Here is a 228,065-nt window from a genome sequence, read left to right on the forward strand (position 1 = left end):
TGGCAGCGCAGATATGCGAGACGCCTGCGACGGTGACGATTCCTGCGGGGCAAAGCTATGCGTACATCAGCGTGAGCGGCTTGGATGCTGGCTCAACCCAGATCGAAGCTTCTGCTGCAGGCATGGATCCCGTCTATCTCAACGCGGAAACCGTGGCGCCGACGCTGCGCCTTCAGTCCGCTCCTGCCTCTTTGGCAGAGGGGCAGAGGGCGGCCTATATCTCTGTCTCTGCTGAAGTCCCCGGGGCCTACTGGTCAACGAACCAATACCCGTCAGCTCCCCTGACCATCACCTTCACCAGCTCCGTCCCCTCCGTAGGCACGATCACCGACAGCGTCACCTGGAATGCCAACTCGGGCAACTCGGGCTACGCCACCTTCACTGCGGTCGCTCCCGGAACCACCCAGATCACGGCCAGCTCCCCCGGCTTCACGCCGGCGACCAGCGGCCCGATCACGGTGAACCCATAAGAAAGAGATGAGCATGCAACGCTCCCCATTTTTCCAGTGCGCACGCTTTACGCTTTCCGTGGCCGCATGGCACAAACCGCTGTCGGCGCTTCGGCGTCGTTCCGTTGCGGCCCTGGCCATCGCATTGGGCATGAGCACGGCCATTGCCGCCGACACGGCGCAACTGACCATTGCCGATGGCGTGATCGTCAAGTTCGGCCAGGGCGCAGGCATCAGCGTGCGCAGCGGCCTGCATACGGGATCTTCCGTGGTGCTGACCAGCAGCCACGATGACTCGCAGCTGGGTCCGGTGCAGGCGCAGGGGCCACAGTCCCGGGCGCCGCAGGCCGGCGACTGGCTGGGTGTGCTGGTGGCGCCTGAAGCCGCTCCCGCCAGCCTGAAGCTGGACGGCCTGGCCGTTCGCTATGCCGGAGGCACGGACGGCTTGTCCGGCCACATGGCAGGTGGTGCCGCTCTGGTACTGGCGGGTGCAGGCTACGGCTTCGAACGGCTGCAGTTCACGGACAACGCCGTGGGAATCCGGGTGGTCGGCAGCGGCAGTCCCCGCATCATGCGTTCGCGCATCGCTGGCAACGGCGTGGGATTGCTGGCAGAGCAGGGCGCCACGCCGGCCGTTGGTGAATCAGATATCTCGGGCAACAGCCAGTTCGGCATACGCAACACCAGCCCGGCCAGCATCGTCCAGGCCCAGGGCAACTGGTGGGGCCACGCCAGTGGTCCGCGAGATGCCGTGGGCAATCCGGCAGGGCAGGGCAATGCGGTCAGCACGGGCGTGGACTATGGCTCCTACCTGACGGCCGAGCCCGTACTGGCCTGCACCATCGTTCCCACGCAAGGCTATGCCACGCGCGTGCGTGCCGTGGAGCTGCGCCTTGACTGCCCGCAGGCCGCGCAGTTCCGCCTGCAGGAAAGCGATCAGTTCGACAGTGCTGCATGGCAGAGCATGACGGGCCACCCCATGCTGGCAAGCTACACGCTATCCCTGGGGGCGGGGGACAAGATGATCCATGTGCAGTTCCGCACGGCACAGGGTGGCATCAACCAGTTCTCGCTGCCACAACCCATTGCCTACGCACCTGAAGGTCCTTTGGTGCAGTTCGCCCAGCCAGCCGCTGGTGCCGTGCTGGAGCAGGACACGACCATCGCCATCAACGTGACCGACCCTGAAGGCGTGCAGCAGGTGGAGATCCTGGTGGATGGTCAGCGCCTGGCCCTGCTGACCGAAGCACCTTTCCAGACCACCTGGGCGCTGGCTGCCGTGCGCAACGGCAACTACACCCTGCAGGCCAGGGCCACCAATGGCATAGGCCTGAGCAACACGGCAACGCGCCCCGTGCAGGTGCAGAAAAAGGGTGGTCAAGGTCCGGTCATCACCGCCACTTTGGCAGGCGCGGCGCTTGTGCCCGATGCGACCATTTCCGCCGCAGGCGAATTGGCCGTGTCCGCGCAAAGCCCCATCGGCATTGCCAACGTCAAGGCCACCATCAACGGCCTGCAGATCTTCGAGCGCAGCGGTGGCAACACCAGCCCTTTCAACCACAGCCAGTTCATCGACTTTGCACAACTACCCAATGGCGCGCATCGGTTCAGCATCACCGCCACCGACTCGGACGGCATTGCGGCCGTGCTGGACATACCGTTCACGCTCAGTCTCAGCGCACCACCTGCCCCGGTCATTGCGCAGCCCGTCAACAACGCACAGGTGTCCACGCCGCAACTGGCCGTCTCCGGCACGGCCATGGCGGGCTCGCAGGTGCAGCTGTATCTGGGCGGCCAGGCCGTGGGCAGCCCGATGGCCGTGCCAGCCAATGGCAGCTTCTCCGGCAGCCTGACCCTGCCAGCCGAAGGCGCGCACCGCATCGAAGCGACGGCCAGCAATGCGCGCGGCACCAGCCCCAGGAGCGCGGCGGTTGCCGTGACCTATGCCATCGCGGCTCCGACGGTGAACTTCACCATGCCGGGCCAGGATGCCACCGTGGTCGGCAGCACGGCCGTAGGTGTCGCCGCCTCGGCACCGGACGGTATTGCCAAGGTCGATTTCTTCGCCAATGGCAGCCTGATCGGCTCAGCCACGCAGGCTCCGTTCAGCTTGCAATGGGACACGTCGGGCGTGGCCAACGGTGCCCTCACGCTCAGGGCCGTGGCCACCAGCAAGGCAGGCAAGACTGGTGAAGCCACGCGCGCCGTCACCGTCAACAACAAGCCGCCCGAGCCTGAGCAGCCCAAGACGCCCTACACGGGCACGGTCAGCTCCGTCAGCCCGGCGGTCTCGTACGGCGCGCAACGCGTCGTCATAGCCGGTGCCGCCGTGTCACGCGCCAGCGGGCAGCCCATGCCCAACGCAGCATTGCGCATGGTGCTGGACATCTCGGGCTTCAAGCGGCGCATAGGCATCGCCACCGACGACAGCGGCCAGTACCGCTACGAATTCGTGCCCACGGCCAATGACAACGGCACCTACATCGTCTCCGTCATCCACCCGGAAGAAACCCTCACCACAGAGCAGGGGCGCTTCACCATCAACCGGCTGAGCTTCGACCTGGCCAGCTACCAGCTCACCGCGCCGCGCGGCTTTGCCGCCAGCATCACGGTCAACGCGCGTGCCAGCGCGGGCACGGGCGCCACCGGCGTGCGCTGGGCCGTGGTTCCGGCACAGCAACCCAGCGGCAGCCTGCCGCCGGGCATCAGCGTGGAGCCGGGGGCGCCGGTCAATGTGGCCGCAGGCGCCTCGGTGCCCATGGTCATCCGCTTCACGGGCAGTGCATCGGCCGGGGAGACGGGCACCGTCGTGCTCACGGCCTACGCCAGCGAGACAGGGGACACGCCCCGGGGCAGCTTCACCATCCACTACCGGCTGGTGCAGGCCTTGCCCGAGCTGTTTGCCAACCCCACCTACATAGAAACCGGGGTACAGCAGGAAAAGACGGTCACCGAGAGCATCACCATCGGCAACCGTGGCCTGGTGGCCGCCCAGGACGTGAAGGTCCAACTGGTGGACAAGGATGGCAAGGCCGCGCCTTCCTGGATCTTCCTGTCCAGCGCCAGCCACATCGGCGCCGTGGACGTGGGCGCCCAGGTGCCCATCCAGGTCACGGCCAGCCCGGGCAAGGACGTGGCCGACGGCATCTACAACTACCGACTGCAGATCACGGCCAGCAACCAGGGCACGGGCACCATACCCGTCTCGGTGGCCGTCACGCAAAGCGGGCAGGGCGGGCTGAGCTTCCATGCCACCGACCTGTTCACGGAAACGCTGGACGCGGGCGGCAAGCCCATACCGGGCGTGGCCAACGTGCGCATACGCCTGCAAAACGATGCCGTGCTCACCTATATGCGTACCCTCACCACGGACGCGCAGGGCAAGGCCGTGCTCACCGACCTGCCGCCCGGCACCTACACCTACCGCGCCAGCGGCCCGCGCCATGCCGACAGGTCGGGCCGCATCTTCGTGCGCCCGGGCGTCACCACCTCGGAGCGCGTGCACCTGCAGTACCAGACCATCAGCATCGACTTCAGCGTGACGGAAACCACCATCAAGGACGAGTACCAGATCACCCTGGAAGCCACCTTCCAGACCCAGGTACCGGCCCCCGTGGTGCTGCTGGAGCCCCTGTCCATCAGCCTGCCCGAGCTGCAGGTGGGCGAGGAATTCACGGGCGAGCTGACGCTGACCAACTACGGCCTGATCCAGGCCGACAAGGTCGTCTTCACGCCGCCGCAGTCCGACGAGTACTACCGCTACGAATTCCTGGCGGACATCCCCAAGACCCTGGCCGCCAAGCAGCGCGTGGTCATTCCCTACCGCATCACGGCCGTCAAGCTGCACCCGCGCAGCATGGGCTTCAGGCAGGCACGTTCGGCGGAGATGGGTGCCGTGCAGAGCATCGTGGTGAATGCGCGCAATGCGGGCAGCTGCGCTGCCTATGCCATGTGGGCCATGGTGGAGTTGGCGTGGATCTGTGCGAATGGAGAAGAGGAATCGCGCTCGCTCTCGGCCACGTTCAACCGGCTCGTTGGTGGCGCGTGCGGGAACACCGGCATCGGAGGGATTGGCGGGACCGGAGGCCACGGCGTGGGCGGTGGCATTGGTGGCTGGGGCAGTGGCGGTACTGGTGGTGGCGGAACACCCATCGGCTTGACGCAGGGCTGCACGCCCTGGTGCCTTGGGGGTGGCTGTAGCTCTGAAGGCGGTGGCCCTGGAGGAGGGCGGGGTGGCAGTGGAGGCAGTTCAGGTGCTGGCGGCCAAGGCGGTGGGATGGGCGGCGGCCCCTTGCTGGGTGGCCATGGCGGCGGATTCGGCGGTGGCAGTGGCTCGGGCGGCAGTGGATCGAGTGGCAGCGGTGGCGGCGCGGGGGGCGGTGGGGCCGGTGGTAACGGGCCTGGTGGCGAAGGTCCTGGCGGCGCCGGGCCAGGAGGAGACGGGCCAGGAGGAGACGGGCCAGGAGGAGATGGACCCAATGCGCCGGGAGACGACGGACCCGGGGCGGACGGCCCTCCCTCGTGTGGGAGTTGAGATAGGCCGGCCTGTCATCCGGCAGGCCGGTCCAAGGGCGCAGCCATCAAGACGCTGCGCAGGGGATTGGAGAGGGGACCCATCAGCGGTCCAAAGGGAAGCGCAAAAAATGACTAAGGCACTGAAACATTTGATTGATCTGGCCCAATATCCAGACAAGCGCGCCGCAGCGCGGCGGGCCTTGTCCTGGACTTTCGGGCGAATCTTTGCCTGGGCGTTGGCCCTGCTGAGCCTGGCAGTCCTGCAGGCACAGGCAAGCGAGTATCCGTACATCAAGTGGCCCAACGGTGAATACCGGGAGGTCAACACCGATCTGCAGGTCAAGGTACTGGGCGGAAGCATCGACATTGCCCGCACCTGGACGCTCGGGCGCTGGTGGCTCAACCCCGCATGGGCGCCGCTGGACTTCGAGCTGGATCCCCTGGGCAGGGAGGCCAAGACCATCCAGCGCGCAGGCACGCTGTATGAAAGAAGCGGCCAGTCGGGCCTGTTCATCGCCAAGGACCGAGTGGATGCGCCCACCTTCATCCGGCAGGTCAGCCGCAATGGCCAGGATGGCTGGCAGTGGTATGACCGCCGTGGCAACACCATCGACTATGACGCGCAGGGGCGCATTCAGGGCTATGCGGATTTCAACGGCATCCAGGTCCGGTTCAGCTACGACAGCACGTCCAGCATCCGCATCCTTGACCACCATGGGCAGGTCGCTTTCAAGCTCACCTTGGCCGATGGCCTTGTCACCAGCATCGAAGACCGTGCAGGCAGTACCGTTCGCTATACCTGGGCGGGATCGGGGAGCGCCAGGCGCCTGACCGAAGTCCTGGATGCGAGGGGCAACCGCTGGACATACACCTATGACGGCAACGGCCAACTCACCAGCCGCACGGACCCGCTGGGGGGCAAGGTCACGGCCCAGTACAGCGCCAGTGCGCCAGCACCCGCTGCCCAGTTCACGCTGGGCAACCTGGGCATCACCCTGGATCCCACGGGAACCAGTGGCACCACGCAGAAACTGCAGACCAACTGGGGAGGCGGGCGTGTCGGCAGTTTCAGTGACCGCCGGGGCACCACAACGGGTTCGGTGCAGTACCTCAGGGAATCACGAAAATTCATTGCCACGCTGACGGATCCACGCGGCAATCGTCTGGTTGTTCACTATGACAAGGACGGCCTGGAGTCGAGCCGCAGCCTCAACGACAAACCCATTCGGCAAAGAAGCTGGGATGGCAACTACACGGACAGGCTGGTGGACGAGCGCGGCAACACCCGCACCACCTATTGGGACTACAACCGGCGCCCGCTGAGGATTCGCCACCCTGATGGCAGCGAGGAAAGCTACACCTACGATCCCGTGCATGGCGAAACCACCAGCCATACCAATGAACTGGGTACCGTCACCGCCTGGCGGCATGACAGCAAGGGGCGGGCGGTACAGCGTATCGAAGCCCAGGGTACTCCGCTGGAGCGCATCACGGCATGGGAGTACGACGAGCTGGGGCAAATCGTCCGGCAAACCCTGGGCACAGGCGCCCAGGCCAGCGTCACCACTTATGCCTATGACGGCAACGGCAATCGCAAAACGGCCACGGATGCCGAAGGTGGCGTGTGGAGTTACACGCATACCGTCACCGGGCAAATGGCCAGCATCACCAACCCGCTGGGCCACACCACACGCCATGAATACGACAGCCACGGCAACCGCATCAAGACCATCTATCCCTCGGGCCTGACATCCTCGGCGCGCTTCGATGCGCTTGGCAACGAAACCCAGAGCATGGATGGCGAGGGCCATGCCACCGTCGCTACCTATGACAGCCAAAGCCGCCTGGTCACGGCCACCAACGCGCTGGGCTACATCTACCGCTATGAGTACAACGCCTATGGCGACATCGTTTCGCAGAACACGCCCACCGGCAACCGCCATGAACTGGGCTATGACAGCCTGGGCCGCGTCGCCAGCTACAAGAACCCGGCAGGCGACAACTCCCAATATGAATACGGAGCGCTGGGCACCCCCCAGGCCAACCTGCTGCAAGCCATCAATTACCCAGGCGGCCTTGCCGAGCTGGGCCAGTATGACCAGCGGGGGCGTCGCACCTCCATCATCCGCAAGGCACGTAATGGCGAAAGCCTGACCCTGCACTACAGCCTTGACAGTGCAGGACAGACCGCCGCCATCACCAGCCCGGGCGGCAAGACCACCATCTACGAATACGACGCACTGGGCCGCGTCTCCAAGTCCATCGACGCGAACGGCCAGGCCACCCAGATGGCCTACAACCTGTTGCACCAGATCACCCGCGTCACCGATGCCAACGGCAACGTGCACACCAGGCAATACGACCGGCTGGGCCGACTGACCGAGGAAACGCGCCCGGAAGGTGGCAAAACCACCTATGCATACGATGCCGCAGGTTTTCTGATCAAGAAAACCAACGCGGCAGGAGATGTCAGCAGCTACACCTACAACAGCGATGGCCTGTTGACTCTGCTCACCCGCACCAGCGCGCAGGCCGGGCAACCGGGCTTGAGCAGCAGCATCACCTACCGTTATGACAAGGCTGGCCGCCTTGCCGGCTACGAACAAAAGGATGGCAGCGGCCAACTCATCAGCCAGGCCGACTACAGTCGTGACGCCCTGGGGCGCATCAGCCAGGAGCAACTGATCTACGGTGACGGCGCCAACCGCGTCATCGCCACTCTGGCCCAGGGCTGGGATGCCGATGGCCGCAAAACCAGCCAGGGCTACCCTGACAGCAGTGCCGCCGTCTTCAGCTACGACAAGGGCTATCTCAAGGAGGCCGCCCAACCCGGCAGCACCGACAAGATCACATGGACCGACTACCAGTGGGTGCTGCCCACCAAGGTCCAGTACCCGGGCGCCAGCAGGAGCATTGCCTACGACGGTTTCTACAGAATCCAGGGCATCCAAGTCCAGGGAGCCTCCAACGCCAACCTCCTGACGCTGGGCTACCAATACGACGCTGACAGCAGCGTCACACGCAAGACGCTGCAACTGGGCAGCGATGTCAACGGCAGTGTGGATTACGCTTACGACGCGCTGGACCGCCTGACGCAGGTGCGCCCCAGCGCCGGTCTGGCTGACCTGGGCCTGCCTCAGGAGCAATACGGCTACGACGCCGTTCACAATCGCATCAGCAGCCTGCACCAACCCGGCGAATGGCAATACGGCAGCGGCAATCGGCTGGTGCAGCGAGGCCTGGGCAAGGATCTGGAGCGCTATGACTACACCGCCACAGGTCATATCCAGAGCGCCACGCGCAATGGCAGCGTCACCACCAATATCTATGACGCCACCGATCGCAGGGTCGCCGTGGAGCAGGACGGGCAGCTCATCGCGCGCTATCAGTACGACCCGTTCGGGCGGCGTATAAGCAAGACGGTGGGAGCGCGTACGACGTGGCTTATGTACAGCAAAGAAGGACTGTTGGCAGAGGTAGATGCCCAGGGAAAGACTGTGAAAGCTTATGGTTGGCAGCCTGATACGGACTGGGGTGCGGAGCCCCTGTGGCAAGCGGATCACGTCAACGATCAGACGGGAACTAGCAAGATTTACCACTATCTGCACAGTGACCATTTGAGCACTCCGCAGGTCGCCAGCGACGTGACAGGGCGCTCAACGTGGCAGGCCTTGAGCGAGAGCTTTGGTCAAACCCTTGAGCGCAACGGAAACCGAACGCGGATGAATCTGCGGTTTGCTGGACAGTATTTTGATGAAGAGGTGGGGACGCATTACAACTACTACCGTGACTATCAGCCAAAGTTGGGGAGGTATATAGAAAGTGATCCATTTGGATTGAGTGGTGGCTTGAATTTGTTCGTATATGCGGAGCAAAGTCCGCTAGATGTTTATGACAATAATGGATTGGCTCCTAAATATGTAAAGCCTGATAATCCAAACAAGAGAAAACCGCCTGATCATAGAATTCCAAGTGGGGAAAGAGAGCGTAATGTTGGACATGAAAATGCAGAAGAGCATTCTAGACAATCAAAAAAACAGCGAGGCTCTGGTGTGAAGGGGTCGCGCGGAGCGAGAGGCGTCGGAGGGTTACTTATTTGGGATATTGTTAATGACATATGTAATGAAAATCCAAGTGTTGGTGGTTGTGGTGTTATAAAGCCGCCGCCTCCCATAGATCCTTGTTAAGTAGGGGTTAAATTTGAAAGAAAAATCTTTTGACGAAGTGAATTCCATGCTTCTGAATGGGGAGGAGCGCAAGGTAAGGGGAATGTTGGTTGACCCTGATACTGGAAGAATCAAACGGGAGTATGCCTGGGATAGGAATCATGCTTGGTATTGTGTTGGTGATGCAGATTTTAAAATGGGAAAATACAAAGATGCTATAAAATCTTTTAGAAAAGCATATGGTTATGATTCTGACGATGTTCAATGCTTGCTGGCAATTGGAAACTGCTTTGATGCAATTAAGGAGCCAAAGAAGGCTGAAAATATTTTAAAAAAAGCTCTTGATATTGGTTTGAAGGGAAAAGTCAGGTCCGCCGTTATTTTTAATTTGGGAAATGCGTTGTTTGATCAAGAGAGGTTTGATGAGGCTATTGCTTATTATTTGGATGTAAAAAATAGGCGCGACGAAATTGGAAAAAAAGCTCGTAAAAATATCAAACTTATTCTTGATGGCAGGAATAATTGAGTATTTCATATATAGATAGAAAATCTACCATCAAAACTAGGCTGCATCGCGCAGGATGGCCATAATGCAAGATAGTTAGATAATAATTTAGGCTACGCCGCAGGTGTCCAGCGCCGCAGCAGGTCGTTCATCCATGCAGGCATTGAGCGAGAGCTTTGGGCACACGCTGGAGCGCAGCGGCAACCGTACGCGGATGAACCTGCGGTTCGCGGGGCAGTATTTTGATGAGGAGGCCGGGACTCATTACAACCAGCAGCGGTACTATGTCTCAAATGTTGGTAATTTCATTTATCAACTAGAAAATAAAAGAGGAAGATTGGATTGTGTGATCTGGACTGTTGTGACTACGTGGTCTATATCATGTGCATTGACAAGCGCTTTGATTTCTGAGGGAGTGGTTGCTCAAAAGGGTATTCGTACGGTTACACGTTGGGGCCAATAGTCCTTATCGAGGAACTTCTTGGGGAACTGGATCAGGGTAGGTGGACCTGGACTTGGCTATCCTATGATGCAAGAAGAGCACCAGCTCAAAGGCACGGAAATCGACCAACAGATCAGCTACCAATACGACGCTGATAGCCTGCTCTCGGGCTATGAACAAAAGGACGGCCAGCAAAACCTGATCAGCAGCGCCACCTACGACAAGGACGCGCAAGGCCGAACCACCCAGAACAAGGTCACCTACGGCAAGGTCGATAACACGGGCAGCTTCAGCTTCACGGTAGGCCAAAGCTACAACGCGGACGGCCAGTTGGCCAGCCACAGCTACCCAGATGGCAGCGCAGGCCAATACAGCTACGCCAAGGGCCGCCTGAGCCTGGTGACCCTGCCGGACCAGAGCCAGATCCGCTACGGAAACTACCAATGGCTCACGGCCACGCGCATCGAAACTCCGGGTGCGACCAAGACCATCAGCCTCGATGCGCTGCAAAGGCCCCTATCCATCGAAGTGAAGAACGCCGCCTCCGAACTGCTGGTCAGCCGCCACTACCAATATGACAAGGCTGGCAACATCACCCAAATCGAAAGTGACCTGGGGAAAACCGAGTATGGCTACGACAACCTGGACCGGCTGACCAAGGCCGCCCCAGACCAGCCGCTCAAGGACCTGGGCCTGCCCACGGAGCAATACCAGTACGACGCCGTGCACAACCGAGTGTTCAGTGGCCACCAGGTGGGGCAGTGGAGCTACAACGCGGACAACCAGCTCACCAGCTATCCCCGGCTCAGACCCTTCGACAAAGCAGCACAGCCCATACAAACCCAGGTGGAGTACACGCCGCAGGGGCACACGGCCAGGGAAAGCAGTGACAAAGGCGAACGAACCTACAACTACAACGCCGCCGAGCGCTTGATCCGCTACTCCAGCGCGGAGGCAAGCCAAAGCACCCCCGGCATTGATGCCCAATATCGCTATGACCCGTTAGGACGACGCATCTTCAAAGAGGTGAGGGAGGGCCAAAACTACAAAATAACCTACTTTTTCTACAGCGACTCGGGACTGCTGGGCGAGGCCAACGAGCAAGGGCTGATGACAAGGGCGTATGCCTTCGATCCTAAAAAAAGCGAACAAGGGCTATGGAATACAGACCCCATCTGGCAGGCGGACGTCAGTGAAGCGCAGTTGACGAGCCAGAACACCAGCGTTCACTATCTGCACACGGATCATCTGGGAACGCCGGTGCTGGGGACCAGCAAAAAGGGAGCGGTCATTTGGAATGGTGTTGCGGATGCGTTTGGAACCACAGGGGCATTGCCGCAAAGTCAGGTGGAGATGAATTTGAGGTTTCCGGGGCAGTATTTTGATATGGAATCTGGATTAGTTAATAATCTCAATAGAGATTATTCAAATTTTATTGCCAGATATATGCAATCAGACACAATTAAACTGATTGGCGGTATTAATTTTTATATTTATTCAGAAAATAATCCTATCATTTTCTTTGATGACCGTGGATTGAAGAGTAAGTCATGCCCTCTTATACTTAGATTACTTGGGAAATGTGATGGTGCTGATGGATATGATAGTTGCGCTAATGATGCAGTTGATGAAGGTGGGAATTGCACAACATGCTACGCCTGTTGCGCTTTGAATGAGAAAACTTTAATTGGACTGTCGGAGTGTAAGTTGCATTGTATGAGAATAGTTAATCCTGGCGGAGGAACTTGCCCAGAAGATAAGGTCTCTTGTGGGAATAGGCATGAAAAGAATACTTAGTTTTTTTACAGTTGGGATTGTTTTTGCTTTGGGGTGCGGGGTAGGGTATCGCGTCCATAAAATAGAAAGCGAAAACATAGAGAAATTTTCTGCGATAAAAGAAATGAATTTCTCGCTGAAAAATGCGCGTACTCCGGATTGCTTGGGAGAAATAAGGGCTACAGAATATCTATTTAAGTTTTGCAGAGCGAATTTTTCTCACGAATTTATGATGGATAAAGATTATTTAAATTACAAGGATGGTATATACAGAAACGATTTGCGTTTTGCGGCTAAATACAGGATGGAAAATCCAATAGACGAAAGTTACTTCAAGAGCTGCAAAGGAGTTAGCCTAGAATACCGTGAGCTTATAATGAAATGTTGGGAAAGTATAAGTCACGAGTTAAATTGATTTAATTAAATATTTCAACACAAATGGATTTTCGTCATTTTTCAAGAAATTAAGAGAAATAAATAAAGCAAGAGTTCTTTTGTATTGATATTGCGAAAAATAATTGCATATTGCAAAAAGGATTGGATAGTCAGATTCAATAGTGAGGAAGACATCTTTAACAGTAAGAACCACTATGGAAGGTCTGCATAAATCACCTCATTACCTGATTGGCATCGACGTGAAGCACTGAGACGATACGCAGCATGAAGCAGCACGGCCTGGGCTTGGGACAAACAGTCAAGCGAATGTGGTGCCGGGAGTTCCTGGACTAGATGGACCGACCTTGTGAGCTACCAAGGTACTGGCAAACGGCTTAATGCCAAGCGAGACGTGACATGGCACATCGCCATGCGACCCGATAAACGCCGCCTGCTGGAGCCGGCCAAACCTCGAACAGATGAAAAAGGTGGCAGAGTGCCAGGCTGAATATGCTTCATGCATGGCAAGTTTCGGGGGAAATAAATGAAAAAATTATTAGTCGGCTCCGTTTTTATAATTGTCTTTTTGAGTGGGTTTGTATTTTGCTTATTTTTTTCAATCAAAGCTAGTAAATTATGGGTTGCTGAAGAGGATATCAGAAGAGCGTTTTATTACGAATCGAAAGCTGTGGAAATGTATAATTCTGGGAATATTTCTGCTGCACGAGATAATATTGTGGCAGCCAGTGCTCTGGTTGATAATATTGTTAAACGGAATGAATGGGACTTGTTTGCGCCACTATTTATTATTGTTCTTCAGGAACCTGAGTCGAGAGAAGATTACAACAAATGTTTATTGAGCTATCTTGATAAGGTGAAGGAATATGGTAGAGAGAAATATGATTCGAAAGACTATTGTAGCGTTTTAGGGGAGGCGCTATTCGAGCACAGAAGTGGAGGGGAAAATTAGGACTTACGCAAAATCCGTATCAACGTGACCTGCCGATTTCTTCGGGCCAGTGATTTATGGGAGGAGAGCGTGCTTAGATGTACGGTCCCAGGAACATTCTTCAGCTGGAAGAGGAGAAAGCACTATGGCAATCCGCCTGCATGGCAGTGCCCGCACAACGCCGCGTATCCGTGCAGAACTCCAGCTAGCGACCGGCTCGCATCGGTCCTTGGCCAAGCTCTACGGCATTAAGAGTGGCTAACACCACTCCGTCACAGGCCCCCGCAGAGCAGTTATGTTCGCTGCCCTCATGGCACGACGACGCGTGAGCAAAGAACTGTGGCGACAGCTACAGCCCCTGATCCCAGCCTTCGTGCCTTCGTGCCTTCGTGCCTTCGTGCCTTCGTGCCTTCGGCCAAAGGCGGTGCGCGCAAACTCGCAGTCAGCGATGAGGCCGCCCTCAACGGCATCTTGTTCGTGTTGCAAACAGGCATTCCGTGGGAAGAGCTTCCCCAATCCCTTGGGTACGGCAGCGGCATGACTTGCTGGCGGCGCCTGCGCGACTGGAACGCCGCTGGTGTCTGGGAGCAGTTGCACCATGACTTCCTGGGACCGTACATCTAAGAGACGGGGACTCATTACCATGCAGGATGCGCGGGAGAAATTGAAGGCTTACAGCATGACTATAACCATCATCGCCCGCGCGGTTTGCTTGGCCACCTGACCCTAAGCGAATTCGTCAAAGAGAGATTAGATCAACAGCTGGAAAGTCGCTCAACTCCAGTTTTGAAGCGACCGGGTATGTGGAAAATGCCAGCGATAAATCTCATCGCGGAAAATCCGACGCCCGAGTGGGAGGGGTGAAGCCGCCGATGTAGCGAGCCACTCCCTTCGTGATGCGCAATTCATCCACATTGGCGTTGAGGTACGAATCGCCATACCCAAGACTTTGGCCAAACTGCGTAATGAGGGCTGAGTTGTTTAAATCACGTGAAAGTGTCAATCGATTCATCTCTACTCCATTACGGTAGCTGTAGAGCTGATTGCCTAGGCGTGAAACGGCAAAGTGAGCCCATTGATTCTGTGCCACATCATGCAGCCCCATGCTAAACCATGCGTTGCCCGCTGTTGGACTGGCATATTGAAAACCAATTTCTGCATCGTTGTTGATGATGCTGTAGTCATGATCGGCTCCGCTGGTTCTTTTGGAAAGCACCGTCCCGTACAGTGACGTTCCGCTCCAAGCTCGCAAATACAGCCAAAACTCAATGGTGAAGTCCGAGCTGGAGAGATTCATGTCTTCCGAATATGGAACATGCAACATCGATCCGCTGCCATTAAAGCGCACGCTCGCAGTGCCTAATTTTTTAACATCCCCCATCGTGAGCACCGTACCGCTTCTGGATACATTTTTCCCCGTCTCTTCGAAAAAGGTGGTTCCAAAATTCTCGCCGTCAAAATGCATCAGCAGTACGACTGCACCAACCCCCATTTCGACGTCAAATGACTCCAATACATTGCTGTCGGGATCAAAAGCCTGAACCGCGAACTTGTAGTACCCATTGGCAGCGGTACTCACGCCGCTGATGAGGCCTTGCCCATTCAGCGTCAGCCCTTCCGGCAGTGTTCCTGCAGCAAGCATCCAGACAACAGATGAGGATGAAGACGAAACGACTTGGCCGGAAAGCTGGCTGAAATAGCTCTCTCCCCGTGCCGCAGAAACCAGAAGGCGCTTGTCCGTCGGCACCGACACTGTCGTCTCGCCACGCACGACGAGGGTTGCGAGTACAGAGGAGAAGTTCTCGGCGTGAGCGGTCAAACGGGTCGCACCGGCAGCCAGACCAGTCACATCAAAACCGGCACATTGCTGCCCAGCCTGCAAGACAACCGATGCAGAGATATTCAGTACCGAAGGATTTGCCACTGTCAGCTGAACGGGGACGTCGCGAGCTTCGGGATTCGGCAGACACACAGTCATGGCAGTGCGAACGCCTTGATTAAGCACGGCACTCGAAGGCGCCAGACTTAGCAAAGGCATATCTCGCACTTCAACCTGAGCCTCCGCAATGCCCAGACTGACATGACTGACGGTGATCTTTGCGATGCCAAGATTGTTGGCTTGAACTTTGAAATCAGCGCTACGTTGCCCCTCTGGAATGAAGATGCTGGTGCTTGTTGAGGCAACTGAAGGATTGCTGCTACCTGCGTCCAGAGTCATGCCGCCAGAAGGCGCCGCTGTATCGATTGATATCTGAAGAGAGCTTTCAGTACCAGGATTGAGTTTGAGACTGGTGGGCTTAATGGTAAGAGCCTCTTGACCAACATGAATAAAGCCCTGTTGTACGAGGTAGGGAATACCCAGCAAACCCCAAGTTATTGAATTTCGGATATGGCCATTTGGCACAACGATCGCATTCAGAAGATTTCCGTAAGCCGAGTTGCCGTTTCCCACGGGAGAAGACTCCAGATCCATTATCACTGCAGGCGCGTTGTGATGATGAATGATCGTATTGGATATTTGTGGAGACGAAGCCTCGATGGCGATACCCCCACCATATTCAAAATGTACATAGACCAACCGTGTCAGCGAATTGTTGGTGCCAGCCGTAAAACGCCATGTCCCCCAATCCCCTGCAGCGGGAGTGCTTTCGGCGGAGGTAATCACGATCGGTTTGGTTGAGGTGCCAATAGCGTTGAAAGCACCTTTTTGAAGAGTGAAGCTGGCATCCTGTGCCATGCGAATCGTCACGCCGGGCTCGACGCTCATGGTTGCGTCATTGCCCAGCACGACGGCGCCTTGGAATGTATAAGGCGACTGTGCGGCGCGCAGTGTGATATTGCTTTCAATGCGGCCAGTGATTTCTGTGAGGCTTTGGGCTATAGATTGACTGCTGCTCGCCAGCATTGCGAGCAGCAAAAGAAATTTAGCGCCAGCTTGACGGGCTATGCGCTTCACTTTGAACAATTCACTCACCGCACGACCTCTGTGTGTTGAACCAACCGGAACGCGAGTATGGATGAAGTACAGTCCGCATACCCATTCTTGGTATTTGTTGGTTGTCGTTTTTTTGCAATATGCGGGCCATGGCTTTTGCGTTCCGCCGGAATCGGCTGGGCTGGACTTCTTGAAGAGTGAAATTGACAGCCGTGACCCTTCATCGGGAATACCTGCGTCGGCGAGCGGCGGTGATCAGCGAACCAGATGCTCACGCAGCAGCCTGTTCATGTCCGCAAAAATAGGATTGGTCTGACCGTCATGCCTTTTCACGGGCAGAGTCTGGAGGGCTTGTGAAGGAAGCCGATCCAGGGCCGATTCAAAGGCTCCTTGCCTGCGACCCGCAACAGACGCCGCAAGGGTTATGAACGATCAATTCCATCTGGCTGGCGCGATGCAAGCGCTGCACCGTTGAAGAGCGTTTGCGCGCCTGCCGGCAAGCCCGCCCTCCCATGACCCATACGCCAGAGCGGGTAGACGGTCCGCCGTGATGCTGCGCCCAACGGCGCCAAAGCCGCGCTCCCCACACAGCTACAGTACAAACCCTAGAATCCCCGGACGACTGCGCCACGCCGCGTTCGCTGTTGCGCCGGCCCACAAGCCGGCCCCAAGAGAGAGCCAAGTCCTCCGATCCCGAAGTCTTGCAGAACGATCTGCCGCTGCACGCTCATCCGTTGCCGTGGCATCCACCGCGCCGTCCTGCTGTTCGATCCCTGGAAAAAAACCATGACTACGCTTGACCAAGCGCAGCCGGGCATGGCCCCCGCTGTTGCGACCGCACGTCCTCTCAACCGACAGGACTACAAGACCCTGGGCCTGTCGGCCCTGGGCGGCACCCTGGAGTTCTACGACTTCGTCGTTTTCGTTTTCTTCGCCAATGTCATCGGCAAGCTGTTCTTCCCGGCCGAGATGCCGGACTGGCTGCGCCAGTTGCAGACGCTGGGCATTTTTGCGGCGGGCTACCTGGCCCGGCCCATCGGCGGCATTCTGATTGCGCACTTTGGCGACATCCTGGGCCGCAAGAAGATGTTCACGCTGTCCATCTTCCTGATGGCCGTGCCCACGCTGGTGATCGGTCTGCTGCCCACCTATGCCTCCATCGGCATTGCCGCGCCGATTTTGCTGCTGGCCATGCGCGTGCTGCAGGGCGCGGCCATTGGTGGCGAGATGCCGGGCGCCTGGGTCTTCGTGGCCGAGCATGCGCCGGCGCGCCACTATGGCTTTGCCATCGGCTCGCTGACTTCGGGCATCACGGGCGGCATTTTCCTGGGCTCCATCATCGGTGTCTGGCTCAACAGCACCTACAGCGCCGAGGAGATCCACGACTGGGCCTGGCGCATGCCCTTCATCCTGGGCGGCGTGTTCGGCCTGGTATCGGTCTACCTGCGCAAGTTCCTGCACGAGACACCCATCTTCCAGGAGCTGATGGCTCGCAAGCAGGCCGACCGCGAACTGCCGCTCAAGACCATCGTGCGCGACCACCGCCAGGCCTGCGTGCTGGTGGCGCTGATGACCTGGGTGCTGTCCACGGCCATCGTGGTGGTGGTGCTGTTCACGCCGGCCTATCTGCAGAAGGTCTTCCACATCGACGCGGCCCTGGCCATGAAGGCCAACGCCGTGGCCACGGTGACGCTGACGCTGGGCTGTGTGTTCTGGGGCTGGCTGTCCGACAAGATGGGCACGCGTGTGGCCATGGTCACGGGCTGGCTGGGCATGACGGTGACGGCCTATGCGTTCTATCTGAACCTGCCGGGCACGGCGTCCTCGCTGGTGTGGAGCTACGCGCTGGTGGGCTTTTTCGTGGGCAGCATTGCGCTGCTGCCGGTGGTGGGCGTGCGCGCCTTCCCGGCCGAGGTGCGTTTCACGGGCCTGTCCTTTGCCTACAACATGGCCTATGCGGTGTTCGGCGGCATGACGCCCATGCTGGTGTCCGTTTGGCAGCAGGTGGATGTGATGGCGCCTGCGCACTATGTGGCGGCCATGGGCATCCTGGGCGCGGCCATCGGCTTCTGGCCCCTGGCCTGCCATGGTTGGCAACCCAGGCGCGGCTGAGCTGGGCAGTGGAATGAAGGGCAGCATGGCTGCCCTTTTTCTTGGGCGCCGCATGGATCGCTGACAATCCTTTCATGAGCACCACGCGACAAGAACTCCTGGCCCACTTCGACGGTTTGCTGCAGCCCGAGCGCTTCAAGGACTATGGTCCCAACGGCCTGCAGGTGGAGGGGCGCGGCGAGATCCGCCGCATCGTCAGCGGGGTGACGGCCAGCCGCGCGCTGATCGAGGCGGCCATCGAGGCGCAGGCCGATGCCATCTTCGTGCACCACGGCTTGTTCTGGCGCGGCATGGATGGCCGCATCACGGGCTGGCTCAAGGAGCGCATCCGCCTGCTGCTGGCCCACGACATCAATCTCTTTGCCTACCACCTGCCGCTGGATGCCCATCCGCAATGGGGCAACAACGCGCAGTTGGGCGTGCAACTGGGGCTTGAGGGCCAGGCAACGTTTGGCGAGCAGAACCTGGGCTGGATGGCCGCGGCGGAGTTTGCCGACGCGGCGGCGCTGGGCAGGCATGTGGAGCAGGCGCTGGGGCGCACTCCTGTCTGCGTGGGGGGAGAGCGCCCCATGCGCCGCATTGCATGGTGCACGGGTGGCGCGCAAGGTTTCTTCGAGGCCGCGATTGCCGCTGGGGCCGATGCCTTCATCACGGGCGAGATTTCCGAGCCGCAGGCGCACCTGGCCCGGGAAACGGGCGTGGCCTTTCTGGCGGCAGGCCACCATGCCACGGAGCGCTACGGCGCGCCGGCCCTGGCGGGGCAGGTGGCATTGGAGCTGGGGCTGGAGCACCGTTTCATCGAGATCGACAATCCGGCCTGATGCTGGCCTGTTATTGGCCCGTTGTTCGCCTACTATCGGCCCGCCCAAGGGGCGAGGCCTTTTGCTGCAAGCGCGGTGCGAATGACCGGCTTGCCTGATCCGGATACCGAAAATGCCTGATTTCACACACCCCCAAGCCGCGATTGCCATCACCCAGGGCGACTCTGCAGGCGTAGGGCCCGAGACCATCGCCAAGGCATTCATGGAAGTGCCCGAGGTCATGCGCGGCTGCTTCGTCGTCGGCGAGTTGCAGACGCTGCGCCGGGCAGCCGCCGTGGCGGCGCGTGCGCGCGATGGCGACAACGCCATTCCCCTGCCCGTGGCCGTCATCGAGTCGGCTGAGCAACTGTGGCAGGTGCCGCGCCACTGCATCCCTTTGCTGGAGCTGCCCGGGCTGCCCGGTCCTGCGTCCTGGGGCCAGGTGAGTGCCAGCGCCGGTGACGCGGCTGCGCGCTGCGTGGTCTGGGCCGCGCGGGCTGCCTTGCGCGGCGAGATCGCGGCTCTTGTGACGGCGCCTCTGCACAAGGAGGCGCTGCATGCTGCGGGCGTGGACTTTCCTGGTCATACCGAGCTGCTGCAGTTCGAGGCTGCGCAGCATGCGGGTGTGGGCCTGGACCGCATGCCGGTGCGCATGATGCTGGCCAACGATGAGCTGCGCACGGTGCTGGTCAGCATCCATACCTCGCTGCGCAAGGCGATCGATGCGGTAACGAAGGACAACCTGCTGCAGACCTTGCGCATCACGCATGAGGCCCTGTCTCGCAGCCTGGGTCGCCCGCCGCGGATCGGTGTGGCAGGGCTGAACCCGCATGCGGGCGAGGGCGGCCTGTTCGGCAGCGAGGAGGTCGAGATCATTGCCCCGGCCATCGCCCAGGCGCGCGCCGAGGGCCTGGACGCCCATGGACCTTTTGCGCCCGATACGGTGTTCATGCGCGCCCGCAATGCTACCGGCCACCCCGGTGAGTTCGACGTGGTGCTGGCCATGTACCACGACCAGGGACTGATTCCCGTGAAGTATCTGGGCGTGGAAAAGGGCGTGAATGTCACATTGGGGCTGCCGCTGGTGCGCACCAGTCCGGACCACGGCACGGCTTTCGATATTGCAGGGCAGGGCCTTGCAGAGGCGAGCAGCCTGATTGAGTCCGTGCGAATGGCGCGCAAATTGGCGGCTTGAATGGCTAGCCCAAGCAACGGGAATCTGCAGTAATGGAAAACGCCCGTGGCAACCATGCCACGGGCGTTTTGATTTGCATCAAAACACGGATTTCAACGCTTGAGGCTGTCGCGAATCTCGCGCAGCAGCACGATGTCTTCAGGGGTGACGGGGGCCGGTGCAGGGGCTGCCGGGGCCTCGCGGCGCAGGCGGTTGATCTGCTTGACCATCATGAAAATGATGAAGGCCAGGATGATGAAATTCACCGCCACCGTGATGAAGTTCCCATAGGCAAATACGGGGACGCCGGCCTTCTTGAGGGCATCGAGCGTCATCGCTGTTCCGGGGGGCACGCTGCCCAGCACGACGAACAGATTGGAGAAGTCCAGCTTGCCGAAAACCAGGCCAACGACCGGCATGATCAGGTCGTTTACCACGGAATCAACGATTTTGCCAAACGCTCCGCCGATGATGACGCCCACGGCGAGATCTACCACGTTTCCCTTAACTGCGAACTCACGAAATTCCTGCATCATGCCCATGGCTGGCTCCATCTGGAAAGAGTTTGAGATAGCGCAGTATTGCGCGGCTTTGGAGCCTGTCAATGTCGGAGTCGGTATGGAATAACCATACTCGCCCCGCTACAATTTATTGTTGACCCCAACTCAAGCGACGTAGTTCGAGGAACCCCATGAGTGACACTCCAATCGACTCCAGCAAGCGGACGTGGATCATCACGTCGGCGTGTGCTGGCGCGGTGGGCGGCGTGGCGACAGCCGTCCCGTTCGTGAGCACCTTCCAGCCATCCGAGAAGGCCAAGGCCGCCGGGGCTGCAGTGGAGGTCGATATCTCCGCACTCAAGGACGGCGAGAAGCTCACGGTCGAGTGGCGCGGCAAGCCAGTCTGGATCATCAAGCGCACGCCGGAACAGATCAAGGAACTGCCCGAGCTGGACAGCCAGCTGGCCGATCCCCAGTCCAAGCGCCACCCTGAAGAGTTCACGCCGCCCTACGCGATGAATGAAGCCCGCTCGATCAAGCCCGAAGTGCTGGTCGTCGTCGGCATCTGCACGCACCTGGGCTGCTCGCCTTCCGACAAGTTCCAGCCCGGCGCGCAGCCTTCGCTGCCCAATGACTGGAAGGGCGGCTTCCTGTGCCCCTGCCATGGCTCGACCTTTGACATGGCTGGCCGTGTCTTCAAGAACAAGCCGGCCCCCGACAACCTGCAGGTGCCACCGCACATGTACCTGTCGGAGACCAAGCTCCTCATCGGTGAAGACAAGGCTTGAGGGAGACAAGAACAATGGCCCACGAATTCAAGGACATCGATCCGAACGCGCCCGCAGGCGCCAAGCTCACGAACTGGTTCGAGAACCGTTTTCCAACGGCTTTCGACGCCTACCGTGTGCACATGTCGGAGTACTACGCTCCGAAGAACTTCAACTTCTGGTACATCTTCGGCTCGCTGGCGCTGCTGGTGCTGGTGATCCAGATCGTCACCGGCATCTTCCTGGTGATGCACTACAAGCCGGACGCCGAGAAGGCGTTCGCCTCGGTCGAGTACATCATGCGCGATGTGCCCTGGGGCTGGCTGATCCGCTACATGCACTCCACGGGCGCGTCGGCCTTCTTCGTTGTCGTCTATCTGCACATGTTCCGTGGCCTTCTGTACGGTTCGTACCGCAAGCCGCGTGAACTGGTCTGGATCTTCGGCTGCGCCATCTTCCTGGTGCTGATGGCCGAGGCCTTCATGGGCTACCTGCTGCCCTGGGGCCAGATGTCGTACTGGGGCGCCCAGGTGATTGTGAACCTGTTCTCGGCGATCCCCTTCATCGGCCCGGACCTGGCGCTGCTGATCCGTGGCGACTACGTGGTGGGCGATGCCACGCTCAACCGCTTCTTCAGCTTCCACGTGATCGCCGTGCCCCTGGTGCTGCTGGGCTTGGTCGTGGCCCACTTGCTGGCGCTGCACGACGTGGGCTCCAACAATCCGGACGGCATCGAGATCAAGGGCCCCAACGCGCCCAAGGACGCCAAGGGCCATCCGCTGGACGGCATCCCCTTCCATCCCTACTACACGGTGCACGACATCTTCGGCGTGACGGTGTTCCTGTTCCTGTTCTCGGCCGTGGTGTTCTTCGCGCCCGAGTTCGGCGGCTACTTCCTGGAGTACAACAACTTCATTCCGGCCGATCCGCTGAAGACGCCTTCGCACATTGCGCCGGTCTGGTACTTCACGCCGTTCTACTCGATGCTGCGTGCCATCACCAGCGAGATGATGTATGTGCTGATCGCCTGCGTGTTGCTGGGTGCGGGCTTTGGCGTGCTCAAGTCGCGCCTGCCGGCAGCCGTCAAGGGCGTGGTCGCCATCGTGGCCCTGGGCGTCATCGCCATGATGCTGTCCATCGACGCCAAGTTCTGGGGCGTGCTGGTGATGGGTGGCGCCGTGATCATCCTGTTCGCGCTGCCCTGGCTTGATTGCAGCCCGGTCAAGTCCATCCGCTATCGTCCGAGCTGGCACAAGTACCTCTACGGCATCTTCGTGATCAACTTCGTGATCCTGGCCTATCTCGGTGTGCAGCCGCCTTCGCCCATCGGCGAGCGCGTGTCCCAGGTCGGAACGCTGTTCTACTTCGGCTTCTTCCTGCTGATGCCCTGGTGGAGCCGCCTGGGCAAGACCAAACCCGTTCCCGATCGTGTGACGTTCAAGCCGCACTGAAGCTGGAGAGAACAACAATGAAGAAACTGATTCTCACGTTGATCGCGGCCCTGGGCATCATGACCGGTGCACAGGCTTCCGAAGGCGGCATCGCCTGGGACAAGGCCCCGGGCAAGACCAATGACACGGCATCGCTGCAAAACGGCGCCAAGCTGTTCGTCAACTACTGCCTGAGCTGCCACTCGGCCGCATTCATGCGCTTCAACCGGCTGCAGGACATCGGGCTGACCGAGCAGGAAATCAAGGACAACCTGCTGTTCACCACCGACAAGGTGGGCGAGACCATGAAGGCGGCCATCAACCCGAAGGAAGCCAAGGAGTGGTTCGGAGCCAATCCGCCGGATCTGACAGTGATCGCGCGCTCGCGCGCAGGCCACAACGGCACGGGCGCCGACTATCTCTACACCTTCCTGCGCACCTTCTACCGCGATGACACCAAGGCCACGGGCTGGAACAACCTGGCCTTCCCCAGCGTGGGCATGCCCCATGCACTGTGGCAACTGCAGGGCGAGCGCCGTGCCATCTTCGAAGAAGCCGAAGAGCACGGCGTGAAGACCCAGGTTTTCAAGGGGTGGGAGCAGGTCTCTCCCGGCTCCATGAGCCCAGTGCAGTACGATCAGGCAGTTGGCGATCTGGTGAACTACCTGCAATGGATGGGTGAGCCGGCACAGAACAGCCGCATCCGCATTGGCGTGGGCGTGCTGCTTTTCCTGGCGGTCTTCATCTTCATTGCATGGCGCCTCAACGCCGCGTTCTGGAAAGACGTCAAATAAAACCGTGACTGCAGAAGGTCGTGCAAGCGATTGCGCGGCTGAACTGTGTGCAGAGTGGGCGCCGCGAGCGACCCACTCTTTTTGATTTTTAGGAGCCTCCACCATGATGGTGCTTTATTCGGGAACGACCTGCCCCTTTTCACACCGTTGCCGTTTCGTCCTGTTCGAAAAAGGCATGGACTTCGAGATCCGCGATGTGGACCTGTTCAGCAAGCCTGAAGACATCAGCGTGATGAACCCGTACGGCCAGGTGCCCATCCTGGTCGAGCGCGACCTGATCCTGTACGAATCGAACATCATCAACGAGTACATCGACGAGCGCTTCCCGCATCCCCAACTGATGCCCGGCGACCCGGTGGACCGCGCCCGCGTGCGCCTGTTCCTGCTGAACTTCGAGAAGGAACTGTTCGTGCACGTGAGCACGCTCGAGGAGCGCAACGTCAAGGGCAACGAAAAGGCCATCGAAAAGGCGCGCGCTCACATCCGCGACCGCCTGACGCAACTGGCTCCCGTGTTCCTCAAGAACAAGTACATGCTGGGCGAGAACTTCTCCATGCTGGACGTGGCCATTGCCCCGCTGCTGTGGCGCCTGGACTACTACGGCATCGAGGTGTCCAAGAACGCCGCCCCGCTGCTCAAGTACGCCGAGCGCATCTTCTCGCGCCCTGCCTACATCGAAGCGCTGACGCCTTCCGAGAAGGTGATGCGCAAGTAATTCGCATCGGTTGACGACTGATTGCGCGGGCAGGGAAGGCGGTCAACCGATCGCCATATCCTGCCCGTTTTCGTATTACGACCACTCTTTTCCTGGGATCGTCATGACTGCCCCCGAAGCAACTTCCACCCGCCCCTACCTGATCCGGGCCCTGTACGAGTGGTGCACCGACAACGGCTTCACACCCCACATCGCAGTGCGCGTGGACCGCAACGTGCAGGTGCCGCGCGAGTTCGTGCGCGACGGCGAGATCGTGCTCAACGTCAGCTACGACGCCACCAGCGGCCTGCAGATGGGCAATGACTTCATCAGCTTCACGGCCCGCTTTGGCGGCAAGCCACGCGAAATCATGGTGCCTGTCGAGCAGGTGATGGCCATCTACGCACGGGAGACCGGCCAAGGCATGGCTTTCCCGGCGCCGGAGTCGGATGCCGACAACGACAACGACAACGAAGTTTCGGTCGAGCAGGAATCCGATGAGCCTGTGTCGCAGGACGCAGTTGCTGAAGTGCCGGCCGAGCCAGCTGCCGACGAACGCGTGGTGCAGCTGGTGAGTATCCAGAGCGAGGGTGATGATGAAGAGCCCCCGCGCACGCCGCCGCCCTCGGGCACGCGGCCCTCGCTGAAGCTGGTGAAGTAGGTTTTTCGTACCCTGGGCCTGTGATCACGCGTGCAAGCGGGCTCGCAAGCGCCAGGAACGGCTGAAGCAGTCTTTTTCTGCGCTAGAATTCGTGCTTCGCCGGTTTAGCTCAGTTGGTAGAGCACCCGCCTTGTAAGCGGTAGGTCGTCAGTTCGAATCCGACAACCGGCACCAAAAGGTCTCCTTCGGAGGCCTTTTTTCATTGCTTTCTTCATTTCCGGCCGCGTTTGTTTCAGCGGCCGATCAGGCCTGCACTTTGAGCCGGATCTCGGTCACATCCCACCCCTTGGTGCGCAGGTGGGCGGCCATGGCGGGAAGCAACTGGCGGATCTTGGCGGCTGCCGCATTGTTTCGCACCAGCAGGCACCAGGTGCTGCCCTCGATGGGGCCCGCCTGCAGGCTGGCGCGCAGCAGCGGCGGCACCAGGGGCAGGATGGCCGTCAGGCGATTGCTGGAGTCCCGGGTGAGCTGTGCGAGCCGCGCCAGCGTGGGCGAGTTCTCGACGGCGTGCAGGGCGGTGACGGCGTGGTGGCGGCGTGTGAAGGTCATGGGCTTGAAGGGCTGGACTGGCAGCGTTGGCATGCGCCGGCCCGGAGGGTCGTTATAGCAGCATCTGCGGGGTGGCGCGGGTCCGGGGATTCGGGTTCGGGGCTGTGCGGCTGCATGCGTCGGCCTGCCTGAAAGAGGGTTGGACAGAGGCAGTTAGAATCAATTGTTCGGTTCTCGCTTCGGCCCGGTCGCATGTGTTCTTCAGAAGAGCACTTGCAGGCAGGTGGAGCGGCCCCATCTGAAATCCAACAATCTAGGGATTCCAGGCACACCGCAGTCCGCTTCAGCGGGCGGCGGTGTGTCTTTTTCGCATGGCCACCAACTTCCTCACCAAACTATTCGGCAGCCGAAACGATCGGCTTCTCAAGCAATACCGCAAGACGGTTGTTCGCATCAATGCGATGGAGCCCGACTACGAGAAGCTCAGCGACGAGGCTCTGCGTGCAAAGACGCAGGAGTTCAAGGAACGTGTGGCCAAGGGCGAGTCGCTGGACGACCTGCTGCCCGAAGCCTTCGCCGTGGTGCGCGAGGGCTCCAAGCGCGTCATGAAGATGCGCCACTTCGACGTTCAGCTGCTGGGCGGCATGGCGCTGCACTACGGCAAGATCGCAGAAATGCGCACCGGCGAAGGCAAGACGCTGACCGCCACGCTGCCGGTCTACCTGAACGCACTGTCGGGCAATGGCGTGCACGTGGTGACCGTGAACGACTATCTGGCCAATCGCGATGCGACCTGGATGGCCAAGCTGTACAACTTCCTCGGACTGTCGGTGGGCATCAACCTGCCCAACATGCCGCGCGAGGAAAAGCAGGCTGCCTACAACAGCGACATCACCTACGGCACGAACAACGAATACGGCTTCGACTACCTGCGCGACAACATGGTCTACGAGTCGGGCGACCGCGTTCAGCGCGTGCTCAACTACGCCATCGTCGACGAGGTGGACTCCATCCTGATCGATGAGGCCCGCACGCCGCTGATCATCAGCGGCCAGGCCGAAGACCACACGGCCATGTACGTGGCCATGAACAAGATCGTCCCCAACCTGGTGCGCCAGGAAGGCGAGGCCGACCCGCGCACCGGCGAAGGCGTGACCAAGCCCGGCGACTTCACCGTGGACGAGAAGAGCCACCAGGTGTTCCTGACTGACCAGGGCTACGAGGCCGCAGAGCGCCTGCTGGGCCACGCCGGCATGATTGCCGAGGGTGCCTCGCTGTACGACCCGGCCAACATCACCCTGGTCCACCATCTCTACGCGGCGCTGCGTGCCAACAACCTCTACCACCGTGACCAGCACTATGTGGTGCAGAACGGCGAGATCGTCATCGTTGACGAGTTCACGGGCCGCCTGATGGCTGGCCGGCGCTGGAGCGACGGCCTGCACCAGGCGGTCGAGGCCAAGGAAGGCGTGACCATCCAGGCCGAGAACCAGACCATGGCCTCGATCACCTTCCAGAACTACTTCCGTCTCTACGGCAAGCTGGCTGGCATGACGGGCACGGCCGATACCGAGGCCTACGAATTCCAGGAAATCTATGGTCTCGAGACCATGGTGATTCCGCCCAACCGTCCCAGCAAGCGCGACGACCAGCTCGACCGTGTCTACAAGACCACGCGCGAGAAGTACGAGGCGGCGATCCGCGATATCCGTGAATGCCATGAGCGCGGCCAGCCCGTGCTGGTGGGCACGACTTCGATTGAGAACTCCGAAATCATCGACGAGCTGCTCAACAAGGAAAACCTGCCCCATCAGGTGCTCAACGCCAAGCAGCACGAGCGCGAGGCCGATATCGTGGCCCAGGCCGGCCGTCCCGGCATGATCACCATCGCCACCAACATGGCCGGCCGTGGCACCGACATCGTGCTGGGCGGCAACATCGAAAAGCAGGTGGCTGCTGTCGAGGCCGATGAATCCCTGTCCGAAGCCGAACGCCAGCAGCGCATCGAACAAATGCGCGCCGACTGGAAAATCGAGCACGACAAGGTCTCGGCCCTGGGTGGCCTGCGCATCATCGCCACCGAGCGCCATGAATCGCGCCGTATCGACAACCAGCTGCGTGGCCGTTCGGGCCGCCAGGGCGATCCCGGCTCCTCGCGCTTTTACCTGAGCCTGGACGATGCGCTGATGCGCATCTTCGCGGGCGACCGTGTGCGCGCCATCATGGACCGCCTGAAGATGCCCGATGGCGAAGCCATCGAAGCCGGCATCGTGACCCGCTCCATCGAAGGTGCGCAGCGCAAGGTCGAGGCCCGCAACTTCGACATCCGCAAGCAGCTGCTCGAATACGACGACGTGTCCAACGACCAGCGCAAGGTGATCTACCAGCAGCGCAACGAGATCCTCGACGCCTCGGACCTGTACGAGATGATCACGGTGATGCGCGACGACGTGGTGTCCGATCTGGTGCGCCAGTACGTTCCTGCCGAGTCCATGGAAGAGCAGTGGGACCTGGCCGGTCTGGAAAAGGCGCTGGAAAGCGAATGGCGCATCCAGCTGCCGCTGCAGTCGCAGGTGCAGTCCGCGCACGCCATCACCGACGAGGAAATCCTCGAAAAGGTGCTGCAGGCCGCCCGTGAAGTGTTCGATGCCAAGGTCGAGCTGATCGGCCGCGAGAACTTCACGCAATTCCAGCGCGCCGTCTTGCTGCAAAGCTTCGACACCAACTGGCGTGACCACCTGTCTGCACTCGACTATCTGCGCCAGGGCATTCACCTGCGCGGCTATGCGCAAAAGCAGCCCAAGCAGGAATACAAGCGCGAGGCCTTCGAGCTGTTCCGCCAGCTCATCGACCAGGTCAAGACCGAAGTCACGCGCGTGTTGATGACCGTGCAGGTGCAGTCGCGCGAACAGGTGGAGCAGGCCACCGAGGCCCTGGAGCAGCGCAGCGCCCACAGCCTGGAGCACATGACCTATGGCGCTCCGTCGGATGGCGACATCGGCGGCTCCGTCGAAGACGAGCCGCTGGAGCTGCCCGAAGGCGCTCGCGTGGGCCGCAATGATCCCTGCCCCTGCGGCAGCGGCAAGAAGTACAAGCAGTGCCACGGCAAGCTGTCGTGATGCGGCGGGCGTCGTAAGACACCGCAAGACACGGAAAACGGCACGGATGCACTCCGTGCCGTTTTCTTTTTTAAGGTCGATGAAATACGTGCCGCTCCGGTTTGTTCCGATAATGGAGCGCGTTTTTCTTTCACTGTAGGAAGCCCCTCAATGCCTGTGAATCTCTCCGCTCCCGTGCACGCCGACCTGTTGGCGATCGACGGCGTTCGCATCGGCGTCACCGAAGCCGGTGTGCGCAAGGCCAACCGCAAGGACCTGTCCGTGTTCCTGCTCGACGAGGGCGCTTCGGTGGCTGGCGTGTTCACACAGAACCGTTTCTGCGCAGCGCCTGTGCAGGTCAGCCGCGAGCATCTGGTTCAGACAGCGGGCGCCATCCGTGCCATGGTCATCAACACAGGCAATGCCAATGCGGGCACCGGCGCCGACGGCCTGGCACGTGCGCGCCGTACCTGCGCAGATCTGGCAGCGCTGCTGCAGCTCAAGCCCGAGCAGATCCTGCCGTTCTCCACTGGCGTGATCATGGAAGAGCTGCCTGTGGACCGCATTGCAGCCGGCCTGCCGGCCGCCATTGCTGCAGCCAAGGCCGACAACTGGGGCACGGCTGCCGAGGGCATCATGACCACCGACACCCTGCCCAAGGCCTTCAGCCGGGCCGTGGACATTGGCGGCAAGCGTGTGAGCATCACCGGCATCAGCAAGGGCGCGGGCATGATCCGCCCCAACATGGCGACCATGCTGGGCTTTCTGGCCACCGATGCGGCCATCGCTCCCGAGCTGCTGCAGCCCCTGGTCAAGGAACTGGCCGACGGCTCGTTCAACCGCGTGACCATCGACGGCGACACATCGACCAACGATTCCTTTGTGCTGGTGGCCACGCACAAGGCCGGCAATGCGCAGATCACTTCGCTGACCAGCGCCGAAGGCCAGGCCCTGAAGGCTGCATTGCTGGATGTGTCGCGTTTGCTGGCCCAGGCCATCGTGCGCGACGGCGAAGGTGCCACCAAGTTCATCACCATCAAGGTGGAGGGTGGCAAGACCGAGGCCGAGTGCCGCCTGGTGGCCTACTCCATCGCGCATTCGCCCCTGGTCAAGACGGCGTTCTTTGCCAGCGACCCGAACCTGGGCCGCATCCTCGCGGCGGTTGGCTATGCTAGCATCGACGATCTGGACCAGACCAAGATCGACCTGTACCTGAACGATGTGCATGTCGCAGTCAATGGCGGCCGCAACCCTGCCTATCAGGAGGAAGACGGCCAGCGCGTGATGAAGCAGCAGGAGATCATCGTGCGCGTGCTACTGGGCCGAGGGGAGGCCGAGCAGACCGTGTGGACCTGCGATCTGAGCCACGACTACGTGAGCATCAACGCCGACTACCGCTCCTGACTCTCCACCCACCGTGCCGCCGGCAGCCGCAGGCCTTGTGCCTGGCTGCTGCCAGCTTTCAATGGCGGCCGGCGCGCAAAAGCTCTGGCGTTGGCATGAGATCCATCTCGATTCCCGGGCATATCCAGCGTCGGTGGCCGTGAGATCCGTATTCGAGAGACATCCATGACATTGCCCACAGAAGCCGTCGCCGCCCCCTTGCTGCAACTCGTGCAGCGCGCCGAGCAGCTGATGCAGCGCATCGAGGCCATCCTGCCCCAGCCGCTGCAATCCCCCGCAGACTGGAATACCGCGATCGCCTGGCGCTATCGCAAGCGCGCCAACGGCTGCGGTTTGCTGGAGCCCGTGCGCCACGTCGGCGCCATGCAACTGTCCGACCTGCAGAACATCGATGTGCAAAAGGACAAGATCGCGCGCAATACCGAGCAGTTCGTGACCGGCCGCACGGCCAACAACGTGCTGCTCACCGGCGCGCGCGGCACGGGCAAATCCTCGCTGATCCGTGCCTGCCTGCATGCCTTTGCGTCGCAGGGCCTGCGCCTGATCGAGGTGGACAAGGCCGATCTGACGGACCTGCCCGACATCGTCGATGTGGTGGCCGGCCGGCCCGAGAAGTTCATCATCTATTGCGACGATCTGAGCTTTGAGGAAGGCGAGCCTGGCTACAAGGCCCTGAAGTCCATTCTGGATGGATCAGTCAGCGCCGCCAGCCCGAACGTGCTGGTCTATGCGACCAGCAATCGCCGCCATCTGCTGCCGGAGTACCAGTCCGAGAATCTGACCTACCAGCGCGGCGAGGATGGGGAGCTGCATCCCGGCGAGGTGATTGAGGAAAAGATCTCCTTGTCCGAGCGCTTCGGCCTGTGGGTGAGCTTCTATCCCTTCAGCCAGGACGAGTACCTGCGCGTGGTGGCGCAATGGCTGGAAGCCCTGGGACTGGACCAGGCCACGATCGAGGCCGCGCGTCCTGAGGCCCTGGTCTGGGCGCTGGAGCGTGGCTCGCGCAGCGGCCGTGTGGCCCATCAGTTCGCCCGTGACTATGCGGGCCGCGCCGAGCGCCCGAACCAGCGCCAGACTGGCATCGCCGATGTCCAAGGGCTGGCCGAAGAGGCCGAACTCTGACAAGCCTGCTGCCCGGCCTTGGGGCCGGGCGGTTTTTTGCGAAAGATCAAGTGACTGAAAAAGAAATCTCCCTGAACACCGGCGCCGATGCTGCCCAGTCTCAAACGCCGTCTCAAGCGCCGGCCCAGCGCAAACACACCGAAGTCGCCGTTGGCGTGCTCCTGCGCGAGTCCGATGGCGCGCTGCTGATCACCAGCCGGCCGCCTGGCAAGCCCTATGCCGGCTATTGGGAGTTCCCGGGTGGGAAGATCGAATCCGGCGAAACCGTGGAGCAGGCATTGCGTCGCGAGCTTCAGGAAGAGCTGGGCGTCGAGATCGCAGCAGCCCCCGTCTGGAAGGTCACCGAGCATGACTATCCGCATGCCCTGGTGCGCCTACACTGGTGCAAGATCACGCGTTGGAGCGGGGAGTTCGAGATGCGAGAAGGCCAGCAGATGGCCTGGCAGCAACTTCCGCTGCAGGTGCAGCCGGTGCTGCCTGGCGCCTATCCGGTGCTGCAATGGCTCAGCGAGGAACGTGGGCTGCCTTTTGATGTCGGCTTCTACGAGGCAGGCCAACCGAAAGTCTGAACAGGCCTGATCAGGGTTCAGTGCGAGGATCGCCGAAGGGCGAGTCCTCGGGAGGCATGGGCGCAGGCACGCGGAATTCCTCGTTGGCCCAGGCGCCCAGGTCGATCTGGTAGCAGCGCTCGCTGCAAAAGGGCCGAAAGCGGTTGGCCGGCGCGAACAGGCTGGGGCCGCTGCAGGTCGGGCAGCGCACCGTGGGCCCTGCGGATGCGGATGCGGATGCGGATGATGCATCGACAGAGGGCGTGGCTTTCGTGGACATGCCGGCAGTCTTTTTCATCAGCTGCAAAGCGTGACCTCGAACGAGGCATCTTCGCTGCAAGGCTGGGGTTTGGCGCCGCTCTCGGGGCGAAGCAGGCGCACCGAAACCAGCAGGCGGTTGCCGCTGATTTCCGGAACAAGATTCAATGCCGGGTCTATGCGAAGGCGCAGCAGCTGAAAGCTGCGACCGGGCGGCATGGCCTGCTGGAACACGCCCTTTTCTGCGGCCACCCATTGCGGCACGCCGGTTTCGCGCAGCATCTTGAGCAGCAGCTGCAGCGACTGACCCAGCGGGGTCAGTGTGCTGGCCCAGTCCTCAAGATCACGCAGGCGCACCTGGGGGTCATGGAACTGCCAGGCGTGATAGGCCGGCAAATCGAAACCGCAGGTGCCGCCAGGGATGCCGATGCGGCTGCGCACGGCCATCAGCCATTCGTTGTCGGTCAGGGACTGGCCGGCCTTTCCGTTCTGGGCATTGAGCTGGGCAAAGCACTGCTCCACATGGCGGGACACCTGGTCGAGCATGTGCTGGGCGATATCGGGGTTGCCGCGCAGGCTGTCGAGCAGGCTCTTGTGGCGTTCGAGGTCTTTGAGCACGTCCGTCTTCAGGTCGGTGCGTGCTGCCACGTCCATGATCTCGAAGATGGTGACCAGCGCGAAATGGTGATCGATGGAATGAGCGCGCGACAGCAACTCGCCCAGGCGGCGATACAGCTGCTCCAGCCTGAGGTAGGTCCTCAGGCGCTCATTGAAAGGATATTCGTACAGGATCACGCTTGCTGGGCTCCTCGGGGTGCTCAGGAATCAGCTGTCTACGTCGTGCACATGCTGAATTACACGCACAGGCCAAGCCATGGCGTGCATCATAGCCCGAACCATGCCGAGATTCGATCGCTGCATGCGTGCAAAGCCTCTATCGTCATGGCTTCGTCGTTGTAGATCACCCAGTCGGCTGCCGCCAGCCGTGCCGCGCGGGTGGCCTGGGCGGTGATGATGGCTTGCACGGCATCGCGGGGCAATCCGTTGCGGGCCATGACGCGTGCGATCTGCGTTTCCGTCCGGCAGTCCACGACCAGCACGGCATCGAGCAGGGCAGGCCAGCGGCCGGACTCCACAAGCAGCGGGATGTCATGCACGATGAGCGCGCATCCGGCATCGGTGGCCTGCTGGACTTCAAGGGCCGTTTGCCGAGCCACCAGAGGGTGGATGATGGCTTCCAGCTGCTGGCGTGCGGCAGGCTGCTGGAAGACCAGTTCTCGCATTCGCGCACGGTCCAGAGCACCGTTCGCATCGATCAGTTCAGGCCCGAAACGGCGCGCAATCTCGGGCAATGCGGCGCCTGCCGGGGCGGTGAGGCTGCGCGAGATCTGGTCGGCATCGATGATGCTTGCTCCGCGCAAGGCAAGCTGTGCGGCCACGGTGCTCTTGCCGCTGCCGATGCCGCCGGTCAGGCCCAGCCGGAAAGGGCGCGGGTGTGGACGTGGTGGCGGGGCGTTGCTGGATTCCATGCCGCAGTGTCGGATCAAAGACCGATGGCCGCCAACAGGGATTGCAGCATCTGCTGGGGTCCGAACACCATGGCGGCAAAGCCGGCGCCCGCAAGAAAGGGGCCGAAGGGAACATAGCCACCTTCGCGCAGTCGGCTGTTGATCTTCAGCGCAATGCCCACGATGGCGCCAATCACGGACGAGATCAGGATGATGGGCACAAGAGCCTGCCAGCCGAACCAGGCCCCCAGCGCGGCAAACAGCTTGAAGTCGCCGTAGCCCATACCTTCCTTGCCGGTGGCGAGCTTGAAGGCCCAGTAGACCAGCCACAGCGAAAGATAGCCCGCTGCGGCACCCCAGACCGCGTCGGCCAGAGGCACGGCGGTCCAGTGCAGTGCCGATGAAAGCAGCCCGGCCCACAGCAAGGGCAGGGTGATGTCGTCGGGGAGCAGTGTGGTATCCCAGTCGATCAATGCCAGGCTCAGCAAGGCGGCGCTGAACAGGCACCAGATGGCGCCCGTGGGCGTGATGCCCCATTGCATCGTGCAGTAGGCGAATAGCGCAGCGCAGGCCAGTTCCACCAGCGGATAGCGGATGCTGATCGATGCCTTGCATTCGGAGCACCGGCCCCGCAGCGCCAGATAGCTGAGCACGGGAATGTTCTCGTACCAGTGGATGGCATGGCCGCAATGCGGGCAGCGCGAGCGGGGGCGGCTCAGGCTCAGGGGAGCCTCGGCAGGGTCAGTCGCGGCAGCAGATGGAGGTGCGGCGCCGGATTGCTCCTGCGCCCATTGGGCGCATTCCGCATTCCATTGCTGCTCCATCATGCGGGGCAGCCTATGCACCACCACGTTGAGAAAGCTGCCAACCAACAGGCCCAGCAGGCCGCCCAATGCAGCCTGCATCCAGAGTTCCAAAACCATCAGACCACCTGACCCAGCTTGAAGATGGGCAGATACATCGAAACCACGATGCCGCCGATGAGGGTGCCCAGGAAAACAATGATGATGGGCTCCATCAGGCTGGACAGGCCAGCCACCATGTCATCGACCTCTTCCTCGTAGAAATCGGCCGCCTTGCCAAGCATGTGGTCGATGGAGCCGGATTCCTCGCCGATGGCGCACATCTGCAGCACCATGGAGGGAAAGACGTTGGCATTGGTCATGGCTACCGTGAGGCTGGTGCCGGTGGAGACTTCCTGCTGGATCTTCTCGGTGGCATTGGCGTAGACGGCATTCCCGGAGGCGCCGCCGACGGAATCCAGTGCCTCGACCAGCGGAACGCCTGCAGCAAACATGGTCGACAGCGTGCGCGTCCAGCGTGCAACGCAGGACTTTTCGATCAATGCGCCAAAGACCGGTATCTTCAGCATTGCACGATCCATGAACTGCTGCATGCGCTCGTTGCGCTTCCAAGCCTGCATGAAGAAGTAGAAGCCGCCTCCGATCACGCCGAAGATCACCCACCACCATTGGACAAAGATGTCGCTGATGCCCATGACGAACAGCGTCGGTGCCGGCAGATCCGCGCCGAAGGAGCTGAACACTTCCTTGAAGGCGGGAATCACGAAGATCATGATGATGGTCACGACGATGAAGGCCACGACGATCACCGAGATCGGATACATCAAGGCGGACTTGATCTTGGACTTGATGGCCTCGGTTTTTTCCATATAGGTGGCCAGCCGATCGAGCAGGGCCTCCAGGATACCGGCCGCTTCCCCGGCCTCCACCAGATTGCAGTAGAGGCTATCGAAGTACATGGGGTGCTTGCGATAGGCCGCATTCAGCGAGGTGCCCGTCTCCACGTCGGAGCGGATATCGGCCAGCAGGCGCGTGACACTGGGGTTGGTGTTGCCGCGCCCGACGATGTCGAAGGCCTGCAGCAGCGGGACACCAGCCTTCATCATCGTGGCCATCTGGCGCGTGAACAGCGCGATGTCCTTGGGTTTGATCCTCTTGCCGCCGCGCGTACGGCGCTTCTTGATCTTGCTGGGAAGCACGCCCTGGCGGCGCAGCATGGCCTGGACCTGGTTGATGCCTCCGGCCCGGGTTTCGCCTCGAATGATCTTGCCGTTGCGATCCTTGCCTTCCCACTCGAAGACAAATTCCTTGATTCCCTTGGACGCGGCTGTGGCCATCGTGCTCCCTCTTTTGTTGTCTGCGCTGTCCGCGCTATTTACTCATTGGTAACTGCCAGCACTTCTTCGAGCGAGGTCAGTCCTAGTCTGGCCTTGTGCAGTCCGGATCCGCGCAGAGACCGAACGCCTTCCCGCTTGGCCTGTGCCGCGATCTCCAGCGCGCTGCCGTCCTGCAGGATGATGCGCTGGATTTCTTCGCTGATCGGCATCACCTGGTAGATGCCGACACGTCCCTTGTAGCCGTTGTTGCATGCCTGGCAGCCCACGGGCTTGTAGGTGACCCAGCTGCCATCGATGTCCGCCTCGTCATAGCCCGCCTCCAGCAGCGCCTCCCGCGGGATATCCGCAGGCTCCTTGCACTGGGGGCACAGGCGCCTGGCCAGCCGCTGGGCGGTGATCAGGATCACGCTCGATGCGATGTTGAAGGGGGCAATGCCCATGTTGCGCATGCGCGTCAACGTGGTCGGTGCGTCGTTGGTGTGCAGCGTGGACAGCACCAAGTGACCGGTCTGCGCGGCCTTGATCGAGATGTCGGCGGTTTCCAGGTCACGGATTTCACCGACCATGATGATGTCGGGATCCTGGCGCAGAAAGGCCTTGAGCGCCGTCGCAAAGGTAAGGCCCGCCTTTTCGTTCACATTGACCTGGTTGACACCGGGCAGGTTGATTTCCGAGGGGTCTTCTGCCGTCGCGATGTTCACCCCGGCCTTGTTCAGCATGTTCAGGCAGGTGTACAGCGACACCGTCTTGCCCGAGCCCGTGGGGCCTGTCACCAGAATCATTCCGTAGGGGCGCCCGATTGCTTCGATCAGACGTGCCTTTTCCTCGGGTTCGTAGCCCAGGGCATCAATGCCCATCTTGGCCGAGCTCGGGTCAAGGATACGGATCACGATCTTCTCGCCGAAGAGCGTGGGCAGGGTGCTCACGCGAAAATCGATGACGCGGTCCGGACCCACCTTGAGCTTCATGCGCCCGTCTTGCGGAACCCGCTTTTCCGAGATGTCCATGCGCGAGATCACCTTGATGCGCGAGGCCAGCTTCTCCTTGATCGCAATGGGGGGCGATGCAATCTCGCGCAACTCGCCGTCAATCCGGAAGCGCACGCGGTACTGATGTTCGTAGGGCTCGAAATGCAGGTCCGACGCGCGCATGTTGAAGGCGTCGAGCAGCATTTTGTGCAGGAACTTGACGATGGGCGCGTCCTCGACGTCCGTTGCCGCCGTGTTGTCCTTCTCCTCGGCAACCTCGTCGGGCTTGAGGTCGCCGAACTCGAAATCGCCGCCCCCGCTGTAGCTCTCCATGGTTTCGCTGGCGCTTTTGCTCTGCTGAGCTATCAGGCGTTCCAGCTTGTCGGCCTCGACGATGATCCAATCCACGCCTAGCTGGGTGGTGAACTTGATCTGCTCTGCAGCTTCCTGCTGTGTCGGGTCGGCCGTGGCCACCGTGATGCGGTTGCCTCGCTTGCTCAAGGGGAGGACGCGATAGGAGCTGATGATCTTGGCGTCCAGCAACTCATGCGGCAGGCGCGCGGCGTTGATGGCATCAAGATCGAGCAGCGGCGCGCTGAACATGGTGGAGACCGTCTCGGCCACTTCCAGGGCTGAGAGGATGCCCGCGTTGCTCAACTCGGCAATGAACGAGGTGCGGTTGGCGCCGGCCTTGCTGGCGGCGGCTTCCGCTGCCTGCTGCGATACCTTGCCTGCTGATATCAGGGCTCGCCCGATGCCGGGAAGCGATGCAACAGCGGAAGCATTCTTGAGCGAGGAGTCAGCAACAGCCATGTAGCAAGACGTTTGAGAGGAAAGGACATTTATCCTATCATCCCTGAGGGCTTGAAAGGCCAGACGCACTGTTGCGCACCCAGGTCTTGAACCTGGCTCAATGGTGGCGTGGTGATGAAGTGACCAGAAATGGTCGGGGTGAGAGGATTCGAACCTCCGGCCTCTACGTCCCGAACGTAGCGCTCTACCAGGCTAAGCTACACCCCGTTGCTTTTTTAGACAAAGCAATGCAGCCTGAAATCAGGTGCGTCGCTCCAAAAGCTGAGAGGCTAATTGTAGCAAACTTGCCGTATGCAAATTGCTCGGGAGCACATTTATTGCGTCAATGGCGCGGCGTGCCTCGGCATGGGCGGCTTCGCGTGCCACATCCAGCGCGCCTGTGCTGCGCACGATATCCACAACGGCAGACAACTGCTCGGTTGAGCCCTGCTCGATGGCGTTGCGCACGATGGCAGCCTGCTCCGGAGTGCCGCGCTGCATGGCGGCAATCAGCGGCAGGGTGCACTTGCCTTCGCGCAGGTCGTCGCCCAGGTTCTTGCCCATTTCCTGGGTGTCGCCTGTGTAGTCGAGCACGTCGTCAATGATCTGGAAGGCGGTGCCCAGGGCCTGGCCATAGATGGCGCAGGCCTGTTCGATCTCGCGGGGTGCGTCGGCCAGCACGGCGCCCAGCTGGGCGCTGGCCTCGAACAACTGGGCGGTCTTGGAGCGGATGACGTGCAGGTAGCCGGCTTCATCCAGCGAGGCATCGTGCGTGTTGATTAACTGCTGCACCTCGCCCTCGGCGATCACGTTGGTGGCGTCCGAGAGGATCTTGAGCACACGCATGCTGCCCACTTCCACCATCATCTGGAAGGAGCGCGAGTGCAGGAAGTCCCCGACCAGCACGCTGGCCGGATTGCCGAAGGTCTCGTTGGCCGTCGGGCGGCCACGGCGCAGGGTGGACTCGTCCACCACGTCGTCGTGCAGCAGAGTGGCGGTATGAATCAGCTCGACCACGGCCGCCAGGACATGCCTGTCCCTGCCTTCGTAGCCCAGCGCATTGCAGACCATGAGCAGCAGGGCCGGGCGAAGGCGCTTGCCGCCTGCAGCAATGATGTACTGGGAGATCTGGGCAATCAGCGGGACGGTGGTCGTCAGGCGCTGGGCGATCACATGATCCACCTCGCGCATGTCGTCAGTGATCAGGGCAAGCGGATTGGGGGTGGAGAGAGCTGTGGTCAAGGTACTGTGGCCGCCAAGTGGATCGGCAATTATAGGAAGAGCGATCCCGCCTGCGGCCCGCTCTGGCGGTTGTTTGGGCGCGGGGTGGGAGCGCTTCATGCAAAGAATGTGAGCGCGTGCTAGAATCCTCGGCTTCCGTGGAAATTCGTTCGCGGAACTCTCAAATTCAAGAGGTTTAAATGTACGCAGTCATAAAAACCGGCGGCAAGCAGTATCGCGTTGCAGCCGGCGAAAAGATCAAGGTAGAACAGATTGCTGCGGACGTAGGCCAAGAAGTTGTGATCGATCAGGTTCTGGCAGTCGGCAACGGCGCTGAAATCAAGGTCGGCACACCTCTGGTGTCCGGTGCGTCTGTCAAGGCAACCGTGGTTGCTCACGGCAAGCACGACAAAGTGCACATCTTCAAGATGCGCCGTCGTAAGCATTATCAGAAGCGCCAAGGCCATCGCCAGCAGTTCACAGAGCTGCAGATCGTGGCGATCGCTGCTTAATTCAGGAGCTGAGTCATGGCACAGAAAAAAGGCGGCGGCTCTACGCGAAACGGGCGCGATTCCAAGCCCAAAATGCTCGGCGTGAAGGCTTTCGGTGGTGAACTGATCACGGCCGGCTCGATCATCGTGCGCCAACGTGGCACCAAGTTCCATCCCGGCGACAACGTCGGCGTGGGCAAGGACCACACCCTGTACGCTCTGGTGGACGGCCACGTGTCGTTTGCTGTCAAGGGTGCACTGTCCAAGCACACGGTCAATGTGACGGCTGCCTAAGCCCTGTCACTTCGACGCTCGAAGCCCCGACCTGTCGGGGCTTTGTCGTTTCAGGAGGGTTGTGCATCGTGCCTTCGCCCTCTTTTCCGTCTCTGAGGTGTGGCCTGGGGCTGTCTGGTGCACACTGCTTTTTGTAAACTGGATGCCTCATGAAGTTCGTCGACGAAGCTTATATCGACATTTCCGCCGGTGACGGCGGCAATGGCTGCGTGTCATTCCGGCACGAAAAATACAAGGAATTTGGCGGTCCCGATGGTGGAGACGGTGGCCGTGGCGGCCATGTCTACGCGGTGGCCGATGTCAACCTCAACACTCTGGTGGACTACCGCTTCTCGCGCCGGCACGATGCCACGCGCGGTGAGCACGGCAAGGGCTCGGACATGTTTGGTGCGGCGGGCAACGACATCACGCTGCGCATGCCGGTTGGCACCATCATCAGTGATGCCGAAACCGGCGAGGTGCTCTACGAGCTGCTGACGGCCGGTGAGGTGGTCACCATTGCCAAGGGTGGCGACGGCGGCTACGGCAACCTGCGCTTCAAGAGCGCCATCAACCGCGCGCCTCGGCAAAAGACACCGGGCTGGCCTGGCGAGCGCAAGAATCTCAAGCTGGAGCTCAAGGTACTGGCCGACGTGGGTCTGCTGGGCATGCCCAATGCGGGCAAGTCCACCTTCATTGCCGCGGTCTCCAATGCGCGTCCCAAGATTGCCGACTACCCATTCACCACGCTGCATCCCAATTTGGGCGTGGTGCGCGTCGCTGCCGAGCAGAGCTTTGTGGTGGCCGACATCCCAGGCCTGATCGAAGGCGCCTCGGAAGGTGCGGGCCTGGGTCACCAGTTCCTGCGCCATCTGCAGCGCACCCGATTGCTGCTGCATGTGGTGGACCTGGCGCCGTTCGATGACAGCGTGGATCCTGTGGCCCAGGCCAAGGCCATCGTGAGCGAGCTGCAGAAGTACGATGCCGAGCTGTACAACAAGCCCCGCTGGCTGGTGCTCAACAAGCTGGACATGGTGCCGGCCGAGGAGCGCGCCGCACGCGTCAAGGACTTCGTCAAGCGCTTCAAGTGGAAGGGGCCGGTCTTCGAGATTTCCGCCCTGACGCGCGAAGGCTGTGAAGTGCTGATCCGCACCATCTACAAACATGTGCATGAGCAGCAGCAGATCGAGGCCGGTCCCAAGGAAATCGATCCGCGCTTCGTCGAAGTCGAGGGTGATGGCGTGGATCTCACCGATCCGCGTTTTGCCCCCCGCGATTCCGAGTAAGAGCCGCCTGCCGCTCCCATCGCCTTGAACACAACAGCGGCGCGGCCTGCCTGGGCCTGCGCTGCAAGAATCACTATCCATCCATGTCTTCCAACTTGTTGCGTGATGCCCATCGCATCGTGGTCAAGGTCGGCTCCAGCCTGGTGACCAATGAAGGTCGCGGTCTTGATGAAGCCGCCATCCAGGAGTGGAGCCGCCAGTTGGCGGCCCTGGTGCGCGGGGATGAGAGCCATGGCGGTCAGCGGCGCGAGGTGATCATGGTCTCCAGCGGCGCGGTGGCTGAAGGCATGAAGCGCCTTGGCTGGGCCGCGCGACCCAAGGAGATCCATGAGCTGCAGGCCGCTGCAGCCGTGGGCCAGATGGGGCTGATACAGATGTACGAGTCCAAGCTGCGCGAGCAGGGCATGGGCAGTGCCCAGGTGCTGCTCACGCATGCCGACCTGGCGGACCGCGAGCGCTATCTGAATGCGCGCAACACCTTGCTGACGCTGCTGGAGCTGGGCATCGTGCCGGTGATCAACGAGAACGACACCGTGGTCAACGATGAGATCAAGTTCGGCGACAACGACACCCTGGGCGCTCTGGTTGCCAATCTGATCGAAGCCGATGCCCTGGTCATCCTGACCGATCAGCGAGGCCTTTACAGCGCCGATCCGCGCAGCAATCCCGATGCACGTTTCATCGACGTGGCAAATGCCGGCGATCCTGCACTGGAGGAGATGGCGGGCGGCGCGGGCTCGTCCATCGGCAAGGGTGGGATGATCACCAAGATCCTCGCGGCCAAGCGTGCGGCGGGGTCGGGTGCTTCAACCGTCATCGCCTGGGGCCGTGAACAGGACGTGCTGGTGCGTCTGGCTGCGGGCGAGTCCATTGGCACGCTGCTCGTGGCGCAGACCCACAAGAACCAGGCGCGCAAGCAGTGGATTGCCGACCATCTGCAGCTGCGCGGCTCCGTGTCCGTGGATGCCGGCGCCGTGGCCAAGCTGCGCGACGAAGGCAAGAGCCTGCTGCCCATCGGCATGGTGAATGTGGATGGCGAATTCGCCCGCGGCGATGTGATTGCCGTGCGCGATGCGCTGGGCATCGAGGTGGCGCGTGGTCTGGCCAACTATGCCAGTGCCGAGGCGCGCCTGCTTTGTCGTAAGAGCTCGGTGGAGATCGAGCGCCTGCTGGGCTACTCCGCAGGCCCGGAGATGGTGCACCGCGACAACATGGTGATTGCCGGGCACTGATGCCTGCGCAATCGGGGCAAAGAAAAAGCGCACCCTCGGGTGCGCTTTTGCATGGAGCCTTTGGCTCAGGCCTTGCCTGGATCGGGGTGCAAGACCTGCTGCTGCCCTGACTGTGGATCAGGGTCGAAGCAGGCACCAGGCGGCAACTCCATGCCGGGATTGACGCGAAAGCTGCCTGAGCGTGCCGGATGCAAGCCTGGGGCGCCATAGTTTTCGGGGCCTGTTTCATGGGCTTCCCTGGGGCGCATGCCGCTGCGAAGATAGCGGTTGCGCTGTTGCTCGCCCCGTGGCAGAAAGCGTGCCAGCTCGGTCAGGGCCATCTCGTAGACGCCGCGTTTGAACTCCACCACCACATCCAGTGGCACCCAGTAGTCATTCCAGCGCCAGGCGTCGAATTCGGGGTGGTCGGTGGCACGCAGGTTCAAATCCCAGTCGTGACCCATGAGCTGCAGCAAATACCAGATCTGCTTCTGGCCTTTGTAGTGTCCGCGCGCATCGCGGCGGATGTACCGGTCTGGCACCTCGTAGCGCAACCAGTCCCGGGTGCGGGCGACCACGCGAACGTGGTTGGGCATCAACCCCACTTCCTCATGCAGTTCCCGGAACATGGCCTGTTCGGGTGTCTCCCCCCGGTCAATGCCGCCCTGTGGAAACTGCCAGCTGTGGGTGCGGATGCGCTTGCCCCAGAACACCTGGTTCTTTTGGTTGAGCAGGATGATGCCGACGTTCGGGCGAAATCCGTCCCGGTCAAGCATAATCGAACCCCAATTTTCTGAATTGTGTCCATTATGCACGGTGCCTTGCCAGCGGCAAGCACGCTGCCCCGATTCCCGCGAAGCCCCTGATCCATGAAAGCCTCCCAATTTTTCATCTCCACCCTCAAGGAAGCTCCGGCCGATGCCGAAGTGGTCAGCCACAAGCTCATGACGCGGGCCGGCCTGATCAAGAAGCTGGGCGCAGGCATCTATAACTACATGCCCATGGGGCTGCGCGTGATCCGCAAGGTCGAGGCCATCGTGCGCGAGGAAATGAACCGTGCCGGTGCCGTGGAAGTGACCATGCCCGTGGTCCAGCCTGCCGAGATGTGGGAGGAGACCGGCCGCTTCGAGAAGATGGGCCCCGAGCTGCTGCGCATCAAGGACCGCCATGGCCGTGACTTCGTGATCCAGCCCACCAGCGAAGAGGTGGTGACGGACATTGCGCGCCAGGAGCTCAAGAGCTACAAGCAGCTGCCCAAGAATTTCTACCAGATCCAGACCAAGTTCCGCGATGAGCGCCGCCCGCGCTTTGGCCTGATGCGCGGCCGCGAGTTCATCATGAAGGACGCCTATTCCTTCGACAAGGACCGCGACACCGCCCAGATCAGCTACCAGACCATGCGCGCGGCCTACAAGCGCATCTTCGACCGCTTCGGCCTGCAGTACCGTGCCGTGCGTGCCGACAGCGGTGCCATCGGCGGTGATCTGAGCGAGGAATTCCAGGTGATCGCCTCCACGGGCGAAGACGCCATCGTCTACTGCCCCAGCAGCGACTACGCCGCCAATATCGAGAAGGCCGAGGCCCTGGCGCCTGCAGGCCCCCGTCCCGCTGCAGCCCAGGCCATGGCCCGTGTGGCAACGCCGGGCAACAGCACCTGCGAATCCGTGGCCGCCCAGCTGGGCCTGCCGCTGTCGCAGACGGTGAAGTCCCTGGTGCTGGCCACCGACAAGCTCGACGACAAGGGCGATGTGGCGGGAAGCCAGGTCTGGTTGCTGCTGCTGCGTGGCGACCATGAGATGAACGAGATCAAGGTGGCCAAGGTGCCTGGCCTGGACGTGGGCTTCCGCTTTGCCACGGTGGCCGAGATCGAGGAGCACTTCGGTTGCCAGCCCGGGTACCTGGGCCCCATCGGCCTGAAGCAGCCCGTGAAGCTGGTCGTGGACCGCGAGGTCGCCGTGATGGCCGACTGGGTCTGCGGCGCGAACGAGGCCGACTTCCACATCACCGGCGTGAACTTCGGCCGTGACCTGCCTGAGCCTGATGTCGTGGCCGACCTGCGCAATGTGGTGGCCGGCGACAAGTCCCCCGATGGCGCGGGCGAGCTGGCCATCGAGCGCGGCATTGAAGTGGGCCATGTGTTCTACCTGGGCACCAAGTACTCCCAGGCCATGAACGCCACCTTCCTGGCGGAGAACGGCAAGCCCTCGCTGTTTGAAATGGGTTGCTACGGCATTGGCGTGACGCGCCTGCCCGCTGCCGCCATTGAGCAGAACCATGATGAGCGCGGCATTATCTGGCCCGACGCGATTGCGCCCTTCACCGTGGTGGTCTGCCCCATCGGCATGGACCGCAGCGAGCCCGTGAAGGAAGCCGCCGAGAAGCTGCATGCCGAGCTGCTGGCACTGGGCGTGGACGTGATTCTGGATGACCGCGGCGAACGCCCGGGCGCCATGTTTGCCGACTGGGAACTGATTGGCGTGCCGCACCGCGTGGTGCTGTCCGACCGCGGCCTCAAGGAAGGCCAGGTCGAGTACCAGCATCGCCGCGACACGGAAGCGACCAAGCTGGCCGCTGCCGATGTGCTGGGCCATCTCAAGCAGAGGCTGGGTCTGTGAGCCAGGCCCCCGTGATAGCGCGCCGCGATTGCCTGCGCCTGGCGGCTTCGCTAGGTGCTGCGCCGTTGCTGGGCGCGGTGGCCGCGCCCGCCTGGGCTGGCGGGCAGCTGGAAGAGCCGCTGGCCGATTCGGTGCGCACCGCGCTGAGTTCGGCCGTCACGGGATCGGCGCCGCCCGAGCTGCGCTTTGCCTCCACCGAGGCCCGCATGGACTACCTGCGCTGGCTCACGGCCAGCAGCGAGCGCCTGCGCTCGCGCAAGCCCGAACTTGCAACACGGCTGGAGTTCCTGCAGACCGTTTGGTACGAGGCCAAGCGCGCCGGCCTGGAAGTCTCGCTGGTGATGGGACTGGTGCAGGTGGAGAGCGCGTTCCGCAAGTTCGCCATATCCAGCGTGGGCGCGCGCGGCTATATGCAGATCATGCCGTTCTGGATGCGGCTGATCGGCGATGGCGACATCGGCAAGCTGTTCCATATGCAGACCAATCTGCGCTTTGGCTGCGTCATCCTGCGCCACTATCTGGACCGTGAAAACGGCGATGCCTACATGGCGCTGGGCCGCTACAACGGCAGCCGCGGCCAGCCCCAGTATCCGAATGCGGTGTTTGCTGCGCAGCGCCGCTGGGAGATCGAGCCCTCGCGCTCGGCATGAGGGGGCGCAGACTGGCGCCTGGCGGCAGTCCTGCAGGCCTGCCTTGCTGCGTTTTCAGGACGACGTGTCCGGCGACATGCTGGACACCTTGGCCACGGCGGCGGCCGTGTCGCCTGCGTTGGGCGGGGCGGCCGGGCTGCTGCCGGACATGCGTGTGACCAGCACCTGGTCGATACGGTAGCTGTCCACGTCCATGACCTCGAAGCGGTAGCCGCCCCATTGCACGGTGTCCGTGCGCCTGGGAATGCGCCTAAGCATGACCATGAGGAAGCCCCCCAGGGTTTCGTAGTCCTCGGAATGCGGCAACTCGTCGAGCTCCAGGGCCTGCATCACATCCTCGACCGGCGTGACGCCATCGATCAGCCAGGAGTTCTCGTCGCGGCGCAGGATCTGTTCCTCGTCGCCGGGGCTGACGAGGCCGCCCATCACCGTGCTCATCACGTCATTGAGCGTGACCACGCCGACCACCAGGCTGTATTCGTTGACGATGACGGCAAAGTCCTCATGCACCTGGCGGAACTGCTCCAGCACCTCGGCCAGCGTCAGGCGGTCCGGCACGACCAGCACCTTGTGGACCAGCGAATCGTCCATGAGCGACAGGGACTGGTTGTTCAGCGCGCGCTGGAACAGGTCCTTGGCATCGACATAGCCGACGATGTGGTCGATGTCGCCGTCGCAGACGGGGTAGGTGGAAAAAGGCTCCTCGGCAATGCGGACCCGGATCAGTTCATCGGGGTCGTCGCGGTGGAAGTAGGCGATGCGGTCGCGCTGCGTCATGGCCGAGCCGATGGTGCGCGAGTCCAGTTCGAACAGGTTGGCGATCACCTGCTGCTCCTTCGCGGCCAGCACGCCTGCGCGTGCGCCGGCTTCGGTCATGGCCAGGATGTCTTCGTGCGTGATGCGGTCATCGCGCACCGTGGGCAGGCCGAACAGCTTGGCAACGGCGTCGGCCAGGTGGTTGAAGCACCAGACCAGGGGCTTGAGCACGGCCATGCACCAGAGCATGGGGCGCAGCACGCGGATGGCCAGGGCCTCGGGCTCGGCCATGCTCAGGCGCTTGGGCAGCAGGTCGGCGAACAGAATGAACAGGGAGGTGACGCTGGCGAACGAGAGCAGGAAGCCCACGGTCTGCGCACGGCTGTCAGGCAGCCAGAGCATCAGCAGCTCGGCCAGATAGGGGGTCAATGCCCCTTCGCCCACCACGCCGCCCAGGATGGCGACGGCATTGAGCCCAATCTGCGTGACCGTGAAATATTCGCCCGGCTGGGCCTGCATCTTCATGACCAGTTCGGCGCGGGGTTCGCCGTCCTCCATCATCTGCCGCAGTCGCAGGCGCCGCGAGGCGGCCAGCGAGATCTCGGCCACGGAGAAGAAGGCACTGGTCAATATCAGCGCGACGATCAACAGCAGACTTTGGGACAGACTCATAGGCAGGGCGGAGAAGCGGGCGCAGGCGCGCTTTTCCGGATGTGAAAGATGTGACCATTCGACCACACATCGCATGCCCCTGGCCCTGAGGCATGCCCGGGGAGTCCGCCGGCAGCGCGGCACAGGCGAAAAAAAGCCACCCGAAGGTGGCTCGATGCTGCGCCGAAGGCGCGTGGTGCGATAAGGCTCAGGCCTTGGGTGCCAGCAGCTGCTGCAGCTCGCCCGACTCGTACATCTCCATCATGATGTCCGAGCCGCCGATGAACTCGCCCTGCACGTAGAGCTGGGGGATCGTGGGCCAGTTGCTGTAGTCCTTGATGCCCTGGCGGATTTCCTGGTCTTCCAGCACGTTGACGGTGGAGATGTCCTTGGTTTCCACGCCGCAGGCCTTGAGGATCTGGATGGCGCGGCCAGAGAAACCGCACATGGGAAAGCTGGCGCTGCCCTTCATGAACAGCAGGATGTTGTTGCTCTTGACCAGTTGGTCGATGCGTTGCTGGGTGTCGCTCATCTTTGTGGTGCTCCGGGGTCGTGGTGGGCGCCGCAGGCGCGGCGGCATGGATGGGATTATTTCACTCTCGGCGCGGACTTTGAAAGCATGCGGGATTGCTGCGCTCAGGTCAGAGCTCAGGCCTGCCCTTGCCATTGCCCGCCCGTGCAGCGGGCAATGCCGCCCAGGTCGTGGCGATGCTGCACGTCGCCAAAGCCAGCATGGCACAGCAGGGCGGCCACGGCATCGGCCTGGTCCCAGCCATGCTCCATCAGCAGCCAGCCGCCGCTGGCCAGCAGCGCGGGCGCCTGGGCGATGATGGCGCGGATATCGGCCAGGCCATCGGCACCGCTGGCCAGCGCCGACAGCGGCTCATGCGCCAAGGCCAACAGGTGCGGATCGTCATCACGGATGTAGGGCGGGTTGCTGACGATGAGGTCGAACGGTGCCTGCCCTGCCAGCGGCTGGAGCCAGCTGCCATGCGCGAACTGCACGCCCAGTTGCAGGCGCGTGGCATTGGCGCTGGCCACGGCCAGTGCGTCGGCGCTGGCATCCACGGCCCAGACCGTGGCGCCGGGGCGCTGGCTTTGCAGGGCCAGGGCTATGGCGCCGCTGCCGGTGCCCAGGTCCACCACGCGGCAAGCGGGGCCTGCCTGGGTCTGGATGGGCATGAGCTCCAGCGCCCAGTCCACCAGGGTCTCGGTATCGGGGCGTGGGTCGAGCACACGCGCGTCCACGGCCAGATCGAGCCCGTAGAACTCCTTGTGGCCGAGCAGGTAGGCAACGGGTTCCGCGCCAAGGCGGCGTGCGCACAGCGCGGCATAGGCCTCGGCCTGGGGGGCGGTCAGCATGTCCTCGTCATGGGTCAGCAGCCAGGCGCGGCCGCCAGACTGGCGCCTGAGCACGTGCAGCAGCAGCATTTGCGCATCGATGCGCGCAAGCCCCAGGGCCTGGGCCTGCTGCAGCGCTTCTTTGACGATGGGTGGATTGGCCATGGCCCGGGCCTCAGTTGTTGACCTGCAGCTCGGCCAGCAGTTCGGCCTCGCGTGCGGCCTGCAACGCGTCGAGCACATCGCCCAGGTCGCCTTCCATCACGGCCAGCAGTTTGTAGATGGTGAGGTTGATGCGGTGGTCCGTGAGCCGGCCCTGCGGGAAGTTGTAGGTGCGGATGCGGTCGCTGCGGTCGCCGCTGCCGATCAGGCCCTTGCGCAGTGCGGCCTCCTTGGCTTCGCGCTCGCTGCGTTCCTTCTCCTGCAGGCGCGCCTGCAGCACCTGCAGGGCCTTGGCCTTGTTGCTGTGCTGGCTGCGGCCGTCCTGGCACTCGGCGACGATGCCCGTGGGCAGGTGGACCACACGCACGGCCGAGTCGGTCTTGTTGATGTGCTGGCCGCCGGCGCCGCTGGCGCGGAAGGTGTCGATGCGCAGGTCGGCCGGGTTGAGCGTGATGGCCTGGGTTTCGTCCGGCTCGGGCATGACGGCCACGGTGCAGGCGCTGGTGTGGATGCGGCCCTGGGTCTCGGTGGCCGGCACGCGCTGCACGCGGTGGCCGCCGGATTCGAAGCGCAGGCGACCGTAGACATCCGTGCCTTCCACGCGCAGCACCACTTCCTTGTAGCCGCCCAGCTCGCTCTCGTTGGCGCTCATGATCTCGACCTTCCAGCCCACCGCGTCGCAGTGGCGCGTGTACATGCGGGCCAGGTCGCCTGCGAACAGGGCCGATTCGTCGCCGCCCGTGCCTGCGCGGATTTCGAGGTAGGCGTTGCGCGCGTCATCGGGGTCCTTGGGCAGCAGCAGGCGCTGCAGCTCGTCCTCAAGCTGGACCAGCTCGGCCTCGGCGCTGGCGATTTCCTCCTGCGCCATGTCGGCCATGTCGGGGTCGGAGAGCATGTCCTGCGCGGCGGCCAGATCGGCCTCGCGCTGGCGGTGGCGCGCATAGCGGCCTGCAATGGCGGTGACGTCCGCGTGCTCGCGCGAGATGGCGCGGTACTGCTTCATGTCGCCCATGATGTCTTCGCGCGAAAGCAGGAAGTTGAGTTCTTCAAGGCGCTGGGCGTAGCGCTCCAGTTGTTGGCGCAGAAAGTCTTGCATGGTGTGGGGCGGTGGTGCGAAGGGCTGCTCGGGGCAGCACTGCGGCGGGAAACGTGGGGGCCTGGAAGGGCAGATGGGCCGTAAAAACCGGGAGGGGCGGGGAGGGGCCGCAAGTGCGGCCGGGGCGCCACAGGCCCGCTGGCGCGCGGCCCTGCGCAGGGGCGGCGAGCGCCGCTAGAGCGCCTTGTCGGGGGCCGTGCCGCGCGGGCCACTTTGGGCCGAGCGCAGGAACAGGCGCGAGACCGTGTCCATGGTCTGGCTGCGCTGGTCGGCATCGCCCTTGTGCAGTTCGGCCAGGGTGCCGTGCAGCATTTTCTGCGTGAGGCCGCGCGACAGGGCCTCCAGCACGGTGTCGATGTCTTCGCCCTTGGCCAGCAGCTTCTTGGCGCGCGCAATCTCCAGCGCACGCCATTCATCGGTCTGGGTGTTGAGCTGGCGGATCAGCGGCACAACGCCGGCCTGCGGGCGGCGCTGGTCCAGCCAGTGCATGAAGCTTTGCACGCCGTGGTCGATGATGACTTCGGCCTGCTCGACCGCTGCCTGGCGCTGGGCCTGGCCCGTGCGCACCACGGTGGCCAGGTCGTCCACGGTGTAGAGGTAGACGTCGCGCAGGTCCTTGACCTCGGATTCGATATCGCGCGGCACGGCCAGATCGACCATGAACATGGGGCGGTGCTTGCGCTTCTTGAGCGCGCTTTCCACGGCGCCCAGGCCGATGATGGGCAGGCTGGACGCCGTGCAGCTGATCACGGCATCGTATTCATGCAGATGGTCGGGCAGGTCGGCCAGCCGCATGGTGCCGGCGCCGAACTGGGCAGCCAGCTTCTCGCCGCGCTCCAGCGTGCGGTTGGCGATCATGATCTGCTTGGGGTGGCGGGCCGCGAAATGGGTGGAGACCAGCTCGATCATCTCGCCCGCGCCCACGAACAGCACGCGGATCTGGGACAGGTCTTCGAACAGCTGGCCGGCCAGCCGCACGGCGGCAGCGGCCATGCTGATGCTGTGGGCGCCGATCTCGGTGGAGCTGCGCACTTCCTTGGCCACCGCGAAGCTGCGCTGGAACAGCTGGTTCAGCGTGCTGCCCAGGGCGCCTGCGTTCTCTGCGGCGCGCACGGCATTCTTCATCTGGCCCAGGATCTGGGCCTCGCCCAGCACCATGGAATCGAGTCCGCTGGCCACGCGGAAGGCATGACGCGCCACATGGCCGTCTTCCAGCAGATAGGAGTGCGAGCGCAGCAATTCGGACGAAATACCGCCGCTGTTGGCCAGCCAGTGCAGGGTATGGTCCATGGCCGGCATTTCGGCCGCGCAGTAGATCTCGGTACGGTTGCAGGTGGAGAGAATGGCGGTCTCGACGGCGCTGTGCTGGCGGCCGGGGCCGGTCAGCGATTCGCGCAGACCCTGCAGCGTGGGCACGATCTGGTCAAGCGCGAACGCGAAACGTCCCCGCATATCAAGCGGAGCCGTGTGGTGGTTGATGCCGAGTGCCCAGACTGCCATAACCCGGGATTATAAAATTTCGCGCAGTTTCAGGCATCCCTGATCACAACACCCTGGAATCGGAGCCCGCACATGGGATGGATTGCGAGTACGAATCATTGGCTGAACTTCCTGGCGCCTGCACTTTTCCTGTCGCCGGCCCTGATGTTGTGCGCGCTTTTGATCTATGGGAAATCGCAGCAATCCCTGGCCTGGTGGTTGCAGGTTGCTATCAATTTCATTGTTGGCGCGCTGGTGCTGCTGGCGGGCCTGTGGTGGTTCGGGCGCGATGCAAAGATGGCCACCTACGCCGCGCTGGTCGTGGTGATGGCGCTTTGCCAGTGGGTGTTTTCACGAGGCTGGCGCTGATCAGCGAGACCAAACCCCGACACAGAAGATTGATCCAGATCAACGGATCCGTGGGGCGGCCGGCCATGCGCCCGCAGCCACTTTGCCGGGTCCATGGCGCAGCACTGCAGGCCCGGAGCATTCCTAGAGTTATTTTCAGAGCAGTCTGATAGATTTTCTTGCGCCGCTCATTGATTATCGAAAGCCTTTTTCTATCGATGAGTGGCGCTAGGCGCACAGTAGCGCACGCTTGCTGCACATCAGCAGCTCTTCTATCTGCCATCCCCGCATCGTCTCTCCCGAATTCGGTAGTGCCAGGCTGTACTGGGTGGATGGGCAAATGCCGCACTGCGGGGCGCAGCCTCTCATCGATGGATTCCTTTTGGATCTGAATCGACTCATGGGAGGGTCAATGCCTCAACGGTATTTTTGTGGGAATGCGGCTTCGCGCCGCTGTGTGCTATCGCTCGCAATGGTCTTGTCCGGCGTGGCGTCACCGGGCTGGGCGCAAGTGCAGCGCAGCTTCATCAATGAAGGCTTTGAATTGCCGGTACTGAGTTCGGCCACGGACGGAGCCGAGTGCTTCGTGGAAACCTCCAGCGACGAGGTGCCGGGCTGGGAGACGACGCATCCTGATATGAATGGCCGCGGAAACTGCGCCAGCCCCAGTCACAAGAGCGGCCGCTTGATCGAACTGCGCAAGGGCGCCAGCTCGGGCGGGGGCGTCGTAGCGCGCGAAGGGATTGGGTTTGCCGAGCTGAATGCGAGCTTGCCATCACGGATCTATCAGAACATCTGCCTGCAAAAAGGTGAAACCATCCGCTGGCAATTCAGCCACCGCGGTCGCTTGGGCACCGATGTGGCACAACTCAACATTACCAGTGGCAATTCGTCGACAGAGCCGGTGGTAGATATCACTTCCGGAACGGACGGCACGTTTGAGGTACCCACCCAGCACCAGAACAACCTGGTGCTTTTCCATCATGATGTGTCTGCGCAGCCCCACATGGCAGGCGCCAACCCCACTGGCTGGGTGGACTACGCCGGCAGTTTCGCCTATGGAGGGGAGACGGGCGCGGCAAGCCTGGGATTTGAATCCATCAGCGCTGCCGGTGGAGACAAGGCCTACGGCAACTTCCTCGACGGTGTGCAGATTGGCATCACGCCCTTCGTCGACTTCGTCAGCGCCGCCACGGCGGCACGCGAATCGGAGGGCAACAACCTGCCCCGGCTGCGCATCAACGGCAACGTGACCACGGCCTTCGACGTCGTCGTGCGCATTGTGGGCGGAACGGCCATCGGCCCCGGTGGCGCCACCGGAGCGGCGGTGGACTATTCCACGCCGAGTGGAACGGATACGCTGACCATCCGCATACCGGCGGGCCTGTACGACGGCGCCGGCGCCGGATCGCTGATCGCGCTGCCGGTGAGCATCATCAAGGATTCGGTCGCGGAGCCCGGCAAGACCATCCGCTTCGCGATCCAGGAAGCTCCCGGCCCGCTTCCCAGCTACCTGCGTGCGTCGAATGCGGCCTGCGGCGATGCACCGGTGGTGGAGTCCGAGTACACCATCATTGACGGGGGGCTGGATCTTGCCAGAGCCGTTGGCGAGCCTGTGCCGGTTGCCGGATCGCTGTCCCAGTACGACGTTGCCTACACGGTCAGGGCCAGCAATGCAACGGGTGCCGAACTGGCCTATGACCTGAGCGATGCCCTGGCCACGGATCCCGGCATCGGCTCCGTCAGCGTGCAGTCCTTGTCCTGTTCCAGCTCGGGTTCGGTTTCCAGTTGTGGCGACAATCTGCCTGGCAAGCTGCCGGCAGGCGCGGGCCCATGGAAGCTGAACCAGACGCGGCGCTCACTGGAGAGCGGGGCTGTGGATACCTACACCCTGGTCGTGCGCTTCAGCGTCCTGCCGGCCGCCGGCGTGCGGGCCTGCGCGGGTGCGGGAACCGGCTTGTTCGGGCTGGCAACGGCCACCGTTCTCAATGGCACGCCAGCCAGCGTGCAGTCCGAGGCCTGCGTCGATACGCCGCCAACTGCGCGCGTCATGCTGACGCAGCAGGTGGCAAGCCGGGTCGCATCCACGGACCAGTTCCAGGTGAAGATAACCTCGGGCGGCGCCACAGCCGGCATGGCTACCACGGCGGGTGCTGCTACCAGCGCATCCACCGCGCAAATCGTGGTGCCTGCGGGCGCGGCGCTGCAGTTCACCGAGGTGCTCAAGGCCAATGGCTCCGGGCCTGATCTGGTGCCAGATGGCTACGTAGCTGAGTTGAGCTGCACCAACGGCTCGGCAGGCTCCACCACGGCGCTGCCGAGCGGGGCCGGCACGGCGACGGCCTCCGCGCTGCAATGGCCCGCCATCACGCCTGCCGCAGGCGATTTGCTGGACTGCACCGTGGTGAGCACGGCCAGGCCGCCCAAGCTGGTGGTGGGGCTGGAGGCCAGCGCCAAGCACTCCGAACCCGGCAAGACGGTCAACTACGTCATCACCGTGGGCAATGCCGGGCCGGTGGCGACAACGGCTCCCATCCAGGTGAGGGATGTGGTCTCTGCAGGGCTGACTCTCGGCAGCTTGCCTGCCGGTTGCACGGCGAGCGGGCAGACGGTGAGCTGCGAGATCGCTGCGGGCCTGCCTGGGCGGGCGCCAGGTGCAGTCACTGCGGTTGGCCGGGCGGCAGAGATCAGGTTCACCATTCCCGTGACCGTGACACCTGGCGCGACTTCGGGCGGCAATACGGTTCAGGTGTGGGGCGGCGGAGATCCCGCGTGTACCGAGGCATCGCCTTGCTCAGCGAGCGCGAGCTTCTCGCTGCCCGCGCCCGGCGCGAGGCCGGTGCCGGTGGACTCGCGCAGCATGCTGGGTCTGCTGGGCATGGCGCTGGCAGCCTTTGCCGCGCTGCAACTGCGCGGCAGGTCTGCCCGACGGCCTGGGTAAGCCAGCTCTCTGGACTGAGCCTGCCAGCCCCGGGGCCCGCCGAATGTGTGGCGGGCCCCGGGGCCTTTTTCATGGCGAGGGGGTCACCGTTTGCGCAGGCACGGCACCCGGTGCGGCCTGCTCCAGCAGCCATGCGCGGAACTGCACAAACGCTTCGGAAGGCATCCGCGCAGCCGGCCGGCACAGAAAGTAGCCGCGTTCGATGTGGACGGGTGCAGGCAAGGCAAGGGCCACGCGGCCGGCGGCCAGGTCTTCCTCCACCAGGCAGCGCTGCACCAGGGCCACGCCCATGCCGGCGGCCACGGCCTGGACCAGCAGGGCCACCAGTTCGAAGTCCGCCGCTGGTGCGGGGCACGGCCCGGGCAGGCCGAGGTGGCTCATCCAGCGCGCCCAGTTGCCCGGATAGTTGGTGTGAAACAGCAAGGGGCGCGCGAGCACATCTGCTGCGCTGCGAATGGCTTGCGGGCCCTGCAATTCCCGCGGATGGCAGATGGGCACCAGATCGCGGCCCACCACATAGTCGGCCACCACATGGGCGGGCCAGGGCTCGCTGCCCACGCGCAGCCAGCCGTCGATCTCGGCGGCGGACAGCGGGTCATCGCGCCGGTAGGGGGCGAACGAAAGGACGATGCCCGGATGCAGGGCATTGAATCGCGGCAGGCGTGGAATCAGCCAGTGGCTGAACAGCGTGGGAACGACCGACAACCGCAGTTGCGGGCCGAAGTGGCGCCTGCGTGCGGCGGCCGAGGCCGATTCGATGGCGTGTACGGAGGGCTCCACGGCTTGCAGGTATTCACGGCCAGCCTCGGTCAGCACGCTGCGCCGGCCCTGGCGCTCGAAGAGGGCAAAGCCCAGGTGCTCTTCCAGCCGGGCGATGGCGCGGCTAATGCCGCCCTGGGTGACATACAGCTCCTGGGCTGCCAGCGAGTAGCTGCCCAGGCGCGCCGCCGCCGCAAAGGCGTGCAGCTCGGAAAGCGAGGGAGAGTGCATGCGCATGACGGACGCAATTATGACGGTTTGTCATAGTTGCTTGCCGTCTTGTCTCTTTTCGCGCGTGCGGCGGCTGTCCAGAATCGGCGCCTGTTCCGCGAAGCCCTGCCCTGCAGCAGGCCGCTCTTTCATCCATCACGAGAGGAAACACACCATGGCAATGCGCCGCACCCTGTTGTCCAGCCTGGCCGCCTGCGCCGCCACTGCTCTTTTGGCTCCCGTCGCCTGGGCCCAGGGCCCGGCTGCCGACTATCCCAGCCGGCCGATCCGCCTGGTCGTGCCGTTTGGCGCGGGCGGCTCCACCGATATGGTGGCGCGTCTGCTGGCCGAGAAGATGAGCGTGATCCTGGGCAAGTCCGTGGTGGTGGACAACCGGGGCGGGGCGGGCGGCTCCATTGGCGCCTCCGAAATTGCGCGTGCTGCGGCCGATGGCTACACCATCGGCATGGCTACGGTGAGCACGCATGGCTCCAACCCGGCCATCTTCCGCAAGCTGCCCTACGACCCGATCAAGGACTTCGCGCCCATCACCAATGTGATGTCCGTGCCCAGCGTGTTCGTGATCAACGCCAGCGTGCCCGCCAAGACCATGAAGGAGTTCATCGCCCTGGCCAAGGCCAACCCGGGCAAGTACAGCTTTGCCTCGCCGGGCACAGGTTCCCTGGGCCACGCCAACATCGAGAATTTCATGAACCTGGCCGGTATCGACCTGCTGCACATCCCCTACAAGGGTGCGGGCCAGGCCATCACCGACGCGCTGGGCGGCCAGGTCAATGCCATGACGGACAACCTGCCCTCCACGCTGCCCCACATCAAGGACGGCAAGCTGCGCCCGCTGGCCGTGCTGGCCTTCAAGCGCGCCGACGTGCTGCCCGACGTGCCCACCTACACCGAGCTGGGCTTCCCGCAGATGGGCGACGGCGGCTGGTTCGGCTTGGTCGCACCTGCCGGCACGCCGCGCCCCATCATCGACAAGCTCAATGCGGCTGCGCACAAGGCCATGGCCATGCCTGACTACCTGGAAAAGCAAAAATCCATCTCGGGCGAGTCCATGGGCAACACGCCCGAGGAATTTGCCAAGCAGATCAAGGCCGCCATCGAGCGCTACACGGCCGTGGCCAAGCGCGCCAACATCAAGCTCGACTGATGGACCGCATGGCACAGACCGATTTTCTGCGCCCCCGGCCGGACACCCCGGTCGTGGTGCATCCCGCCACCGGCGAAGTGCTGCCCATCGTCTGCGACTCGCCGCACAGCGGCACGTCCTATCCCGAGGATTTCGGCCATGCCGTGCCCATGTCCCTGCTGCGCCGTGGCGAGGACACGCATGTGGCCGCGCTCTGGGACCAGTGGCCCGCGCATGGCGCAACGCTGATCGAGGCCACCTTTCCGCGCACCTACATCGACCCCAACCGCAGCGAGGCCGACCTGGACCCCGCCCAGATCGATGGCCAGTGGCCCGTGCCCCTGGCGCCCAGCGTCAAGACCCGCCAGGGCCTGGGCCTGATCTGGCAGCGCATCAGCCGCGACGGCGTGGCCACGCCGCTGTATGAACGCCCGCGCACGGTGGCCGAGGTGGAGCACCGCATCGCGCGCTACTGGCGTCCCTACCATGCGGCGCTGGCGCAGGCCATCGATGACAGCGTGCAGCGCTTTGGCGGCGTCTGGCACCTGAACCTGCACTCCATGCCCAACGATGTCTACAAGCGCCTGGGCCGTACCGACGCGCCGCCGCTGGCCGACTTCGTGCTGGGCGACCGCGACGGCACGACCTGCGCGCCCGAGTTCATCCAGCTGGTGGGCGAGACGCTGGCGGGCTTTGGCTACAGCGTGGCCTACAACGAGCCCTACAAGGGCGTGGAGCTGATCGGCCGTATAGGCCAGCCCCACCTGGGCCGGCACAGCCTGCAGATCGAGATCCGCCGGCCGGTCTATATGGACGAGGACACGCGCGAGCCCAACGCGGGCTTCGAGCCGCTGCGCGGCCATCTGCGTGAGCTGATGGCCGTGGTCGCGGCGCATGTGCGCGCTGAAATGGCCGGGCGAGGCTAGGCCGGGCTGGCGGGGTCGCCGGGCATGGGCGGCGTGCCTGGCGAGCCCGGCATGCCTGCCACCACCGGCGCCGCCACCGAGGTGGTGGCCGGTGGCGACAGGTACAGGCCCGCGCCCTTGAGCGAGGCCAGGATGCTGAACAGCACATCGCTGCGCACCCCGCCCGCATTGCGCGGGTTGCCCACGTAGCCGATGGCCAGGAAGGTCAGCGTGCCGTTGGCAATGCCTTCGAGCTGCACCAGAGGTTCGGGCGTGTCCAGGATGCCTTCATGCGTGCGAAAGGCTTCCAATATCAGGGTGCGCATGCGTTCGGCATCGGTGTCCAGCGGTGCGGGCAGGCGCAGCAGCACGCGCCCGGGCGCGCCAGCCAGCGTCATGTTGCGCACGGTCTTGGTGATGAATTCCGAGTTGGGCACTATGACGGTGGAGCGGTCGCCCAGCTGGATCTCAGTGGCGCGCACGTTGACGCGGCGCACATCGCCCTCGGTATCGCCCAGCACCACCCAGTCGCCCACTTTCACGGGCCGCTCGGCCAGCAGGATCAGGCCCGAGATGAAGTTCTGCACGATGGCCTGCAGGCCAAAGCCAATGCCCACCGACAGCGCGCTGGCCACCCAGGCAATGCGCTCCACGCTGATGCCCAGCCCCGCCAGCGCCACGGCCACCACGAAGATGCCGCCCACATAGCCCAGCAGCGTGGTGATGGAGCTGCGCATGCCCGGCTCCAGCGAGGTGTTGGGGAAGTAGCGGTCCGTCAGCCAGCGCTTGATCACGCGGATCACGATCAGGCCCGTGACAATCACGGCGAATGCGGTGAACAGGGCCTGCGGCGCCATGGTGAAGTCGCCCACCTTGAGGCTGTGGTTCACCGTGCTGCCGCGGCGAAACACCTCGTCCGGCCCCGTGCCCAGCGGGGCCAGCAGGGCGATCACCATGTAGAACAACAGGGCCACGCGCAGCAGGCCCGAGACCAGGACCGAGGCCTGGTCCAGCAGCCGGCCCTCGATGCCCAGGCTCTGGTTCAGCCGGGTGCCGAAGCTGCCCTTGGACGACAGCAGGGCCTCGCACAGATCGTCGCCCAGCTGGAACAGCAGGTAGGTGGTGGCAAAGACCACGCCGGTCCACACCATCTGGCGCGCCAGCGTTCCGGCCAGCGCCACGTAGCCGGTCACGGCCAGCGCAATGGTGGCAATGCTGGCCACCGCCGCACAGGCCACGAGCAGGCCCACCCACAAGGGCCGGGGCGGCACGGGCTCTGCCTGGGCGCCGTCTTCCTGCGTGACCGGCGCCGGCGCGCGCAGATGCCGCAGGGCCAGCATGACCACGGCCGAAATCAGCAGGGCCGACAGGGCGTGCACCGTGACCTCGGCGGCCAGGCTGGCGCCGATGATGGCGTTGACCTCGGTCACCAGGCCGTTGAGCGCGGCTCCGGCGGCAATCCACCAGGGATAGGGGCTGAGCCGCTCGGCCAGCTCGTCCGACACGCCGGGCAGGCGCCAGGAACTGCGCCTGCGCGACAGCAGGGTCTGGCCCAGCGACACCACGAATGCACCGAACAGCGTGACCTGCACACTGGCCTTGGCCAGCGCGTCCAGCGATTCGCTGAAGCCATCGCCGGCCTTGAGCACGCTCCAGGCCAGTTGCGCTGCCAGGCCGATCAGCAGCGTGTTGATCAGCACGGTGGCCGCCGCGCGCAACGAGCGGCGCAGGCGGCCGCTGGGCAGGCGCGCGGGCGCGGCGCGCACCAGCAGACGCTCGGCCAGCCAGGGGCCGAGCAGGGCGATCAGCAAGGCGGCGGCCAGGCTGGCGATGAAGCCGCCCCGGCGATCGGACGCCATGGTGGAGGCGACGGCCTGGCGCAGCTCGCGCCCCAGGCCCTGCAGGCGCGCCGCGTCCAAAGGCGCGGCAGCGCGCAGGTTGCGCCAGAAGGGCCGGCCCAGCGGCGAGTCGGTGCGGGCCGTCAGCGCGGCCTGGAATTGTTCGCGGCGCTGGCGTATCAGCTCGTTGCCGCGCTGGTCGGCATCGACCGACACCAGCCGCGCGAGTTTGAGTTCGGAATCCACGGCGCTGCGCTGCCTGGCCAGGCTGGCGCGCTGCTCGGCCACATCGGGCGCATCGGCAGGGGCGCCTTTTTCGGGCGCGGGGCCCAGGCCGGCCAGGCGCGAATCGATGTCGGCCAGTTCCTCGGTGCGGCGGGCCGCCACCTGGTCGGCCGCAGTGCCTATGGCCGCAGCCTCGTCCAGCAGCTTGCGGCCGTCATCGTCCTCGGCCAGCTTGCGGGGAATGGCGTCCAGCTGCTTGCGCAGATCGTCCACGCTGGGCAGGGCGGGCCGGCCGTCGGGCGCCGCCGTGGCCTCCGCTGCCGTGCGGTCCTGCGCATGGGCCGGAGCGGGCGCAGTGAGGACCAGCATGGCCAGGACCATCAGGCCGGTGGCCAGGCATTGGCGCAAGGCCTGCGCCCACGTAGGGCGCAGCGGGAGAGGGCACGGGCGGGGCGGTGTCATGGACGCACATTGTGCGGCGGGCCGCCGCGACGGTTGTTTCCAAAGGTCCGGCCCCGCCAGCCGGCAGCCGTCTCAGCGCGATGCGGGACTGAACATATCGACACGGTCGGTGATGACGCCGTCCGTGCCCAGGTCGATCAGGCGCTGCGCGGCCCATTCATCGTTGACCGTATAGCTGCTGCAGCGCAGGCCCGCGCCATGCACCTTGGCCACCAGAGCGGCATCCCACAGCGCATGGTTGAGCACCATGGCCGCGCAGCCCAGGTCCAGCGCGGTGCGCAGGTCGGCATCGCCCGTGGCATCGGCCAGCTTGTCCACCAGCAGGCCCCGCGGAATGTGCGGTGCCGTATCGCGTGCGCCCTTGAGCGCATCGGTCTTGAACGAGGTGAACAGCGGCTGGATGCGGTCCCTGGGCCAGATGCGGTTCATCAGCTCGCCCGTGGCGCGGCCCGTGGCCTCTTCCTGGCCCGGCGTGGGCTTGATCTCCGCGTTCAGGAAGAAGTGGTTGGCCAGGCACCAGCGCGCCAGGGCTTCCAGCGTGGGCAGGGCCTCGCCCGCAAAGGCGCGCGAGTGCCAGCTGCCGGCGTCCAGCTGGGCGATCTCGCCCATGGACAGGTCGCCACCCGTGCCGTGGCCGTTGGTGGTGCGCTCCAGCGTGGCGTCGTGCATCAGGAACAGCACGCCGTCGGCAGACAGCTTGGCATCGCACTCGAACATGCGATAGCCGTGCGCGGCGCCCAGGCGGAAGGCGGCCATGGTGTTCTCGGGCGCCAGCTTGCCGGCGCCACGGTGGGCCACCCATAGGGGGTAGGGCCAGGATTTCAGGTTCGCGGTCATGGCGAGTCCGTCAAAAGAAGGGAGTTTGGATGGAAAAAGAGAGCCTCTGGGGCTCTCTTGGAAAAGGTCGGAGAGCCGGCCTTCAGGGGATCAGATCCGCTTTCCGGATTCTGCGTCGAACCAGTGCAGGCGACGCTCTTCGGAAGGACGCACGCGCATGGTCTCGCCGGACTTGGGGAAGGGCGCGCCTTCGTCGATGCGCACCGTCATCGTCTCGCCATTGAGCGAACCATAGACCAGGCGCTCGGCACCCAGCATTTCAACGGTGTCCACCTTGATTTCCCAGCCGCCTTCGCTGACGACGACCAAGTGCTCGGGGCGGATGCCCAGGATGCGGCCGGCCGTGCCGCCGGGCGCGTTCTTGAGCAGGTTCATCGGGGGCGAGCCGATGAAGCTGGCCACGAAGGTGGAGGCGGGCGTGTGGTAGACCTCTTCGGGCGTGCCGAACTGCTCCATCACGCCGCCGTTCATGACGATCATGCGCTGGGCCAGGGTCATGGCTTCGACCTGGTCGTGGGTCACGAACAGGCTGGTGATGCCCAGCTCGGCGTGCAGCTTCTGGATCTCGATGCGGGTCTGGCCGCGCAGCTTGGCGTCCAGGTTGGACAGCGGCTCGTCGAACAGGAAGACCTTGGGCTGGCGCACGATGGCGCGGCCCATGGCCACGCGCTGGCGCTGGCCGCCCGACAGCTGGCGCGGCTTGCGGTCCAGCAGGTGCGACAGCTCCAGGATCTTGGCGGCCTTGTCCACGCGGCGCTTGATCTCCTCGGGCGGCACCTTGGCGATCTTCAGGCCGTAGGCCATGTTCTCGTAGTTCGACATATGCGGGTACAGCGCATAGTTCTGGAACACCATGGCGATGTCGCGCTTGGCCGGTTCCACGTCGTTGACCACCTTGTCGCCGATCAGCAGCTGGCCGTCGGAGATCTCCTCCAGGCCCGCCACCATGCGCAGCAGGGTGGACTTGCCGCAGCCCGAAGGGCCGACGATGACGACGAACTCGCCGTCCTTGATTTCGGCGTTGACGCCGTGCAGTACCTGGTTGGCCGACGGGCCCTGGCCGTAGCGCTTGATCAGGTTGCGAAAGGAAATGGATGCCATACGAAGATTCTGGTTGAGTCGCAGAGCGAAGGGCGCTGGCGCTTGCTCTGCGGGGTTCTATACGGTGGGTTGGGGCGGCGGCGGGCGGTTTACTTTTCGGTGTCCACCAGGCCCTTGACGAACCAGCGCTGCATCAGGATCACCACGGCAGCGGGCGGCAGCATGGCCAGCAGGGCCGTCGCCATCACCACGTTCCAGTCGTTGCCGGTATCGCCGCTGGCCACCATGCGCTTGATGCCGATGACCACGGGGTACATGTCTTCCGAGGTGGTCACGAGCAGCGGCCACAGGTACTGGTTCCAGCCGTAGATGAACTGGATCACGAACAGCGCCGCGATCGAGGTCTTGGACAGCGGCACCAGCACATCCTTGAAGAAGCGCATGGGGCCTGCGCCGTCGATGCGGGCGGCCTCCACCAGCTCGTCCGGCACCGTCAGGAAGAACTGGCGGAACAGGAAGGTGGCCGTGGCCGAGGCGATCAGCGGAATCGTCAGGCCGGCGTAGCTGTTGAGCATGCCCAGCGTGGAGACGACTTCGTAGGTGGGGCCGATGCGCACTTCCACGGGCAGCATCAGGGTCACGAAGATCAGCCAGAAGCAGATCTTCTTGAACGGGAAGCGGAAGTACACCAGCGCGAAGGCCGACAGCAGCGAGATCGCGATCTTGCCCACGGTGATCACCATGGCCGAGACGAAGCTGATCCACATCATGCGTGCCACGGGCGCGCTGGAGCCGGGGCCCGAGCCACCGAACAGCGCGGCCTTGTAGGTTTCCCAGAAGTTGCTGCCGGGCACCAGGGGCATGGGCACCTGGATGATGTCCTGCGGCGTGTGCGTGGAGGCCACGAAGGCCAGGTACAGCGGAAAGCCGACGATGATCACGCCCAGCACCATGATCAGGTGCGAGAAAAAGGAGAGAAGGGGACTGCGTTCAACCATGATCAGTACTGCACTTTCTTCTCAACATAGCGGAACTGGATCACGGTCAGTGCAACCACGATCACCATCAGAACGACCGACTGCGCGGCCGAGCCGCTCATGTCCATGGCCTTGAAGCCGTCGTGATAGACCTTGTAGACCAGGATGGAGGTGTCCTGTCCCGGACCGCCCTGGGTCGTGGCGTCCACGATGCCGAAGGTGTCGAAGAATGCGTAGACCACGTTCATCACCAGCAGGAAGAAGGTGGTGGGCGACAGCAGCGGGAACTGGATGTCCCAGAAGCGGCGCATGGGGCCCGCGCCGTCGATGGCGGCGGCCTCGATCAGCGACTTGGGGATGGACTGCAGGCCCGCAAGGAAGAACAGGAAGTTGTAGGAAATCTGCTTCCAGATCGCGGCGATGACGATCAGCGTCATGGCATTGCCGGAGTTCAGCAGGTGGTTCCAGTCATAGCCGATCATGCGCAGCGCATAGGCCACGACGCCGATGGACGGCGAGAACATGAACACCCACAGCACACCCGCCACGGCGGGCGCAACGGCATAGGGCAGCAGCAAGGCGGTCTTGTAGGCAAGCGCGCCCTTGATCACGCGGTCCGCAAAAATGGCCAGCATCAGCGACAGCGCAATGCCGAACACCGCCACCAGCACGGAAAAGATGGCCGTGGTCTTGAACGAGGCCAGGTAGGCAGGGTCATCCAGCAGGTGCTGGAAGTTGGCAAACCCCACCCATTCGGTGGAGAAGCCAAACGTATCCTGCGCCTGGAACGACTGCACGATGGCCTGGCCTGCAGGCCAGAAAAAGAAGACCAGCACGATGACCATCTGTGGTGCTATCAGCAACCACGGCAGCCAGGCGGATCGAAAAAGAACGCGTTTTTCCATGACGGAACTCGGTAGAACAAAACAGCCCGCAAACCGGATGGCCGTGGGGCCGCCGGTTGCGGGCCTGTGATGCACGGTGCGGGCTGCCTGCGCAGCGGCCACACCGCAGATCACATGGGAGGATTACTTGTTGGCCCGGGCGAAGCGGCCCAGTTGCTCGTTGCCACGGGTGACAGCGGTGTCCAGGGCTTGCTGGGGAGTCTTCTTGCCAGTCCAGATCTGTTCGGTTTCCTCATCGATGATGGTGCGGATCTGAACGAAGTTGCCCAGACGGATGCCGCGCGACTTGTCGGTGGTCTTGCGGATCATCTGCGTCACAGCGGTGTCGGTGCCGGGATGCTTTTCGTAGAAGCCCGAAGCCTCGGTCAGCTTGTACGCAGCGGTGGTCACGGGCAGGTAGCCGGTGCGCTGGTGGCTGGCGGACTGGATCTTGGTGTTGTTCAGGAAGTTGAAGAAGTCAGCCACGCCCTTGTAGCGTTCGGCGCTCTTGCCGGCCATCACCCACAGGGAGGCACCGCCGATGGCCGTGTTCTGGGGCGCGCCCTTCACATCGGCGTAGTAGGGCAGTTGCGACTGGCCGAAGGCGAACTTGCCTTCCTTGACCACGCGGGCATACAGGCCGGAGGAGCCCGTGATCATCGCGCACTCGCCGGAAGCGAAGGCGGCGTCAGGCACGTTGCCGCGGCCCTTGTAGACGAAGCTGCCATCCTTGGCGGCCTTGGCCAGGTTCTCGAAGTGCTTGACGTGCAGCGGCGAGTTGAACACCAGCTTGGCATCGGTGCCGTCAAAGCCGTTGTTCTTGGTCGCGTACAGGGTGTTGTGCCACAGCGAGAAGCTCTCCAGCTGGGTCCAGCTCATCCAGCTCGTGGTCAGTGCGCAGCGGTGGCCCGAGGCCTTGAGCTTTTCGGCGGCGGCGAACACTTCGGGCCAGGTCTTGGGCGGCTTGTTCTCGTCCAGGCCTGCCTTCTTGAAGGCGTCCTTGTTGTAGTAGAAGATGGTGGTCGAGCTGTTGAGCGGGTAGCTCATCATCTGGCCGTTGGGGGCGGTGTAGTAGCCGGCCACGGCGGAGATGTACTCGCCCTGGTCGAACTTGAAGCCGCCGTCGTTCATGATCTTGGTGACGGGCACCACGGCGCCCTTGGAGGCCATCATGGTGGCCGTGCCCACTTCGAAGACCTGCAGGATGTCAGGCGCGTTGCCGGCGCGGAACGCGGCGATGGCGGCCGTCATCGACTCGTCATACTGGCCCTTGTACGTCGGCACGATCTTGTACTGGGTCTGGCTGGCGTTGTACTCCTTGGCCAGGTCGTTCACCCAGTCGCCCAGGGCTGCGCTCATCGAGTGCCACCACTGGATTTCGGTTTGGGCTTGTGCCGAGATGGTGGTGGCCGCGATCGCGGCTGCCATGGCCAGTTGCTTCAGTTGCATGAGGACTCCTCTAGTTCGGTGACGGTTTCAGACCGCTGCCACGGTAAGGCAGGGGCATGACATGTCTGTGTCATTGTTTTCGGATGCTTCGTACCGCACTACAGGCCAAACCCGGTGAGCCGCTGGTCCCGTATGTCAGTCGTGTGACAAAAAATGACACGCGAAGCGGCGCTATTTTAGGTCAATACCATTTCGTTTCAAAAGCCGGGTTGTTCGTATTGGCTCGTTTGTGCTCTTTCTGTATAAGACACCTTCACCGGGCTCCGCAAGATCCCGCCACGTTGGCGAGGGCTGGCTTCGCGGGCCAAGACGGCGCGCCGTCCAGAGCCCCGTGGGAAGCGCATCCTCGGGGCGCTCGCTTAAAATTGCGCTCCCACTTGGCTTAGCGGCGCCCCGAGAGCGCCAGACACGGTCTACCCCATGAATGTACCGATTGCGTTGGCAGCCCTGCAGGCACAGGCTGCCGAACCTGCACGTCTGCGAGAGATTCCCTACAACTACACCTCGTTTTCCGATCGCGAGATCGTGATCCGCCTGCTGGGCACGTCCATGTGGGATGTGCTCAACCAGCTGCGCCAGGAGCGGCGCACGGGCCGCTCCGCCCGCATGCTCTATGAGGTGCTGGGGGACATCTGGGTCGTTCAGCGCAATCCCTACCTGCAGGATGACCTGCTGCACAGTCCCGACCGCCGCAAGTCGCTGGTGGAGGCCCTGGAGCACCGCCTGGGCGAGATCGACAAGCGCCGTGCTCCGCAGCAGGACCCCGTGCGCGATGCGCTGGTGGGCCAGCTGGTGGATGCGGCGCGCCGCGCCGTGCATGAGTTCAACGCCACCTTCGTCGAGGCCGAGCAACTGCGCCGCCGGGTGCAAAAGAGCCTGGGCCGCCACACGGCCAAGGACAACATCAAGTTCGACGGCCTGTCGCGCGTGGCCCATGTGACGGATGCCACCGACTGGCGCGTCGAATACCCCTTCGTCGTGCTCACACCCGATACCGAAGCCGAGATGGCTGCCCTGGTGCGTGCCTGTATCGAGCTGCGCCTGACCATCATTCCGCGCGGCGGCGGCACGGGCTACACGGGCGGTGCGATCCCGCTGACCTGGCGCAGCGTGGTGATCAACACCGAAAAGCTCGAAGCCATGACCGAGGTGGAGATGCGCCGCATTCCCGGCGTGGACCATGAGGTGCCCACCATCTTCACCGAAGCCGGCGTGGTCACGCAGCGCGTGGCCGATGCGGCCGAGCGCGCGGGCTTCGTCTTCGCCGTGGACCCCACATCGGCCGAGGCCTCATGCATCGGCGGCAACGTCGCCATGAATGCGGGCGGCAAGAAGGCCGTGCTCTGGGGCACGGCGCTGGACAACCTGGTGTCCTGGCGCATGGTGACGCCCGATGCGCAGTGGCTGGAAGTCACGCGCGTGGGCCACAACCTTGGCAAGATCCATGACGCCGAGATGGCCAGCTTCGAACTGCAGTACTTCGAGGCAGACGGCAAGACCCCCATCCGCAGCGAGCGCCTGGACATTCCCGGCCAGAAATTCCGCAAGGAAGGCCTGGGCAAGGACGTGACCGACAAGTTTCTGTCGGGCCTGCCCGGCATCCAGAAGGAAGGCTGCGACGGCCTGATCACCAGCGCGCGCTGGGTGGTGCACCGCATGCCCGAGCACACGCGCACGGTCTGCATGGAGTTCTTCGGCAACGCCAAGGACGCCGTGCCCAGCATCGTCGAGATCAAGGACTTCATGTTCGCCGAGCAAAAGCGCTCGGGCGTGCTGCTGGCCGGCCTGGAACACCTGGACGACCGCTACCTGAAGGCCGTGGGCTACGCCACCAAGAGCAAGAAGGGCAATGGCCATCTGCCCAAGATGGTGCTGCTGGGCGACATTGCCGGCGACAACGCCGACGATGTGGCCCGCGTGGCCGCCGAGGTGGTGCGCATTGCCAACTCGCGCAACGGCGAAGGCTTCACGGCCGTCAGCGCCGAGGCGCGCAAGAAATTCTGGCTGGACCGCAAGCGCACGGCCGCCATCTCGCGCCACACCAACGCCTTCAAGATCAACGAAGACGTGGTGATCCCGCTGCCCCGCATGTGGGAGTACACGGATGGCATCGAGCGCATCAACATCGAACTGTCGCTGCGCAACAAGCTCAAGCTGTGCGACGCGTTGTCGGACTTCTTCCAGCACGGCGACCTGCCGCTGGGCAAGCAGGACGATGCGGGCGACATCCCCTCGGCCGAGCTGCTGGAGGACCGCGTGCAGCAGGCCCTGGCCCTGGTGGCCGACGTGCGCACGCTGTGGCAGGGCTGGCTGGACGATGTCGAGAACCTCTTCCCGCAGCTGCAGGACCACACGCTGCGCGCCAGCTGGAAGACCCAGCTGAAGGCGCCCATGGCCCAGATCTTCGCGGGCGCGGCCTTCCAGCCGCTGCTGGCCGAAGTCAACGCCATCCACCAGCGCGTGCTCAAGGGCCGTGTCTGGGTGGCGCTGCACATGCACGCCGGCGACGGCAACGTGCACACCAACATTCCGGTCAACAGCGACGACTACGAGATGCTGCAGACCGCCCATGAGGCCGTGGCGCGCATCATGGTGCTGGCGCGCCATCTGGACGGCGTGATCTCGGGCGAGCACGGCATCGGCATCACCAAGCTGGAATTCCTCAGCGACGACGAGCTGGCGCCCTTTGCCGCCTACAAGCAGCGCGTGGACCCCGAAGGCCGCTTCAACAAGGGCAAGCTGATCCGCAACGAGAAGCTGCAGGCCGTGGTGGGCCAGAGCCATGACGGCCGCTCGCCGCGCGAATCGCTGATGTTCGCCGACCTGACCAACGCCTACACGCCCAGCTTCGGCCTGATGGGGCACGAGTCGCTGATCATGCAGCAGAGCGACATCGGCGCCATCGCCGACTCGGTCAAGGACTGCCTGCGCTGCGGCAAGTGCAAGCCCGTGTGCGCCACCCACGTGCCGCGCGCCAACCTGCTGTACAGCCCGCGCAACAAGATCCTGGCGACCTCGCTGCTGGTCGAGGCCTTCCTCTACGAGGAGCAGACGCGCCGCGGCGTGTCGCTGCGCCACTGGCAGGAGTTCGAGGACGTGTCGGACCACTGCACGGTCTGCCACAAGTGCTTCAACCCCTGCCCGGTGAAGATCGACTTCGGCGACGTGACCATGAACATGCGCAACCTGCTGCGCAAGATGGACAAGAAGAGCTTCAGGCCTGGCAACAAGCTGGCCATGGCCATGCTCAACGCCACCAATCCGGACACCATCAAGTTCATGCGCTCGGCCATGGTCGGCGTGGGCTTCAAGGCCCAGCGCCTGGCCTCCGACGTGCTGCACAGCCTGGCCAAGAAGCAGACCCAGCGTCCGCCCGCCTCGGTGGGGCGCGCTCCCCTCAAGGAACAGGTGATCCACTTCGTCAACAAGAAGCTGCCCGGCGGCCTGCCCAACAAGACGGCGCGCGCCCTGCTGGACATCGAGGACAAGGACTACGTGCCCATCATCCGCAGCCCGCAGACCACGAGCGCGGACACCGAGGCGGTGTTCTACTTCCCCGGCTGCGGCTCCGAGCGCCTGTTCAGCCAGGTGGGCCTGGCCACGCAGGCCATGCTGTGGCATGCCGGCGTGCAGACCGTGCTGCCACCCGGCTACCTGTGCTGCGGCTATCCCCAGCGCGGCAGCGGCCAGTTCGACAAGGCCGAGAAGATGATCACGGACAACCGTGTGCTCTTCCACCGCGTCGCCACCACGCTCAACTACCTGGACATCAAGACCGTGGTGGTCAGCTGCGGCACCTGCTACGACCAGTTGCAGGGCTACGAGTTCGGCAAGATCTTCCCGGGCAGCCGCATCATCGACATCCACGAATACCTGCTGGAAAAGGGCGTGACGCTGCAGGGCAAGGAGGGCTACCTCTACCACGACCCCTGCCACTCGCCCATGAAGCTGCAGGACCCGATGAAGACCGTCAAGGCGCTGGTGGGTGAGGGCGTGGTCAAGAGCGAGCGCTGCTGCGGCGAATCGGGCACGCTGGGCGTCACGCGCCCCGACATCTCCACGCAGATCCGCTTCCGCAAGGAAGAGGAACTCAAGAAGGGCGAGGCCGCGCTGCGCGCTAGCGGCGCCCTGGCCGAGAAGGACAACGTGAAGATCCTCACCAGCTGCCCCAGCTGCCTGCAGGGCCTGTCGCGCTACGGTGGCGATATGAACAACGGCCTGCTGGAAGCCGACTACATCGTGGTCGAGATGGCGCGCCAGATCCTGGGCGAGAACTGGATGGCCGAGTACGTGCAGCGCGCCAACGCCGGCGGCATCGAACGGGTTCTGGTCTGATGGCTGTTCCCGCTTCCTGCACCCTGTGCGCCACAGAAGGCGGCGTGCCCGTCTGGCGCGGCCGGCGCCTGCGTGTGATTCGCGCGCAGGAAGAGGGCTTCCCGGCCTTCTACCGCGTGGTCTGGAATGCGCATGCGGCCGAGTTCTCCGACCTGGACGCCGCCGACCGCCAGCACTGCATGGATGCCGTGGTCGTGGTCGAGCGCATCTTGCGTGAGCGCCTTGCGCCGGCCAAGATCAACCTGGCGGCACTGGGCAATATGGTGCCGCACCTGCACTGGCATGTGATTGCGCGCTTTGACTGGGACAGCCATTTCCCGGGCGCGGTCTGGGCCCCGGCCCAGCGCCCGCGCAATGGCGAGCGCGAGGCCGAGGTGGCAGCGCGCTTGCCAGCCATAGACACGGCGCTGGTCCAGGCACTCGATGCCTGGCAGCAGCACCCCGCCACTGAATGAGGAGCACCGCATGGCCGGCCTGACCCCTGACACCCCAACCCCCGAAGCCCTGACCGTGCACGGCGCATCGCGCGTGCTGGAAGTCGCCTACTCCGACGGCGCAAGCTTTCGCATCCCCTTCGAGCTGCTGCGCGTGTACTCGCCCTCGGCCGAAGTCCAGGGCCACGGCCCGGGCCAGGAAGTGCTGCAGACGGGCAAGCGCGAGGTGTCCATCACGGCCATCGAGCCCGTGGGCAACTACGCCATCAAGCCCTTCTTCAGCGACGGGCATGAAAGCGGCCTGTACACCTGGGAATACCTCTACGAACTGGGCCGCCGCCAGGACGAGTTCTGGGTGCAGTACCTGGACCGGCTGCAGGAGTCCGGCATGGATCGCGACACGCCCATGCCCGGCAAGGCCAGCGGCGGCGGACACGGCTGCGGCAGCCACTGACGCCGCGCACGGGTGCGCGCTGTATGGCGCCGTTCCCCTCGCACCACATTCCGGACCTCTGTACGGCACAGGGTTATTGGGGGTGGTGCTATATTTAAAATAGCTTGAAAGTCTTTGTTTGAAGGCGTTTCAAGCTGTTTGTTCTTGATAACCCTTGCCCGGCAAAGCCCGTGGCCACACGGGGTTGTCGCTGTACGCATTACTACTGCTTGCTTAGCATCGTTGTTATGAGCACCACACATTTCGGATTCCAGTCGGTGGACGAGCGCGAGAAGGCCAGCCGCGTGCGCGGCGTGTTCGACTCGGTCGCTTCGCGCTACGACGTCATGAACGACCTGATGTCGGGTGGTCTGCACCGTGCCTGGAAGGCCTATACGGTGATGGTGGCCAACCTCAAGGAAGGCGACAAGGCGCTGGACATCGCGGGTGGCACGGGCGATCTGGCCCTGGCCTTCGCCAAGAAGGTCGGCTCCACCGGCCAGGTGGTGCACACCGACATCAACGAAGCCATGCTGCGCGTGGGCCGGGACCGGCTGATCAACAAGGGCGTGATCCTGCCCACCATGGTCTGCGATGCAGAAGCCCTGCCGTTTCCCGACAACCATTTCGATCTGGTCAGCGTGGCCTTCGGCCTTCGCAACATGACCCACAAGGATGCGGCGCTCAAGGAAATGAACCGTGTCCTGCGCCCCGGCGGCAAGCTGCTGGTGCTGGAGTTCTCCAAGGTGGCCAAGCCCCTGGAGAAAGCCTACGACTGGTACTCCTTCAAGATTCTTCCGGCCATGGGCAAGCTTGTGGCGGGTGATGACGCCAGCTACCGCTATCTGGCCGAGTCCATCCGCATGCACCCCGGCCAGGAAGATCTCAAGCGCCTGATGCAGGAATGCGGCTTCGGCCATGTGGACTATCACAACATGACGGGCGGCATTGCGGCCCTGCATGTGGGAATCAAGTGCTGAGCGCGTGAGGCGTTCGGTGAGGTGACGGCAACACGATTATTCGAGGAGATGACATGAAAAAGCTATGGTCTATGGTCTTGGTCGCGATGCTGGTGGTGGTCCACGGCACGGCCGACGCCAAGCGCATGGGCGGTGGCGGATCGGTGGGCAAGCAGTCGAGCAATGTGACGCAGCGTGAAGCTACGCGCGCGCCGGCGCAGAACACGCCGCCGCAGAACGCCGCCACACAGAACGCTGCGGGCAAGCCTGCCACGCCGCCTGCGGCCGCTCCGGCCAAGAAGCCCTGGGGCGCCATGCTCGGCGGCCTGGCCGCCGGCCTGGGTCTGGCATGGCTGGCCCACTCGCTGGGTCTGGGCGCCGCCTTCGGCCAGTTCCTGCTGATCGCCCTGCTGGCTCTGGTCATCATGGTCGTGGTGGGCATGGTCATGCGCTCGCGCCGTGCAGCGGCCGGCGCGCAGCAGGCATCGTCCAGCCCCTTCGCCTTCCAGAGCGCGGCCCCTGCGGGCGCGGGCAACATGGGTGGCAACGTGGACAGCGCACCGCTGGCACGCCAGTACAACCCCGAGAAGGTTGGCAACGACGCCTCGGCCCGTCCCTGGGAGCAGAACCACCAGCCGGCCGCCCTGGCCTCGGGTTCCGGCGTGCAGATCGGCTCTGCCCTGGCAGGTTCGCAGAACTGGGGTGTGCCTGAAGGCTTCGATACCGAAGGCTTCCTGACGGCTGCCAAGCGCAACTTCGTCACCCTGCAATCGGCATGGGACCGCTCGGACATCGCTTCGCTGCGCGCCATGATGACCGACGAGATGCTGACCGAGATCCGTGGCCAGCTCAGCGAGCGCGAGGTGCAGCGCCCTGGCCAGCCCAACCAGACCGACGTGGTCATGATCGATGCCCAACTGCTGGGCATCGAGGATCTGGGCAATGACTACATGGCCAGCGTGGAATTCTCGGGAATGATCCGCGAGGACGCCTCGGCAGGCCCCACGCCCTTCCGCGAGGTCTGGAACATGACCAAGCCCAAGAGCGGCAGCAGCGGCTGGCTGGTCGCCGGCGTCCAGGCACTGCAGTAAGTAATTTGCAGAGGACCGGCGCAAGCCAGGGATGCGACAGGGGGTCACGCCATGGGCTGGCCACTTGTCTCGACCGGATTTGCGTCGGCCGCATCCTCTCACTTCGGGAATAATCGGGGACTATGGCAACACAGTCCCCTTTTTCTTTTCTGAACGGTCTCATGGAACGCGTGATGGCCGGTCCGCAACCGCCGCAATGGCTGGTCAGCGAGGTGCATCAGCGCCTCGTGCTGTTCCTCAACCATGTGCTGATGCAGGAGAAAGAGGCGATGGAGCGCCTCGTGCGGCAAAAGGGCCGCGTGGCGCGCGTGCAGTGGCGCGGCTACTCCATGGCCTTGCAGATCACGCCCGCCGGCCTGTTCAACGTGGCGCCCGAAGGCGCGCAGCCCGACCTGCTGCTTGAAGTCACCGAGACCTCCCCGCTGGCCCTGGCCCAGGTGGCCCTGCGCGGCGACAAGCCCTCCATCCGCATCGAGGGCGACGTGCAACTGGCCGCCGACATCAACTGGCTGGTGGACCACGTCGAATGGGACGTGGAGGAAGACTTGGCCCGCATCATCGGCGATGCGCCCGCGCACACCGTGGCCAAGCTCGCGCGCAGCGCCGCCCAGGCGCTGCGCCAGTTCGTGGGCGCCCGCATGGCCGGCAAGCCCGATGCCGATGCCCCCGCCCCCGAGGCCGCACGTGCGGCAGCGCCCGCCAGCGCGCCCGTTGGTTCCCCCGTGGTATCCCTGCCCGGTTTCGAGAACGACAAGCCATGAGCCGGTTTCTTCGCGGGCTGACCATCCTCTGGGTGGTGTTCCGCTACGGACTCGACGAACTGGTGCTGTCGAGCTTCGAGCATCCCTGGATGCGCCGCGCACGCGCGGTGCTCACGCTGGGCCGGCGGCTGGACAAGCCGCGCGGCCAGCGCCTGCGCGAGGCCCTGGAGGAGCTGGGGCCCATCTTCGTGAAGTTCGGCCAGGTGCTGTCCACGCGCAGCGACCTGATGCCGCCCGACGTGGCCGAGGAGCTGGCCCGGTTGCAGGACCGCGTGCCGCCCTTCGATTCGCAGATTGCGGTGGACACCATCGAGCGCGCCTTCCGCAAGAAGCTGGACCAGATCTTCGTGAGCTTCGAGCGCGAGCCGGTGGCCAGCGCCTCCATCGCCCAGGTGCACTTTGCCGTGATCAGCGACCGCAACGGCGTGCAGCGCGACGTGGCCGTCAAGGTGCTGCGTCCGGGCATGAAGACCGTGATCGACAAGGACCTGGCGCTGATGCACATGATGGCGCGCTGGGTCGAGCGCCTGTCGGCCGACGGCAAGCGCCTCAAGCCCCGCCAGGTCGTGGCCGAGTTCGACAACTACCTGCACGATGAGCTGGACCTGATCCGCGAAGCCTCCAACGCCGCGCAACTGCGCCGCAACATGGAAGGGCTGGACCTGGTACTGATCCCCGAGGTGTACTGGGATTTCTGCCGCAACGACGTGATGGTCATGCAGCGCATGACCGGCGTGCCCATCAGCCAGGTCGAGCGTCTGCGCGAAGCCGGCGTGGACATCCCCAAGCTGGCACGCGACGGCGTGACCATCTTCTTCACCCAGGTCTTTCGCGATGGCTTCTTTCACGCCGACATGCACCCGGGCAACATCATGGTCAGCCTGGAGCCCGAGACCTTCGGGCGCTATATCTCGCTGGACTTCGGCATCGTCGGCACGCTGACCGAGTACGACAAGGAATACCTGGCGCAGAACTTCACGGCCTTCTTCCGCCGTGACTACAAGCGCGTGGCCGAGCTGCACATCGAAAGCGGCTGGGTGCCGCCGAGCACGCGCGTGGACGAGCTGGAGGCCGCCATCCGCGCCGTCTGCGAGCCGTACTTCGACCGTCCGCTGGCCGAGATTTCGCTGGGCATGGTGCTGATGCGCCTGTTCCAGACCTCTCGCCGCTTTCAAGTCGAGATCCAGCCGCAACTGGTGCTGCTGCAAAAGACACTGCTCAACATCGAAGGCCTGGGGCGCCAGCTGGACCCCAACCTGGACCTGTGGAGCACGGCCAAGCCCTTCCTCGAAAAATGGATGCTGGATCAGATGGGCCCGCAACGGCTGTGGCGCGAGCTGCTGGCCGAGGCGCCGCGCTATGCCAAGCTCATTCCCGAGTTGCCGCGCCTGATCCATCGCCGGCTCACGCGCAACTCCGGCGAGCACGACGAACTGCTCAAGGAGCTGCTGCAGCAGCAAAAGCTCACCAACCGCCTGTTGCAGGCCATCGTCAGCGCCGGCATCGGCTTTGTCATAGCGCTGATCCTGCTGCAACTGGTGGTGCGGCTGCGCTGGTACTGAGAACACTGACGGGTTTCCGGACCTCTCCCTTTTCCCACTTTGAAACAGGAGTGCCAGCGTGCTGCTCTCTATGGTGATCGCCTACCTGTTCGTGACCATCGCCATCGGCCTGTGGGCGGCCAGGCGGGTCAAGAACACGGCCGACTTCGCAATTGCCGGGCGCCATCTGCCCATGTACATGATCATCACCACCACGTTTGCCACGTGGTTCGGCTCGGAGATCGTGCTCGGCGTGCCCGCCAAGTTCATCGAGGGCGGCCTGCGCGGCGTGGTCGAAGACCCGTTCGGCGCGGGCATGTGCCTGATCCTGGTGGGCCTGTTCTTCGCGGGCAAGCTCTACCGCATGACGCTGCTGACCATCAGCGACTACTACCGCCACCGCTATGGCCGGTCCATCGAGATCGTCTGCTCGCTGATCATCATGCTCAGCTACCTGGGCTGGGTCTCGGCCCAGGTCACGGCCCTGGGCCTGGTGTTCAACCTGCTGTCGGGCGGCACGGTCAGCATTTCCATGGGCATGGCCATCGGCGTGGTGTCCATCCTGGCCTATACGCTGTTCGGCGGCATGTGGTCGGTGGCGGTGACGGACTTCCTGCAGATGATCATCCTGGTCGTCGGCCTGGTGGTGCTGGCCTGGTTTGCCAGCGACATGGCTGGCGGTGCCGGCAAGGTCATCGACCTGGCCGTGAGCCGCGATCTGTTCCAGTTCTGGCCCGAGCCCAGCTGGCATGAGATCCTCTTCTTCTTTGGCGCCGCCATCACCATGATGCTGGGCTCCATTCCCCAGTAGGACGTGTTCCAGCGCGTGATGTCGGCCCACAGCGAGAAGGCCGCCACGCGCGGCACCGTCATCGGTGGCTCGGCCTATATCTGCTTCGCCTTCGTACCCATGTTCCTCGTGGCCAGCGCGCTGATCATCATGCCGCAGGAGGCAGCGGAACTGCTCAAGCAGGACCCGCAGAAGGTGCTGCCCACCCTGGTCATGGACAAGATGCCCTTTGTCATGCAGGTGCTGTTCTTCGGCGCGCTGCTGTCGGCCATCAAGTCCTGTGCCTCGGCCACGCTGCTGGCGCCCAGCGTGACCTTTACCGAGAACATCTGGCGCCAGTTCCGCACCCAGGCCAGCGACCGGGAAATGCTGCTGGCCATGCGCATCAGCGTGCTCGTCTTCAGCATCTGCGTGCTGGCCTACTCGATCAAGATGGAAGGAACGCCCATCTATGAGCTGGTCTCCAGCGCCTACCAGGTGCCGTTGGTTGGTGCCTTCGTGCCGCTGGTCTTCGGGCTGTACTGGAAGCGCGCCACCACGCAGGGCGCCATTTGCGCCGTGGCACTGGGCATTGGCGTGTGGGTGGTCTTCATGGCCACGCCGGCTTTGCACGAGGCATTTCCGCAGCAATTGGCGGGCCTGCTGGCTGCAGTGACGGGGATGGTGGCCGGCTCACTGGCACCGCAGTGGCTGGCCAATCGCAGCGCAGACATTCTTGAATTCAGGCCCGAAAGGTAAGCGCCGCTCCTTATCATTTGCAAAAACAATTGATGACAATCATCAATAGTTATTAACTATATAGTCAGCGACTGGGATTGTGGAGGTCCCGGAATGCTGACTTGGGTGGTCTGAAGCACAGGGCCTGACAGTACGGCGGACCTCCGAATAGCAAACGCTTGGGAGGAAGCACCGTCATGAAAACACTCAAACTGATTGCGAGGGCTCGCCGGCTGAAGCTGCGGCCTGTTGCTGGCGTCCGGTTCCGATGGAGGTGGCTTGGAGGCGCCTTGCTTGTGCCAGCCCTGTGCGGCCAGGTGGCAATGGCTGCGCCGAGGATCCCGGTCGCGCCGGTCATTGTCTGGAGCGAGGATTTCGAAAACCCGCAGACACCTCCCATCACCACGGAGGGGCGGGATCTGCTGGCCTACCAGGGCGCGGCCCCTGCGGGGCAGATGTATACCGCCGACCCGCTGTACCGGATGAGCGCCAACCAGTGCAATGGCATAGTCACCTCATTCAGCCAGAATCCGAATTCGGCGGCGATGATTGCGGCGTGCGCTGTCCAAGGCAACTGGAACAGCCTGCAGCAGATGGCCGAGGTCGCCGGGCGCTATCAGGGCCAGAGTGCGGCGGCTGCACGCAACAATCACGTCATGGCAATGCTTACAGCGAATGGGACCTTTCCTACTGGCGCAATTGCCTTTCGCACCGCCACCAATATTGCACAAAGTGCCAGCAGCAGATTCCTCACGGCCCGTACCGATGTGGTGGCGACCTTCTGCTCGTCGGGATTTGCAGCCCCGCTGCTGCGTTTTTCCCTGATCAATGACGCTGGTACGGAACTGCCCATCTCCACGACCGCGATCAATCCATGCGTGGGTGGACAGTCATTCAATACAACACCTATCGGTATTTCCGGCTCCCAGACCGCTGTGGCCCAGACGGTGACTTCTCCGGGAGCACTGCTCTTCAGCGGGGCCTCTGTCGGGTTTGTTCTGCACAACGACCAGACCAGCTCCATGGGCAACGATTCGTCGATCGACAACGCGCAGATCATCGACGTGACGCCGCAGCTGGACAAGGCCTTCTCGCCTGCCAGCATCCAACTCGGGCAGGTCTCCCGGCTGACCATGACCATCACCAATACGACCGATCTGCTGCGCAAGCAAGGCTGGTCGTTTACCGACAACCTGCCTGCAGGACTGGTCGTCGAGGGCAATGCCAGCACCACCTGCCCCGGCACGACCGTGCAGGCTGCAGCAGGCGGCAGCACCGTGACCGTGTCCAACGGAGACCTGGCCCAGGGCGCCGCCTTCTGCGAGGTGAGCCTCGACGTGCGCCCGACCGCGGCAGGCAGCTTCACCAACGGTCCTTCCAACCTCTCCCTGATCGGCCTGAACCAACCGGCCACACTGGCTGTGCTGGCGGTTGCGCCAGCGGCCGACATGCAGGCCGCCAGCGTTGATCTTCCGCCGTCCATGACGGTGGGAGCACCGGTATCCGGCAGCTTCAGCTGCACCAACGCGGGACCCAGCCCTGCGGCGGCAGCCTCGTGCGCCATTTCAGGTCTGCCGGCAGGCGCTTCCGTGTCCTGCACTCCCGCTGTACCTACAGGATCGCCGCTGGCCGCAGGCGACAGCATCGCCTGCACGGTAGGCTTCACGCCTGCTGTCACGGGCGCCATCACGGCACTGGTGACGGCCGGCAGTGCAACGACAGATCTGGTGCCAAGCAACAATACGATGTCCTTCCCCTACAACCCAGGGGAGTCGGCGGACATGAGGGCCACGGAGCTGACCCTGCCGGCCTCCATGGCGGTGGGCACGCCAGCATCCGGCAGCTTCAGCTGCACCAACGCGGGACCCAGCCCTGCGGCGGCAGCCTCGTGCGCCATTTCAGGTCTGCCCGCAGGCGCTTCCGTGTCCTGCACTCCCGCTGTACCTACAGGATCGCCGCTGGCCTCGGGCGCCCGCATTGACTGCACGGTGGGCTTCACGCCCACAGCGGGCGGGGCATTCACGGCCCTGGTCTCCGCCAGCAGTGGCACGCAGGACCCGGTGCCTGCCAACAACACGATCTTGCGCCCCTACAGCCCCGGGGAGCGTGCCGACATGCAGGCCAGCGCCATCACGCTTCCCCTGACCATGACGGTGAGCGTGCCGGTGTCCGGCAGTTTCAGCTGCACCAATGCCGGCCCCAGTGCGGCCACGGCGGCCTCGTGCGTGATCTCCGGCCTGCCAGCCGGGGCGACCACGTCCTGCACACCCAGCGTGCCCACGGCCTCGCCATTGGCATCGGGCGGCAGCATCGCCTGCACAGTGCAGTTCACGCCCACCACAACGGGCACCATCGCGGCCTTGGTGACGGCGAGCAGCAGCACGGTGGATCCGGTGCCGGCCAACAACACCAAGGCCCACCCCTTCAACCCCGTGGAGCGGGCCGATATGCAGGCCACCAGCGTCACGCTGCCGGCCACCGCCAACGTGGGTGTTCCCGTGAAGGGATCGTTCATCTGCACGAATGCCGGCCCCAATGCGGCGGCCTTTGCCAATTGCTCCATCGCAGGGTTGCCGGCAGGTGCCAGCACCTCATGCACGCCTGCTGTGCCGACAGGCGCGCCGCTGGCCTCGGGTGCCAGCATTTCCTGCACGGTGAGCTTCACGCCCACCACGCAGGGCAGCCTGACAGCCACCGTGACGGCGGTCAGTGGAACCACGGACCCGGAGCCGGCCAACAATTCGCGGGATCAGGAATTGGTGGTTGCTGCCGCATTGACGCCGGAGCCGGTCCCCGCCACCGGGGTGCCCGCACTGGTGCTGATGGGCCTTGCCGTCATGCTGGCCGGTATGGGGATGCAGCGGCGCCGGGCACGGCGCTGAACATGGACGCGGCAGGCGCCCCGGCAGCGGGGCTTGCCGGCACCGCCCTGATGGAATGCCAGTCCGCGCGACTGGCATTTTGCATTTCGGGCCATCAGGTACAGACTGATGCATGCGGCTTGCGGCTCTCTGGCCTGGGCCTTTGGGGGGCAAGGCAGCCGCAGTATCGGGCGGATGCCTATAATCGAAAGTTTTGCATCTTCTCTCGTATAAGCATTAGCGCCATGCCTATTTATGCATACAAGTGTGGCTCCTGCGGTCATGCCAAGGACGTGCTGCGGAAAATCTCGGATGCTCCGCTGACGACCTGCCCGGCCTGTGGTGCCGAGGCCTTTTCCAAGCAGCTGACGGCTGCCGGCTTTCAGCTCAAGGGCTCGGGCTGGTACGCGACCGACTTCAAGAACAGCGGCAGCAAGAGCGCCGCCACGCCGGCTCCAGCGGCAGACACCCAGGCCTCGGATACATCTGCCGCACCTGCGGCAACTGCGCCTGCTGCGGCCCCCGCATCTGCTCCCGCACCCTCCACGGGCCATTAATCAAGGCTTGCATTTCTCATGTCCGCTCTGCGCAAATGGCTGTTCGCCGGCCTGCTGGTGATTGTTCCTCTGGTGATCACGCTGGGCGTGCTCAACTGGATCATCGGCACGCTGGACCAGACGCTGGCCATCCTGCCCGAGGCCTGGCATCCGGACCGGCTGCTGGGTTTCCACATTCCCGGCTTCGGCGTGGTGCTCACGCTGCTGATCCTGCTGGTGGTTGGCGCTGCGGCCAGCAACTTCATCGGCCGCAAGCTTGTCTCCTGGGGCGATGCGGTGGTCAGCCGCATTCCCGTGGTGCGCTCCATCTATTCCAGCGTCAAGCAGGTGTCCGACACCGTGTTCTCGGACAGTGGCAATGCGTTTCGCACCGCCGTGCTGGTGCAGTGGCCGCGCGAAGGCGTCTGGACCGTGGCCTTCGTCACCGGCTCGCCCAGTGGAGAGGTCGCCGCCTATCTGCGTGACGAATACCTGAGCGTCTTCGTGCCGACAACGCCGAACCCGACGGGCGGCTATTTCGTCATCGTTCGCAAGAGCGATTGCATCGAGCTGGAAATGAGCGTGGATGCCGCGCTCAAGTACATTGTTTCGATGGGCGTGGTGACTCCTCCGGATCTCACACTGCCCGCGGAATCCAAATAACAAACTGTCGCGCCCATCCCGGGCGCAGGAAGCTTTTCATCATGGCCATGCGCTCCCATTACTGCGGTCTAGTGACCGAAGCCCTGATGGGCGAAACCGTTACCCTGTGCGGCTGGGTGAACCGTCGCCGCGACCATGGCGGCGTGATCTTCATCGACCTGCGCGACCGCGAAGGCTATGTGCAGGTGGTCTGCGACCCCGACCGTGCCGAGATGTTCAAGACTGCCGAAGGCCTGCGCAACGAGTTCTGCGTGCAGGTCAAGGGCCTGGTGCGCGCACGTCCCGAAGGCACGACCAACGACAAGCTCAAGAGCGGCCAGATCGAAGTGCTGTGCCACGAGCTGAACGTGCTCAACGCCTCGGTCACGCCCCCGTTCCAGCTGGACGACGAGAACCTGTCCGAGACCGTGCGCCTGACCAACCGCGTGCTGGACCTGCGCCGCCCCTACATGCAGCGCAACATGATGCTGCGCTACCGCACGGCTATCCAGGTGCGCAACTTCCTGGACAAGGAAGGCTTCATCGACATCGAAACGCCCATGTTGGGCAAGAGCACGCCCGAAGGCGCGCGCGACTACTTGGTGCCCAGCCGTGTGCACGATGGCGAGTTCTTCGCCCTGCCGCAGTCGCCCCAGCTGTACAAGCAGATGCTGATGGTGGCCGGCTACGACCGCTACTACCAGATCACCAAGTGCTTCCGCGACGAAGACCTGCGCGCCGACCGCCAGCCCGAGTTCACGCAGATCGACTGCGAGACCTCGTTCCTGGACGAAGAGGAAATCCGCGCCATCTTCCAGCGCATGATCACCGAGGTCTTCAAGACCCAGCTGGACGTGGATCTGGGCGAGTTCCCGATGATGACGTACCAGGATGCGGCCTTCCGCTTCGGCTCGGACAAGCCTGACCTGCGCGTCAAGCTCGAGTTCACCGAACTGACCGAAGTCATGAAGGACGTGGACTTCAAGGTGTTCTCCACCCCCGCCACGACCAAGGGCGGCCGCGTGGTCGCGCTGCGCGTGCCCGGCGGCTCGCAGATCTCGCGCGGCGAGATCGACCAGTACACCGAATTCGTCAAGATCTACGGCGCCAAGGGCCTGGCCTGGATCAAGGTCAACGAAGTGGTCAAGGGCCGCGATGGCCTGCAGTCTCCCATCGTCAAGAACCTGCATGACGCGGCCATTGCCGAGATCCTCAAGCGCACGGGCGCACAGGACGGCGACCTCATCTTCTTTGGCGCAGACAAGGAAAAGATCGTCAACGACTCCATCGGCGCGCTGCGCCTGAAGGTGGGTCACAGCGAATTCGGCAAGGCCAACGGCCTGTTCGAGAACCGCTGGGCGCCGCTGTGGGTGGTGGACTTCCCCATGTTCGAGCACGACGAGGAAAACGACCGCTGGGCGGCCGTGCACCATCCCTTCACCTCGCCCAAGGACGGCCACGAGGAACTCATGGTCACCGACCCGGCCAACTGCCTGGCCAAGGCCTACGACATGGTCCTGAACGGCTGGGAGCTGGGCGGCGGCTCGGTGCGTATCCACCGCGCCGACGTGCAGAGCAAGGTGTTTGACGCGCTCAAGATCTCGCCCGAAGACGCTCGCGCCAAGTTCGGCTACCTGCTGGACGCGCTGCAGTACGGCGCGCCCCCGCACGGTGGCCTGGCCTTCGGCCTGGACCGCCTGATCACGCTGATGACGGGTGCCGACTCCATCCGTGACGTGATCGCCTTCCCCAAGACCCAGCGTGCCCAGGACCTGCTGACCCAGGCGCCTTCGCCCGTGGACGAAAAGCAGCTGCGCGAGCTGCACATCCGCCTGCGCAATCCGCTGGCGGCCACCCAGGGCTGAGGACCGCGCCTGGCGGCTTGATACGGACGGCAGAAGCTGGCACAGCTTCTGCCGTTTTTCTTTTTGCGGAGAGCTTTCATGCGTTTTCAAGTCATTGCATCGGTGGCGCTGGCTGTGCTGGCAGGACTGGGTCTGTCCGGTTGCGGGGAAAAGAAGACCGAGCTGGGGCAGGGCGGCTCGGAGATCACCGGCTCCGCCGGGCCGCTGGGCGCGAACAATGGCTCGCGCGAACTCGTGCGCTGCGACGCGCCCGTGGCCACGCTGGCCCTGGCCGAGAATCCCAACGGCTACGTCATGGGGTCGGGCTACCAGTTGCCCGCCTCGCCCGTGCCGCTGATCAAGCTGCTGGCCCAGCAAAGCGGGTGCTTTCGTGTGGTGGATCGGGGAGCGGGCCTGCGCGGCACGGTGCAGGAGCAGGACCTGAAGAACGCCGGCGTACTGCGCGAGAACTCCACGGTGCGCAAGGGCCGTGGCTATGAGGCGCAATACACGCTGACGCCCAGCCTGACCTTCAGCGAGCAGGACGCGGGCCGGGGTCTGGCCGGCGTGGTTGCCATGATTCCGGTGCTGCGGGACATTGCGGGGCTGGTCGGCATGGTCGAGCAGGTCAAGTTCAAGGAGGCGCAGACCGCGCTGCTGCTGTCGGACAACGAAACCACCGAGCAGGTGGCCGCTGCCACGGGCGCCGCCCGCACCACCGATCTGGGCGTGGGCGGCATGGTGCTGGGCCGCCTGGGCGCGGCGGGCGCGGGCTGGAGCAATACCAACGAGGGCAAGGTCATCGCCGCCGCCTTTCTGGATGCGCACAACCAGCTCGTGCATCAGGTACGCGCGCTGCAGGCCAAGGATCTGCCACCGCCTGTGGCGACCAAAGCGGTCCAGGGCAAGGGCTGATGCCTGCCATGCCAGGCTACAAGATCCCTGAATCGGTGCTGGTCGTCATCTACCGCGATGACGGGCAGGTGCTGCTGATGCGCCGCACGGCACCGGCGCCTGAGGGCGGGGAGTTCTGGCAGTCGGTGACGGGCAGCAAGGACCATGAAGGCGAGTCCTGGCGCGAGACCGCAGTGCGCGAGGTGCGGGAAGAAACCGGCATCGACCCCGAGGCGCCCGGCTGCCTGCTGCAGGACTGGGCGCTGGAGAACATCTACACCATCTACCCGGCCTGGCAGCACCGCTATGCACCCGGTGTATGGCACAACCGCGAGAGGGTTTTCGGCCTGCGGATTCCGTCCTACACCCCTGTGTTCTTGAATCCGAGGGAACATACCGCATCTGCTTGGCATCATTGGCATGACGCTGCCGAGCGCTGCTACTCCCCGTCCAATGCGGAAGCCATCCTGATGCTGCCGCGATTCGCTTCACTGGAGCTGGACTGATCCCGATCCCTGTGTTCCTGACCGCCTATGACTGACAACGTGAAATCCTCCCACGAGGTGGACCCCGGCCCGTCCATACTGCGCGTCGCGACCTACAACATCCACAAGGGCGTGCAAGGCATGGGTCCCGTGCGCCGCCTGGAGATCCACAACCTGGGCCATGCCGTCGAGCAGCTCGATGCCGACATCGTCTGCCTGCAGGAAGTGCGCAAGATGAACCACAAGGAGGCCGCCTACTTCGAGCGCTGGCCCCAGGTCTCGCAGGCGGAGTACCTGGCCCCCCTGGGCTACGAGGCCGTCTACCGCACCAATGCCTACACGCGCCACGGCGAGCATGGCAACGCGCTGCTCACCCGCTGGCCCGTGGTGGGCCACCAGCACGAGGACATCTCCGACCACCGCTTCGAGCAGCGGGGCCTGCTGCATGTGGAGGTGGAAGTGCAGAACCGGCGTGTGCACACCATCGTGGTGCACCTGGGGCTGATCCCCGGCAGCCGCGTGCGCCAGGTCTCCCAGCTCAAGCGCTTCATCGAGCGCGAGGTGCCGCCCGGCGCGCCCGTGGTGGTGGCTGGCGACTTCAACGACTGGGGTGGCCAGATCAAGCGCATGCTTGGCGGTTTCGGCCTGTACGAATACGACGAATTGCCCAGCGTGCCCACCTATCCCTCGCGCCTGCCGCTGGCCCAGCTGGACCACGTCTACGTGCGCGGCCTCACCCCGCTGGGCCTGCATGTGCCCAAGGGACGCATCTGGTGGCGCATGTCCGACCATCTGCCGCTGATTGCCGAATTCCGCCTCTAGCCCCGGGTTCTGTCACACAAGCCATTCTTTTGCTATTGAAATGATAGCTTTCAGCGCGGGCAGAACCTGCGTTTGGGTGGAAAATCCCTTGCGTGCCATGCCGCGGGTTTCGCTGTTACCATGCCAGCCATGTTCAGAGAACTCGTCGACATGAAACAAGACAGCCAGGCCGAGGGCACCCCCGTCTCGGTCAAGATCCGCGAACGGTTGAAGCAGGCGCAAAAGCGCTTTCATGCGAACGACAACATCTCCGAATTCATCGAGCCCGGTGAACTCGAGCTGCTGCTCGACGAAGTCCAGGACAAGATGCAGGGCGTGCTCGACAGCATGGTCATCGACACCACGCACGACCACAACACGCGCGCCACGGCGCGCCGCGTGGCCAAGATGTATGTCAACGAAGTGTTCCGCGGCCGCTATGTGGCGCAGCCCGCCATCACCGAGTTCCCCAACGCCGAGCACCTCAACGAGCTGATGATCGTCGGCCCGATCACGGTGCGCAGCGCCTGCAGCCACCATCTGTGCCCGGTGATCGGCAAGATCTGGATCGGCGTGCTGCCCAACAAGAACACCAATGTCATCGGCCTGTCCAAGTACGCGCGGCTGGTGGACTGGATCATGGGCCGCCCCCAGATCCAGGAAGAGGCCATCATCCAGCTGGCCGACCTGATCCTCGACAAGACCCGCCCCGACGGCCTGGCCGTGGTCATGGAGGCTTCGCACTTTTGCATGTCCTGGCGCGGCGTGCGCGAGATGGACAGCAAGATGCTGAACTCCGTCATGCGCGGCGCCTTCCTCACCAATCCTGAACTGCGCCGCGAGTTCCTCTCGCTGGTGTCCAGCCGCAGGTAAACCCCCGGGGTGGCGTCCTCGGACGCCTCACACAACACCCCAGGCTGCGCAGTGCGCGGCCTTTTTTCTTTCCCGCGCCAAGCCCGAGCCCCGCTTTCCCCGGACCTGCCCATGTCGCTGCAAGCCTTTGCCCTGATCATCGTCGCCGGCCTCATCCATGCCGGCTGGAACATCGTGGCCAAGAAGGCGGGCGGCGACTCGCGCTTCGCCTTCTTCACCTCGATCATCATGATGGTGATCTGGGCACCGCTGGGCTGGTGGGTGGGGCGCGATGTGGTGCCCACATGGGGGCGCAACGAATGGCTGGTGGTGCTGGCCAGCGGCCTGCTGCACGTGGCCTACTACGTGACCTTGCTGCGTGGCTACCGCAGCGCGGACCTCACCGTGGTCTATCCGCTGGCGCGCGGCTCGGGGCCGCTGCTGTCGTCCATGGTGGCGGTGGTGTTCCTGGGGGAGCAGATTTCCTCGCTGGGCGTGCTGGGCATTGCCGGCGTGGTGGTTGGCGTGTTCCTGATCGCGGGCGGCCCCGGCCTGCTGCGCGCACGCCATGACCCCGAAGCGCGCGAGCGGCTGCGGCTGGGCCTTTGGTACGGCCTGCTGACGGGTGCCTTCATCGCCAGCTACACCGTGGTGGACGGCTACGGCGTGAAGATGCTGCTGATGTCGCCCATCCTCATCGACTACATGGGCAACTTCGTGCGCGTATTCCTGCTCGCTCCCGTGGTGCTGCGCGACCTGCCCACTGCGCGCAGTCTGTGGCGCACGCAGTGGCGCTTCGCGGCCCTGGTGGCGTTGATCAGCCCCATCGCCTATGTGCTGGTGCTCTACGCCATGCAGGATGCGCCCATGTCGCACGTGGCGCCTGCGCGCGAAGTCTCCATGCTGTTCGCGGCGCTGATCGGCGGCCACATGCTGCGCGAAGGCGACCGCCTGGCGCGCATTACAGGCGCGGTGTGCATTGCCGTCGGCGTGACGGCGCTGGGCCTGGGCTGAGCGCCATGGCTGCAATGCGGGTGCTGGGCTGCGATTTCAGCAGCCGGCCTACGGCGCGCAAGCCCATCACCATGGCCCTGGGCCGTCTGCTGGCTGGCGACACGGTGGTCCTGCAGGAGCTGCTGGAGTTTGCCTCGCTGGACGCATGGGCTGCCTGGCTGGCCCGGCCCGCCGATTCGGCGCAGTCGGCGCAGTCGGCCTGGGTGGGCGGATTCGACCTGCCTTTCGGCCTGCCGCGCGAACTGGTGGAGCAACTGGGCTGGCCCACGGACTGGGCGGCCTGCATGGATCACTACGCCGGCCTCACGCGCCAGGCCATACGCGAGCAGTTCAGGGCCTTTTGCGCGGCGCGGCCCGCAGGCGGCAAGTTCGCGCACCGCGCCACGGACGGGCCTGCGGGGGCCAGCCCTTCCATGAAATGGGTGAACCCGCCCGTGGCCTACATGCTGCATGCCGGGCTGCCCTTGCTGCGCGCGGCCGGCGTGCATCTGCCGGGCCTGCAACGGCCAGGCGAAGGCGATGCGCGCCGCGTGGCGCTGGAAGCCTACCCGGGCATGCTGGCGCGCGCCGTGATCGGGCGCCGCAGCTACAAAAGCGACGAGCCCGCACGGCAAACGCCCGAACGCCATCAGGCGCGTGTGCAATTGCTGGCGGCGCTGGAGAGCGGCGACAACCCGCTGGCGCTGCGCCTGCGTATCGACGCCGAAGAAGCCCGCAACCAGTTGCTGGCGGACGGCAGCGGAGACCGGCTGGACGCCGTGATCTGCATGCTGCAGGCCGCCTGGGCCGCGGCCCGCCATGCGCAGGGCGATGCGCTCTACGGATTGCCGCACGACCTGGACCCGCTGGAAGGCTGGATCGTCACGGCGCAAGCCTGACCCAAGCCGCGCTGGAACATGCGATGAATCGAAAAGAGAGAAGTGATGCCGACCTTTGAAACCCTGCTGGCCTTTTTCGGCGTGGCCGTGCTGCTGGGCCTGAGCCCGGGGCCTGACAACCTGTTCGTGCTCATGCAATCGGCCCAGCGCGGCTGGCGCGTGGGACTGTGCGTGGTGATGGGCCTGTGCCTGGGGCTGGTGGTGCATACGGCGGCGGTTGCGTTGGGCCTGGCGGCGCTGGTGGCTGCATCGCCCCTGCTGTTCACCGCCATCAAGCTGTGCGGCGCGGCCTATCTGGCCTGGCTGGCCTGGGGCGCGCTGCGCGCCGTGGCCCGGCCGGGCGAGATGCCGCAGGCCGGCGCAGCCGACCCGCTGACCCCCGCACGGGCACTGCGCTGGGTGGGGCGTGGCGTGGTGATGAACCTCACCAATCCCAAGGTGCTGATCTTCTTCCTGGCCTTTCTGCCGCAGTTCGCGGACCCCGCACGCGGCAGCGTGGCCACCCAGGTAATGGTGCTGGGCTGCGTGTTCATGCTGGCGGCGCTGCTGGTGTTCGGCGCCATCGCCTGCTGTTCGGGCTGGTTCGGCGTGTTGCTTCAGCGCTCCGTGCGCGCCCAGAACTGGCTCAACCGCGTGGCCGGGCTGGTCTTTCTGGGCATGGCTGTGCGGCTGGCCCTGGTGCAGCGTTAGGAATACTCTGCTTTTCGCTGCGGGCCACGGCGCAAGGGCCGGGCCGTGGCACAGTCCACGCCATGCTTTCCCGATTGCGCAATCTTTCATGGCCTGCCGCCTTGCTGATGGCCGGATTGTCCGGACTGGCCCTGCTGATGGTGGCGGCCTGGCTGGTGGGCAGCCTGTTGAGCCAGCCGGACCACCAGCCTGTCGGCGCGCCGCCCGCGGACTGGCCGGTCCAGACGCTGCAGTTGCCCACCGACGAGGGCGGGCAGGTCCGGGGCTGGTTCGCCAAGGGGCAGCCGGGCCATGGGGCCGTGCTGCTGCTGCACGGCGTGTACGCAGACCGGCTGGCCATGCTGGCGCGTGCGCGCATGCTCCATCGGCAGGGGTACTCCGTCTGCCTGATCGACCTGCCCGCGCACGGCGAAAGCAGTGGCGAGCGCATCAGCTTCGGCATGGTCGAAGGCGCAGGCGTGCGTGCCGCCATGGCCTATGTGCGGCAGCAACTGCCGGGCGAGAAGGTGGCGGTGATCGGCACATCGCTGGGCGGCGCGGCCCTGCTTTTGTCCCATGTGGCGCCGGGGCCGGATGCGGTGGTGCTGGAGTCCGTGTTCCCCGACATCCGGCAGGCCATAGACAACCGCGTGCGTGCGCACATCGGCTGGCTGGCGGACGTGGTCACGCCCTTGCTGGCGTGGCAGCTGCCGCTGCGCCTGCATCTGGAGCTGGCGCAACTGCGTCCCATCGACCATGTGAAGGCGCTGGGCGCTCCCGTGCTGATCGCGGCCGGCCTGCAGGACCGGCACACCACGCCCGCAGAAACCCGCGAACTGTTCGATGCGGCGCGTGAGCCCAAGGCGCTGTGGATGGTGGAAGGCGCCGCGCATGTGGACCTGTACGACTACGCGCCCAAGCCCTACGAGCAGCGGGTGCTGGGATTCCTGGATCGATATCTGGGCCATTGATGGAGACAATGGCGGGCAGGCCTTGACCTGCCCATCTGACGCCGTCTCCACCAAGCCCATGCCACAGACCACGGCCCACACCATTGCCATTGCCCAGGTCCTGCAGATCGTGCAGGGCGTGCAGCGCAATGGCATGGATGTGCCAGCCATCCTGCGCCGCGCCGGCATTGCGCCGGCCCTGCTGGATGCGCCGCTGTCGCGCGTGACCCAGGCGCAGTACGCGGCGCTGATCCGCGTGCTGCGCCGCGTTTGCCGCGACGAGCTGTGGGGCCTGTGCCGCCATCCGCTGCCCGTGGGCAGTTTTGCCCAGGCCTGCCGCACCATGCTGCCCTGCCGCACGCTGGGCGAGGCATTGCAGGCCGGGCTGCGTTTCTACCGCCTGGTGCTGCGCGACTTCGCTCCCCGGCTGCAGGTGGTGGACGGCGTGGCCCGCATCGCCATGGTGTCGCTGCGCGAGCGTGATGCGCCGCTGGCCTATGCCGAGCGTTCCTTTTGCTTTCTGGGCTATGGCGTCATGTCCTGGCTGGTGTCGCGCAGGATTGAGCTGACGGGCGTGTGTGCACCGGCCGGAGCCAGCATGCCGTATGGCACGGAGGCGCAGCGCCTGTTCCTGGCGCCGCTGCAGCGGGACCGCGACTTCACGGGGCTGGAGTTCGAGGCGCGCTGGCTGGAGCTGCCCGTGGTGCAGACCCCGGAGAGCCTGGCCGAATTCCTGGACCAGGCGGCCATGGGTCTGGTGATCCGCTACCGCGACCGCACGCGCCTGGGCGAGCGCATCCGCCGCCTGCTGCGCCGCGATCTGGCGGGGGAGCTGCCTTCGCTGGAGCAGGTGGGCGCCGCGCTGTCCATGACACCGCAGACGCTGCGCCGCCGCCTGCGCGACGAAGGCCTGGGCTTCCAATCCCTCAAGGACGACCTGCGCCGCGACGCCGCCATCGAATTGCTGAACCGCCCGGATCTGACCCTGGCCGACATTGCGGCCCGCGTGGGGTTTGCGGAGGCCAGCACCTTTCACCGCGCCTTCAAGGGCTGGACCGGCCTGCCGCCGGGCGCCTACCGGCAGGCCCAGCATCGCGGCCGTTGATCTTTTTTGCCAATCATTTTGAGACGATCGGCGATTGGTGGCTGAAGGCCCGGTGGCCACACTGTCCATGGACCCTGCCACTGCGGCAGGGCACACCGCCCCGCCAACGAGGGCGGAGCACCGAAGGACAAGGAGACAAGCCATGGAATCGAGCCGACGCGGCTGCCTGCGGGCGGCGCTGGCATGCGCCGCCAGCGCCTCACTGGGTGCCGCCCTGGGAACGGCATCGCCGATCGCCTTTGCACAGCCGGCAGGCGGTGCCTATCCGTCCAAGCCGCTGCGCATGGTGATTCCCTATCCGGCGGGTGGCGGCACGGACATCATCGGCCGCATCATTGCCCAGCAACTGAGCCAGGCCTGGGGCCAGCCCGTGGTGGTGGAGAACCGGCCGGGCTCCAGCGGCATCATCGGCGGTGACGTGGTGGCCAAGTCGGCGCCCGATGGCTATACGCTGCTGCTGGGGATCACGGCCATGATCCAGTCGCCGGCGCTGTACGCAAAGATGCCCTATGACGTGCTCAGGGACTTTGCCCCCGTATCGCAGGTGGCCCTGTCCTCGGACCTGTTCGTGGTGCCGCGCGACGTGCCGGCCACGACGCTGCAGGAGTTCATCGCCCTGGTCAAGGCCCATCCGGGCAAGTACAGCAACGGCAACTACGGCAACGGCACCTCCTCGCACATGCATGGCGAGCTGCTGCGTGCCAGGGCCGGGCTGGATCTGGCGCTGATTCCCTACAAGGGCGCGGCGCCGCTGGTCAACGATGTGCTGGGCGGGCAGCTGTCGTCGGGCTTCATCGACGTGTCCTCGGCCAATGCGCACCTGAAGTCCGAAAAGATCCGCATCCTGGCCATCACCGGCATGCAGCGCCATCCGGCGCTGCCCGATGTGCCCACCTTTGCCGAGTTGGGGCTGGCGGGCTTCGAGGCCAATGGCTGGTTCGCCACCTTCGTGGCGGCGGGAACGCCCCGGCCCATCGTGGACAAGCTCTCGGCCGAGGTGCGGCGCATTGTGGCCTCGCCCGAACTCAGCGGCCGCCTGGCGGCCATGGGGCTGCGCCCGGTGGGCGGTACGCCCGAGGAGCTGTCAGCGGCCATGGCGCGCGACCTGCCGCGCTGGGCGCGCATCGTCAAGGATGCGGGAATCAGGCTGGAGTAGCCGGCGCTGCCCGTGCCCGTGCCCTGTCTTCGCTGTCGCCAGTGCCCTGGCCCGGAGGCAGGGGCTGTGGCCAGGCAGGCTGCGGCGGCCGCAGCTGCTCCAGCACACGGCTGAGCCGCAGCACGCCCAGGTCGTCAAAGCGCCGGCCCGCGATCTGCACGCCGATGGGCAACTGCCCGTCATGCCCGCAGGGCACGGACGCGGCGGGCTGCTCGGACATGTTGTAGGGCACGGTGAAGGCAATGTGCTCCAGCGGTCGCAGCGGGTCGTTGGTGGGGCTGGGCAGGTGGGCCGGGAAAGCCGTGATGGGCGCCACGGGCGACAGCACATAGTCGAAGGCCGCCGTGGCACGCACCGTGGCCACGCGCAGCAGGTGCGATTGCTGGCTGGCCACGAACAGCTGGGTGGCGGTGATGGACCCGGCACTGTCGGCCCAGTCGCGGATGAAGGGCAGGACCACGCGGCGCTGGGCGTCCGGCAGCGACTGCATTTCCACATGCGAGCGCATGCGCCAGAAATGGTCGAGGCCGTCGAGCATGTCGCGGGTGAGCCAGGGCTGGATGATCTCGATATGGGCACCGGCCGATTCCAGCCAGGCCGCAGCCTGCTCCACCACGGCACGCACGCGGGGCTGCAAGGGCAGGCCGCAGCCGGCATCCAGCAGCAGGCCTATGCGCAGGCCGCGCACCTGGGCGGGGTCCATGTCGAAGCCGCTCCAGGCAATGTCCTGGTGCGGCAGGCCCATGCTGTCGCGCGCATCGGACAGGGACAGGGCCTGCATCATCAGCGCGGCATCGGCCACGCTGCGCGTCATGGGGCCGGCGCAGCGGCCGGTGTAGGGCGGGTCTATGGGCACGCGGCCCAGGCTGGGCTTGAGGCCGAAGATGCCGCACCAGCCTGCGGGCAGGCGGATGGAGCCGCCAATGTCCGTGCCCACATGCAGCGGCCCGTAGCCGGCCGCCGCAGCGGCGCCCGCGCCTGCGCTGGAGCCGCCCGGCGTCTTGTCCAGATCCCAGGGGTTGAAGGTGTTGCCGTGCAGCGAGGACAGGCCCGAGGACAGCATGCCGTAGTCGGGCATGGTGGTCTTGGCGAAGAGGATGGCGCCCGCTTCGCGCAGCCGCGCAGCGGGCGGTGCGTCCAGCGGCGCGGCGACCTGGGGTGTGGCGGCCGTGCCCACGGGGGTGGGGTCGCCGCGCGTGGCGATGTTGTCCTTGACCGTGGCGGGGACGCCGTCGAGCAGGCCTGCCGGCTCGCCGCGCAGCCAGCGGGCCTCGCTGGCGCGTGCCTGGGCCAGTGCGGCCTCGGGGCGCAGCAGGTAGGTTGCGCCCAGGGCCGGCTCCCAGCGCTGCACATGGGCCAGCAGCTCGTGCATGACCTCGACGGGCGAGAGGCTGCGCTCCCGGTAGGCGCGCAGCAGCGCATGGGCGGGTAGGTCGTGCAGGGCCTGTGTCGTTCCAGTCATCGCGGCTTCCTTGAGGATGGTGGTTCCAGCGGCAGATCTGCTGCAGTTTGGACCGGGGCCACCGGCGCGCCTGTCGCCTGTGGCTCAGCCGGTGCGCGGTTCAGGTGGCCCAGGACAGTGCCGAGAGATCGTTGACGAAGATGGGCATGTCCTTCCACAGTCCGCGCAGATTCTTGTTGGCCACGGTGACCCATTGCGGCGTGTAGAGGAAGGCGTGCACGCAATCCTGGGCCAGCAGGCGCTGGGCATCGCCCAGCAGGCGCGAGCGGTCGGCGGGGCGCGAGGCATTCTTGATCTTGTCGTACAGCTCGTTGAACTGGGACGACTGGTAGCCCCAGTAGTAGTCGGGCTTGGCGAAGTTGCCCAGGTCGAAGGGCTCGACATGGGAGATCAGCGTCAGGTCGTAGTTCTTGAGGGTGTAGGTGCCCGACAGCCACTGCGCCCATTCGACGTTCTGCAGCTTGGCGCGGATGCCGATCTTGGCCAGCTGCGCGGCAATCACTTCGCCGCCCTGGCGCGCGTAGGGCGTGGGCGGCAGCGTCATGGTCAGCTCCAGCGGGGTCTTGACGCCGGCCTCGGCCAGCAGCGCCTTGGCCTTTTCCACGTCGAAGGGGTTGATGCCCGTGGTGTCCACGTAGCCGAAGGCCGTGGGCACGTAGTAGCTGCCGATGGGCAGGCCGTAGCCGTCGCCCGCGCCGTCGATCACGGCCTTGCGGTCGATGGCCGCGGCGATGGCGCGGCGCACGCGCGCGTCGCCCAGGGGCTTGCGTGCGTTGTTCATGGCCAGGATGGTCTTGGCGCGCGAGCCGCTGACCACGACCTGGAAGCGCCCGTTGGCCTTGAACTGGGCCACGCTGCGCGGCGTCACGCGCGGGAAGGCATCGACGTCGCCAGCCAGCAGCGCAGCGACCTGGGCCGCAGGGTCCGAGATGAAGCGAAAGCTGGCGCGGCGAATCCGCAGGCCGGAGGCCATGCGGTGCTGCGGCCAGGCCGTGAGCGTGACCGAGGCGCCCTTGTTCCAGTTGCCCAACTGGTAGGGGCCCGTGCCCACAGGGCGCGTGGCGTTGGTGGCCGCGCTCTTGGGCTCGACGATGATGGACGTCGCCTGGCCGAGCACGAAGAGGAAGTCGGGATCGATGTCCTTGTTGATCACGACCACGGTATGGTCGTCCACCACGCGCGTGGACAGGGAGGCGAAGGTCCGCTTGTCCTTGTTGGTGCTCTTGTCGTCGCCCGCCCGGTCGAAGGAGTACTTCACGCTGTGTGCGTTGCAGGGCTCGCCGTTCTGAAAACTCACGCCCTTGCGCAGGCGAAAGGTGTAGGTCTTGAGGTCGGGCGAGACCTCCCAGCTCTCGGCCAGCAGCGGCGAGACGCTGCCGTCCGGGTTGATCTTGGTCAGCGTCTCGAACAGGTTGTAGAGCACGATCTCGCCGATGGAAGATGCGGCGCCGGCCGTGGGGTCCAGCCCCGGGGGCTCCAGCGTCATCGCCAGCGTGATGCTGTCCTTGCGGCTCTGGGCCAGCGCAGGCCAGGGCATCAGCAGGGGCAGGCCGGCAGCAGCGGAGCTGGCCAGCAGGGAACGGCGGTTGAACATGAACAGGTCTCCGGAAATTCTTGCAGATGGTTCTCGGGCCGCTGTCTGCGGCCTGCAGCAGTGTTTTTACACCACGGCGCACGGGTGCGTGGCCCTGGGGGCCTGGTCCGCGCGGGCGGCCGTCAGCTTTCAGGCCCGGTGCTGCAGGGCGATGCGCGGCACGGCCCGGACCAGGGCCTGCGTATACGGGTGCTGCGGGGCGTGGAACAGCTGCTGCGGCGCTCCGCGCTCGACGATGCGGCCCTCGCTCAGCACGATGGCGTCGTCGCACAGGTGCTGGACCACGGCCAGGTCGTGGCTGATGAACAGATAGGACAGGCCCAACTGCTGCTGCAGATCGTGCAGCAGGTTCAGCACCTGGGCCTGCACCGAGACGTCCAGCGCACTCACGGGCTCATCGGCCACGATGAGGCGGGGCCGTGTGATCAATGCCCGCGCAATGGCGATGCGCTGGCGCTGGCCGCCCGAGAACTCGTGCGGGTACTTGTCCAGATCCTGCGCGCGCAGGCCGACCTGTTCCAGCGTGGCGCGGGCCTGGTCGCGCCGGGCGCTGCGTTCGGGTGACGCAGGCTGGGCGAGCAGGGGTTCGCAGACGATGTGCTCCACCGTCATGCGCGGGTCCAGCGAGCCGTAGGGGTCCTGGAACACCATCTGGAAGTCGCGGCGTGCCGTCCGCAGTGCCTGGCGACCCAACTGGTGCAGATCCTGGCCCAGCAGCCGTACGCTGCCGGCGCTGGGCGTGTCCAGCGCCATGACCAGGCGTGCCAGCGTGGACTTGCCTGAGCCCGACTCGCCCACCACCCCCAGGCTGCGCCCCGCCGTCAGCGTGAAATCCACGCCGCGCAGCGCATGCACCTGCTCCGGCGCGCGCCACAGCGACCGGCGCGGCAGCTGGTAGCTGCGGGCCAGGCCTGTCACTTGCAGCAGGGGTACATCGGAGGCCGGTGACGTCTGGCCCGGTGGCGTCTGGAGGGGGTGCCTTGTCATGCGCATTCCTGTGCAGGCAGGCCCTGTGCAATGGCCTCGGGGCGCAGGCAGCGCACCACATGCGGCTGTGCCCAGGCCTGCAGGGATGCGGGCGTGGGCCGCTGCGGGCGCTCCAGTACCACGGGGCGCGGGCGCTCGCTGTGGCAGGTCGGCTCGGTGAAGCTGCAGCGGCCCGCGAAGGCGCAGCCGGCCGGCAGGTCCACCAGCTCGGGCACGGTGCCGGCAATGGTGGGCAGCCGGGCCGGCGGCAGGCTGCCTGGGGCGGACAGGTCCAGCTGGGGCCTGGCCGCGAACAGGCCGCGCGTATAGGGATGGGCGCGGCGCGCGAAGATGGCCTCGGTCATGCCGCTTTCGACCACGCTGCCGCCGTACATGACCAGCAACTGCTCCACGTTCTGCGCGATCACGCCCAGGTCGTGCGAGATCAGCAGCAGGGCCATGGAATGCTCGGCCACCAATTCCTGCAGCAGGTCCAGGATTTGCTGCTGAACGGTCACGTCCAGCGCCGTCGTGGGTTCGTCGGCAATCAGCAGGTCGGGCCCGCAGGCCAGGGCCATGGCGATGGTGATGCGCTGGCGCTGGCCGCCCGAGAACTGGTGCGGATAGTCGTCATAGCGCTGGGCCGCACGGGCAATGCCCACGCGCTCCAGCAGCGCCACCGCATGCGCGCGCGCGGCCTGGCGGCCCAGGCGCAGGTGATGGCGCAGCGGCTCGGCCACCTGGCGGCCGATGCCGTGCACGGGGTTCAATGCCGTCATCGGCTCCTGGAACACCATGGCCATGCGGTTGCCGCGCAGGCGGCGCAGCGCGTTCTCGTCCATGTCCAGCAGCTCCTTGCCGTTGAGCTGGATGCTGCCGTCCACCTGCGCATGCTCTGGCAGCAGGCCCATCAGCGCCAGGGCGGTCAGCGACTTGCCGCAGCCCGACTCGCCGATCAGGCCCAGCGTGGCGCCGCGCTCCAGGATGAACTCCAGGTTCTGCACGGCGCGCGCGCGGCCGCGCGGGGTCTGCAAGGTGATGGTGAGGCCGGAGACTTCGAGCAGGGGCATGGGCGCGTGCCTTCCTCAGCGCTGGCGCGACAGGCGCGGGTCGAGCAGATCGCGCAGCCCGTCGCCCAGCAGGTTGAGCCCGAGCACCGACAGCGCAATGGCCAGGCCCGGCCACACGGCCAGCAGCGGTGCCTGGAACATGAGGGTCTGCGCCTCGCTGAGCATGCGGCCCCAGGAGGCCTGGGGCGGCTGAGTGCCCAGGCCCAGATAGGACAGCGCGGCCTCGGCCAGAATGGCCAGCGCGAACTGGATGGTGGCCTGCACCACCAGTACAGGCAGGATGTTGGGCAGCACATGGCGCCAGGTGATGCTGGCGCGGCCATGGCCGCAGGCGCGTGCGGCCAGCACGTATTCGCGCGCCCACACGGCCTTGGCCGATGCCCGCGTGATGCGCGCGAAGGTGGGAATGTTGAAGATGCCGATGGCAATGATGGCGTTGACGATGCCCGCGCCGAACACGGCCGTGAGCATGATGGCCGATAGCAGCGCGGGAAAGGCAAAGCTGAAATCGGCCAGCCGCATGATGGTCTCTTCCACCCAGCCCCTGCAGGCTGCCGCGACCAGGCCCAGCGCCACACCCATCGACAGCCCGATGCCCACGGCAATCACGCCGACCAGGATGGAGCTGCGCGCGCCCAGGAACAGCAGCGAGGCCACGTCCCGCCCATAGGCGTCGGTGCCCAGCCAGTGCAGGGCGCCCGGTGCAGCCAGCTTGGCGTCCATGTCCATGTCGTAGGCAGAGCCCGGCGTCCACCAGAAAGACAGCAGGGCCGTGAGCAGCAGCAGCGCGGTCAGCACCGCTCCCAGCAGGAAGCTGCGGTGGCCCAGCATGCGCCGGCCCGCTCCGGCGGGCGCGCCCAGGGTGACGGCCCGCGTGGGCCGATGGCCCGCTTGCGAGGCGGAGGGCGGGGGCGAAGGAGGGCTGTGCGGCTGACTCATACGTCGCTGGCCTCGATGCGCGGATCGATGGCCGCGTACAGCACGTCCACGATGAAGTTGATGACCACCACCATGGCTGCCAGCAGCAGCACGCAGTTGCGCACCACGATCAGGTCACGGTTGGCGATGGACTGGAAGATCAGCCGGCCCAGGCCCGGCAGGTAGAACACGTTCTCCACCACGATGGTGCCGGCCAGCAGCTGGGCGAACTGCAGGCCCATGACCGTGAGCACGGGAATCATGGCGTTGCGCAGCACATGGCCCCAGAGCACGGCACGGCGCGACAGTCCCTTGGCGCGGGCCGTGCGCACGAAGTCCTCGCGCAGCACCTCCAGCACGGCCGAGCGCGTGATGCGCGCCAGGATGGCCGCCTGCACCACGGCCAGCGAGATGGCCGGCAGCAGCAGCGCCTGCAGTGCCTGCAGCGGGCCGCCGCCGTCGGCCTCGCTCCAGCCGGGAAAGCCGCCGGCGGAAAACCATTGCAGCTTCACCGAGAACACCAGGATCAGCAGGATGGCAAACCAGAAATTGGGGATGGCGATGCCGACCTGTGCCAGGCCCATGATGCCCAGATCGCCCCAGCGGTTGTGGCGCGATGCGGCATAGATGCCGGCGGCCAGTGCCAGCACGGTCGTGATGAGCATGGCCATCACGGCCAGCGGCACGGTGACGGCCAGCCGCTCCAGCACCAGCTCGCTGACCGGTGTGCTGTAGGCGTAGCTCAGTCCCATGTCGCCGTGCAGCAGCCCCTGCAGCCACTGCAGGTAGCGCTGCCAGGCCGGCTGGTCCAGCCCCAGTTGCACGGCCAGCGCCTGCACCGCCTCGGGCGCGGCATCGGGGCCCATCAGCGTCTGGGCGGCATTGCCGGGCAGCACTTCCAGTACGCCGAAAACCACGGCCGATGCGCCCAGCAGCGTGGCTGCCAGCATCAGCAGGCGCTTGAGCAGAAAGATGCTCATGGGCAATTGGCCTCGGCAGGGTGGGTGGCGGTCACGTCGGCGGAGTGGGTGGGTTGTTCTTGGAAGGGCCCGAATGGTACTGCGCACGGCCCATGCGCGCAGCATAGCGGCCTTTGAAGCGGCAGGGCCCCGATGGACGGGGACGCGGCCATCGATTTCAGGGCGCCGGGCTTGCCCGTGCAGCCTCCATGCTTATGTGGGGGACAGGATAATGGCGGCATGACTGATGCCACCTTGCTGCAAGGCCCGTTCGGGGCGCATGGGCCCGCCCGGCCCGGAGCGTGGCTGGCACTTGCGAGGGACCTGCCATGGCTTTGATGATCACCGACGAATGCATCAACTGCGATGTCTGCGAGCCCGAGTGCCCGAACGATGCGATCTCCATGGGCGAGGAGTACTACGAGATCGAGCACAGCAAGTGCACGGAGTGCGTGGGCCATTTCGATGAGCCCCAGTGCGTGCAGATCTGCCCGGTGGCCTGCATTCCCGTGAATCCCGCCCATGTGGAAGACCGCGAGACGCTGATGCAAAAGTACCTGCGCCTGCAGTCCCAGGCTCCCGCTTCTTCCTGAACGTTCAGCCCTTGTCGCTCTCGGCCGTGGCCGGGCGTGCGGGCTTGGGGCGCGGCGGCTTGGTGGTGTGGATCAGCAAGGTTGCCTTGTCCATGTTGCCGGCCTGCAGTTCGGGCCAGGCCTTGAGGGAGTGGGCGATGCTGTCCTCGATCAGCTGGCGCTGGTCGGGCGCGGGCTTCTTGAGCACCCAGTTGGCGACTTCGGCCTTGTGGCCCGGATGGCCTATGCCGATGCGCAGCCGCCAGTAGTCGGCCGAGCCCAGCTGGGCATGGATATCGCGCAGGCCGTTGTGGCCGCCGTGGCTGCCGCCGCGCTTGAGCTTTACCTGGCCGGGCTCGAAGTCCAGTTCGTCATGGACCACCAGGACTTCCTCGGGCTGGATCTTGAAGAAGCGCGCCAGCGCGCCCACCGACTTGCCCGACAGGTTCATGAAGGTCTGCGGCTGCAGCAGCCAGACGTTCTCGCCGCGCACGCTGGCACGGGCCATGAGGCCGAAGTAGCTGCGCTCGGGCACCAGCTGGACCTTGAGTTCGCGCGCCAGCGCATCAATCCACCAAAAGCCCGCGTTGTGGCGGGTGTCCTCATACTCCGGCCCGGGGTTGCCCAGGCCGACAAACAATTTGATCATCGGGCGATTATCTCCATGGCGGCCGCAGCAGGCGGGTGAGGGTGCTCCTCCATGCAAAAGGCCCACGCGAGGTGGGCCTTTTGCAGGTTTGCGGCAGCCGGGGCCACCGCAAGGGAAAGCCAAGAATTACTTCTTGCCCTTCTTGGCCGGAGCGGCCGGGGCTGCCACGGGAGCTGCCGATGCATCAGGAGCCACTTCGGGCAGCTTGATGGAGATCAGGGCGGGGTTCTTGTTGGAACCGCGCACCACGGCCTTCACGCCGTTGGGCAGCTTGACGCCTTGCAGGCCCAGGGTGGACTTGGAAGTCAGGCCGCTCAGGTCCACGGTGATGAACTCGGGCAGTTGGGCGGGCATGCACACCACGTCCAGTTCATGGACCAGGGGAGTGATCGTGCAGTTCTCGACCTTGACGGCCTGGGACTGTTCCATGCCTTCGAAGTGCAGCGGCACCTTCAGGTGAACCTTGGTCTTGTCGTCAACGCGCTGGAAGTCCACGTGCAGGATGAGCTGCTTGTAGGGGTGGAATTGCACGTCGCGCAGCACGACCTTGGAGGTCTGGCCGTTGACTTCCATGTCCAGGATGCTGGAGTGGAACACTTCCTTCTTCAGGGCGTGCCACAGGGCGTTGTGATCGATTTCGATCAGTTGGGCTTCGGCAGCACCGCCGTAGACGATGCCAGGGGCCTTGCCCGAATTGCGCAGACGGCGGCTCGCACCCGTACCTTGCTTGGCGCGCTCAAAAGCGACGAATTGCATAACTAACTCCTAGATGGATGGACCGCGACCAGCCTCATCCGTTGATAAAAGAACGCCCGTCCGATGCGGACCAGGCTGCTCTTGCGGTGTCCCGGGGTGGTCCTGAAACCACTCCGGAACGCGCAAACCTCCCGAAGGAGGTTTGCTGGGTTCCGACCACAGGGGCCGATATTTTATTCAGAGAACAGGCTCAGCACCGAATCACCGGTGGAAATCCGCTGGATCGTCTGGGCAATCAGGGGTGCCACGGACAGTTGGCGGATCTTGCCGCAGGCCTGTGCCTCGGCGCTCAGGGGAATGGTGTTGGTCACCACGACCTCGTCCAGGGCGTTGCCGTTGCCGATGCGCTCGATGGCCGGACCCGAGAAGATCGGGTGCGTGCAGTAGGCATAGACACTCTTGGCGCCGCGCTGCTTGAGCACTTCGGCCGCCTTCACCAGCGTGCCGGCGGTGTCGATCATGTCATCCATGATCACGCAGTTGCGGCCGTCGATGTCGCCGATGACATGCATGACTTCGGAGACATTCGCCTTGGGGCGGCGCTTGTCGATGATGGCCAGGTCGCAGCCGAGCTGCTTGGCCAGCGCACGTGCGCGGACCACGCCGCCGACGTCAGGGGAGACGACGATCAGGTCTTCGTAGTTCTTCTGGCGCAGATCGCCCAGCAGCACCGGCGTGGCATAGATGTTGTCCACGGGGATGTCGAAGAAGCCCTGGATCTGGTCTGCGTGCAGGTCCATGGTCAGGACGCGCTCGACGCCTACGGCCTGCAGCATGTTGGCCACGACCTTGGCCGTGATCGGCACGCGGGTGGAGCGCGGGCGGCGGTCCTGGCGGGCGTAGCCGAAGTAGGGAATCACCGCGCAGATGCGCTCGGCCGATGCACGCTTGAGCGCGTCCACCATGACCAGCAGTTCCATCAGGTTGTCGTTGGTCGGTGCGCAGGTGGATTGCACGACGAAGACGTCGCGCGTACGCACGTTCTGCTTGATCTCGACGGCGACTTCTCCATCGGAGAAACGACCCACGTCGGCTGCGCCCAGCGTGGTGCCGAGGTGCTGAACGATTTCAGTGGCCATGCCAGGATTGGCATTGCCGGTGAAGACCATGATGTCAGGATGATGTGAATGCATTGAGCGCCCCAGTACGATGGGTTTGCCTTGACGCGAAAGACGTTTGGCAGGGGAGGAAGGACTCGAACCCTCGCATGCCGGAATCAAAATCCGGTGCCTTTACCAACTTGGCGACTCCCCTACACAGGCCTTCTGCCGCAGGCAGACAGCCTATAAACTTTCATCTTTCAGCCAATCCTTGAGAGGATGGGCCTGCAGATTGCTGCAAACTCTGACATTCCAGGCGCCAGGGGCGTCTTTTAAGTCAATCGTTTGCGTCAGTGGTGCAAATACTGCACTTCCTGAGCCCGTCATTCTAGCATGCAGTTTTAGTGAGTTTAGCCAATCGATGGCTTTTTTCACTTCAGGCTGCAGCCTTTCGGCGACAGGCTGCAAGTCGTTTTGGCCAAAGCCATAGTGATCTGCAGCAAAGTCTTCGATTGTAGCATGGGCATGATCGCGCTTGAGGGTTGCGTCGCGGAAGATGGACAGGGTCTCCAGCCCCGCCTCGGGCTTGACCACCACGAACCGCTGGGGCGGCAGGGCATTGGCCTGTTCCAGCGGCGTGATGTGCTCGCCTATGCCTTCCACCCAGGCGGAGTTGCCGCACAGAAAGAAGGGCACATCGGCGCCCAGGTCCAGTGCAATGCGCTGCAGCTCGCGCCGCGTCAGGTTCAACTGCCACAGGCGGTTCAGTGCGATCAGGGTCGATGCCGCATCCGACGAGCCCCCGCCCATCCCGGCCTGCGCCGGCAGGCGCTTTTCCACGCCGATGTGCACGCCCGCGCTGCAGCCGGTCGCCTGCTGCAGGGCCCGTGCGGCCCGCACGATGAGATCGTCGGCAGGAAGTGCCATGCCCGACAGGTCCTCGCGGCTGATCTGGCTGTCGCCACGCCTGTCGAAATGCAGCGTGTCATGCCAGTCCAACAGCATGAAGACCGATTGCAGCAGGTGATAGCCATCGGCGCGGCGGCCGGTGATGTGGAGGAACAGGTTGAGCTTGGCCGGAGCCGGCACGTCGTGGAGCGAGCGCATGGGCTGGAGAGGATGAAGAAAAAGAGGCAGGTGCGGCAGCTGGGGATGGAGCAGGCGCGCCTGGCGGAAGTCAGGGCGTGTCGAGCACGATGCGCAGCGCGGCCGGCGGCTGTGGGTCATGGCGCCGGGCGAACAGGCGGCCCTGCTCCATGCGGGAGAGGTCGACCTGCCAGCCTGCGGCTGCGGTGGCCCGGCCCTGCAGCCAGTCGAACAGGGCGGCAATGGGCAGATCGCTACCCGTCAGCTCCTGCACCAGTGCGGGCAGCGAGTCCGAGGTCTTGCGCTCCTCGCCTTGTTGCAGGCTTGCCTGACCCGGCTCCCAGAGCAGACGCGCCAGTGTCGAGCCCAGGGGCGTGAACAGCAGCAGCTCGCCGCGCTGGGGGGTGCCCAGCAGCTCGAAGCCTGCGCTGAAGGATTGGTTTTGCGCATCTTCCACCTGCAGGGCCAGCCGGCCCGCCCAGTGGCCTGCAGCGGCGGGTGCGGTTGCGTCGGCCTGCAGCTGGCGGGGTGGCAGGGCACAGCCGGCCAGGGCCAGCAGTGCGGCGGCGGCCGCCGTGGCGCACAGCTGCCGGCGTGCAAGGGCGGGATGCGGCAACCCGGGCACGGCGCGGTGGCTCAAAGCGAGACGCCCAGGCGGCGCAGGGTTTCGCGCAGGGTCGTGTTGTCGGGACTGGTGGCCAGGCCCTGGCGCCAGATCTTCTGCGCGCGTTCGCGATCACCCTTGGCCCAGAGCACTTCGCCCAGGTGTGCGGCGATCTCCACGTCGGGGCGTGATGCGTAGGCGCTTTCGAGCAGCCTGAGGGCTTCGTCCAGGTCGCCCCGGCGGAATTTCACCCAGGCAAGGCTGTCGGTGATGAAGGGGTCGCCAGGCGACATTTCCAGCGCCTTGCCGACGAGCTTTTCGGCTTCATCCAGATGAATGCCGCGTTCGGCGAAGGAGTAGCCCAGCGCGTTGTAGGCGTGTTGGAAATCAGGCTGGCGCGCGATGATGCCGCGCAGCAGCCGCTCCATTTCGTCATGCTTGCCAATGCGCTCCGCCAGCAGGGCGGTGTCATAGGCGAGCTCGGCGTCTTCAGGGTCCTGCTTTTGCAACTCGGCCTGCAGCGCGTAGGCCTGGGCATTCTGATTGGCATCGCGCAGCAGCTGCACTTCGGCCAGGCGCTTGAGTCGCTGCTGGCTGGGGCCGCTGGCGGGCACGGCCTCGATGAGGGCGCGGGCTTCCTTGAGCTTGCCCTGGCGCGCGAGCAGGGCGGCACGGCGCGCCTGCACGCTCAACAGGTTGGGCGCGTCGTCGATGCGGCGCAGCAGGGCGTCGGCCTCGGCGAACTTGCCCTGCTTTTCTGCAATCTGGGACTGCAGTAGGTAGTACTGGGACTGGGCTGCACTGCGCGCCACACCGGCGGGAATCTGCGGCACGAGCTTGCCAAAGCGCTCGGTGGACGCCTGGGCTGCATCCACGTCGTTGGATTGCAGCTGCAGCGCGGCCAGCGTGGCCCAGGCTTCGGCGTAGTCGGGGGAATCCACGGTGATGGAGACCAGCTGCTGGCGGGCCTCGTCCAGGCGCTGCTGGCCCAGCAGCACGCGGGCATAGGCCATGCGCATCTGGGCTGAAGGGTTCTTGGCCAGGTAGCGTTTGACGATGGGCTCCGCCTCAGGCATGCCGGCTTCCAGCAGCTCCATGGACAGCAGGGCCACGGGGCCGGTATCGGGTGTCAGTGCCTGTGCCTTTTGCACGGCCTGCATGGCGGCAGCCTTCTGCCCGGCGCCCAGCCGCATATGGCCGATGGTGGCCCAGGCCAGCGGGCCGCTGGCCGGATTGTCGGTCTCGCCAGCCATGGCTTGCTCGACCACATCGGCAGCAAGGGCCTTGTCGCTGGCGTTGTTGTAGAGCTGGGTGATGCCCAGGTAGGTGGCGGGCTTGGAGGGCGCAGGCGTGGCCTCGATCTCGCGCTTGAGATAGCTGCCGGTATCGGCGATGCGGTTCAGTGCCACCAGGATCTGGAGCACGAAGCGGTTGGCGTCGCGGGACTGGGGAAAGGCGTCCAGCCAGGCGCGGGCATTGGCCAGTGCGCGTTCACCTGAGCGCGACTGCAGCGCCAGCTCGGTGCCGCGCCGGTACAGCTGCTCGCTGCCGCTGGTGCGTGCGGCCTCCATCATCATGGCCTGGGCGTCGCCCAGCGCACCTTCGCTGGCGGCGATCTCGCCGACCAGGATCTCGTAGAACAGCTCGGCGTTGAGGGCGGCGCGATCGTCCTCCGCAGAGGCGGCGGCGGACGAGGGAGGTTCGGGGGATTCCGTCTCGATGGTGGCTGCGGTCTTGCCTGGGAGTGCCCAGGCAGTGGCGGAACCCATGGCCAGGGCTGCTGCCACGGCAAGTCCCTGAAGGCGAAGGCGATGATCCATCGAACCATAATAATCGAAGCCCAGACCACATTTCGCACAACTACAGCACAACCCGGATCGCATGCCTGAATTGCCAGAAGTAGAAGTCACGCGGCGCGCTTTTGCCGCGCAGATCGCCGGAGCGCGCATTGAATCCGTGGCCTTGGGCAAGCCCTTGCGCTGGCCGTTGGGCATTGCCCCCCAACTGCTGGCCGGGCGCGATGTGCACGGCGTGCGCCGGCGCGGCAAGTATCTGCTGATGGAGCTGAGCGAGGGCCTGCTGATGCTGCACCTGGGCATGTCGGGCAGCCTGCGTTTCGTGGCCCCCCATGAAGCACCGCTGGGGCCTGCAGGGACGCATGACCATTTCGACCTGCAGACCAGCAAGGGCCTGCTGCGGCTGCACGATCCGCGGCGCTTTGGCGCGGTAATGTATGTGGCGGCCGAGAGCGATCCCTGGGCGCGCAGGCTGCTGGACCATCTGGGGATGGAGCCGCTGGATGACAGTTTCTCGTTCGAGGCCTTCCGGGCCGGCCTGAAGGCCAGCCGCACGCCCATCAAGCAGTTGCTGCTGAACGGCAGCGTGGTCGTGGGCGTGGGCAATATCTATGCGTCCGAGGTGCTGTTCATGGCGCGCATCGCGCCCACGCAGCCGGCCTGCGAGGTCGGGCCGCGCAAGGTGCGCCGGTTGTTCGAGGAGATCCGCCGCGTGCTGGCCCTGGCGGTGGAGCAGGGCGGCACGACGCTGCGCGATTTCTCCGCGCCCGATGGCATGGCCGGCCACTTCCAACTGCATGCCAAGGTCTATGGCCGCGAAGGCCTGCCCTGCACGCATTGCGGCTCGCCCGTGCAAATGCTGCGCCAGGGGCAGCGCAGCACCTACTTCTGCGCGCGGTGCCAGAAGGCGGGATGATCGCTTCAAAAAACGGAGCGAATTCTCAACGTCTCGTAACGCCTGTTGCGGCTGCATTGCGGCAGGTCCCGCGAAGCATTTGCAAAAAGCGCCTGTTTCTTCAAATTTCAGGCACCAACCGCCGCAGATTGGTGGTGAAATATTGTTTCATTTGTAAATAAACGATATTTTGTCCTTAATCCCCCCGCTCCAGGGGCCGGCCTTGGGGCGCCGCAGCAGGCAAAACGGGGCGACGGTGCTATATTTTGAAGAGAACAGGCATAACGCTTGCGACGCAATGTCGAGGCGATCACTAGGCATCGGCAGACATTGGCGATGCAATGGCGGGGGAAACACGTGGGACCATCATTCAACGAGCAATTCGACCAGCACGGCGCATGGCGCCGCGGCTTTGCGCAGCAATTGCATGCGCTGCGCGAATGGCTGCAGTCCCAGGAGCTGCTGGATGTCGCGGTGCAGGAGCGGCTGCAGCGGCTGGAAGCCCAGGTGCGTGGCGACAAGGTCATGGTGGCCTTCGTGGCCGAGTTCTCGCGCGGCAAGTCCGAGCTGATCAATGCGGTCTTCTTCGCCCACTATGGCCGCCGCCTCATGCCGGCCAGCGCAGGGCGCACGACCATGTGCCCCGCCGAGCTGGGCTGGGAAGCCGAGCTGCAGCCCAGCCTGCGCCTGCTGCCCATCGATACGCGCGAATCGCTGGAAAGCCTGGGCCAGTGGCGCGCCCGTCCCGAGGCCTGGCTGCAGCTGCCGCTCGACGTGAACAATGCCCAGCAGATCGCCGACACGCTGGCCAAGGTGGCCGAAGTGCGCAAGGTTTCCGTGGAACTGGCGCGGACCTGGGGCTTCTGGCATGACGAGGACCAGGGCGGCAATCCCTTCGTGGATGAGCAGGGCCTGGTAGAGGTGCCCATGTGGCGCCATGCGCTGATCAACATGCCCCACCCCCTGCTCAAGCAGGGGCTGGTGATTCTGGATACGCCCGGCCTGAATGCCGTGGGCGCCGAGCCCGAGCTGACCGTCAACCTGATCCCCCAGGCCCATGCCGTGGTCTTCGTGCTGGCGGCCGATACCGGCGTGACCAAGTCCGATCTGGCCATCTGGCGCGACCATGTGCTGCCGCCCGATGTGGCTTCGGGCCAGCATGCGCTGGCCGACTCCCGCCTCGTGGTGCTCAACAAGATAGACACGCTCTGGGACAGCCTGAGTTCCGCGTCGCAGGTGCAGGCCCAACTGCAGCGCCAGCGCCAGGAGTCGGCACAGATGCTGGGCCTGCCCATGGAGCGGGTGCTGCCCGTGTCGGCGCAAAAGGGCCTGGTGGCCAAGGTCTCCAGCAACGATGCGCTGCTGCAGGCCAGCGGACTGCCCGTTTTCGAGAACATGCTGGCCGAGGGCATCATGGGCCAGCGCCAGAAGGTGCTGCAGACGGCCGTCAGGGCCAATGTGCAGCAGTTGCAGGTCGAGGTGGAGCGCGTGCTCAACATCCGCCGCCGCGACCTGGACGACCAGATGGCCGAGCTGCGCAGCCTGCGCGGCAAGAATGCCAGCGTCATCGCCTCCATGCGCCACCGCATCGAGAGCGAGCAGCAGGATTTCGATGCCAGCGCCGCCAGGATCCAGGCCGTTCGGCTGGTGCACATGCGCATGCTGCGCGACATCTTCCGCCAGCTGGGCTCCAGCGCGCTCAAGCAGGAACTGGTCGATCTCAAGGATGCGCTGGAGCAGCGCGGCCTGAAGCTGGGCGCCCGCAAGGTCTATGCCGAAACCTTCGAGCGCCTGCGTACCGTGGCGACCCGGGCGCAGGCGCAGGCCGGAGAGATCCAGTCCATGCTAGGCGCGACCTTCAAGGAACTCAATGCCGAGTTTGGCTTCTCGCTGCAGGCTCCGGCCCAGCTGGAACTGGCCGAGTTCGGCGGCGACCTGCAGCGCATCGAGGCCAGCTATACCCAGTACCTGGGCCTGGGTCATGCGCTCAGGCGCAGCAATCCTGCGTTTGCGCAGCGCCTGATCAAGGCGCTGGCGATGCGGTTGCGCACGGTGTTCGAGTCTGCGGCCAACGACGTGGACATGTGGAGCAAATCCGCCACGGCCCAGCTCGATGCCCAATTGAAGGAGCGCAAGCGCAGCTTTGCCCGCCGCATCGAAGCGGTGGACCGCATACAGAATGCGGCCTCGGGCCTGGTGGAACGCATTGCCGAGATCGAGACCGCTGACGAACAGCTCACGGCCTTGCAGCTGCAGCTGGGGCAGGCCACCATGGAACTGCTGCAACCCCTGTCGCCCACGCCTGCCTTCCCCGGCCTGGCAAAGGCTGCACAGGAAACCTCACTGACTGCTTGATATCTTGACCTTTCCCTCGATTGCCACGCCCGTCGTGCAGTGGCAGGCGTCGCATGGACGCAATCACCTGCCCTGGCAGCAGACGCGCGATCCCTACCGCGTCTGGCTCTCCGAAATCATGCTGCAGCAGACCCAGGTGAGTACCGTGCTGGGCTACTACCAGCGCTTTCTCGATGCCTTCCCCGATGTCGCCAGCCTGGCGGCCGCACCGCAGGACGCGGTGCTGGCGCTGTGGAGCGGCCTGGGCTACTACAGCCGTGCGCGCAACCTGCACCGCTGTGCCCAGGCCGTGGTCGAGGACTGGGGTGGTGCCTTTCCCGGCAGGGCCGAGGATCTGGCCACGCTGCCGGGCATAGGCCGGTCCACGGCGGGCGCCATCGCCTCCTTTTGCTTTTCCGAGCGTGTGCCCATCCTCGATGCCAACGTGCGGCGCGTGCTCACACGCGTGCTGGCTTTCGATGCGGATCTGGCTGTTGCCAGGAATGAGCGCGAACTGTGGGACCTGGCCCAGCAGCTGTGCCCCACCGAGGGCCTGCAGCAGGCCATGCCCCGCTATACCCAGGGCCTGATGGACCTGGGTGCCACCATCTGCACGCCGCGCAAGCCCAGCTGTCTGGTCTGTCCGCTGCAGCCGCAGTGCCGCGCGGCGCGCTTTGGCAATCCCGAAAACTATCCCGTGCGAACGCGCAAGCTCAAGCGCAGTTCCGAGGCCTGGTGGCTGCTGATCGCCGTGGACGGGCAGGGCCGCGTCTGGCTGGAGCGCCGTCCTCAGCAGGGCATATGGGCAGGGCTTTATGCGCCGCCCGTGTTCAACGGGCGCGAGGCGCTGGAGCAGGCGGTGGCACAGCACTGGCCGGGAACGGCGCTCCTGGACTGGACCGATCTGCCTGCCTTCCTGCATGTGCTCACCCACCGCGATCTGCACCTGCATCCGGTGCGCGTGCGCGTGCGCGTGCAGGGCGGCGGCCTCGATGCCGCCACGCCGGACGGCCAGGGCTGCTGGGCCGATGCCGGAGCCTGGGCCGACATGGGCCTGCCAGCCCCGGTACGCAAGCTGCTGGATGCGCAATTTGCGGGCTGAGGCCACGGCCGGCCCGGCTGGCTAGAACCTGCGGCGCGGCAGCAGCAGGGCGCATCGCAGCAGCATCCAGGCCAGCCACTGTTCCCGTGCGCCGGGCGTGCGCCTGGCGCGTGCGGTGGCGTCGGCAATGTGCAGGCGCAGGGAGCCAAGGGCATGGCGGTCCCCGCTTTGCACGGCCTGTTGCCAGGCCTGCTCGCAGCGCTGGCGCTCCAGCGCCTGATTGTCCGGGCTGCGGATATCGCTGATGGCGGTGATGGTGCTCATGGCTGCAGCGCTCCCACGGTGGGTGGGGTGCCCGCGCCTTCACCTGAGCGGTCGCCATCCTGCCGGCCGAAGGCATACCAGTCCACATGCCGCGTGCAGACCATGATCAGGGCCAGCACCGCGAACAGCGCGATCGATCCCACGATGAGCGCGCTTTGCTCCAGTTGCAGCAGCACGTACAGCAGGCCGTAGAGTGCGGCGATGCCCGCCGCAAACGGCAGGCCGCGGCGCAGGCTGCCCAGGATGTGGCTGGCGTAGTAGGCCAGCAGCAGCACGCAGGCCGAGGCGGCAATGCCGTAGGCGCTGGCAAATCCCATGTGCTCCGACAGGCTGATCAGCAGCAGAAAGAAGCTGCACAGCGCCGATCCCACCAGCAGGTACTGGATGGGATGCACGCGCAGCTGCTTGAGCACCTCGAACAGGCCGACGGCCACGAAGGTCAGCACCACGAAGAGCAGGCCGTACTTGGTGGCGCGGTCGCTCAACGAGTAGGCGTTGATGGGGTCCACGAAGTCCGTATCCAGCGATTCCAGGCAAGGGCCGCTGTTGGGGGCATGGGCGGTGGCCGCGTATTCCTCCATGTCGCGGCGGCCGGGCTGGCACAGCGGCTGCTGGTCAGTGAAGGCCTGGCGTGCGGACGAGGCCAGGGCCGAGAGGTTCCAGCTGGCTTCGAAGCCCTTGGCGCTGATCTCCCGCCGGTTGGGCAGAAAGCTGCCACCGAACGAGGGATGGGGCCAGTCGGCCGACAACTGGACCTGGCTGTGGCTGCCCAGCGGCACGAAGGCCAGCTTTTCGGTGCCCACCAGTTCCAGGGCAATCTTCAGTTCAAGGGGCCCGTCCTTCTTGAGCAGGGCCGGCGCCAGTTCCGCCTGCAGGCCCTGCGAATAGCGCTCCAGTGATGTGCCGGGGCCCACGTCCAGGCTCTTGCCATCGGCTTCGATGGTGGCCGAGCGTATGCCGCGCGGATCGGTGAGCGACAGCGCCACCCGCAGTGCGCCGCAGCGCACGGTCTGGTTGGCCGCCGTGTCGATGGAGGGCCTTTCCAGGTACTGGGCGGCGTTCGTGAAGCTGGCGCTGATGCTGTCCTGCATGGCATAGGTGCTGACCTGGTGCAGGCCGCGCGAGCGCTCCTCCATGCGCGCCGTGGCCTGGTGGCGCAGTTGGTCGGGCAGCAGCATGCGCTGGAACTGGCGCGTGGTCCATTCGGTCTTGCTGCCTTTTTCCAAGCCCGTGGTCTCGGTGCAGTTTTGCACCAGCACCGGGCCCATCAGCGTCTGGCGGCCAGCCAGGCTGGCGACCACGCCCTGCACGGCGTTGTCGCGGTTGCGTATGCGGTCCCGCACCACGTCGTGTATCAGGCCCAGGCCCAGCATCAAAAGGCCCAGCATGACCAGCAGGGCCACGCCTTTGGCAAGCAGTCGGTTCTTCATTCCACATCCCGTTCGTTGATCGTGGACGCAGTCTGGGCGGTGGCTGTGTGGCCGGAATGAAGTGTGTGAAGCGGGTGTGAAGTCGGATTCGCAGGGCCGATAGGGGGTGGGCGTCAGTGTGCCCGCAGTGGCCAGTTCAGCGTGACACGCAGCCCGGGGTGGGCGTTGGTGGCCTGCATGCTGCCGCCGTGCAGCAGCATGATGCGCAGCACGATGGACAGGCCCAGTCCCGTGCCGCTGCGCTCCCCGTTGGGGCGGGGGGTGGTGAAAAAGCGCTCGCCCAGCCGGCCGAGTAGCGCCTCGGGCACGCCGGGGCCGTGGTCGCGCACGCTGACGCGGCCGGGCTCCAGGTCCACGTGGATGCTGCTGCCCTCGGGGGCGAAGTCGATGGCGTTGCTGAGCAGGTTGCTCAGGGCCAGCACCACCAGGTCCTGCTCCCAGGGGCCACTGCTGTCCTGGCCTTGCAGAACCAGCTGGATGCGGCGCTGGTGCGCTGCGCTGTGGACTTGCGCCATTGCCTGTTCGGCACAGGCCTGCAGGCTGCAGGCCGTGTGCGCGTGCAGGGCGCGGCGCTGCTCCAGCTGGCTCAGGCGCAGCAACTGGTCCACGAGGTTTTGCAGGCGCTGGCACTGGTCCACCACCTGGCGCGCGAACAGTTCGCGGTCGGCCGGGGGCAGGTCTTCCTGCAGCAGCTCGCCTGCGCCACGGATGGCAGCCACGGGGCTCTTGAGCTCGTGCGTGAGGGCGCGCACATAGCCTTCGATGTAGTCGCGCCCTTCCAGGCGGCTGCGCATGTTCTCCATGGCGCGGGCCAGTTCGCCCAGCTCGCCGGGCATGCGCGGGGCTTCGGGCATGGGGGGCGCCGTGGTGGGCGAGGCGGCCTCGTTGAGCGTGGGCGCCTGTACCTGCTGGGCATAGCTGCGCAGGCGCCGCACATGGATGACCAGCCACCAGGTGACGGCAAAGCCCACGCCGGCCGACAGCAGCAGGAACAGCAGGCCGCCGCGCAGCATCTTGCTTTCCGCGCTGTCCACGATCTTCTGCACCGAGTGGGCGGGCTTGGAGGCGGTGAGCACGCCCGCCACGCGGCCATCGAGCATGATGGGTGCCGAGACATACATGACGCTGCTGGCCTCGTCGTTCTGCACCTCGCGCGTGGTGCGTGCGCCGTATTCGCCGCGCAGCGTGCGGTACACGTCGCGCCAGCGCGAGTAGTCGGCGCCCTGGTCCAGCCCGGCGGAGTCGAACAGCACCAGGCCCTTCTGGTCCGTGACGGTGACGCGCATGTCCAGGCTGGTCTTGCGCGTGTCCCAGATCCAGACCTTGACGGTCTGGTTGGCATAGGCCTGCATGTGGTGCGCGAAGCGGCTGTCCGCAGGGCTTTGCTGCAGCACGCCGCTGGCCATGTCGTCGCTGGCCAGCGCGGCCAGGGCGTAGGCGGTCTCGACCAGCGTGTCCTCGGTCACCTTGCGCACGCTGGGCTTGACCTCGACCATGAAGACGCGCAGCACGAAGAATGCGGCCAGGCCGTTGATGACGAAAAAGGCGAAGAACAGCCGCAGTCCGAGGCGCATGGCGTGCTGCGGTGGCTCAGCCCGGCAGCGTCAGGCTGTAGCCCATGCCGCGGTGGGTGGTGATGAAGTCCTGCTGCGGCGCCTGGGCGCGCAGCTTGGCGCGCAGGGTCTTGACGTGCGTATCCACGGTGCGGTCCGTGCTGTCGCTGTCCTGGCCCCAGATGCTGTCGAGGAGGAACTCGCGGCTGAGGATGCGCCCGGGGCGCTCCAGCAGGCAGCGCAGCAGCTGGTACTCGCGCCGCGTCAGCTCCAGGGGCACGCCCTGCATGCGCACGCGCTGGCCTTGCGTATCGATGCTGAACAGGGCATCGGCCGGCGCTGCGCTGGCCGTTGGCGCGGGCTGCAGGCGCTGCGCACGGCGCAGCAGGGCGCGGGTGCGGGCCACCAGCTCGCGCGGGCTGAAGGGTTTGGTCAGGTAGTCGTCGGCGCCCAGCTCCAGGCCCAGCACGCGGTCCATTTCCTCGCCGCGTGCGCTGAGCACCAGCAGCGGCACGGCGGCGCCGGCCTGGCGCAGCTCGCGGCACCAGTCCAGGCCGTTGCCATCGGGCAGGCCCACGTCCAGCAGCAGGGCATCGGGCGGCTGCGCCCGCCATTGCGCGCGTGCATCGGCCAACTGCAGGCAGTGGCGCACGGCAATGCCGTCACGCTCCAGCGCATAGCAGACGGTGCGCGCGATGGCGGGGTCGTCCTCCACGAGCAGCACGCGCGGAGCGTTCGTCATCGGCAAGCCTTGCATCGCAGTGTTCCGGAGGCGGGGCCTGGCGCTCAGACGTCGTGCGCAAGCAAGTCGGCAGGCTTGAGCGTGGGCCGGCTGTCCAGCGAGCGGTGCCGGCACAGCGTGGGCCAGCGCGGGGCGAAGTGCCGCGCCAGTTCCTCGACCAGGAAGACCGAGCGGTGCTGGCCCCCGGTGCAGCCGATGGCCACGGTGACATAGCTGCGGTGGTTGCTGGCCATCATGTCCAGCCAGGACTCCAGGAACTGCTGGATGTCGCGGCGCATCTGGTCCACGCCGGGCTGCTGGCGCAGGAACTCGGCCACGGGCGCGTCCATGCCGGTCAGCGGGCGCAGCTGGGGTTCGTAGTGCGGGTTGGGCAGCATGCGCACATCGAACACATAGTCGGAATCCGAGGGCAGGCCGTGCTTGAAGCCGAAGGACTGGAAGACCAGCGTCATCTGGCCCACCGGGGCCGCAATCAGCTCCTTGATATAGCTTTGCAGCTGGGACGAGCGCAGGTGGCTGGTGTCGATGACGTGCGACTTCTCGCGCAGGTCGCCCAGCAGTTCACGCTCGGTTTCTATGTCCTGCACCAGGGCGCGGCGGCCTTCGGCGACCGGCCCCTGCGACAGCGGATGGCGGCGCCGGGTTTCGGAGAAGCGCCGCACCAGGGTGCCCGTGGTGGCGTCCAGAAAGACCAGGTGGGGCACGACGCCCTGGCGCTGCAGCCGTTCCAGCTGACCGGGCAGGTGGGGCAGTCCGCCGGCGCTGCGCGCATCCATGGCGATGGCCACCTTGTTGCTGTGGCGGCCGTGCTCCAGTTCGACGAAGGCGGACAGCAGCTCGGGGGGCAGGTTGTCCACGCAGTAGTAGCCGGCATCCTCCAGCGCATGCAGGGCGACGGATTTGCCCGATCCGGACATCCCGGTGATCAGCACGATCTCAAGCGACATGGCATCAGCCTCCATTGGTGTTGCGCGCGCCGTTGGCCGCGCGTCCCGGCTTGGACCGTGTGCGGTCGGCATCGGACTGTGGCCGCTGCCGGCCGGCCCGTCGCGGGGGTGGGCGGGGCGCGGGTGCCTGGCGCGCCATGGCCAGCATTTCGCGGGCATGGGCCATCGTGGTTTCGGACTGTCGCTCGCCACCCAGCATGCGCGCCAGCTCGGCCTCGCGTGCGGCGCTGTCCAGCGGCTGCACGGTGCTGAGCGTGCCTTGCCTGGCGCGCTGCTTGGCCACCAGGTAGTGCTGGTCGGCGCAGGCGGCAACCTGCGGCAGGTGGGTGACGGACAGCACCTGCCGCGATCGGCCCAGTGCGTGCATGAGGCGGCCCACGGTCTCGGCGACGGCGCCGCCCACGCCCGAGTCCACCTCGTCGAAGATCAGCGTGCCGGCCTCGCCCAGCTCGCTGGTGGTCACGGCAATCGCCAGCGAAATGCGCGACAGCTCGCCGCCCGACGCCACCTTGGCAATCGGCTTGGGACTGGCGCCCGGGTGGCCGGCAACCAGAAAGGCCACGCTGTCCACGCCAAAGGCACCAGGGGAGTCGGCCGTGGACAGGGCGGCCTCGAACAGGCCGCCTTCCATGCCCAGGCCTTGCATGGCCTGGGTGATGGCGCGCGACAGGCGTGGCGCGGCCAGGGCGCGTTGCTGCGACAGCACCCGGGCGCTTGCCTGGTAGTGCTGCTGCGCCGATTGCTCGGCAGCATGCAGGGCCTCGATGTCCACGGCGGCGTCCAACTGCTGCAGTTCCTGGCGCCATCCGGCCAGCAGCGCCGGCAGTTCATCGGGTGTGCGGCGGTAGCGGCGCGCCAGCTGCATCCACAGCGATAGGCGCTCATCGAGTTCGGCCAGGCGCTCGGGGTCCAGGTCGGCGCGGCGCAGATAGCTTTGCAGCGAATGGCGCGCATCCTGCGCCTGGGCCATGCATGAGGCCAGCACGTCGGCAATGTTCTGGAAGTCGGGCTCCAGGTGTTCCTGGTTCTGGATCAGGTGGCTGGCGCGGCCCAGCGGAGTGATCACGCCGGCCTCGTCGTCCTCCAGCATCTGCAGCGTGGTCTGGGCGGTGTCGATCAGCGTCTGGGCATGCGACAGGCGCGTGTGCTGGGCATTGAGCTCGTCCCACTCGTCGGCCTGCGGGGCCAGCTTGTCGAGTTCGGTGATCTGCCACTGCAGCCGCTCGCGCTCGCGCTGCAGGCTGTCCTGGGCGGATTGCGCATGCTGCAGCGCCTGCCGGGCCTGGGACCAACGGCTCCAGCAGCCCTGGACCTCGCGGCTGTCGATGCCGGCATAGGCATCGAGCAGCGCGCGCGCCGCATCGGGCCGCGTGAGGCTTTGCCAGGCATGCTGGCCGTGAATGTCGATGAGCTGCTCGCCCAGGGCGCGCAGCTGCGTGGCCGTGGCTGGTGTGCCGTTGATCCAGGCGCGGCTGCGGCCCTGGGTGTCCACCGTGCGCCGCAGCAGCAGGCTGCTGTCCTCGCAGGCCAGGCCTGCGGCCTCCAGCCAGGGGCGCAGCCGCGCGCAGCCGTCGAACTCCACGCAGATATCGGCCTGGGTGCAGCCTTCGCGCACCACGTCGGCGTCGGCGCGGGCGCCCAGGGCCAGCTGCAATGCGTCGATCAGTATGGATTTGCCGGCGCCGGTCTCGCCGGTCAGCACGGTGAAGCCCGCATGCCAGTCCAGATCCAGGGCCTGCACGATCACGAAGTCGCGCAGAACGATGCGCTTGAGCGCCATGGTCAGGCGCCTCCCTCGTTCCAGCCCAGTTTCTTGCGCAGCGTGGCGAAGTAGTTCCAACCCTTGGGATGCAGAAAGCGCACGCTGTGGTGGGCGCGGCTCACGAGGATGCGGTCGCCATGCTGCAGCGAGGCCAGGGACTGCATGTCGAAATTGGCGCTGACATCGCGCCCGGCCACGACTTCGATCGTGACCTCGTTGGCATCGGACAGCACGATGGGGCGGTTGGACAGGTTGTGCGGCGCAATGGGTGCCATCACCCAGGCGGGGATGGAAGGGTGCATCATCGGCCCGCCGGCGGACAGCGCATAGGCCGTGGAGCCCGTGGGCGTGGCCACGATCAGGCCGTCGGCGCGCTGGTTGGAGACAAAGCGGCCGCCCACCTCGATGCGCAGCTCCACCATGCCCGAGGTGCCGCCGCGGTTGACCACCACGTCGTTCATGGCCAGGGCCTCGAACACGCACTGGCCGTCGCGGATCACGCGGGCGCACATCAGGGGACGCAGGTCCTCCTCGTATTCGCCCTGCAGCATGGGCGTGAGCGTGGCCTCGAAGTCCTCCAGCGCGATGTCGGTGACAAAGCCCAGGCGGCCCTGGTTCACCCCGATCAGGGGCGTTCCGTATTGCGCCAGGTGCCGGCTCACGCCGAGCATGGTGCCGTCGCCGCCGACGACCAGGCCCAGGTCGCAATGCCTGCCCAGGCCATCGACATCGAGGGTGGGGTAGTCTGTGAGCCCTGCGTGCAGGGCCGATTGGGTATCAAGCACGACTTCGCAGCCCTGGCGCCTGAGGAAGTCCGCAATGCGCTCAAGCGCGTTGCTGGCATTCTCGGACGGGGCGCTTGCGCTGGGAGCGTGGTACTTCCCGATCAAGGCAACGTGGCGAAACGTGGACGTCATTTCTGGAAATTACATCATTAAAATCATCACATGCTCGACGAACGTGCCAAGTTGTTGCTCAAAGCGCTGATCGAGCGTTATATCGCTGACGGCCAGCCTGTGGGCTCGCGAACCCTGTCGCGTGCGTCGGGGCTTGAATTGTCGCCTGCCACGATACGCAATGTGATGGCTGACCTCGAAGACCTGGGGTTGATCATCAGCCCGCACACCTCGGCGGGCCGCATTCCGACCGCCCGGGGCTACCGGCTGTTCGTGGACACCATGCTCACGGCAGACCGTGCCGATATCGTGACGCCCGAGCTCGCGCCCGAGCAGCCGCAGAAAGTCATCGCCAACGCCGCCAACCTGCTGTCCAGCCTTTCCCAGTTTGTGGGCGTGGTGCTGGTGCCGCGCCGCACCTCGGTGTTCAAGCACATCGAATTCGTGCGGCTGTCGGAGCGGCGCTTTCTGGTCATCATCGTATCGCCCGACGGTGACGTGCAAAACCGCGTCATCTTCACCGACGTGGACTACTCGTCCTCGCAGCTGATCGAAGCCTCCAACTTCCTCAACAGCCACTACGCGGGCCTGGCCATGGAAGAGGTGCGCGAGCGCCTCAAGGGCGAGGTGGAGCTGCTGCGCGGCGAGGTGGCCACGCTCATGCAGGCGGCCGTCAACATCGGCACGGAGGCCATGACCAGCGCCCAGGAGGACGTGGTCATCGCGGGCGAGCGCAACCTGCTGTCGGTCAGCGATTTCTCCAGCGACATGGGCAATCTGCGCCGCGCCTTCGACCTGTTCGAGCAAAAGACCCAGATCCTCAGGCTGCTGGATTTTTCCAGCCAGGCGGAAGGCGTGCGCATCTACATCGGCGGTGAAAGCCAGGTCGTGCCCTTCGAGGAGCTGTCCGTGGTCAGCGCGCCCTACGAGCTCGACGGCAAGGTGGTGGGCACGCTGGGCGTGATCGGGCCCACCCGCATGCACTACGACCGTATGATCCAGATCGTGGACATCACCTCCAAGCTCGTCAGCAATGCGCTGAGTCACAAGCGCTGAGTCCTGCGGGTTAGGCTCTACAATAGTTGTTTGCCATGGCCTGCATCCGTGCTGCCTTGGTGAATCAGGGGCCTTAGCTCATGCTTGGTTAGAGCAGCGGACTCATAATCCGTTGGTGCCCAGTTCGACTCTGGGAGGCCCTACCATCCATTGGTATGAAAAGCCTGCCGCCTTTCCGGGCGGCAGGCTTTTTTGCTGGGCGCACGGCATGCCGCATGGCATGCCTCGCCCGGTTGCCGGGGAATGCGGCTGCCGGGTTTTTTGCAGAAATATGGCGCTTTTGTCCGGGAGCCCCAAAACCCGCTGCTACAATGCGAAGCGTTGCGGCTGTAGCTCAGCTGGATAGAGTACTTGGCTACGAACCAAGGGGTCGTGGGTTCGATTCCTGCCAGCCGCACCAAAAAACGCAAAGCCCTGAAGTTGAAAGACTTCAGGGCTTTTTCGTTTTTCGCATCCGCATCCCTGGGATGCCAGTCAGGCCTGTTCCGCTTTCGGCAGCACGATGCTGAAGGCGCTGCCCTGGCCGGGCGTGCTTTCTATCTCAAGCTGCCCACCATGTCGGGCGGCCACGGTGCGCACGAAAGCCAGGCCCAGGCCCACGCCGTCGAGGTGCTGGTGATGGTCCAGGCGCTCGAACGGCTGGCTCAGCCGGGCGACGGCCTTCCCATCCATGCCGGGCCCGTGGTCCCGGATGGTGATGCGGCAATGGCCTGCGTCCTGCCGCAGCAGGCATTGCACCGTGGCGGGGTTTGCCTGATCTGCGCGCGCTCCGTATTTGATGGCGTTGCCGATCAGGTTGACGGCCGCGCGGTGGAGCATGCCCGCATCGCCCAGCACGGGGCATTCCTGTTCGGGCAGGTGGAACTCCAGCTGCACATGGGCCGCAGAGGCCTGGGCCCAGCAGCTTTCCACGGCCTGGTCCAGCACCAGGCCAAGGTCCAGCCGTTCCCGGCGCAGCGCCTGCTGCTGGGCGCGTGCCAGGTGCACGAAATCGTCGGCCAGCTGCAGGGAGGCCTGGGCATAGCCTTCGATGCGCGGCAGCAGGAGGCCGAGGTCGGGTGCCTGTACGGCGCCGCGCTGCATCTCCAGCAAGGTGATGATGGATGCCACGGGCGCACGGATGTCGTGCGAGATGAACTGCATGGCCTGGTCGCGCTGGGCCTGGGCGCTGCGCAGATCGCTGATATCGACCAGGGTGATCAGCCAGCCCGTGGTGGGCGGTGCATCGAAGGTCTGGGTCAGCAGCATCAGGCTGCGTCCCATGGGGTCGCGCCCCTCGCTGCTGGGCGGCAGGCCGTGGGTGGCAAGTGCCTCGGGCGTGAGCAAGGGCTGGCCGGCAGATGCGCCGACTGCCGTGTCCAGTGCCCGCAGACCATCGAGCAGCCGGGGCAGGGCATCGCCGGCCCTGAGGCCATGCCCCAGGCTGCGCGCATAGGCGTGGGCTGCGGCATTGGCCAGCAGCACATGGCCCTGCCGGTCGCAGACAAAGGTGGGCGAGGGCAGCTGGCGCAGGCTTTCGCTGACGAAATGGTGCAGGGCGCGCAGTTGGCGCGAAGCCTGCTCCACGGCCGCGATGCGCTGGTCCAGCAGATCGCCGCCCAGACGCAGCGCGGTGGGCAGGCCCTGCCCCTGCAGGTCACGCAGCTCCAGTGCCAGAAAGCGCGCGGCGGCGCGCAGGCGCAGCCAGCTCCATAGCGGATAGGCCAGGGCCAGGCCCAGCAGGCCGGCTGCAGGCGCCGTCTGCACCTGCCACAGGCGCGGTGCAAGCCCGGCCAGCGAAAGGCAGGCCAGGGCCAGCAGCGCGCAGGCCAGCATGCCGCCCGACGGGCCCAGCCAGGCCAGGGCCAGCAGGGCCAGCAGCACGGCTGCCGCATTGAGCGCGCGGTTGAGCGTGGCCGACGCGGGATGCACATGCGAGCCCTGCAGGCTGCCGTTGAGCACATGGGCCAGCATCTCCACGCTGGAGATGGGCCGCGCGCTGGTGCCCAGCGGTGCGGTGAAGCGGCTGCCCAGGCCGGTGGCCGTCGTGCCGATGAGCACGTATTTGCCGCGGAATGCCGCTGCAGGAATGCGGCCGCGCAGCACGTCGATGTAGGAATAGGTGGTGAAGGGCGAGCGGTCCCTGGCGCCTTGCTCCGGCCTGGCCTGTGCAAAGGCAATGATCTCCTGCTGGCGGCGTTGCCAGGAGGGCGAGTCGGGGTCCATGGGCGGCACGGGCTCCGGGCGGGCGCATGCGCGGCCGTTCTCGCCCACGCAGTGCAGGGCCAGCGCCATGTGCCACCAGGGCTGCTGCGCACTGCCTTCGATGGCATGGAAGCCGCGCACCGCGCCATCGGCGTCCACGGGCAGCTGGGTATGGCCCAGCGCCGCTGCCGCCTGTGCGAAGGCCGGCAGCGGGCCGCTGCCTGGCGCCACGGGCAAGACGGTGCGGCCGCTGCGCTGCAGAACGCGCGCCAGCAGCAGGTCGTCGCCGGGGTAGTCCAGGTCTTCCTCGCTGAGCATCACGTCCAGGCCTATGGCGCGCGGCGGTGCCTGGCTGATGCGTTCCAGCAGGCCGGCGTGCAATGCGCGACGCCAGGGCCAGCGGCCAATGGCGTCGATGCTGGCATCGTCGATGGCGACGATGACGATGTCCTGCGATGCCTTGGGGCGGTGCAGCCAGCTGGCCGTGTCCTGGACGAAGCCGTTGATGCGGTCGAGCTGCCCGTCGCCGCTGAGCCAGAACACCAGGGACAGCAGGCCCGCCGCCAGCAGCAGCCAGTCCCGCCGCAGTCCACGGCCACGCGCAGGCGCTGGCTGCGCCGGCGTGGCGGGGCTGTCAGGCGGGGGCGGCTGGGTGGACAAGCGCGGTCAGGGAATGAACGGGCACGGCTACTGGCGCTGCAGGCGCTCTCCGTTGCCCGAATGCATCATCTCGCCGCTGGCATCGACGATCCAGCTGCCGGTGCGGAACTGGCGCGCGGCCGAGAAGTCGCTGCGCAGGCCGTTGGCATCCTCGATCTGCAGGCGCAGGTAGTAGCTGCCTGCGGGCAGCTCCTCGGTGCTCCATTGCGGCTGGTCGGTCCAGAGGTCCACCAGCGGCGCGGTGAACTCCTGGTCGCGCGCCACCATCACGTGGTAGCGCTGGCCGGGCTCGCCGCTCCAGCGGATCTGGCGGCTGCCTTCTGACGGGCCGTCACCCATCTGCAGCGCGCTGGCCGAGGGCTGGGGCGGAACGGCCGCCAGTTGCATGGCCTGGGCTGCGGCAAACGGGCCCTGGTCGGGCTGTCCATCGGCCAGCGTGCGAATGCTGGCGGCACGCCAGAGATAGCGTCCGGCCGGCAGGCGGGCCAGCGTGGTGGCGGGCAGTGTGCAGTCGTCCAGGTCGCGTGCATCGACGGCGGGCTCGGCAAAGCCGGCCTGCGCATCGGCAGAGACGACCTGGATGCGGTAGCGCGCGGCGCCCACGACCTGGGTGCATTGCAGGCTGGCGCGGCCCAGGCCCACGGTGGCGTCGGCCTGCGGTGATTCATACAGCGGCGGCACGGGATGGGCCTTGACGCGCAGGGCGCGGCGGCTGGCGGCGCCCGGAATGCCCTGGGCATCGATGCCGCGCAGGGACAGCACGTAATCGCCGTCCTCCACGCCCGCCAGGCGAAGCGGCGATGCCGTGGCCTGGAAACTGGCGCTGCGCAGCACCTGGGTCATGTCGGCATCGCGCGACAGCTGTAGCTGGTAGCGCACGGCGCCCGGCAAGCCGGGCAGGGGCAGGCTGATCCAGTTGGCGTCTTCCGCCAGCGCGGGCCACGCCGTGATGTCGGGCGCACCCAACATGGGGCGGGGCTCGCCTACGCGGCCATTGGCGGCCACGGCCACGCCCTGGCCCGGGCGCAGCAGCGCATCGCCAGTGTTCGCGCTTGAGGCGTCGGAGCCCACGGCGACGGTGCCTTCATCGACGGCGGCCGCCGTGCTGCCGGCGGCATCGGCCTGGACCAGGAAGCGGGTGCCGCGCACGCTGGTCGATGCAGCGGGCGTGCGGATCTCGAAGCGGCGCTGTGCGTTGCCGGGTTCGGGCGGCACCGAGGCCTCGACGCCGCCCTCGCGCAGGTCCAGTACGGACTGCAGGCTGCCGGCACGGCCCTTGCGGCGCATCTGGCGCAGCACCACATCGGACTGCGACTGCACGCGCACCAGGGAGCCATCGGCCAGGCGCACGGCGACGAATGCGTCCGGGGCCAGCTGCAGGCGCTCGCCTTCCTGCAGCGTCTGTCCCTTGCGCAGGGGCTGGCCCGCATCGTCTCCAGCCGCGCCCTGCGTATCGGCCAGGTGGTCCAGCGGGCGCGTGCTGCGCGCATCACCCTGCACGAACTCCACGGAGGCCACGGCGGCGCGCAGCAGACGCACGGGGATCTCCAGCACGGAGCCGGGCCGCAGGCGGTAGGGATTGGACACGCCGTTGTGCTGCTGCAGATCGGTCCACTGGCGGGCATCGCCCAGGTAGCGGGCCGCCAGCTGCTCCAGCGTGTCGCCGGCGACGACCCGGTGTGCCATCGTGTCGCCGTTGCGGGCCACGGGTTTGATCTGGGCCTGCGCGCCGCCCAGGCCCAGCAGGCCGAGAGCGGCCAGCATGCAGGCCCGCGATACGGGCCTGCTCAGGGCGGCAGGCATGTGTACGGTCATGATGCCTGCTGCAGCGCCTGCAGCGCTGCGTCGGGCACATCAAGGCGATAGCCATAGCCGTACACGGCACTGATGGCGTAGGGCTGTCCGGCGCGCAGGTTCAGCAGGGCGCGCAGGCGCGAGATATGCGTGTCCAGCGAGCGCGACTGCACTTCGGCGTTGTGCCCCCACACGGCTTCGCGCAGGTGCTCGCGCGAAAGCAGCCGGCCCTGGTTCTGGAACATGGTCAGGGCCAGCGTGTACTCGCGGTGCGTCACCTCGATGGGCTGGCCGTGCATTTCCAGGCTGTTGGTGGTGGTGAGGAACCGGTAGGGACCGAACTCCAGCACGCTTTGCGTGTTCACCGGATAGGCGCGGCGCAACAGGGCCGCCATGCGCGCGCGCAGTTCGGCATGGCGCACGGGCTTGACCATGAAGTCATCGGCGCCGCAGGACAGGCCCTCGACGATGTCGGCCTCTTCGCTGCGGTGGGTGATGATGAGGATGGGCAGCTCGCGGCTGACATGGCCACGCGCCCATCGCACCAGGTCCGTTCCTTCCATGTCCGGGAGGTGCCAGTCCACGATCAGCAGGTCGAAGCTCTCGCGGCGAAGCTCCAGTTGCAAGGCCGAGCCCGTCTGGTAGGTGTGGCAGCTGTGGCCCGTCTCCAGCGCGACCTGACGCAGCATCTCCAGTTGCAGCGGATCATCGTCCAGAGCAGCTATACGCATCCAAATGTCCTTTCACGCACGCGCCGCAATCCCGGCGCCGAGCCCGCGGGCAAGACTGCCCGCAAATAGGCGGTTTCTCAAGCGAAGCTTACCCTTACTCTGCGGCATCGCGCAGTTGCTGCAGGGCGGCCAGCACCAACTGGGGGTCTGCGGGCTGCAGCCGGGGCTGCAGTGCGGACAGGGCCGCCTCGCCTTCCCTTTGCAGCTGGCCGATGGCCTGGCCGGCTTCCTTGGGGGCGTCGAAGCCCAGGCTTTGCAGCAGCAACTGGCCGTCGGCGGCGACAAGCTTGAAGTAGAACTTGCCGTCGGCTTCGCGGTATTGCTTGAACTGGGGCAGGGCCTGCCTGGCGGCCTTGGCCTTGGCGGCCACGGGTGCCTGTGCCAGGCTGCGCAGGCCGACGGCCGAGCGCAGTTCGCGGATCAAGGGCAGGGTCTCGCGGCGGGCCTTGGCGGCGCCGGCCTGCAGGATGTCCTCCAGCTCGGCAGGGTGGGCCACCAGGTGCTCGTAGCGCTCGCGCATGGGGGCCAGCTCACGGTCGATGCGCTCGAACAGCTGCTGCTTGGCGTCGCCCCAGGCAATGCCTTCGGCGTACTGGCGGCGCAGCGCCTCGGTTTCCTCTTCGCTGGCAAAGCCCTGGTAGATCTGGAACAGGGCCGAGCCCTCGACTTCCTTGGGCTCGCCGGGCGTGCGCGAGTCGGTGGTGATGCTGCCGATGAGCTTGCGCAGCTGCTCGCGCGAGGAGAACAGCGGGATGGTGTTGTTGTAGCTCTTGCTCATCTTGCGGCCATCCAGGCCGGGCAGCGTGGCCACGTTCTCCTCGACCTGCGCCTCGGGCAGCGTGAAGAACTCGCCGCCGTAGATGTGGTTGAAGCTGGAGGCCATGTCGCGCGCCATCTCGATGTGCTGGACCTGGTCACGGCCCACAGGCACCTTGTGCGCATTGAAGGCGAGGATGTCGGCCGCCATGAGCACGGGGTACATGAACAGGCCGGCGGTCACGCCGTCATCGGTCTCGGTGCCGTCCGCATGGTTCTTGTCCACGGCCGCCTTGTAGGCGTGGGCACGGTTGAGCAGGCCCTTGCCGGTCACGCAGGTCAGCAGCCAGCACAGCTCGGGGATCTCGGGGATGTCGGACTGGCGGTAGAAGGTCACATGCTCGGGGTCCAGCCCGGCCGCCAGCCAGCTGGCCGCGATCTCGATGGTGGAGCGCTGCACGCGTGCCGGGTCCTGGCATTTGATCAGGGCGTGGTAGTCGGCCAGGAAGTAGAAGTTCTCGACCTCGCGCGAGCGGCTGGCCGCGATGGCCGGGCGCAGCATGCCGGCATAGTTGCCGAGGTGCGGGGTTCCGCTGGGAGTGATGCCGGTGAGGAAACGGATGGTGCTCATGACGGGAGGCTTCGACAGGCAAGAGAGAAAAACAGGGAGCCGCAGAGACAGCCGGTGGGCCGTTCTGCAGCGCGTTCAGCGCAGCAGCGCGATCAGCGGGGTCAGCGCGAAGTCGATCACGGCGTAGCCCAGGTCCATCAGCGGGCGCAGCCACAGGCTGCCGACCACGCCGGCGATGACCAGGCCCATGACGATGAAAAAGCCCCAGGGCTCGATGCGCGCCACCCACTGCGCCTGACGCCAGGGCAGCAGGCCGACCAGGATGCGGCCACCGTCCAGCGGCGGCAGCGGAAACAGGTTGAAGGCCCACATCACCAGATTGACCAGGATGCCGGCGCGGCACATTTCTATGAAGAAGCGCTCGCCCACGCTCGATCCCACCAGAACCACCAGCAGCACGCCCCACAGCAGGGCCTGCACGAAATTGGAGGCCGGGCCTGCCAGGGCCACCCAGATCATGTCGCGCTTGGGGTTGCGCAACTGGTCGAAGCGCACGGGCACGGGCTTGGCGTAGCCGAACAGAAAGGCGCCCGAGGTGGCGAAGTACAGCAGCAGCGGCATCAGGATGGTGCCGATGGGGTCGATGTGCTTGATGGGGTTGAGCGTGATGCGTCCCATCATGGCGGCCGTGTTGTCGCCGAAGTGGCGCGCGGCATAGCCGTGGGCTGCCTCGTGCACCGTGATCGCGAAGAGCACGGGCAGGGCATAGATGAGTACGGTCTGGATGAGGTTGGCGATGTCCACGGCGGGCATTGTCTCAGACGCTGGCCACCCTTGCCGCTGGCAGCCGCCAGAGCCCGTGCGCTGCGCTCTGGCCGCGTGGATATGGTGGTTTCCCGCAGATTGGCAATGCCCCATTCTGTGTTGCAAAATGAAACACCAATGAGATGGTTCCCTCAACAGGTTTTTCACCAAGGCCCTCGGGCCATATGTACAAGAGGTGGCACGTGGGCGTACTGGGCTTGGGCAGGCTGCCGATAGGCTGGCGGTTGGTGATTGCGTTCGGCGGTATCAATCTGCTGGTCTTCACGATGATGGCGGTCACGGTGTTTTCACTGGGGCAGGCCGAACAGGCGCTGGCGGCCGGGGGAGCGACCACGGTGGCCGAGCAGGCGCTGGTGCACACGCGCTGGTGGGTGCTGGGGCTGGGGGCTGCCGTTTGCGTGCTGGCCCTGGTGGCCTGGTTCAGCCTGCGGCGGGGAATCGTGCAGCCGCTGGGCCAGGCCATCCTGATTGCCGAGACCGTGGCGGCCGGTGATTTGAGCCAGGAGTTCTCGACCGAGCTGCAGGGCGACTTCGGCCGCCTGCTGGGCGCGCTGGGCACCATGGAGGACACGCTGACCGAGCTGGTCGGCCGCATCAAGCAGTCCACGGATTCCATCGGCCTGTCGGCCGGCGAGATCGACGCCGGCAACTCCGACCTGTCGCGCCGCACCGAGGCCCAGGTCTCGGCGCTGGCCCAGACGGCGGCCAGCATGGAGCAGCTCACCGCCACCGTGCGCCAGAACGCCGACCGCGCGCATTCGGCCAGCGGCCTGGCCGTCGATGCCTCGTCCACCGCCAAGCGCGGCGGGGCCGTGGTGAGCGAGGTGGTGCAGACCATGGAGGCCATCAGCGGCAGCTCGCGCAAGATCGTGGACATCATCCAGGTCATCGAAGGCATCGCCTTCCAGACCAATATCCTGGCGCTCAACGCGGCCGTGGAGGCGGCGCGTGCGGGCGAGCAGGGCCGGGGCTTTGCCGTCGTGGCCAGCGAGGTGCGCAGCCTGGCCGGGCGCTCGGCCGAGGCCGCCAAGCAGATCAAGGAACTGATCACCACCAGCGTGCGCCAGGTGGAAAGCGGAGCCGGCCTGGTCAACCAGGCGGGCGCCACCATGCAGGAAATCGTGGGCGCCGTGGGCCAGGTATCGGGCCTGCTGGGCGAAATGTCGCAGGCGCTGCGCGAGCAAAGCGAGGGCATCGCCCAGGTCAACGCCGCCGTGGGCCACATGGACAGCGCCACCCAGGAGAACGCAGCCTTGGTGCAGCAGGCCTCGCGCGCGGCCTCGGCGTTGAGCGAACGCGCCCAGGATCTGGAGCAGGCGGTGGGCGCCTTCAAGCTCGATGACGAGCCAGAGTCTGCGGCGGGTGCGGTGTTCTCGGCAGCGCAGGCCAGGCCCGCGCTGGCCCCGTCCGTTGCCGTGGCGCCCGCAGCAAGTTCGCCAAGGTCACCAAGTTCGCCAAGGTCACCAAGTTCGCCAAGGCCACAGCAGCGTGCGCCGACTCCTGCGGCCCGGTCGCTGCAGTCGCTGGAATTGGCGCAGCACTGATCTGCATCTCTCTCGTCAGCGTCCCTTCACAACACAAACGCCGGGCTTGCCCGGCGTTTGTCGTTCATGCGGTGCGGTGCATGGCCCCTGCCCGGGCCATCTTCGTCAGGCCATCTCAAGGCCCAGGGCGTCCAGGCTGCCCCTTCCCTGGCGCACCACGGTCGGCGGATTGCCCAGGGCCATGGGAACCAGGTCGATCACGGTGGTCGGCTCCGAAGGGCAGGCGCCTGCATCGACGATGGCGTCAAGCTCGTGGGGAAAGCGCTCCAGGATGGCGTCCGCGTCGTGCAAGGCCTCGGTCTCGCCCGGCGGAATCAGCGTGGTGGCGATCAGCGGCTCGCCCAGTTGCTCCAGCAGCAGCTGCGTGCCCTTGCGGTCCGGCACGCGCAGGCCGATGGTCTTGCGCGAGGGATGGCTCAGGCGCTTGGGCACTTCCTTGGAGGCTTCCAGGATGAAGGTATACGGCCCCGGCGTGGCCAGCTTGAGCAGGCGGTACTGGCGGTTGTCCACGCGCGCATAGCTGGACAGCTCCGACAGGTCGCGGCACAGCAGCGTGAGATGGTGCTTGTCGTTGATCTGCCGGATGCGGCGAAGCCGCTCCACCGCAGGGCGGTCGTCCAGATGGCAGACCAGCGCGTAGCTGGAATCCGTGGGAATGGCCAGGATGGCGCCCTGGCGCAGCATGTCGGCGGCCTGCTTGATGAGACGGGGCTGGGGATTGTCGGGGTGGGCTTCGAAGCGTAGGACCATGGTGTGCGTTGTTGGCGGGAGGAGCTCAGGCCAGCTGTATGCGCTCGCTCAGCAGTTCCCATACCGGCGTCAGCTGGCCCGGCAGGTAGGGCAGGTCGCCCAGATCGGTGTGCGATTCCTCGGGGCTGTGGAAGTCGCTGCCGCGCGATGCGGCCAGGCCGAATTCGCGCGCCATGTCGGCATAGATGGTGTATTCGCTGGGCCGGTGGCTGCCGGTGACGACCTCGACGCCCTGGCCGCCATGGGCCTTGAATTCGGAAAACAGCGCGTATTCCTCGTTGGCGGTGAGCGCGTAGCGGGCCGGATGGGCGATCACCGCCACACCGCCGGCCTGCGTGATCCAGCGCACGGCATCGGCCAGGCGGGCCCAGGTGTGGGGCACGTAGCCGGGATGGCCTTCGGTCAGGTAGTGGCGGAACACCTCGCCCGTGTCGCGGCAGCGGCCGGATTCCACGAGAAAGCGTGCGAAATGGGTGCGTGAGATCAGGCCGGGATTGCCGGCGAAGCGCAGCGCGCCTTCGTAGCTGCCTTCGATGCCGGCCAGCTCCAGCTGGCGGGCCATCTCGCGGGCGCGTGGGCCGCGCCCGTCGCGCGTGGCGTGCAGCCCTTCGAGCAGGGCGGGGTCGTCCGCGTCAAAGCCCAGTCCCACGATGTGCACGGTGGCACCTGCAAAGCTCACCGAGATCTCGGCGCCCGTCAGGTAGTCCATGCCGCAGGCGCGCGCGGCGGCGGCGGCGCGGTGCTGGCCGCCGACTTCGTCATGGTCGGTCAGCGCCCACAGCTGCACGCCCCGGGAGGCGGCGCGTTCGGCCAGTTGCTCCGGCGTCAGCGTTCCATCCGAGACCACGGAGTGGCTATGCAGATCGGCGTTCAGATAGGACTTGGGCACCGGTCCATTGTAGGTGTCGGTGCTTTTCCGAGCCGGGCAGTGCGGCTGGGGGACTTCCCTGAGTGCGGGTTAACAGGCCTCAATAGTGACGGATGCATGACGATGATCAGCCAGGCGCCGTCAAGGGTGGACAAGAATGGTTTCCGGAGCGATGGGCGGCAGGGGCGCCATGGCCTGGCTCCGGCATTGTTATAAAAAAGATCGGTTTTTCCATGAATCTGAATCAAATCACGGTCGCCCAGAAGCTGTGGGCCCTGGTGCTGGGACTGCTGGTGAGCATGCTGGTGGTCAACGGCGGCATCCTGGTCTATCTGCACGGGGTCAACGAGAAGATCAACACCGCTGTGATGACCGCGCAAAGCGGCGCCACGCTGGCGCGCGAGTGGCGGCATCTGACGCAGATGAGCGTGGAGCGCTCCATCGTCGCGGCCATGTCGCCCGACGAGACGCTGGCAGCGCAGCAGCGCGCGTTGATGAGCAAGGGCATAGAGCGCATCAACGTGCTGCAAAAGCAGGTGGGCGACCTGCAGCTGGGCACGCAGTCCAAGCAGGCGCTGGACGCCGTGGCGGCCGAGCGCCGCGAGACGCTCAAGGCCAACTCGGCGGCCCAGGAGGCGCGCAAGGCCAGCGATTTCGCCACCACGTTCGACATCGTTGAAAAGCAGCTGCGCCCGGCGGCCGAGCGCTACAACAGCGCGCAGGAAGCCTTCGTGCAGCAACTGGAGCGCCAAAGCGAGCTGGGGCGCGAGGAAGGCGTGGCCCATCGGCGCCAGGCGTACTGGATCGGTGCGCTGGCCAGTGCGGTCATCGTGGCCCTGGGCCTGTTCATGGGGGTGGCCATCATGCGGTCGATCACGCGGCCGCTGGACCAGGCCGTGGCCCTGGCCGACGGCATTGCCGCAGGTGACCTCACGGGCTCGGTGCAAAGCAACCGGGGCGATGAGCTGGGCCATCTGCTGGGCGCACTCAACGGCATGGCGCAGCGGCTGCGCGGCGTGGTGGGCGAAGTGCGCTCTGGCGTGGAGTCCGTGTCCACGGCCTCCAACCAGATCGCCAGCGGCAACCAGGACCTGTCCTCGCGCACCGAGCAGACAGCGGCCAATCTGGAGGAGACGGCGGCCAGCATGGAAGAGCTGACGGCCACCGTCACCCAGTCGGCCGACACGGCGCGCCAGGCCAACCAGCTGGCGGCCACGGCCGCGCAGGCGGCCGAGCAGGGCGGTGCCGTGGTGGCCCAGGTGGTCACCAGCATGCAGCAGATCACGGACAGCAGCCGCAAGATCGCCGACATCATCGGCGTGATCGACGGCATTGCCTTCCAGACCAATATCCTGGCGCTGAACGCCGCCGTGGAAGCGGCCCGCGCAGGCGAGCAGGGCCGGGGCTTTGCCGTGGTGGCGGGCGAGGTGCGTTCGCTGGCCCAGCGCAGCGCCGAGGCCGCCAAGGAAATCAAGCTGCTGATCACCACCAGCGTGGACAACGTGCAGTCGGGCTCCAAGCAGGTGGAGCAGGCGGGGCGTTCCATGGAGGAAATCGTCTCCAGCGTGCGCCGCGTCAGCGACCTCATCGGCGAGATCACGGCCTCGTCCACCGAGCAGCGCGACGGCATCGGCCAGGTCAACCAGGCCGTGACCCAGCTCGACCAGATGACCCAGCAGAACGCGGCCCTGGTCGAGGAATCCAGCGCGGCTGCGCTGGCCATGCAGGACCAGGCGCGGCGCCTGTCCGAGGTGGTGGCGGTGTTCAAGCTGGGGCAGGAGGGCAGCGCACTGGCGCCGGCCAGGGCACACGTGCCGGCCACCGCAGCGGCACGCCGGCCGGCATCTATCGGTGCAACCGGTGCAACTGCTGCGGTGCGCCCTGCGCCTGCGGCACCCGTACGTCCAGCGCCCGCCGTGCGCAATGCACCGGCGCCCCAGAAGATCCAGCAGCCCGTGGCGAAAGCCCCCGCCAGGACAGCGGCCAAGACAGGGGCGGACGACGACTGGGAGACCTTCTGACCGGGAGGAGCGGGGATGCAGGCCGGCGTGCAAGTCAGCGCCGGCCTGCAGGCCTTCGTCAGTTGCGCGGCTTGCCGTAGTCGGGCGAGCGCGGGCCTGGCAGCAGTCCGCGCTGCGCCATGGGCGACAGCAGGCGCTGGTTGGCGATGGAGGCGATCTGCACGCTGCGGTCGTTCATGGTGTCCAGGATCTGGTTGAGCAGTGCCGTCACCAGGATGCCGACCAGTCCGCCGCCTGAGCTTTGCCCTTCGGCGCTGGAGGCCGTGGCACTGCCATCCCACAGCTGGGTGCCGGTGCGCAGGTCCACCAGCCTGGCCTCCAGCGTGACCACGGAGGCGCTGCTGATCACCGCATAGCTGGTGCCGTAATTGCGGATGTTCAGGTACAGGGCCGCATCGGCGCCAAAGATTTCACGGAGCTTGGCCACGGGCAGTTCCTGGGCGTCGTCTGCGCTGACGATGCCGTTCTGGCGGAACATTTCCTCGGTGACAGCCACGGGCAGAACGTAGTAGCCGGCCTCGGCCAGCGGCAGCGTGATCTGGGACAGCACGCCCGCCGGTGCATTCACTTCCGGGGACTGGTTCAGCGCAGGCATGACCAGGATGGATGCAGGCTTGGATGCCCGCAGCGCCGCATAGTCATAGGGCGCGGTGGTGGCGCACCCGGTCAGCGCCACGGTCATGGCAAGAGCCAGGGTCTTGATGTGATCGGTCAGGCGCATGTCAATTCTTGCGGGCCGTGAAGGTTTGCAACAGCGTGTCCATGAAGGTGGCGGACTCGGGGAAATGCTGTTTTTCCTCGGCCAATTGCTCCACCGTCTTTTCGTTGTTGCCGGTCCGGGAATAGAGCATGGCCATATGGGCGCGGTAGCCGGGCGGCAGCGCCTTTCCCTCGGCCTGGACCTTCAGGCGGGCTTCTTCCAGCTTGAGCAATTGGTCCTCGGCGCCGGTACTGCCGTCGTCCTTGAGGTATTGGTAGACCTGGGGCTGGTAGTCATTCCAGGCATACAGCGGCTGGCGCGGCGCAGCGCAGCCGGCCAAAGTGGCGCAAATGGCCAGCGCGGCCAGGGCCGCTGCCGAATGGATGGGGCGCTTCATTGCGCGGGCTTCCATGCGCCGCTGTCAATGCCGGCTGCCAGCTTGTCCACGGCTTCGCGGATGGCCAGATCCAGTACCTTGCCGTTGAGCGTGGAGTCATAGCCGGCCGTGCTGCCGAATCCCACGATTTCGCGGTTCGACAGGCTGTATTCGCCGGCACCCTGTACCGAATAGACGACTTCGGAGGTCTGCACCCGGACGATGTTCAGGCTGACCTTGGCATAGGCCACCTGCTCCTTGCCACGGCCGAGCACGCCGAAGAACTGGCGGTCCCCGACCACCTTGCGGCCGAACTCGCTCACGTCGCCGGTCACGACGTAGGTGGCGCCCTTGATCGCTTGCTCCTGCTTGTTGAAGCCCGCTTCCTGGCGGGTCTCGGACATGTTGTCGCGGTCCAGCACGCTGAATCGGCCGCTTTGCTGCAGGTGGGTTACCAAGATGGTTCTGGCCTGGCCACCGAGGCGATCGACGCCGTCCGAGAAAATGCCGCGCTGAAAGCTGGAGCGGTTGTCGAATTTGCCCACGGAAATGGGGCTGCGCGTGCCTTGATAGGCGCTGGATGCAGAGGCAGGCTTGGCCGTTTCAAGCGTGCGCGATTGCTCGGTGGTGGAGCAGCCGGAAAGGCCGGCGGCCAGGGTGATGGCAATGGCCGTGCAAGGCCACAGGCGAGAGGTCATGAGTATTTCCCCGGTTTTCTTGGAATGAATTTGCAATAATTTGTTGCAAAAACCGGGGATATTAACCGAGGGGCGCCGTGAATGGCGCCCCGGGTCTCTAGGACGCGTCCGAATGCACTCCCTCGATCAGGAATTGCACCTTGCGCTCTCCGCGCCATTCATTGATGTCCATGCGAAAGGCAATGCACGCCGAGGGCGGCAGCGGGTCGGTATGGCCGAACCAGATTCCGTCCACGGTTTCGCCCTGATGGCGCAATTGCAGTTTCAGGTGCTTTTCACCGACCAGGCGCTGTGACAGCACTTCCAGTTGCTCGCTGAAGGTGGGGGGGGCAAAGCCCTGGCCCCAGACCGCGAGATTGAGCTGCTCGACCATTTCGGGCTTGCGGAAATCCGGGTCCAGCGGTCCGTCGGTCTCTATGCGGCGCGTCAGCGTGGCTGCGTCCAGCCATTCCTGTGCCACCTGGGCCAGGGCCTTCTCGAATACCGCGAAACCGGCCTCGGCAATGGTGCAGCCGGCCGCCATGGCGTGGCCGCCAAAGCGCAGCAGCAGGCCGGGGTGGCGCTTGGATACGAGGTCCAGCGCGTCGCGCAGGTGAAAGCCGGGAATGGAGCGGCCCGAGCCCTTGAGTTCATGCTCGTGCCCCGGCGCGCCGCTGGCGGCGAAGACGAAGCTGGGCCGGTGCATGCGGTCCTTGATGCGCGAGGCCACGATGCCGACCACGCCCTCGTGGAAGTCCGGGTCGAACACGCTGATGGCGGCCGGCGGCGTCATGCCGTCCTCGCACAGGCCTTCGGCCATGAGCAGGGCCTGCTCGCGCATGCCGCCTTCCAGTTCGCGGCGTTCGCGGTTGATGGCGTCCAGCATCTGCGCCAGGTTGGCGGCGCGGCCCGCATCGTCCGTGGTCAGGCACTCGATGCCGATGGTCATGTCGGACAGCCGGCCTGCAGCATTGATGCGCGGGCCCAGGGCAAAGCCGAAGTCGAACGTGGTGGCCGCAAAGGCCTTGCGGCCAGCGGCTTCGAACAGGGCCAGCAGGCCCGGCTGCATCTGGCCACGGCGGATCTGCTTCAGGCCCAGGGCGACCAGGCGGCGGTTGTTGGCATCCAGCCGCACCACGTCGGCCACCGTGCCCAGGGCGACCAGGGGCAGCAGGGCCTCCAGCCGGGGCTGATTGGCCTTGTCGAAGCGGCCGCGCGCGCGCAGCTCGGCACGCAGAGCCAGCAGCACGTAGAACATCACGCCGACGCCGGCCATGGACTTGCTCTCGAAGCTGCAGCCGGGCTGGTTGGGGTTGACGATGGCATCGGCCAGCGGCAGGTGGTTGCCGGGCAGGTGGTGGTCGGTGACGACCACCTGCAGGCCCAGGGCCTTGGCCTCGGCCACGCCTTCGACGCTGGCAATGCCGTTGTCCACGGTGACCATCACCTCGGCGCCGGTTTCCTTGACGCGGCGTGCGATGGGCGGCGTCAGGCCGTAGCCGTCCACCACGCGGTCGGGCACCAGGTAGCTGACCTCGGTCGCGCCCAGCATGCGCAGGCCGCGCCAGCCCACGGCGCAGGCGGTGGCGCCGTCGCAGTCGTAGTCGGCCACGATGCACAGGCGCAGGCCGCGCTCTATGGCGTCGGCCAGTAGCCGCACGGCGGCCTCCATGCCCAGCAGGCCCGAGGGGGCCAGCAGGCGTGCAGGGGTGTCGTCCAGTTCGTCGGCGGAGCACACGCCGCGTGCGGCGTAGAGCTGGGCCAGCAGCGGGTGGACGCCGGCCTGGCGCAGTGCCGAGGCCTGCTGCACAGGGATCTCGCGGGGGATGATTTTCATGGGCAATGTGTCAGAGCATGCGGCCCAGGTCGGGCAGGGCGCGGGGGCCGAAAAGGCCCGTCAGCCTGTCCAGCCAGCGCGGCGGGCGGCTGCTCCATGCGATGGCATGGCGTTCGCCGCACAGCGTCAGCGTGAGCGGGTGGCCTGCGCGCACGCGCTCCAGCAGGCGGGCGATGAGCCCGGCGTCCAGGGCCTTCCAGGCCTCGCGCCACGCAGCGGGGTTGCCCTGCAGGGCTGCGGCGTGAAGGTCGTCCAGGCATTGCACGGCGGCCTTGGCGCCGGTGGCCGTGCCGGGCTGCAGGCGCCCGGCGCCGTGGACCCAGAAGGCGTTGATGGGCACCTGGCCGCGCGCGGCGCGGGCATCGTTGAAGACATGGGTGTAGAGCAGCATCTGCACCTCGCTTTGCAGGCGGTGCAGGGCGCGCGCCTGCTGCGCATCGGGCAGCCAGGGCCGCACGTCGCGGCCAATGACGCGGTCCATGGAGGCCGTGGCCAGGTCATCGAACAGCGCACCGCGCGCCAGCCAGCGCTGCGGCTGCTGGTACTCCAGCACGATGCCGTCGTCAGCGAACCAGGGCGCCAGCAGGGCCAGCAGCTGGCGGGATTCCTCATCGCTGAGGGGTGTGGTGGCGGGATCGCTCTGGTGCACCTGGTCTGCGCCTATGTGCCAGTGGCAGGGCGTGACATAGGCGCAGGCCTGCGCCGTCTCACCGGCCTGCCAGGCGGCCCAGGCAATCAGGCCCGGCACATCGGGCAGGCCCAGCGAGCGCGCCAGGGCGCGTTCGTGGGGGGGAGAAAAATCCATCTCCGTGCCGGTCTGTGCGGGCGCGGGCTGCATCAACGCCAGCAGGGATTGGAGATGGGGCAGCTCCAGTCCGCCCCAGACGGCCGCGACGGCAGCGTCATCCGCTGCATCCGAGGACGGACCGCCGGCATAGGGAATGATCCATTCGGTCGTTTCCTCCAGCGGGGCTTGGGTGGAGGACACCAGGGGCGCGGTCAAAAGCATGGCCGCTATTGTCGGGCATGGGGTGCCGCAGTGCCGGCGCCTTCGTTTTTCCCCTTGGAGCGCGGTTCAGCGCTGGGGCATGTCGCGGGCCGAAGAGACCAGGCTGACCGTGGCGTCCTCGGGGATGGGCGGCATGCCCTGGTTCCAGTCTTCCCAGGCGCTGCGCATGGCGGCCAGACGCTCGGGCGCGCGCGCTGCCTGGTTGGCGCGCTCGCGCTCGTCGGCCGCAAGGTCGAACAGGTAGTCGATGCCGTCCATGCGCAGGTACTTCCAGTCGCCGTCGCGCAGCGCGCGCTGGCCGCGGTGCTTCATGCGCCAGTGCAGGGTGCGTGGGAATTCGGCATATTCGGCCCGCAGCACGGGCAGCAGCGAGATGCCGTCCAGCGCATGGCCCTCTGGCGCCTGCACGCCGGCGGCATCCAGCACCGTGGCCGACCAGTCCATGCTCATGCAGTGCTGGGGGCTGCTGCGGCCCGGTGCGATCACGGCCGGCCAGTGCGCAATCCAGGGCACGCGTATGCCGCCCTCGGTCAGGTCCATCTTGCCGCCGACCAGGGGCCAGTTGTCGGAGAAGCGTTCGCCGCCGTTGTCGCTGGTGAAGACGATGAGGGTGTTGTCCAGCTGCCCGTTGGCGCGCAGCGCCTCGACGATCCAGCCTATGCCTTCGTCCATGTGGTGGATCATGCGGCGGTACTGGTGGATGTTGCCGCCGTCCAGGTGGGCAATGCCCGCGCCCAGGGCCTCGGCCGTGCTGCGGTCATCGCGCGTTTCCCAGGGCCAGTGTGGCGCCGTGTAGTGCAGGCTCAGGAAGAAGGGCGCATCGCCTTGGGCCATGCGGTGGACGAAGTCCACGCTGCGCTGCGACAGCAGGTCGGTCAGGTAGCCCTCGTCATGGTGTTCCTCCTCGCCCACCCACAGGTCGTGCTGGCCCGAGCTGCTCAGGTGGGTGAAGTAGTCCACGCCGCCCGACATGGGGCCGAAGTATTCCTCGTAGCCCGAGCGCAGCGGGCCGAAGTGCGGCGGGTAGCCCAGGTGCCATTTGCCGATCAGCGCCGTGCGGTAGCCCGCATCCCTGAGCATGGAGGCCACGGTGGGCATGTCCGGCGGCAGGCCCAGCTTCTCGCCCAGCGGCGTGCCGCGTGTCTTGCTGTTGATGGGCTCCTCGGCCGCACCGCGCAGGCGGTACTGGTAGCGCGCCGTGGCCAGGGCAAAGCGCGTGGGAGAGCACACGGGCGAGTTGGCATAGCCCTGGGTGAGCCTGAGGCCGCCGGCGGCCAGGCGGTCAAGCACCGGGGACACCGCTCCGAAGTCGGCCGCGCGGCCGCCGTAGCAGCCGAGGTCGGCATAGCCGAGGTCGTCGGCCACGATGAAGAGGATATTGGGACGGGACATGGAAATGCGCTCTGTGCAGGGTTGTGGGCGGGAAGCGGCGGCGCTCATTCCATCTTCATTCCAGTGGACTGGATCACGGTCCGGTAGCGGTCGGCCAGCGCCTGTATGCGTTCGGCGGCGGCCGGGCCGGTCAGGCCTTCGTAGAACAGGTCGTTGGCGCGCATGCGCTCGCGCAGGGCCGGATCCTTCATGGCCTTTTCCAGCGCGGACTGGATTCTTGCGACCAGGGGCTCGGGCGTGGCGGCAGGCACCCACAGGGCGAACAGCACTTCCTGCTCCAGGTCCTTGTGGCCCAGCTCGCCCACGGTGGGCACGCCGGGCACCAGCGGGTTGCGCTGGCGCGTGGTCACGGCCAGCGGCACGACCTTGCCGGCCGCCACCTGGCCCAGCATGGCCGAGGAGCTGATGATGCCGCCGTCCACCTCGCCCGCCAGCACGGCCGTGCTGGCCGGGGCGTTGCCCTTGTAGGGCACGTGGCTGACCTTGGCGCCCGTGGCATGGGTCAGGATGGCCGAGGCCAGGTGGCCCGGCGTGCCGTAGCCGGCCGAGCCCAGCGTCAGGCCGCTTCTCTTGCCCTGGGCGATGAACTGGTCCAGGGTCTTGAGGCCGGTGCGCGGGTTGACGGCCACCATCATTCCCTGCGAGGCAATCATCATCACGGGGCGCAGGTCCGTGCCCTTGAACGGCATGCTTTTGTAGATGAAGGGATTGACGGTGAAGGTCGTGTCGATGCCGACCAGCAGCGTATAGCCGTCGCCGGGTGCCTTGGCCGCGTTGTCTGTGCCGATGTTGCCGCCCGCGCCGGGCCGGTTGTCCACGACGAAGGGCTGTTTGAGTTCACGCTGCAGTACCTCGCCCAGGCTGCGCGCCAGGATGTCGGCGGCGCCAGCGGGCGCGAAGGCGACGACGATGCGCACAGGTTTGGCGGGCCAGGCCGCGGCATCGGCGGCCGCATCGGCCCGGGCGCCAGCGCCGGAGCCCAGGCCCAGCAGAAGGGCCAGGCCGGCCCGCAGCAGCGGGCTGCGCAAGGCATGGGTGGCATGGGTGGCTTGGAACAGGGAAAACATGGTGGCGAACTTTCTGCACTGCGGGGGCGCCGGGCTTTGCGAGAATCCCCAGGCCGGCTCCGGACGGTGGCTCCCGTTGTCTCCTTTCCGGACGGGGCCACTGTAGAAGTCCCCGCAGCAATTGATCTAATCAACTGTTCCCCGTGAATACCCGTCCCGCTCCCACCTCCATCCAGCAGATGCTGCTGTTTCGCATCAACCGCTACTTCGGTGCAGCGGGCGGCGTGGCCATGCGCATGTGCGAGGCGCATTTCGGCATCACGCGCCGCGAGTGGGGCGTGATGGCCACGGTGGCTGCCAACGAGGGCCTGCTGTCGTCGGAGCTGGCCGAACGCGCGCAGCTGGACCGCGCACGCACCTCGCGCGCCCTCAGCGGGCTGGAGGAAAAGGGCTGGGTGCAGCGCAGCCCCATGCCTGGCGACCGCCGCCGCGTGGCCGTGTCGCTGACGGCCGAGGGGCGGCGCATGTACGGCCTGATCCTGCCGCGCATGGCCCAGATCCACCTGGACCTGGTGTCCGTGCTCAGCGACGAGGAACTCGCACAATTCGATACCTTGCTGGCCAGGCTGCAGCGCCATGCGCTGACGCTGGAGGCAGAGGGCCGCTACGACGCCCTGCCGCGTGTGGACCGCGGACGGCACCGGCGCTGACACGCCGACGGCAAAGCCTGCCGCCATGCAGGGCCTGTGGGCGATGACACAATGCATGCCCATGCAATTTCCCTACGAACTGGCCGTCGGCTGGCGCTACACCCGGGCGGGGCGTGCCACGCGCCGCAACGGCTTCATCTCGTTCATCTCCGGCGTCTCCATGCTGGGCATCGCCCTCGGTGTGGCGGCGCTGATCATCGTGCTCAGCGTGATGAACGGCTTCCAGAAGGAAGTGCGCGACCGCATGCTCAGCGTGGTCTCGCACATCGAGATCTTCGCGCCCCAGGGTGCGGCGCTGCCCGATCTGGAGCGCACCATGCGCGAGGCGCGTGCCAACCCCGACGTGCTGGGCGCCGCCCCCTTCGTCGCGGCCCAGGCGCTGCTGGCGCGTGGCGAGGACATGAAGGGCACCCTGGTGCGCGGCATCGATCCGGCGCGCGAGGGCGAGGTCACCGACGTGGCCGCCACCAATGCCGAGGTGCTCAAGCACCTGGTGCCTGGTGAATTCAACGTGGTGCTGGGCGTGGAGCTGGCGCGCTCGCTGGGCGTGCGCCAGGGCGACATGGTCACGCTGATCGCCCCGGGCGGCCAGGTCACGCCGGCCGGCGTGGTGCCGCGCCTCAAGCAGATGCATGTGGCCGGCACCTTCGACTCAGGCCACTACGAATACGACTCGGCCCTGGTGATGATGCATTACGAGGACGCGCAGCGCCTGTTCCGCCTGGAAGGGCCGACTGGCATCCGCCTGAAGCTCAAGGACCTGCACGAGGCACCGCGCGTGGCCATGGAACTGGCCCACACCATCACCGACCGCCTGCTGATCCGCGACTGGACCCAGCAGAACCGCACCTGGTTCGCGGCCGTGCAGCTGGAAAAACGCATGATGTTCATCATCCTCACGCTCATCGTCGCCGTGGCTGCGTTCAACCTGGTGTCCACGCTGGTGATGACGGTGACCGACAAGCGCGCCGACATCGCCATCCTGCGCACGCTGGGCGCCTCGCCGTCCAGCATCATGGGCATCTTCATGGTGCAGGGCGCCATGGTGGGCGTCATCGGCACCTTCGCAGGCCTGCTGCTGGGCCTGGGCATCGCCTTCAACATCGATGTCATCGTGCCGGCCATCGAGCGCCTGCTGCACGCCAACTTCCTGCCCAAGGACATCTACCTGATCAGCAAGATGCCCAGCGATCCGCAGTACAGCGACATCATGCCCATCGCCGTGATCTCCCTGGTCCTGGCCTTTGTCGCCACCATCTATCCCAGCTGGCGCGCCAGCCGCGTGAACCCCGCCGAGGCGCTGCGCTATGAATGAAGTGAATGTGATGCCCGGTTTCGAAGTGTCCCAGCAGGGCGCCGTGGTCCTGGATGCGCGCGGCCTGACCAAGCGCTTTGCCGAAGGCCGGCTCAACGTGCAGGTGCTGGCAGGTGTCGATCTGCAGGTGCGTGCGGGCGAGACGCTGGCCATTGTCGGCGCCTCGGGCTCGGGCAAGAGCACGCTGCTGCACCTGCTGGGCGGGCTGGACGCCCCCACCAGCGGCAGTGTCACCCTCAAGGGCGAGCCCCTGCATGAACTCAGCGCCCAGAAGCAGGGCGCGCTGCGCAACAGGCACCTGGGCTTCATCTACCAGTTCCACCATTTGCTGCCCGAATTCAGCGCCCAGGACAACGTGGCCATGCCGCTGCGCATACGCCGCGACGACAGGGCCGAGTGCATGGAGCGCGCCGCGCGCATGCTGGCGGCCGTGGGCCTGGGCGAACGCATGCTGCACCGTCCGGCCGAACTGTCGGGGGGCGAGCGCCAGCGCGTGGCCATTGCCCGCGCCCTGGTCACCCAGCCGGCCTGCGTGCTGGCCGACGAGCCCACCGGCAACCTGGACCGCAGCACGGCCGACACCGTGTTCCGCCTGATGCTGGAGCTGGCGCGCAGCCATGGCACGGCCTTCGTCATGGTCACCCACGATGAGCAGCTGGCGGCGCGCTGCGACCGCATGGTGCGCCTGGTGCAGGGCCAACTGGCCTGACCGGCAGGCCTGAGTCTGGACTCAGGCCATGCGCAGCAAGGTGCCCGGCAGGCGCTGGGCGCCTACGGGAAGCACGGCCGCTGCCGGGGCCGACTTGATCTGCGGCGCAGCGGGAACGATGGATGCCGGCAGCGGCTTGCGCTGCGCCTGGTCCCTGGATGCATCCGCGACGGCCGCGCTCTGCGCCGTCAGGTCGGCCGTCACCTCGCGCAGGCGTGCCGACTGGGCCATGGACGCCTGCACCACATCGCCCATGATGGCCGTGACCTGGTGCGAGGAGTCCACGATCTCCTGCATGGTGCCGCCGGCCTGGCGCACCTGATTGGCGCCCAGTGCCACCTGCTCCACCGAGGTGTGGATGAGCTGCTTGATTTCCTTGGCGGCGGCGGCACTGTTCTGTGCCAGTGCCCGTACCTCACCCGCCACCACGGCAAAGCCCCGGCCCTGCTCGCCTGCGCGGGCCGCCTCCACGGCAGCGTTGAGCGCGAGGATATTGGTCTGGAAGGCGATGCCGTCCATCACGCCGATGATGTCGCTGATCTTGCGCGAGCTGGCGCTGATGGACTCCATGGTGCCCATGACCTCGTGCACCGTGCGTCCGCCCTGCTCGGCCACCAGGCAGGCCTGGCGGGCCAGTTCGTTGGCCTGGCCTGCGTGCTCGGCGCTTTCGCTCAGGCCCTGCATGGCCTCGCCCAGGGTCTGCGCGGCCGTGAAGCGGCGCGTGATATCGCGGGCGTACTTGACCACCTTGAACGGCCGGCCATCGGCGTCGAGGATGGGGTTGTAGCTGGCCTCGATCCAGACCTGGCGGCCGTGCTTGCCGATGCGCAGGTACTGGCCCGCATCGTGCTGGCCGCTGGCCAGCTTGCGCCAGAACTGCGCGTATTCGGGGCTGTGGCGTTCATGGGGCTGGACGAACATGCTGTGGTGCCGCCCCGTGACCTCATCCAGCGTGTAGCCCATGGCCTGCAGGAACAGGCGGTTGGCATGCAGGATGTTGCCCTGCAGGTCGAACTCGATGATGGCCTGCACCTTGGAGATGGCGGCCAGCTGGCCTTCGGCGTCGGCGTTGCGGCGCTGCTGCTCGGTGATGTCAGTGGCGTACTTCACCACCTTGAAGGGCTTGCCATGGCGATCGAAGATGGGGTTGTAGCTGGCCTGCAGCCAGACATCGCGCCCGTCCTTGGCAATGCGGCGGTAGCGTCCCGCGTCGTGGATGCCATTGCCCAGGCGCTGCCAGAACGCGGCGTACTCGGACGACTCGCTCATCTGGTGGTCCACGAACATGCGGTGGTGCTGGCCGATGACCTCGCCTTCCTCATAGCCCATGGTGTCCAGGAAGTTCTGGTTGGCGGCCAGCACATGGCCTTGCAGATCGAACTCGATCACGGCCTGGGACTTGTGGATGGCTGCCAACTGCCCATCCAGTTCCGCCTGGCGGCGTGCGCCACCCAGGTCCAGGATCCGACTCCATGCTGAGCGCTTCATGGGAAATTCCTCTCTCCAAAGAATGCCTGCCGGTGTTGCGAGAGCTCGACGCGGGGGTGTAAATGTTTCTTTATGTATTTATATGGACCGCCAAGTGTTTCGGGTATTGATTTTGTCAAACGGAGCCAGCTCGCAATAAGCCCAGGGTTTGCCCTTGGTTTTCGCATTGCCTGCCTCTGGCGGGCCGGGTGCAGGCCGGTGGCATGATGCGGCCATGCCCGCCTGGATAGACACCCATTGCCACCTCGATGCCCCTGAATTCGATGCCGACCGCGATGCCGTGCGCGCGCAGGCGGCCGAGACAGGCGTTGCACATCTGGTGATACCGGCCGTGGCGCGCGAGCACTGGGACACGGTGGTGGCGCTGGCGCGGCGCCATGGCGACAGCTATGCGCTGGGCATCCATCCGCTGTACACGCCCAATGCCCGCGAGCAGGACATTGCCGCATTGCGCGAGACGCTGGCGCGGTTGCGCGGCGATGCGCAACTGGTGGCCGTGGGCGAGATCGGCCTGGACTTCTTCGTGCCCGGGCTGGATGCGGACCGGCAAATCTGGTTCTACGAGCAGCAGGTCGCGCTGGCGCGCGAGTTCGACCTGCCCGTCATCCTGCATGTGCGCAAATCCAGCGACCGGCTGCTCAAGACCCTGCGCGCACGGCCTGTGGCGGGCGGCATTGCCCATGCCTTCAACGGCAGCGTGCAGCAGGCCCAGGCCTTCATCGACCTGGGCTTCAAGCTGGGCTTTGGCGGGGCCGTGACCTATGACCGGGCGCTCAAGCTGCGCGAGCTGGCAGCCGCCCTGCCGCTGGATGCGCTGGTGCTGGAAACCGATGCCCCCGACATTCCGCCGCACTGGCTCTACACCACGGCCGGGCAGCGTGCCCAGGGCCAGGCCCAGGGCCGCAACACGCCGGCCGAGCTGGCACGCATTGCGGACGTGATTGCGCAGTTGCGCGGCATCACGCCCCAGGCCCTGGCCGAGGCCACGGGCCGCAACGCGCGTGCCGCGCTGCGAGGCCTGCCCGCCATGGCCTGAACCAGGCTTGCGCGGAACCTGAACCTGAGCGGTCTTGCCACCCGCTGCCAGCAGCCCGGCGACCGCTGGGCGACAATGCCGGCCATGTCCTTGACCGTTCCCGACCTGCCGCCCCCCGGCGCCCCGCGCTGGCAGGGCCTGGCGCCGGTGGCCGATGCGCGGACCCGGGCCCTGGTGCTGGGCAGCTTTCCGGGCCTGCGATCGCTGCAATTGCAGCAGTACTATGCCCATCCGCAAAACCAGTTCTGGCCCTTGCTCCAGGCCCTGTGGCCCGGGCATCCGCAGCCCGGCCGAGACGACTATGCGGGCCGCTGCGAATGGCTGCTGGCCCGCGGCCTGGGCCTGTGGGACGTGTATGCCAGCTGCGAGCGCGAAGGCAGCCTGGACAGCGCCATCCGCGCGGCCGAGGTGAATGATTTCGTGGCGCTGCGCACGCATTGCCCGCAGCTGGCGCTGGCCCTGCACAACGGTGGCGAGAGCTACAAGCACGCCGGCCGCACGCAGGCCCTGGGCCTGGCCGCCGTGAAGCTGCCATCGACCAGCCCGGCCAACGCGAGCTGGAGTTTCGCGCGCAAGGTCCAGGCCTGGCGCGAGGCGCTGGCTGCCCATCAATTGCTCTGATTTTTTTGACTGTTCCCGACGTGATACGCAAGACCCGCGGCGCCGCCAAGGCAGCCCCATCCTCTTCCTCCAGCGCCACCACCGCCGCAGACCTCGAGTTGCCCGAAGTCAGCGTCTCCGACGATGGCGATGTGCGCCACCTGCACCTGGGCACGCCCTGGATCCAGGGCTCCATGCGCATACGCGAGCCGTTCGAGATCGAGCTCGAATACGTGCAGCGCATGATGGGCTGGCTGCTGTTCATGGAGCCCGCCAGCGTGGCCGGCCGCCATGCCATGCAGCTGGGCCTGGGCGCCGCGGCCATCACCAAGTTCTGCCACAAGAAGCTGCGCATGCGCACCACGGCCATCGAGCTGAACCCGCAGGTGCTGGCCGTGTGCCGCAGCTGGTTCAAGCTGCCGCCCGACAGCGACACGCTGCGCGTGGTGCTGGCCGATGCGGCCCAGGAAATCCGCAAGAGCCAGTGGCTGGGCACGGTCGATGCGCTGGCCGTTGATCTCTATGACCACGATGCGGCCGCGCCCGTGCTGGACAGCGCCGAGTTCTATGCCGATTGCCGCAATCTGCTGACCGAGGACGGCATCATGACGGTCAACCTGTTCGGCCGCACCTCCAGCTACGAGCGCAGCCTGGCGCGCATGGCCGAAGCCTTTGGCGAAGAGGCCATGTGGGCCTTCCGCCCCACGCGCGAGGGCAACACCGTGGTGCTGGCCCAGCGCACGCCGCGCGCGCTCGACCCCGCTGCGCTGCAGGCTGCCAGCGCCCAGGTGCAGGCCCGCTGGGACCTGCCCACCACGCGCTGGCCCAAGATCTTCGTGCGGCCCTGGTAGAGCCGCCCTGGTAGAGAGCGGCTGGTCGGGCAGTGCGGCCGGCAGGCTTACCATAGGGCGCAGTTCAGCTTCCGGCCCAACGCCATGTCCGATCCGACCTCCACCACGCAGCCCAAACCCGCCGTTGTTCCAAGCAATCCTTCGGGGCCCCTGGACTGGCGCAGGCTGGTGCAGTGGCTGCTGGCCGATGGCGTGATCACGGCCGAAGAGGCCCAGCGCACCGTGGCGCGCTGCTCGCAGGCCGAGAGCACCCAGCACCCGCTGGTCCGGCTGGCCAACGTGGGCGTGGCCCGCGCCGGTGACGGGCGCGCGCTGGACATCGAGGAGCTGACCCAGTACCTGGCAACCCGCAGCGGCATGGCCTACCTGCGCATCGACCCGCTGCGCGTGGATGCGGGCCGCGTCGGCGAAATCATGAGCGCCAGCTATGCCGAGCGCCACAAGGTGCTGCCCGTGCAGGTATCGCCGCAGGAAGTGGTGGTGGCCACGGCCGAGCCCTTCATCGACGACTGGGTGGCCGAGGTCGAGCGCCAGGCGCGCCGCAAGGTGCGCCGCGTGCTGGCCAGTCCCCTGGACCTCAAGCGCTACACGGGCGAATTCTTTGCGCTGGCCAAATCGGTGCGCGCAGCCGAGAAGGCGGGCGGCGCCGCCAGCGCGGCCAGTTTCGAGCAGCTGGTGGAGCTGGGCAACAGCAGCAAGCAGCTCGACGCCAACGACCAGGGCGTGGTGCGCGTGGTGGACTGGCTGTGGCAATACTCCTTCGACCAGCGCGCCAGCGACATCCACATGGAGCCCCGGCGCGAGCAGGGCGTGATCCGTTTTCGCATCGACGGCGTGCTCCACCCGGTCTACCAAGTGCCCATGGGCGTGCTCAATGCCATGGTCTCGCGCGTGAAGCTGCTGGGGCGCATGGACGTGGTGGAAAAGCGCCGCCCGCAGGATGGCCGCATCAAGACCCGCAACCCGCGCGGTGACGAGGTGGAAATGCGCCTGTCCACGCTGCCCACGGCCTTTGGCGAGAAGCTGGTGATGCGGATCTTCGATCCCGACAACACGGTCAAGGACCTGGATGCACTGGGCTTCACCAGCCATGACGCCCAGCGCTGGAACGAGCTGGTGCGCCGCCCGCACGGCATCATCCTCGTGACCGGGCCCACGGGCTCGGGCAAGACCACCACGCTGTACTCCACGCTCAAGCGCGTGGCCACGGAGGCGGTCAATGTCAGCACCGTGGAAGACCCGATCGAAATGATCGAGCCCAGCTTCAACCAGACCCAGGTGCAGCCGCAGCTGGACTTCGGCTTCACCGAGGGACTGCGCTCGCTGATGCGCCAGGACCCGGACATCATCATGGTGGGCGAAATCCGCGACCTGGCCACCGCCGAAATGGCCGTGCAGGCCGCGCTGACCGGCCACCTGGTGTTCTCCACGCTGCACACCAACGATGCGCCCAGCGCCGTGAGCCGGCTGATGGAGCTGGGCGTGCCGCCCTACCTGATCAATGCCACGCTGCTCGGTGTGCTGGCCCAGCGCCTGGTGCGCACGCTGTGCCCGCAGTGCAAGCAGCGCGACGAGGAGACCTCGGCCGCCACGCTGGCCGAGGCCGTGCGGCCCTGGAAACTGTCAGGCAGCTACCAGCCCTACAAGCCCGTGGGCTGCGTGGAGTGCCGCATGACGGGCTTTCGCGGGCGCATGGGGCTGTACGAGCTGCTGACCGTGAGCGAGGCGCTCAAGCAGCAGGTCCACACCTCGCCTTCCATGGATGCGCTGCGCCGCCAGGCCGTGCAGGACGGCATGCGCCCGCTGCGCCTGGCAGGTGCCCTGCGCGTGGCCGAAGGCGTGACCACGCTGGACGAGGTCATGGCCAGCACGCCCTTGCTGGGATGATGGGCAGGCGATTGGTGGGTTGAAGCGTGAGTGCCTGCTCTGGCGCAGGCCTTTGCCACGGATGGATCGGGTGCCCCCTGCTGGCACCCTTTTTCATTCATGCGGGTAGGACATGAGGGTATGCCCTTTGTAGGTGGAATCCACATCCAGACACAGTTTTTCTGAACGCAAAATCGCCGGGTCGTGATTCCGTAAGGAGACATTCTCGTGAAAATCAAGAGTCAGAAAGACTTTTTTTCGGGCGTGATGTTTTTGGTTATCGGCCTCGCTTTTGCGATCGGCGCTACCAACTACACCGTCGGCACCGGTGCCCGCATGGGCCCGGGCTACTTCCCGCTGATCCTGGGTGTGCTGATGTCCATTCTGGGCACGGCCATCTGCTTCACCGGCCTGACCAAGGGTCCTTCGGGCGGTGACAAGATCGGCAAGTGGGCGTGGAAGCAAGTGTTCTTCGTCCTGGCTGCGAACTTCGCGTTCGGCGTACTGCTGGTCGGCGTTCCCAATCTGGGCATTCCCCAGTTCGGTCTGATCGTCGCCATCTACGCGCTGGTGTTCATCGCCAGCCTGGGCGGCCATAGCTTCAAGTTCAAGGAAGTGGCAATTCTGTCCACCGTCCTTGCTGTGGGCAGCTATGTGGCCTTCGTGTGGGCACTGAATCTTCAGTTCCCCGTCTGGCCCAGCTTCATCACCGGCTAAGCAGGAGCATCGTCCGTGGAACTTTTTCAGAACCTGGCGACCGGCTTCGGCGTCGCCTTCACTTTCCAGAACCTGATCTACTGCTTCGTCGGCTGTCTGCTCGGTACGCTCATCGGCGTGCTTCCAGGCATCGGCCCCGTGGCAACGATCGCCATGTTGCTGCCAGCAACCTACGCCCTGCCTCCGGTGGCGGCGCTGATCATGCTGGCCGGTATCTACTACGGTGCGCAGTACGGTGGCTCGACCACCGCCATTTTGGTGAACCTGCCTGGTGAATCCTCGTCCGTGGTGACCGTGATCGACGGCTACCAGATGGCAAGAAAGGGGCGAGCGGGACCCGCTCTCGCTGCCGCAGGCATAGGCTCGTTCTTCGCAGGTTGCGTGGGCACCGTGATCCTGGCCGCCTTCGCGCCTCCGCTGACGGAAGTCGCCTTCAAGTTCGGCCCTGCCGAGTACTTCTCGCTGATGACCCTGGGCCTGATCGGCGCCGTGGTGCTGGCTTCGGGCTCGCTGCTCAAGGCCATTGCCATGATCGTGCTGGGCCTGCTGCTGGGCATGGTCGGCACCGACGTGAACTCCGGCGTTGCCCGCTACAGCTTCGACATTCCCGAGCTGACCGACGGTATCGACTTCGTCGTGATTGCCATGGGTGTGTTCGGCTACGGCGAAATCATTGCCAACCTGTCCAAGCCTGAAGACGAGCGCGAAGTGTTCGCCGCCAAGGTGACGGGCCTGTTGCCCACGAAGGAAGACTTCAAGCACATGATTCCGGCCATGCTGCGCGGCACGGCCCTGGGTTCTGCCCTGGGTATCCTGCCCGGTGGCGGTGCCATGCTGTCGGCCTTTGCTGCCTACACGATCGAGAAGAAGACCAAGCTCAAGCCGGGCGAAGTCCCCTTCGGCCAAGGCAACATCCGCGGCGTGTGCGCTCCCGAGTCGGCCAACAACGCCGGCTCGCAGACCTCCTTCATTCCGCTGCTGACGCTGGGCATTCCGCCCAACGCCGTGATGGCGCTGATGGTGGGCGCGATGACCATCCACAACATCCAGCCGGGCCCGCAGGTGATGACCAGCAACCCCGAGCTGTTCTGGGGCCTGATCGCCTCGATGTGGATCGGCAACCTGATGCTGATCGTGCTGAACCTGCCGCTGATCGGCATCTGGATCAAGCTGCTGACCGTGCCTTACCGCTGGCTGTTCCCGTCCATCGTGCTGTTCTGCGCGATCGGCGTGTACGGTACCAACAACAACACCTGGGACGTGTGGATGGTGGGTATCTTCGGCTTCGTGGGCTATGTGTTCCACAAGCTGGGCACCGAACCGGCTCCCTTGCTACTGGGCTTCATCCTGGGCCCGATGATGGAAGAGAACCTGCGCCGGGCGCTGCTGCTGTCGCGTGGCGACTGGAGCGTGTTCGTGACCCGTCCGATCTCGGCCGGCCTGCTGCTCGCCGCCGTGGTGCTGCTGGTGGTGGTGCTGATGCCTGCAGTGAAGAACAAGCGCGAAGAAGCATTCGTAGAGGATTGATCGCCTCAGCGTTGCAACCATGTTGCTTGACGGCCCTTCGGGGCCGTTTTTTTTGTTATCAACAAGCGATCCCGGTGGAAAGCTGTTGATCCCGGATGCCTGGGAGCCGACGCGCCCGTGACTGCACAATAGCGCGCAGTCTTTCGAGGTCACGATGTCCCCACTACTGTCATCCCAGCACCCGCAGCGCGTGCTGCTGCACAACGAGATCCACGCCCGCCCCGCCGAGGAGATGCAGGCACCGCTGGCCATCACCCATGTGGTGATGCTCACCGATGCGGCCCAGCGCGAGGCCAGCCGCGCCCATGTGGCCACCCTGCTGCGCAACCACCACCTGCCGCCGCCCGATGCGGCGACCACACATGTGCTGATCGACCTGGGCGCCTTTCACCTGCGCTGGGAACTGCACACGGAGTTCGTTTGCTGGACCTTCAGCAAGCCCATGTCGCAGGCCGGCATGGACGATGTGCGCGAGCCCGAAGCCGCCATCGACTATGTGCCTCGCGACTGGCTGGCTGCCTTGCCCGGCCAGTGCCTGAGCGGCCTGCACCTGTGGGCCTTGCAGGAGCAGGCAATCAATGAGCCGCATCTGGTGCGCCACCTGCTGCAGGAAGACACGCTGGTGGGTGCGCGCGTGGCCGGAGATGCGGGCAAGGTCTACACCGACTTCGCCATCCATGCCGATGGCTTCTCACGCATGCTGCTGCTGGCCGGCGAGTCATTGTCGCCACGCCGCCTGGGGCGGCTGGTGCAGCGGCTGCTGGAGATCGAGACCTACCGCATGGCGGCCCTGCTGGGTCTGCCGGCAGCCCGCCAGGCCGCTGCCGTACTGGCCACGGCCGAGCGGGATCTTGCGGCCCTGGCCCATTCCATCCGTCTTGCCGACCGCGATGCCGAGCCGGCACTGCTGGATCGGCTGACACGCCTGGCCGGGCAGGTGGAGAGCGAATACGCCACCACGCATTCGCGCTTTTCCGCCAGCGCGGCCTATTTCGAACTGGTGGACAAGCGCATTCAGGACATCCAGGAATCGCGCATCGACGGCATACAGACCATCCGCGAGTTCATGGACCGGCGCCTGACGCCGGCGCGCAGCACCTGCGAATGGGCAGCGCGCCGGCAGAACGCGCTGTCCGAGCGCGTCTCGCGCGTCAGCAGCCTGCTGCGCACGCGGGTGGAGATCGAGCAGCAGCAAAGCAGCCAGCAGTTGCTGGGCGCCATGAACCAGCGCCAGGACATGCAGTTGAAGTTGCAGTCCACGGTGGAAGGCCTGTCCGTGGCCGCCATCACCTACTACTTCACGGGCCTGATCAGCTACCTGGCCAAGGGCGCCAAGACGCTGGGCTGGCCTTGGTCGCCGGAGAGCACGGCCGCCGTCGCCATTCCCGTGGTGGCGCTGGGTGTGTGGTGGTCGCTGCGCAGGCTGCACCACAGGCTGTTCCGTGGCCAGCACGGCGGCGGCACGCACTGAAGGCGGCACCAGGGTGCCGGCCCGTGCGCCGGCAAGTTCACGTTTTCTCACGTTTGGCGTGAAAGCATCGAAGCCTCGCGCACAATGTGCGCTGCCGTTCTGCAAGGATCGAGCAAGGCTTTTTTTGTTCAGGAGTGAGACATGGATCTGGGAATCGCGGGCAAGTGGGCCCTGGTATGTGGCGCCAGCAAGGGCCTGGGCTTTGGCTGTGCCAAGGCGCTGGCGCAAGAGGGCGTGAACCTGGTGATCAATGCGCGCAATCCCGAGGCCCTGCAGGAGGCTGCGGCCAGCCTCGCCGCCCTGGCGCCGCAGGTGAAGGTGCTGGCCGTGGCGGCCGACATCACCACCGAGGAAGGCCGCGCCGCCGTGCTGTCGGCAGCCGGTGGCCCGGGCGTGGATTTCGACATCGTCGTCACCAATGCCGGCGGCCCGCCGCCCGGTGATTTCCGCGACTGGGACCGCGCGGCCTGGCTCAAGGCCGTGGACGCCAACATGCTCACGCCCATCGAGCTGATCAAGGCCACGGTGGACGGCATGGCGGCGCGCGGATTCGGCCGCATCGTCAACATCACCTCCAGCGCCGTGAAGGCGCCCATCGACATCCTGGGCCTGTCCAATGGCGCGCGCAGCGGCCTCACGGGCTTTGTGGCGGGCCTGGCGCGCAGCGGCATCGCGGCCAAGGGCGTGACCATCAACAACCTGCTGCCCGGCAAGTTCGACACCGATCGCCTGCGCACCACCTTCACGGCCGCCGCCAACAAGAGCGGCAAGAGCCTGGACGATGTGCGCCTGGTGCAGCAATCCCAGGTGCCGGCCCGCCGCTTCGGCACGCCCGATGAATTCGGCGCCATCTGCGCCTTCCTGTGCAGCGCGCACGCAGGCTACATGACGGGTCAGAACATCCTGCCCGACGGCGGCCTGTACGCAGGAACCTTCTGATGCGCCGGTGCACTGCCTCCATGAACGGGTCCAGGGCCGGCAAGGCCCGGGAAATGGTCCCTTGCATGGTTGCGCAGTGCCGAGCGGTCCATGGGCAGGTGCAGCCTTGACAGTCCCGTTCCTGCATCGTGGCCAGCGGCCTTGCCGCAGCCTGCCCATTTCAAACGCCATGCAGGGAGCCCGGAGATGACGGGCCAGCCCCATCAGACGGACTGGGCGGCGGCCGACCCCGTCCGCGCGCCCGGCCCGGCAGCGGCCGCAAGCCCTGCGGGCATGCGCCATACCCTGGCGCTGATGCTGGTGCTGCTGACGGTGGCCCTGGCGGCCGCCATGGTCTGGCTGCTCAGCGGCATGCGGACCACGGCGCAGGAAGAAGCTTCGCTGCGCCTGGTGCGCTTTGTGCTGGGCACCGAGGCGGCCATCAGCCGCAGCCTGGAATCCCTGGATGCCCTGGCGCTGGGCGTGGACGAACTGCTGGGTTCGCGCAACCCCGCATCGGCATCGCAGCCGCAACTGCAGGAAATGCTGCACACCATGGTGCGGCAGAACACGCTGGCGCAGCGCGCCTCGGTGCACGATATCCAGGGCCGGGAACTGGCCGCTTCGGGCGATGGCCCGGTCATCGATCTGCCTGCGCAGGCCTGGGAGCGCCTGGCGGGCCAAAGCCGCTCCGAATTGCTGGCAAGTCCACCCTCCGTCGCGCCGCAGGTGCCGGGTGGCGAGCGCATGCTGTACCTTGTGCGGCCCCTGAGCCGGGCAGAGCAGGGCGGCTATGTGCTGATGCAGGTGCCGGCTGCGGCGCTGGGCGCCGTGCTGGCCCAGGGCGGTGTGCTGGACGGCCTGGAGGTCACGCTGGAACAGGGCAGCGGCGAGCTGCTGCTGTCCATGCCCCAGTATGGCGATGTCGCCGCTGTGCGGCTGCTGCCGACGACGTCGCAGCTGCCGTCCAGCGGCGTCATGCACATGGCCGCACGCCTGAGCCGCGTGCCCGCCCTGGTGGCTGCGCATCCGCTGCCCAAGGGACATCTGTGGGTCACGGCCAGCCTGCCCATGTCCTCCGTGCTGGCAGGCTGGCGCGTGGCTGCCTGGCTGATGGTGCTGGCCGTGATGATCTTCGGCGTGCTGCTGGCCGTGCTGGGCTGGACCGTGCACCGCTACATGGACCGCCTGAATGCCGCGCGGCGCCAGGCCCAGCGGTCCGAGCAGTGGCTGGACCAGGCGCTGGACAGCATGGTCAGCGGCTTTCTGCTGCTGGATTCGCAGCAGCGCGTGCTGCGCTGGAACCGCTGCTACGAGGAAATGTTCCCCTGGCACGCGGACCAGCTGGAGCCTGGGCGGCCCCTGCAATCGCTGCTCGATTCCTGCCCCAGCGCCGTGGGTCTGGCGGCGGCGCCGGCGCAGGCCGACGAGGCCAAGGACCTGCACCGCCAACTGGTGCTGCGGCCTGGCGTGCCCTTTGAGCAGCAACTGCCCAGCGGCCGCTTTGTCCAGATGACGGCACGGCTGGCCGCCGAGGACGGCGTGGTCATCACCTACAACGATGTCACCGATATCCGGCTGGCAACGGCCGAGATCGAGAGCCTGGCCTTCTACGATCCGCTGACCAGCCTGCCCAATCGCCGCCTGCTGCTGGACCGCCTGGCCCAGGCCACGGTGCTGGCCGCACGCGAAGGCTGGACCGGGGCGCTGCTGTTCCTGGACCTGGACCAGTTCAAGATGCTCAACGACACGCTGGGCCACGAAGTGGGCGACCAGTTGCTGCAGCAGGTGGCGCACCGCCTGCGCAGCGCCGTGCGATCTTCGGACACGGTGGCGCGCCTTGGGGGGGATGAGTTCGTGGTCATGCTCTGCGAGCTGTCGCACGAGCCTGCCGAGGCGGCCACGCTGGCCCAGCGCATTGGCGAGAAGATCCTGGCGCGGCTCAACCAGTCCTATGTGCTGGGCGCCCACCTGCACCGCAGCGCCTGCAGCATTGGCGCCACGCTGTTCGGCCGCCAGCCGCAGTCGGCGGCCGAGCTGCTCAAGCAGGCCGACATCGCCATGTACCAGATCAAGGCGCGCAACGGCAGCGGCCTGTGCTTCTTCGATCCGCAGATGCAGGTGGAAATCCACCAGCGCGTGCGCATGGAAGGCGACCTGCGCCAGGCCCTGGCGCAGTCCCAGTTCGAGCTGCACTACCAGCCCCAGTTCACGCTGGCCGGCGAGGTCATAGGTGCCGAAGCCCTGCTGCGCTGGCGCCACCCCGAACGCGGCCTGGTGCCGCCCGGCATGTTCATTGCCGTGGCCGAGGAAAGCGAGATCATCGTGCCGCTGGGCATGTGGGTGATCCGCACGGCCTGCGAGCAACTGGCGATCTGGCAAAAGGATGCGCGGCTGCGCCATCTGCAGGTGGCCGTGAATGTCAGTGCCCGCCAGTTCCGGCACCAGGACTTTGCCTCCCAGGTCATCGAGCAGGTGCGCAATGCCGGCATTGCGCCCCATCTGCTCAAGCTGGAGCTGACCGAGTCGCTGGTGATCGAGAATGTGCAGGAGTCCATCGACAAGATGAAGCAGCTGCGCAGCCATGGCGTGTGCTTTTCCATGGACGACTTCGGCACCGGTCACTCCTCGCTGACCTATCTCACCCAGCTGCCGCTGAACCAGCTCAAGATCGACCAGTCCTTCGTGCGCCACCTGGGCTTGCGCCATACCGATGACGTGATCGTGCAGACCATCATCGGCATGGCGCGCAACCTGAACCTGGATGTGATCGCCGAAGGCGTGGAGACCCTGGAGCAGCGCGCCCTGCTCGCGCATTACGGCTGCGAATACTTCCAGGGCTACCTGTTCAGCCCGCCCGTGCCCATACGCGCGTTCGAGCAGCTGCTGGCCAAGGTGCCCGTGCGCACCGTGGCGCATGGCCTGCCAAAGGCTACGCCCGGCGCGAAGACACCATGATGCCGCCCACGATGAGCGCGAAGGCCAGCCCGTGGTACAGCTGCGGCGTCTGGCCCAGCAGCGGAATGGACAGCAGGGCGGTGAACAGGGGCATCAGATTGCCGAAGAAGCCCGCCACCGCAGGGCTGCTGCGCTGCACGCCCAGGCCCCAGAAGCGATAGGCCAGGATGGCCGGCCCGACGGCGATGAACAGCAGGGCGCCCAGCAGCGGCCACCCTGCCTGAAGGTGAAACCGTCCCGATGCAGCCTCCAGTCCCGTGAACAGGCCGGACCACATCACGCCGAAGACCATCTGTGCCAGCAGAAAGCCCGACCAGTCCGCGCGCAGCTGTCCTGACACGCTGGTCCTGGACAGCAGCCACGTATAGAAGGCCCACAGGATCGTGGCCAGCACCATGAACAGGTCGCCCGGCACCAGCTGCAGCTGGCGCAGCACCTGCGGATCGCCGCGCGACAGCACCACGGCCACGCCCAGCACCGACAGCGCGGCCCCCAGCAACTGGCGGCGGCTCACGGCAATGCCCCAGCAGATGCGGCCCACGGCCAGCATCCACACCGGCATGCTGGAGCCGACCAGGGTGGCATTCAGCGGCGTCGATGTTTTCAGCGCCAGGTACAGCAGGGCGTTGTAGCAGCCGATGCCCAGCAATCCCAGCAGCGCGAACTGGCGCCACTGCGGCCAGACGGCGCTGTCCCGGCGCAGCACCCATCCGGCCAGCGGCAGCAGCAGCATGAAGGCAATGGCCCAGCGCAGGAAATTCAGCGCGAAGGGCGAGATCAGGTCATGGACCATGCGGCCCACGATGGCATTGCCGGCCCACAGCAGCGGCGGCAGCGTCAGGATGGCGGCGGTGGAGGGCTTCAGCGGCTGGCTCATCGGGATCATCCGGCTTTCGGGCTCGCCACTATAGGCGTTGCGCGCTCTTTGCGCCGACCATGCGTTGCCGTCTTCCGCGAGGCGGGCCGAAACATGGCACGATGCCGCTCTTGTCGCTTTTTGCAGGAGTGCTCCCATGGGTATTGCAGTGCAGATCCGCCACAACGGCGGCCCCGAAGTCCTGGAGCTGGTGCAGGTCGCCGTGGGCGAGCCCGGGCCAGGCGAGGTACGCATACGCCACCATGCGGTGGGCCTGAACTTCATCGATGTGTACCAGCGCTCCGGCCTGTACTCGCTGCCCATGCCCTTGAGCCTGGGCATGGAAGGCGCAGGCGTGGTTGAAGCCGTGGGGGCCGGCGTGGAGCATCTGGGCGTGGGCGATCGCGTGGCCTATGCGAGCAATCCGCCGGGCAGCTACAGCGAAGTGCGCGTCATGCCCGCCATGTGCGTGTGCCGCCTGCCCGATGCCATTGCGTTCGAGACGGCCGCCGCCATGATGCTCAAGGGCCTGACCGCGCAGTACCTGCTCAAGAAATGCATTCCGGTCGAGGGCCTGGCACCGGGTGATGCCGTGCTGTTCCATGCGGCGGCCGGTGGCGTGGGCCTGATCGCCTGCCAATGGGCCAGGGCCCTGGGCCTGCAGCTCATCGCCACTGCGGGCTCGGACGAGAAGTGCGCGCTGGCACTGGCCAACGGTGCAGCCCATGCCATCAACTACCGCAGCGAGAACTTCGCCGAGCGCGTGCAGGAGATCACGGGCGGCCAGGGTGTGAAGGTGGTCTACGACAGCGTGGGCAAGGACACCTGGGAAGGCTCGCTGGCCTGCCTGCGGCGCTTCGGCCTGTTGGTGAGCTTCGGCAACGCCTCGGGCCCCGTGGCGCCTTTCGCTCCTGCCGTGCTGGCGGCCAAGTCGCTGTATGTGACGCGCCAGACCCTGTTCTCCCACATCACCAGCCGCGAGGCCACACAGGCGATGGCCGACGATTTGTTCGCCGTGGTGGAAAGCGGTGCCGTGAAGATCCATATCGACCAGCGCTATCCGCTGGCCGAGGTTCGCCAGGCCCACCTGGACCTGGAGGCGCGCAAGACCACGGGCTCCACCATCCTGCTGCCATGAGTGTGCAAAAGCGCCTGACTGACCCGGCTGACCCGGCCGTGAAGGCCTGGCTGTGCCGCCTGCGCGCCGACACGCGCCAGCCCGCGCTGCAGCCGCGCCGGCCGTTGCTGGTGGCGGGGCAGGAAACAGGTTCGATGGAAGACGGCCTGGCCGCGCTGCTGCCGGACGATGTGATGCAAGCCCACGGCGTGGCACTGCGCCTGCAGGCCGGCCAATGGCATCTGCAAGGCCAGGGCGATGCCACGGTCCTGCTCAACGCCCTGGCCCGGGTGCTGCGTGCCACGGGCCACAGCGGCCCCTGGCGCGATGAGCAACTGGCCGTGTGCAACGTCCAGGGCCAGCGCATTGCCACCGTGGAGCGCGGCGCCGTGCGCCCGCTGGGCATTGCCACCCAGGCCGTGCATTTGGTGGGCGAGACAGCCGATGGCCGCATCTGGGTGCAGCAGCGCGCCGACAACAAGCCCACCAACCCCGGCATGTGGGACACGCTGATGGGCGGCATGGTGGCCGCGTGCGATACCGTGGCCGAGGCCGTGGAGCGTGAAACCTGGGAAGAGGCCGGCCTGCGCGTGGCCGAGCTGCAGGGCCTGCGCCATGGCGGCCATGTGCTGTTCGAGCGCCCCAGTGACGAGGCCGAGGGCCGGGGCTTCATGCGCGAGCGCATCGACTGGTTCAGCGCCACCGTGCCGCCGGCGCTGGAGCCCGGCAACCAGGATGGCGAGGTCCAGGCTTTTGCGCTGATCGAGCGCAACCAGCTCGTCGAATGGCTGCTGCAGGGCCGCTTCACGCCCGAGGCCGCCCAGGTGCTGGCGGCCTGGCTGGGCTGGTGAAACGCTTCAGCGCGCCGTCTTGTTCAGTGCCGATTCCTTGAGCCGGCTGGGCGCCAGGGCGCCGGCCGATTCGAGGATGGGGTAGGCCACCGAGCACAGCAGCGAGTTGATGCGCTTGAGGTCGCTGATCAGGTCGATGTGCAGCGAGCTGGTCTCTATGCTGGAGACGGTGTTGTCGGACAGGCGAGCCAGGTGGGTGGCCGAGTAGGCCAGCTCCAGGTCGCGGAAACGCGCCTTTTCCTCCAGCAGCTTCTGCGCCTCGCGCACATTGCCGTTGAGGAACACGCTCATCGCCAGGCGCAGGTTGTCCAGCAGGTGGTGCAGCAGCTCGCGGATCTCCTGCGTGCCGGCCTCGGAGAACTGGCGGCCCTTTTTGATCTTCTTGTCCTCGATGTCCAGCAGCACGCGCTCGATGATGTCGCCGATCTGCTCCATGTTGATGGTGAAGCTGATGATTTCCGTCCAGCGCTGGCCCTCGCGCTCGTCCAGTTCGGCGCGCGAGATCTTGGTCATGTAGTACTTGATGGCCGAGTACAGATCGTCCACCGTGCCTTCAAGCTCGCGCAGCTCCTGGGACAGCTTGAGGTCGTCGGTCTCCAGTACCCGCTGCATGCCGATCAGCATGGACTCGACCATGTCGGCCTGGTGCAGGGCCTCGCGCGCGGCGCAGGAAATGGCCAGCGATGGCGTGCTCAGCGCCGACGGGTCCAGGTGGCGCGGGCGCAGCAGGCTGGTGGAGCTGGCCTCGGGCTTGGGCAGCAGGGCCGTCACCCAGCGCGCCACGGTCTGCGTGAGGCCGATGAAGCACAGGCTGTTGAAGATATTGAAGGCCAGGTGGAACAGCACGATGTTCTGACCCTTGCCGTCGATCATCGGCATCACGTAGGTGGCCCACAGCCCCAGGAAGGGCGCCACGATGGCCACCCCCATGATCTTGAACAGCATGTTGCCGATGGTGACCTGGCGCACTTCGGTGCTGGACTTGGCCGTGGTCAGCACGGCCACCAGGCCGCTGCCGATATTGGCGCCCAGCGTCAGGCCCAGCGCCACTTCCATGGGAATCGCGCCCGAGCTGGCCATGGCCGCGATCAGCAGCACGATGGCCAGGCTGGAATAGGCCATCACGGCCAGCAGCGCACCCAGCAGCAACTCCATGAAGATATCGCTGGTGACCGAGCCCAGCAGGGTGCGCACGGCGGGGGCTTCCAGCAGCGGTTCGGTGGCCTCGACCACCAGGCGCAGGGCCAGCAGCATCACGCCCAGCCCGATCAGCACGCGGCCAATGCGCCCGGCCGTGGTGTCCTGGCGTGTGATGAACAGCACCACGCCCACGAAGATGAACAGCGGCGACAGCCAGGACAGGTCGGTGGAGAACAGCACGGCCATCAGCGCCGTGCCCACGTCGGCGCCGCGCATCACGGCCAGCGCGGCCGGCAGCGAGATCAGGCCCTGGCCCACGAAGGCCGAGGTCATCAGCGAGGTGGCCGTGCTCGACTGCACCAGCGCAGTCACACCCAAGCCCGACAGCGCAGCCGAGAAACGGTTGCTCATGCTGTGGGCGAGCAGGTCGCGCAGGTTGGCGCCGAACACCCGCAGCACGCCGGTGCGGACCATGTGCGTGCCCCAGACCAGCAGGGCGATGGCGGCCAGTAGATTGAGTAAGTGCTTCATGTGCTGTGAGCGGAGAAGCGGACCAATATAACCCCGGTCCCGGCTTGCGCGCAGGAGAGTCGGCCGCATGAGCGCACAGTTTGGTGCGAAATAAAGAAAATTGTAGAAATAAAACGAATCAAAAAGAATTTCGGTTGACCAAAAACGCACTCAGGAAAACCCGAGGAGAAAGCCCGTCGGCACGCAGTTGGCGGCAGCCTCCATGAAAAAGCCCCTCGTAGGAGGGGCTGGGCTGGCTGTCGTGGCTTGCGCCGCGGCGGGGATCAGGTTCTTTTGGCCCGCCGTGCGCGCAGCACCTCGTCCAGGATCAGCAGGGCCGCGCCCACGCTGATGGCGATGTCGGCGGCATTGAAGGCCGGAAAGTGCGAACGGCCCCAGTAGAAGTCCAGGAAGTCCACCACGTAGCCGTGCTGCAGGCGGTCCACCACGTTGCCGATGGCGCCGCCCAGGATGCTGGCCAGCGAGAAGCAAAACAGCTTCTGCCCCGGATGCTTGCGCAACTGCCAGACGATGAGCAGCGTGGCCGCCACGCCGATGCCCACGAACAGCCAGCGCTGCCAGCCGCCCGCTCCGGCCAGGAACGAGAAGGCAGCGCCCGTGTTGTGCGCCCGCACGATGTTGAAGAAGCCCGTGATCGGCGTCCAGTCGCCCAGCTGGTAGGCACCAAGGATCCACTGCTTGGTGAGCTGGTCAATGGCGATGATCGCCAGCGACCAGGCCAGCCAGGGCCAGATGCGGCTGTTGCGGGATTCGGGGACCGCAGCAAAGGTAGGGGTCATGGCAGCGCCTCAGGGGTTGATTACGCCTTGTGGCGCTCTTCGCCAGCGCCGTGCAGGTTGCTGTCGCAACGGCCGCACAGGCTGGGGTGCTCGGGGTTGATGCCCACGTCGGCACGGTAGTGCCAGCAGCGGTCGCACTTGGCATGGCTGCTGGGTGTGACGGCGGCCTGCAGGGCCTCGCCTGCCAGGGCCTCGGCCGCCGAGGTGATGAAGACGAACTTCAGGTCGTCGCCCAGGCTTTGCAGCAGGGCCAGGTCTTCGGGCTGGGCCGAGACAGTGACTTCGGCCTGCAGCGAGGAGCCGACCCGGCCTTCGGTGCGCACGGCCTCGATGTCCTTGTTCACCACGTCGCGGATCTCGCGCAGGCGCGCCCACTTGGCCAGCAGGGCCTCGTCACCGGCCGGCAGGTCGGTGTAGGTCTCCAGGAAGATGGACTCGCTGTCGCCGAAGACCTTCCAGGCCTCCTCGGCCGTGAAGGACAGGAAGGGCGCCATCCAGCGCAGCATGGCATGCGTGATCTGGTGCAGGGCGGTCTGGGCGCTGCGGCGGGCCAGACTCTTGGGCGCGCTGGTGTACAGGCGGTCCTTGAGCACGTCCAGGTAGAAGCCGCCCAGGTCTTCCGAGCAGAACAGCTGCAGCTTGGCCACCACGGGGTGGAATTCATAGACCTTGTAGTGGGCCAGCAGCTCGGCCTGGAACTGGGCGGCGCGCGCCAGGGCCCAGCGGTCGATCTCCAGCAGCTCTTCGGTGGGAACCGAGTCCTGCGCAGCATCGAAGTCGCTGACGTTGGCCAGCAGGAAGCGCAGCGTGTTGCGGATGCGGCGGTAGGCATCCACCACGCGGGCCAGGATCTTGTCGTCGATGCCCAGGTCGCCCGAGTAGTCGGTCGAGGCCACCCACAGGCGGATGATCTCGGCGCCCATCTTGTTGCTCACGTCCTGCGGGGCGACGGTGTTGCCCAGCGACTTGGACATCTTCTTGCCCTGGCCGTCCACGGTGAATCCGTGCGTCAGCAGGCCGCGGTAGGGCGCGCGACCGAAGATGGCCGAGGCCAGCAGCAGCGACGAATGGAACCAGCCGCGGTGCTGGTCATGGCCCTCCAGGTAGAGGTCGGCCTCGGGGCCCTGGTCGTGGTGCATGTCGGCGTGCGTGCCGCGCATCACGTGCCAGAAGGTGGAGCCGGAGTCGAACCAGACTTCGAGGATGTCGGTGCTCTTGGTGTAGTGCACGGCCTCCTCTGCGCCCAGGATGTCCTCGGCCGTCACGCGGCTCCAGGCCTCGATGCCGCCCTGCTCGACCATGGTGGCCGCCTGGTCGATGATCTCCATGGTGCGCGGGTGCAGCTCGCCACTGTCCTTGTGCAGGAAGAAGGGCAGGGGCACGCCCCAGCTGCGCTGGCGCGAGATGCACCAGTCGGGGCGGCCGGCGATCATGTCGCGCAGGCGGGTCTTGCCGTTCTCCGGGTAGAACTGGGTGTGCTCGATGGCTTCCAGTGCGATCTGGCGCAGCGTCTGCGCGGGCTTGTCGCCGGGCTTGGTGAACACGCCCTCGCCCTCGTCCATGCGGATGAACCACTGGGCTGCGGCGCGGTAGATCACGGGCGTCTTGTGGCGCCAGCAGTGCGGGTAGCTGTGGGTGATGGTCTTGGTGTCCATCAGGCGGCCGGCCAGCTTGAGCGCGTCGATGATGACGGGCGTGGCCTTCCAGATGTGCTGGCCACCGAACAGCGGCAGCTCGGGTGCGTAGACGCCGTTGCCCTGTACGGGGCTCAGGATGTCTTCGCGCGTCATGCCGTTGTTCATGCAGCTGTTGAAGTCGTCCACGCCATAGGCGGGGGCCGAGTGCACGATGCCGGTGCCGTCATCGGCCGTGGCGTAGTCGGCCAGGAACACGGGCGAGACGCGGTCGAAGCCCTTGTCCATATCGGCCAGCGGGTGCTTGAACTGCAGGTGGTCCAGCTTGCTGCCCACGGCGGTGGCGACGACCTGGCCTTCGAGCTTCCAGCGTGCCAGACACTTCTCGACCAGGGCCGAGGCCACGATCAGCAGGCCGCGCTCGGTGTCCACCAGGCTGTATTCCAGCTCGGGGTTGACGTTGAGCGCCTGGTTGGCGGGGATGGTCCAGGCCGTCGTCGTCCAGATGACGATGAAGGCTTGCTTGGCCAGCGAGGGCAGGCCGAAGGCGCAAGCCAGCTTCTCAGGCTCGGCCGTGGGGAACATCACGTCCAGCGTCTGGCTTTGCTTGTCGGCGTATTCGATCTCGAACTCGGCCAGCGAGGAGCCGCAGTCAAAGCACCAGTACACGGGCTTGAGGCCGCGGTAGACGAAGCCGCGCTCCATGACGCGCTTCAGGGCGCGCAGCTCGGCGGCCTCGTTGGCGTAGTTCATGGTCTTGTAGGGATGGTCCCAGTCGCCCAGCACGCCCAGGCGCTTGAAGTCCACCATCTGCTGGGCGATCTGCTCGGTGGCGAAGGCGCGGCTCTTGGCCTGCATCTCGTCGCGCGGCAGGTTGCGGCCATGCAGCTTTTCGATGGCGTTCTCGATGGGCAGGCCGTGGCAGTCCCAGCCCGGCACGTACAGCGCGTCGAAGCCTTCGAGCTGGCGGCTCTTGACGATCATGTCCTTGAGCGCCTTGTTCACCGCGTGGCCGATGTGGATCTTGCCGTTGGCGTAGGGCGGGCCGTCATGCAGGATGAACTTGGGCGCACCGTGGCGCGCGTCGCGCAGCTTCTTGTAGAGCCCCTTGTCCTCCCATTCCTGGACCCAGCCCGGCTCGCGCTTGGGCAGGTCGCCGCGCATGGGGAAGGGCGTGTCGGGCATGTTCAGCGTGGCGCGATAGCCCGCATTGGCGTTGGGAGAGACTTTCGAATCAGACATGGAGAACCTTGAAAGCAGGCCAGAGCCCGGACCGTCTGGTCCAGGCACGGAAAAAGGGGAGGAAAGCCTGGTGCGCACCCGCGCCCGGGCAGGTGACGGAGAGCGTCAAATTCGGTCGCGCGTGGTCTGGCGACGGGTCTCGGTGTAGATGGGCGTGTGGATGGTGGCGAAGAACGCGCGCGCGTCATCGCAGTCCTTGGCGATGCCGGCGGTGAGGGCGTCGAGACTGTCGTACTTCAGCTCGTCGTGCAGTTTGTGCAGAAGTTCCACGCGGATGATTTTACCGTAGGCCTCTTCGCCTCCCGGCGCGCCGGGCCAATCGAGGCAATGCGTCTCCAGCAGGACGCGCCCGCCGTTGACATCCGTCGGGTCCAGGGAAGGGCGCACGCCGAGGTTGGCCACGCCGCGCAGCGGTCGTTCATTCAGGCCATGGACCAGCACGGCGAAGATGCCGCTGGCCGCAGGCTTCCAATGGTTGAAGCGCAGGTTCAGCGTGCGAAAGCCGTCGCCCGCGCCTTGGCGGCTCTCGGCCAGGCTGCGGCCCAGCTTGCGGCCGTGCACCACATGGCCGGAGATGGTGTAGGGATGGCCCAGCAGCCGCGCGGCGTCCTGCATGCGCCCCTCGGCCAGGGCTGCGCGCACATGGGTGCTGGACACGCGCAGGCCGTGCACCTCGTAGCTGTTCATGCGGGCCACGTCAAAGCCCTGGCGCTGGCCCGCCGCATCCAGCATGGCGTAGTCGCCCGCACGCTGGGCGCCGAAGCGGAAGTCGTCGCCAACCAGCACGTATTTCGCGCCTAGGCCCGCCACCAGCACTTCGTCGATGAAGGCCTGCGGCGACTGGCTGGCCAGCGTCTGGTTGAAGGGCAGCACCACGGTCTGGTCCACGCCGCAGCGCTCGAGCTCCGACAGCTTGTCGCGCAGCGTGCCTATGCGCGCCGGCGCGATTTCAGGCCGTCCCAGGGTCTGGGCGAAATAGTCGCGCGGATGGGGCTCGAAGGTCAGCACGCAGGTGGGCACGCCGCGCTGTGCAGCTTCGGCCGACAGCAGGGCCAGCATGGCCTGGTGGCCGCGATGGACACCATCGAAATTGCCGATGGTGACGGCACAGGCCGATTCCCGCCCTGGATGGTTGAAGCCTCGAAAAATCTTCATGGGACGCTTTGTTTTCAATAGCGGCTGGCACGCGCGCAGCCAGCTCAGGCTGTCAATCCGACATGGAAACAGAGTATATTGCCTCGATAAGGCCTGCCTTGCAGGCCCTGTGCACTGGCTGCATTCCCGTTCACTTTGGTGTCAGAGGAGGCGTGTCGTGAAGGTCTTGAAGCTGTCGGCCCAAGGGCTGCCCCAATCCTGGATCACGCTGGAGCAGGCGGCGCTGCATTACGCGGCGGACGATGTGCGCTGGGAGTCCGGCGGAGAGGTCGCCTGTTTCCGCGGTGGTCACAATGCCGTCACGGGCTGCCAGTCGGTCATCCACATTAACAGCATCATCGGCACGCGCGGGGCACCTGCCATCAATCCGCACAGCCTGCAGCCCGGCCTGACCAACGGGAAGCTGTTCGCACGCGACCGCTGCATCTGCGCCTATTGCGGCCGGGTCTTTCATGAAAACGACCTCACGCGCGAGCACATCGTGCCCATCTCCGCAGGGGGAGGCCACCAGTGGATGAACCTGGTGACGGCCTGCCGCTCCTGCAATCACCGCAAGGGTGCCCGCACGCCAGAGCAGGCGCGCATGCCGCTGCTCTATACGCCCTATGTACCCAGCCTCTGGGAAGACTTCATCCTGCGCAACCGGCGGATCCTGGCCGATCAGATGGAGTTTCTGCTGCTGCACGTGCCCCGGAGTTCGCGCTGGGCACGGGACGGCTTCGTCGAGGGCGGTGGCGCGCCCACGCACGAGGTGGCGTGGGCTTGATGAAGGCCCGTCAGGCAGCGGTCTTGGTTGCCGTCACGACAAAGCCCTGAACCGGCTCGCCACCTTCCTGGCGCAGCACCAGTTCTTCCGTCGCCACACTGAAACCGGCTTGCTTGCACAGTGCCTCGATATGGCTGCGCTTGTGGGCATAGCGCTGGCTGGATTGGAGGACCAGGTCGGGGCCGTCTTCCGAGGCGGTTTCGCAGGAGAAGATAAGTTCGCCACCCGTCTTTAGAATGCGTGCGGCATTGGGGATGACCAATTGGGGGTCGCCAATGTAGATCAGCACATCGAGCAGGGTCAGTACATCGTATTCATTGGCCGGCGTGTTCTGAAGCGCACCCAACAGGTCCACATTGTGGAAACGGTCATAGACGCCGTGTTTGGCGGCTTCCTCAATCATCTTGAGCGAGCTGTCCACACCGATCAGATAGCCTTGCATCGGACCCAGGAACAGCCCCAGCAGGCCGGTACCGCAGCCCAGATCCAGCAGGTTGAAGTCCTTCTCCGGGTGGCGAGCAATCAATTGCCCTGCAACGATTTTCGGCAGTTGGTAGTTCAGGCCGAGAACCAGATGCCTGTCAAAGCGCTCGGCCATCTCGTCGAACATGGCTTGGTGCATTCCCACCGGAATATGTTGGGGAGTCTCGGCCCGTGCCAGTGCCGCGTAGTAAGCCAGTGTGGCGTCCTGTGGGAATTTTTCCTCAAGGGTACGGATATCGTCCAGGGCCGCTGCGGGTTCGCCGCGTGCGATTTGAACCTTGATGCGCCCCATTTTGTAGACAGGCTGTTCCGGGAATTCATCCACCAGGGCGTTCCAAATCTGAAGTGCCTCGGTGTGTTCTCCCAATTCGCCCAGGTCAGCGGCCAGATGCTGCCGCAGCATGGCATCGTTTGGAAAAAGCTCCAGTCCCCGGCGCAGGTGCAGGACAGCCATTTCATGATTTCCGGCACGGTGCGCGATGTCCACGACGCCCGCAAGCACCTGCGGATTGCGGGGCTCGATGCGCGCCACCTTTTCCGCCATTTCAATGGCGAGATCGAACTGATCGCGACGTGCGCGATAAAGGGCCGTTTCCAGGAGGCCCGGGCCCCACATCGGGGCGAGTTCAACGCAGCGATCGAAAGCCTCTTCGGCTTTGGCCGGGTTGCCGGCCTTTTCTGCCATCAGCCCGGCCAGCATGAAGACACGGGCATCGCCTGGCATCTTGCGATGGGCCTTGTTCAGAGTCAGTGCGGCCTTCTGTAGATCGCCGTTGGAGATCTGCTGGCGAGCCATTTCCAGGTGCTTGCGGTTGATGTCGGCGGGGATGGAAGTAGCGCTCATGGACAGGTGTGTGTTTATGGCCAAGGAGAGGCGGGCGTTGATTGCGGCATGTGCCGGCAGGCCACGCCAGTGGCGAACTTTTCATTATCGTGGATTCTTCGCCCGGCCATGTTTCAAGCTGATGCCTGCAAGGTCTTGGCCTGCGGTGCGGGCAAGGGGCGCGGTGGCAGCGTGAGCGTGAAGCTGGTGCCGCCCTGGGCTGATGGCGCTGCCTGTATGTCGCCGCCATGCAGGCGCGCAATGCGCCGTGCGACCCACAGGCCCAGGCCGAAGCCGCGGGCCTGGTCCGCGCGGTGGCCGCGCTCGAAGCGCTCGAAGATGCGTTGCGCCAGCTCGGGTGCAAGACCCGGGCCCTGGTCGCTGACAGTGAGTTCCAGCTGGCCGTGTTCGTCGGTGCGCGCGCGCACGGCGATTTCTCCGGCCTTGGCGTATTTCACCGCGTTGTCCACGAGGTTGGACAGGGCGATGCGGGTGAGCGTGGAGTCGCACTCCCATGTGGCGGGCGCACTGGCGCTGTCCAGGTTCAGGTGGTGGCGGCGTGACCAGTGCACAAGCTGCGCGGCATCATCGACCAGCTCCATGACGGGAGCGCGGTGCAATTGCAGCCGGAAGGCGGGAGCATCCAGGCGGTCGCTGATCAGGCAGTTGTCCACCAGGGCCGTCAGGCGCCTGCAGGCGCGGCGGATCTGTGCGGCGCGCTCCAGCTGGGAGTCGATGTCGGGCGAGGGAAAGGACAGCTGCTCGGTGGCCGCGCTGTCCACCACGGCCAGCGGCGTGCGGAATTCATGGTTGACCATGTTGAAGAACTGGCGCTGCTCCAGCCGCAGCGTGCGTTCGCTGTGCAGTGCCGCTTGCAGTGCGTTCTGGGCGCGCAGCAGCTCGGCCGTGCGCAGGCGTACACGCTCTTCCAGCGCATGCTCGGACTTGGCAAGGGATTCGAGCAGCTGTGCCTGGCGTGCCATGGATTCCCGGAATTTCTGGATCAGGCCGGCGCCCACGGCCACGGTGATCACGATGTTGACCAGCAAGGTGTTGAGCTGCCAGAACACGCTGGTTTCTATGGTCGGCAGGCTGGTCAGGCCGACATAGGCCGCTGTCACATACAGGCCCATCAGCCCATACATGGTGCTGGGAACCACCATCAACACATGGACCAGATTGGCACGCTCGCGCAGCAGATTGCTCCATGCCACCACGGCGAACAGTGCGCTGATGGCCCAGGGCGCGCCAACCCCTATCCAGGCCCAGTCCTGGTAGCGGCCCAGCGGTATGCTGGGCAGGCACAGCAGCGGGATGATTCCCAGGGCGAGCAAGGCCCGATCCATGCGCCGCCAGCGTGTGTCGCGTGTCAGCAGCTCGCGCATCTGCCAGGCCAGGGCGGCGGGCAGCATCAAGGTGCCCAGGCTGACGCAAAGATGGCCCCAGTGCGCGAGATGGTCGGGCAGCCAGATCTGCAGGTACCCCCGGTCGCTGGCGCCGTGGATCAGCACGGCCATGGCGGCCACGGCCATGGCGGCCAGATTGCGCAGGCGCAGGGCCAGGGCAGCGCCGATGATCAGCAGGGCCAGCATGAGGTTGATGCCCTGATGGATGCCAGAGGCCCATTCCACGGCCGAGAACTGTGTCATCAGGCCGCTGCTGCGCCAGAGCGTGGCGTCCAGCTGCATGGGGCTTGAGGTCTGCACGCGCAGGATGAAGGGCTGGCCCGAGTACAGCGGAAACACCAGCTGCCGAACATGCACGCGCGGTTCGTCGGTGGCCGTATCACCGCTGCTGCGCATGCGCCATGCGCCGTCCACGTGCTGGTAGAGCGCAACGCGGTCCAGATAACTGGGCAGGATTTCCAGCCACAGCGGATCGTGCTCGGGGTCTGCCTTGCCGGCGGCGATGTGAGGCGCCTGCACCTTGAGCCAATACACATCGCGCGTATAGCCCTTGTTCAGCGGTGTATCGAGCAGGGTGAAATCCGTGTCCGGCAGGGTGGCCACCTGGTCGATGGTGAAGCTGCCCTGTGCATCGACGAGCGCCAGCATGGGCAGGTCCGTGCCCAGCTGCAGGCGCTTTGCCGGCAGGGACTGCCAGGCCGGGCTGAGAATGAAGCAGACCACCAGCACCAGAGAAAACACCAGCCAGCCCGGCAGCGCCAGCCGGTTCAGGATACGCAGCAGGTTCAGGATACGCATGGCGAGGCGGGCTGTGTTGCAGCTGTGGCAAGGCCGCTGTCTTCGGGAATGCTGCTGGGCAGCGTCAGCGTGAAGCAGGTGCCGCCGCCCGGGGCTGGCGTGACCTGCACATCGCCGCCATGCATCTGGGCCACGCGCCGGGCCACCCACAGCCCCAGGCCGAAGCCTCGGGTCTGGTCCGAACGCTCTCCGCGCTCGTGCAGCTCGAAGATGCGCTGCGCCAACTCGGGCGCCAGGCCAGGGCCCTCGTCGCTGACGGTGAGTTCCAGCCTGCCCTGTCCGTCCTGGCGGGCGCATACGGCGATTTCTCCGGCCTGGGCGTATTTCACGGCGTTGTCCACGAGGTTGGACAGGGCGATGCGCACCAGGGTGGGATCGCACTCCCAGGAGGCGGGGACGCCCTCAGTCTCCAGCTTCAGATGGTGGCGGCGCGACCAGTGCACGAGCTGCACGGCATCGTCGATCAGGTCCATCACGGGCACCCGGTCGAGCTGCAGCCGGAACGCAGGCGCGTCCAGTCGGTCGCTGACCAAGCAGTTGTCCACCAGGGCCGTGAGGCGCCTGCAGGCGCGGCGGATCTGGGCTGCGCGTTCCAGCTGGGAATCGATATCGGTGGACGGAAAAGTCAGTTGCTCGGTGGCCGCGCTGTCCACCACGGCCAGCGGCGTGCGGAATTCATGGTTGACCATGTTGAAGAACTGGCGCTGCTCCAGCCGCAGCGTGCGTTCGCCATGCAAGGCGGCCTGCAGCGCGTTTTGCGCATGCAGCAGCTCCGCCGTGCGTGTGCGCACCCGTCCTTCCAGCGCATGTTCCGACCGGGCCAGCGACTCCACCAGCTGCGCCTGCCTGCCCATGGAGTTTTGGAATTTCTCGACCAGGCTGGCGCCCACGGCAATGATGATGAGGATGTACAGCAGCAGCGATTCCAGCTGCCAGTACATGCCTGCCTCAATGTCGGAAGACACCAGTCCCGTATAGGCCGCAGCCACGTGGATGCCCATGACCGTGTGCAGCGTGTAGGGAATCAGCACCAGCAGGTTGACGATGCTGGGGCCCTGGCGGAACAGGTTCTGCCAGGCCACCAGCGCACTCAGCAGACTGGCCATCCAGGGCACGCTGACCCCCAGCCAGGCCCATTGCGTGTAGTGCCCCGTCGGTATGCTGAGTACGGCTAGCAGCGGTGCCACGGTCAGCAGCACCAGCATGCGATCGATGCGGCGCCAGGCCGTGCCGCGCGTCAAGGTCTCGCGTGCCTGCCAGGCAAAGGCGGCAGGCAGCAGGAAGACGCCCACGCTCACCCAGACATCCGCATGCGGCGCCCAGGGCTCGGGCAGCCACAGCTGGGCATAGCCGCGCACATTGGCGTTGTGGGTCAGCACCACGAAGGCCAGCAAGGTCATGGCCATCAGGCTGCGCATGCGCAGGGCCAGGGCCGCGCCCGCGATCAGCAGAGTCAGCACCAGGTTCACACCCTGATGCACACCCGATGCCCACTCGACGCTGGACAACCAGGCCATCAGCCCCGTGCTGCGCCAGACCGTGGCGTACAGCTGCATGGCGCTGCTGGTCTCGATGCGCAGCACAAAGGGCTGGCCAGCGCGCAGTGGAAACACCAGCTGGCGCACATGGATGCGCTGAGCCATGGGCACGGTGTCACCGCTTTCCCTCGCCTGCCACAGGCCGTGCGCCTGCTGGTAGAGCGTGACCCTGTCCAGATAGGTGGGCGTGATCTCCAGCCACAGCGCATCGTTGTCGGCCAGCCCGCTTGTGGGCGCAAGCGCAGGCGTGGCAACCCTCACCCAGTAAGCATGGCGGGTATAGCCCTCGTTCAGAGGCGTGCGCCGGGTTTCGAAGGCATCATCGGGCAGGGCCGCGACCTGTTCAATGGTCATGCTGCGGCCCGCATCGGCAAGCACCTGCATGGGCAGGTCCTTGCCCAGACGCAGTCCCCCGTCAGGGGGAGGCATGGTTGCCGGGCTCAGCACGAAAAATGCGAGCAGCCCGAGCGAGACCATGATCCATGCAATAAATGTAAATTTTTGTGTGTTTCTCTGAACTGTGAGCATTCGAGAGTGTTCGTGCATGGCGGCGGACGTTCGCCCCAATGAAAATCCGCGCACCAATAGGCAAACATCATGCAGCAGACACTAGAGCCATCGATCGAGTTCACCGTCGCCGTCGTAGAGGACGACGAGGATATTCGTATCAATGTGTGTCGATTTTTAACAAAGTCTGGCTTGCATGCCTGGGGCACGGATTCTGCAGAAGACTTCTACATAAAGCTACTGCGTGAGAAGGCAGATCTGGTCGTCGTCGACCTGGGCCTGCCCGGCGAGGACGGCCTGAGCCTGGTCAAGCGCCTGGCCGAGCAGGAGATTCCCGTCGTGGTGCTCACGGCACGCGGCGATCTGGACAGCCGCATTGCCGGCCTCAATGCCGGCGCCCTGCAGTACTTCGTCAAGCCCACCGACATGAACGAGCTGGTGGCCGGCATCCGCTCCCAGCTGCGCCGCAACACGGGCCAGCCGGCCCGGGCGGCGGCACCTTTCCTGACTTGGCGCCTTGACCCCCTTTCGGCCTGCATGGTCGCGCCCAACCACCAGATCATCGCCCTGACCAGTCGCGAGCTGGAATTGCTCGGCTGCCTGATGGCAACCCCCGGAACCATGGTGGCCAAGCAGACCTTGATCGAGACCATGGGATACGCCGATGTGGATGACGGCTTCCACCGCATCGAATCGCAACTGACGCGGCTGCGCCGCAAGACCCTGGATATCTCCGGGCTGGCCCTGCCGGTGAGGGCAGTGTTCGGCCGAGGGCTGGTGTTCGTGCCTTAGGCGCCTTTTTCTTCTCCATTTCAGCTTTTTGAACCGCAGCCGTCCGGGCATGCGGAAGGGATTCGTTCGCCCATTTTTTTGCTGCAGAAGCGCGTGCGCGTGCTTGGGCGGCTTGGTGCTGGCTGCGTGCGCAGGCGGACGGCGTGGGCCGTCGGAGTTTTCAACCGTGATCAAACACACATGAAGAGAGGAATGGTATGGCGAGACAGAGTTTGCATATCCGGCCCGCAGGGCCGCGCATGAAGGCCTGGAGGCAGGCCAGAAGTCTGGTTGCAGCCGGCACCCTGGCAATGGTGGGTGCAGTTGCGCAGGCGGCATTTCTGAATGGGGACTTCGAGGCAGGGGACCTGACTGGCTGGACCCCCCAGGCCTGGACCAACAATGGCACCCAGGCCAATCCGAAACGCTTGAGCGAGTTGCGCCTGCAGCCACCTGGCACCAAGTCCCATCTGGTCGAAATCGCCAGCGGCTCGGAAAGCGCCGCAGACGAAGTCCTGTTCCGGGGTGACGCTGGCCAGTCCGCCCTCAAACTGACTTTGGCAGGCTCCCACTCTGCCCGTATCAACCTCAAGGCGAACAGCGCCACCCCAGCCAGCAACGTGATACCGCGGTCCAGCAAGGTCACGGGGGGACTCGCCGGCTGGACCCAGCAGGTCAATACGGCAAGTTCCATCACCCAGGAAGTGACGCTGACTGCAGATGACATCGACCAGGACGGCAAGATCCACATCCGATTTGTCGCGGCGCCCGTGCTTGAGTACGCCAGCAATCACGGAGGCGAGGATCGCCCCTACTTTGCCATCTCGCTGGTCAAGACCTATGACGCCCAGACCTCCACGGATCTGACGGGCTCGCCCCAGGAGTTGTTCTTCAAGTACCACTACGGCGGCGAGCCGGGAGCACCCTGGAAGACCTTTACCGACAAGGGCGGTGCCATCCAGAACTACACCGACCCTCAGGCCTACGATGTCGCACCCGGCAATGCCTACCTGCGGGTAGGCGACAAGGTCAGGCTGCAGGCCGTGGCCTCGGCCTGCAGTGCCGGTGGCCACGCAGGCCATCTGTACGTTGACAACTTCGGCACGACCCTGCCCAAGACACTGTGGATCAGCGCGTCCGGGCCTGTCAGCGCGCCCAAGGCGGACGGCACGGAGATCACCTACACCTATACCTATACGAACAACGGCAGCACCCCGGTGAACAACGTGAAGGTCACGCCCGCGATGCCCGTGGGCACGGATGCGGGCATCAGTCCGACCACGTTCGTGTCACTGGCCGGCGATGGCGGCGCTTGCACGGCCCCGGCCGTGGGCAGTTCAGACCCTGCCCAGTGCGACTTTGGGACCCTGGCACCCGGGCAGTCGGGCACGTTCACGATGACCGTGAAGGTTCCTTTGGGCACGCCGTCAGACCAGATCAACAACGGCAACTACACCATCGGAGGCGACCTGACCTCGACCCTGCTCGGTGCCATGGTGCAGACCCAATTGCTGGCTCCCGCGGCGAGCAGCGACATGGTGCCTGATGTCTCCGGACTCCCGCCCACCGCCGTGGTCGGCGTGCCCTACACCGGCAGCTTCTCCTGCAAGAACGATGGTGCAGCCAGCGCAGGCCAGGCCATCTGCGATGCCTCCGGTCTGCCCCCTGGCGTGACGGCAGGCCAATGCACGATAGACGGCGCGGCCTGGATGCAGCCCGGCGTGGTGCCTGCGGGCAAGACGGTGGTCTGCCAGGTCTCTGGTACACCGACGGGTCCAGGCGGCAGCTCGACGGTCACGGTGACCACGGGCGGCGACAACGACCTGACCCCGGGCAACAACACGACCACGTCGAACATCGCGGTCACCACAACGCCGGACATGCAGATCAATCTGAGCGGACTGCCCCCCACCTCGCCGCTGAACATTCCCTATAGCGGCAGCTTCACCTGCAGCAACCAGGGCCTGGCCAACGCCGTGAGCGGCACCTCCTGCGCCGTCACCGGCCTGCCGGCTGGCGTGACGCAAGGCGCATGCTCCATCAGCCCCGGCAATGCCGCGTGGGTGGCGGGCAATGCGGTGCCGGTGGGAGCCACGGTCACCTGTCAGGTGAGCGGTACGCCCACGGCCGCAGGTTCGTCCACGGTCACGGGCACCACGGGCGCAACGGATGATTCGAATGCGGCGAACAACACCGCGACCGTGAATGTGTCCACCGTTGCAGTGCCCGACATGGGCGTCGATCTGAGCGGCCTGCCGACCGCGTTCACGGCCGGCACGCCCTACAGCGGCAGTTTTGTCTGCAAGAACCTGGGTTCGGTCGATGCATCGGCAGGCACCTCGTGCGCAGTCACGGGACTGCCCGCCGGTGTGAGCCAGGGAGCGTGCCGCATCAGCCCTGCCAATGCAGCCTGGTCGACAGGTGATGCCGTACCTGCGGGCGCCAGCGTGACCTGCACGGTCAGCGGAACGCCCAGCTCCGTGGGAGCCGTGACACTGACGGGCAGCACCGGTGCGACCGGAGATGCCAACCCGGCCAACAACACGGCTTCCCGCGCAGCGGCAGGGGCCGTGTCGCCGGCCTCCATCCCCACGCTCTCCGAATGGGGCCTGATCCTGATGTCCGGCCTGATGGGCATCATGGGCTGGGGCATGGTGCGCCGCCGCCGCGCCAACCCGCTGTGACCGGCAGTCGGTCGTGACACAGGGCGCCCTTCGGGGCGCCTTTTTTTCATCTGGGCGCGGCCGCAGCCAATTGACTTGCTCAATGTGTGATCGAATAAGGGTTTATACCTAGCGATATCCCCATGATCGTCCGTGATCGCCCCGCCGGCCTCAGGCTGTTTCTGATTTTGCGGGGCTCGGTGCTCCAGCGTATCCAGGTCACGCTGCTCGTGAACATCGTGTTCGCCGCCATCATCACTCTGGTGCATGGCAACCTGTTCGACGTCAAGATCACGGTGACGCCCATCCCTTTCACGCTGATCGGCCTGCCGCTGGCCATCTTCCTGGGCTTTCGCAACAACACCGCCTATGACCGCTACTGGGAAGGCCGCAAGCTCTGGGGTGAGATGGTGATCTGCGCGCGCACGCTGGCGCGCCAGTGCCAGAGCCTGATCGTCATCGACGGGGATCCGGACCCGGCCCGGCGCAGCAGCGATGTGCGCGTGCGCATGGTGCACCGGGCGATCGCCTTTGCGCATCTGCTGCGGACGCAGTTGCGCGGGCTGCACGAGGATGTGGCCGCAGGCCGCTGGCTGGTGGACAAGGAATGGCGCCAGCTCCAGGGTATGCCGCTGGAGCAGCGCTGCGACGCACTGATGATGTCCATGGGCCGCGATCTGGCGCAGTGCGTGCGCCGGGGCGAGATGGACCCCTGCCTGGCCGCGTCCATGGACAAGACCTTCACGCGCATGACGGCGGCAGCCGCCTCGTGCGAGCGCATTCGCAACACGCCCATGCCGTTCTCCTATGCGCTGCTGCTGCACCGCACGGCCTATATGTACTGCTTTCTGCTGCCGTTCGGCCTAGTGGACACGACCGGGTTCATGACGCCCTTTGTCGTGGCCATCGTGGCCTACACCTTCTATGGGCTCGACGCCCTTGGCGATGAACTCGAAGAGCCCTTTGGCCTGGAGAGCAACGACCTGCCGCTGGACACCATCTGTCGCTCCATCGAGATCAGCCTGGGATGCACGCTGGGCGAGACGGATCTGCCGGCACCGCTCAGGCCGGAGGGCTACCGGCTGACCTGAGACGGCGGGCAGACATGGGCAAAGGCCCATGAAAAAGCCCCGCAGTTTTCTGCGGGGCCTGGTGTGGTGCGGTGCGGCGCGGTGAGGTCAGACCTCAGGCAAACACGCCGGCCGTGTCCTGCATCTTCGCGGAGACGATGCCCAGGTGATGCAGGGTGTCACCGCCCGTCATCTCCATCTGCGTCAGGCGCTTGAAGTAGTGGCTGCCCGCGTACTCGTCGGTCACGCCGATGCCGCCGTGCAGCTGGACCGACTGCTGGCCGACAAAACGCAGCGACTGGCCCAGCTGGACCTTGGCGCGCGCGATGGCCACGTGGCGCTCGGCATCGGCCGCGCTCATCTTGAGGCTGGCGTAATAGCTCATGGAGCGGGCCAGCTCCAGCTGCATCTTCATGTCGGCCACGCGGTGGCGCAGGGCCTGGAAGCTGGCGATCACCGTGTTGAACTGCTTGCGCTGGTTCATGTACTCGGTGGTCAGCTTCAGCGTCTGCTCCATGGCGCCCACGCCTTCGGCGCACAGCGCGGCGTTGGCGGCGTCCTGGGCCAGCGTGAGGGCGGCCAGGCCATCGGCCGTCACCAGCGTGGCGGGGGCCGCCTGGCAGCGTAGTTCGGCCGCGCGGCTGCCGTCCTGGGTGCGGTAGCCCTGGGTGCTGACGCCGCTGGCGCCGCGCTCCACCAGGAAGAGGGCGATCTTGCCATCCAGCTGGGCTGGCACCAGAAAGGCGTCGGCCGCGTCGCCTGCGGGCACCACGCTCTTGGTGGCATCCACCGTGTAGCCGCTGCCGCTTTTGCTGGCCTTGGCGGCACAGACATCGAGGCGGTAGCGGGCCTGGCGCTCCTGGTGTGCCAGCACGACCAGGGCCTCGCCGCTGGCCACGCGCGGCAGCCACTGGCCGGCCAGGGTGGCGTCGGCATGTTTGCCGAGCACGCCGGCTGCCACAAAGGCCTGCGCCAGCGGCTCCATCACCAGGCCGCGGCCCAACTCCTCCATCACCACCATCACGTCGGTGGCGCCCAGGCCCAGGCCGCCGTGCTCCTCGGGCACGGTCAAGGCCGTCAGGCCCAGTTCGGCGAGCTCGCCCCAGACCTCGCGCGAAAAACCGCCCGCCTCGACGATGGAGCGGCGGCGCTCGAAGGTATAGCCCTTGTCCACCCAGCGGCGCACGGCGTCGCGCAGTTGCTGCTGGTCATCCGAAAAATCAAAGTCCATTTTCTGTCTCCCGAAGCTGATCGAAGCGCGTCCGGCGCACTTCCGGGTTCAGCGAAACTCCAGCCAAAATCAGCCCAGCACCGTCTGCGCGACGATGTTTCTTTGCACCTCGTTGGAGCCGCCGTAGATCGTCGTCTTGCGCATGTTGAAGTACGTCGATGCCAGCGGCGCGTTGTCCACCACGCCGCCGGGGAAGTCGCCCTGCCAGCCGGCTTCCATGGCCTCTTCGATGAAGGGCAGGCTGAAGGGGCCGGCGGCCTGCATCATCAACTCGGAGTAGCGCTGCTGAATCTCGCTGCCCTTGATCTTGAGCAGGCCTGCGATGTCCAGCGGGTTCTTGCCCGATTTCTCGGCCGACAGCACACGCAGCACCAGCATTTCCAGCGCGACCACATCGACTTCGAGCTTGGCGATCTCATCGCGGAAACGCTGGTCCTCGTAGACGCCTTCGGCCTTGGCGATGCGCTTGAGGCGCTCCAGCTCGCGCTTGGCGCGGTTCACGTCGGCGATGTTGGTGCGCTCGTGGCTCAACAGGTGCTTGGCGTAGGTCCAGCCCTTGTTTTCCTCGCCGATCAGGTTCTCGGCCGGCACCTCGACGTTGTCGAAGAAGACCTCGTTGACCTCGCACTCGCCATCGAGCAGCTTGATGGGGCGCACGGTCACGCCGGGGCTCTTCATGTCCACCAGCAGGAAGCTGATGCCGGTCTGGGGCTTGCCCTCATTGCTGGTGCGCACCAGGCAGAAGATCCACTCGCCGTACTGGCCCAGCGTGGTCCAGGTCTTCTGGCCGTTGACGATGTACTTGTCGCCCACGCGCTCGGCACGGGTCTTGAGGCTGGCCAGGTCCGATCCCGAGCCCGGCTCCGAGTAGCCCTGGCTCCACCAGACCTCGCCGCTGGCAATGCCGGGCAGAAAGCGCTGCTGCTGCTCGGGCGAGCCGTAGGCCATGATCACGGGCGCCACCATCACGGGGCCGAAGGGAATGATGCGCGGGGCGCAGGCCAGGGCGCATTCCTCCTCGAACAGATGCTTTTGCACGGCCGTCCAGCCGGGGCCGCCGAACTGCTTGGGCCAGCCGTAGCCCAGCCAGCCTTTCTTGCCAAGAATCTTGGCCCAGTTCTGCAGGTCGTCGCGCGTCAGGCGCAGCGAATGGCGCACCTTGTGCGCGATGTCCTGGGGCAGGTTGGCCCGCACCCAGGCGCGGACTTCCTCGCGAAAGGACTGTTCTTCAGGGGTAAATGCCAGGTCCATGGACTGTGTCTCCTTCAATCCCGGCTTTTGTAGCACGCACGTTCTTTTTTGGACTGTCCAGGGCGTGACAACCTATGGCAATCCCTGATGCAACAAGCCCCGGGCGGCGGGGCCGTCCGGGGCTTGTTGCTGGGGCCGCCTGAGCGCAGGCGATCAGCTGGATTGGCCGGGCTCCTCCAGCCCCAACTGTGCATAGACATGCGCAAGACGTGCCTGCAATTGCTGTACTTGGGCTTCGAGATCGACCACGCGCTGGGCCAGGGCATCGCCGCGTGCGCCTGCTGCAGCGGGGGGCTGGGCCATGGCGTTCGCGTCCACGGGGCCGCACAGCAGATGGGCCCAGCGCTGCTCGCGTGCGCCAGGCGCGCGTGGCAGCAGCACGACCAGCGGGCCGCCTTTTTCCTCGCTGCGTTCGCGCAGCTCTTCCAGGAACGCTTCGACCGATGAGATGTCGGCGAAGCGGTGCCAGCGCTCGGAGTTGATGCGCAGCTCGCCCGCCGTCTGCGGGCCGCGCAGCATCAACAGGGACAGCAGCACGGCGCTCTGGTCGGGCACCCCCACGCCGCGCGGGAAGTTGTGCTCCCAGCGCGTGGCGCGCGCGCTGCTGATCTGTACGGACATGGTGCGCAGGCGCAGGCTGTCCAGCGCTTCCTGGGCCTCGCCTTCGCTGACTTCCATCACCGGATCACGGCTGCTTTTCTGGTTGCAGCCCGTGACCAGTGCGTTGAGCGTGAGCGGATAGCTGTCGGGCACGGTGCGCGCCTTCTCCATCAGGGTGGCCAGCACGCGGGCTTCGACAGCGGTCAGGGGGGTGGAGCGGGGATCGAATGGCATGGGGGTCTGGACGGAAGAGGTGACAAGGCCCGGCAGGGCCATGGGCCTTGCCGGGGCTGGCGCAGGCCGCGCGGCCTGCGGTGCGACAATCGCCGCCCATGAAAAATATCGTGATCCTGATCTCGGGCGGCGGCTCGAACATGGCTGCCATTGTGCGTGCTTCGCAGCAACAGGACTGGGCGCGGCGTTACGGCGCCCGCGTGGCCGCCGTGGTCAGCAACAAGGCCGAGGCCTCGGGCCTTGTTTTCGCGCGCGAGCAAGGCATTGCCACCGAGGTGCTGGACCACCGCCCGTTTCCCAGCCGCGAGGCGTTTGACGCCGAGCTGGCCCAGGTGATCGACCGCCACGCGCCTTCGCTGATCGTGCTGGCCGGCTTCATGCGCATCCTCACGCCGGGCTTCGTGGCGCATTACGAGGGGCGCATGATCAACATCCACCCCTCGCTGCTGCCCGCCTTCACGGGTCTGCACACGCACCAGCGGGCGATCGATGCAGGCTGCCGCTTTGCCGGCTGCACCGTGCACCGCGTTACGGCCGAGCTGGATGTGGGCCCCATCCTGGAGCAGGCCGTGGTGCCCGTGCTGCCCGGCGACACGGCCCAGGCGCTGGCCGCGCGCGTGCTTGTGCAGGAGCACCTCATCTACCCGCGCGCGGTGGCGCAGTTGATGCGGGGCTAGGGTCTGCTCACAGGCCCTCGCTCTGAAAGGCCTGCTGCTCCACTTCGGGGCAGCGTGCAAAGCGGGGCTGCTCCACGCCGTCGATGACCACGGTTTCATTGAACATGGCGGCAGGCCGCACCCACAGGCCGCGCTCGCCGTAGAGCGCGCGATACAGCGTCATGGACTCGCGCGTTTCGCTGTGGCGCACGGTGGCGAGCACTTCGTAGAGTGCGCCCTTGTAGTGGCGGTACAGGCCCGGGGGAGTGGGGATCAGGGGAGGCAGGTCGTCATCGGTCATGGGGCGCCATGGTAGCTGCGCCAGCCCGGCGTTGCTGCGGGTTCCGACCTGTGGCCCTCTCGGATTTGCAAGGCGGTGGGACAATTGCGCCCATGCATCCCAAACAGCTTCTCGACGCCTGCGCCGAACTGGTCAAGCGCACCCTGACTTTCGAACACCCGGCCGACGCCGTGGTGTCACGCTTTTTCCGTGAAAACCGCAACCTGGGCCCGCGCGAGCGTGCCGCGCTGGCCGAAACCGCCTACACCGTGCTGCGCAAGAAGCTGCTTTTTGAGAGCCTGGCACGTTCTGGCAGCGGCTCGCGCGAGCGCAGGCTGGCCATCCTGGGCTTTGCCCATAGCCAGGAAGCCCTGGCCCGCGTGGCCGGCAAGTCCGAGCAGGGTGTCAAGGAGGCGCTCGGCTTTGCGCGCGCAGCGCTGTCCCCCCAGGAACTGCAATGGCTGGACGCCTGCGATGCCGTGCGCCCCGATGAGCTGATGGAGCCGCACCGCCACAATCTGCCCGAGTGGCTGGTCGCACCGCTCAAGCAGCAGCTGGGCGAAGATTTCTGGGCCTTTGCCCAGAGCATGGAGCAGGCCGCACCGCTGGATCTGCGCGTCAATGCGCTCAATGCCAAGCGCGCCGATGTGCAAAAGGAACTGGCCGATGCCGGCATCGCCGCCGAAGCCACGCCGTACTCGCCCTGGGGCCTGCGCGTGCAGGGCAAGCCTGCGCTGGCCCGGCTGGACGCCTTCACGCGCGGCGCCATCGAGGTGCAAGATGAAGGCTCCCAGCTGCTGGCGCTGATGCTGGACGCCAAGCGCGGCGAAATGGTGGTCGATTTCTGCGCCGGCGCAGGCGGCAAGACCCTGGCCATTGGCGCCTCCATGCGCAGCACGGGGCGCCTGTACGCCTTCGATGTGTCCGGCCACCGGCTCGAAGCCCTGAAGCCGCGCCTGGCGCGCTCGGGCCTGTCGAATGTGCACCCCGCGGCCATCGCCCATGAGCGCGACGACCGCGTCAAGCGCCTGGCCGGAAAGATCGACCGCGTGCTGGTCGATGCGCCCTGCTCGGGCCTGGGCACGCTGCGCCGCAATCCCGACCTCAAGTGGCGCCAGTCGGCCAAGGCCATCGAGGAGCTCACGCAAAAGCAGGCGGCCATCCTGGCCAGTGCAGCGCGCCTGGTCAAGCCGGGTGGGCGCCTGGTGTATGCCACCTGTTCGGTCCTGCCCCAGGAAAACGAAGCCATTGCCGAAGCCTTTGCAGCGGAGCACTCTGACTTCGTGGCCATGAATGCCGGCGAACTGCTGGCCCAGCTCAAGGTGGAGCACGGCGATGCGCTGTGCAGCGGCGGCGAGACCGGCACGCAGTACCTGCGCCTGTGGCCGCAGCGCCATGAGACGGATGGTTTTTTTGCCGCCGTTTGGACCCGGAAGCCGTAACTTGCAGACGCAATAAGCTGTAAATCGCAGGAGATTGCCGAATGCCTTGGTAGGCGCATCGCCTAAAATTGAGGCATCGGTGCCACTGGGCGCCGCCTTGCCAAAGGCTTCGGTTATGTCGCTGGATTTCGGATCGGTTTGGAACCTCGCCGTGGATTGGATGGCCCATGGCCTGTGGCAGCTGTCGTGGTGGCAGCTGCTGCTGTACGCCCTGGTCACCACCCACATCACCATTGCGGGCGTCACCATTTTCCTGCACCGCTGCCAGGCCCACCGCTCGCTGGACCTGGGGCCGGTTCCTTCGCACTTCTTCCGTTTCTGGCTGTGGCTGGGCACGGGCATGGTCACCAGGGAGTGGGTGGCCATCCACCGCAAACACCACGCCAAGTGCGAAACCGAGGACGACCCCCACAGCCCGCAGACACGCGGCCTGGACACCGTGATGCGCCAGGGTGCGGAGCTGTACCGCGAAGAGGCGGCGAACGCCGAGACACTCAGGAAGTTCGGCCACGGCACGCCCGACGACTGGATCGAGCGCCATCTCTACAGCCGGCATTCGATCTGGGGCCCTTCGCTGATGCTGATCATCAATGTGCTGCTGTTTGGCGCCATCGGGCTGACGATCTGGGCCGTGCAGATGGTCTGGATTCCGTTCTGGGCTGCCGGCGTGGTCAACGGTCTGGGCCATTTCTGGGGCTACCGCAACTTCGAGGCCCAGGATGCCAGCACCAACCTCGTGCCCTGGGGCCTGATCATTGGCGGCGAGGAACTGCACAACAACCACCATACCTACCCGACCTCGGCGAAGTTCTCGGTCAAGCGCTATGAGTTCGACGTGGGCTGGGTCTACATCAGCGCCATGCAGAAGCTGGGCTGGGCCAAGGTCAAGAAGACGGCGCCGCGGCTGATCATGGGCGCCGTCAAGCCCGTGGCCGACGAAAAGACGCTGGAGGCCGTGATCGCCAACCGCTACGAGGTCATGGCCCGCTATGCGCGCGGCGTGCGCGCCGCCGTGCAGATCGAGCTCGATGCGCTCAAGCAGCGCAAGGCCCGGCAGGCCGACCTGTCCCTGCTCAAGACGGCGCGCCGCTGGCTGCACCGCGATGCCGACAAGGTGCCCGCCCAGGCGCAGGGGCAACTGGCCCAGGCGCGCGCAGCCCACCCCGTGCTCGACCAGATGCTGGTCATGCGCGAGGAGTTGCGTCAGCTGTGGCTGAACACCTCGCTGTCGCGCGAGCAACTGACGGCACATCTGCAGGCCTGGTGCCATCGCGCCGAGGCCAGCGGCATTGCCGCGCTCAAGGAGTTTTCCGTCAAGCTGCGCGCTGCCCACGCCTGAGGCCGCGAAGCCAGCCGGCAACCGACCATGCCCGGGGCCGCATCCCCTCTTCGGAGGCGATGCGGCTTTTTGCTGTGGGGCTCTGCCGCAGTTCCAGGCTTGCCATGGCCTGGGACAAGGAGCGGACCCGTATCTGCAGATCGGCGCCCGCACGCCAGCCCTGGCCCGGCTGCAGCCTGAGGGCCGGCGCGGGCACCCCATCCGCCCAGGCCTGTTGCGGGGCGGTGATTTCCAGCGGGCCGTGGCGGCAGAACAGTTCACTGCCCTCCAGCACATGCAGGTGAAGATCGTTGCCGGGGGCAAGATGGCGCAGTTCGAAGGAGCGGGTGTCGGCGTTGTGCATGGTCTGTGTCCTGTGATTCCAGGCCCTCAAGCGTAGGCATGCGGCCTTCATCGGCACAGGCACAGCCCGCGGCTTGTTGCATCGCAGCAGTGCAGATGGCGGTGGATCTGTTCTGCTTTGTGGTCGATGGATCTGTATCTGTTGCGTAACAGCGCCTTGCGGCAAGATCCCGGGCAAGTCCTCTCGTCCCCGATTCGTTGTCGATCTGTTCCATGACCCTTGCTAGCGCCTCTCCGACCCTGTACCGCCGCCTGGCGGCCGACTACAGCCTGGCCATGGAACTGGGCACGCTAAAGGCGGGCGAGCGCATGCCTTCCGTGCGCGAGCTGATGCGCCGCCATGAGGTCAGCCTTTCCACGGCGCTGCAGACGCTGCGGCATCTGGAGGACCTGGGCCAGCTCGAAGCCCGCCCGCGCGTGGGCTACTTCGTGCGCGATGCCCGGCCTGCAGGCCTGGCCCCGGCCAGCGAGCCCGACCTGAGTCAGCCGGTGCAACCGCTGCCGCAGCCACACTTCGCAGGCATCAATGAACACATTTCCCTGATGCTGGAGCGCGGCCGCCAGGCCGACGTGCGCGTGGACCTGGGCGGTGCCACGCCGCCGCCCGAACTGTTCGATCGCGGCTACCTGAACCAGACCGCCGCCCGGCTGCTGCGCGAGCAGCCGGACCTGCTGGTGCTGGGGCGCTCCATGATGGGCAGCCACCCCGATTTCCAGCGCGCCATGGCGCGGCGCGCGCTGGCGGCGGGCATCCATGTCGCACCGGCCGATGTGCTGGCGACCACGGGCAATTCCGAGGCCGTGAGCCTGGCGCTGGCCGCCGTGGCCTCGCCCGGCGACGTGGTGGCCGTGGAGTCGCCGACCTACTACGGCCTGCTGCAGGTGGTGGAGTCCTTGCAGATGCAGGCGCTGGAGATTCCCTGCAGCCCGAGCACCGGCCTGTCCATCGAGGCGCTGGAGCTGGCCCTGCAGACCCAGCCGCGCCTGAAGGCCGTGGTGGTCGTGCCCGAGCTGCAGATGCCGCTGGGTACGCGCATTCCCGATGAGCACAAGGCCAGGCTGGTCGATCTGTGCGGCGCCCACGGCGTGGCATTGATCGAGGACGACTCCTATGGACTGTTCGTGGAAAGCGGCCAGCCCGTGCGTCCCATCAAGGCCTGGGATCGCCTGCCGGGCCATGTCATCTATTGCGAGGCCTTCAACAAGAGCGTGGCGCCGGGCCTGCGCCAGGGCTGGATGAACGCTGGTCAGTGGCATGGCCGGGTGCAGATGCTCAAGTTCGCGCGCAGCCGGGGCACCCAGACCCTGGCCCAGTTGCTGGCGGCCGCCTGCGTGGGCTCGCCCGCGCATCTGCGCAATCTGCAGCGCCTCAAGCAGCAGTTGCGGCGCCAGCGTGAAGGCATGGCGCAGCTGGTGGCGCGGTTTTTCCCGCTGGGCACGCGGCTGAGCCTGCCGCCCGGCGGGCTCAGCCTGTGGCTGGAGTTTCCGGCTGGCGTGTCCACGTCCGCGCTGTTCACGCAGGCGCTGGCGCGCGGCATCCGCACGGCGCCGGGCAGCATGTTCTCGAACTCGGGGCGCTACGAGCACTGCATGCGCCTGGGCTGCACCCTGCCGGTGGATGCCGTGATCGAGCAGGCCTGCCGCGAGCTGGGTGCCATGGCCTGTGCGCAGCTGGGTCAGCCGGCGCGCAGTGGGTGACAGGCGAAAAACAGACGCAAAGCGGGCACAAAGCGGATGCAAAACGGGCACAAAGCGGACGCAAAAAAACCGCCGGGCTTGCGCCGGGCGGTTTTTTGTCGGTACCGGGAACAGGCTGAATTACTTCAGCTTGATTTCCTTGTACGTGACGTGCTTGCGAGCCTTGGGATCAAACTTCATGATCGCCATCTTCTCGGGCATTGTCTTCTTGTTCTTGGTCGTGGTGTAGAAGTGGCCGGTTCCTGCAGTGGATTCCAGCTTGATCTTTTCGCGTCCGCCTTTAGCAGCCATGGTGTTTCTCCTTGAGGGATTTAGGCTTGGCCACGGGCACGCAGGTCTGCGAGCACGGAGTCGATACCGTTCTTGTCGATCAGGCGCAGAGCAGCGCTGGAAACGCGCAGGCGCACCCAACGGTTTTCGCTCTCAACCCAGAAACGGCGGTATTGCAGGTTGGGCAGGAAACGACGCTTGGTCTTGTTGTTGGCGTGGGAAACGTTGTTTCCCACCATGGGCTTCTTGCCCGTTACTTCACATACGCGTGCCATGAGGACACTCCGATAGTTGTACAGCCGCCGACGCTGATGCCCTGCATTTGCTGCATGGCTTGCCGGCAACCTCACCTCGCCATAAAGGGTGGCGGTAACCCCATGCTGAAAGTGTCCTGGCCATGCAAGCAAGGCGCGCTTCAAATTCAGCAAAGCCACGGATTATAGCGTCTCCATGAGAAAAGCCCCTGGGCCAGCCAAACACGGCTGCAGCCAGGGGCTTTTGCCGCCCTGCGGGAGAGCAGGGCGGGCGGGGTGGCGTCCTGCTTATTCCTGTTCGAGGAAGCGCTGGGCGTCCAGCGCGGCCATGCAGCCCGTGCCGGCGCTGGTGATGGCCTGGCGGTAGACATGGTCCTGCACGTCGCCGGCCGCGAACACGCCGGGCACGCTGGTCTGCGTGGCAAAGCCCTTGAGGCCGCCCTGGGTGATGATGTAGCCGGTCTCGTCCATCTCCAGGTGGCCCTTGAAGATCTCGGTGTTGGGCGCATGGCCGATGGCAATGAAGCAGCCCTGCAGCTGGATGTCCTCGGCATGGCCGTCCTGGGTGCTCTTGATGCGGATGCCGGTCACGCCGGACTGGTCGCCCAGCACCTCTTCGAGCACGAAGTGGGTCTTGAGCTCGATCTTGCCGGCCCGGACCTTGTCCATGAGCTTGTCCACGAGAATGGGCTCGGCCTTGAACTTGTCGCGGCGGTGCACCAGGGTGACCTTGCTGGCGATGTTGGACAGGTACAGGGCTTCCTCGACGGCCGTGTTGCCGCCGCCGACCACGCACACGGGTTGCTCACGGTAGAAGAAACCGTCGCAGGTGGCGCAGCCGGAGACGCCGCGGCCCATGAAGGCCTCTTCGGAGGGCAGGCCCAGGTACTTGGCCGAGGCGCCGGTGGCGATGATCAGGCTGTCGCAGGTATAGGTGCCCGAGTCGCCGGTCAGCGTGAAGGGGCGCTTGGAGAAATCGACGCTGTGGATGTGGTCGAACACCACCTGGGTCTTGAAGCGCTCTGCGTGCTCCAGAAAACGCTGCATCAGCTCGGGGCCCTGCACGCCGTTCACGTCTGCAGGCCAGTTGTCCACCTCGGTCGTCGTCATCAGCTGGCCGCCCTGGGCCATGCCGGTCACCAGCAGCGGGTTGAGGTTGGCGCGCGCGGCATAGATGGCGGCCGTGTAGCCGGCAGGGCCGGAGCCGAGGATCAGGACTTTGGCGTGTTGGGTAGAAGACATGGATGCAGTTCTTGAAAAAGGCGCACGCCGGCAGTCGGCGTGCAGAAAAAAAGATACATCGGGAACAGCTGTGGAGTATCGCTCCGCAGTCAGGTTCCCGTTGCCATATGGATCAATGGCCCGGATTGTCAAAAATGATCGACGTGGCGCCGTCATGCGGCGGTGTCATGCTCTGTTGCAAGTGCTTGCATTACGCTTGCGGGTCGCCCTGGCTGTTTTTGCGGCCAGTCCGAGGGGGCTGGGGTAAGCTCCCGCCTGCGTATGACTTACTCATTGAACGCTCTGAACGCTTCCACATCCGCCAAGGGCAAATCCAGGTCTGCGGCGCGCCCCGGCATGGTGGCGCGCTTCGGCCACGAAATGCTGCTGCTGGCGGGGCTGCTGGCCCTGGTGTTCTGGCTTGCCTCCATGCTCAGCTACTCGCCCCAGGATCCAGCGTGGTCCACCTCCGGGGCGGGACACGCGCGCCTGGTCGCCAACTGGATGGGCCGCGTCGGAGCCTGGCTGGCCGACGCCTGCTATTTCGGTTTCGGCATGTCGGTCTGGTGGCTGGTGCTGGCCTCGCTGCAGACCTGGCTGTCTTCCTTTGCGCGCTGGCTGCGCGGTGGCGTGCCGCGCGACGGTGTGCCACTGCCGCCCCTGTGGCGCCGGCGCCTGCGCTTTTGGGGCGGGCTGCTGCTGCTGCTGGGTGCGAGCTGCGCACTGGAGTGGACGCGCCTGTACCGCTTTGAGAGCGTGCTGCCCGGCCCGGCCGGCGGCGTCTTCGGTTACATGCTGGGGTACCACAGCCTGCAGTGGCTGGGCTTCATGGGCTCGGGCCTGATCGGCATCTGCGTGGCCGTGATCGGCCTGGCCATGGTGTTCCGCTTTTCCTGGGGTCATCTGGCCGAATCCATGGGCGCACGCCTGGACGGCTGGGTGCTCTTTCTTTTTGCGCGCCGTGAAAAGGCCCGGGACGAAGCCGCAGGCCGCCGCGCTGCGCGCGAGCGCGAGGAAGTGGTGCAGGAAGAGCGCACGGAAAGCGCCGTGCAGCACCCGCAGCCCGTGCAGATCATCGAACCCGTGCTCCAGGAGGCTGCGCTACCCAGCGTGCGCGTGGTCAAGGAGCGCCAGAAGCCCCTGTTCTCCGAACTGCCCGACAGCAAGCTGCCCCAGGTGGATCTGCTCGATGCGGCGCAGCAGCGCCAGGAAAGCGTCTCGCCCGAGACGCTGGAGATGACCAGCCGGCTGATCGAAAAGCGCCTCAAGGACTTTGGTGTCGATGTGCATGTGGTCGCCGCCATGCCCGGCCCCGTGATCACGCGCTACGAGATCGAGCCGGCCACGGGCGTCAAGGGCTCGCAGATCGTGAACCTGGCCAAGGATCTGGCGCGCTCGCTGTCCCTGGTGTCCATCCGCGTGATCGAGACGATTCCCGGCAAGAATTTCATGGCGCTGGAGCTGCCCAATGCCAAGCGCCAGTCCATCCGCCTGTCCGAGGTGCTGGGCTCGCAGGTCTACCACGACGCCAAGAGCATGCTGACCATGGGCCTGGGCAAGGACATCGTGGGCAATCCGGTCGTGGCCGATCTGGCCAAGATGCCGCACGTGCTGGTGGCCGGCACCACGGGTTCGGGCAAGTCGGTGGGGATCAACGCCATGATCCTGTCGCTGCTGTACAAGGCCGAGGCCCGCGATGTGCGCCTGCTGATGATCGACCCCAAGATGCTGGAAATGTCGGTCTACGAAGGCATTCCTCACCTGCTGTGCCCCGTGGTCACCGACATGAAGCAGGCCGCCAATGGCCTGAACTGGTGCGTGGCCGAGATGGAGCGCCGCTACAAACTCATGAGCAAGCTGGGCGTGCGCAATCTGGCGGGCTACAACGCCAAGATCGACGAGGCCAAGGCGCGCGAGGAATCCATTCCCAACCCCTTCAGCCTCACGCCCGAGGAGCCCGAGCCGCTGCAGCGCCTGCCGCACATCGTCATCGTCATCGACGAGCTGGCCGACCTGATGATGGTGGTCGGCAAGAAGATCGAGGAGCTGATCGCGCGCCTGGCCCAGAAGGCCCGCGCGGCGGGCATCCACCTGATCCTGGCTACCCAGCGTCCCAGCGTGGACGTGATCACCGGCCTGATCAAGGCCAACATCCCCACGCGCATCGCCTTCCAGGTCAGCAGCAAGATCGACAGCCGCACCGTGCTTGACCAGATGGGCGCCGAATCCCTGCTGGGCATGGGCGACATGCTCTACATGGCCAGCGGCACGGGCCTGCCCGTGCGCGTGCACGGCGCCTTCGTGTCGGACGAGGAAGTGCACCGCGTGGTGGGCTACCTCAAGGAGCAGGGCGAGGCCGACTACATCGAAGGCGTGCTCGAAGGCGGCACGGCCGAGGGCGACAGCGAGTTCGGCTCGGAGTCCGGCGACGGCGGCAACGGCGAGAAGGACCCCATGTACGACCAGGCCGTGGAAGTGGTCCTCAAGGACCGCAAGGCCAGCATCTCGTATGTGCAGCGCAAGCTCAGGATTGGTTACAACCGCTCGGCGCGCCTGCTGGAAGATATGGAAAAGGCGGGCCTCGTCAGCGGTCTCACGGCCAGCGGGCAGCGCGAAGTGCTGGTGCCCGCGCGCGCCGGGGAATGAGCCCGCTTCCCCGCAATCATGGAGAAAGAATGAAACGTCTGTTGACTGCAGTTGTGATCGCGGCAAGCGCGACGGCCTCGTGGGCCGATGGCCTCAAGAGCCTGGAGGCCTTCATGAAGAATTCCCAGGCCGGCCGCGCCGAATTCACCCAGGCCGTCACGGCCCCGTCCAAGGATGGCCAGCCGCCGCGCACCAAGAACTCCAGCGGCCAATTCGAATTCCAGCGTCCCGGCAAGTTCAGGTTCGTCTACACCAAGCCGTTCGAGCAGACCATCGTCGCCGACGGCAAGACGCTGTGGCTCTATGACGCCGACCTCAACCAGGTCACGCAGCGCCCCCAGGCCCAGGCCCTGGGCAGCACGCCGGCCGCCATCCTGGCGTCGGCCAACGATCTCAAGGCGTTGAGCGCCGACTTCGATCTGCAATCCGCGCCCGAGCAGGATGGCTTGCAATGGGTCCAGGCCAGCCCCAAGGACAAGAACGGCCAGCTCAAGAGCGTGCGCGTGGGCTTTGCGGCCGATGGCCAGCTTTCGGCGCTGGACATCCTCGACAGCTTTGGCCAGCGTTCGCTGATCCGCTTCAGCCAGCTGCAGACCCAGGCGTCCCTGCCGGCCTCGACTTTCGAGTTCAAGGTGCCAGCGGGCGCCGACGTGCTCAAGCAGTAAGCCGCGCTGCCGCGCGGGGCAACCTTTCAGGCCGGTCACAGGCTGCGGTGCGCAGTTTGTGAGGTTTTGTAATGGTTTTGCCTAATATCGTCGAGACAATGGCGGCCTGTGGCCAGCGATTGTTTCGACGTCCCTCCGAGGACATGCTGGCCGGCTCTCGCATGCCTTTATGAACCTCAGTCGCAAGTTGCCGCTCGCCATTGCCATGGCGCTGCTATTCACCCTCGCTGCCGGATTCTTCGGACTCTGGTCGGCCCATCGATCCCTAGGCGTCTTTCACGGCGATGTCCAGCGCCACATGGCGGCGGAACGCCTCGCCGCCGAGGTGGAAGGCCACTTCAAAACCCAGGTCCAGGAATGGAAGAACGTGCTGCTGCGCGGCTCGGACAACGCGCTGCGCGAGCAGCACTGGAAGGGCTTTCTGGCCGATGAGCGCGCCGTGCAGGACAAGACCGCGGCCTTGCTGGCCCTGGTGGACGATGCCTCCCTGCGCGAGATCGCCCAGGGCTTTGTGGCGCAGCACCGGAAGATGGCCGAAGGCTACCGCGTGGGGCTGGACAAATTCGAGGCCACGGGCTTCGACCCCTCCGTGGGCGACATGGCCGTGCGCGGCGTGGACCGCGAGCCGGCCGAGCTGCTTTCCCAGCTCAAGGCCGGCATTGCGGCGCAGAGCAAGGCGGTGGCCGACGATGCCTACAGCAGCGGCAAGCACGCCACGGAGCTGAGCCTGGTGCTGATGCTGGTGGCGGCCGTGGCCGGCGTGGCCATTGGCTGGCTCATCACCCGTGCCGTGGTGGCACCGCTGCGCAGCGCGGTCCAGCTGGCCGAGAAGGTGGCCCAGGGCCATCTGACCAATGCCATAGCGAGCGGCGGGCCAGACGAACTGGGCCAGCTGCTGCGGGCGCTGGGCGCCATGCAGGAGCAGCTGCGCAGCATCGTCGTGGAAGTGCGCGGCAATGCGGAGCAGGTGGCATCCGCCAGCTCGCAGATCGCGGCCGGCAACAGCGACCTGGCCCAGCGCACCGAGCAGCAGGCATCGGCCCTGCAGATGACGGCTTCGTCCATGGACCAGCTCGACTCCACCGTGCGCGGCAATGCCGATCACGCAGAGAAGGCCAACCTGCTGGCTTCGTCCGCCAGCGACATCGCCACGCGCGGTGGCGATGCCATCTCGGCCGTCGTGGGCACCATGCGCAGCATCCAGGATGCGTCCGAGCGCGTGGTCAGCATCATCGAGGTGATCGACGGCATCGCGTTCCAGACCAATATTCTTGCGCTCAATGCGGCCGTGGAGGCCGCGCGGGCCGGCGAACAGGGCCGGGGCTTTGCCGTGGTCGCCGCCGAGGTCCGCACACTGGCCCAGCGCAGCTCGGGCGCTGCGCGGGAAATCCGTGACCTGATCCAGGCCAACGCCCAGCGCGTGGCCCTGGGGGCCGAGGAGGTGGACAGCGCGGGTGCGACCATGGCCTCGGTGCAGGAGGTGATTGCCAAGGTCTCGCGAATGATCGGCGCCATCAGCCACTCCAGCGGCGAACAGAGCGCTGGCGTGAGCCACGTCAACAGCGCCATCGTCCGCATCGAGGAGGGGACCCAGCAGAACGCCGCGCTGGTGGAACAGACCAGTTCGGCCGCCGAGAGCCTGCGCAAGCAGGCCCATCAGCTGGTCGAACTCATGGCGCGTTTCAGGACGGCCTGAACGCGGTGGCCGGGGTCGGGCGCAGCCGGTCGTGGAGCGCTGCCAGCACCAGGGTGGCTGCCACGGGCAGGGCCCAGCCCATACCGTTGCCCGGCAGGCTGTTCAGGAAGGCCGGCAGCCAGTCCTGCCAGCCGGCCGCCTTGGCGGCATCGACAAGACCGAACACCAGCGCCACGGCCAGCACCGGCGCGAACACGCGCTGCGCATTGCGCCACAGGCCTGACAGCAGGCTCAACACCACCAGGGCGATGGCCAGCGGATAAATGCCCACCAGCACGGGGCCGGACAGGGCGATCAGCTGGGCCAGGCCCTGGTTGGATACCAGGATGCACGCCAGGCCAATGGCCACCACCACCGCGCGGTAGGGCAGGCGCAGCATCTCGCTGAAGTAGGCGCCACAGGCGCTGACCAGGCCCACGGCCGTGGTCAGGCAGGCCAGGGAAATCACCACGGCCAGCAGCAGGCTGCCGATGGGGCCGAAGGTGTGATCCACATAGCGCGTGAGGATGAGCACGCCGGTCTGCGCCTGCGGGGCGATGGACTGGCTGGTGGCTCCCAGATGGATCAGCGACAGATACACCAGGCCCAGGCCCACGGCCGCGATCACGCCCGCGATGATGGCGTAGCGCGTCTGCAGCCCGGTGTGGGAGATGCCCCGGTCCCGGATGGCGTTGACGATGACGATGCCGAAGGCCAGGGCGCCCAGCGCGTCCATGGTCTGGTAGCCCTCCAGAAACCCTTCGGTCAGGGGCGCGACCAGGTAGTCGCCGCTGGCGCTGGTGGCGGCACCGGCCGGCAGCAGCACGGCGGCGGCACCCAGCACCATCAGGGCCAGGATCAGTACGGGCGTGATCAGCTTGCCGATGGTGTCGATCAGCTTGCCGGGGAACAGGGACAGGCCCATGACCAGCACAAAGTACACCGCCGAGTAGATGAACAGCGCAGTGCTGCTGTGGCCCACGAAGGGCGCAAAGCCCATCTCGAACGACACGGTGGCCGTGCGCGGCGTGGCAAACAGCGGGCCGAGGATGAGATAGATCAGCAGGCCCAGCACCATGCCGGCCTTGCGGCCCACGGGCGAGGTCAGCGCATCGAGCCCGCCGCCCACGCGCGCCAGCGCCACCACGGTGAGCAACGGCAGGCCCACGCCCGTGAGCAGAAAGCCCGTGGCCGCAGCGGCCGCGTGCTCGCCGGCGCCCTGGCCGACCATGGGCGGAAAGATGATGTTGCCCGCGCCGAGGAACAGCGCAAAGGTCATGAAGCCTAGGGCGATAAGGTCCCGGGTCTTGAGTGTTTGCATGGATGCAGAAATGAAAAGGTCCCGCCTTGCCGCATGGCAGGCAGTTCCGGAAACGGTGGGAGGCGCAGAGCGAGGGGGCAGCAATGGCGCAGGCCCGATGGCCGCGCATGCCGCGCGGCCGGCTCCGCAAAGGGCAGCATTTTAGGGCGGCGGCCCGAAGCGGGTGAAAAATGTCAGTGATTGCTCTTTATGAGATGCATGCAAACCATTCATGTCATGTGAGTGACATGCCTGCAGGCGATGGCCAGGATCCCAGCTGGCGATCCATGGCTTCATCCCCCGCGGCCAGGTACAGGCATCAGGGGCTGGCGCACCCGCTGCCGCCATGGCGTGGACAATGGCGTCATGGTTTTGCAACTGCATCTGTTCCCCTCGGCAGCGATTCCGGCACACGGGCTGCCGAACGCCTTCTGCGCGGCGCTGCCGGCGACGGAGCTGGCCCATGGCTGATCTGTTCACCCAGGAGCCCTCCGCACCACTGGCCGAAGCCCTGCGGCCCAAGACCCTGGACGAGGTCGTGGGCCAGTCCCATCTGCTGGGCGAGGGCAAGCCGCTGCGCCTGGCCTTCCAGTCAGGCAAGCCGCATTCCATGATCTTCTGGGGGCCGCCCGGCGTGGGCAAGACTACGCTGGCCCGGCTCACGGCCACGGCCTTCAAGTGCGAGTTCATTGCGCTGTCTGCGGTGTTCTCCGGGGTCAAGGACATCCGCGCGGCCATGGAGCAGGCGCAGCAGAACCTGGCCATGGGCCGGCACACCATCCTCTTCGTGGACGAGATCCACCGCTTCAACAAGTCCCAGCAGGATGCGCTGCTGCCCTATGCGGAAAGCGGGCTGGTCACCTTCATCGGCGCCACCACGGAGAACCCTTCCTTCGAGGTGAACTCGGCCCTGCTGTCGCGCGCGCAGGTCTATGTGCTGCAATCCCTGACCGACGATGAACTCCGGCAACTGCTGCTGCGGGCGCAGGAAAAGGCCCTGGGCGGCCTGGAGTTCGACGACCTGGCGCGGGACACCATCGTCGGCTATGCCGATGGCGATGCCCGGCGGTTCCTGAACCTGCTGGAGCAATGCCAGACGGCGGCCGGCGCTGCGGGCGTCACGCGGATCGATGCCGAGTTCGTGCAGAACGCGCTGACCTTGAATGCCAGGCGCTTCGACAAGGGCGGCGACAACTTCTACGACCAGATCTCGGCCCTGCACAAGTCCGTGCGCGGCTCCCATCCCGATGCGGCGCTCTACTGGCTCACGCGCATGCTCGATGGCGGGGCCGATGCGCGCTACCTGTCGCGGCGCATTGTGCGCATGGCCTGGGAGGATATCGGCCTGGCCGATCCGCGCGCCATGCAGATCGCCAACGACGCGGCCCTGACCTATGAGCGCCTGGGCAGCCCCGAGGGCGAGCTGGCGCTGGGCCAGGCCGTCATCTACCTGGCCATGGCCGCCAAGAGCAACGCCGGCTACAACGCCTACAACAAGGCCCGGGCCTTCGTGAAGCAGGACAGGAGCCGCGAGGTGCCCGTGCACCTGCGCAACGCGCCCACCAAGCTCATGAAGGAGCTGGGCTACGGCCATGAATACCGCTACGCGCACGACGAGCCCAACGCCTACGCGGCCGGCGAGACCTATCTGCCCGAAGGCATTGCGGAGCCGGGCTGGTACCAGCCCGTACCCCGGGGCCTGGAGATCAAGATCGGCGAGAAGCTGGCCGTGCTGCGCAAGTGGGACGAAGAGGCTGGCGGCGCATAGCCGAAGCCGGTGAGGGCAGGCCGGTGCCGGGGCTAGGCGCCCGGGCCGGGCTCCACGGCCACGTCCCGCGCGTGCAGGGGGGCGTTGCACTCCGAGCAGACGACCAGGGGGTCGAACGTGTGGCCGCACACCGTATGCCGGTGCAGCACGGGCCGGCCTTCCTCGCCGGACATGTGTACATCACCCCAGTGCACGATGGCCATGACCACGGGATGCAGGTCCAGCCCCTTGGGCGTGAGGCGGTACTCGTGCCGTACCGGCGCCTCCTGGTAGGCCACTTTCTTGAGCACGCCTGCCTCGACCAGCCTGGCCAGCCTGTCCGACAGCATGGGGCGTGAAATGCCCAGGCGTCCCAGGAATTCATCAAAACGGCGTACGCCCAGAAAGCAGTCGCGCAGCACCAGCAGCGTCCAGCGGTCGCCGATGACCGAGACCGTGCGTGCGATGGAGCAGCGCTCCTCTTCCAGTTCGTTCCATTTCATTGGGCAGTTCCCCGCTTGACGGGTTCTGACTTTAAACCTACCGTGCATTGAGTTCAAAAAATGAACTGACCAATCATCCACGGAGATCCCATGACCGACAAGAAAGCCATTCTCGTGATCGGCGCTGGCGACGCCACGGGCGGCGCCATCGCCCGGCGTTTTGCGCGCGAAGGCTATATCGCCTGCGTCACGCGCCGCGACGCGGACAAGCTCCAGCCCCTGGTCGAACAGATCCGCGCCGCCGGTGGCCAAGCCCATGGTTTTGGCAGCGACGCGCGCAAGGAAGAGGAAATGGTGGCCCTGGTGCAGAAGATCGAGGCCGAGATCGCACCCATCGAGGTCGCCGTCTTCAACATCGGCGCCAACGTGCGCTTCGGCATCACCGAGACCACGGCGCGCGTCTACTTCAAGGTCTGGGAGATGGCCTGCTTCGCCGGCTTCCTGATGGGGCGGGAGGCGGCCAGGGTGATGCTGCCGCGCGGCCGGGGCACCATCATCTTCACGGGCGCCACCGCCAGCCTGCGCGGGCGCGAGGGCTTTGCGGCGTTTGCCGGTGCCAAGCACGGCCTGCGTGCGCTGGCCCAGAGCATGGCGCGCGAGCTCTGGCCCAAGGGCATCCATGTGGCCCACCCCGTGATCGACGGCGCCATCGACACGGAGTTCATCCGAACCAACTTTCCCGAACGCTATGCCCTCAAGCAGCAGGACGGCATCCTCAATCCCGACCACATCGCCGACCTCTACTGGCAACTGCACCAGCAGCCGCGCGATGCATGGACGCATGAAACCGAAATCCGCCCCTGGATGGAGTCCTGGTAGGCCCTTCAGCCATTTGCGCCCCTTCAGCCGCTTCAGCCCCTTCGCTTCGATGTTCCATCCCATTTGATGCAGGCCGTGCCATGAAACCCAACGTGCAATTCCTCTTCGACTTCGGCAGCCCCAACGCCTATCTCTGCCACCAGGTCATCCCCGCAATCGAGGCGCGCAGCGGCATCCGCTTCGACTATGTGCCGGTCCTGCTGGGCGGCCTGTTCAAGCTGGCCAACAACCGCTCACCGGCCGAGGCGAATGCCGACATTCCCAACAAGCGCGCCTATGAGGCGCTGGAACTGCAGCGTTTCGTGCAAAGGCATGGGCTCATGCGCTTCCGGATGAATCCGCACTTTCCCGTCAACACCCTGCAAATCATGCGCGGGGCCGTGGCGGCGCAGGGCCTGGGCTGCTTCGAGCGCTATGTGGATGCGGTGTTCTCCAGCATGTGGGAGAAGGGCTGCAAGATGGACGATGCCCAGGTGATCGGCACCGAGCTGTCCGGGGCGGGCCTGGACGCCCCAGCCCTGATCGCCGCAAGCCAGACGCCCGAAGTCAAGGCCCGGCTGCTGGCAAATACCGAGCAGGCCTTCCACCGTGGCGCTTTCGGATCGCCCACCTTTTTTGTTGGCGACGAGATCTACTTCGGCAAGGACCGCCTGCGCGATGTGGAGGAAGAAGCGCTGCGGGCCTGAAGCCAGCCTCAGGCCGATCGCCCGTCGTAGCGCGTGATGCGCAGCGCCTCGGGGTCCACGCCTTCCAGGCAGCGCACGTTGACGGCCGCCATGTGCCGGCCCTGGGGATCGATGGCCTCGCCGAACGGATGGATGCCGCAGGTAGGGCAGAAGCGGTGCTGGATCAGGTGCCGGTGGAAGGTGTAGGTGCGCATCTGCTCCTCGGGCGTGCTCAGTTGCAGTTGTTCGCGGGGAACGAACCACATGAGCGCGCCCTTGCGTGCGCAGATGGAGCAGTTGCAGGCCATGACCTGGGTGAGTTCGCCTTCCACATCGAAAGCGATGCCGCCGCAGTGGCAGCTGCCGTGGTATTTCATCGGGGTTCTCCGTGGCCACCGCGGGCTGGCGGCACTGCCGTTGATGGTAGGAGTTCATGCTGGCTACGGCAAATTGCTGCAGTGCTACATAAGAGCGTTTGGCTTGTAAAGCCTCGGAAAACCCCCCTGCAACAAGGCGTTGCAGGCCACCGGGGGGTGCCTAGAATCGCCAATCCCCTGCGGTTTCCGGGCCACAAGCCAGGATGCGGCGGGAGAGCTTCCACCACCATGGCATTGCTGGCTCCGTTCGTTTGGATGCGAGGCACGCTGAATGTCTCCATCCTGGACTAAAGGGGAGAGCGCATATGGACATACTGCTTCAGCAGGTCATCAACGGATTGGTCCTGGGCAGCATGTACGCCCTGATCGCCCTGGGCTACACCATGGTGTACGGCATCATCCAGCTCATCAACTTCGCCCATGGCGAGGTGCTCATGGTCGGCGCGCTGACCAGCTGGAGCTGCATAGGCCTGATGCAGGAGGCCATGCCCGGTGCGCCGGGCTGGCTGATCCTGCTGCTGGCGACCGTGATCGCCTGCGTGGTGGCCGCGGCACTGAATTTCGTGATCGAGAAAGTGGCCTACCGCCGCCTGCGCAGCAGCCCGCGCCTGGCGCCGCTGATCACGGCCATCGGCGTCTCGCTGCTGCTGCAGACGCTGGCCATGATCATCTGGAAGCCCAACTACAAGGCCTATCCCACGCTGCTGCCGAGCACGCCCTTCGAGATCGGCACGGCGGTGATCACGCCCACCCAGATCCTGGTGCTGGTGGTCACGGCGATCGCGCTGGCATCGCTGACCTATCTGGTCAACTACACCAAGCTCGGGCGCGCCATGCGGGCCACAGCCGAGAATCCGCGCGTGGCGGCCTTGATGGGCGTCAAGCCCGACGTGGTGATCTCGGCCACCTTCATCATCGGCGCCGTGCTGGCGGCCATCGCGGGCATCATGTATGCCTCCAACTACGGCACGGCCCACCACACCATGGGCTTTCTGCCGGGGCTCAAGGCCTTCACGGCGGCCGTGTTCGGCGGCATCGGCAACCTGGCCGGCGCCGTGGTCGGCGCCATGCTGCTGGGGCTGATCGAGTCCATAGGCTCGGGCTACATCGGCGACCTCACGGGCGGCGTATTGGGCAGCCACTACACCGACATCTTCGCCTTCATCGTGCTCATCATCATCCTGACGCTGCGCCCCTCGGGCCTGCTGGGTGAGCGTGTGGCCGACCGCGCCTGAGGAGACCCGCATGAACAGCAAGAAGACCGTGCAATGGATTCTGGGCGGCCTGGCGCTGATGGTGCTGCCGCTGGTGCTGCAGTACTTCGGCAATGCCTGGGTGCGCATCGCCGACCTGGCCCTGCTCTATGTGCTGCTGGCACTGGGCCTGAACGTGGTGGTGGGCTATGCAGGCCTGCTGGACCTGGGCTACGTGGCGTTCTACGCCGTGGGCGCCTACATGTTCGCGCTGATGGCCTCGCCGCATCTGGCGGAGACCTTCGAGGGCTTTGCCGCCATGTTCCCTGACGGGCTGCATACCTCCATCTGGCTGGTGATACCGCTGGCGGCGCTGCTGGCGGGCATCACGGGAATACTGCTGGGCATCCCGGTGCTCAAGCTGCGCGGGGACTACCTGGCCATCGTCACGCTGGGCTTCGGCGAGATCATCCGCATCTTCATGAACAACCTGGACCAGCCGGTCAACATCACCAACGGCCCCAAGGGCATAGGCCAGATCGACTCGGTGAAGATTCTGGGCCTGGACCTGGCCAAGCGCCAGGAGATCTTCGGCTACGACATCAGCTCGGTCACGCTGTACTACTACCTGTTCCTCTTCCTGGTGCTCGTCAGCATCGTGATCTGCTGGCGCCTGCAGGACTCGCGCATCGGCCGCGCCTGGATGGCCATCCGCGAGGACGAGATCGCCGCCAAGGCCATGGGCATCAACACGCGCAACATGAAGCTGCTGGCCTTCGGCATGGGCGCTTCCTTCGGTGGTGTCTCGGGCGCCATGTTCGCGGCCTTCCAGGGCTTCGTCTCGCCCGAGTCGTTCAGCCTCATGGAGTCCATCATGATCGTGGCCATGGTGGTGCTGGGCGGCCTGGGCCATTTGCCGGGCGTGATCCTGGGGGCGGTGCTGCTGTCGGCCCTGCCCGAGGTGCTGCGCTATGTGGCCGGGCCTCTGCAGCAGATGACCGACGGGCGGCTTGACGCCTCCATCCTGCGCCAGTTGCTGATCGCGCTGGCCATGATCGTCATCATGCTGATGCGTCCGCGCGGCCTGTGGCCGTCGCCCGAGCATGGCAAGAACCTGCCGCACCAGTCCTGAGCATGGAGACAACGCAGATGGCGAACACGGCAGACAACGGCTCCACCTCCCCGGTGCTCAGGGTTTCGGGCATTTCCAAGCGCTTTGGCGGACTGCAGGCCCTGTCCGATGTGGGCATGACCATTGGCCGTGGCCAGGTCTACGGCCTGATCGGTCCCAACGGCGCGGGCAAGACCACTTTCTTCAACGTGATCACGGGCCTGTACACGCCCGACAGCGGCAGCTTCGAGCTGGCCGGCAAGGCCTACGAGCCCTCGGCCGTGCACAAGGTGGCCAAGGCTGGCATTGCGCGCACCTTCCAGAACATCCGGCTGTTTGCCGAGATGACGGCGCTGGAGAACGTGATGGTCGGGCGCCATGTGCGCACGCATTCGGGCCTGATCGGCGCGGTGTTCCGCACGCCCGGCTTCAAGGCCGAGGAAGCCGCGATTCGCGCGCGGGCCCGCGAACTGCTGGACTACGTGGGGATTTCCAAATACGCCGACTTCAAGGCCCGCACGCTGAGCTACGGCGACCAGCGCCGCCTGGAGATCGCGCGGGCGCTGGCCACCGACCCGCAACTGATCGCGCTGGACGAGCCTGCCGCCGGCATGAACGCCACCGAGAAGGTGCAGCTGCGCGAGCTGATTGACCGCATCCGCCGGGACCAGCGCACCATCTTGCTGATCGAACACGACGTGAAGCTGGTCATGGGCCTGTGCGATCGCGTCACCGTGCTCGACTATGGCAAGCCCATCGCCGAAGGCACGCCGGCCGAGGTGCAGAAGAACGACAAGGTGATCGAAGCCTATCTGGGCACCGGAGGACACTGAACCATGGGTGAGCAAGTGCAAGACAAGGGCGTGTCCGCGCCGGTGCTGTTGAAGGTCCAGGGACTGAAGGTGGCCTATGGCGGCATTCAGGCCGTCAAGGGCGTGGACTTCGAGGTCCGCCAGGGCGAGCTGGTCTCGCTGATCGGCTCCAACGGTGCGGGCAAGACCACGACCATGAAGGCCGTCACGCGCAGCCTGCAGATGGCGGATGGCGACGTGCACTACCTGGGTCGCAGCATCCGCAGCGTGGGCGCCTGGGATCTGGTGGCCCAGGGCCTGGTCATGGTGCCGGAGGGGCGCGGCGTGTTCGCGCGCATGACCATCACCGAGAACCTGCTCATGGGCGCCTACACGCGCAACGACAAGGCCGGCATTGCCGCCGACATCGAGCGCATGTTCGGCATCTTCCCGCGCCTGAAGGAGCGCCGCGACCAGCTGGCCGGCACCATGTCGGGTGGCGAGCAGCAGATGCTGGCCATGGCGCGCGCGCTGATGAGCCAGCCCAAGGTGCTGCTGCTGGACGAGCCCTCCATGGGCCTGTCGCCCATCATGGTGGACAAGATCTTCGAGGTGGTGCGCGATGTGCATGCGCTGGGCGTGACGCTGGTGCTGGTCGAGCAGAACGCCAGCCGTGCGCTGGCGCTGGCCGATCGCGGCTATGTGATGGAATCCGGCCTGATCACCATGACCGGGCCAGGCCAGACCCTGCTCAGCGATCCGCGCGTGCGGGCCGCCTACCTGGGCGAGTGAACTCCGGGGCAGCCGCCTGCGCACAGGTTGCTGGAATGTCCCGTGCCATCGACGGGATATGGCAAAAATATGACGATTTGATGAAGATTCATCGAATGCCCATCGATGCGGGATGTTGCGTATTGGTGCGATGAAGCAGGTTTTTCGAGAAAATTCGCGCAAAAAAGCAATTTTTGGAAAGAAATCGAAAAACCAGCTTCTGGCACTGCGGGCGCGATAATTCAGGCCTTCCAGCACCCGGGCGCACCTCACATGAACTGGCTCCAACACATCCCCGTCGGGCTGCAGACCGTGGTCCTGCTGGCCATGAGCAATGTCTTCATGACGTTTGCCTGGTATGGGCACCTGAAGAACCACGCCTCGTCGCCCTGGTACGTGGCAGCCCTTGTCAGCTGGGGCATTGCGCTGTTCGAGTACCTGCTGCAGGTGCCTGCCAACCGCATAGGCCACACGCAGTTCAGCGTGGCGCAGCTCAAGATCATCCAGGAGGTGATCACGTTGTCGGTGTTCGCGCCTTTTGCCGTGCTCTACCTGAACCAGCCCCTCAAATGGGACTTCCTCTGGGCCGGCCTGTGCATGGTGGGCGCGGTGTATTTTATTTTTCGCAGCGGCTGACAAGGCGGCGCGCCGGCGCGCAAAAACGCGCTTGGGACTCAAGGGTACACTTCGCCCCGTTCAAGCCGGGAAGCCATGCCAAGCATCCGCAATGTGACGCAGTGAGTCGCCTGGTTCCCACTTTTCCCGGTAAGGAGCATTCATGCTTTTTGGCAAACTATTGCCACGCGAAGGCAATTTCTTCGAGATGTTCAACCAGCATGCCGACCGCATCGTCGATGCCGCGCATGCCTTCTCGCAGCTTGTCGCCAACTACAACGATCCTCATCTTCGCGAGAAGTACAACGAGGACGTGAACAACGCCGAGCGTGCCGCCGACCGCGTGACGCATGACGTCACCAAGGCGCTGCACAAGACCTTCATCACGCCGCTGGACCGCGAGCACATCCACTCGCTGATCAACACCATGGACGACGTGGCCGACCTGATCCAGGACTCGGCCGAGACCATGGCGCTGTACGACGTGCGCCACATGACGGATGAGATCACGCGCCTGACCGACCTGTGCGTGCGCTGCTGCGAGCGGCTGCGCGATGCGGTCAAGCTGCTGTCGCGCATCTCCGATCCATCGGTGGTGGACGCGGCGATGAAGACCTGCGAGGAAATCGACCGCCTCGAATCGGACGCCGACCGCGTGATGCGCTCGGCCATGAGCAAGCTGTTCCGCGAAGAGCCCGATGTGCGCGAAGTCATCAAGCTCAAGGCCATCTACGAGCTGCTGGAGACGGTGACCGACCGCTGCGAGGACGTGGCCAACCTGATCGAGGGCATCGTCCTCGAGAATTCCTGAGCCCTCGCGGAGTCGTTTCGTTATGGAATCCGTACAAGCGGCCCTGTGGGTCGTGATCCTGCTGGTGGTGCTGGCCTTGCTGTTCGACTTCATGAACGGCTTCCACGATGCTGCCAACTCGATCGCCACCGTGGTCTCCACGGGCGTGCTCAAGCCCACGCAGGCCGTGGCCTTCGCGGCCTTCTTCAACGTGGTGGCGGTCTTTGTCTTCCACCTCAGCGTGGCGGCCACCGTGGGCAAGGGGATCGTCCAGCCCGGCATCGTGGACACACACGTGGTCTTCGGCGCCCTGGTCGGCGCCATTGCCTGGAACGTGATTACCTGGCACTACGGCATCCCCAGCAGCTCCTCGCATGCGCTGATCGGCGGCATCGTGGGCGCCGTGATCGCCAAGGCCGGCGCGGGCGCACTGATCGCCAGCGGCATCTGGAAGACCGTGGCCTTCATCTTCGTCTCGCCGCTGCTGGGCTACCTGCTGGGCTCGCTGATGATGGTGCTGGTGGCCTGGATCTGCCGCCGTGCTGCTCCCAACCGGGTGGACCGCTGGTTCCGCCGGCTGCAGCTGGTCTCCGCCGGCGCCTACAGCCTGGGCCACGGCGGCAATGATGCGCAAAAGACCATCGGCATCATCTGGCTGCTGCTGATCGCCACCGGCTATGCCAATGCCGGCGACGCGGAGCCGCCGCTGTGGACCATCGTCAGCTGCTACCTGGCCATCGGCCTGGGCACCATGTTCGGCGGATGGCGCATCGTCAAGACCATGGGCCAGAAGATCACCAAGCTCAAGCCTGTGGGCGGCTTCTGCGCAGAAAGCGGCGGCGCGCTGACGCTGTTCTTCGCGACCTTCCTGGGCGTGCCGGTCTCGACCACGCACACCATCACGGGCGCCATCGTCGGCGTGGGCTCCACCCAGCGTGCCAGCGCCGTGCGCTGGGGCGTTGCAGGCAACATCGTCTGGGCCTGGGTGCTGACGATTCCTGCCAGCGCCTTCGTGGCATCGATTGCCTACTGGATCAGCCTCCAGCTGTATTGAGCTAGAGCCATCGCTAAAAAGAAAGACCGCCAATGGCGGTCTTTCTTTTTAGGAGAGGCATTGCGCATCACTGGGAAATCTTGCGCGCTTCCTCCACCTGGTGCTCGAAGTAGTGCTGGAAGCTGTAGGCAATGCTGGCCATGAGCACGGCGGCACCCAGCATCAGGGACAGCGCAATGGCAAAGATGGTTGACCAGCCCGTGCGCCCGGCCTGCGCCTGCACGTCAATGCCGGGGTTGTGGCGCCGGTTCCAGGCTTCGGTGTCGGTCAGCCCGTAGAGGATGGCACGCAGCGCGCAGCCGGCGATGGTGAAGCCCAGCAGCGGAATCAGCAGCCAGCTGAGCTGGTCGTCCTGCCCCAGTTGCTGGACGCGCTCGATGCCGTACACGCCCAGTGCCGTGGGCACGGGCAGCAGCCAGCCCAGCCAGTCGCCAAAGCCATGCAGATAGAAGCGATGCAGCCCCAGCGGCCCGCCGACAAAGGCCAGCCAGGTCGTCAGGGTCTTGCTTTTGGAGCGCGGAGCCCCCTGCTGTGCTTGAGTGGGCTGAGGCAATGGCGTGCTGGGTCGGTTCATGCACCCATTATTCGGGCGAACTGCGGTTGCCGTCTCCCAGGGTCTTCTCCATGAGAACGATGTCCAGCCAGCGGCCGAACTTCCATCCCATGGAGCTCAGCGTGCCCGCCGGGGTGAAGCCCGCAGCACGGTGCACGCCGATGGAGCCGGCATTGGCCGAGTCACCGATCACCGCCAGCAGCTTGCGCACGCCGGCCGCCTCGCATTCGCGCGACAGCGCATCGAGCAGCAGTCGGCCCACGCCCTGGCCGCGCGCCGCGTCATGCACGTAGATGGAATCCTCGGCGGAGAAGCGATAGGCCGGGCGCGGCTTGAACCAGTTGGCGTAGGCAAAGCCCAGCACCTGGCCCTGTTCGTCCACGGCGACCAGATAGGGCAGGCCCTTGGCCAGCACGTCCGCGCGGCGCGTTGCCATGTCCGATTCGGCAGGGGGATCGGTCTCGAACGTGCCCGTGCCGTGCAGCACGTGGTGGCGGTAAATGGAGGTGATGGCGGCGAGATCGCCGTCCAGGCTTGAGCGAATGGTAGGCATGGAAAGGGAAGTTGGATATAATCGCTGGTTTTACGGCGTGTCGCTGGCCGGGTGGCCATGTCGCGTGTCTCAAACGCCGCAAAACATGTGCAGCCATTCATTGTCTAGTTAATTGTGTGGTGGCTGCGCCCACCCGAAGGAAAATCATGGTCGTCATTCGACTCTCTCGCGGCGGTTCCAAGGCCCGTCCGTTCTACAACATCGTTGCCGCCGACAAGCGCGTGCGTCGCGATGGTTCGTTCATCGAACGCCTGGGCTTCTACAACCCCAACGCCCGTGGCGGCGAAGAGGGTCTGCGCGTTGCTCTGGACCGCGTGAACTACTGGAAGGGCGTTGGCGCGCAGGCTTCCGAGACCGCAGAGCGCCTGATCAAGCAGGCCACCCAGAAGACTGCTGCCTAATTCAGCATCCCTTCTGAAATCGGGTTCCGTTGGCTTGTCTGACGGAGCCCGTTTTTGTTTTCCCCTCTGGATCGCCTTGCACGGATCTGCAACGATCTGCATTGACTGTCCATCTACTGCCTACCGACTGCCATGAGCCACATGCCTGAACTCGAAGCCAGCGTCCTGCCTGCCGATGCCGTGGAGGTCGGGCGCATCGCCGATGCCTGGGGCATCAAGGGCTGGTTCAAGGTGGCCGCCTTCAGCGCCGACCCCGAGGCCCTGTTCACCGCAAAGCAGTGGTATCTGCAGCCCCCCGAGAAGGGTGCGCGGCAGTTCACCGGTACGGTGCTGCTGCCGGTCAAGCAGGCGCGCGTCCACTCCGATTCCGTCGTCGCCACATCGCCTGTCGTGAACGACCGCAATACCGCCGAGGCCCTGCGTGGCGCGCGCATCTTCGTGGCGCGCAGCGATTTCCCGCAGCCCGAAGATGGCGAGTATTACTGGGTCGATCTGCTGGGCCTGTCCGTGGTCAACCGCGAGGGCGTGGCCCTGGGCGTCGTCCGCGACCTGCTGTCCACCGGCCCGCAGACCGTGCTGGTGCTGGCCTATGAAGAGGATGGCAAGGAGCGCGAGCGCATGATTCCCTTTGTCGATGCCTATGTGGACAAGGTGGATCTGCCGGGCAAGACCATCGTTGCCGACTGGCAGCCCGACTATTGATCGCCGACCTCCATGCGCTTCGACATCATCACGCTGTTCCCCGAGCTGTTCACGCCGTTTCTTGAAAGCGGCGTCACGCGCCGTGCCTATGCCTCGGGCCAGGTCGGCGTGCACCTGTGGAATCCGCGCGACCATGCCCAGGGCAACTACCGGCGCGTGGACGATCGCCCCTTTGGCGGCGGTCCGGGCATGGTGATGATGGCCGAGCCGCTGCAGCGCTGCCTTGAGACGGTGCAGCAGGCGCGCCGCGATGCCGGCGAGCCCGGGCCGGCTCCCGTGGTGCTGTTCTCGCCGATCGGCACCACGCTGCGCCATGCCGTGGTGGCCGACTGGGCGCAGGGGCAGGGCGCAATCTTGCTGTGCGGCCGCTACGAGGGCCTGGACCAGCGCTTCATCGATACCCATGTCACGCACCAGTTGAGCCTGGGCGACTTCGTGCTGTCTGGCGGCGAGATCGCTGCCATGGCCATGCTGGATGCCGTCGCACGGCTGCAGCCCGGCGTGCTCAATGACGAAGGCAGTTTCCAGCAGGACAGCTTCAATCCGGCGCTCGACGGCCTGCTCGATTGCCCGCACTACACCCGCCCCGAAGTCTGGGAAGGGCGGGAAGTGCCGGCGCCACTGTTGTCCGGCCACCACGCGCAGATCGAGCGCTGGCGCCGCGACCAGCGCCTGTCCATCACGGCCAGGCACCGGCCCGAGCTGATAGAGCAGGCGCGCGCCCAGGGCCTGCTCAACGCCAAGGACGAGGGGTTTTTGGCAAAAAACGTCTCCGGGCTATAATCCGCGATTATTCGATCCTCTATCCGGCCGCTGCTACGAACAAAGCAGCCATGGCGCCAATCCCGGCGCTTGCCAATCCTGGCGCGGACAAGATCGATTGGATGTTGACCATGAATCTGATCCAGATCCTCGAGCAAGAGGAAATCGCCCGTCTGAACAAGACCATCCCCCAGTTCGCCCCCGGTGACACCGTCATCGTGAGCGTGAACGTGGTCGAAGGCAGCCGCAAGCGCGTGCAGGCTTACGAAGGCGTGGTGATCGCCAAGCGCAACCGTGGCCTGAACAGCGGCTTCACCGTGCGCAAGATCTCCAGCGGTGAAGGCGTGGAGCGTACGTTCCAGACCTACTCGCCCCTGATCGCCGGCATCGAAGTCAAGCGTCGCGGTGATGTGCGTCGTGCCAAGCTGTACTACCTGCGCGAGCGCAGCGGCAAGTCGGCCCGCATCAAGGAAAAGCTGCCGTCGCGTGTCAAGGTTTCTGCCGAAGCCTAAGCACCTGCGTCACAGCTGGAAAGCCGCTACAGTCGCCTGTAGCGGCTTTTTTGTTGTCCGGCCGTTGCCCATCACAAGCCTTCATTCGTGTCCTCACTGCCTGATACCGCCATTCCCGTGCCGACCGGTGGCCCAGCATCCGCAGCCGTGCCGTCGATCGCCGACCCGCGCATGGCGCAACTGATTGGCAAGGACAGCCACCTGCCTGCCGTGCCCCCCGAAGCCCGCACGCCCGAGGCCCTGCGCCAGCGCTTTGCGCTGCCGCCCCAGTGGGCTCCCGAGGTGGTGCGTGAGAAGCGCTTCAGCGATCGCCAGCCCACCGATGCCGCCGTGCTCGTGCCCATCGTGCTGCGCCCCGAACCCACGGTGCTGCTGACCGAGCGCACGGCCCACCTGTCCACGCATTCGGGGCAGGTGGCATTTCCGGGCGGCAAGCGCGATCCGGAGGATGCCTCTGCCCAGGCCACGGCCCTGCGCGAGGCGCATGAGGAAGTGGGACTGGCCGCCAGCGATGTGCAAGTGCTGGGCACGCTGCCCATCTACATCACGGGCACGGCCTTCCTGATCACGCCGGTGGTGGCCCTGGTCGATCCCCGGGCGCACCTCAATCCCAATCCCTATGAAGTGGCGGATGTGTTCGAGGTGCCGCTGGCCTTCCTGCTCGATCCTGCCAACCATGAGCGCCACTCCATGGTCTGGAACGGCGTGCCGCGCGAATGGTTTGCAATGCCCTACCAGGATGGTGATCGCCAGCGCTACATCTGGGGCGCCACGGCCGGCATGCTGCGAAATCTTTACCGATTCCTGTCGGCCTGATGCCCGGATCGCGGGCCGTGCCATCCCAGGGTCACTGACCTGTCTGCATGCGCCAGTATGATGGCCGGATGAGTTTCTTTGCCATTCTGATCGCCTTGCTGATCGAGCAGGCGCGCCCGTTGACGCCGGCCAATCTCGTGCACACAGGCTACAGGGCCTGGACGGTTTCGGTGCGCCGCAACTTCGATGCCGGCCAGGCGCACCATGGCTGGCTGGCCTGGACCGTGGCGGTGGCATTGCCCTGCGTGCTGGTGACGGGCATCTACCTGCTGCTGCTGTGGGGCGTGGGCTGGCCGCTGGCCATGGTCTGGAATGTGGCCGTGCTCTATGTGACGCTGGGCTTTCGCCAGTTCAGCCACCACTTCACACGCATCCGCGATGCGCTGGATGCAGGCGATGAGTATGCCGCGCGCGAGGCGCTGGCTCACTGGCAGCAGGTCGATGCCAGCGAGGTGCCGCGCAGCGAGGTCGTGCGCCATGTGATCGAGTACTCCGTGCTGGCCGCGCATCGCCATGTGTTTGGCGTTCTGTTCTGGTTCTCTGCGCTGGCAGCGCTGGGGCTGGGCCCGCTCGGCGCCGTGTTCTACCGAATGACCGAGCACCTGTCGCGCTCCTGGTCGCGCAAGGGCCTGGTGGGCGGCACCCAGGTCAGTCCCCAGTTGCAGCACACCTCCCGGCTGGCCTGGACCGTGATCGACTGGTTGCCTGCACGGTTGACGGCGCTGTCCTTTGCCGTGGTCGGCAGCTTCGAGGAAGCCATCGAAGGCTGGCGCTTCCATGCCCAGCGCTTTCCCAACGACAACGATGGCGTGATCCTGGCCGCCACCTCGGGTGCCATCAACGTGCGCCTGGGCGGCGAGGCACTCAAGCGCCGCGAAGGCATCTCGGTGACCCGCGATGACGGCGAGGAGATCGATCTCGATGTGGACAGCGAAGCCACGCCCGGCCGCGAGCCCGAGATCGGCCATCTGCGCAGCGTGGTCGGCCTGGTCTGGCGTTCGGTCGTGGTCTGGCTGCTGCTGCTGGCCCTGCTGTCGCTGGCGCGTTTGCTGGGCTGATCGCTGCGCCGCAGGAGGCGACTCATGCCTGTCTTGCCAGGCAGCAGCCCGCCCTTCCTGATGCAGCCGGGTCGTTGTTTTGAGGAGGTCAGTACTTCTGCGCCTGGCTCAATTCATCGAACAGCTCGGCGTAGATGTAGTAGCGGTTCGCGCTGATGTCGTGGTCGGCATCCATTCCTGTTTCCTCGTCTTCCACGCGCGGCATGACGGCGCATCCCGGCTCGTGCAGGTGGGTGCAGTTGTAGAACTTGCATTCCTGCGCGTGGGCGCCGATGTCGGGCATGCAGCGGGGCAGGTCCGTGGGCTCTATGTGGCGCAGGCCGAATTCCTGGAAGCCCGGTGAGTCGATCAGCGCCGTGGTGCGCTCTTCGTCCATCCAGTACCAGCTGGTCGTGGTGGTCGTGTGCTTGCCGGAGTTCAGCGCCTGCGAGATCTCGTTGGTGGCCGCGCGTGCGCCGGGCACCAGCAGGTTGATCAAGGTGCTTTTGCCCGAGCCGGACGGGCCCAGGACCAAGGTGGCCTTGCCCTTGAGGTGTTGCATCAGCAACTGCCGGTCGGCCTCGCCTTGGTTGGCCAGCGACAGCGACAGCACCTCGTAGTGCGGCGTTTCCTGGCCCAGGTACATCTCGCGATAGGGCTTCAGGCGCTCCCAGGCATCGGCGAAGGGCTCGGCCAGGTCACGCTTGTTCAGGGCGATCAGGGGCTTGATGTGGGTGGCTTCGGCGGTGATGAGGGCACGGGCCAGCTGGCTTTCGGAGAACACCGGCTCGGCCGCGATCAGGATCAGCACCTGGTCGATGTTGGCCGCAAAGGACTTGGTGCGTATCTCGTCCTGGCGGTAGAACAGGTTGCGCCGTTCCAGCACCTTCTCTATGGTGCCTTCCTCGCCCTGGCCGGCGGGTGGCAATTGCCAGCGCACGCGGTCGCCGACCACGGTCTGGCTCTTCTTGCCGCGCGGATGGCAGATGTGGCGTGCGCCTTCTTCGGTCTCGACCACGCAGTGGCGGCCATGGCTGGAGACGACCAGGCCTTCTCGCAATGCGGAGCGCTCAGCCATGGGATGCCGGGGTGGGATTCATGGACGCTCCAGCAGCGCATCGATGCGCCGGGCGCACTCGATGTCGGTGGACGAGATGCCGTTCACGTCATGCGTGTTCAGGCGCACACCGCAACGGCCGTAGCTCACGGTCAGATCGGGGTGGTGGTCCTGCTGGTGGGCGATCAGGGCCAGCGCGTTCACGAAGGCCATGGTCTCGTAGTAATTGGCAAAGGCGTAGCTCTTGGCGATGGCATCGCCATCGAGCTGCCAGCCCGGCAGGGCCGCCAGTGCGGTGCGCAATTCGTCCGGCGTCAGCGCGCGGCGCTGCTGCGTGGACCAGTCCTGTTGTTGCAAGCGTTGTGTGCTCATGGTGGATGTGAAAGGGTCAGGTCGGAGAAGGCATGCGCGCCAGCCGGGCGAGGGCGGGCGGATGCGAGTAGTAAAAGCCCACGTACCAGGGATCGGGCGTGAGCGTTGAAGCATTGTCCTCGTACAGCTTGAGCAGTGCCGAGGCCAGATGGGCGCCGCTGGCCTGTTGCATGGCATAGGCATCGGCTTCGAACTCGTCGCGGCGCGACAGGGCCGAGAATAGCGGGGTGACAAAGAAGCTGAACACCGGCACGGCCAGCAGGAACAGCAGCAGTGCCACGGCCTCGTTGCCGGCGCCTATCCCGCCATGGCCCAGCGCAAGGTCAAGACCCGGGCGGACGCCCAGGCCCAGGTAGAACCACAGCTGCTGCGACAGCCAGCCCAGCAGTGCGAAGCCGGCCAGGCTGGCGGCGAACATCAGCAGCATGCGCTTGAGGATGTGGCGGTGCTTGAAGTGGCCCAGTTCGTGCGCGAGCACGGCCTCCACCTCGTCGGCGTCGAGCTGCTTGAGCAAGGTGTCGAAGAACACCACGCGCTTGGAATGGCCGAAGCCCGTGAAATAGGCGTTGGCATGGGCCGAGCGGCGGCTGCCATCCATCACGAACAGGCCTTTGGCCGTGAAGCCGCAGCGCTGCATCAGCGCGCTCACGCGCTCCTTGAGCGTGCCTTCAGCCAGCGGTTCGAACTTGTTGAACAGCGGTGCGATGAAGGTCGGAAAGATCCACATCAGCAGCAGGTTGAACGCCGTCCACACGGCCCAGGCCCACAGCCACCACAGGTCGCCGGCCGAGCCCATGAGCCACAGGATCAGCGCCGCCAGGGGAAGGCCAATGGCCGTGCCCATGGCGGTAGACTTGATGGCATCGGTCAGCCACAGCCGCAGCGTCATCTGGTTGAATCCAAAGCGCTGCTCCAGCACAAAGGTCTGGTAGAGCGACAGCGGCAGCTCCACCAGCCCGGAGATCAGTGCAAAGCCGGCCAGCAGTGCCAGTTGCTGCCACAGGCCGGCGCCCATCAGTTCCAGCAGCCACTGGTTGAGCGCGTCGAGCCCGCCCAGCAGCGTCCATGCGAGAAGCACCACGGCGCCCAGCGTCATCTCGATCAGGGCGATGCGGGCCTTGGCCAGCGTGTAGTCGGCGGCCTTTTGATGGGCCGCGAGGCTGATGCGTTGCGCAAAGGCCTCAGGCACCTCGGCCCGATGGCGGGCCACATGGCGGACCTGGCGCGAGGCCAGCCAGGCGCGCAGCAGCCACTGGGCGAGCACGGCTGCGGCAAACAGCAGGGACAGCGTCGAGGAAAAATCGGGGTTGAAGGCCATGTGGCCGCAGTGTAGGCGACAATTTGGGCCATGTCCGAAGCCTCCGAAGCCGCCAGCGCTTGCATTCCCGTCCCCGCCGAACCCGGCACGCCCATCACCCTGGCCAAATCCGATCTCAACCTCGTCTGGCTCGACTGCGAGATGACCGGGCTGCAGCCCGATACCGATCGCATCATCGAGATCGCCGTGGTCGTCACCAGTCCGGACCTGGCCATTCGCATCGAAGGGCCGGTATTTGCCATCCATCAGGCAGATGCGCTGCTCGATGGCATGGATGCCTGGAACAAGGGCACGCATGGCAGGAGCGGCCTGATCGATCGCGTCAAGGCATCGACCATCAGCGAGGCCGATGCGGAGGCTGCGCTGATCAAGTTCCTCTCGCAGTACGTTCCCAAGGCCAAGGCCCCGCTGTGCGGCAACAGCATCGGGCAGGACAGGCGCTTCATGGAGCGCTACATGCCCAAGCTCAACAACTTCTTCCACTACCGCAATGTCGATGTCAGCACCCTCAAGGAACTGGCCAGGCGCTGGAAGCCCGACGCCTATGCATCCTTCAAGAAGGCCCAGCGCCACACCGCACTGGCCGATGTGCATGAGTCCATCGATGAACTGGCGCACTACCGCGCGCGCCTGCTGAGTGTCTGAATCTGGCGGCCCCGGCCATTTTTTGTGCCAGGGGCTTGCGGGAAAACCCGGGGAGTGCGACAATCTACAGCTTGCCCCCATCAACAAGGGGCAATTTGCACATCTCCATCACACAAGGGCCCCTGCGCTGTGTGTCTGCGGTCGGTGTCCATAGACCACCATGAAGGCTTTCATGGATGGCGGGACCACCGGTTTCGGACCAGCCGAAAATGCCCATCCGCCCTTTTGCGAAGGGCCGGTTAAGTCTGACGGTGGATGTTGACCCAACCGTCGAGAAAAGCGTGCCAGATCGCTGACTGCGCGTGCTTTTCGTTAGAGCCATTCATGAACGATATCTCTCAAGAGCAGGGCATCATTGCCGCTGCCGATTCCTCTTTTGCTTCCTCCGCTGAAGCATCTTCCGTGCTGAACGCCGCCGTTGCCAGCGCCGAGCAGGCCGCCGAATCCCTGGCCGCCGCCGAAGTCGTGGAAATCGCCGAAGGCGCCGAGGCTGTTGAAGCAGCCCCCGAACTGCCCAATGCCTTCATCGAGCTGGGCCTGGCTGAAGAGCTGGTCCGTGCCGTTGCCGATCTGGGCTACACCCAGCCCACGGCCGTGCAGGCGCAAGCCATTCCCCTGGCCATGGGCAGCGATGACCAGGCCTTCATCGACCTGATGGTGTCCAGCCAGACCGGCTCGGGCAAGACCGCTGCCTTCCTGCTGCCCGTGCTGCACACGCTGATCCAGCAAAAGGCTGACGAAGAAGCCGCCATCCGCGCCGAATATGACCGCCAGTGCGCCGAAGCAACGGCCAGCGGCCAGCCCACGCCCAAGCGCAACAAGCGCAAGGACCCCACGAATCCCCGCAACTTCAAGGCAGCCGTTCCCGGCGCCCTGATCCTGTGCCCCACGCGCGAACTGGCACAGCAGGTGGCGCATGACGCCATCGAGCTGGTCAAGCATTGCCGCGGCATCCGCATCGCCAACGTGGTGGGCGGCATGCCCTACCAACTGCAGATCGCCAAGCTGCAGAACGCCAACCTCGTGGTGGCCACTCCCGGCCGTCTGCTGGACCTGCAGCGCTCGATGCAGATCAAGCTCGACCAGGTTCAGTTCCTGGTGGTGGACGAAGCCGACCGCATGCTGGACCTGGGCTTCTCGGACGATCTGGCCGAAGTCAACGACCTGACGGCACAGCGCAAGCAGACCATGATGTTCAGCGCCACCTTCGCGCCCCGCATCCAGCAACTGGCCATGCGCGTGATGCATGACGGCGGCTCCGGCGTGAAGAAGGTCACCATCGACACGCCTCAGGAAAAGCACGCCAGCATCAAGCAAGTGCTGTTCTGGGCCGACAACTCCCAGCACAAGCGCAAGCTGCTGGACCACTGGCTGCGCGACACCACGATCAACCAGGCCATCGTTTTCGCATCGACCCAGGTCGAGTGCGACGGCCTGGCCAATGACCTGCAGCAAGACGGCTTCTCCGCCGTGGCACTGCACGGCGCTCTGAGCCAGGGCCTGCGCAACCGCCGCCTGATGGCGCTGCGCAGCGGTCAGGTGCAGGTACTGGTGGCTACCGATGTGGCGGCACGCGGCATTGACGTGCCCTCCATCACCCACGTCTTCAACTACGGCCTGCCCATGAAGGCAGAGGACTACACCCACCGTATCGGCCGCACGGGCCGTGCCGGTCGCGACGGTGTGGCCGTCACGTTCGCGGAATTCCGTGACCGTCGTCGCATTTTCGATATCGAGGCCTACAGCCGCCAGCAATTCAAGGCCGAAGTGATTCCTGGCCTGGAACCTGCACAGCGCGCACCCAGCAGCAACGAAGGCCGTGGTGGCCGTCGTGGCGGCGGTGGTTTTGAAAGCCGTGGCGGCGATCGCCGTGGTGCCGGCGGCGGTGGCCGTGGCGGTTTCGGTGGTGATCGTGGCTTTGGCGGCGATCGCGAGCGCAGCTTCGGTGATCGCGGTGGCGATCGTGGCTTCGGCGCACGCCGTGATTCCGAAGGCTATGGCCGCAAGGCTGGCTTCGGTGGCTTTGGCGGTGGCCAGCGCGAAGGCGGCTTCGGCCAGGGCCAAGGTCAGCGCGAAGGCGGCTACAGCCAGGCTCCGCGTGAAGGCGGCTACAGCCAGGCCCCGCGCGAAGGCGGCTTTGGCCGTGGCGGTGAAGGCCGTGGCTTCAGCGGCGACCGTGGTGCTCCGCGTGGCGGCGATCGCCGTGACGGCGCTCCCCGCGAAGGCGGCTTCCGTGGTGCATCCGGCGAGTCGCGCGGCTTTGGCGGTGGCGAATCCCGTGGCGGCTTCGGCGGCGGCGAGCGCCGTCCTGCCTTCGGCAAGAGCGCTCCCAAGCCTTACTCGCCCCAGGGCGGTGATCGCAAGCGCGTCGTGCGCTGATCGATCTCGGCATTGCATGCAGACCGGCCCTTCGGGGCCGGTTTTTTTTCGGCCATCTGCGTCCTCGCGTGGTGCGGCCTGTCCTTGATGGTGCAGAACCTGCTGTCTGGCGGGCTCTGTGACTGCCATAATCGCGGCGCGGAGGTGCCCTGTGGAGTCTTTGATCGCGTCCAGTGTGGATTTTGAACACATGTTCGAACTGGCCCCCGTCTCGCTATGGCTGGAGGACTACAGCGCGCTCAAGCGGCTGCTCGACCAGTGGCGTGCACAGGGCGTGACCGATCTGCAGGCGCATTTCCTGGCCCACCCTCAGGCGCTGCAGCAGTGCAGCGCGGCGCTCAAGGTGGTGCGCGTCAACCAGCGCACGCTGGATCTGTTCGGCGCCAGTGATCAGCAGACCTTTCTTGCCAGCCTGGGCCAGGTGTTCCGCGATGACATGCACGCGGGTCTGGTCTGCGAGCTGGAGGATCTGTGGCAAGGCTCTCTGAGCTTTGCCAACCGCACCGCCAACTACACGCTGGACGGGCGACGGCTCGATGTGCAGATCCGTGGCCGCATCCTGCCCGGTCATGAAGCGCTTTGGGACTGCGTGCTGGTGTCGCTGGAAGACGTGACGGCCGAGATGCGCAGCGCGCGCCAGCTGCACCGCAGCGAACAGTACTCGCGCGACCTGTTCGAGTACTCGCCCGTGTCGCTGTGGGTCGAGGATTTCAGCGCCATCAAGCGCCTGCTCGACGATGTGCGCGCCCAGGGCATCAGCGACTTCGCCACCTTCCTCAAGGTGCACCCGGAATTCGTCTCGCGCTGCATGCAGGAGATTCGCGTCGTGGACGTGAACCGCCAGACGCTGCGCATGTTCGGCGCCACCGACAAGCTGCAACTGCTGAGCCGGCTGGGCCGCATCTTCCGTGACGAGATGATCGACTCCTTTGCCGATCAGTTGCAGGACCTTTGGAGCGGCAAGCTCGTGCAGCACCGCGAAGTGGTGAACTACGCCCTGTCAGGCGACGCTCTGCACATCCACATGCAGCTGGCCGTGCTCGATGGCCATGCCGATGACTGGGGGCTGGTGCTGCTGTCGCTGGTGGACATCACGGCGCGCAAGAAGGCTGAGGCCTACCTCGAATACCTGGGCAAGCACGATGTGCTGACCCAGTTGCGCAATCGCGCCTTCTATATCGAGGAACTCAATCGCCTGGCACGCAAGGGGCCCTGGCCGCTGGCGGTGATTGCCATCGACATGAATGGCCTCAAGGAGGCCAATGACGAGCATGGCCATGCCGCAGGCGACGACATGCTGCGCCGCGTGGGCGAAGTGCTGACCAAGGCCGTGGATGCGCCTGCCTGCGCGGCGCGCATAGGCGGCGACGAATTCATGGTGCTTTTGCCGGCTTCGGACGAGCGCGGCGCCGAGGCGGTCAAGGAGCGCATCCTCTCGCTGCTGGAGCTCAACAACCAGTTCTATCCGGGCCAGGCGGTCAGCCTGTCCATGGGCGTGGCCTGCTGCGATTCGGGCAGCCAGGTCGAGGCCACCGTCTCGCGCGCCGACCAGGCCATGTATGCCGAAAAGGCGCGCTACTACAAGGAAAGAATGCTGGACCGCCGCGCGGGCCGCGCTTAGCGGTCTTGCACCGCAGTGCCTGTCAGGCCTCCGAGGCGTGCCGCCCGATTTCGGGCCAGCGGTGGTGCAGGTAGATCCAGGACGCCAGCCCGATCAGCATCATGCTGATCGAGCCAAGGGCCAGCAGTACGGTCGAATGCATCACCAGCGGTGCAATCATGCCGGCCACGATGCCATTGGCCGTGGAGCCGACCACGGCCTGCAGCGATGAAGCCAGGCCGCGCCGCTCCGGGTGGATGTCCAGCACCAGCAGCGTGACCACGGGCACCATCATGGCCCAGCCGAAGGCGAACACCCCCACGGGAATCAGCGCCCAGCTCACGTGGGCGGGCCAGATCAGGTTGGCGACCAGGTTGATGATGGACACGACGAACATGATCAGAAAGCCATGTCGGATCTGGTGCTTGGGCGGAATGCGCCCGGCCAGATGGCCGCTCACCCATGCGCCGCCCATGATTCCCGAGATCGAGATCACGAAGAACCAGAAGAACTGCTGCGGCTGCAGGTGCAGCAGGTCGCCCAGGAAGGCGGGCGCCGACAGCACATACAGAAACATGCCGTTGAACGGCACACCGCTGGCAAAGGCCAGCAGCACAAAGCGCGGATCGCTGCACAGCTCCTTGTAGCCGTGCATCAGAGGCTTGAAGCGGAAGGGCTGGCGCTGCGCCTGTGGCAGGGATTCCGGCAGGAATCGCCAGTTGATGCCCCACAGCAGCACGCCCACCAGGGTCAGGAACCAGAACACTGCCGCCCAGCCCAGATGTATGAACAGCCAGCCGCCCATCACAGGGGCCAGGGCTGGCGCGATGCCAAAGAAGATGGTGATCTGCGCCATCACGCGCTGAGCCTGGGCGGGTGGAAACAGGTCGCGCACCACGGCGCGCGACACCACGATGCCGGCACCCGTGGACAGGCCCTGCAACGCGCGAAACAGCACCAGCTGCGTGATGTTCTGCGACAGCGCACAGCCCGCCGATGCCAGCGTGAATACGGCCAGCCCCCACAGCACCACGGGGCGGCGGCCAAAGCTGTCGGCCATGGCGCCGTGGAAAAGGTTCATGAAGGCAAAGCCGAACAGATAGGCCGACAGCGTCTGCTGCATCTGCAGCGGCGTGGCGTTCAGGGCCTGGGCGATGCCGGAGAAGGCGGGGATGTAGGTATCGATCGAGAACGGCCCCAGCATACCCAGGATGGCAAGCAGGACGGCCAGGGCCCAGCGCGGGCCCTGCCAGAGCGGGGAAACATTTTGTGGCATGCAGGCGAGGCGGTTGTACGTTGCGGGAGACCGCAGGCGCAGAAAAAGGCCGCGCGCCCTTGCGCCTGCGGCAGGGTGACACTGTAGCGGCTTGGCTGGAATCCGGTGTGACGGATGGCTTGGCGAATGACCTGGGCGACGGATGGATTGATAGTTTGTATCTAAATGATGTAAATATCGATAGAATTTATCTTTTTCGCCAGCATGCACAGGTCCGCCGTGGGGTGGATGGCATGGTTCTGGGTGCTTTCGCCAAGGATCTTTCATGATTGTTTCTCGCCGCACGTTGATATCGGGTCTGGCTCCGGCTGCGTTGCAACTGACTGTCGGCGCTGCCTGGTCCAAGGGTCGCCGACTGCAGCTCTCGGCGGCCTATGGCGATGGCATCTTCCACACGCAGAACCTGCGCAACTTCGCGGCGCGCGTGGGTGCCGATACCCAGCAGGCGCTGGAGATCGATGTGGTTTCCAACTCGGCGCTCAAGCCCATGGCGCAGGTGCTTCCTGCGCTCAAGCGCAATGACCTCCAGTTCGGCGAAGTGCTCATGTCGTCCTGTGCGGATATCCACCCGCTGCTGGCCATGGACTCGCTGCCTTTCATGGTGCGTGGCTTTGACGAGGCCGCGCGCCTGTGGCAGTTGACCCGCCCTGTGCTGCAGGAGTTCTTGCTGGCCCAGCAGGGGGCGCGCCTGCTGTTTGCCGTGCCCTGGCCGGCGCAGGGTCTCCTGAGCCGGCGCCCGGTCCACAGCATCGCGGATCTCAAGGGCCTCAGGCTGCGTGTGCAAAGCGATGCGACCAAGCGGTTGGCCGAGCTCTGGGGGGCGCAGCCGGTGGTGATTGCCGTGGGCGATCTGGGTGCCGTTGTGGAGCAAGGTGGCATCGATGCCATGATTACCTCCAGCGCCACGGGCGCCGACATCCAGGCCTGGAAGGCCATGAAGGTGTTTCTGGATATCAAGGCCTGGATTCCCAAGAACATGCTTTGCGTCAGCGAACTTGCCTGGAGGGGCTTCACCGAGCCTGAGCGCCAGGCCATCGGCCGCGCTGCCGAGTCGGCTGAAAAAGAGGGCTGGGCGCTGGCCCAGCAGGCCGATGAGCTGGGCAAGAAGATCCTTGCCGACAACAAGGTATCCGTGGCCGCGCCTTCGGCGGATCTGCGCCACATGCTGGATTTGATGGGGGAGCGCTTTGGCCGGGAGTGGGTGGCCAAGGCTGGCAGCAGCAATATGTCTGTGCTGATGGAATACAACAAGAAAAGGCACTGAGCGCTGTCGCGCCGAGTGCCTTGTTCTGGGTGTTGGTGGTGGGCCCTGAGTGATTCGAACACTCGACCAACGGATTAAGAGTCCGCTGCTCTACCAGCTGAGCTAAGAGCCCACGTATTTCTGCGTGGATGCCTGATGAGATCAGGCAAAAAATTCTTGGTGGGCCCTGAGTGATTCGAACACTCGACCAACGGATTAAGAGTCCGCTGCTCTACCAGCTGAGCTAAGAGCCCCCTCGGGTATTCCGAAGGAATCAGCCTGGATGAATCCAGGCTGAAAAGGAATTTTTGGTGGGCCCTGAGTGATTCGAACACTCGACCAACGGATTAAGAGTCCGCTGCTCTACCAGCTGAGCTAAGAGCCCCAAAAACAAGTCTGCGCTGCAAACGAGACCGCAATTATGCGGCATTTTTTGTGCGCTTGCAGGAAGACGCGCCAAATTTTTAGTTCATGGCATGGTGGCGCTGAGCCGGGCCCGCGTGCCACCCGGTGCGCAGCCGCAAAAAAGGCGGCCGAGGCCGCCTTTGGGGTGCTGGCGCGCAGCGCGCTTACATCAGCAGATGTTCGCCTGCGTTGTCACCGCCCAGGATCACGTAGTTGACCTTGCGGATGTCCATCAGCTTCTTGCCGCCGGAGTAGCTGATCGAGCTTTGCACGTCCTGCTCCATCTCGATCAGGGTGTTGGCCAGAAGACCCTTGACGGGCTCGAGGATGCGCTTGCCCTCCACGTGCTTGTACTCGCCCTTGTTGAAGTCCGAGGCCGAGCCGTAGTACTCCTTGAAGCGTTGGCCGTTTTCCTCGACGGTCTGGCCCGGCGATTCCTCGTGGCCCGCGAACAGCGAGCCGATCATCACCATGGTGGCGCCAAAGCGCACGCTCTTGGCGATGTCGCCGTGGCTGCGGATGCCGCCATCGGCAATGATGGGCTTGGTCGCCACGCGCGCGCACCACTTGAGCGCCGACAGCTGCCAGCCGCCCGTGCCAAAGCCCGTCTTGAGCTTGGTGATGCAGACCTTGCCGGGGCCGATGCCGACCTTGGTGGCGTCAGCGCCCCAGTTCTCCAGGTCGATCACGGCTTCGGGCGTGCCCACGTTGCCGGCGATCACGAAGGACTTGGGCAGCTTTTCCTTGAGGTAGCCGATCATGTTCTTCACGCTGTCGGCATGGCCGTGGGCGATGTCGATGGTGATGTATTCGGGGCACAGGCCTTCGGCGACGAAGCGGTCCACGGTGTCGTAGTCGGGCTTCTTGACGCCCAGCGAAATGGAGGCGAAGCAGCCCTTGCCCTGCATCTCGCGCACGAACTGCACGTTGTCCAGGTCAAAGCGGTGCATCACATAGAAGTAGCCGTTCTGGGCCAGCCAGGTGCAGATGCTCTCATCCACCACCGTCTTCATGTTGGCCGGCACAGCCGGGATGCGGAAGGACCGACCGCCCAGCTCCACGCTGGCATCACACTCCGAGCGGCTTTCCACGCGGCACTTGCGCGGCAGCAGCAGGATGTTGTCGTAGTCGAAGATTTCCATTTGATTCCAAGCTCCATGAAAGGTCGCGGCAGGAACATCCCTCCGCGATGGGGCGCTTGGCTTGGAGGCCGGTCTTGCGGGCGGCGCGGGCGGGCCGCGTCGCCAGGGCGGCTGTGGCCCGGGCACAAAAAACCGGACCGCAAGAAACTTGGGCCCGGTGATTGATTCTATACGTTGCCGGCGACGGGCCTGGGCACACTGTCGATATAGCGGTTATAGGGATGGCGTTATGAGCCTGCAAGGACGCGCTGCGCGGGCCGATTGCCGGCCGATTGCGGGAAATGCGGCATCGGTTTCCCCGGGGAGCGAGGTGCTTTCTACAATGCCAGGATGTTCCCGATCGATCTGCTCGACGGCACCTCCGGTGCCGCGCCCGCCCCCAACTCCCCTTTGCTGACCCACCTCAACGAGGAGCAGCTCGCTGCCGTCACGCTTCCGGCCGGCCACGCGCTGATTCTGGCCGGTGCGGGCTCGGGCAAGACGCGGGTGCTGACCACGCGCATCGCCTGGCTGCTGCAGACGGGCCAGGCCACGCCGGGCTCCATCCTGGCCGTGACCTTCACCAACAAGGCGGCCAAGGAAATGCTGGCCCGCCTGTCGGCCATGCTGCCCTACAACGTGCGCGGCATGTGGATCGGCACCTTCCACGGCCTGTGCAACCGGCTGCTGCGCGCCCACCACCAGGCGGCAAAGCTGTCGTCCACCTTCCAGATCCTGGACACGCAGGACCAGCTGTCGGCCGTCAAGCGCCTGTGCAAGCAGTTCAACGTGGACGACGAGCGTTTTCCGCCCAAGCAGCTGCAGTACTTCATTGCCGGCTGCAAGGAAGAGGGCATGCGCCCCGGCGACGTTGTGGCGAATGATCCCGATACGCGCAAGAAGGTCGAGATCTACCAGCTCTACGAGGAGCAGTGCCAGCGAGAGGGCGTGGTCGATTTCGGCGAGCTGATGCTGCGCTCCTACGAGCTGCTGCGCGACGATGCCGCGCTGCGCGCCCACTACCAGCGGCGCTTTCGCCACATCATGGTCGACGAGTTCCAGGACACCAACAAGCTGCAGTACCAGTGGCTCAAGCAGCTGGCGGGCGACATGGTGGATGGCCGCCTGCAGGCCACGGGCAGCGTGATCGCCGTGGGCGACGACGACCAGAGCATCTACGCCTTTCGCGGTGCGCGCGTGGGCAACATGCAGGACTTCGTGCGCGAGTTCGACGTGCGCCAGCAGATCAAGCTGGAGCAGAACTACCGCTCCTACAGCAACATCCTCGACTGCGCCAACGCGCTCATCAGCCACAACAGCCAGCGCCTGGGCAAGAACCTGCGCACCACCCAGGGCCCGGGCGAGCCCGTGCGCATCTACGAAGCGCCCACCGACATGGCCGAGGCGCAGTGGATGGTCGAGGAAATCCAGCAGCTCGTGAAAAAGGACGGCTGGCAGCGCCAGGAAATCGCCGTGCTCTACCGCAGCAATGCGCAAAGCCGGGTGATCGAATCGCAGCTGTTCAATGCCGCCATTCCCTACCGCGTGTACGGCGGCCTGCGCTTTTTCGAGCGCGCCGAAATCAAGCATGCGCTGGCCTACCTGCGCCTGCTGGAGAACCCGCACGACGACACCAGCTTTCTGCGCGTGGTGAACTTCCCGCCGCGCGGCATCGGCGCGCGCAGCGTGGAGACGCTGCAGGACGCGGCGCGCAGCGCGGGCTGCTCGCTGCACGATGCCGTCTCGGCAGTGCCGGGCGCGCCGGGCACCAAGCTCGCAGGCTTTGTCGCCAAGATCGACGTGCTGCGCGAGCAGACCCAGGGCCGCACGCTGCGCGAGATCATCGAGGCCATCGAGGAAGAAAGCGGCCTGCTCGAGCACTACCGCAACGAAAAGGAAGGCGCCGACCGCATCGAGAACCTGCAGGAGCTCGTGAACGCGGCCGAGAGCTTTGTCACCCAGGAAGGCTTTGGCCGCGACGCCGTGGCCCTGCCGCTGGACGAGCACGACGGCGCCAGGGCGCTGACGCAAAGCCCGGCCAGCCAAGGCCTGGACCCTGCGCAGCCGCTGCTGGACACGCCGCTCACGCCGCCGGCCGGCACCGTGGCCGGCATGGTCGATGCCGATACCGGCGAGACCCTGTCGCCGCTGGCCGCCTTCCTGACGCACGCGGCGCTGGAGGCTGGCGACAACCAGGCCCAGGCCGGCCAGGACGCCGTGCAGCTGATGACCGTGCATGCCTCCAAGGGACTGGAATTCGACGCCGTCTTCATCGGTGGCGTGGAAGAGGGCCTGTTCCCGCATGAGAACGCCATGATGGACCGGGGCGGCCTGGAGGAAGAGCGCCGCCTGGCCTATGTGGCCATCACCCGCGCGCGCAAGCGCCTGTACCTGAGCCATTCGCAGACGCGCATGCTGCACGGGCAGACGCGCTACAACGTCAAGAGCCGTTTCTTCGACGAGCTGCCCGATAAGGCGCTCAAGTGGATCACCCCCAAGCAGGGCGGCTTTGGCAGCTACGCACCCCGCCCCGGTGGCGGCGGCGGTGGTGGCTATGGTTCACGCGATCGCGGCGGCTTCGGCAACAAGGCCGAAGGCTGGCGCAGTGAGGTCTTCGCCAGCCCGCCCGTGCCGCCGCAAAAGGCCGCTCCGGGCCACGGCCTGCGCGTGGGCCTGAACGTGTTTCACAACAAGTTCGGCGAAGGCAAGGTGCTGGCCCTGGAAGGCACGGGCGACGACGCGCGCGCCCAGGTCAGCTTTGGGCGCCACGGCACGAAGTGGCTGGCGCTGTCCATTGCCAAGCTCACGGTCGTGGAGTGAGGCGCGGGCTGCCGCGCCCGGCGCTCAGGGCTTGACTTCGAAGCTCAGCGTCGTGGTGTGGCGCACGTCGGTGTATTTCTTGCCGTCCAGCGTGACCGAGCCGTTGTCCACGCGCGCCGTCACCTCCAGCACGTACAGGCCCGGGAAGTAGGGCTTGAAGCTCACCGTGCCGTCCTGCGATGGCGTGAGCGTGCGGTACCAGCCCTCGCTGGTCTGCACATTGACCTGGCTGGCCGCGACCTTGCGGCCCTTGAACACCAGCTGGAACGTATCGCCGCCCGCCGTGGTGGGCACCAGCTCCAGGTCGTTCACGGCCTTGGTGTCATTGCGGCCGAAACGGGCCTGGTAGTAGGTCAGCACGCCATTGGCGCCGGGGCGCGTGGCGGCAATGCGCACATCGCCCTGGCCTGCGTCCGCGGTGAAATGATTGGCGTCGGCCTTCAGGGGAAGGCTCTTGCCGTCGGGCAGGACCTGCTTGGCGTCTTCCAGAGCCGGCAGCTGTTCCAGCGGCTTGCGCAGCTCTCCGGCATAGGCCCGGGCCTGTCCTGCGTCCTGCTGCAGCCAGAGATAGTCGGCATGCGCGGCCGGCACCGCCAGTGCGGCGGCGGCGGCCAGCCATGCGGCGGTGCTGCGAAGGATGCGGGAAGGTTCGGTCATGGAGTCTCTCCTGTGGTGTGGCTCTGCGTGCGCCTGCCGGGCCTTGAGGGGCGTGATCCGGCGGGGCTGAAGATGGTGCGATGGCGGGCGAGCGACGCCGCAATGCATCAGAAATTATAGCGATCAGGTGAGAATGACTCTTGTTTTGCACGCTAAGAGTCGGGTTCATGACATCCATGCAATTGCGGCGCAGACATGCAAAAAGGCCATGGAAATCCATGGCCTTTGTGTGGCGGCGCCACTCGCCGCAGGGCGGCGGGGCGACGGGGCGCTATGGCGGCGGTCAGGCCGACAGCTTGGGCTGGGCAGCGGTGCCGGTCAGGTAGCCGACGGCGGCACCGAACTTGCCGCGATAGTTGGCGCTGATCAGCGGGTCCAGCGTGGGCTTGACCACGTTGTGGATGGCGCCCCAGTCACCGGCGTGCTGGAAGTTGCTCATGATGTAGGTCCAGCCGTTGATCTCGTCCACGGCATGCAGGCCCGTGGATTCGCCGCCTGCGGGAATCGACATCAGGCGCGACAGCTGCTTGGTGTCGATGTTGTAGGCCCACAGGAAGTTGTTCACGTGCTGGCCGCTGTCCTCGCCGATGAACAGGGTGCGCATCTTCTCCGAGAACTTGAGGTTGTCGGGGTTGCAGATCTTGTTCGGGTTGCCGGTGTTGCCCAGCGCGTCGGCGCTGATGTCTTCGCCGGCCAGCAGGGCCTTGGTGTCCACGGGCATCCACTCGCTGTTGATGGCGGCGCCTGCCGTGTCCTTCTGGCCGCCGCGCAGGTTCAGTGCCATCACGGCGCCGGCCTTGAGCTGCTTGGGGATGGACACGCCGTTGCCAGCCACGTTCAGCGCGTCACCGGCCACCATGGACTTTTCGCAGTTCTGCAGGGCCGAGTAGGCCACCTTGTCCTTGGCGTTGACGGTCGTGCCTTCCATCTTGGTGAAGCCCATGCTTGCGCCCTTGAAGGCGGCGTAGCGGTGGGTTTCCAGGAAGGCGGCAGCCTTGTCCATGCCGGGGTTGATCTTGATCCACTCGACCTTGCCGTTGGCCGTGATCTTGGTGTAGCTGGCGTCGCCCGGATCGGTCTTGGCCACGGACATGATGTCCGTGGGCTTGAGCGTGTTGGCCAGCTGCTCGATCTCGGCGCTGGTGGCCGAGCCCAGCTTGATCCAGGTCAGCGCGGCGGCGCTGCCCGATGCGGGGTCGATGGAGAAGCCCGCGCCCACCTTGGCCACGTACAGCGAACCCGAGGACAGGTCCTTTTCCTTGTCGGCCACGAAGACGAAGTAGCCGCTGTTGGTGGCGTCGTCGCCCATCAGCGCCGTGCGCTGGTCGGGCATGACCTGGACCAGCTCGTGCGAGATGCGGCCCATGCAGAAATGCTTCTTGATGCTGGCCGTGCCGTCCACGTTGACCGTCACTTCGGGCATGTGGCCGTAGTGGTAGGGGTTGGCCTTGGTCTGGTCGCCATACAGGTTCTGGCTGAAGGCCTGCAACTGCGCATTGCCGGTGGCGAAGGCGTCGGGCTCGTACTCTTCGCTGGACAGATGGGTGCCCCAGGGCGACAGGCTGGCGCCGCAGGTGATCCACAGGCCATGCACCTTGGAGGTGTCCACGTTGTGGTACTTGACCAGGCTGAGCTTGCCCGTGGTCTGGTCCTGGTCCAGCGTCAGCACGGCGATGGGCGAGGGCAGCTTGCCGTACATGTCGGTCTTGCCATCCTGCGCCCAGGTCGTGTATTCGAACTGCACCACGGCGAACACGGGCTTGCCCTTGACGCCGTCCACCTTGGCATTGGGCACGGTCAGCAGCGAGGTGCCGTCGGGCGAATCGGAGAAGAAGTGGCGCTCGCTGCCGGCCACGGTGCGGTCGATGATCTTGTTGTTGTTGATGTCGTAGTAGCCGCCGGCCAGGATCTTGCCGCCCTTGCCATCGGACACTTCATCGCCGGTGACGAAGAACGGCTGGTAGCCCAGGTCGAAGCTCTGCTCGCTGTTGTCGCTGAACTGCACCTTGAGCTGCGAGGCCACGGTCATCCTGGCCATGGCCTGGGGGTTGGCCAGCGTGGGCGCTGCCATGGAGGTGAAGCTGGCTGCCACATAGTTCTTCGCGGGGCCGTCGTCACCGCCGCCGCAGGCGGTCAGCAGGCCGGTGGCGGACACGGCGGAGCCGAGCGGCAGCAGGGGGGCGCCGGTCAGGAATTGCAGCGCCTTGCGGCGGGAGAGCATCGTGGATTGGGACATGGGGCTTCCGTTATGGGTTTGTCAGCGTCAACCCATCGGGGGCGGGATGGGTCGGGATGCCGCCGCGCACTCGCTGGCTTGACATCCGCACGGCATGCTAGGCAGCCGGTGTGACAGAGCAATGGCATCCGCGTGACGAAACCGTGACAGCGTCATATGGCAGCCGCCAGGCGAGGGGTGCCAGGCGATACGGCCAGTCAAAAAACAAAGAAGAGGCGCGAAGAAGGGTCCGAAGAAGGGCCCGAAGAAAGGTCCAAAGAAAAAGCCCCTTGAAAGGGGCTTTGTGGGGTGCAGTGGCGAAGCGCTCAGCCGGACAGTCCGGGCGGCGCAGGCGGCTCGGTGCCGATGGCGTCGCTGCCATCGCTTTCATCGGGAGCTGCGAAGCAGTCACGGAAGGTGAAGACGATGGAGGTGAAGAACATGGCGGCCAGCAGCATGGCCGTGCCGATCATCAGGCCATTGGCAATGCTGCCCAGCACCTGGGCCAGCACGGCCGAGATCAGGGCCATCACGATGCCGGCCACGATGAACACGCCCATCCAGCTCAGGCCGAAGACCACCAGCGCGCCGATGTTGCGCACACAGGCCACCAGGCTGAAGAACACGGCCTTGACCGGGGGCACGTTGTGCCAGTGCACCAGCCCCGGCGCGTGCCAGAACAGCAGGGACAGCGGCAGGTACAGGCCCATGCTCAGCCACATGGCGGCCTGGAAGTCGGGCGACTCGGCGATCTCGCGCGTCAGCGGCTCGCCGCCCAGGTAGACGTTGGCAAACTGGCCGTCGTCCACCAGCATGGACAGGCCCATGATCAGCAGGAAGCCTGCCGCATACATGGCGCCCAGCGTGAGCATGGAGTTCAGGCGCTGGCGCCCGGTGCGAAAGGCCACCAGCAGCAGGGCCGGCGTGGGCGCACGCCCGTGCGATGCCTCGGCCGCCGCCACCATCATGGCCAGCGAGGTGGCCGGCAGCAGGCCCAGCGCGATCACGGGGCCGATCAGCGGCAGCACCGTGACCAGGGACATGGCCGCCATCGACAGAAAGAACAGCGCCGCCAGTGCCAGCGGCTGCTGGCGGAAGGTGCGGATGCCCTGCTGCACCCATTGCAGGCCGGTACGGGCGGGAACGATGAGAAGTTTCATGGGGTGAGGAAGTCGGGGCGCCTGGATGGGGCATGGCCTCTGGCATGGGCCGCGCCGCTGGCGCCCGAACGGGGACTGTACCCGAGGACGCGCGGCCCGTGGACCGCAAAGCCCTCTGTCGGCCGCGCTGTGGCGGCCTTCGGACGTCAGTCCAGCGCCACCGGGTGGGCCAGGCGCTGGCGCAGCACGCGCTCGAAATGGGTGGGGTCGTGGGGAACGAGCATGGAGGCCTCGCGCGGCAGGTGGAAATCCCACAGGCGGGAAATCCAAAAGCGCAGCGCACCCGCGCGCAGCATGGGGTTGAACAGCTCGCGCTCGGCGGCGGTCAGGGGGCGTACCGACTGGTAGGCGTCGATCATGGCCCTGGCCTTGGTGGCGTCATGGGCGCCGGTGGCGTGTTCGACGCACCAGTCGTTGAGGCACACGGCCAGGTCGAACAGCCAGCTGTCCACGCCTGCGAAGTAGAAGTCGAAGAAGCCGGTCAGGCGCTCGCCCTCGAACATCACGTTGTCGCGGAACAGGTCGGCGTGCACGGGGCCGCGCGGCAGCGCCGCATACGCGGGCGAGGCGGCCACATGGTTCTGGAAGGCCAGCTCGGAGCGCAGCAGGTCGGCCGTGGGTGCGTCTATGTGAGGGATGACCGTGGGCACGGTCTCGTTCCACCAGGGCAGGCTGCGCAGATTGGGCTGCTGGCGATCGTAGTCGCGTCCGGCCAGGTGCATGCGCGCCAGCATCTCGCCCACGGCGGCGCAGTGTGCGGGCTGGGGCGCCAGCTCGCTCTTGCCGGGCAGGCGGTTGACGATGGAGGCCGGCTTGCCGCACACGCTCAGCAGGATGTCGCCGCTGCGGGTCTCGGCCTGCGGGTCGGGCACGGGAATGCCGGCCTGCGCCAGGTGCTTCATCAGGTACAGGTAGAAGGGCAGTTGCTCGGCCGTCAGGCGCTCGAACAGCGTCAGCACCCACTCGCCCTGTTCAGTGGTGAGAAAGTAGTTGGTGTTCTCTATGCCGCCCTGGATGCCGCGCAGCTCCTTGAAGGAACCCAGGGACATGCGGCGCAGGAGCTCGCGCGCATCTTTGTCGGAGACTTCGGTGAAAACGGCCATGTTTGCATTGCCGGCCAGCACGGCTCGGCGGAAATCGTTGTCGTCAGATATGGAAAGAGGGCAGCGCCGTCAGGTGCTGCCCCCTGGGATGCCGCCGGGCCGGAGGCCCGGACAGTCCGGTGAGGATCAGAACTTCTTGAGGTTCCAGACGCGCGTGCCGTTGGTGCCGTCGCCATCGCCGCGGTTGCGCGAGGAACGGGCGCCGTCGTTGGACTGCACTTCATACGAAGGCATGTCGCCGACCTTGGGCTGCACGGTGATGCTGCGGGTCTGGCCGCCCACGCGCAGCTCGTCAACGCGGCTGCCGCCATCTTCCACATGGATGTGTTCCACGCGCTGATTGGTTCGGTCGCGGCCCTCGGGCTTGGCCGTGTCCGGCGCGGTCTGCTCGGTCGCCGCCGCAGGAGCGGTGGAGGCAGCCGGGGCAGACGTGGGGTTCTGGGCCAGCACGGAGCTGGCGGCCAGGGTCAGGAAGATGAAAAGTGGAGCGGCGCGCATAGGCTCCATTGTAGAACTTGCAGCGGGCGCTGTCCCGCCCTGTCACCCTGCCGGCGCGTGCACAATCGGCGCATGAGCAATTCCAAGACCCTGGTGCTGATCGACGGCTCCAGCTACCTCTACCGCGCCTACCACGCCATGCCGGACCTGCGCGCCGAGCCCGGCAACCCGGAAAGCCCTGCCACGGGCGCCATCCGCGGCATGATCAACATGCTCCAGGCGATCAGGAAGGAAGTGGCGGCCGACTACGCCGTCTGCGTGTTCGATACCAGCGGACCCACCTTCCGCGACACGCTCTACCCCGAATACAAGGCGCACCGCTCGCCCATGCCCGACGATCTGCGCTCGCAGATCGAGCCCATCCATGAAGTGGTGCGCCTGCTGGGCTGGCCGGTGCTGGCCATCCAGGGCGTGGAGGCCGACGACGTGATCGGCACCCTGGCCAAGACGGCCGCCGCCCAGGGCGTGAACGTGGTGATCTCCAGTGGCGACAAGGACCTGTCCCAGCTGGTGGACTCCCACATCATGGTGATGGACACCATGAGCGGCAAGCGCCGCGACGTGGCCGGCGTGACGGCCGAGTTCGGCGTGCCGCCCACGCAGATGATCGACTACCAGGCCCTGGTCGGCGATGCCGTGGACAACGTGCCCGGCGTGTCCAAGGTGGGCCCCAAGACGGCCGTCAAGTGGCTGGCCGAGCACGGCTCGCTCGACGGCCTGATTGCAGCGGCCGACGGCATCAAGGGCGTGGCCGGCCAGAACCTGCGCGATGCCATCGCCTCGGGCCAGCTGGCGCTGAGCCGCCAGTTGGTCACCATGAAGACCGACTGCGACCTGAGCGCCGAAGTGCCCACCCTGCCGGTGCTCGACGCGCTGGCGCCGCGCGAGCCCGATACCGCGCCGCTGCGCGACTTCTATGAGCGCTACGGCTTCAAGGGCCTGGCGCGCATGCTCGGCGGTGCCGCGCCCGAGCCCGATGCGCTGGAAGCCGTCAAGGCCGGCCGCAAGCCAGCGGCCAAGCCGCGTGCCGACCAGTCCACGGGCGACATGTTTGCCCAGGAGCAGGCCGAATCCGACGAAGCCACCACCGAGGCCGAGGCCGTCCAGCAGCGCCCGCTGGACTATGACGTGGTGCTGACCTGGGAAGCGTTCGACCAGTGGCTGGCCAAGATCAACGCCGCCGAACTCACGGCCCTGGATACCGAAACCACCTCGCTGGACGAGATGCGTGCCGAGATCGTGGGCATCTCGCTGAGCGTGGAGCCCGGCGCCGCTGCCTACATCCCCCTGCGCCATGCCGGCCCCGACGCGCCCGAGCAACTGCCGGCCGACGAAGTGCTGCAGCGCCTCAAGCCCTGGCTGGAGGATGCGGCCCGGCCCAAGTTGGGCCAGCACGTCAAGTACGACCGCCATGTCTTCGCCAATGCCGGCATCGAGGTGCACGGCTATGTGCACGACACCATGCTGCAAAGCTATGTGCTGGAAGTGCACCGCCCGCACGGCCTGGCCAGCCTGGCGCTGCGCCACACCAACCGCACGGGCATCAGCTATGAAGACCTGTGCGGCAAGGGCGCCCACCAGATCCCGTTCGCCCAGGTGCCCGTGGACAAGGCTGCCGCCTATGCCTGCGAGGATGCCGACCAGACCCTGGACGTGCACCGCGTGCTGTGGCCGCAGCTGCAGGCCAACGACGGCCTGCGCGGCGTCTACGAGCTGGAGATCGCCACCAGCGAGGCCCTGTTCCGCATAGAGCGCAACGGCGTGCTCATTGATGCCGCCACGCTGGCCAAGCAGAGCAACGATCTGGGCCAGCGCATCGTGCAACTGGAGCAGGAGGCCTACGACATCGCGGGCCAGCCCTTCAACCTGGCCAGCCCCAAGCAGCTGGGCGAAATCTTCTTCGACAAGCTGGGCATGCCCGTGGTCAAGAAGACGGCCACCGGCGCACGCAGCACCGACGAAGAGGTGCTGGAGAAGCTGGCCGAGGACTATCCGCTGCCCGCCAAGCTGCTGGAGCACCGCAGCCTGTCCAAGCTCAAGGGCACCTATACCGACAAGCTGGCCCAGCTGGCGCTGCCGCGCACGGGCCGCGTGCACACGCACTACGCCCAGGCCGTGGCCGTGACGGGGCGCCTGTCCAGCAACGACCCCAACCTGCAGAACATCCCCATCCGCACGCCCGAAGGCCGGCGCGTGCGCGAGGCCTTCATTGCCGCGCCCGGCCATGTGATCGCCAGCGCCGACTACTCGCAGATCGAGCTGCGCATCATGGCCCACCTGTCGGGTGACGAGTCCCTGCTGCGCGCCTTCCACGAAGGCCGCGACGTGCACCGTGCCACGGCATCGGAAGTCTTCAACGTGGAGCTGGAGCAGGTCAGCAGCGAGCAGCGCCGCTATGCCAAGGTCATCAACTTCGGGCTGATCTACGGCATGAGCAGCTTTGGCCTGGCCAAGAACCTGGGCATAGAGACCAAGGCCGCGGCCGCCTACATCGA

The 228,065-nt window shown here is 65.5% G+C and carries 194 protein-coding genes, 8 tRNA genes and 4 pseudogenes (1 of these 206 running past the window's edge); 113 read left to right on the plus strand and 93 right to left on the minus strand.

Going from position 1 to position 228,065, the window contains the following annotated elements:
- The 11 genes and pseudogenes from DA1_RS30855 to DA1_RS30990 all read left to right on the plus strand — a co-directional run.
- On the plus strand, nt 1–470 hold a 470-nt coding region (locus tag DA1_RS30855), incomplete at its 5' end, for a carboxypeptidase-like regulatory domain-containing protein (RefSeq protein WP_162269867.1).
- Between the two features lie 13 nt (nt 471–483).
- Entirely contained in the window at nt 484–4,983 is a 4,500-nt protein-coding gene (locus tag DA1_RS30170; RefSeq protein WP_155294324.1) for an Ig-like domain-containing protein, read from the plus strand.
- A gap of 109 nt (nt 4,984–5,092) precedes the next feature.
- A complete protein-coding gene (locus tag DA1_RS00015) occupies nt 5,093–9,151 on the plus strand; it encodes an RHS repeat-associated core domain-containing protein (RefSeq protein WP_162269868.1) in 4,059 nt (1,352 codons plus the stop codon).
- A 13-nt stretch (nt 9,152–9,164) separates the two neighbouring features.
- Nucleotides 9,165–9,656: a tetratricopeptide repeat protein gene (locus tag DA1_RS29405; protein WP_155294322.1), complete on the plus strand. Its 492-nt coding sequence runs from the start codon at nt 9,165–9,167 to the stop codon at nt 9,654–9,656.
- 133 nt (nt 9,657–9,789) lie between these two features.
- Nucleotides 9,790–10,098 (plus strand): RHS repeat-associated core domain-containing protein, encoded by a 309-nt coding sequence (locus DA1_RS31510; protein ID WP_080736960.1) that lies wholly within the window; start codon nt 9,790–9,792, stop codon nt 10,096–10,098.
- Between the two features lie 66 nt (nt 10,099–10,164).
- Nucleotides 10,165–11,874, plus strand: coding sequence for an RHS repeat domain-containing protein (locus DA1_RS00020; RefSeq protein ID WP_162269869.1), 1,710 nt, complete (start codon nt 10,165–10,167; stop codon nt 11,872–11,874).
- Nucleotides 11,858–12,268, plus strand: coding sequence for a hypothetical protein (locus DA1_RS30175; protein ID WP_141835112.1), 411 nt, complete (start codon nt 11,858–11,860; stop codon nt 12,266–12,268). Before DA1_RS00020 ends, DA1_RS30175 begins: the two co-directional genes overlap by 17 nt.
- A gap of 333 nt (nt 12,269–12,601) precedes the next feature.
- A pseudogene (locus tag DA1_RS31105) lies at nt 12,602–12,700 on the plus strand (IS5/IS1182 family transposase); the annotation flags it as partial.
- Between the two features lie 72 nt (nt 12,701–12,772).
- On the plus strand, nt 12,773–13,198 hold the full coding sequence (locus DA1_RS30180; protein ID WP_141835109.1) for a hypothetical protein: 426 nt from the start codon (nt 12,773–12,775) through the stop codon (nt 13,196–13,198).
- 124 nt (nt 13,199–13,322) lie between these two features.
- Nucleotides 13,323–13,427, plus strand: a pseudogene (locus DA1_RS31205) (integrase core domain-containing protein); the annotation flags it as partial.
- A 60-nt stretch (nt 13,428–13,487) separates the two neighbouring features.
- Nucleotides 13,488–13,774: pseudogene (locus DA1_RS30990) on the plus strand (transposase); the annotation flags it as partial.
- Nucleotides 13,775–14,003: 229 nt separating this feature from the next.
- Here the strand turns inward: DA1_RS30990 and DA1_RS29415 are convergent.
- Complete coding sequence (locus DA1_RS29415) at nt 14,004–16,151, minus strand: LamG-like jellyroll fold domain-containing protein (RefSeq protein ID WP_155294320.1); 2,148 nt, start codon at nt 16,149–16,151, stop codon at nt 14,004–14,006.
- 747 nt (nt 16,152–16,898) lie between these two features.
- Between DA1_RS29415 and DA1_RS00030 the strand changes: the two genes are divergently transcribed.
- The 3 genes from DA1_RS00030 to pdxA all read left to right on the plus strand — a co-directional run bounded on the left by DA1_RS00030 (nt 16,899) and on the right by pdxA (nt 20,219).
- Nucleotides 16,899–18,224, plus strand: a complete 1,326-nt coding sequence (locus tag DA1_RS00030; protein ID WP_034396936.1) for an MFS transporter — start codon at nt 16,899–16,901, stop codon at nt 18,222–18,224.
- Nucleotides 18,225–18,298: 74 nt separating this feature from the next.
- A complete protein-coding gene (locus tag DA1_RS00035) occupies nt 18,299–19,045 on the plus strand; it encodes a Nif3-like dinuclear metal center hexameric protein (protein ID WP_034398939.1) in 747 nt (248 codons plus the stop codon).
- A 112-nt stretch (nt 19,046–19,157) separates the two neighbouring features.
- Complete coding sequence (pdxA, locus tag DA1_RS00040; RefSeq protein WP_034396934.1) at nt 19,158–20,219, plus strand: 4-hydroxythreonine-4-phosphate dehydrogenase PdxA; 1,062 nt, start codon at nt 19,158–19,160, stop codon at nt 20,217–20,219.
- A 92-nt stretch (nt 20,220–20,311) separates the two neighbouring features.
- On the opposite strand, the gene mscL is transcribed toward pdxA, so the two are convergent.
- A complete protein-coding gene (gene mscL, locus DA1_RS00045; RefSeq protein ID WP_012207302.1) occupies nt 20,312–20,740 on the minus strand; it encodes a large conductance mechanosensitive channel protein MscL in 429 nt (142 codons plus the stop codon).
- A gap of 149 nt (nt 20,741–20,889) precedes the next feature.
- Between mscL and petA the strand changes: the two genes are divergently transcribed.
- From petA to DA1_RS00075, 6 genes are all read left to right on the plus strand, one after another.
- Entirely contained in the window at nt 20,890–21,486 is a 597-nt protein-coding gene (gene petA, locus DA1_RS00050; RefSeq protein ID WP_012207301.1) for a ubiquinol-cytochrome c reductase iron-sulfur subunit, read from the plus strand.
- Between the two features lie 14 nt (nt 21,487–21,500).
- On the plus strand, nt 21,501–22,916 hold the full coding sequence (locus tag DA1_RS00055) for a cytochrome b (protein ID WP_013800811.1): 1,416 nt from the start codon (nt 21,501–21,503) through the stop codon (nt 22,914–22,916).
- 17 nt (nt 22,917–22,933) lie between these two features.
- The gene (locus DA1_RS00060) at nt 22,934–23,689 is read left to right on the plus strand and encodes a cytochrome c1 (RefSeq protein ID WP_012207299.1); all 756 of its coding nucleotides are present in this window, start codon (nt 22,934–22,936) and stop codon (nt 23,687–23,689) included.
- A gap of 103 nt (nt 23,690–23,792) precedes the next feature.
- Complete coding sequence (locus DA1_RS00065) at nt 23,793–24,404, plus strand: glutathione S-transferase N-terminal domain-containing protein (RefSeq protein WP_012207298.1); 612 nt, start codon at nt 23,793–23,795, stop codon at nt 24,402–24,404.
- A gap of 103 nt (nt 24,405–24,507) precedes the next feature.
- Nucleotides 24,508–25,044, plus strand: coding sequence for a ClpXP protease specificity-enhancing factor (locus tag DA1_RS00070; RefSeq protein WP_034396932.1), 537 nt, complete (start codon nt 24,508–24,510; stop codon nt 25,042–25,044).
- A 98-nt stretch (nt 25,045–25,142) separates the two neighbouring features.
- A tRNA-Thr gene (locus DA1_RS00075) sits at nt 25,143–25,218 on the plus strand.
- Nucleotides 25,219–25,287: 69 nt separating this feature from the next.
- On the opposite strand, the gene DA1_RS00080 is transcribed toward DA1_RS00075, so the two are convergent.
- Nucleotides 25,288–25,593, minus strand: coding sequence for a hypothetical protein (locus tag DA1_RS00080; RefSeq protein ID WP_034396930.1), 306 nt, complete (start codon nt 25,591–25,593; stop codon nt 25,288–25,290).
- A gap of 311 nt (nt 25,594–25,904) precedes the next feature.
- Here DA1_RS00080 and secA point away from each other — a divergent pair, with 311 nt between their 5' ends.
- From secA to DA1_RS00100, 4 genes are all read left to right on the plus strand, one after another.
- Nucleotides 25,905–28,652, plus strand: coding sequence for a preprotein translocase subunit SecA (secA, locus tag DA1_RS00085; protein ID WP_013800813.1), 2,748 nt, complete (start codon nt 25,905–25,907; stop codon nt 28,650–28,652).
- A 150-nt stretch (nt 28,653–28,802) separates the two neighbouring features.
- Complete coding sequence (argJ, locus tag DA1_RS00090; RefSeq protein WP_013800814.1) at nt 28,803–30,035, plus strand: bifunctional glutamate N-acetyltransferase/amino-acid acetyltransferase ArgJ; 1,233 nt, start codon at nt 28,803–28,805, stop codon at nt 30,033–30,035.
- A 165-nt stretch (nt 30,036–30,200) separates the two neighbouring features.
- The gene (locus tag DA1_RS00095) at nt 30,201–31,157 is read left to right on the plus strand and encodes an ATP-binding protein (protein WP_012207293.1); all 957 of its coding nucleotides are present in this window, start codon (nt 30,201–30,203) and stop codon (nt 31,155–31,157) included.
- A 50-nt stretch (nt 31,158–31,207) separates the two neighbouring features.
- A complete protein-coding gene (locus DA1_RS00100; protein WP_034396927.1) occupies nt 31,208–31,726 on the plus strand; it encodes a (deoxy)nucleoside triphosphate pyrophosphohydrolase in 519 nt (172 codons plus the stop codon).
- 10 nt (nt 31,727–31,736) lie between these two features.
- On the opposite strand, the gene DA1_RS00105 is transcribed toward DA1_RS00100, so the two are convergent.
- The 8 genes from DA1_RS00105 to DA1_RS00140 form a co-directional block, all read right to left on the minus strand.
- The gene (locus DA1_RS00105; RefSeq protein WP_034398936.1) at nt 31,737–32,003 is read right to left on the minus strand and encodes a DNA gyrase inhibitor YacG; all 267 of its coding nucleotides are present in this window, start codon (nt 32,001–32,003) and stop codon (nt 31,737–31,739) included.
- Entirely contained in the window at nt 32,003–32,758 is a 756-nt protein-coding gene (gene zapD / locus DA1_RS00110) for a cell division protein ZapD (RefSeq protein WP_034396925.1), read from the minus strand. The genes DA1_RS00105 and zapD overlap by 1 nt, the downstream gene beginning before the upstream one ends.
- An 89-nt stretch (nt 32,759–32,847) precedes the next feature.
- The gene (coaE, locus tag DA1_RS00115; protein WP_034396924.1) at nt 32,848–33,492 is read right to left on the minus strand and encodes a dephospho-CoA kinase; all 645 of its coding nucleotides are present in this window, start codon (nt 33,490–33,492) and stop codon (nt 32,848–32,850) included.
- A gap of 14 nt (nt 33,493–33,506) precedes the next feature.
- A complete protein-coding gene (locus tag DA1_RS00120; protein ID WP_034396923.1) occupies nt 33,507–34,394 on the minus strand; it encodes a prepilin peptidase in 888 nt (295 codons plus the stop codon).
- A complete protein-coding gene (locus DA1_RS00125) occupies nt 34,394–35,611 on the minus strand; it encodes a type II secretion system F family protein (protein WP_034396921.1) in 1,218 nt (405 codons plus the stop codon). The genes DA1_RS00120 and DA1_RS00125 overlap by 1 nt, the downstream gene beginning before the upstream one ends.
- 38 nt (nt 35,612–35,649) lie before the next feature.
- On the minus strand, nt 35,650–37,392 hold the full coding sequence (gene pilB, locus DA1_RS00130) for a type IV-A pilus assembly ATPase PilB (protein WP_034396919.1): 1,743 nt from the start codon (nt 37,390–37,392) through the stop codon (nt 35,650–35,652).
- Nucleotides 37,393–37,522: 130 nt separating this feature from the next.
- Nucleotides 37,523–37,599: transfer RNA gene (locus tag DA1_RS00135), tRNA-Pro, on the minus strand.
- 33 nt (nt 37,600–37,632) lie between these two features.
- The gene (locus DA1_RS00140; protein ID WP_034396917.1) at nt 37,633–38,562 is read right to left on the minus strand and encodes a polyprenyl synthetase family protein; all 930 of its coding nucleotides are present in this window, start codon (nt 38,560–38,562) and stop codon (nt 37,633–37,635) included.
- Between the two features lie 230 nt (nt 38,563–38,792).
- Between DA1_RS00140 and rplU the strand changes: the two genes are divergently transcribed.
- From rplU to proB, 4 genes are all read left to right on the plus strand, one after another.
- Nucleotides 38,793–39,104, plus strand: a complete 312-nt coding sequence (gene rplU, locus DA1_RS00145; protein ID WP_012207284.1) for a 50S ribosomal protein L21 — start codon at nt 38,793–38,795, stop codon at nt 39,102–39,104.
- Between the two features lie 15 nt (nt 39,105–39,119).
- A complete protein-coding gene (rpmA, locus tag DA1_RS00150; RefSeq protein ID WP_012207283.1) occupies nt 39,120–39,377 on the plus strand; it encodes a 50S ribosomal protein L27 in 258 nt (85 codons plus the stop codon).
- A gap of 149 nt (nt 39,378–39,526) precedes the next feature.
- Nucleotides 39,527–40,642, plus strand: a complete 1,116-nt coding sequence (cgtA, locus tag DA1_RS00155) for an Obg family GTPase CgtA (RefSeq protein WP_034396915.1) — start codon at nt 39,527–39,529, stop codon at nt 40,640–40,642.
- Nucleotides 40,643–40,725: 83 nt separating this feature from the next.
- Nucleotides 40,726–41,874: a glutamate 5-kinase gene (gene proB / locus DA1_RS00160; protein ID WP_012207281.1), complete on the plus strand. Its 1,149-nt coding sequence runs from the start codon at nt 40,726–40,728 to the stop codon at nt 41,872–41,874.
- Between the two features lie 65 nt (nt 41,875–41,939).
- On the opposite strand, the gene DA1_RS00165 is transcribed toward proB, so the two are convergent.
- Nucleotides 41,940–42,629, minus strand: coding sequence for an RNA pyrophosphohydrolase (locus DA1_RS00165; RefSeq protein WP_034396913.1), 690 nt, complete (start codon nt 42,627–42,629; stop codon nt 41,940–41,942).
- Between the two features lie 93 nt (nt 42,630–42,722).
- Here DA1_RS00165 and DA1_RS00170 point away from each other — a divergent pair, with 93 nt between their 5' ends.
- Nucleotides 42,723–44,468 carry a proline--tRNA ligase gene (locus tag DA1_RS00170; RefSeq protein ID WP_034396911.1) on the plus strand — a complete coding sequence of 582 codons (1,746 nt, stop codon included), beginning with the start codon at nt 42,723–42,725 and terminating at the stop codon, nt 44,466–44,468.
- Nucleotides 44,465–45,118, plus strand: coding sequence for a lytic transglycosylase domain-containing protein (locus DA1_RS00175; RefSeq protein WP_034396910.1), 654 nt, complete (start codon nt 44,465–44,467; stop codon nt 45,116–45,118). The genes DA1_RS00170 and DA1_RS00175 overlap by 4 nt, the downstream gene beginning before the upstream one ends.
- A gap of 54 nt (nt 45,119–45,172) precedes the next feature.
- On the opposite strand, the gene paeA is transcribed toward DA1_RS00175, so the two are convergent.
- From paeA to hemA, 5 genes are all read right to left on the minus strand, one after another.
- A complete protein-coding gene (gene paeA, locus DA1_RS00180) occupies nt 45,173–46,546 on the minus strand; it encodes a polyamine export protein PaeA (protein WP_034396907.1) in 1,374 nt (457 codons plus the stop codon).
- Nucleotides 46,547–46,733: 187 nt separating this feature from the next.
- Nucleotides 46,734–47,057: a Grx4 family monothiol glutaredoxin gene (gene grxD, locus DA1_RS00185; RefSeq protein ID WP_012207276.1), complete on the minus strand. Its 324-nt coding sequence runs from the start codon at nt 47,055–47,057 to the stop codon at nt 46,734–46,736.
- 116 nt (nt 47,058–47,173) lie between these two features.
- Nucleotides 47,174–48,031 carry a peptide chain release factor N(5)-glutamine methyltransferase gene (gene prmC, locus DA1_RS00190; protein ID WP_034396906.1) on the minus strand — a complete coding sequence of 286 codons (858 nt, stop codon included), beginning with the start codon at nt 48,029–48,031 and terminating at the stop codon, nt 47,174–47,176.
- A gap of 10 nt (nt 48,032–48,041) precedes the next feature.
- On the minus strand, nt 48,042–49,124 hold the full coding sequence (gene prfA / locus DA1_RS00195) for a peptide chain release factor 1 (protein WP_012207274.1): 1,083 nt from the start codon (nt 49,122–49,124) through the stop codon (nt 48,042–48,044).
- A 174-nt stretch (nt 49,125–49,298) separates the two neighbouring features.
- Entirely contained in the window at nt 49,299–50,624 is a 1,326-nt protein-coding gene (gene hemA / locus DA1_RS00200; protein ID WP_012207273.1) for a glutamyl-tRNA reductase, read from the minus strand.
- A 72-nt stretch (nt 50,625–50,696) separates the two neighbouring features.
- Here hemA and DA1_RS00205 point away from each other — a divergent pair, with 72 nt between their 5' ends.
- Together DA1_RS00205 and DA1_RS00210 are read left to right on the plus strand one after the other, a co-directional pair.
- Nucleotides 50,697–50,972, plus strand: coding sequence for a hypothetical protein (locus DA1_RS00205; RefSeq protein ID WP_034396904.1), 276 nt, complete (start codon nt 50,697–50,699; stop codon nt 50,970–50,972).
- Between the two features lie 229 nt (nt 50,973–51,201).
- Complete coding sequence (locus tag DA1_RS00210) at nt 51,202–53,892, plus strand: DUF11 domain-containing protein (RefSeq protein ID WP_155294319.1); 2,691 nt, start codon at nt 51,202–51,204, stop codon at nt 53,890–53,892.
- 69 nt (nt 53,893–53,961) lie between these two features.
- On the opposite strand, the gene DA1_RS00215 is transcribed toward DA1_RS00210, so the two are convergent.
- Nucleotides 53,962–54,888 carry a LysR substrate-binding domain-containing protein gene (locus tag DA1_RS00215; protein ID WP_034396901.1) on the minus strand — a complete coding sequence of 309 codons (927 nt, stop codon included), beginning with the start codon at nt 54,886–54,888 and terminating at the stop codon, nt 53,962–53,964.
- A gap of 148 nt (nt 54,889–55,036) precedes the next feature.
- Between DA1_RS00215 and DA1_RS00220 the strand changes: the two genes are divergently transcribed.
- Together DA1_RS00220 and DA1_RS00225 are read left to right on the plus strand one after the other, a co-directional pair.
- Entirely contained in the window at nt 55,037–56,029 is a 993-nt protein-coding gene (locus DA1_RS00220) for a tripartite tricarboxylate transporter substrate binding protein BugE (RefSeq protein ID WP_012207270.1), read from the plus strand.
- Entirely contained in the window at nt 56,029–56,934 is a 906-nt protein-coding gene (locus DA1_RS00225) for an N-formylglutamate amidohydrolase (RefSeq protein WP_013800830.1), read from the plus strand. Before DA1_RS00220 ends, DA1_RS00225 begins: the two co-directional genes overlap by 1 nt.
- Here the strand turns inward: DA1_RS00225 and DA1_RS00230 are convergent.
- The 6 genes from DA1_RS00230 to ugpB form a co-directional block, all read right to left on the minus strand.
- Nucleotides 56,931–59,357: a DUF3772 domain-containing protein gene (locus DA1_RS00230; RefSeq protein WP_034398934.1), complete on the minus strand. Its 2,427-nt coding sequence runs from the start codon at nt 59,355–59,357 to the stop codon at nt 56,931–56,933. The genes DA1_RS00225 and DA1_RS00230 overlap by 4 nt on opposite strands.
- A 153-nt stretch (nt 59,358–59,510) precedes the next feature.
- Nucleotides 59,511–60,275 carry a glycerophosphodiester phosphodiesterase gene (gene ugpQ / locus DA1_RS00235; RefSeq protein ID WP_034396899.1) on the minus strand — a complete coding sequence of 255 codons (765 nt, stop codon included), beginning with the start codon at nt 60,273–60,275 and terminating at the stop codon, nt 59,511–59,513.
- 90 nt (nt 60,276–60,365) lie between these two features.
- Nucleotides 60,366–61,376 carry a sn-glycerol-3-phosphate ABC transporter ATP-binding protein UgpC gene (gene ugpC, locus DA1_RS00240; protein WP_034396898.1) on the minus strand — a complete coding sequence of 337 codons (1,011 nt, stop codon included), beginning with the start codon at nt 61,374–61,376 and terminating at the stop codon, nt 60,366–60,368.
- An 89-nt stretch (nt 61,377–61,465) separates the two neighbouring features.
- The gene (gene ugpE, locus DA1_RS00245) at nt 61,466–62,314 is read right to left on the minus strand and encodes a sn-glycerol-3-phosphate ABC transporter permease UgpE (protein ID WP_012207265.1); all 849 of its coding nucleotides are present in this window, start codon (nt 62,312–62,314) and stop codon (nt 61,466–61,468) included.
- Between the two features lie 2 nt (nt 62,315–62,316).
- Nucleotides 62,317–63,198 (minus strand): sn-glycerol-3-phosphate ABC transporter permease UgpA, encoded by an 882-nt coding sequence (gene ugpA, locus DA1_RS00250; RefSeq protein WP_012207264.1) that lies wholly within the window; start codon nt 63,196–63,198, stop codon nt 62,317–62,319.
- A gap of 123 nt (nt 63,199–63,321) precedes the next feature.
- Complete coding sequence (gene ugpB, locus DA1_RS00255) at nt 63,322–64,626, minus strand: sn-glycerol-3-phosphate ABC transporter substrate-binding protein UgpB (RefSeq protein ID WP_013800834.1); 1,305 nt, start codon at nt 64,624–64,626, stop codon at nt 63,322–63,324.
- A 420-nt stretch (nt 64,627–65,046) separates the two neighbouring features.
- On the opposite strand from ugpB, the gene DA1_RS00260 reads away from it, so the two are divergent.
- The 22 genes and pseudogenes from DA1_RS00260 (at nt 65,047) to DA1_RS00365 (ending at nt 90,374) form a co-directional block, all read left to right on the plus strand.
- Nucleotides 65,047–68,961 carry a DUF3683 domain-containing protein gene (locus DA1_RS00260; RefSeq protein WP_034396896.1) on the plus strand — a complete coding sequence of 1,305 codons (3,915 nt, stop codon included), beginning with the start codon at nt 65,047–65,049 and terminating at the stop codon, nt 68,959–68,961.
- The gene (locus DA1_RS00265; protein WP_034396894.1) at nt 68,961–69,416 is read left to right on the plus strand and encodes an HIT family protein; all 456 of its coding nucleotides are present in this window, start codon (nt 68,961–68,963) and stop codon (nt 69,414–69,416) included. The genes DA1_RS00260 and DA1_RS00265 overlap by 1 nt, the downstream gene beginning before the upstream one ends.
- Before the next feature lie 10 nt (nt 69,417–69,426).
- On the plus strand, nt 69,427–69,849 hold the full coding sequence (locus tag DA1_RS00270) for a gamma-butyrobetaine hydroxylase family protein (protein ID WP_034398932.1): 423 nt from the start codon (nt 69,427–69,429) through the stop codon (nt 69,847–69,849).
- A gap of 227 nt (nt 69,850–70,076) precedes the next feature.
- Complete coding sequence (gene ubiE, locus DA1_RS00275; protein ID WP_012207259.1) at nt 70,077–70,808, plus strand: bifunctional demethylmenaquinone methyltransferase/2-methoxy-6-polyprenyl-1,4-benzoquinol methylase UbiE; 732 nt, start codon at nt 70,077–70,079, stop codon at nt 70,806–70,808.
- 53 nt (nt 70,809–70,861) lie between these two features.
- A complete protein-coding gene (locus tag DA1_RS00280; RefSeq protein WP_034396892.1) occupies nt 70,862–71,878 on the plus strand; it encodes a Tim44 domain-containing protein in 1,017 nt (338 codons plus the stop codon).
- A 122-nt stretch (nt 71,879–72,000) separates the two neighbouring features.
- A complete protein-coding gene (locus tag DA1_RS00285; RefSeq protein ID WP_034396891.1) occupies nt 72,001–72,639 on the plus strand; it encodes a ubiquinone biosynthesis accessory factor UbiJ in 639 nt (212 codons plus the stop codon).
- Nucleotides 72,636–74,201 carry a ubiquinone biosynthesis regulatory protein kinase UbiB gene (ubiB, locus tag DA1_RS00290; protein WP_013800840.1) on the plus strand — a complete coding sequence of 522 codons (1,566 nt, stop codon included), beginning with the start codon at nt 72,636–72,638 and terminating at the stop codon, nt 74,199–74,201. Before DA1_RS00285 ends, ubiB begins: the two co-directional genes overlap by 4 nt.
- Nucleotides 74,202–74,259: 58 nt before the next feature.
- Nucleotides 74,260–75,708: pseudogene (locus DA1_RS00295) on the plus strand (high affinity choline transporter 1).
- A gap of 176 nt (nt 75,709–75,884) precedes the next feature.
- Nucleotides 75,885–78,569, plus strand: a complete 2,685-nt coding sequence (locus DA1_RS31210; RefSeq protein WP_373861014.1) for a DUF7933 domain-containing protein — start codon at nt 75,885–75,887, stop codon at nt 78,567–78,569.
- 224 nt (nt 78,570–78,793) lie between these two features.
- Nucleotides 78,794–79,105, plus strand: a complete 312-nt coding sequence (locus DA1_RS00305; RefSeq protein WP_034396889.1) for an FmdB family zinc ribbon protein — start codon at nt 78,794–78,796, stop codon at nt 79,103–79,105.
- 18 nt (nt 79,106–79,123) lie between these two features.
- Nucleotides 79,124–79,747, plus strand: coding sequence for a DUF502 domain-containing protein (locus DA1_RS00310; protein ID WP_012207252.1), 624 nt, complete (start codon nt 79,124–79,126; stop codon nt 79,745–79,747).
- 41 nt (nt 79,748–79,788) lie between these two features.
- Nucleotides 79,789–81,591, plus strand: coding sequence for an aspartate--tRNA ligase (aspS, locus tag DA1_RS00315; RefSeq protein WP_034396887.1), 1,803 nt, complete (start codon nt 79,789–79,791; stop codon nt 81,589–81,591).
- Nucleotides 81,592–81,669: 78 nt separating this feature from the next.
- A complete protein-coding gene (locus DA1_RS00320; RefSeq protein ID WP_034396886.1) occupies nt 81,670–82,485 on the plus strand; it encodes a CsgG/HfaB family protein in 816 nt (271 codons plus the stop codon).
- Nucleotides 82,486–82,493: 8 nt separating this feature from the next.
- Nucleotides 82,494–82,970, plus strand: coding sequence for a dihydroneopterin triphosphate diphosphatase (gene nudB / locus DA1_RS00325; protein WP_034398928.1), 477 nt, complete (start codon nt 82,494–82,496; stop codon nt 82,968–82,970).
- Nucleotides 82,971–82,997: 27 nt separating this feature from the next.
- Nucleotides 82,998–83,771: an endonuclease/exonuclease/phosphatase family protein gene (locus tag DA1_RS00330; protein ID WP_012207248.1), complete on the plus strand. Its 774-nt coding sequence runs from the start codon at nt 82,998–83,000 to the stop codon at nt 83,769–83,771.
- 129 nt (nt 83,772–83,900) lie between these two features.
- Nucleotides 83,901–84,623: a GTP cyclohydrolase I gene (folE, locus tag DA1_RS00335; RefSeq protein WP_013800846.1), complete on the plus strand. Its 723-nt coding sequence runs from the start codon at nt 83,901–83,903 to the stop codon at nt 84,621–84,623.
- 111 nt (nt 84,624–84,734) lie between these two features.
- A complete protein-coding gene (locus DA1_RS00340) occupies nt 84,735–85,616 on the plus strand; it encodes an EamA family transporter (protein ID WP_034396885.1) in 882 nt (293 codons plus the stop codon).
- Nucleotides 85,617–85,630: 14 nt separating this feature from the next.
- Nucleotides 85,631–86,494 (plus strand): DUF429 domain-containing protein, encoded by an 864-nt coding sequence (locus DA1_RS00345; RefSeq protein WP_034396884.1) that lies wholly within the window; start codon nt 85,631–85,633, stop codon nt 86,492–86,494.
- A 45-nt stretch (nt 86,495–86,539) separates the two neighbouring features.
- Entirely contained in the window at nt 86,540–87,184 is a 645-nt protein-coding gene (locus DA1_RS00350; RefSeq protein WP_034396883.1) for a LysE family translocator, read from the plus strand.
- Nucleotides 87,185–87,291: 107 nt separating this feature from the next.
- Entirely contained in the window at nt 87,292–88,134 is an 843-nt protein-coding gene (locus tag DA1_RS00355; RefSeq protein ID WP_169807215.1) for an alpha/beta hydrolase, read from the plus strand.
- A 58-nt stretch (nt 88,135–88,192) separates the two neighbouring features.
- The gene (locus DA1_RS00360) at nt 88,193–89,218 is read left to right on the plus strand and encodes an AraC family transcriptional regulator (protein WP_034396880.1); all 1,026 of its coding nucleotides are present in this window, start codon (nt 88,193–88,195) and stop codon (nt 89,216–89,218) included.
- Between the two features lie 142 nt (nt 89,219–89,360).
- Nucleotides 89,361–90,374: a Bug family tripartite tricarboxylate transporter substrate binding protein gene (locus tag DA1_RS00365; protein WP_034396878.1), complete on the plus strand. Its 1,014-nt coding sequence runs from the start codon at nt 89,361–89,363 to the stop codon at nt 90,372–90,374.
- Here the strand turns inward: DA1_RS00365 and DA1_RS00370 are convergent.
- From DA1_RS00370 to DA1_RS00395, 6 genes are all read right to left on the minus strand, one after another.
- Nucleotides 90,361–91,836: an amidase gene (locus DA1_RS00370; protein WP_034396876.1), complete on the minus strand. Its 1,476-nt coding sequence runs from the start codon at nt 91,834–91,836 to the stop codon at nt 90,361–90,363. The genes DA1_RS00365 and DA1_RS00370 overlap by 14 nt on opposite strands.
- Before the next feature lie 100 nt (nt 91,837–91,936).
- Nucleotides 91,937–93,430, minus strand: coding sequence for an ABC transporter substrate-binding protein (locus tag DA1_RS00375; protein WP_034396874.1), 1,494 nt, complete (start codon nt 93,428–93,430; stop codon nt 91,937–91,939).
- 129 nt (nt 93,431–93,559) lie between these two features.
- Nucleotides 93,560–94,417, minus strand: a complete 858-nt coding sequence (locus tag DA1_RS00380; protein ID WP_034398924.1) for an ATP-binding cassette domain-containing protein — start codon at nt 94,415–94,417, stop codon at nt 93,560–93,562.
- Nucleotides 94,414–95,466, minus strand: coding sequence for an ABC transporter ATP-binding protein (locus DA1_RS00385; protein WP_034396872.1), 1,053 nt, complete (start codon nt 95,464–95,466; stop codon nt 94,414–94,416). The genes DA1_RS00380 and DA1_RS00385 overlap by 4 nt, the downstream gene beginning before the upstream one ends.
- A 15-nt stretch (nt 95,467–95,481) precedes the next feature.
- Entirely contained in the window at nt 95,482–96,405 is a 924-nt protein-coding gene (locus tag DA1_RS00390) for an ABC transporter permease (RefSeq protein ID WP_034396870.1), read from the minus strand.
- The gene (locus DA1_RS00395; RefSeq protein ID WP_013800857.1) at nt 96,402–97,364 is read right to left on the minus strand and encodes an ABC transporter permease; all 963 of its coding nucleotides are present in this window, start codon (nt 97,362–97,364) and stop codon (nt 96,402–96,404) included. The genes DA1_RS00390 and DA1_RS00395 overlap by 4 nt, the downstream gene beginning before the upstream one ends.
- A 308-nt stretch (nt 97,365–97,672) precedes the next feature.
- Here DA1_RS00395 and DA1_RS00400 point away from each other — a divergent pair, with 308 nt between their 5' ends.
- Nucleotides 97,673–97,936: a YfhL family 4Fe-4S dicluster ferredoxin gene (locus DA1_RS00400; RefSeq protein ID WP_012207234.1), complete on the plus strand. Its 264-nt coding sequence runs from the start codon at nt 97,673–97,675 to the stop codon at nt 97,934–97,936.
- Nucleotides 97,937–97,940: 4 nt separating this feature from the next.
- Here DA1_RS00400 and pth read toward each other — a convergent pair whose 3' ends face one another.
- The 7 genes from pth to DA1_RS00435 all read right to left on the minus strand — a co-directional run bounded on the left by pth (nt 97,941) and on the right by DA1_RS00435 (nt 103,870).
- Nucleotides 97,941–98,564 (minus strand): aminoacyl-tRNA hydrolase, encoded by a 624-nt coding sequence (gene pth, locus DA1_RS00405; protein ID WP_012207233.1) that lies wholly within the window; start codon nt 98,562–98,564, stop codon nt 97,941–97,943.
- 126 nt (nt 98,565–98,690) lie between these two features.
- On the minus strand, nt 98,691–99,320 hold the full coding sequence (locus DA1_RS00410) for a 50S ribosomal protein L25/general stress protein Ctc (protein WP_013800859.1): 630 nt from the start codon (nt 99,318–99,320) through the stop codon (nt 98,691–98,693).
- Between the two features lie 173 nt (nt 99,321–99,493).
- Nucleotides 99,494–100,453 carry a ribose-phosphate pyrophosphokinase gene (locus tag DA1_RS00415; RefSeq protein ID WP_012207231.1) on the minus strand — a complete coding sequence of 320 codons (960 nt, stop codon included), beginning with the start codon at nt 100,451–100,453 and terminating at the stop codon, nt 99,494–99,496.
- A gap of 44 nt (nt 100,454–100,497) precedes the next feature.
- A tRNA-Gln gene (locus DA1_RS00420) sits at nt 100,498–100,574 on the minus strand.
- 29 nt (nt 100,575–100,603) lie between these two features.
- Nucleotides 100,604–101,467 (minus strand): 4-(cytidine 5'-diphospho)-2-C-methyl-D-erythritol kinase, encoded by an 864-nt coding sequence (gene ispE / locus DA1_RS00425; protein WP_034396867.1) that lies wholly within the window; start codon nt 101,465–101,467, stop codon nt 100,604–100,606.
- A 70-nt stretch (nt 101,468–101,537) separates the two neighbouring features.
- Nucleotides 101,538–102,086, minus strand: a complete 549-nt coding sequence (locus DA1_RS00430; protein WP_230590933.1) for an outer membrane lipoprotein LolB — start codon at nt 102,084–102,086, stop codon at nt 101,538–101,540.
- Nucleotides 102,083–103,870 (minus strand): tetratricopeptide repeat protein, encoded by a 1,788-nt coding sequence (locus DA1_RS00435; RefSeq protein ID WP_174549346.1) that lies wholly within the window; start codon nt 103,868–103,870, stop codon nt 102,083–102,085. Before DA1_RS00435 ends, DA1_RS00430 begins: the two co-directional genes overlap by 4 nt.
- A 61-nt stretch (nt 103,871–103,931) precedes the next feature.
- Here DA1_RS00435 and mutM point away from each other — a divergent pair, with 61 nt between their 5' ends.
- From mutM to mutY, 3 genes are all read left to right on the plus strand, one after another.
- Complete coding sequence (gene mutM / locus DA1_RS00440; RefSeq protein ID WP_034396863.1) at nt 103,932–104,762, plus strand: bifunctional DNA-formamidopyrimidine glycosylase/DNA-(apurinic or apyrimidinic site) lyase; 831 nt, start codon at nt 103,932–103,934, stop codon at nt 104,760–104,762.
- Nucleotides 104,763–105,098: 336 nt separating this feature from the next.
- Entirely contained in the window at nt 105,099–107,096 is a 1,998-nt protein-coding gene (locus DA1_RS00445) for a dynamin family protein (RefSeq protein ID WP_013800863.1), read from the plus strand.
- 4 nt (nt 107,097–107,100) lie between these two features.
- On the plus strand, nt 107,101–108,177 hold the full coding sequence (gene mutY / locus DA1_RS00450) for an A/G-specific adenine glycosylase (RefSeq protein WP_034396861.1): 1,077 nt from the start codon (nt 107,101–107,103) through the stop codon (nt 108,175–108,177).
- Nucleotides 108,178–108,198: 21 nt separating this feature from the next.
- Here mutY and DA1_RS00455 read toward each other — a convergent pair whose 3' ends face one another.
- The 7 genes from DA1_RS00455 to DA1_RS00485 all read right to left on the minus strand — a co-directional run bounded on the left by DA1_RS00455 (nt 108,199) and on the right by DA1_RS00485 (nt 115,792).
- Nucleotides 108,199–108,441, minus strand: coding sequence for a hypothetical protein (locus tag DA1_RS00455; protein WP_012207224.1), 243 nt, complete (start codon nt 108,439–108,441; stop codon nt 108,199–108,201).
- Nucleotides 108,438–109,871 carry a cell envelope integrity protein CreD gene (gene creD, locus DA1_RS00460; RefSeq protein WP_034396859.1) on the minus strand — a complete coding sequence of 478 codons (1,434 nt, stop codon included), beginning with the start codon at nt 109,869–109,871 and terminating at the stop codon, nt 108,438–108,440. The genes DA1_RS00455 and creD overlap by 4 nt, the downstream gene beginning before the upstream one ends.
- A gap of 113 nt (nt 109,872–109,984) precedes the next feature.
- Nucleotides 109,985–111,445 carry a two-component system sensor histidine kinase CreC gene (gene creC / locus DA1_RS00465; protein WP_034396857.1) on the minus strand — a complete coding sequence of 487 codons (1,461 nt, stop codon included), beginning with the start codon at nt 111,443–111,445 and terminating at the stop codon, nt 109,985–109,987.
- A gap of 16 nt (nt 111,446–111,461) precedes the next feature.
- A complete protein-coding gene (gene creB / locus DA1_RS00470) occupies nt 111,462–112,181 on the minus strand; it encodes a two-component system response regulator CreB (protein ID WP_080736956.1) in 720 nt (239 codons plus the stop codon).
- Between the two features lie 29 nt (nt 112,182–112,210).
- A complete protein-coding gene (gene rapZ / locus DA1_RS00475) occupies nt 112,211–113,113 on the minus strand; it encodes an RNase adapter RapZ (protein ID WP_012207220.1) in 903 nt (300 codons plus the stop codon).
- Nucleotides 113,114–113,117: 4 nt separating this feature from the next.
- Nucleotides 113,118–114,893 carry a DNA repair protein RecN gene (gene recN, locus DA1_RS00480; protein ID WP_034396853.1) on the minus strand — a complete coding sequence of 592 codons (1,776 nt, stop codon included), beginning with the start codon at nt 114,891–114,893 and terminating at the stop codon, nt 113,118–113,120.
- 2 nt (nt 114,894–114,895) lie between these two features.
- A complete protein-coding gene (locus DA1_RS00485) occupies nt 114,896–115,792 on the minus strand; it encodes an NAD kinase (RefSeq protein WP_012207218.1) in 897 nt (298 codons plus the stop codon).
- A 30-nt stretch (nt 115,793–115,822) separates the two neighbouring features.
- On the opposite strand from DA1_RS00485, the gene hrcA reads away from it, so the two are divergent.
- The 3 genes from hrcA to DA1_RS00500 all read left to right on the plus strand — a co-directional run bounded on the left by hrcA (nt 115,823) and on the right by DA1_RS00500 (nt 117,227).
- Entirely contained in the window at nt 115,823–116,827 is a 1,005-nt protein-coding gene (gene hrcA / locus DA1_RS00490) for a heat-inducible transcriptional repressor HrcA (protein ID WP_034396851.1), read from the plus strand.
- A gap of 67 nt (nt 116,828–116,894) precedes the next feature.
- A tRNA-Ile gene (locus tag DA1_RS00495) sits at nt 116,895–116,973 on the plus strand.
- A 177-nt stretch (nt 116,974–117,150) separates the two neighbouring features.
- A tRNA-Arg gene (locus tag DA1_RS00500) sits at nt 117,151–117,227 on the plus strand.
- Between the two features lie 74 nt (nt 117,228–117,301).
- On the opposite strand, the gene DA1_RS00505 is transcribed toward DA1_RS00500, so the two are convergent.
- The 5 genes from DA1_RS00505 to DA1_RS00525 all read right to left on the minus strand — a co-directional run bounded on the left by DA1_RS00505 (nt 117,302) and on the right by DA1_RS00525 (nt 124,336).
- On the minus strand, nt 117,302–119,671 hold the full coding sequence (locus DA1_RS00505) for a CHASE2 domain-containing protein (protein WP_034396849.1): 2,370 nt from the start codon (nt 119,669–119,671) through the stop codon (nt 117,302–117,304).
- Between the two features lie 27 nt (nt 119,672–119,698).
- Nucleotides 119,699–121,486, minus strand: coding sequence for a FecR family protein (locus DA1_RS00510; RefSeq protein ID WP_034396847.1), 1,788 nt, complete (start codon nt 121,484–121,486; stop codon nt 119,699–119,701).
- The gene (locus DA1_RS00515; protein ID WP_034396845.1) at nt 121,483–122,196 is read right to left on the minus strand and encodes a response regulator transcription factor; all 714 of its coding nucleotides are present in this window, start codon (nt 122,194–122,196) and stop codon (nt 121,483–121,485) included. The genes DA1_RS00510 and DA1_RS00515 overlap by 4 nt, the downstream gene beginning before the upstream one ends.
- Nucleotides 122,197–122,290: 94 nt before the next feature.
- Complete coding sequence (locus DA1_RS00520; protein ID WP_034396843.1) at nt 122,291–123,583, minus strand: tryptophan--tRNA ligase; 1,293 nt, start codon at nt 123,581–123,583, stop codon at nt 122,291–122,293.
- A gap of 75 nt (nt 123,584–123,658) precedes the next feature.
- A complete protein-coding gene (locus DA1_RS00525; RefSeq protein ID WP_034396841.1) occupies nt 123,659–124,336 on the minus strand; it encodes a site-2 protease family protein in 678 nt (225 codons plus the stop codon).
- Nucleotides 124,337–124,512: 176 nt separating this feature from the next.
- Between DA1_RS00525 and DA1_RS00530 the strand changes: the two genes are divergently transcribed.
- Nucleotides 124,513–125,892, plus strand: a complete 1,380-nt coding sequence (locus tag DA1_RS00530; RefSeq protein ID WP_034396839.1) for a methyl-accepting chemotaxis protein — start codon at nt 124,513–124,515, stop codon at nt 125,890–125,892.
- A 105-nt stretch (nt 125,893–125,997) separates the two neighbouring features.
- Here DA1_RS00530 and DA1_RS00535 read toward each other — a convergent pair whose 3' ends face one another.
- Both DA1_RS00535 and DA1_RS00540 read right to left on the minus strand, forming a co-directional pair.
- A complete protein-coding gene (locus tag DA1_RS00535) occupies nt 125,998–126,642 on the minus strand; it encodes an L-threonylcarbamoyladenylate synthase (RefSeq protein ID WP_012207210.1) in 645 nt (214 codons plus the stop codon).
- Nucleotides 126,643–126,667: 25 nt separating this feature from the next.
- Nucleotides 126,668–127,531, minus strand: a complete 864-nt coding sequence (locus DA1_RS00540) for a 3',5'-nucleoside bisphosphate phosphatase (RefSeq protein WP_013800875.1) — start codon at nt 127,529–127,531, stop codon at nt 126,668–126,670.
- Nucleotides 127,532–127,743: 212 nt separating this feature from the next.
- Here DA1_RS00540 and DA1_RS00545 point away from each other — a divergent pair, with 212 nt between their 5' ends.
- Nucleotides 127,744–129,531: a methyl-accepting chemotaxis protein gene (locus DA1_RS00545; RefSeq protein ID WP_034396837.1), complete on the plus strand. Its 1,788-nt coding sequence runs from the start codon at nt 127,744–127,746 to the stop codon at nt 129,529–129,531.
- A 58-nt stretch (nt 129,532–129,589) separates the two neighbouring features.
- On the opposite strand, the gene DA1_RS00550 is transcribed toward DA1_RS00545, so the two are convergent.
- From DA1_RS00550 to DA1_RS00580, 7 genes are all read right to left on the minus strand, one after another.
- Nucleotides 129,590–130,252 carry a DUF799 domain-containing protein gene (locus tag DA1_RS00550; RefSeq protein ID WP_012207207.1) on the minus strand — a complete coding sequence of 221 codons (663 nt, stop codon included), beginning with the start codon at nt 130,250–130,252 and terminating at the stop codon, nt 129,590–129,592.
- A 1-nt stretch (nt 130,253) separates the two neighbouring features.
- Complete coding sequence (locus DA1_RS00555; protein WP_034396835.1) at nt 130,254–130,628, minus strand: DUF4810 domain-containing protein; 375 nt, start codon at nt 130,626–130,628, stop codon at nt 130,254–130,256.
- Nucleotides 130,625–131,305, minus strand: coding sequence for a CsgG/HfaB family protein (locus DA1_RS00560; protein ID WP_034396833.1), 681 nt, complete (start codon nt 131,303–131,305; stop codon nt 130,625–130,627). The genes DA1_RS00555 and DA1_RS00560 overlap by 4 nt, the downstream gene beginning before the upstream one ends.
- Nucleotides 131,306–131,402: 97 nt before the next feature.
- Nucleotides 131,403–133,121, minus strand: coding sequence for a single-stranded-DNA-specific exonuclease RecJ (gene recJ / locus DA1_RS00565; RefSeq protein ID WP_034396831.1), 1,719 nt, complete (start codon nt 133,119–133,121; stop codon nt 131,403–131,405).
- A gap of 10 nt (nt 133,122–133,131) precedes the next feature.
- Nucleotides 133,132–134,130 carry a phosphoglycerate mutase gene (locus DA1_RS00570; RefSeq protein WP_034396830.1) on the minus strand — a complete coding sequence of 333 codons (999 nt, stop codon included), beginning with the start codon at nt 134,128–134,130 and terminating at the stop codon, nt 133,132–133,134.
- A 66-nt stretch (nt 134,131–134,196) separates the two neighbouring features.
- Nucleotides 134,197–135,522, minus strand: a complete 1,326-nt coding sequence (locus tag DA1_RS00575) for a sulfatase family protein (protein ID WP_034396828.1) — start codon at nt 135,520–135,522, stop codon at nt 134,197–134,199.
- A gap of 44 nt (nt 135,523–135,566) precedes the next feature.
- Nucleotides 135,567–136,589 (minus strand): tripartite tricarboxylate transporter substrate binding protein, encoded by a 1,023-nt coding sequence (locus DA1_RS00580; protein WP_034396826.1) that lies wholly within the window; start codon nt 136,587–136,589, stop codon nt 135,567–135,569.
- Nucleotides 136,590–136,732: 143 nt separating this feature from the next.
- On the opposite strand from DA1_RS00580, the gene DA1_RS00585 reads away from it, so the two are divergent.
- The 3 genes from DA1_RS00585 (at nt 136,733) to lolD (ending at nt 139,263) form a co-directional block, all read left to right on the plus strand.
- Entirely contained in the window at nt 136,733–137,239 is a 507-nt protein-coding gene (locus tag DA1_RS00585; RefSeq protein ID WP_012207200.1) for a MarR family winged helix-turn-helix transcriptional regulator, read from the plus strand.
- Between the two features lie 61 nt (nt 137,240–137,300).
- A complete protein-coding gene (locus tag DA1_RS00590; protein WP_034398918.1) occupies nt 137,301–138,554 on the plus strand; it encodes a lipoprotein-releasing ABC transporter permease subunit in 1,254 nt (417 codons plus the stop codon).
- Nucleotides 138,547–139,263, plus strand: coding sequence for a lipoprotein-releasing ABC transporter ATP-binding protein LolD (lolD, locus tag DA1_RS00595; protein WP_013800885.1), 717 nt, complete (start codon nt 138,547–138,549; stop codon nt 139,261–139,263). Before DA1_RS00590 ends, lolD begins: the two co-directional genes overlap by 8 nt.
- A gap of 21 nt (nt 139,264–139,284) precedes the next feature.
- Here lolD and DA1_RS00600 read toward each other — a convergent pair whose 3' ends face one another.
- Nucleotides 139,285–140,751, minus strand: a complete 1,467-nt coding sequence (locus DA1_RS00600; protein ID WP_034396822.1) for a methyl-accepting chemotaxis protein — start codon at nt 140,749–140,751, stop codon at nt 139,285–139,287.
- A gap of 214 nt (nt 140,752–140,965) precedes the next feature.
- On the opposite strand from DA1_RS00600, the gene DA1_RS00605 reads away from it, so the two are divergent.
- From DA1_RS00605 to DA1_RS00645, 9 genes are all read left to right on the plus strand, one after another.
- Entirely contained in the window at nt 140,966–141,787 is an 822-nt protein-coding gene (locus tag DA1_RS00605) for a TatD family hydrolase (RefSeq protein WP_034396820.1), read from the plus strand.
- A gap of 75 nt (nt 141,788–141,862) precedes the next feature.
- Entirely contained in the window at nt 141,863–142,408 is a 546-nt protein-coding gene (locus tag DA1_RS00610) for a DNA-deoxyinosine glycosylase (protein WP_012207195.1), read from the plus strand.
- Between the two features lie 20 nt (nt 142,409–142,428).
- A complete protein-coding gene (locus tag DA1_RS00615; protein WP_034396819.1) occupies nt 142,429–143,238 on the plus strand; it encodes a class I SAM-dependent methyltransferase in 810 nt (269 codons plus the stop codon).
- Nucleotides 143,239–143,322: 84 nt separating this feature from the next.
- The gene (gene tfpB / locus DA1_RS00620) at nt 143,323–145,125 is read left to right on the plus strand and encodes a type IV pilus assembly ATPase TfpB (RefSeq protein WP_034396817.1); all 1,803 of its coding nucleotides are present in this window, start codon (nt 143,323–143,325) and stop codon (nt 145,123–145,125) included.
- Between the two features lie 207 nt (nt 145,126–145,332).
- Nucleotides 145,333–145,821, plus strand: a complete 489-nt coding sequence (locus tag DA1_RS00625; protein WP_013800891.1) for a tripartite tricarboxylate transporter TctB family protein — start codon at nt 145,333–145,335, stop codon at nt 145,819–145,821.
- A 15-nt stretch (nt 145,822–145,836) separates the two neighbouring features.
- Nucleotides 145,837–147,348: a tripartite tricarboxylate transporter permease gene (locus DA1_RS00630; protein ID WP_034396815.1), complete on the plus strand. Its 1,512-nt coding sequence runs from the start codon at nt 145,837–145,839 to the stop codon at nt 147,346–147,348.
- Between the two features lie 154 nt (nt 147,349–147,502).
- On the plus strand, nt 147,503–148,819 hold the full coding sequence (locus DA1_RS00635; RefSeq protein WP_034396814.1) for a DUF3422 family protein: 1,317 nt from the start codon (nt 147,503–147,505) through the stop codon (nt 148,817–148,819).
- A 141-nt stretch (nt 148,820–148,960) separates the two neighbouring features.
- Complete coding sequence (locus tag DA1_RS00640) at nt 148,961–149,758, plus strand: SDR family oxidoreductase (RefSeq protein WP_013800893.1); 798 nt, start codon at nt 148,961–148,963, stop codon at nt 149,756–149,758.
- Nucleotides 149,759–149,944: 186 nt separating this feature from the next.
- Nucleotides 149,945–152,695: a bifunctional diguanylate cyclase/phosphodiesterase gene (locus DA1_RS00645; RefSeq protein WP_034396812.1), complete on the plus strand. Its 2,751-nt coding sequence runs from the start codon at nt 149,945–149,947 to the stop codon at nt 152,693–152,695.
- On the opposite strand, the gene DA1_RS00650 is transcribed toward DA1_RS00645, so the two are convergent.
- Nucleotides 152,670–153,572 (minus strand): DMT family transporter, encoded by a 903-nt coding sequence (locus tag DA1_RS00650; RefSeq protein ID WP_034396810.1) that lies wholly within the window; start codon nt 153,570–153,572, stop codon nt 152,670–152,672. The genes DA1_RS00645 and DA1_RS00650 overlap by 26 nt on opposite strands.
- Before the next feature lie 136 nt (nt 153,573–153,708).
- Between DA1_RS00650 and DA1_RS00655 the strand changes: the two genes are divergently transcribed.
- Together DA1_RS00655 and DA1_RS00660 are read left to right on the plus strand one after the other, a co-directional pair.
- Nucleotides 153,709–154,689 (plus strand): quinone oxidoreductase family protein, encoded by a 981-nt coding sequence (locus tag DA1_RS00655; protein WP_034396808.1) that lies wholly within the window; start codon nt 153,709–153,711, stop codon nt 154,687–154,689.
- On the plus strand, nt 154,686–155,519 hold the full coding sequence (locus DA1_RS00660) for an NUDIX hydrolase (RefSeq protein ID WP_034396806.1): 834 nt from the start codon (nt 154,686–154,688) through the stop codon (nt 155,517–155,519). The genes DA1_RS00655 and DA1_RS00660 overlap by 4 nt, the downstream gene beginning before the upstream one ends.
- Before the next feature lie 6 nt (nt 155,520–155,525).
- Here DA1_RS00660 and DA1_RS00665 read toward each other — a convergent pair whose 3' ends face one another.
- The 4 genes from DA1_RS00665 to DA1_RS00680 form a co-directional block, all read right to left on the minus strand.
- A complete protein-coding gene (locus tag DA1_RS00665; RefSeq protein ID WP_013800898.1) occupies nt 155,526–157,190 on the minus strand; it encodes a Na/Pi cotransporter family protein in 1,665 nt (554 codons plus the stop codon).
- Nucleotides 157,191–157,453: 263 nt separating this feature from the next.
- Nucleotides 157,454–157,969 (minus strand): signal peptidase II, encoded by a 516-nt coding sequence (gene lspA, locus DA1_RS00670; protein WP_012207183.1) that lies wholly within the window; start codon nt 157,967–157,969, stop codon nt 157,454–157,456.
- 20 nt (nt 157,970–157,989) lie between these two features.
- Nucleotides 157,990–160,845, minus strand: coding sequence for an isoleucine--tRNA ligase (gene ileS / locus DA1_RS00675; protein ID WP_034396804.1), 2,856 nt, complete (start codon nt 160,843–160,845; stop codon nt 157,990–157,992).
- Nucleotides 160,846–160,950: 105 nt separating this feature from the next.
- Nucleotides 160,951–162,000 (minus strand): bifunctional riboflavin kinase/FAD synthetase, encoded by a 1,050-nt coding sequence (locus DA1_RS00680; protein ID WP_034396801.1) that lies wholly within the window; start codon nt 161,998–162,000, stop codon nt 160,951–160,953.
- Nucleotides 162,001–162,157: 157 nt separating this feature from the next.
- Here DA1_RS00680 and DA1_RS00685 point away from each other — a divergent pair, with 157 nt between their 5' ends.
- The gene (locus DA1_RS00685; RefSeq protein ID WP_034396800.1) at nt 162,158–162,766 is read left to right on the plus strand and encodes an HNH endonuclease; all 609 of its coding nucleotides are present in this window, start codon (nt 162,158–162,160) and stop codon (nt 162,764–162,766) included.
- A 10-nt stretch (nt 162,767–162,776) separates the two neighbouring features.
- Here DA1_RS00685 and DA1_RS00690 read toward each other — a convergent pair whose 3' ends face one another.
- The 3 genes from DA1_RS00690 to DA1_RS00700 all read right to left on the minus strand — a co-directional run bounded on the left by DA1_RS00690 (nt 162,777) and on the right by DA1_RS00700 (nt 168,243).
- Nucleotides 162,777–164,093 (minus strand): tetratricopeptide repeat protein, encoded by a 1,317-nt coding sequence (locus tag DA1_RS00690; protein ID WP_034396798.1) that lies wholly within the window; start codon nt 164,091–164,093, stop codon nt 162,777–162,779.
- A gap of 113 nt (nt 164,094–164,206) precedes the next feature.
- Nucleotides 164,207–166,276, minus strand: coding sequence for a sensor histidine kinase (locus DA1_RS00695; RefSeq protein ID WP_034396796.1), 2,070 nt, complete (start codon nt 166,274–166,276; stop codon nt 164,207–164,209).
- A complete protein-coding gene (locus DA1_RS00700) occupies nt 166,264–168,243 on the minus strand; it encodes a sensor histidine kinase (RefSeq protein ID WP_034398915.1) in 1,980 nt (659 codons plus the stop codon). The genes DA1_RS00695 and DA1_RS00700 overlap by 13 nt, the downstream gene beginning before the upstream one ends.
- A gap of 168 nt (nt 168,244–168,411) precedes the next feature.
- Between DA1_RS00700 and DA1_RS00705 the strand changes: the two genes are divergently transcribed.
- From DA1_RS00705 to DA1_RS00715, 3 genes are all read left to right on the plus strand, one after another.
- Nucleotides 168,412–169,113 carry a response regulator transcription factor gene (locus DA1_RS00705; RefSeq protein ID WP_013800907.1) on the plus strand — a complete coding sequence of 234 codons (702 nt, stop codon included), beginning with the start codon at nt 168,412–168,414 and terminating at the stop codon, nt 169,111–169,113.
- A 239-nt stretch (nt 169,114–169,352) separates the two neighbouring features.
- Nucleotides 169,353–171,776 (plus strand): IPTL-CTERM sorting domain-containing protein, encoded by a 2,424-nt coding sequence (locus tag DA1_RS00710; RefSeq protein WP_255288098.1) that lies wholly within the window; start codon nt 169,353–169,355, stop codon nt 171,774–171,776.
- Between the two features lie 122 nt (nt 171,777–171,898).
- Nucleotides 171,899–172,846, plus strand: coding sequence for a bestrophin family protein (locus DA1_RS00715; RefSeq protein WP_034396792.1), 948 nt, complete (start codon nt 171,899–171,901; stop codon nt 172,844–172,846).
- 94 nt (nt 172,847–172,940) lie between these two features.
- On the opposite strand, the gene DA1_RS00720 is transcribed toward DA1_RS00715, so the two are convergent.
- From DA1_RS00720 to DA1_RS00730, 3 genes are all read right to left on the minus strand, one after another.
- Entirely contained in the window at nt 172,941–174,056 is a 1,116-nt protein-coding gene (locus DA1_RS00720) for an acyl-CoA dehydrogenase family protein (RefSeq protein WP_034396790.1), read from the minus strand.
- 69 nt (nt 174,057–174,125) lie between these two features.
- Nucleotides 174,126–175,307, minus strand: a complete 1,182-nt coding sequence (locus tag DA1_RS00725; RefSeq protein ID WP_012207172.1) for an acyl-CoA dehydrogenase family protein — start codon at nt 175,305–175,307, stop codon at nt 174,126–174,128.
- Between the two features lie 153 nt (nt 175,308–175,460).
- The gene (locus DA1_RS00730) at nt 175,461–176,141 is read right to left on the minus strand and encodes a YceH family protein (protein WP_034398914.1); all 681 of its coding nucleotides are present in this window, start codon (nt 176,139–176,141) and stop codon (nt 175,461–175,463) included.
- Nucleotides 176,142–176,239: 98 nt separating this feature from the next.
- On the opposite strand from DA1_RS00730, the gene purN reads away from it, so the two are divergent.
- The gene (gene purN, locus DA1_RS00735; RefSeq protein WP_012207170.1) at nt 176,240–176,818 is read left to right on the plus strand and encodes a phosphoribosylglycinamide formyltransferase; all 579 of its coding nucleotides are present in this window, start codon (nt 176,240–176,242) and stop codon (nt 176,816–176,818) included.
- 7 nt (nt 176,819–176,825) lie between these two features.
- Here the strand turns inward: purN and DA1_RS00740 are convergent, their stop codons facing one another.
- Nucleotides 176,826–177,098, minus strand: coding sequence for a DUF1653 domain-containing protein (locus DA1_RS00740; RefSeq protein WP_013800910.1), 273 nt, complete (start codon nt 177,096–177,098; stop codon nt 176,826–176,828).
- A 92-nt stretch (nt 177,099–177,190) separates the two neighbouring features.
- Between DA1_RS00740 and DA1_RS00745 the strand changes: the two genes are divergently transcribed.
- Both DA1_RS00745 and DA1_RS00750 read left to right on the plus strand, forming a co-directional pair.
- Complete coding sequence (locus DA1_RS00745; RefSeq protein WP_034396788.1) at nt 177,191–178,519, plus strand: RsmB/NOP family class I SAM-dependent RNA methyltransferase; 1,329 nt, start codon at nt 177,191–177,193, stop codon at nt 178,517–178,519.
- A 115-nt stretch (nt 178,520–178,634) separates the two neighbouring features.
- Nucleotides 178,635–179,858 carry a DesA family fatty acid desaturase gene (locus tag DA1_RS00750; RefSeq protein WP_034396786.1) on the plus strand — a complete coding sequence of 408 codons (1,224 nt, stop codon included), beginning with the start codon at nt 178,635–178,637 and terminating at the stop codon, nt 179,856–179,858.
- Here DA1_RS00750 and DA1_RS00755 read toward each other — a convergent pair.
- Nucleotides 179,833–180,201 carry a hypothetical protein gene (locus DA1_RS00755; protein WP_034396784.1) on the minus strand — a complete coding sequence of 123 codons (369 nt, stop codon included), beginning with the start codon at nt 180,199–180,201 and terminating at the stop codon, nt 179,833–179,835. The two genes, DA1_RS00750 and DA1_RS00755, sit on opposite strands and share 26 nt — an antisense overlap.
- A 212-nt stretch (nt 180,202–180,413) precedes the next feature.
- Between DA1_RS00755 and DA1_RS00760 the strand changes: the two genes are divergently transcribed.
- Nucleotides 180,414–181,898 carry an aminotransferase-like domain-containing protein gene (locus DA1_RS00760; protein WP_034396782.1) on the plus strand — a complete coding sequence of 495 codons (1,485 nt, stop codon included), beginning with the start codon at nt 180,414–180,416 and terminating at the stop codon, nt 181,896–181,898.
- A 120-nt stretch (nt 181,899–182,018) separates the two neighbouring features.
- On the opposite strand, the gene rpmG is transcribed toward DA1_RS00760, so the two are convergent.
- The 3 genes from rpmG to trxB all read right to left on the minus strand — a co-directional run bounded on the left by rpmG (nt 182,019) and on the right by trxB (nt 183,664).
- Complete coding sequence (gene rpmG / locus DA1_RS00765; protein ID WP_012207164.1) at nt 182,019–182,189, minus strand: 50S ribosomal protein L33; 171 nt, start codon at nt 182,187–182,189, stop codon at nt 182,019–182,021.
- Between the two features lie 20 nt (nt 182,190–182,209).
- Nucleotides 182,210–182,443: a 50S ribosomal protein L28 gene (gene rpmB / locus DA1_RS00770; protein ID WP_012207163.1), complete on the minus strand. Its 234-nt coding sequence runs from the start codon at nt 182,441–182,443 to the stop codon at nt 182,210–182,212.
- A 267-nt stretch (nt 182,444–182,710) separates the two neighbouring features.
- Nucleotides 182,711–183,664 carry a thioredoxin-disulfide reductase gene (trxB, locus tag DA1_RS00775; RefSeq protein WP_034396780.1) on the minus strand — a complete coding sequence of 318 codons (954 nt, stop codon included), beginning with the start codon at nt 183,662–183,664 and terminating at the stop codon, nt 182,711–182,713.
- A gap of 261 nt (nt 183,665–183,925) precedes the next feature.
- On the opposite strand from trxB, the gene DA1_RS00780 reads away from it, so the two are divergent.
- The 3 genes from DA1_RS00780 to DA1_RS00790 all read left to right on the plus strand — a co-directional run bounded on the left by DA1_RS00780 (nt 183,926) and on the right by DA1_RS00790 (nt 188,650).
- Complete coding sequence (locus DA1_RS00780; RefSeq protein ID WP_012207161.1) at nt 183,926–186,289, plus strand: DNA translocase FtsK; 2,364 nt, start codon at nt 183,926–183,928, stop codon at nt 186,287–186,289.
- A gap of 29 nt (nt 186,290–186,318) precedes the next feature.
- A complete protein-coding gene (lolA, locus tag DA1_RS00785; RefSeq protein ID WP_013800917.1) occupies nt 186,319–186,954 on the plus strand; it encodes an outer membrane lipoprotein periplasmic chaperone LolA in 636 nt (211 codons plus the stop codon).
- A gap of 169 nt (nt 186,955–187,123) precedes the next feature.
- Nucleotides 187,124–188,650, plus strand: a complete 1,527-nt coding sequence (locus DA1_RS00790) for a methyl-accepting chemotaxis protein (protein WP_013800918.1) — start codon at nt 187,124–187,126, stop codon at nt 188,648–188,650.
- Here DA1_RS00790 and brnQ read toward each other — a convergent pair.
- The gene (gene brnQ / locus DA1_RS00795) at nt 188,637–189,950 is read right to left on the minus strand and encodes a branched-chain amino acid transport system II carrier protein (protein ID WP_034396778.1); all 1,314 of its coding nucleotides are present in this window, start codon (nt 189,948–189,950) and stop codon (nt 188,637–188,639) included. The two genes, DA1_RS00790 and brnQ, sit on opposite strands and share 14 nt — an antisense overlap.
- A gap of 442 nt (nt 189,951–190,392) precedes the next feature.
- Here brnQ and DA1_RS00800 point away from each other — a divergent pair, with 442 nt between their 5' ends.
- Complete coding sequence (locus DA1_RS00800) at nt 190,393–191,697, plus strand: replication-associated recombination protein A (protein ID WP_012207157.1); 1,305 nt, start codon at nt 190,393–190,395, stop codon at nt 191,695–191,697.
- A 32-nt stretch (nt 191,698–191,729) separates the two neighbouring features.
- On the opposite strand, the gene DA1_RS00805 is transcribed toward DA1_RS00800, so the two are convergent.
- Complete coding sequence (locus tag DA1_RS00805; protein ID WP_034396776.1) at nt 191,730–192,179, minus strand: winged helix-turn-helix transcriptional regulator; 450 nt, start codon at nt 192,177–192,179, stop codon at nt 191,730–191,732.
- A 90-nt stretch (nt 192,180–192,269) separates the two neighbouring features.
- Here DA1_RS00805 and DA1_RS00810 point away from each other — a divergent pair, with 90 nt between their 5' ends.
- The gene (locus tag DA1_RS00810) at nt 192,270–192,998 is read left to right on the plus strand and encodes an SDR family oxidoreductase (RefSeq protein WP_034396773.1); all 729 of its coding nucleotides are present in this window, start codon (nt 192,270–192,272) and stop codon (nt 192,996–192,998) included.
- Nucleotides 192,999–193,078: 80 nt separating this feature from the next.
- Nucleotides 193,079–193,684, plus strand: coding sequence for a 2-hydroxychromene-2-carboxylate isomerase (locus tag DA1_RS00815; protein ID WP_034396771.1), 606 nt, complete (start codon nt 193,079–193,081; stop codon nt 193,682–193,684).
- A gap of 8 nt (nt 193,685–193,692) precedes the next feature.
- Here the strand turns inward: DA1_RS00815 and DA1_RS00820 are convergent, their stop codons facing one another.
- Entirely contained in the window at nt 193,693–194,040 is a 348-nt protein-coding gene (locus tag DA1_RS00820) for a GFA family protein (protein WP_034396769.1), read from the minus strand.
- Nucleotides 194,041–194,345: 305 nt separating this feature from the next.
- Here DA1_RS00820 and DA1_RS00825 point away from each other — a divergent pair, with 305 nt between their 5' ends.
- The 7 genes from DA1_RS00825 (at nt 194,346) to DA1_RS00855 (ending at nt 200,365) form a co-directional block, all read left to right on the plus strand.
- Nucleotides 194,346–195,275, plus strand: a complete 930-nt coding sequence (locus DA1_RS00825) for a branched-chain amino acid ABC transporter permease (RefSeq protein ID WP_012207152.1) — start codon at nt 194,346–194,348, stop codon at nt 195,273–195,275.
- Between the two features lie 10 nt (nt 195,276–195,285).
- Entirely contained in the window at nt 195,286–196,365 is a 1,080-nt protein-coding gene (locus DA1_RS00830) for an ABC transporter permease subunit (RefSeq protein WP_013800924.1), read from the plus strand.
- A 17-nt stretch (nt 196,366–196,382) separates the two neighbouring features.
- Entirely contained in the window at nt 196,383–197,177 is a 795-nt protein-coding gene (locus tag DA1_RS00835) for an ABC transporter ATP-binding protein (RefSeq protein WP_012207150.1), read from the plus strand.
- Nucleotides 197,178–197,180: 3 nt separating this feature from the next.
- Nucleotides 197,181–197,927: an ABC transporter ATP-binding protein gene (locus DA1_RS00840; protein ID WP_155294317.1), complete on the plus strand. Its 747-nt coding sequence runs from the start codon at nt 197,181–197,183 to the stop codon at nt 197,925–197,927.
- 252 nt (nt 197,928–198,179) lie between these two features.
- Nucleotides 198,180–198,542: a DMT family protein gene (locus tag DA1_RS00845; protein ID WP_012207148.1), complete on the plus strand. Its 363-nt coding sequence runs from the start codon at nt 198,180–198,182 to the stop codon at nt 198,540–198,542.
- A 142-nt stretch (nt 198,543–198,684) separates the two neighbouring features.
- Nucleotides 198,685–199,332 (plus strand): DUF47 domain-containing protein, encoded by a 648-nt coding sequence (locus tag DA1_RS00850; RefSeq protein WP_012207147.1) that lies wholly within the window; start codon nt 198,685–198,687, stop codon nt 199,330–199,332.
- A 22-nt stretch (nt 199,333–199,354) separates the two neighbouring features.
- Nucleotides 199,355–200,365: an inorganic phosphate transporter gene (locus tag DA1_RS00855; protein ID WP_012207146.1), complete on the plus strand. Its 1,011-nt coding sequence runs from the start codon at nt 199,355–199,357 to the stop codon at nt 200,363–200,365.
- A gap of 67 nt (nt 200,366–200,432) precedes the next feature.
- Here DA1_RS00855 and DA1_RS00860 read toward each other — a convergent pair whose 3' ends face one another.
- Nucleotides 200,433–200,939 carry a TM2 domain-containing protein gene (locus tag DA1_RS00860; RefSeq protein ID WP_034396766.1) on the minus strand — a complete coding sequence of 169 codons (507 nt, stop codon included), beginning with the start codon at nt 200,937–200,939 and terminating at the stop codon, nt 200,433–200,435.
- A gap of 7 nt (nt 200,940–200,946) precedes the next feature.
- The gene (locus DA1_RS00865; RefSeq protein ID WP_013800927.1) at nt 200,947–201,471 is read right to left on the minus strand and encodes a GNAT family N-acetyltransferase; all 525 of its coding nucleotides are present in this window, start codon (nt 201,469–201,471) and stop codon (nt 200,947–200,949) included.
- Nucleotides 201,472–201,617: 146 nt separating this feature from the next.
- Between DA1_RS00865 and rpsP the strand changes: the two genes are divergently transcribed.
- The 6 genes from rpsP (at nt 201,618) to DA1_RS00895 (ending at nt 205,722) form a co-directional block, all read left to right on the plus strand.
- A complete protein-coding gene (gene rpsP / locus DA1_RS00870) occupies nt 201,618–201,872 on the plus strand; it encodes a 30S ribosomal protein S16 (RefSeq protein WP_012207143.1) in 255 nt (84 codons plus the stop codon).
- A gap of 132 nt (nt 201,873–202,004) precedes the next feature.
- Complete coding sequence (rimM, locus tag DA1_RS00875) at nt 202,005–202,574, plus strand: ribosome maturation factor RimM (RefSeq protein ID WP_013800928.1); 570 nt, start codon at nt 202,005–202,007, stop codon at nt 202,572–202,574.
- Nucleotides 202,575–202,586: 12 nt separating this feature from the next.
- On the plus strand, nt 202,587–203,357 hold the full coding sequence (gene trmD / locus DA1_RS00880; RefSeq protein WP_034396764.1) for a tRNA (guanosine(37)-N1)-methyltransferase TrmD: 771 nt from the start codon (nt 202,587–202,589) through the stop codon (nt 203,355–203,357).
- A 110-nt stretch (nt 203,358–203,467) separates the two neighbouring features.
- Nucleotides 203,468–203,848, plus strand: a complete 381-nt coding sequence (gene rplS / locus DA1_RS00885) for a 50S ribosomal protein L19 (protein WP_013800930.1) — start codon at nt 203,468–203,470, stop codon at nt 203,846–203,848.
- An 87-nt stretch (nt 203,849–203,935) separates the two neighbouring features.
- Nucleotides 203,936–204,664 (plus strand): CoA pyrophosphatase, encoded by a 729-nt coding sequence (locus tag DA1_RS00890; RefSeq protein WP_034396762.1) that lies wholly within the window; start codon nt 203,936–203,938, stop codon nt 204,662–204,664.
- A gap of 68 nt (nt 204,665–204,732) precedes the next feature.
- Nucleotides 204,733–205,722, plus strand: coding sequence for a CobD/CbiB family protein (locus DA1_RS00895; RefSeq protein ID WP_034398910.1), 990 nt, complete (start codon nt 204,733–204,735; stop codon nt 205,720–205,722).
- Nucleotides 205,723–205,810: 88 nt separating this feature from the next.
- On the opposite strand, the gene rsgA is transcribed toward DA1_RS00895, so the two are convergent.
- Genes rsgA through DA1_RS00910 form a run of 3 tightly spaced genes read right to left on the minus strand, consistent with a single transcriptional unit; the run spans nt 205,811 to nt 208,448 of the window.
- Nucleotides 205,811–206,779: a ribosome small subunit-dependent GTPase A gene (rsgA, locus tag DA1_RS00900; RefSeq protein ID WP_034396760.1), complete on the minus strand. Its 969-nt coding sequence runs from the start codon at nt 206,777–206,779 to the stop codon at nt 205,811–205,813.
- An 18-nt stretch (nt 206,780–206,797) separates the two neighbouring features.
- Nucleotides 206,798–207,130 carry a 4a-hydroxytetrahydrobiopterin dehydratase gene (locus DA1_RS00905; protein WP_034396758.1) on the minus strand — a complete coding sequence of 111 codons (333 nt, stop codon included), beginning with the start codon at nt 207,128–207,130 and terminating at the stop codon, nt 206,798–206,800.
- Nucleotides 207,131–207,146: 16 nt separating this feature from the next.
- Nucleotides 207,147–208,448, minus strand: coding sequence for a M48 family metallopeptidase (locus DA1_RS00910; RefSeq protein ID WP_034396756.1), 1,302 nt, complete (start codon nt 208,446–208,448; stop codon nt 207,147–207,149).
- Between the two features lie 30 nt (nt 208,449–208,478).
- Between DA1_RS00910 and orn the strand changes: the two genes are divergently transcribed.
- The 3 genes from orn (at nt 208,479) to DA1_RS00925 (ending at nt 213,093) form a co-directional block, all read left to right on the plus strand.
- The gene (gene orn, locus DA1_RS00915; protein WP_034396754.1) at nt 208,479–209,093 is read left to right on the plus strand and encodes an oligoribonuclease; all 615 of its coding nucleotides are present in this window, start codon (nt 208,479–208,481) and stop codon (nt 209,091–209,093) included.
- Between the two features lie 324 nt (nt 209,094–209,417).
- Complete coding sequence (locus DA1_RS00920; RefSeq protein WP_034396752.1) at nt 209,418–211,472, plus strand: DEAD/DEAH box helicase; 2,055 nt, start codon at nt 209,418–209,420, stop codon at nt 211,470–211,472.
- A 151-nt stretch (nt 211,473–211,623) separates the two neighbouring features.
- Nucleotides 211,624–213,093, plus strand: coding sequence for a sensor domain-containing diguanylate cyclase (locus tag DA1_RS00925; protein WP_332840448.1), 1,470 nt, complete (start codon nt 211,624–211,626; stop codon nt 213,091–213,093).
- A gap of 22 nt (nt 213,094–213,115) precedes the next feature.
- On the opposite strand, the gene DA1_RS00930 is transcribed toward DA1_RS00925, so the two are convergent.
- The gene (locus DA1_RS00930; RefSeq protein ID WP_034396748.1) at nt 213,116–214,348 is read right to left on the minus strand and encodes a multidrug effflux MFS transporter; all 1,233 of its coding nucleotides are present in this window, start codon (nt 214,346–214,348) and stop codon (nt 213,116–213,118) included.
- 20 nt (nt 214,349–214,368) lie between these two features.
- Between DA1_RS00930 and DA1_RS30185 the strand changes: the two genes are divergently transcribed.
- Nucleotides 214,369–214,617: a hypothetical protein gene (locus DA1_RS30185; protein WP_155294316.1), complete on the plus strand. Its 249-nt coding sequence runs from the start codon at nt 214,369–214,371 to the stop codon at nt 214,615–214,617.
- Nucleotides 214,614–215,612 (plus strand): TRAP transporter substrate-binding protein, encoded by a 999-nt coding sequence (locus DA1_RS00935; RefSeq protein ID WP_034396746.1) that lies wholly within the window; start codon nt 214,614–214,616, stop codon nt 215,610–215,612. Before DA1_RS30185 ends, DA1_RS00935 begins: the two co-directional genes overlap by 4 nt.
- A gap of 36 nt (nt 215,613–215,648) precedes the next feature.
- On the opposite strand, the gene DA1_RS00940 is transcribed toward DA1_RS00935, so the two are convergent.
- The 4 genes from DA1_RS00940 to DA1_RS00955 form a co-directional block, all read right to left on the minus strand.
- Nucleotides 215,649–215,724 (minus strand) — tRNA-Lys (locus DA1_RS00940).
- Between the two features lie 45 nt (nt 215,725–215,769).
- A tRNA-Lys gene (locus tag DA1_RS00945) sits at nt 215,770–215,845 on the minus strand.
- A 55-nt stretch (nt 215,846–215,900) separates the two neighbouring features.
- Nucleotides 215,901–215,976 (minus strand) — tRNA-Lys (locus tag DA1_RS00950).
- 184 nt (nt 215,977–216,160) lie between these two features.
- A complete protein-coding gene (locus DA1_RS00955; RefSeq protein ID WP_013800939.1) occupies nt 216,161–217,138 on the minus strand; it encodes a GMP reductase in 978 nt (325 codons plus the stop codon).
- A gap of 330 nt (nt 217,139–217,468) precedes the next feature.
- On the opposite strand from DA1_RS00955, the gene DA1_RS00960 reads away from it, so the two are divergent.
- Nucleotides 217,469–219,937, plus strand: a complete 2,469-nt coding sequence (locus DA1_RS00960) for a UvrD-helicase domain-containing protein (protein WP_034396744.1) — start codon at nt 217,469–217,471, stop codon at nt 219,935–219,937.
- A 24-nt stretch (nt 219,938–219,961) separates the two neighbouring features.
- Here DA1_RS00960 and DA1_RS00965 read toward each other — a convergent pair whose 3' ends face one another.
- The 5 genes from DA1_RS00965 to DA1_RS00985 all read right to left on the minus strand — a co-directional run bounded on the left by DA1_RS00965 (nt 219,962) and on the right by DA1_RS00985 (nt 225,570).
- Complete coding sequence (locus DA1_RS00965; protein WP_013800941.1) at nt 219,962–220,594, minus strand: hypothetical protein; 633 nt, start codon at nt 220,592–220,594, stop codon at nt 219,962–219,964.
- A 283-nt stretch (nt 220,595–220,877) separates the two neighbouring features.
- Nucleotides 220,878–222,830 (minus strand): PhoX family protein, encoded by a 1,953-nt coding sequence (locus tag DA1_RS00970; protein WP_034396741.1) that lies wholly within the window; start codon nt 222,828–222,830, stop codon nt 220,878–220,880.
- A 305-nt stretch (nt 222,831–223,135) separates the two neighbouring features.
- The gene (locus DA1_RS00975; RefSeq protein ID WP_012207126.1) at nt 223,136–223,969 is read right to left on the minus strand and encodes a BPSS1780 family membrane protein; all 834 of its coding nucleotides are present in this window, start codon (nt 223,967–223,969) and stop codon (nt 223,136–223,138) included.
- A gap of 146 nt (nt 223,970–224,115) precedes the next feature.
- A complete protein-coding gene (locus tag DA1_RS00980) occupies nt 224,116–225,072 on the minus strand; it encodes a homoserine kinase (RefSeq protein ID WP_034398909.1) in 957 nt (318 codons plus the stop codon).
- Between the two features lie 126 nt (nt 225,073–225,198).
- Nucleotides 225,199–225,570, minus strand: coding sequence for a hypothetical protein (locus DA1_RS00985; RefSeq protein WP_034396739.1), 372 nt, complete (start codon nt 225,568–225,570; stop codon nt 225,199–225,201).
- 72 nt (nt 225,571–225,642) lie between these two features.
- Between DA1_RS00985 and polA the strand changes: the two genes are divergently transcribed.
- A protein-coding gene (gene polA, locus DA1_RS00990) for a DNA polymerase I (RefSeq protein WP_034396737.1) crosses the window boundary here: on the plus strand, nt 225,643–228,065 show its 5' portion. The gene runs 421 nt beyond the window's last position; 2,423 of the gene's 2,844 nt are visible here — the first part of the coding sequence; the start codon lies at nt 225,643–225,645; its stop codon lies beyond the right edge, outside the window.

The organism is Delftia acidovorans NBRC 14950, assembly GCF_001598795.1.
Classification (GTDB): Bacteria; Pseudomonadota; Gammaproteobacteria; order Burkholderiales; family Burkholderiaceae_C; genus Comamonas; species Comamonas acidovorans.

What these genes read in the sequence shown, in the direction of transcription:
- DA1_RS30170 (WP_155294324.1), top strand. Translation starts at nt 484, where the DNA reads ATGCAACGCTCCCCATTTTTCCAGTGCGCACGCTTTACGCTTTCCGTG.
- DA1_RS00015 (WP_162269868.1), top strand. Translation starts at nt 5,093, where the DNA reads ATGACTAAGGCACTGAAACATTTGATTGATCTGGCCCAATATCCAGAC.
- DA1_RS31510 (WP_080736960.1), top strand. Translation starts at nt 9,790, where the DNA reads ATGCAGGCATTGAGCGAGAGCTTTGGGCACACGCTGGAGCGCAGCGGC.
- DA1_RS00020 (WP_162269869.1), top strand. Translation starts at nt 10,165, where the DNA reads ATGCAAGAAGAGCACCAGCTCAAAGGCACGGAAATCGACCAACAGATC.
- DA1_RS30175 (WP_141835112.1), top strand. Translation starts at nt 11,858, where the DNA reads ATGAAAAGAATACTTAGTTTTTTTACAGTTGGGATTGTTTTTGCTTTG.
- DA1_RS30180 (WP_141835109.1), top strand. Translation starts at nt 12,773, where the DNA reads ATGAAAAAATTATTAGTCGGCTCCGTTTTTATAATTGTCTTTTTGAGT.
- DA1_RS00030 (WP_034396936.1), top strand. Translation starts at nt 16,899, where the DNA reads ATGACTACGCTTGACCAAGCGCAGCCGGGCATGGCCCCCGCTGTTGCG.
- DA1_RS00035 (WP_034398939.1), top strand. Translation starts at nt 18,299, where the DNA reads ATGAGCACCACGCGACAAGAACTCCTGGCCCACTTCGACGGTTTGCTG.
- pdxA (WP_034396934.1), top strand. Translation starts at nt 19,158, where the DNA reads ATGCCTGATTTCACACACCCCCAAGCCGCGATTGCCATCACCCAGGGC.
- mscL (WP_012207302.1), bottom strand. Translation starts at nt 20,740, where the DNA reads ATGGGCATGATGCAGGAATTTCGTGAGTTCGCAGTTAAGGGAAACGTG.
- petA (WP_012207301.1), top strand. Translation starts at nt 20,890, where the DNA reads ATGAGTGACACTCCAATCGACTCCAGCAAGCGGACGTGGATCATCACG.
- DA1_RS00055 (WP_013800811.1), top strand. Translation starts at nt 21,501, where the DNA reads ATGGCCCACGAATTCAAGGACATCGATCCGAACGCGCCCGCAGGCGCC.
- DA1_RS00060 (WP_012207299.1), top strand. Translation starts at nt 22,934, where the DNA reads ATGAAGAAACTGATTCTCACGTTGATCGCGGCCCTGGGCATCATGACC.
- DA1_RS00065 (WP_012207298.1), top strand. Translation starts at nt 23,793, where the DNA reads ATGATGGTGCTTTATTCGGGAACGACCTGCCCCTTTTCACACCGTTGC.
- DA1_RS00070 (WP_034396932.1), top strand. Translation starts at nt 24,508, where the DNA reads ATGACTGCCCCCGAAGCAACTTCCACCCGCCCCTACCTGATCCGGGCC.
- DA1_RS00080 (WP_034396930.1), bottom strand. Translation starts at nt 25,593, where the DNA reads ATGACCTTCACACGCCGCCACCACGCCGTCACCGCCCTGCACGCCGTC.
- secA (WP_013800813.1), top strand. Translation starts at nt 25,905, where the DNA reads ATGGCCACCAACTTCCTCACCAAACTATTCGGCAGCCGAAACGATCGG.
- argJ (WP_013800814.1), top strand. Translation starts at nt 28,803, where the DNA reads ATGCCTGTGAATCTCTCCGCTCCCGTGCACGCCGACCTGTTGGCGATC.
- DA1_RS00095 (WP_012207293.1), top strand. Translation starts at nt 30,201, where the DNA reads ATGACATTGCCCACAGAAGCCGTCGCCGCCCCCTTGCTGCAACTCGTG.
- DA1_RS00105 (WP_034398936.1), bottom strand. Translation starts at nt 32,003, where the DNA reads ATGAAAAAGACTGCCGGCATGTCCACGAAAGCCACGCCCTCTGTCGAT.
- coaE (WP_034396924.1), bottom strand. Translation starts at nt 33,492, where the DNA reads ATGGAATCCAGCAACGCCCCGCCACCACGTCCACACCCGCGCCCTTTC.
- DA1_RS00120 (WP_034396923.1), bottom strand. Translation starts at nt 34,394, where the DNA reads ATGGTTTTGGAACTCTGGATGCAGGCTGCATTGGGCGGCCTGCTGGGC.
- DA1_RS00125 (WP_034396921.1), bottom strand. Translation starts at nt 35,611, where the DNA reads ATGGCCACAGCCGCGTCCAAGGGAATCAAGGAATTTGTCTTCGAGTGG.
- pilB (WP_034396919.1), bottom strand. Translation starts at nt 37,392, where the DNA reads ATGGCTGTTGCTGACTCCTCGCTCAAGAATGCTTCCGCTGTTGCATCG.
- DA1_RS00140 (WP_034396917.1), bottom strand. Translation starts at nt 38,562, where the DNA reads ATGCGCGAGGTGGATCATGTGATCGCCCAGCGCCTGACGACCACCGTC.
- rplU (WP_012207284.1), top strand. Translation starts at nt 38,793, where the DNA reads ATGTACGCAGTCATAAAAACCGGCGGCAAGCAGTATCGCGTTGCAGCC.
- rpmA (WP_012207283.1), top strand. Translation starts at nt 39,120, where the DNA reads ATGGCACAGAAAAAAGGCGGCGGCTCTACGCGAAACGGGCGCGATTCC.
- cgtA (WP_034396915.1), top strand. Translation starts at nt 39,527, where the DNA reads ATGAAGTTCGTCGACGAAGCTTATATCGACATTTCCGCCGGTGACGGC.
- proB (WP_012207281.1), top strand. Translation starts at nt 40,726, where the DNA reads ATGTCTTCCAACTTGTTGCGTGATGCCCATCGCATCGTGGTCAAGGTC.
- DA1_RS00165 (WP_034396913.1), bottom strand. Translation starts at nt 42,629, where the DNA reads ATGCTTGACCGGGACGGATTTCGCCCGAACGTCGGCATCATCCTGCTC.
- DA1_RS00170 (WP_034396911.1), top strand. Translation starts at nt 42,723, where the DNA reads ATGAAAGCCTCCCAATTTTTCATCTCCACCCTCAAGGAAGCTCCGGCC.
- paeA (WP_034396907.1), bottom strand. Translation starts at nt 46,546, where the DNA reads ATGAGTCTGTCCCAAAGTCTGCTGTTGATCGTCGCGCTGATATTGACC.
- grxD (WP_012207276.1), bottom strand. Translation starts at nt 47,057, where the DNA reads ATGAGCGACACCCAGCAACGCATCGACCAACTGGTCAAGAGCAACAAC.
- prmC (WP_034396906.1), bottom strand. Translation starts at nt 48,031, where the DNA reads ATGGCCAATCCACCCATCGTCAAAGAAGCGCTGCAGCAGGCCCAGGCC.
- prfA (WP_012207274.1), bottom strand. Translation starts at nt 49,124, where the DNA reads ATGCAAGACTTTCTGCGCCAACAACTGGAGCGCTACGCCCAGCGCCTT.
- hemA (WP_012207273.1), bottom strand. Translation starts at nt 50,624, where the DNA reads ATGGCAGTCTGGGCACTCGGCATCAACCACCACACGGCTCCGCTTGAT.
- DA1_RS00205 (WP_034396904.1), top strand. Translation starts at nt 50,697, where the DNA reads ATGGGATGGATTGCGAGTACGAATCATTGGCTGAACTTCCTGGCGCCT.
- DA1_RS00215 (WP_034396901.1), bottom strand. Translation starts at nt 54,888, where the DNA reads ATGCGCATGCACTCTCCCTCGCTTTCCGAGCTGCACGCCTTTGCGGCG.
- DA1_RS00220 (WP_012207270.1), top strand. Translation starts at nt 55,037, where the DNA reads ATGGCAATGCGCCGCACCCTGTTGTCCAGCCTGGCCGCCTGCGCCGCC.
- DA1_RS00225 (WP_013800830.1), top strand. Translation starts at nt 56,029, where the DNA reads ATGGACCGCATGGCACAGACCGATTTTCTGCGCCCCCGGCCGGACACC.
- DA1_RS00230 (WP_034398934.1), bottom strand. Translation starts at nt 59,357, where the DNA reads ATGGTCCTGGCCATGCTGGTCCTCACTGCGCCCGCTCCGGCCCATGCG.
- ugpQ (WP_034396899.1), bottom strand. Translation starts at nt 60,275, where the DNA reads ATGACCGCGAACCTGAAATCCTGGCCCTACCCCCTATGGGTGGCCCAC.
- ugpC (WP_034396898.1), bottom strand. Translation starts at nt 61,376, where the DNA reads ATGGCATCCATTTCCTTTCGCAACCTGATCAAGCGCTACGGCCAGGGC.
- ugpE (WP_012207265.1), bottom strand. Translation starts at nt 62,314, where the DNA reads ATGGTTGAACGCAGTCCCCTTCTCTCCTTTTTCTCGCACCTGATCATG.
- ugpA (WP_012207264.1), bottom strand. Translation starts at nt 63,198, where the DNA reads ATGGAAAAACGCGTTCTTTTTCGATCCGCCTGGCTGCCGTGGTTGCTG.
- ugpB (WP_013800834.1), bottom strand. Translation starts at nt 64,626, where the DNA reads ATGCAACTGAAGCAACTGGCCATGGCAGCCGCGATCGCGGCCACCACC.
- DA1_RS00260 (WP_034396896.1), top strand. Translation starts at nt 65,047, where the DNA reads ATGAATGTACCGATTGCGTTGGCAGCCCTGCAGGCACAGGCTGCCGAA.
- DA1_RS00265 (WP_034396894.1), top strand. Translation starts at nt 68,961, where the DNA reads ATGGCTGTTCCCGCTTCCTGCACCCTGTGCGCCACAGAAGGCGGCGTG.
- DA1_RS00270 (WP_034398932.1), top strand. Translation starts at nt 69,427, where the DNA reads ATGGCCGGCCTGACCCCTGACACCCCAACCCCCGAAGCCCTGACCGTG.
- ubiE (WP_012207259.1), top strand. Translation starts at nt 70,077, where the DNA reads ATGAGCACCACACATTTCGGATTCCAGTCGGTGGACGAGCGCGAGAAG.
- DA1_RS00280 (WP_034396892.1), top strand. Translation starts at nt 70,862, where the DNA reads ATGAAAAAGCTATGGTCTATGGTCTTGGTCGCGATGCTGGTGGTGGTC.
- DA1_RS00285 (WP_034396891.1), top strand. Translation starts at nt 72,001, where the DNA reads ATGGCAACACAGTCCCCTTTTTCTTTTCTGAACGGTCTCATGGAACGC.
- ubiB (WP_013800840.1), top strand. Translation starts at nt 72,636, where the DNA reads ATGAGCCGGTTTCTTCGCGGGCTGACCATCCTCTGGGTGGTGTTCCGC.
- DA1_RS31210 (WP_373861014.1), top strand. Translation starts at nt 75,885, where the DNA reads ATGAAAACACTCAAACTGATTGCGAGGGCTCGCCGGCTGAAGCTGCGG.
- DA1_RS00305 (WP_034396889.1), top strand. Translation starts at nt 78,794, where the DNA reads ATGCCTATTTATGCATACAAGTGTGGCTCCTGCGGTCATGCCAAGGAC.
- DA1_RS00310 (WP_012207252.1), top strand. Translation starts at nt 79,124, where the DNA reads ATGTCCGCTCTGCGCAAATGGCTGTTCGCCGGCCTGCTGGTGATTGTT.
- aspS (WP_034396887.1), top strand. Translation starts at nt 79,789, where the DNA reads ATGGCCATGCGCTCCCATTACTGCGGTCTAGTGACCGAAGCCCTGATG.
- DA1_RS00320 (WP_034396886.1), top strand. Translation starts at nt 81,670, where the DNA reads ATGCGTTTTCAAGTCATTGCATCGGTGGCGCTGGCTGTGCTGGCAGGA.
- nudB (WP_034398928.1), top strand. Translation starts at nt 82,494, where the DNA reads ATGCCAGGCTACAAGATCCCTGAATCGGTGCTGGTCGTCATCTACCGC.
- DA1_RS00330 (WP_012207248.1), top strand. Translation starts at nt 82,998, where the DNA reads ATGACTGACAACGTGAAATCCTCCCACGAGGTGGACCCCGGCCCGTCC.
- folE (WP_013800846.1), top strand. Translation starts at nt 83,901, where the DNA reads ATGTTCAGAGAACTCGTCGACATGAAACAAGACAGCCAGGCCGAGGGC.
- DA1_RS00340 (WP_034396885.1), top strand. Translation starts at nt 84,735, where the DNA reads ATGTCGCTGCAAGCCTTTGCCCTGATCATCGTCGCCGGCCTCATCCAT.
- DA1_RS00345 (WP_034396884.1), top strand. Translation starts at nt 85,631, where the DNA reads ATGCGGGTGCTGGGCTGCGATTTCAGCAGCCGGCCTACGGCGCGCAAG.
- DA1_RS00350 (WP_034396883.1), top strand. Translation starts at nt 86,540, where the DNA reads ATGCCGACCTTTGAAACCCTGCTGGCCTTTTTCGGCGTGGCCGTGCTG.
- DA1_RS00355 (WP_169807215.1), top strand. Translation starts at nt 87,292, where the DNA reads ATGGCCGGATTGTCCGGACTGGCCCTGCTGATGGTGGCGGCCTGGCTG.
- DA1_RS00360 (WP_034396880.1), top strand. Translation starts at nt 88,193, where the DNA reads ATGCCACAGACCACGGCCCACACCATTGCCATTGCCCAGGTCCTGCAG.
- DA1_RS00365 (WP_034396878.1), top strand. Translation starts at nt 89,361, where the DNA reads ATGGAATCGAGCCGACGCGGCTGCCTGCGGGCGGCGCTGGCATGCGCC.
- DA1_RS00370 (WP_034396876.1), bottom strand. Translation starts at nt 91,836, where the DNA reads ATGACTGGAACGACACAGGCCCTGCACGACCTACCCGCCCATGCGCTG.
- DA1_RS00375 (WP_034396874.1), bottom strand. Translation starts at nt 93,430, where the DNA reads ATGTTCAACCGCCGTTCCCTGCTGGCCAGCTCCGCTGCTGCCGGCCTG.
- DA1_RS00380 (WP_034398924.1), bottom strand. Translation starts at nt 94,417, where the DNA reads ATGACAAGGCACCCCCTCCAGACGCCACCGGGCCAGACGTCACCGGCC.
- DA1_RS00385 (WP_034396872.1), bottom strand. Translation starts at nt 95,466, where the DNA reads ATGCCCCTGCTCGAAGTCTCCGGCCTCACCATCACCTTGCAGACCCCG.
- DA1_RS00390 (WP_034396870.1), bottom strand. Translation starts at nt 96,405, where the DNA reads ATGAGTCAGCCGCACAGCCCTCCTTCGCCCCCGCCCTCCGCCTCGCAA.
- DA1_RS00395 (WP_013800857.1), bottom strand. Translation starts at nt 97,364, where the DNA reads ATGAGCATCTTTCTGCTCAAGCGCCTGCTGATGCTGGCAGCCACGCTG.
- DA1_RS00400 (WP_012207234.1), top strand. Translation starts at nt 97,673, where the DNA reads ATGGCTTTGATGATCACCGACGAATGCATCAACTGCGATGTCTGCGAG.
- pth (WP_012207233.1), bottom strand. Translation starts at nt 98,564, where the DNA reads ATGATCAAATTGTTTGTCGGCCTGGGCAACCCCGGGCCGGAGTATGAG.
- DA1_RS00410 (WP_013800859.1), bottom strand. Translation starts at nt 99,320, where the DNA reads ATGCAATTCGTCGCTTTTGAGCGCGCCAAGCAAGGTACGGGTGCGAGC.
- DA1_RS00415 (WP_012207231.1), bottom strand. Translation starts at nt 100,453, where the DNA reads ATGCATTCACATCATCCTGACATCATGGTCTTCACCGGCAATGCCAAT.
- ispE (WP_034396867.1), bottom strand. Translation starts at nt 101,467, where the DNA reads ATGCGCTCGCTCCACGACGTGCCGGCTCCGGCCAAGCTCAACCTGTTC.
- DA1_RS00435 (WP_174549346.1), bottom strand. Translation starts at nt 103,870, where the DNA reads ATGGATCATCGCCTTCGCCTTCAGGGACTTGCCGTGGCAGCAGCCCTG.
- mutM (WP_034396863.1), top strand. Translation starts at nt 103,932, where the DNA reads ATGCCTGAATTGCCAGAAGTAGAAGTCACGCGGCGCGCTTTTGCCGCG.
- DA1_RS00455 (WP_012207224.1), bottom strand. Translation starts at nt 108,441, where the DNA reads ATGAGCACCATCACCGCCATCAGCGATATCCGCAGCCCGGACAATCAG.
- creD (WP_034396859.1), bottom strand. Translation starts at nt 109,871, where the DNA reads ATGAAGAACCGACTGCTTGCCAAAGGCGTGGCCCTGCTGGTCATGCTG.
- creC (WP_034396857.1), bottom strand. Translation starts at nt 111,445, where the DNA reads ATGCGCCTCGGACTGCGGCTGTTCTTCGCCTTTTTCGTCATCAACGGC.
- creB (WP_080736956.1), bottom strand. Translation starts at nt 112,181, where the DNA reads ATGCAAGGCTTGCCGATGACGAACGCTCCGCGCGTGCTGCTCGTGGAG.
- rapZ (WP_012207220.1), bottom strand. Translation starts at nt 113,113, where the DNA reads ATGTCGCTTGAGATCGTGCTGATCACCGGGATGTCCGGATCGGGCAAA.
- recN (WP_034396853.1), bottom strand. Translation starts at nt 114,893, where the DNA reads ATGGCGCTCAAGCGCATCGTTCTGCGCGACTTCGTGATCGTGCAGGCC.
- DA1_RS00485 (WP_012207218.1), bottom strand. Translation starts at nt 115,792, where the DNA reads ATGACGTCCACGTTTCGCCACGTTGCCTTGATCGGGAAGTACCACGCT.
- hrcA (WP_034396851.1), top strand. Translation starts at nt 115,823, where the DNA reads ATGCTCGACGAACGTGCCAAGTTGTTGCTCAAAGCGCTGATCGAGCGT.
- DA1_RS00510 (WP_034396847.1), bottom strand. Translation starts at nt 121,486, where the DNA reads ATGACCGTACACATGCCTGCCGCCCTGAGCAGGCCCGTATCGCGGGCC.
- DA1_RS00515 (WP_034396845.1), bottom strand. Translation starts at nt 122,196, where the DNA reads ATGCGTATAGCTGCTCTGGACGATGATCCGCTGCAACTGGAGATGCTG.
- DA1_RS00520 (WP_034396843.1), bottom strand. Translation starts at nt 123,583, where the DNA reads ATGAGCACCATCCGTTTCCTCACCGGCATCACTCCCAGCGGAACCCCG.
- DA1_RS00525 (WP_034396841.1), bottom strand. Translation starts at nt 124,336, where the DNA reads ATGCCCGCCGTGGACATCGCCAACCTCATCCAGACCGTACTCATCTAT.
- DA1_RS00530 (WP_034396839.1), top strand. Translation starts at nt 124,513, where the DNA reads ATGTACAAGAGGTGGCACGTGGGCGTACTGGGCTTGGGCAGGCTGCCG.
- DA1_RS00535 (WP_012207210.1), bottom strand. Translation starts at nt 126,642, where the DNA reads ATGGTCCTACGCTTCGAAGCCCACCCCGACAATCCCCAGCCCCGTCTC.
- DA1_RS00545 (WP_034396837.1), top strand. Translation starts at nt 127,744, where the DNA reads ATGAATCTGAATCAAATCACGGTCGCCCAGAAGCTGTGGGCCCTGGTG.
- DA1_RS00550 (WP_012207207.1), bottom strand. Translation starts at nt 130,252, where the DNA reads ATGCGCCTGACCGATCACATCAAGACCCTGGCTCTTGCCATGACCGTG.
- DA1_RS00555 (WP_034396835.1), bottom strand. Translation starts at nt 130,628, where the DNA reads ATGAAGCGCCCCATCCATTCGGCAGCGGCCCTGGCCGCGCTGGCCATT.
- DA1_RS00560 (WP_034396833.1), bottom strand. Translation starts at nt 131,305, where the DNA reads ATGACCTCTCGCCTGTGGCCTTGCACGGCCATTGCCATCACCCTGGCC.
- recJ (WP_034396831.1), bottom strand. Translation starts at nt 133,121, where the DNA reads ATGAAAATCATCCCCCGCGAGATCCCTGTGCAGCAGGCCTCGGCACTG.
- DA1_RS00570 (WP_034396830.1), bottom strand. Translation starts at nt 134,130, where the DNA reads ATGCTTTTGACCGCGCCCCTGGTGTCCTCCACCCAAGCCCCGCTGGAG.
- DA1_RS00575 (WP_034396828.1), bottom strand. Translation starts at nt 135,522, where the DNA reads ATGTCCCGTCCCAATATCCTCTTCATCGTGGCCGACGACCTCGGCTAT.
- DA1_RS00580 (WP_034396826.1), bottom strand. Translation starts at nt 136,589, where the DNA reads ATGTTTTCCCTGTTCCAAGCCACCCATGCCACCCATGCCTTGCGCAGC.
- DA1_RS00590 (WP_034398918.1), top strand. Translation starts at nt 137,301, where the DNA reads ATGCAATTTCCCTACGAACTGGCCGTCGGCTGGCGCTACACCCGGGCG.
- lolD (WP_013800885.1), top strand. Translation starts at nt 138,547, where the DNA reads ATGAATGAAGTGAATGTGATGCCCGGTTTCGAAGTGTCCCAGCAGGGC.
- DA1_RS00600 (WP_034396822.1), bottom strand. Translation starts at nt 140,751, where the DNA reads ATGAAGCGCTCAGCATGGAGTCGGATCCTGGACCTGGGTGGCGCACGC.
- DA1_RS00605 (WP_034396820.1), top strand. Translation starts at nt 140,966, where the DNA reads ATGCCCGCCTGGATAGACACCCATTGCCACCTCGATGCCCCTGAATTC.
- DA1_RS00610 (WP_012207195.1), top strand. Translation starts at nt 141,863, where the DNA reads ATGCCGGCCATGTCCTTGACCGTTCCCGACCTGCCGCCCCCCGGCGCC.
- tfpB (WP_034396817.1), top strand. Translation starts at nt 143,323, where the DNA reads ATGTCCGATCCGACCTCCACCACGCAGCCCAAACCCGCCGTTGTTCCA.
- DA1_RS00635 (WP_034396814.1), top strand. Translation starts at nt 147,503, where the DNA reads ATGTCCCCACTACTGTCATCCCAGCACCCGCAGCGCGTGCTGCTGCAC.
- DA1_RS00640 (WP_013800893.1), top strand. Translation starts at nt 148,961, where the DNA reads ATGGATCTGGGAATCGCGGGCAAGTGGGCCCTGGTATGTGGCGCCAGC.
- DA1_RS00645 (WP_034396812.1), top strand. Translation starts at nt 149,945, where the DNA reads ATGACGGGCCAGCCCCATCAGACGGACTGGGCGGCGGCCGACCCCGTC.
- DA1_RS00650 (WP_034396810.1), bottom strand. Translation starts at nt 153,572, where the DNA reads ATGAGCCAGCCGCTGAAGCCCTCCACCGCCGCCATCCTGACGCTGCCG.
- DA1_RS00655 (WP_034396808.1), top strand. Translation starts at nt 153,709, where the DNA reads ATGGGTATTGCAGTGCAGATCCGCCACAACGGCGGCCCCGAAGTCCTG.
- DA1_RS00660 (WP_034396806.1), top strand. Translation starts at nt 154,686, where the DNA reads ATGAGTGTGCAAAAGCGCCTGACTGACCCGGCTGACCCGGCCGTGAAG.
- DA1_RS00665 (WP_013800898.1), bottom strand. Translation starts at nt 157,190, where the DNA reads ATGAAGCACTTACTCAATCTACTGGCCGCCATCGCCCTGCTGGTCTGG.
- lspA (WP_012207183.1), bottom strand. Translation starts at nt 157,969, where the DNA reads ATGACCCCTACCTTTGCTGCGGTCCCCGAATCCCGCAACAGCCGCATC.
- ileS (WP_034396804.1), bottom strand. Translation starts at nt 160,845, where the DNA reads ATGTCTGATTCGAAAGTCTCTCCCAACGCCAATGCGGGCTATCGCGCC.
- DA1_RS00680 (WP_034396801.1), bottom strand. Translation starts at nt 162,000, where the DNA reads ATGAAGATTTTTCGAGGCTTCAACCATCCAGGGCGGGAATCGGCCTGT.
- DA1_RS00690 (WP_034396798.1), bottom strand. Translation starts at nt 164,093, where the DNA reads ATGAGCGCTACTTCCATCCCCGCCGACATCAACCGCAAGCACCTGGAA.
- DA1_RS00695 (WP_034396796.1), bottom strand. Translation starts at nt 166,276, where the DNA reads ATGCGTATCCTGAACCTGCTGCGTATCCTGAACCGGCTGGCGCTGCCG.
- DA1_RS00700 (WP_034398915.1), bottom strand. Translation starts at nt 168,243, where the DNA reads ATGCCTCCCCCTGACGGGGGACTGCGTCTGGGCAAGGACCTGCCCATG.
- DA1_RS00705 (WP_013800907.1), top strand. Translation starts at nt 168,412, where the DNA reads ATGCAGCAGACACTAGAGCCATCGATCGAGTTCACCGTCGCCGTCGTA.
- DA1_RS00710 (WP_255288098.1), top strand. Translation starts at nt 169,353, where the DNA reads ATGAAGGCCTGGAGGCAGGCCAGAAGTCTGGTTGCAGCCGGCACCCTG.
- DA1_RS00715 (WP_034396792.1), top strand. Translation starts at nt 171,899, where the DNA reads ATGATCGTCCGTGATCGCCCCGCCGGCCTCAGGCTGTTTCTGATTTTG.
- DA1_RS00720 (WP_034396790.1), bottom strand. Translation starts at nt 174,056, where the DNA reads ATGGACTTTGATTTTTCGGATGACCAGCAGCAACTGCGCGACGCCGTG.
- DA1_RS00725 (WP_012207172.1), bottom strand. Translation starts at nt 175,307, where the DNA reads ATGGACCTGGCATTTACCCCTGAAGAACAGTCCTTTCGCGAGGAAGTC.
- DA1_RS00730 (WP_034398914.1), bottom strand. Translation starts at nt 176,141, where the DNA reads ATGCCATTCGATCCCCGCTCCACCCCCCTGACCGCTGTCGAAGCCCGC.
- purN (WP_012207170.1), top strand. Translation starts at nt 176,240, where the DNA reads ATGAAAAATATCGTGATCCTGATCTCGGGCGGCGGCTCGAACATGGCT.
- DA1_RS00740 (WP_013800910.1), bottom strand. Translation starts at nt 177,098, where the DNA reads ATGACCGATGACGACCTGCCTCCCCTGATCCCCACTCCCCCGGGCCTG.
- DA1_RS00745 (WP_034396788.1), top strand. Translation starts at nt 177,191, where the DNA reads ATGCATCCCAAACAGCTTCTCGACGCCTGCGCCGAACTGGTCAAGCGC.
- DA1_RS00750 (WP_034396786.1), top strand. Translation starts at nt 178,635, where the DNA reads ATGTCGCTGGATTTCGGATCGGTTTGGAACCTCGCCGTGGATTGGATG.
- DA1_RS00755 (WP_034396784.1), bottom strand. Translation starts at nt 180,201, where the DNA reads ATGCACAACGCCGACACCCGCTCCTTCGAACTGCGCCATCTTGCCCCC.
- DA1_RS00760 (WP_034396782.1), top strand. Translation starts at nt 180,414, where the DNA reads ATGACCCTTGCTAGCGCCTCTCCGACCCTGTACCGCCGCCTGGCGGCC.
- rpmG (WP_012207164.1), bottom strand. Translation starts at nt 182,189, where the DNA reads ATGGCTGCTAAAGGCGGACGCGAAAAGATCAAGCTGGAATCCACTGCA.
- rpmB (WP_012207163.1), bottom strand. Translation starts at nt 182,443, where the DNA reads ATGGCACGCGTATGTGAAGTAACGGGCAAGAAGCCCATGGTGGGAAAC.
- trxB (WP_034396780.1), bottom strand. Translation starts at nt 183,664, where the DNA reads ATGTCTTCTACCCAACACGCCAAAGTCCTGATCCTCGGCTCCGGCCCT.
- DA1_RS00780 (WP_012207161.1), top strand. Translation starts at nt 183,926, where the DNA reads ATGACTTACTCATTGAACGCTCTGAACGCTTCCACATCCGCCAAGGGC.
- lolA (WP_013800917.1), top strand. Translation starts at nt 186,319, where the DNA reads ATGAAACGTCTGTTGACTGCAGTTGTGATCGCGGCAAGCGCGACGGCC.
- DA1_RS00790 (WP_013800918.1), top strand. Translation starts at nt 187,124, where the DNA reads ATGAACCTCAGTCGCAAGTTGCCGCTCGCCATTGCCATGGCGCTGCTA.
- brnQ (WP_034396778.1), bottom strand. Translation starts at nt 189,950, where the DNA reads ATGCAAACACTCAAGACCCGGGACCTTATCGCCCTAGGCTTCATGACC.
- DA1_RS00800 (WP_012207157.1), top strand. Translation starts at nt 190,393, where the DNA reads ATGGCTGATCTGTTCACCCAGGAGCCCTCCGCACCACTGGCCGAAGCC.
- DA1_RS00805 (WP_034396776.1), bottom strand. Translation starts at nt 192,179, where the DNA reads ATGAAATGGAACGAACTGGAAGAGGAGCGCTGCTCCATCGCACGCACG.
- DA1_RS00810 (WP_034396773.1), top strand. Translation starts at nt 192,270, where the DNA reads ATGACCGACAAGAAAGCCATTCTCGTGATCGGCGCTGGCGACGCCACG.
- DA1_RS00815 (WP_034396771.1), top strand. Translation starts at nt 193,079, where the DNA reads ATGAAACCCAACGTGCAATTCCTCTTCGACTTCGGCAGCCCCAACGCC.
- DA1_RS00820 (WP_034396769.1), bottom strand. Translation starts at nt 194,040, where the DNA reads ATGAAATACCACGGCAGCTGCCACTGCGGCGGCATCGCTTTCGATGTG.
- DA1_RS00825 (WP_012207152.1), top strand. Translation starts at nt 194,346, where the DNA reads ATGGACATACTGCTTCAGCAGGTCATCAACGGATTGGTCCTGGGCAGC.
- DA1_RS00830 (WP_013800924.1), top strand. Translation starts at nt 195,286, where the DNA reads ATGAACAGCAAGAAGACCGTGCAATGGATTCTGGGCGGCCTGGCGCTG.
- DA1_RS00835 (WP_012207150.1), top strand. Translation starts at nt 196,383, where the DNA reads ATGGCGAACACGGCAGACAACGGCTCCACCTCCCCGGTGCTCAGGGTT.
- DA1_RS00840 (WP_155294317.1), top strand. Translation starts at nt 197,181, where the DNA reads ATGGGTGAGCAAGTGCAAGACAAGGGCGTGTCCGCGCCGGTGCTGTTG.
- DA1_RS00845 (WP_012207148.1), top strand. Translation starts at nt 198,180, where the DNA reads ATGAACTGGCTCCAACACATCCCCGTCGGGCTGCAGACCGTGGTCCTG.
- DA1_RS00850 (WP_012207147.1), top strand. Translation starts at nt 198,685, where the DNA reads ATGCTTTTTGGCAAACTATTGCCACGCGAAGGCAATTTCTTCGAGATG.
- DA1_RS00855 (WP_012207146.1), top strand. Translation starts at nt 199,355, where the DNA reads ATGGAATCCGTACAAGCGGCCCTGTGGGTCGTGATCCTGCTGGTGGTG.
- DA1_RS00860 (WP_034396766.1), bottom strand. Translation starts at nt 200,939, where the DNA reads ATGAACCGACCCAGCACGCCATTGCCTCAGCCCACTCAAGCACAGCAG.
- DA1_RS00865 (WP_013800927.1), bottom strand. Translation starts at nt 201,471, where the DNA reads ATGCCTACCATTCGCTCAAGCCTGGACGGCGATCTCGCCGCCATCACC.
- rpsP (WP_012207143.1), top strand. Translation starts at nt 201,618, where the DNA reads ATGGTCGTCATTCGACTCTCTCGCGGCGGTTCCAAGGCCCGTCCGTTC.
- rimM (WP_013800928.1), top strand. Translation starts at nt 202,005, where the DNA reads ATGAGCCACATGCCTGAACTCGAAGCCAGCGTCCTGCCTGCCGATGCC.
- trmD (WP_034396764.1), top strand. Translation starts at nt 202,587, where the DNA reads ATGCGCTTCGACATCATCACGCTGTTCCCCGAGCTGTTCACGCCGTTT.
- rplS (WP_013800930.1), top strand. Translation starts at nt 203,468, where the DNA reads ATGAATCTGATCCAGATCCTCGAGCAAGAGGAAATCGCCCGTCTGAAC.
- DA1_RS00895 (WP_034398910.1), top strand. Translation starts at nt 204,733, where the DNA reads ATGAGTTTCTTTGCCATTCTGATCGCCTTGCTGATCGAGCAGGCGCGC.
- rsgA (WP_034396760.1), bottom strand. Translation starts at nt 206,779, where the DNA reads ATGGCTGAGCGCTCCGCATTGCGAGAAGGCCTGGTCGTCTCCAGCCAT.
- DA1_RS00905 (WP_034396758.1), bottom strand. Translation starts at nt 207,130, where the DNA reads ATGAGCACACAACGCTTGCAACAACAGGACTGGTCCACGCAGCAGCGC.
- DA1_RS00910 (WP_034396756.1), bottom strand. Translation starts at nt 208,448, where the DNA reads ATGGCCTTCAACCCCGATTTTTCCTCGACGCTGTCCCTGCTGTTTGCC.
- orn (WP_034396754.1), top strand. Translation starts at nt 208,479, where the DNA reads ATGTCCGAAGCCTCCGAAGCCGCCAGCGCTTGCATTCCCGTCCCCGCC.
- DA1_RS00920 (WP_034396752.1), top strand. Translation starts at nt 209,418, where the DNA reads ATGAACGATATCTCTCAAGAGCAGGGCATCATTGCCGCTGCCGATTCC.
- DA1_RS00930 (WP_034396748.1), bottom strand. Translation starts at nt 214,348, where the DNA reads ATGCCACAAAATGTTTCCCCGCTCTGGCAGGGCCCGCGCTGGGCCCTG.
- DA1_RS00935 (WP_034396746.1), top strand. Translation starts at nt 214,614, where the DNA reads ATGATTGTTTCTCGCCGCACGTTGATATCGGGTCTGGCTCCGGCTGCG.
- DA1_RS00955 (WP_013800939.1), bottom strand. Translation starts at nt 217,138, where the DNA reads ATGGAAATCTTCGACTACGACAACATCCTGCTGCTGCCGCGCAAGTGC.
- DA1_RS00960 (WP_034396744.1), top strand. Translation starts at nt 217,469, where the DNA reads ATGTTCCCGATCGATCTGCTCGACGGCACCTCCGGTGCCGCGCCCGCC.
- DA1_RS00965 (WP_013800941.1), bottom strand. Translation starts at nt 220,594, where the DNA reads ATGACCGAACCTTCCCGCATCCTTCGCAGCACCGCCGCATGGCTGGCC.
- DA1_RS00970 (WP_034396741.1), bottom strand. Translation starts at nt 222,830, where the DNA reads ATGTCCCAATCCACGATGCTCTCCCGCCGCAAGGCGCTGCAATTCCTG.
- DA1_RS00975 (WP_012207126.1), bottom strand. Translation starts at nt 223,969, where the DNA reads ATGAAACTTCTCATCGTTCCCGCCCGTACCGGCCTGCAATGGGTGCAG.
- DA1_RS00980 (WP_034398909.1), bottom strand. Translation starts at nt 225,072, where the DNA reads ATGGCCGTTTTCACCGAAGTCTCCGACAAAGATGCGCGCGAGCTCCTG.
- DA1_RS00985 (WP_034396739.1), bottom strand. Translation starts at nt 225,570, where the DNA reads ATGCGCGCCGCTCCACTTTTCATCTTCCTGACCCTGGCCGCCAGCTCC.